Here is a 230,686-nt window from a genome sequence, read left to right as displayed (position 1 = left end):
GGAAAACCTGATTTCCCAAAATGAAGACCTTATGGCGCGCTTGAAAGTATCTCTGCGTCGTCTTTCGATTTTAGAACTGGAAAATCAAAAACTTTCTGACGAGACTAATAAAGCCCGTCTTTCGCAATCTTCTGTGACCGATCAAATTCTTATCTGGAAAGAAAAAGATGCGATCTGGAAACAAAAGGTGGATCAGTTAGAAAAAGAAAAAGAAATTCACGCTGAAAAGGCTCGCGTCTTAAACGAAAAAGTGAAGACGATGACCAGCGAACTGACTCGTCACGTGAAATACCATGAACGCATCAAGACCCAAGTAAAACCTTATATTTCTGAACTTAAAGAATACTCTCGCACCCAAGAACTTAAAGTTCAGCAACTTGAAAGCCAAACGGAAGCTCGCGAAGCTTTGTTGCGCGATTTACGCCATCAAATCATTGAAGTCTCTAAAAACTCTCGCTATCAAGTCGAAGCGTCAGAGAAAAAAGCTCAAGAGATGGTTCAATACTATGAATCACAGATCGAAACTTTAACGAAACAGCTGACCCAGCTTCAGACAGTTCAAGAAGATCTTGAGCTTAAATCTTTAAAGCTGCACACCGCTTTAGAGCGCCAAGACACTCTTGAAAACGAGATCGTCACTCTTCGCCGCAGCAAAGAGGACTTGAAAGCTCGCTTAGAAAAAGATCTCGCCAAGCAATCTGATCGCATGGGTGAATTGACCCGCCAAAACCAGAAATTGGGCGTGGAACATGCAGATCTACAAGTTCGCGTGGTGGAAGACCAAGAACGCATTCAAAAACTAGAGCGCGACAACTTCCAGCTGCAAGAACAGTTGGAAAGTTTGCGCTATATGTGGTCGGCCAAAAATGAAGAGCACGAAAAACTAAAAGTCGCCGCAGCAGCGCTGGAGCGACTTAACTTAGAATTGAGCCAAAAGCTTAATGAATTGCGTAAAGCGTAGCTACGGCAGCTGCGCGACTCGCACCTGCTGGCCTTAAAAAGACTGCAAAGCGTTTTCGATACTGTCGTGCAGCTCCAAATGTCCACATTCTGAAAATTGGAAAAGGCGCTGAAAGTCCGGGCTTAAACCTGAGATTTTCACGGCCATTTTTTTATTTCCGTGAAGATCATTCAACACACCAAAGAAGTTTTGAATTCCTGACGATCCCACGAAGTTCAAATTTTTAAGACAAAAAACCACTTTTTTGTCAGAAAACTTTTGCAAACAAGCTTTCTTGAAAGACTGTGTTTTTTCAATTTCAATACGACCGCTCAATGAAACAACTGCAATGTCGCCGTCGAGCACGAGTTTAATATTCATGAAGACCCTCATTTAGATAATCTATGCGTTAAACTCTTCGGAGAGCTTTTATGACCCTTCGAGTCCAAAAAGAGGCTAGGAAACACTTCTCCCGATTCTGCCTCGACAAACGACCTGAGCCTTCTTACAATATTTTTCGTGCATCACGGATTGATCATCTTGTATTCATTTATAGCCGCCTTCCTGGGCTTTTCTTCTGCTTTCGCGGCAGAGCCCACCGCGCGTATTCATGGAATCTTGATCAACGCCGACAGCATGTATCGCGATAACGAACGTCAGACAGCCGAACTTGAAGGCAACGTCCAGATCGTTTTCCAGGGGCAGCATATTCGCGCTGATCGTGCCCAAGTTTCTTTACGCTCTCGCCAAGTACAACTTTATGGAAACGTCGAAATCATGGATGCCAAAAACACCATCGTCGGCCGCCAAGTTCACTTGGACTATGACAACAACACGGGAATCATTTATGACGGCTACGTGCAATCCGGGTCCGTTCTTTTTGCGGGTTCCGTTTTACAAAAAACCGGTGATTCCGATTACGTGGTCACTTCGGCTGATTACACGACCTGCACCAACTGCCCCGCTACGTGGAGTTTTACGGGTTCTACCGTTCGCGCCGAACTTGGCGGGTATGCCTATATTAAAAATGCAATTTTGCGTTTAGGTAATGTGCCGGTCTTTTGGTTCCCCTACTTAGTGGTGCCTTTAAAAAGTGATCGTCAATCAGGGGTTTTAACTCCGATCTTTGAGGTTTCTGATGCGAGCGGTTTTTCTATCGGGATTCCGTACTTCTGGGCGATCTCTGAAAGCAGCGATGCGACCATTGAATTAAAAGAATATCAAAAGCGGGGTCTTAAAGGGCTTCTTGAATATCGCTACGTTCTGACGGAGTCCTCTTATGGAACATTGAACGCAGCCTCTTTGAAAGACAAAGCGATTTCATCAGATTCCCGATTTAATAAATACCGCACGACTCAAGAAAAAAACACCTCGCTAGATCGTTGGTTTTTAAAATACGAACACTATCAAGAAATGCCAGATGGCGGCGTTCATCGCGCCCAAGTGAATCTTGCTAGCGATTTACAATACCCCAAAGATTTTCCGCTAGAGACCTTAAACCATGGTGACTCGGCGATGGAAAATCGTGTCTCTTACACAAAAAACACCGAAACCCAGCATTACTCCGTGGATTCGTCTTATTACGTAAACTTACTCCATGCCGATCCTTTGGCTTACAATGACGATGCCGTTCACCGCCTGCCAGAACTGCGTTTTTCTCAAGCACAAAAAAGTTTTCGTGATACGAATTTCGTCTATGCTTTAGATGTCGATTTAGTGAACTTTGCCCGTGCCGGAAATGCCTATGATGATATGACGGCGCTAAACCAAAATGGCACGAACTATAAATTTCCGACGAACTCTTGCGCGGCCCCGCTGTGGGAGGACACTCCGGGCTGTGTACGCCAGTATGATGGCAAATACGATCCGGACATCGATCAAATCCGCACCGGTCAGCGTTTAGATTTGCGACCTACTTTGGCCTATCCATTCCAACTTGGAAACACGGTCGACTTTGTCCCTAAACTTGCTTACCGAGAAACTCACTATAGCTTCAACATTCCTGATCAACCCTACTTAGCACGGCGCTATCTGCGTACCGAACTCACGGCGCGTTCTAAAATCAGTCGTGTCTTTGGCGATGCCTTAAGCTCAAAGGCCACACGCTATAAGCATGAAATCATCCCCGAAATTACTTACACGCGCCTTCCTTGGTTGTCTCAAGATCAACATCCATTTTTCGGAACAGGCGACATGGCTAATGCGCCCTTTTCTTCGCGCGACAATGTCTCTGATTTAGATATTGCCAGTGATTATGGCCTGCAATTTGACTATACCGATCGCGTTTATGATCGCAATCTTGTGACTTTTGCAGTGACAAACAAACTGACTGAAAAACGCTGGGTGATGGATCGTCCCGAATATCGTCAAATCGGTTATTTAAAGTTAGCACAAAGCTATAACGAGGGCGGGGCTACCGGTGCCGGCGCTTCGCAACAGTGGTCGGACTTAACAGCGATTTTGGATGTGCGCTTAGACTATTTTCAAACTTACACGATCGCGAACTACTACCCTTACCAAAATGTGACCAACACCTCATCCCGTGCGCGTGTTTTAAATGACAAAGGTCAATTCTTAGAAGGACAGCTGTCATTACAATACCCTATCACTCCCGGCCAAGAAGTCGACGTCAGCAAACGGCAAGAAGACTACACCTTCTCTGCCGGATTTATTTCTAGGTATTTAAATGCCATGGGTAAAATCACTTATGATGCAAATCCTAAGGATGCCAGCACGAATGAATACCAAGTCAAGTCTTGGGCAGCGATCTTACAGTTAAAACCCCCCGGAGATTGTTGGATCATCAATCTTGCGACGGACAAGGTCACTGGCGGTGATACACGCTATTTCGTTTCATTTGATTTCAACTTCGACGGATCGCCGAAGCCACCACTTCCATCCAGCACCCTGGATTTATATGGATTTTAGAGCCGCGTTCGGCCACGGCCGAACCGTCGCTCCGGCTTACCGTCGCCGACTCAAAACTCGTAAACCGTGCTAGTCATTTGCAGGCCCTCTACTTGGCCTTTTTTAGAAAACTGCGGCATTACAGAATAAGCAGGCACCGGCTCAGGATTTTTGTTGGCTTGGTAAACTCCGTAACCAATTCCGGCATATAAACCTAGCGAAGCCCCTTTAGCGACGTTATTCCAAGAATCCCCAGGCTTATCACTGAAAGCCATACTCACCATTCCGGCCGCCGCTCCACCTAAGGTTCCCCAAGCACAAGTTTTAAGAAAGGATTTTAAATCCGCGGCCGAACACACGGAAGTTTGCACCAAAAGAACAAGAGTGATGACGAGGATTTTCATCTTTTAAGTGTCGCTTATAGGGCCTCCCCTTCGTCAACCACTCACGTTCTCAATGATGGTCACTCCGCCTTCTTTCGTGACGAAGGCCCAGTGAACTTCGACCAAACTTTCTAGTTTTTCAGCTAAAAACAGCAGGGCCCGCATCAGTCTCTTTTTTTGTCGCAAGGTGATTCGATGAGCCTGAAAGTCTTCGATGTTCGCGGTTTTAACTTCCACCATAAGCACATGATTTTCAGGTGTTCTAAAAAGCAGATCGACTTCTGCAAAAGGGGTCTTCATTCGTTGCGCTAAAAGCGCATAACCTTGTTTTTGATAAAATTCGATGACGTATTTTTCTGATTGTAGCCCCCGATCGTGAGCCCAATACGTCGAATTAGATGTTAAGGAAGGCGAGGTGTTCTTTGACCCCGGCAAAACTGCGTCGGTGGTGCAAGCACGGCCCGTGAAGGACGATACGTTCTTTGTGAATGGGCGTGGAGTAACCTTTGTGTTCTTCAAAACCATACTTTGGATACTTCGCGCCGAGTTCTTTCATCAATCGATCACGGGTGACTTTAGCGACAATAGAGGCCGCCGAAATTGGCGCTACTCGCAAGTCCCCTTTGATCACTGTCGTTTGCTCATAACCTTTAAGATTCGGAATTTTTTTATTTCCGTCGACAACGACATGTCCTGATTTCACTTTCAATTGCTCGACCGCGCGTTTCATCGCTAACAACGAAGCATTCAGGATATTGATCTCATCAATCTCCTCAACCGTTGCACTTCCGATACCAACAATGTGCTCTGCTAAAATCAAGGACGCGAGTTCTTCACGACGAATTTCGGATATCAACTTTGAATCCGTAAAGTGTTCAATGCCGACTTCGGATTTTAAAATCACGGCCGCGGCGTAAACGGGCCCCGCCAAGCAACCTCGCCCCACTTCATCCACGCCAATAACGGGAAATGGAGAAAATTCTCTCCAAGCCACATCGGGTAAATCCAGAACTAGTTTTTTCTTAGTCACTTTTTTCTTCGCCATAATTTCAACAAAACCCTAACCTCGGAACCGAACACGGTCAAAGATCAAACCACAGCGTCGAAGCCAAAACACAAAAAGGCCCTGATGGCCCAAAAAAAAGACCTAATACTTTCGCATTAGGTCTTTGGTGGTTTTCGAATTTTAAACTCTTATTAAAGAGCGATCGACTACTCGGCTTTAGATGAAGTCACAAGCTCAGATTCGATTTTCGCTGCTTTACCTTCAAGAGCACGAAGGTAGTAAAGTTTTGAACGACGTACTTTACCGATGTTTACTAGTTCCACTTTATCCAAAGCGGGAGACGCAAACGGGAAAGTTCTTTCAACGCCCACACCCGCAGAGATTTTGCGAACTGTGAAAGTTTTTTGAGCGCCAGATCCTTGGATCTTAGTTACGATACCTTTGTAAAGCTGAACGCGTTCTTTTTCGCCTTCTTTAACTTTAACGAATACGTTTACTGTATCACCAGAGCTGAATGCTTGGATATTTTTGTTAGCAGCTTTAACGCTGACACGACGAACGATGTTAGTTTCTTTAGTAGCTGTTTTAGCTGTAGTTTTAGCCATTGCACAATCCTTCTGGCAGTCAAAATTAAAAAAGAGAAATAAGGGTCTACCATGGACCCATAACGCGGTCAAGACAGATACTTACTGCCGATCTTACAGAAAGATGGCGGTAATCTTGCGGCGGAGCACCCCGGATACTCTCCAAAACCCCACTACAAGAGCCTATCAGCTCCTTTGTCATACCGAATCCAGTACCAAATAACATAAAAACGGGCTTCTTTTCCACATGCATTTCGTGACGCAACTCGCTAAATTGGTACTTTCTTTTCGCCCATTCGACCCGAGCCGTGGTCGCAATGGTGATTCCGTCGGGCTGGTTCCAATCCGCCATCGCCGCCTCCACGCTAGAAGCAGTTCTGACCGATCCTAAAGCCGTTTTCCGCATGGGATTGAACTTCGAGCCCTGTCCCACTCTCCAATGATCAAGCACGCGTTCCACGAACATCAACTGCTCTTGCATGGGATGAATGATGTAATATTTTTCCACTCCATAAACCTGACAAGCCCTAGCGATGTCGTGAATATCGAAATTCGTGATATTCGTCGATACGGTTTTTTGCATGCGATCGCGCACGGGATAATGAACAAGTCCCACCGCCATGCGGGGAACGTAAACATGTTCAGACATTGAAATCTTCCTCGGTGATATCGTCTAAGCCCAACACCTTTCGATCGGCCACGGATAGATTTTTAAAAAAATCCTGCAAATCTTTAAGCGGGTCTGACTTCTTTTTCTTTTTTAAATTTCTGACGACTTCACGCTCTTGATCTAAATAATTTGTGAATAAATCGGGGCGTTTTTTTAAAGTCACAAGAGCCGCCACTTTCTTTTTCCATTCCGCAATCAGCTTGTGATTTCCGCTTAACAAAACTTCCGGCACATCTTGATCCAGATACTGACGAGGTCTGGTGAAGTGCGGCTCTTCTAATAATCCATCTGCAAAGCTGTCTTTATTTGCCGAATCCTGATGTCCTAAAACCCCCGGGATGAATCGCGCCAAAGCATCAATAACAACCAAGGCTCCCAACTCTCCGCCACTAAGGACATAGTCCCCGATCGAGATCTCTTCATCGACATAAGAGTTAATCACGCGCTGATCAATGCCTCCGTAACGGCCGCAGATCAGAATCAGATGTTTTTCATTTGCTAAGGTTCGGGCTTTATTATCCGTGAGGGTTTCTCCTTGCGGAGAAAGATAAATGATCTTTGAAGTATTATGTTTCAATCCAGAAAGAGTCTTTTCTAAAGTCTCTGGCAACATGATCATACCGTCACCGCCGCCGAAAGGTCGGTCATCGACGGTGCGATGTTTGTCGTTCGCCTGCGTGCGCGGAGTGTGCGCTTTGACCGTCAGCAGATTTCCTTTCAGAGCTTGACCTAAAACGCCGTGAGAAACGGCGCCCTCGATCATCTCTGGGAAAAGTGTGACGACATCAACCTTCAACATTAAGCGTTCTCTAGATCGAACAATCCTTCAGGCAAATCCATCACCACCGCTTGGTGTTTGAAATCGATTTTCTTGATGAATGCGTCTACGAATGGCACTTCAACTTTTTTGCTGCCATCATCAACAACCAAAAGATCTTGAACACCATTCGAAGAAAATCCAACGATTTCCCCCAGGACAGTTTGTTCCGGATCTTTAAGTTTGAAGTTTTTGATCTCAGAAAGATAGATAGTCTCACCTGGTTTTGAAACTAAAAGCTCTTCATCAACAAAGAACTCTAAGTGTTCAACACCTTCAGCCGCCGTGCGATCAGAAACTTCTGCCGCTTTAACAATGATGCCTTTTTTAAAAGGCTTTGTGCGCTCAACTGTGAAAGTTTTAATTTCGTCAGAGTCTTTGGCCTTTAAACCGAAAGTCTTCATGCGCTTGGCCCAAGTGATATCACCCGAGAAAACTAAAACATAAAGATCCCCTTTAAGACCGTGAGCTTCGCGAACTTTTCCAACTAACTTCATATATGTCCTTTTTAGAGCCGCTTTCGAGCCGCGTTCGGCTTTGGCCGAACCGTAGCTCCGGCTTACCGGCGGACAGTCTCATTTTTGCTGCGCCTAATCAAGACCCCGTGAAGAGAATATAAAAAACCCAAAAAAAAAGGATTGTCTTAACGACAACCCTTTTTGAATTCACTTTAATCTTTAAGTATTACTCAACGATATCTAAGTGGTAGCGCTTGTTCAGCTTCGTGCCAGCCGCGCGGATAATCGTGCGCATTGCTGCTGCCGTCTTACCCTGCTTACCAATCACTTTACCAAGGTCTTCTTTATCAACCTTCAAAGCTAAAAGCGTGGTTTGCTGACCAGGGATTTCATCTACTTCTACGTTGTCTGGCTTATCTACTAGAGACTTAGCCATAAACTCAACGAGGTCTTTCAAGCTATCCATTATTACCCCCAATTATGGAATACCCGAAATTCTATCAAATTTCGGATGAATTCCAACACTAATTACTTAGCTTGAGCCAATTTAATAACGTGTTTTACACGCTCAGAAGGTTGTGCACCTTTTTTGATCCAAGCATCAACTTTAGCAAGATCCAACTCAACTTTTTTATCGTTACCTTTTGGAGAAGGAATGTAAGTTCCAAGAACTTCAAGGAATTTACCAGTAACGTAACGACGAGAATCCGCAACTGTAACGCGGTATTTAGGACTGTGCTTAGCACCCATACGAGCCAAACGAATAACAACTGCCATTTTTATAAACCTCTTGTTTTAAACAGTAAGACCAAGTGTGTACTGTGATAAGTATTAAATATCAAGCGCTAAAATGGGAACTTCATTCCGCCTCGACCCATTCCCATCTTCATCATTCCGCTCATCATCTTCTTAGCGTCCTCAAATTGCTTAATAAGCTTGTTTACGTCTTGCACCTGAGTCCCACTGCCATTGGCGATGCGGGTGCGGCGCGAAGCGTTAAGAACCTTATGATTATGACGTTCTTCAAAGGTCATGGAACGAATGATGGCTTCAATTTTTTTAATTTCATTGTCGGGTGGAGTCATATTCTTAAGCTGCTTACTTAAATCCCCCATGCCCGGTAAAAATTTCAAGATGGTTTCAAAACCACCCATTTTTTTAAGCTGTTGAATCTGAGTTAAAAAGTCTTCCAAGGTGAACTCATTTTTCATCATCTTTTTGGCCGACGCCATGGCCGACTTTTCATCGATGACTTCTTGAGCTTTTTCCACCAGCGACAACACATCGCCCATTCCCAAGATACGCCCTGCCAGACGATCGGGATGGAACACCTCTAAGGCCGCAACTTTTTCGCCGACCCCAAGGAACTTAATGGGGATGCCGGTGACTTCTCTGATAGATAAGGCCGCACCACCGCGCGCATCCCCGTCTACTTTAGTTAGAACTAAGCCGGTTAACTGCAAACGCTGATGGAAGCCTTCAGCCACGTTCACGGACTGCTGACCTAGCATCGCATCGGCCACTAAAAGAATTTCTTGGGGTGTCCAGATTTCACGAAGACGTCCCAACTCTCCCATCAACTGATCATCGATTTGCAGGCGACCTGCAGTGTCCACGATCACGACTTCTACCAAGTTGTCCTTGGCCCATTGTTTGGCTTTTTCTAAGATCTCTTCAGGCTTCATTCCCGCTTGGGTCGGGAAGGTCGGAATATTGTTCTGGCGACCCAAAGTTTGCAACTGATCCACGGCCGCCGGACGATAAATGTCGGCAGGAATCAAGCCTGGTTTTTTTCCCAACTTTTGGCGAATGTATAAAGCCAGTTTTGCGGAAGAGGTCGTCTTCCCTGCCCCTTGCAAGCCCACCATGAAAATCACACTGGGGTTTTCACGGACATTAATATCCACAGCTCCGCCGCCAAGGACGTTCACCAGTTCATCATGCACGATTTTAACGAACATTTGGCCCGGATTCACGTTAGCCAAAACTTCCGCCCCTAAGGCTTTGGCTTTGACCTTATCCACGAAAGATTTCACGACTTTGAAGTTCACGTCGGCCTCTAAAAGACTTAAACGGATCTCTTTGATCACTTCTTCGATATTGGATTCGGTGATCTTGCTTTGACCACGGACTTTTTTAAGGCTGGCCGTGATTTTATCAGACAGGTTTTCGAACATGAGAATCTCCATCGGGCATCAAGTCGGGCAAAGGGACTGTTTAGCACGAAAGAGTGGCTTTTGTATAATTGTTAGGCGCAGCGCATCATGAGATACAAAATGCGTCCTTTTAGGTATGAGAAAGGCCTTTAAGGGGCACTTCGATGAAAAATTTCGTAATTATCTCATTAGTTCTGGCTTTTGGCTTAATCGCAAATGCGCAGCTGCGCACGGATTCTGCGTCGGTTGCGGCCGGTCTTCGCGACGCGCGTAAAGACATGGAGGCACGCACAGAGCGCACTATCCTAGAAAAGTTAGAAGAATCTCGACTGCGTGATGAGCGCAATCGTCGCGAACGTTTTGAGTCATTAAATTTTAGCGTTGTTAATGACGGCAACTCGGCTTCAAACACTTCGTACTAACCGGGGCCTAAAACAAATAAAAAAGGACTGCTTGGTGCAGTCCTTTTTTTTTGCTCTTTGTTTTAAAAAATTAAAACTTAGGCATTTTCACAGAGTCACTCGAACGCTCATAAGTCGGCTTCGCGTTAAAGAACTCACTGTTTCGGCGAGCGATGCGATAGCCCACATAAGACTTGTGCTTAGCCGGAACATCTAACACCACCGTCATCTTAGGTTGATTTAAAACCGCAACCGTTGAACTGATCTTTTTCCATGAAGAAAAACCGCAAGTTCCACTCCAGCCGTATTCACAAGTATTCACGTTGTATTCGATTTCAAATTGCGCGTTAGGATCATTTTTGATTTCGTTGAAATACTTAGGATCTAGTTCGACCGTAAAGGTCGCTTTACCACCAATCAACTCATAACGGTCGCTAAGAATCACGTTCCCCGGTAAATCACGCAATTCACGACTGTCTGCTTGCAGATTCAAATTTAAAACACGCGTGGCGCCCACCGTGCCCACCTCTTGTTTTACGATTTGATAACGGTTGTATCCATTCACGTCTAGCGAAGCGCGCATATCATTATCGACGGCGATAGACAGTTGGTCACGCTCCCAAGGTAAAAGCTTTGCATCCAAGACATTGACGCGCAACTCGACCGGAATGCTTTGCACGATTTGGCGAGTTTCTACGGTTCTATTTTTCGGTGTGCGCTTTTCCACGCGTTGAGAAATAACTTTCGTGCAGGGGCTTTTTATCATTGTACAGGCTTCTTTTTTATAGCCCAGCTTGTTCACGTTCTCTAATTGATAGTTGTCCGTCACCATTGTTGCCACGTTTTTACGGATCACGCCCGCTTGCGCTGCGCGATTTATTTCGGCTTCAAACTCGGTCCAACTGCGGGGCTTCGTGCGGAAATAACCTTTTTCTACCAAGGCTTTTGAAGACACTTCACCAATACCTTCAATAGCTTTAGCTAAGGCATCGGCTTTTTTCTCTTTCGTCGTTGCGCTAAAGTAAGCTTGCCACAAAGCGCTGTCGCCCGTAGCCGGAGGACAGTTTACGCGAGAACACATGCCGGGAACTTCAACGTCTCTTTCTTCCCAGGTGCTGGTGTAATCGGTGACGACTTGTTTCCACACCATTTCTTGGGAAATCTGTCCTTTAAAGGCTTGAGCTTCAGACTCCCTAGTCACGTCCATGGCAAACTTCGCCGGATGCCACAAAAGTTCATAAGATTGAGCGGGTTGGCGCTCTCCCGGTTTTAGATAATGAACGTCACCTTGCGGTGGTGGTGTTGAGGGTTGAACATTTGAATGTGTGCAACCTAAAACGGCAAGGCTCACGAATAGGCCTGAAACAAGTACCTTCACAAAAATCCTCCATGTGTTTTGTTCGGATACTGAAATCTTAGCCGGAAAATTCGTAAACTGTTACAGGTTTTTCCGAACAAGACGGATGTCTCAGAGACAAAAAGGCCCCGCTTTATCGTGCTCTTCTGAACACGGCAAAACTTACCGGGACCTGAAAGCGCAAGCCTGATCTACCAACGCTGGAAAGATCCTTTTTTCAAACTGATGTGAGCAAGGACGTAAAAAAAGATAAAGCCGATAAGGGATATAATCCCGGCCGTCCAGACGTTCACGTCGCTGACCCCCAGGATCCCAAAGCGCAGGCCGTTAATCAGATACAATAACGGATTTACTTTTGAAACCGACTGCCAAAAGGGATGCAAGTGTTCAATGGAAAGAAACACCCCGCCCAAATACGTTAACGGTAGTAAAATAAAGGCCGAAAATGCCGAAAGCTGATCAAAGGTCGTTGCCCAGAACGCAACACTGATACCAATCATTCCAAACGTCAGTCCCGCCACTAGCAAGAAAAACAACGTCGTTAAGGGATGGGCGATGCCTAAAAGATGGCCATCTTGATAGTACATGAATAACGAGCCTACGATATATGTGATCACGGCCACTAAAGATCCGCGGACCACCGACCCCAGACTCATGGCCCAGATGATTTCTCTGTCGGTCACCGGAGCCACGCGCAAATCCTCTAAGTCGCCAGAAAATTTTGACGAGACAATCGAAGAAGACGAATTTTGAAATGAGTTATTAATCAAACTCATCATCATAAGACCCGGAATCAAGAATGACAAATAGCTCACCCCTTGGTGTTGCGCCATTTGTCCGCCCAAAGACACGCCAAAGATTAAAAGATATAAGAAGCTTGAAACAAAGGGCGTGATGATCGTTTGCACCAACACTTTGCAAAAGCGCGCAATCTCTCTTTGAAAGATGGTTAAAAATCCAGTCATAGGACACTTCCTTGAGTTTCGGCTTTTTTGCTGACTAGTTTTAAGAAGGCGGCTTCCAGATCGCCTTCTTCAATTTGCACGTCGCGAATCAATGTGGTTGGTATCTTGGTTTCCGCAATCAATTCACCCAAAGGTTTATTTTGCGGAATCACGAAGACGTAATCGTTCCCCACATTTTCAATTAATAATGGCGAATGAATCCCAATAGGTTTCGTTAGATTAATACGCACTTTTTTGTGCGTGTATTGATTGACGATTTCGCGGGTATTCCCCACGGTCACCACCGAGCCTAAGTTGATAATCCCCACGCGATCACACAACTGCTCCGCTTCTTCCAAATAATGCGTGGTCAGCAAAACCGAAACGCCGTCATTGCGAAGTTCTTGAACGAACTTCCACAGATCTTCACGCAAGCGAATATCCACACCGGCCGTGGGCTCATCCAAAAGCAAAAGCTTTGGATTATGGACCAAGGCTTTAGCGATCATCAAACGACGCTTCATCCCGCCGGAAAGCTGTTTGACCTTCTTTTTGCGGTGATCATAAAGCGCTAGTTTTTCCAGTAAGAAATGGATGCGCTCGGTATTCTTGCGAAGTCCGTAATAGCCAGAATGAAAATTTAAAATTTCTTCCACATCAAAAAAACCGGACGTTATGACTTCTTGATGAACCACACCAATTTGGCGTTTGGTGAACATCGGGTCTTTAGAGACCTCGACACCAAAAACTTTAACGGATCCTGAGGTCGGCTTTTCTAAGGTCGTGATCGAAGAAATAATCGTGGTTTTACCGGCGCCGTTGGGACCTAGTAATCCAAAAATTTCTCCAGGCTTTACGTCAAAGCTCACACCTTTTACCGCCTCCACCGAAGCGCCTTGATAGCGCTTGCGGAGGTCGGATATTTCTAAGGGCATATTCATAACTATCTCGCTCTGCTGATGCTAGTGTGAAACTCAACGGTTGGATTTTCGCGTTTCAACCAGTTTAAATCCCACTCTTGATTGACCAAAACCACCGGATTATCTTGAAGATCGCGGAACATATTCGCGCCCCCTTTAAGTTCGGTCACCGCTTTGCCATCTTCGGTTCTTGGCCAACGAGCCACTCCGAAAGGAAGGCGATTTAATTTTACTTCTAAATTGTACTCATCCTGCAAACGGTGCAAAAGAACTTCGAATTGAAGTTCACCGACCGCCCCAATGATGGGATCTTGCATCCCAACCAGCGGATCAATAAATAGCTGGATCGCCCCTTCTTCGGACAAGTGCTTTAACGCCTCTTGCATTTTTTGGCGCTTTAAAGCATCACGCACCGAAAGGCGACCAAAAAGTTCTGGGGCAAATTTTGGAATGTCTTCAAATTGCACATTGCCAGAAACATACACACAATCACCGATCGCAAAGTTTCCGGTATCCCCGACCCCCACGATATCACCCGCGTAGGCTTCATCCACGGTTTCCTTATCGGCCGCGACGAATTGACTTGAATAAGAAAGGCGTAATTCTTTTGAGTGACGGGAATGTTTTACCTTCATGCCGCGTTCAAACTTACCAGAACAAATACGCAAAAAAGCAATACGGTCACGATGGCGTTTGTCCATATTGGCTTGAATCTTAAATACAAACCCGGTGAAGTTTTGATCTAATGGATCAATCTCGTTGCCCGTTTTGGTGGGACGAGGTTGCGGACCGGGCGCGTATTTCGTGAAAAACTGCAGGAACGTATCCACGCCGAAGTTCTGTTTGGCAGACCCGAAAGTCACCGGCGAAATCGTGCCGTTTAAAAACTCATTCACATCAAATGGCGGCAAAGCACCTTCGATCAAATCAAGTTCTTCTAAAACTTGGTCGGCGGATTCTTTATCTAGGTAATCGTAAAGAATCGCGTCGTCTTTGCCTTTTTCAAAAGGAATGACTTTGTAATCTTCGACCTCTTCGCGGCGCTGATCATAGATCCAGATTTCTTTGGTCAAACGATTGTAAATCCCGCGAAAGCGTTGCCCGATACCCAGCGGCCACGTCACCGGATAGCATTGCATGTTCAAGGTTTTTTCGACCTCATCAATCAATGTCAGAGGATCTTTACCTTCACGGTCTAATTTATTTACAAACGTAAAGATCGGGATGTTGCGCATGCGACAAACTTCGTAAAGTTTCTTAGTACGTTCCTCGACGCCTTTGGCAACGTCGATCAACATGCACGCTGATTCCACGGCCATCAAAACGCGGTAAGTATCTTCCGAGAAATCTTTATGGCCGGGCGTATCCAGTAAGTTTACGCGCAAACCATCAAAATCAAAAGTCATCACCGATGACGTGATCGAGATCCCTTTCTGTCTTTCAAGCTCCATCCAATCCGAAGTGACGGCTTTCGTCCCTTGTTTCCCTTTAACCTCACCCGTTTCATGGATGACGCCACCATGATAAAGAAGTTTTTCTGTCAGCGTGGTTTTACCGGCATCGGGATGCGAGATAATGGCGAAAGTACGACGGCGCTGGATTTCTTTTTGAACTTGCGGAGTAGAGAGCATGTGGATCCTTGCTAAAAGCTCTTTTTTACTCGGAAAAGAGCACATTAACAACCCTGCGCCATGCTGAATTGCTGCACCTAGCCAGGAACATTCCGAAAGACATCTAAATACTGATTTTAAAGTGATCCAGAAGGGATTTCTTTGGTGACCGTCTGGCTGTCCTTCGTCTAATTTTGATAGATGAAGAATTTCTTCTTACATACACTCATCTCACTATTGTTCTTTTCAAATCTCGCAATTGCGACGCCCGCACCACAGCCAGGGGAATTAATGGGCGGGATTGAATACAGCTTCCTCACTTCGCCCAATCAGGGCTCTAGCGATCCGAAATACTCTGATGCTTTACGTATTGGTCTATTCAGTGATCGAGGCCTTCCATTTGGAATGTCTTTTGATTTCGGGTTTTTAAATAAAGAAAAACAGCGATACACGCGGTTTGGAGTATTTAATTTTGGCAAGCAGCCAACGATTTCGGTCGAATCACCTTTAGGTTTTTATTATCGCGCCGAGCTTCTCAGTTTTAACTGGAAAGAGGGCGGATCTTTTCATTACTCGCCGGGTTTAGAGCTTGGAGTAACATTTCCTCTTTCGGCGCAATATGGAATAGGGTTGTTTTCAAAGTTGACCCTTGAACCTAGAACAAATGGAGACAATAACCCTTGGGGTCAAGAAGATGGTCCGAAGGGAATTTTCTGGCTGGGAATTAACTTGCTTCAAATGAATCACTATAGAGCGACCGCTTCTCCCGAATAAAACATAGTTTTCCAAATGAAAATGAAGTGAATTGAGAACGCCCCTTTCTTGACCTTTACTCCTTGAACAAGCTAGTTGGCTTTTAAACAAGGAGTTCAAACAATGAAGAAAATGATTTTTGCAGCCGCACTTTTGGCTGCAGGTTTTGCTCAAGCTTCCGCAAAAGAACTGACAGTTTATTCGGTTTATGAAGCCGAAAGATTAGCACCCATTTTTAAACCATTCACGGATCGCACGGGTATCACGGTGAATGTAGTCGTGGGGAAAAGTGATGAGCTGATTGAAAAACTTCGCGTTGAAGGTGCAAGCACTCCGGCGGATCTTTACCTAGATAAAGACATTGTTTATCTTGGCAAAGCTCAAGAACTAGATCTTTTCCAAGCGTTTTCTTCAAAAACAATTGAATCAAAAATCCCCGCGCATTTGATTGATGCCAACAAAAACTGGCTTTTGATTTTTTATCGCGCGCGTATCATGGTTTATAACTCTAATAAAGTTTCTGCTTCAGAACTTTCCACTTACGAAGATCTTGGATCTGACAAATGGAAAGGCCGCCTTTGCGTTCGTACTTCAGCCAATAGCTATAACGAAGCTTTGGGTGCCTATTTTGTCAAACACTTGGGAGCAGAGAAAACTTTGAACCTTTTTGCTTCATGGGTGAAAAACCTAAGCGTCGATCCAATCAAAGGTGATACGGATGTGATTAAAGCCGTGGCGGCAGGAACTTGCGATGTGGGTATTGCGAATTCTTACTACCTGGCTCCCCTGGTTAAAGCAGATGCTCAATACCCAGTAAAACCATTCTTCCCGAACCAAAACGGTATCGGCACGCATGTGAATGGTGTTGGTATTGGTTTGACAAAACATACGGCTAAAACAGCTGAAGCGACTTTGTTACTTGAATACCTTACTTCTAAAGAAGTCCAAACGGTTGTGGCTGCTGGCTTTAGCCAATACCCTTCAAATCCAGAAGCTTCTTTAAGCGATATCTTGGTTGAGTTCGGTTCTTTCAAACAAGATTCTACGAATTTGGGCCTGATTGCGCCTCACGTTCCAAAAGCTAAAGCCCTTATGGGACAAGCTGGATACAAATAGTCCGCTTTTTTACCACCCTGGGGTTGTATTTATTGGCAACCTCGGGGTTTTTCTATTCTGCCTCTTGCGTCTTTTTCTTAAAAGTCATATATCCAGTCCTACATAACTTTAACTCCCCTAGGTTTGGAGCCTTGGAAGGATCATTGAGGTGTCTATGACTGCGCCAGCGACCAACACGTCGACTTATTTCGTTACTACTTTCTATAAATTCTTAGTTCTTAATGATGTTCCTGCGGTTCAAAAAGATCTTCAAGCCAAGGCCGATGAGCTCAACGTCAAAGGCCTAATTATCTTAGGCACGGAAGGTTTTAACTCCACCATTGCCGCTCCTTCTGAAGAATCTTTTGCCGCCTGGAAACAATTTATTCGTGACTACTTTAAACTTCCGGAGTTGTTCTTTAAAGATTCGGTTTCACCCAAAGCGCCGTTTCGCCGTTTTAAAGTGAAAATCCGTGAAGAGATCGTGACCACCGGAATTCCTGAAATCATGCCGCCGGAAGGGAAAAATCACCACTTAACTCCTGAAGAGTGGAACCGCGTGATGAAAGAAGAAGATGATTTTGTCATGATCGACACACGCAATTGGTATGAATATAAAATCGGAACCTTTAAGGGTGCATTAAATCCGAACATTGAAAAGTTCACTGATTTCCCGCAATACATTGAAAGCCAAGGCATCGCTAAAGACAAAAAGATGTTGATCTTTTGCACGGGCGGAATTCGCTGTGAAAAAGGGATCTTGGAATTACAAAAACAAGGTTACGACAATGTCTTTCAACTTGATGGTGGAATTATCAATTACATGAAGGAATTCCCTAACGATCAGTTCGAGGGCGAATGCTTCGTGTTCGACCACCGCGTGGCTTTAGATCAAAACCTACAGCCTTCAACGAAGTACGGTCTTTGTCCCCACTGCGGCCAACCTTCTGAAATCAAAATCACATGCAAACGCTGTGACTCTGAAGAATTGATCTGTGAAGAGTGCTCGCACTTAGAATTTAAAAAAGACACGTGTTCAAAAAACTGCGCCCACCAGTACAAACTAAATCCTGGCAAAAAAGGCGCAAAACAAATTGTGCCATTTGAAGTAGAAAAAATGGTAGCGACCGGCGAAGAAGAAATCCCGACCATCCGAGTCTCTAAAACAAAAGTCGTGACTATCGACAACAAAGGCAACTCGGTCACCGTGACGGTCGATCGCAAGTAAGCCTTATCCACTCCGGCGCTGCCGGAGTAATCCCCACTCCCGCGTTGCGGGAGTAATGCTTCCCCTCCCATGTATCTCGCTCAGGCAGCGGGTTTCCCACCGCTGCTGCAACACGCCTCTAGTTATTGCTCTAAAAAAATAATTTTGTATTCAGACAAAAAGGTGCTTAAATTTCGCCATAAGAGTTTTTTAAAACTCTTTAACAATGAATGGGTTTTTAAAACCCTCCACCTAGTGGAAAGAAAGGCGGCCCCTATATCATGACTAAAAATACCTATACTGTTCCAAAGGGACACTATGGCGAGATCACCGGACCCATCGTATTGATCGGTTTCGGCTCTATCGGAAAAGGCACTTTGCCACTTTTAGAGCGCCATTTTAAGTTTGATAAAAACCGTCTGGTAGTTATCGACCCTAGCGAAAAAGATCGCGAGCTTTTGGATCAACGAGGTATCCGCTTAATCAAACAAGCGTTAACTCATGATAATTACGAGGCTGTCTTAAAACCCCTTCTGCGCGACGGAAAAGGGGGCACCGGGTTCTGCGTGAACTTGTCTGTAGACGTGTCCTCCCTGGACGTGATGACTTTGTGCCGCTCTTTGGATGCGCACTATATCGATACGGTCGTCGAACCTTGGGCGGGGTTTTACTTTGATACCAAGATGTCTAATGATGCGCGCACCAACTATGCCTTGCGTGAAACTCTTTTAGAAGAAAAACGCAACAGCCCCGGCGGCATCACGGCGGTCAGTTGCTGTGGCGCAAACCCTGGCATGGTGTCTTGGTTTGTAAAACAAGCACTTTTAAACCTGGCAAAAGATTTAGCGATCCCTCACGAGACTCCGAAGACTCGTGAAGAATGGGGCCGCCTTATGCAAAAAGTGGGTGTTAAAGGCATCCACATTGCTGAACGCGATACCCAGCGCTCTAAACACGCCAAACCTGCCAATAACTTTGTGAACACTTGGTCCGTGGAAGGCTTTATCAGTGAAGGCATGCAGCCCGCTGAACTTGGTTGGGGTACTCATGAAAAATGGATGCCTGAAACGGGCCGTCGCCATGAAGCTGGATGCCAAGCGGCTATTTACCTGCAACAACCCGGTGCTAACACCAAAGTTCGCTCTTGGTGTCCAACCCCAGGGGCACAGTACGGGCGCTTAGTGACACACAACGAGTCGATTTCGATTGCTGACTACTTCACCGTAGGCACTGGAAACAACGTTGAATATCGTCCGACGTGCCATTACGCGTACCACCCGTGCAACGATGCCGTTTTGTCATTAGAGGAAATGTTTGGTCGCGCCGGAGAGCGCCAACCTGAACATCACATTTTAGATGAAAACGAAGTCATCGACGGGATTGATGAGCTGGGAGTGCTTTTATACGGTCACGGTAAAAACGCTTACTGGTATGGATCGCAATTAAGCATTGAAGAAACGCGCGCGATTGCCCCGTATCAGAATGCCACGGGCTTACAAGTAAGCTCGGCGGTGATTGCAGGAATGGCTTGGGCTTTGGAAAATCCAAAGGCTGGCATTGTTGAAGCCGACGAGATGGATTTTGCCGCCTGCTTAAAATGGCAGACCCCGTATTTAGGACCAGTAAAAGGTTACTACACGGATTGGACGCCGCTGGAAGGTCGCCCGGGATTATTCCCCGAGGACATCGATAAGAGCGATCCTTGGCAGTTTAGAAATATATTAGTTCGTTAACCCCCAAGCCCTCTTGAATAAGAGGGCTTTTTTTTGTATCTTTTACCTCTATTACACAGCGTGATAATTTACAAAGCGGGCATTTTCAAAAAAGTCGTGGCCAGACGACCAAAGTAGGACTAGTTTTTTCTTTGCCAATTTAAAACGGAGGATTTTATGAAACTATTGATTTCTTTAGCAGCCCTACTTGCTTCTTCATCAGCTTTTGCTTTCACAACGGGAAGCTACACTTGCGGTCGCACGACTTACACCATCGGTCGCTCTGCAGACGCTTTACCTTTGGTGACTATTGAAGGCTTTAACAACACGACTTACAAAGGTATCGGCAATATTGCTGAATCTAAAAATGCTCAAGGCCAAACAGTTGAACGCGTAAGCTACAGCCTAGGTTCTGCAACCATGCAAATCCTTTTCATCGACGGTGTTGCTCACTGCACTCACTAGTTTTTGAATGAAGAGATAAAACAAAAAAAGGCGGTCATTCTGATCGCCTTTTTTATTTTAAGAAGTGATTTTAAGATATCTAGTAAAGCTCTTCTTTGATTTTTTTAATCACCGACGGAATCTGGCGCGTCGAAGCCGGAGCGATGAAAATCGTATCATCGCCAGCGATAGTTCCCAAAGTTCCCAAATGCTCCCGCATCGAATCAATATGACGAGCCACCAAACTTGCTGATCCAGGCGACGTGTGGAGAACGATCATGCTGTCATTGGCTTGAATATCTAAAAGCAAATGTCCTAGGGAATGACTGACCGGTGCGGGCAATGTCGACGCCCGCCCCGAAAGAGTATAAACCGTTTCGCCGTCGGAATTTAAAGTCTTCATGGCTCCGATACGGCGAAGGTCTCTTGAAATCGTACTTTGCGTCACGTGAAACTTTTTTTGTCTTAAAGCTTTGCACAGCTCGTCTTGCGTGCTGGCCGTGCCCTCACGCAAGAGTTGCTGCAAAACCTCTAAACGTGCTTGCGAATCATTTTTTAGTTCAATTTTCGTATCCATTGGCTTACGTCCTTCAAAGGATTATTTAAAACCAAACTTGTCCCCAACTCGGGTTCTGTCAGAAGCACACTCGCCTTGTGCGCATTAATCACGCGCACTTCTTGAATGCCCTCTTTAAGCCCATGCATCATGGTCATCACTTTCGTGTACATGCCCCCGGAAATAGTGCCGTCATCAATCATTGCTTGAATCAGGCTGGGCGTTGCATGGCGCACCAAGTTTCGGCTCCCATCCAATATTCCATCCTGATCAGTAAGGAAAATCAACATTTCTGCTTCTAAAGCCACCGCAATTTTTACCGCCGCCCAATCCGCATTGATATTGTATCGCTTTCCCGTCGCATCAAAACCAATCGGCGCAATCACCGGTACGGCTTCAGCTTCTCCCATCACGTATTCGATGGCAGAAATATTGACCACGTCGATAGTTCCCACCTGCATCAGTTCTTCACTGGCTTGGGAGCAATACAAAATGCGATGATTCGCGCCCGAAAGATTTTGCGCCGAGATGCCATTTGCTTTAAGTGCATCCACGATTTTCGTGTTCACTTGAATAGCCAATACATCTTCAATCACCGTCATCATTTCCGGTGTGGTTTGTCTTTGACCGTTGATAAACTTCCAAGAAATTCCCTGTAACGTCAGTTCATTGTTGATCGCCGGTCCACCACCGTGAACAACTGCCACTTCAAAACCTTGCATTTGATAACCGTGAACCAAGGCGGAAAGCTGATTTAAAGTTTCTGCGTGGCTCAATGAAGAGCCACCCAGTTTAATAACAATTCTTTTTTTCATCACGAATACTCCGTATTAATATCGACGTATTTGCGAGACAGATCGCATCCCCAGGCCGTCGCAGCAAAGGGTCCCGATTTTAAATCCACTTCTACTTTCACTTGAGCTTGCTTCAGAAGGACTTTCACCTCTTCTTTCACAAACTTCACGGGTTGACCGTTTTCAAATAGTAACACACCTTGCAAGTGCAGAGTCATTTTATCTAGCTGCGCCCCAGGAATGCCCTCAGCTCCAAGACGAGCGAGTATACGCCCCCAGTTCGGATCCTCACCGTGCACGGCCGTCTTAATTAACGGCGACAAAGTGATTCCCCGAGCCGCTTTTCTGACCAACGCGAGATTGTCGGATCCCTTGATCTCGACCTCAATCAATTTGGTGGCACCTTCCCCGTCCGCCGCGATGGATTTGGCTAGGAAAATTCCTATGTCTGTGACAATCGCTTCAAACTTTTTAACGTCCTCATCGGTTTTAAGAGCCACCCCTGAAGCGCCGTTGGCCATTAAGAAGCAACAGTCATTCGTGGATGAATCCCCATCAACGCTGATCATGTTGAAACTTTGGTCGGCGACCTTCTTGATCAAGTCTTTCGCATGATCTTTTTCTAACTTCACATCCGTTAAAATATATCCCAGCATGGTGGCCATGTTCGGATGAATCATGCCAGAGCCTTTGCTGATCCCGGTGATGCGCACAGGTCCGCCCGACAACTCCACCACGGTCGTTACCGACTTAGGCACAAGGTCTGTCGTTAGGATTGCGGTTGCAAAACTTTCGGCCGTATCATTTGCTCGCGCCACCAGTTCAGGCATGCTTGGCAAAATCTTTTCCGTATCCAACTGCACGCCGATAACACCCGTACTTGCCACCAAGACTTGATTGACATCACAGCCCAAGGCTTTCGCCGCCGCTGAAACCATCATCAAGTTTTTTTCAACCCCTTCATCCCCCGTCGCCGCATTAGCTTGCCCCGAGTTCGTTAGGATCGCGCGAATATTATCCGCGGGTAAAAGTTTTTGCGTGTAGCGCACAGGAGCGGCTTTACATTCATTCAATGTAAAGACACCTGCCGCTACGGCCGGCGTTTCCGAAATAAGCAAACCAATGTCAGGGCGATATCTACGAACTCCGCAGTTTACGCCGCTTGCTAAAAATCCTTTAGGTAAAGGTGTGCGATGTACTCCAGGTCCAGGTGTCATGTGAGTGCCTCCAACTGTGTTAAGCCTGTGGAAACAGGGAAATCAAAAATACGGTTTAAGTTCTCTACGGCTTGGCTCGCCGCCCCTTTAAGCAAGTTATCAATGCAAGAGAAAACATAAAGTCTGCCTCCTTCTAGTTCATAACTGATATGGGTTTCCCCCGTCCCTACCACCTTTTTTAAAGACAATAGATTCGGATTTTTTGTTACAGTTCCATGACGAACCAAAGCGTATCCGTGGTAACTTTCCGCAAATGCGCTTTCTACTTTATCTAAACTTACGCCCGCTTTTACTTTTGCATACACGCCCGCAATAATTCCGCGACGAGTTGGCAAAAGAGACGTTGTTAAATGAAGGTCGACTTTTTTTCCCGTCAACATTTCAAGCGCCTCAACAATTTCTGGATAGTGCTGATGTTTACCCACTTTGTAAGGCAGACATTCGCCATCCACTTCGGTGAAAAGCATATTTTCCGATGCTTTTTTCCCGGCGCCTGATGTTCCCGACTTTGCATCAACCACCACAGAGCTTTCTTCGATCAAGCCGGCTTTTAACAAGGGCGCTAAGGCCATTGTTATCGCCGTCGCATAACATCCTGGGTTGGCCACAAGCTTGGTTTTTCCTGCCGGGCCCGCCCATGGACTTAAGCCGTACTCTGCCGTGGCTAATAAGTCTTTGTTGTCGTGTTCAAAGCCATACCATTTCTTGTAGTCATTGTTTTTCAAACGGAATGCTCCGCTGAGGTCGATGACTTTCTTACCTGCGGCTATAATCTTTGGTGCGAGACTCAAAGAAGTTTCCGCAGGGGTTGCTAAGAACACCACGTCTGTCAGATTTTTTAGTATTTCAGAATCTGGCAGGCATTGAACCGAGTTCGCTTTTTCAATAAGAGAAGCAGAACCAAAAAATGATCCGAGCTCAAAGTCGGAGGTAGCAAAACAGTGCGTAAGACGCACATTCGGATGTTGCAGCAGCAGTCTAGCTGTTTCTATGCCGGAGTAGCCGCGAGCACCAACGACGGAGCAAGTTATTTTTTTCATCGGTTCAAAGCACCTCACTAGGAAAAGAGTTACCGTTAAGTCAGACGCAGAAATCTTTTTTTGCGTCGCATTTATACGCTCCCATGCTTATGCATATTTATGCGTATATGCGCATATTCATGCATAATGAGCTATATGTCAATGTTTAATTGCTTATTACGGTAATTATATGCATAAATAGTCGTCAACAGCTTTTTAAGAAAGGAATGAAATCCTGACATGAAATTTAAATTCCCGGTTGTTATTATCGATGAAGACTTTAGATCAGAAAACGCCAGCGGCTCTGGAATTAGAGCTCTAGCGGCGGCGATCGAATCTGAAGGCATGGAAGTTTTAGGTGTCACCAGCTATGGCGACCTGACGGCTTTCGCGCAACAACAAAGTAGAGCTTCTGCTTTTCTTTTATCTATTGATGATGAGGAATTTGGTGGAGGATCTCAAAATGAAATTGCTGAAGCCCTCAAAGGCGTTCGCGCGTTTATTGAGGAAATCCGCTTTAAAAATGCGGAGATTCCTATTTATCTGTATGGCGAAACACGCACCTCTCGTCACATCCCGAACGACATCTTGCGTGAACTGCATGGGTTTATTCATATGCATGAAGATACGCCAGAGTTTGTGGCAAAACACATTATCCGCGAAGCTAAGTCCTATCTAGACTCGATTGCTCCTCCGTTTTTCAGAGCTTTGCTTAACTACGCCCAAAATGGATCTTACTCTTGGCACTGTCCAGGGCATTCTGGCGGCGTGGCTTTCTTAAAGTCGCCTGTGGGTCAAATGTTTCATCAGTTCTTTGGGGAAAACATGTTGCGCGCCGACGTCTGTAACGCCGTGGATGAGTTGGGGCAGTTACTGGACCACACGGGCCCCGTGGCTGCTTCAGAAAGAAATGCCGCGCGCATTTTTAACGCGGATCACTTATTCTTTGTGACCAATGGAACTTCCACGTCTAATAAGATTGTTTGGCATTCCACTGTGGGCCCGGATGATATCGTGGTTGTGGACCGTAACTGTCATAAGTCGAACTTGCATGCGATCATGATGACAGGCGCAATCCCGGTGTTTCTAACACCGACCCGCAATCATTACGGCATTATTGGTCCGATCCCGAAACAAGAATTTTCGATGGAAAGCATTCAACGAAAAATTGATGCCAACCCCTTTATTAAGGATAAAACCAAAAAACCGAGAATCTTGACCATCACCCAAAGTACATACGACGGTGTGGTTTATAACGTTGAAACGATCAAAGAAATGCTCGACGGCAAGATCCACACCCTTCACTTTGATGAAGCGTGGCTTCCGCATGCGGCTTTTCATGATTTTTATAAAGACATGCACGCCATCGGCAAGGACCGCCCGCGCGCCAAAGACTCTATCATCTTTTCAACACAGTCTACACACAAGCTACTAGCAGGTCTTTCGCAAGCTTCACAAATTTTGGTAAGCGAGTCGGAAAATAAAAAACTCAATCATCATATTTTTAATGAAGCCTACTTGATGCACACCTCAACAAGTCCGCAGTATTCCATTATTGCGTCTTGTGATGTGGCGGCTTCGATGATGGAAGCGCCGGGGGGAACAGCTTTGGTGGAAGAAAGTATTGCCGAAGCCATGGATTTCCGTCGCGCGATGAAAAAAGTCGACGACGAATGGGGCACGGATTGGTGGTTTAAAGTCTGGGGTCCAGAAGACATCACCGAAGAAGGTGTGGGTTCGCGAGAAAACTGGGTCTTAAAACCCGAGGACAAATGGCACGGCTTTGGAAACTTAGCTGAAGGCTTTAACATGCTTGATCCCATCAAAGCGACCATCATCACGCCGGGACTGGATGTGGATGGCGACTTTGCTGATCAAGGGATTCCGGCCGCGATGGTAACGAAATACCTAGCTGAACACGGGGTCATTGTTGAAAAGTGCGGTCTTTATTCATTTTTCATTATGTTTACCATCGGCATTACCAAAGGCCGCTGGAACACGTTGCTGACGGCTTTGCAGCAATTTAAAGATGACTATGATAAAAACCAACCGCTGTGGAAGATCTTGCCGCAGTTTGTGGCAGCTCACCCCCGCTATGAGCGCATGGGCTTAAGGGATCTTTGCCAACAAATTCACGAAGCCTATAAGTTTAAAAATGTCGCGCGCATGACGACGGAAATGTATTTATCCGAAATGCAGCCGGCCATGAAACCTTCAGACGCTTTTGCAAAAATGGCGCATGAAGAAATCGAGCGCATTGAAATCGACGACTTGGAAAATCGCGTGACGGCCGTGTTGTTGACTCCCTACCCTCCGGGAATTCCTTTATTGATCCCTGGGGAAAGATTTAACAAAACGGTGGTGGATTATTTAAAATTCGCGCGCGAGTTTAATCTGAAATTCCCAGGCTTTGAAACCGACGTCCACGGACTGGTGGCAGAGCGTGATGAGAACGGAAAGAAACGTTACTTTGTCGATTGTATTAAGAACTAAAACAAAAAGGGGCTTCTTAGCGAGGCCCCTTTATTATATGATTACTTTTGCTCGCGGTCTTTCATCGCTTTTTTAAGGTCTTCAGCAAAGATCTGTGCGATCCACGCATCATTCACACCCAACTGAGTATTTGAAACGGTTAAGTCCACCTTAGAGCGGTACTTGGGATCAAAACCCACCTCTGCAGGCTTGATTCCATTTTGCTCTAAGAAGTTTTGCATTTCTTTAGCACCTTCTTCGACATTAAAATCACTTTGCGTGTTTAAGTTTTTTTGCAAGTCTTCACAGAACGTCATCACTTGGGGAGAATTGGCGAGCTCTGGCTTTAAGGCCACAGCTTTCATCACGTGATACAAGTTATAGCTTTGCTGCAAGGTTGTGTTTAGCTCTGCCAGATGAGTTTTCAAATAACTGCCAGCGCGGTAAATTTCATAATAGAACTCGGCCTTTTTTAGGACGCCCGGGTCTTGTGCTTCGTCGGCTTTTAGAATCATATCCATCAATCCGTTCATGCCGGGGGCTCTGAAAATCATGCGCATCGCAGGCGCCGCGGCTTCTGATAGAGGATCTTTGTTTTCTTCGGCCAGTGTGCTAAAGAAATATCTTGCCGAAGCGTTTTTAGGATCTTTTAAAAAACCACTTTCACTTGCTTTTCCCATCGTGCGGCAGGCATCAGCCAAGGGCTTTCGCTCATCCATGAAGTCTTCTTGAATCACTTTGAGGGATTGCTGTCTGAGGACTTCATCTTTATTGAGCTTTGACTGATCTGCTGATTTTTCTGGCAAACCCTCAGCGTCGCTGGTTTGCGACGAAGTTTCGGCTTCGGGTTGAGGCGAGCTTTCGGAGTGCGGACGTTCTTTTAATGCGGGAGGAGTGAGCGACTGTTTAATTTCAAAAGCAGAAGGCAATTTCGAAAGTCCCCAGATCAAAAGCCCCGCCAAAACCAACACAATGACTGCGACGCTGATTCCTAGGATTTTTGCGATATTCTTCCAGTTCATCGGGACACCTTCTTGGGAGTGAGCTTTAACATGATACAGGTCGTTAAAGACTAGTTTTGGAAATGAGGTATTGACCTCATAGCGCAATATCACTATATCTATGTCTCTTGCAACTTTTGTCGCGGGGTGGAGCAGTCTGGTAGCTCGTCGGGCTCATAACCCGAAGGCCGTAGGTTCAAATCCTGCCCCCGCAACCATTTAAAGGCTCGAAGGTAAACCTTCGGGCCTTTTCCATTTTTAGTTGCTGAAGTATTTTTTAATGGCTTCGCCATTTAAGTGACAGTGACCACCTGACCAGCTTTCAAACTTCACGTCCGATTTTTGTTCCCGGATCTTTTTTGCAAATAAATTTCCGCCGTATTGAAAAGTTCGATCCTGTTGGTTGGTCGCAATAAAAAGTGATGAGACATTCTGACGGATCGGGGTCAACAGGGTGAATGGAGAAATCACCTCATGCCAGGTCGCGGAATCCGGAACAAAAGGTTGGGCAATCTGGGCGATGGCCTTCAAAGTTCTTAAATCCGCGCCGTGTTTTTTTACGTAATCTAAAAGCTCATTGTCCGAGGCCCACGGAGAAAGATCCACGATAGCCGGACACGCCAACAAGGCCCGTTGAAAAGTTCCTGCGGGTAAGTTCCCAATCACTTGGGCGCCGTTAAATCCACCCATCGATAACCCCATCAACCAGCGCTTTTGGGCCGCCCGACCCAAGACCAACTTTTCCATCTGCGGGATGATCGTATTTCCAAAGATTTCCACGAGCCCACTTTGCGCGGAAGAATTTTCGGGAACCAAAAGCCAGTAAGGACCGAAACTGATATTTACTACGACAGGCGCCCCAGCCGCGTCTTGCCCCCACGACTTATTCAAACTCTGGCTGATTTGAGTCCACTCGTGCTCGTCTCCTCCGCCCCCATGCAGATAGTAAAGCACCGCGGAGGTCGGCGTCCGATTGTAGGTTGTGTAGCAGTATTTATAGGAAATCGGGCTGGTGATTTCCCCGCAAGTTTCGACAGGGGCACCCGCCCAAGATTTAAAACTTAAAAATACCATGGATAGAAATAACAACGTTATTTTCATGATAACTCCTTAGCTTTCGTCCCAGAAACCTTAACAGCTCTGGAAAAGACTGCAAAAGAAAACACCTTTCTGCGCGACGCCAAAGAGGCCCTAACGATTAAAGTGTTCCGTGAATCCATTGGGGGTATAGATCCTCTAAATACAGAGAATCGACGACTTTGTTTTCCGTCATACTCAATTCAAAAAGCGGCAAAGCAACCTTCCATCTTTTTGCCGAAGCAGTATAATAATCAGACTTTGTCGGGTGATAGGGACAAACGGCATTTAAGATCTTCGGGGAATTTTCCATTTTAGACACAGCGTAAATAATCCGCACCAAATCCTCGCGATGGATAAGATTTATTAAGGACTTTCCCGCCACCGGCTTTTGACTTTGCGCCAGGCTTTTAACAGGATGCCTGTCTTCTCCGATAAGGCCACCGGCGCGAATCACTGAAATATAATCTTTAAATCTTTTAAGCAGTCGATCTTCCACTTCTACAAGCCAGCGTGCGGATGCCGTTTGAGGCTGAACAGAGGTATCTTCGTTAACGACGCCGTCACAGCCACCATAGACGGAAATAGAACTGACAAATAAAATTCTGCGTGCGGCGTGATCAGGGATTTTATTAACAAAATCTGCGGGCGAAAGATTCACTAAAGGCGGAGTATTTAAAAAAAGAACATCACATTCGGTATTGGGAAAGCGGTCACTTTCCCATTTGAAATCTTTCGTGGTGGTGCCCCACGAAGAAATATTTTGTTGGGCAAGATAAGAAGCCAGAGAACTTCCTAACCAGCCCAAACCGATAATGCCCCAAGAATTTTCTGCGGTTTTTACACCATTATTCATTCTTTAACTGTCCGGGCTTAATTCGATAAAGAACATGGCGTTTTAATCTGTGCCCATCTTCTACTTTAGGATGGTCGAAATCATCTTGAGGATTATAGGTCATGCCGATTTTTTCCATAACTCTGCGAGAATTCAAATTTCCGACCGCCGTCATTGCAATAACCTCGGGCACCTTTAAAACCTCAAACGCATACTTAATTACTGCCTTAGCCCCTTCCGGCGCATAACCTTGACCCCAGAATCTTTTATGAAGTCGCCACCCGACCTCCACACAAGGACTAAAATGTGTTTCCTGCGTAAAGTAAGATAAACCGACAAAGCCAATAAAATCGCCCGTGCTTTTAAGTTCACAGGCCATAAAACTGTACCCGTCTTTATTATGATTGGTATTCATACGATCAATAAGACTTTGAGTTTCTTGTCGCGAAAGTGTTGCCGGAAAATGCTCCATCACTTCAGGATCAGCACAAAGGGCGGCAAAGGAATCTAAGTCTTCGGGCTTCCATCTTCTAATGATCAATCTTTCGGTTTCCAATCTGACCATCATCTAAAGACCTGCAAACAGATCTACAGAGTTTCCATCGGGATCAAGGACGACGGCGTACCTTTGCCCCCAGAAAGCATCCCACGGCTCTTTTTCGAACTTAAATCCGGCGCTGACTACTTTTTTAAAGCATTCATCCACGGCTTTAGCAGAGTCGCACTTAAAGGCCATATTAATAGAATTGATTTCGGGCTTTTTCCAATGAGGTTTTATCGATTTAATCAACTCTTCATCATCCAGCATCACACGCAGCCCCGTGGTGCTGACCGCCTCAACATGTTTAGCGTCTTTTTCACAATGCTCAAACTCTAATCCTAATAAAGAATAAAAACGGATGGATTCGGGAATATTTTTTGAAACAATACCCAGAGCATCTAATTGCATAATATCTCCTGAAAAACTACTCAGTGCGCGTCAGTTCGCGCGCGGCATTTCTAGTATTAGCACTCGCAATCTGTTCCATCAATCTGCTTTCAAGCACAATCCAGACTGCATCCAACTGACGCAGCCAGTGTTCCTTGCGACGAGCATCCCCCGATGCCGCTTCGGCGTACTCAATAGCTTTAAAAAGCGATTCTCGATCACTAAAACTTTCATACTGCAAGTTGTGCGCGCGTTGACGAAGTTGCGAGTTTAACGGATTTGCGTCTGCCTTATTCGGCATCCACGCCAGACGGTAAAGTTCGTCGGCGAAATACAAGAGGTCCTTCTCTGAAATTTTGGACATAAAAATCCCTTTATAAAGCTTCTTGCTTTACTAAAAATAGTCCTATAAATGTGTTAATTTCACCCACTGCTTGGGTTCATCGACTTACATATTATTTACATATTCATATGCAGCGAGCAAGGAGATTTTTTAAAAGATTTTTAAGCCGCGGATTTCGCTTGTTCGTCGGAGTGATGAACCGTCTGTCCTGCTATAGATCCTGCTTTTCTACCCTCCACGATGGTCTTTAAGTTAACAACCATCTGTTGAAGCGTCAGGGCTTGCGCTGACATTTCTTCCGCGGAAGCTGCGATTTCCTCCGCCGAGGCTGCATTTTGCTGAGTTGAGGCATCTAAGGTTTGCATCGCCTTACTAATTTGCGAAATACCGGTGGCTTGTTCTTCACTAGCCAGAGCAATTTCCTCATTGATCGTGGCTGATTTTTCAATCGACAGCACAAGGTCAGAAAGCGATTGCGCCATTTGCGACGCCAGCTCGCTGCCTACTTTTGTTTTGTCCGTACTTTCTACGATGAGTTGGGAAATGTCCTTGGCTGCCGTCGCGCTTTTCTGCGCCAACGTTCTCACGGCATCCGCGACCACAGCAAATCCCTTTCCGTGTTCTCCGGCCCGGGCAGCTTCCACTGCTGCATTTAAGGCTAGCAAGTTGATTTGAAATGAAATATCGTCAATCACACCGATAATGTCTTCGACTTTTTTGGAACTCTCACTGATTTCCGTCATGGAGCCGATCAGCTTTTTCATACCCTCATTGCCAGCGGCGGCGTTACCCGCACCCGCTTTTGCAAGCTGGGCGGCATTACGCGCATTCTTCGCATTATTATTTACCACACTTGATAACTCTTCCACCGCCGCGACAGTTTCTTCTAATGAACTTGCCGATTCAGTCGTACCTGAAGAGACCTGCTGGCTTGCGGATGAGAGCTCTTCGCTGGCCGCGGCAGTTTGCGCAGCTGCGGTGGTCAACTCGCCCGCCACATGACCTAAAGCTCGAGAAAGATTTCTTGCGATCAATAGCCCCAGCCCCACACTGAGAAAGACCGACAAACCCATCCCTCCCATCATAACTTTTGAGAGTTCCGAATAAAGATCTTCACCTTCTTGGTTCGTGCGCGCCGCCAGCTCGACGTTAAAATCTAAAATCTCTGAAAGCAGATCATCCACAATCTGAAAACTTTCAGTCGCCTCATTATTTACGATTTTGCTGGCTTCGTCGATTTTGCCATCTTTAAAAAACGCAATCGCGGCCATGGCATCGTGTTCGTATTTTGGCCAAGACTGATCAAACTTATTTAAGAGCTCGATTTCTTTTTGAGTAAGAAAGGTTTTACGGTATTTGTCTAAAAGCTCCTTCATCCGTTTTTCGTATTTTGTGATTCCCTCTAAAACAGGGGGCACTTCTTCAGGCCGAGAACTTAGGAGGTCATACAGAGCTCGGTTGTGATAAATAGCCGCCATATTGGCATTCCCGATATCTGCGACCGGAATCAGGTTGTTATCATTGAGATTTCGCATGGAAGAGTTTAACTTTTTGCCGGCATACAGGCCAATTCCACCCATAGCCACCACGAAAACAGAAATAACTAGAAATCCTAAGATTAATTTTTTTGAAAGACTTAAACTTGAAAACATAGATTCGGACCCTCTCACTTTGCCAGGTTATATTTCGGCAAGGTGATGAGTTTCTTGAAATATAAAACACTAAAAATCGATTCCATCCAACTCTTCAAGAAATCTTGAGTCCCTAACCCTCAAGTAATTCATGTAGTTTCCATCGAAAAACATGACAGGCAGGGCCTATAGAGACCTTAAAACCGCGACCGGGCCTCCGGCGAACATTTTATCTAGCTTGTTTGTCTCACGATCATAAGAGGTCTTAGTTAAAATGTTTTCCCACTTCCGGGGCGCATGTGCCGGCAAAGTGAACTTTGTGTCTGCAAAGAAATCGACATCCAGACGGACCGCCTCTTCAGAATGATCTACGCGAGTAAGAAATCTTGGCAGCACGACCCAAAACCATTGATCCTTATAGCGGCGCAAATAAGAAACAAACTGTTGCTGGTACTTCCCCCGCACGGGAACTGGAATATACTCCCCGTGCAAAAACACGTTGGCAAAGCGATTCCGCATTTGCAGCAATCGCCACGTCATTAATAACTTAATCTCTCCCGAACGCCAGTCTTTCGTCACTCGAATTAAAAGCCTTGATGGAGAGCGCTTGAATTCTTTTTGAATTCTTTCTAGCGCTTCTTTTCTTACATCATAATCCACCGGACGGCGATTGTCGGGATCCACAAGGCTTAAATCCCACATCTCGCAGCCTTGATAGAAATCAGCAACTCCCAAGGACGTTGTTTTAAGAACCAAAAATCCTAAAGAATTAAATGCCCCATAAAAAGAAATCACCGACGCAAACTTTTTCATTTTTTTGAAAAGCTCTCGTTGCTCTAAAGAGTTCGGGGTCAGGATCTGCTCTATGAAATTCTTAACTCGATTTTCATAAGCGGTATTTACTTCCAACCAACTGGTTTCAAGCTTGGCTTCCCGAGAAGCTTTAATAGCATAGGCCTGAATGCGCTTCACATAGTCTTTGGTGATTTTACCGTCCATCGGCCACGCACCCAAGACCGTTTCCGCGATAAAATAAATACTTCTTCTTTCCAGGCCTTTGCTTAAAGACTTGTCAGCCACGATTTCTTCATACAGATGTGCCCACTGTTCTGAAAGCTCAGAAAGCACATGCACCCGGGATAAGACATCTTCGCTGCGTTTTGTATCATGCGTGGAAGAAGTGTTCATGCTCAAGGGAAACTGCCGGTGTTTGAGGCGCTGAAAGGAATTGTATTCCGTCACCGCGTCCCCCAACCAGTCCGGCTCCCCGCCGACGCCGTTCAGTGATAAAAGCGGGCAATAACGATAAAGGGCCGTATCCTCTAAACCTTTCGCCATCACGGGACCTGACAACTGCTCCCAACGTTTAATAGCCAAGAACAATCCCTCAGGCCAGTCCCCTTTTTTTTCTAAAACTTGCCGAAACCATTTAAAAGCGTGACGATCGCCCGTGTGTTTTCCTTCAGCCTCGGCGATGGCTTCGGTGAGCCAGTGATATTGCAAAGGCTCTTTTTTCTGAGCGTAAGTTCGATACACCCTTAAAGCCGCGGTCACCTCGCTAATTACTTGCGACAGATGACGGTCTGTAAAGCGTTTTTTCAAAAGCCTTGGAACTTGTTCATAAAACAAAGCGGTGATGAATTTAAGCTCTGAAGAAAAATGTGATTGCAGCACCTGTCTTTTGCTATCGTACACACAGTCATGAAATCGGTGCCAACGATCTTCGATATTTTTTAAATAATGAGAGTCCAAATAAAGTAAACCCGGCACATAGACAAAAAGTCTTGCCGCCACATTTGAAAACTCATATCCGGTGGAACCTAGAACAGACCAGTAATGGGGCAGACTTTCTTTTTCGCCCAAGATTTTTTCCACCCAAATATGGGGGGTTTTTCGATGCAGCCGTGACAGATACTGTCGAGGAAAGGTCAATCCGTCAACGTGATCAATGCGCAGACCTTGAATCTCGGGGTGTTTATTCATCAGCTCAAAGGTCTTTTTATGAAACCACGAAAAAACCTTCGGGTCCTCCATCCGAATTCCAATCAGGTCATTGATATCAAAAAAACGGCGATAGTTGATTTTACGGCTCCCCTGACGCCAGTCCTCTAAGCAGTAATATTGCGATTCAAGAATCTGTTTTAAGACCTTCGCTGAAGGCCGCTTGGCATCTAAAATATTTTGAGCCGCTTTATTTAAGGGATATAGCGATTCATAGACCATGAGCTGCCATTCTTGCCCTTGCTTGATCACTTTGATATCCCCGTCATTAAGGACTTCCAAACGCGACTTGCCTAAGACCGGTAAAATAATCGGATCTTTTTGTGGGTCTGTGGTCTTAAGATCAAAGGTGTTCCAGTACTTTGAGGCTTTGCCATTTTTAAGAACGTCATACCAGTACGGATTTTTTAAATTGCAGGCCAAGTGATTGGGAACAATATCTAAAATGAGGCCTTCTAAGTCAGAACTTCGCACCTCTTTAATAAGTTTAATGAACTCCGCCTCGCCGCCTCGTTCAAGACTTATTTTTTCTGGATCCGTGCCATCATAGCCATGATTACTGCCGGGCATGGATTCCATAATGGGTGACAGATATAAATGGGAAACGCCTAATCTTGCCAAATACGCAACAACATCCTTCGCATCCTGAAAACGAAAGTCTTTATGCAGTTGTAAACGGTAGCTAGTGCGAAAGGTGTTGAGTGGTTGTTTTTTCATGAATATGTACCTTTAAACGTCGTCCAATACTTTCACAGAGTGCATTTAATTCGGCGGTTTTTTCTATCGGCCAAGAAAGTTTTTTGGTCCAAGCAAAAAACCAATTTTGCACGAGACCTGTTTCCATCCCGAAAGGAAATTCTTCATTAAGTTCTAATAGAGCTAAAATGCTTTGAAGAACAGAAAGGCTGGGATTTGCGTTGAATTCTTTAGTTAATTGTAAAACACGCTTTTCTAAATCTAAGGCCAGCGTGTCCCAATCGATTTTCGAATGCCACATTTCTGCTTCCTGCAACCAGTGACGGATCTTTGCGATATCCAACCGATCCGACGTCAGCTCTTGGCGTAAATTGCGATTTTCAATAAATTCGGCCACATTCAATAAAACGCGGGGCAAGTCCATATGAGCGTTAGCAAGATAGCGCATTAACGGGAATTGTTGCTCGTAGAGTCGATCTAAACTTTCCTCGGTCTCGGCAAGGGCTTGCTCTTTGATATTATCAACAACCCAAAGTCTTTCATCTTTAACAAGGTCTGCAAGTGAATAGATGTTTTCGGGAAAGAGGCGATCAATCACGCGAACGGTGCCGTAAAAGTCCCCGCGCTCAAAAGATTCACGCACTTCATTCACTAAACTGAAATAATCATCGGCATTTTCAAATCTTTTGACTCCCACACTGATATTGTGGTCCCCCAGATGAAGCGCGGCAAAGACCACCTGCTGGCGTTCTAAAGTAGATCTTAGACGAATGCGCGCATGCCCGCAGACCAAGTGGGTTTTCCCTGATTTCCAAGACTTAAAGTCAATCAAAGTTATTTTACTATTATAGATTTCATTGGCCGTAGCGAATTTCTTAAATAACGAAGCCACGGCAAAATGCACGCCGATCTTAAAGAAATCGACTTGGGATTTTTCCGCGAACCTTTCAAAAACCTCTTTGCCGTTTTTAAAAGATTCAATATTGGATTCACCCTGCTCAATGATCTTTAAAAATTCTTCTTTTAAATTTAAGTGAAAGACAGATTCACAGAGCTCAATAGCCCTAAACGCATATTGCAGATTCTGAACAGTTTCAATCCCCGAAATATCATCGAAAAACCAGGCGCAGCTGGTATAACTAAAGAGCAAATACTTCTGTCCTTCAAGGGCTTTAAGAATTTTTGTGATCTCATCATCCGCAAAACGATGTTCCGGAAACCATTGACCCAAGAATGCTTCCACATTTCCAAGGCCGTTATTTAAGATAATATCAATATAGTCATTGCGAATAGCCCAAGGATCCACCTTGCGGTCGTGCATGAATTTTTCATAAGAAGCTAGGGTGTGATCTCTTAAAAAATCAAAGCCCTGACGCAAAGGTGTGCGCCACTCTTGATTCCATGCCGGATGAGCCCCGGTCGCACAACCGCAATCGCGGTACCAGCGCTGCACCCCATGTTCACAACTCCAAGAAGACGATTCAAAGATTTGCGCTTCGTCCTGAGGAGGATGCAGTTCCAGATACTCGCCGTAATTAGTGATACGCGCATGATGTCCCTGCTGTAAATACCAAAGGGCATAAGATAAGGCCATATCGCCGTGACGGTGATGATGACCATAGGTTTCCCCATCCGTCGCGATATGCAAAAGCTGAGACTCTTCGCGGTGGTGATCAAAGCCTTGAAGCAAACGATGTGCAAAGGTTTCACCATTATGTAACAGACCTTCAAAAGCCACGGCCTTAGAGATCGGCCCCTTGTAAAAAAAGGCGGCGATACTCCGCCCTGACGGCAAGCGAACTAAGTATGGTTTTAACGGATCCACCTGCTCGCCGGTGACATCTTTCCAGGCTTCATTTGTATGAAGGGATCTTATCGCACGGGCTTGCCTTGGGGCCAAGATCACGTATTTCAGACCGTGATCAGCCATAATCTCTAATGATTCAATATCGACGGCCGTTTCAGGCAACCACAAAGATTCAGCAGTACGCTTAAATCTTTTTTCAAAATCCTTTAATCCCCAGATGATTTGGGTTTCTTTATCCCGGCGATTTGCTAAAGGCATAATTAAATGGTTATACCCTTGCGCAATGGCCGATCCATGACCGTTAAAGTTTTTAAGGCTTAAACGATCGCCTTCTAAAATTTTCTGATAGGTATCGGGATCTTTTTCTTCAAGCCATGATAGTAATGTCGGACCAAAGTTAAAACTGGTGGTCGCATAGTTGTTGGTAATATCGATGACGTGTCCTTCAGCATTTAAAATGCGTGAAAAGCCATTAGGTCGATAACATTCGTTATTAATACGCTCGTTCCAATCGTGAAAGGGATAAGCAGATTCTTGCAGTTCAATGTCCCCTAACCATGGGTTTTCCCGCGGAGGTTGATAAAAATGCAAGTGCAAGCAAAGATATTTATTCATAAGACACCTCCGCCGTATACGGAGATTGAAGCGATATGGAAAGCTTAAACTGATTTTTAAGCTGAGCCTGTAAAACTGAATTCACGATCTTCACTTCTAAATCCGGATGATTCCAAACTTTCCGGCGACGCAACTCCTTAGATGTATTAATTAAGGACTTATAGAGCGCGGTGAATTTTTTCCCTCTTTCCGAATTTAATTCAGACCACTGCGGCTTAGATTTATTAAAGGTTTCTTCAGCACCGGGATCTGGAATCTCCCCTTTCCAAGTGAAGGCAGCAAACTCTTTTTTTCTGCCTTCGCGCACGGCGGTCCGTAATTCTTTATCAGTATGATCCACAAAATAGGCAAAGGGATTTGACTCTCCAATTTCTTCCCCCATAAAGATTAAGGGCATCCCACCAGATAGAAGATTTAAGGCCGCGGCCGCTTTTAGCTTTTCTTCATCCACGAGTGACCCCAATCTTTCCCCGCGAGCGCGGTTGCCTATTTGGTCATGATTCTGTGCGCAGACTACCAAGCGATGGCGATCTTTTAAGCTGTAAGGCCTTCCATGGCGGCGTTTTCTAAAATCCGAATACTGCCCACGAAAATAAGTGCCATGCTTAAACACGTCTAAAATCTTTTCTTCGCCCACGTAGTCTGAATAATAACCTTCGTTTTCTTTGGTTAAGTTAGAATGAATGCAATGATGAAGATCATCGGCCCACTGAGCATCAAATCCTAAACCACCCTCACGGGTGGATTGCAGAACTCGCGGGTCATTGCCATCACTTTCGGCAATCATCCAAACATGGCGATCTAATTTTTCTGCCAAGTCATGAGCTAGATCAGTGGCTTCGGCTAAAAAAGGTCTGGCGGACGTATCTAAGATCGCGTGGATCGCATCTAAACGAAGCCCATCGAAATGATATTCTTCAATCCATTGGCGAACATTCTGTAAAAAATAATGGCGAACTTCATCGCTGTGTTCGCCATCGAAATTTAAAGCTTCGCCCCACGGGGTTTTGTATTTATCTTGAAAGTAGGGCCCCCACTTCGGCAGATAATTTCCCTCAGGCCCCATGTGGTTATAAACGACATCTAAAATAACGGCGATGCCGTGTTTGTGACATTCATTCACTAAGCTTTTTAATTCTTCTGGTGCGTTTTTTTGCCCGTAAGAGTTTTGTGGCGCAAAAGGACTCACCCCATCATAGCCCCAGTTTCGTTTGCCCGGAAATTGAGAAACCGGCATGATCTCTATCGCGGTAATCCCCAGATCTTTTAATCGCGCCAAGTGATTTTTGACGGCCAAAAAAGTTCCTTCAGCAGTAAAAGTTCCCACATGCAGCTCATAGATAACAAGTTCCTCTAAAGGAACCCCTTTCCAACTCTGATCACTCCAGGAAAACGGCTCGTCCACCACTTGGGAGGGACCATGCACCCCTTCGGGCTGAAAACGCGATGCGGGGTCCGGCAGTTCCTCTTTTCCGTTCAGACGAAATTTGTACAACTGCCCCGCTTTAATTCCTGGGATACGGGCAGAAAAATATCCTTTTTCTTCCGGGCTTAATAAATGAGCTTCGGGCAAAAGAACTTCCACTTTTTCTGCTTGCGGGGCCCAAACCCGAAACTCGACATTATTGCCGCTGACATGGGCGCCGATGCGCTTAGTGTCCATCAGACTTCTCCCATTTTAAATATACAGCTCCCAGCGGGGGCAGTGTTACACACAAACTTTGAGGTCTGCCATGACCGGAGATGTCTTCTGAAGAAAGATCCGGCGAGTTCTGCACCCCACTGCCTCCATAACTTGAAGAATCCGTATTTAAGATTTCTCGCCACTTTCCTTTTTGCGGCACACCCAAGCGATAACAATGTCTTGGGATCGGAGTCATATTAAAGGCACAAAGAATTATGTTACCGTCCTTATCATAACGGAAGAAACTATAAACACTGTTGTGACTGTCCGAGGCATCAAGCCATTCAAATCCGGCGGGTTCGAAATCCATCACGTGCAGGGCGGATTCGGTTTTATAAATATGATTTAAGTCGCGCACCAGATCCTGAATTTGTTTGTGCCCGGGATTTTGCAAAAGATGCCAGTCTAAGCTGCTTTCATGATTCCATTCCGATTTTTGCGCGAACTCACACCCCATAAATAACAACTTCTTTCCGGGCATGGCATACATATAAGCATACAGCGTGCGCAAATTAGCGAGCTTCTGCCATTCATCGCCGCTCATTTTGTTATAAACGGAACCTTTACCGTAAACGACCTCATCATGAGAAATCGACATCACGAAATTTTCTTGAAAGGCATACATCATACGAAAGCTTAATTGATTTTGGTGATATCCGCGGTGGATCGGATCTTTACTGAAATATTCTAAGGTGTCATGCATCCACCCCATGTCCCACTTCATGCCAAATCCCAAACCTCCAATATAGGTGGGGGCTGAAACTCGGGGCCAAGCGGTAGATTCTTCGGCAATCGTATGAACATCGGGAAAATGTTCATACACGGCGCGATTAAGATCTTTTAAAAACTCAATGGCTTCTAAGTTTTCTCTGCCGCCATAGCGATTTGGAATCCATTCCCCCGATTTTCGTGAATAATCCAGGTACAGCATCGAAGCCACCGCATCCACGCGCAGTCCATCAATGTGGTATTTGTCTAACCAAAAAAGCGCACTGGAGATTAAAAAGCTGCGCACCTCATGACGGCCATAATTAAAAATCAAACTGTTCCAGTCCGGATGATAACCAAGCTTAGGATCTTCATGCTCAAAAAGAGCCGTCCCATCAAAATTGGAAAGCGAAAACAGATCGCTGGGAAAATGCGATGGCACCCAGTCTAAAATGACACCAATGCGGTGTCGATGAAGTTCATCCACCAAAAACATAAAATCTTGAGGAGTCCCGTACCGACTGGTCGGTGCAAAATAGCCCGTCGTCTGATATCCCCAAGAACCATAAAACGGATGCTCCATCACCGGCATCATTTCGACATGGGTGAATTGCATTTCTTGCATGTACTTAGGTAATTCCGCAGCCAATTCGCGATAAGTGAGCGAGCGCCCCCCGGCTTCTAAATTTCTTTTCCAAGAGCCTAAATGAATTTCATAAATCGACATGGCCTGATCGGCTTTTTGCACGCGCCCCCGATTTTTCATCCATTCGCCATCTTGCCAATCATATTGAAGTGAACAAATGCGACTGGCCGTGCGTGGCGGCTCTTCGGTATAAAAAGCATACGGGTCGGCTTTTTCTAGTGTTTGACCTTGCGCCGTCGTGACAATGAATTTGTACTGCTGACCTATTTTAGCATCACGAACAAAACCCGACCAAACGCCGGAGTTATCTAAAACATGTAAAGGATGTTGAGAATGACTCCAGCCATTGAAATCCCCAGCCACCGCCACTTTTTGGGCCGAGGGCGCCCATACAGAAAACCACACACCTTCTTTGGCTGAAGGATGCGCCCCCATCTGCATATAAGAGCGGTGGTGAGATCCTTCGTTAAATAGATATAAGTCTTCCGATTTCAAAATCGTCTGCATGAGTTCTCCGAGTATTTCTGAGTTCTTTTAAGCGCTTAATAAAATCTGTAAAATCTGGATTGGACGTCCACTGTTCTTGGCTGTATTTCAGTTTTCTTTGCCAGTTTGGAAATGACGAGCGCCCCGGGATATTTTGTGGTCGATCTTCAAGCCACAAATCTTCAATATTGATCAATAAAATTTCAGCCGGACTTTCAGCCATCTTGGTCATCATCTTAGGAAATAAATCGGCGTTGGATTTTTCAAAAAAATCTCGACGCCAAGCCGAGGTGTTTTCTTTTTTGACAAAGCCAGCAAAAGGAAGCATGTCATGCGTGCTAAAGGCCGCCAGGTTTTTAGGTGGAATTTTTTTAATGCTTTCGGTGGGATTTTTTCCTCCCTCAAAGACCATCAGCCACATACCAGAGATCTCATACTTTAAAAGATATTCTTGGACCATGTCTGGCACTGTCCCCAGATTTTCACCGACGGCGAGCACGTTGTTTTTATAGGCTTCAATTGCCACAATCGCAAAAAGCTCATCCCCGTTATATCTTAAATAGGCGCCACAATCGGCAGAAGAATTAGCGGGAATAACATAAAGACGATGCAGGGCCATCACATGATCTAAGCGCAACACACAAGATTTTTTCATATGATGGCGAAGAGTTTGAATAAAGTATTCGTAATGCAGTTCGCGCAAATGGATCGGGTCTAGCGGATTAAATCCCCAGTTTTGTCCGCCTGTAAACATGATATCTGGCGGAGCCCCCACACTCATCGATTTTAAGAAGTAATCACTAAAATAGGCACAATCAAAACTTTCAGGATGAACACCGACGGGATAATCAAGATAAAGATGTTTTCCGACGAGCGCCATTTGACGTTCCATGTGATATTGCACATAAAGATGATACTGTGTTTCTGTTTCTCGACCTTGAGACCGAAACTGCGCGTACTCTTTCACCAATGGTTTTTCTTTTAAAAAAAGAAGGTAGTCCTCCGGCAAGGTGTTCTTAAAAAACTCTTCTGCCAATTGGGAAAGAACGTTTTTCTTTAACCTAAAGACGGATTCGTAATCCACCCAGGCCGTCGCATTTAAGATTTGAATCTTATTTTGAAGTTCAAGATCTTTAAATCCTTCTGGAAGCAAATCAGGAATATAAAGATAGATTTCATTCCAAAATAATTTCGAACAGGGCGAGTAAGGACTGATATCTTTGTGCGGGCCTTCGTAAAAATTCGCTAAAAGCGGCAAGGTCCCAATAAAATCCACCCCCCAAGACTGGGCTTTCACTTGAAGATCATTAAGATCTCTCAAATCTCCGAGCCCCCAGCTTTTAGAGCTGTGCATGGCATATAACGGAGCAAATAAGCCCTGCAGCTTATCGGGGACCATTTTGCGCTTTTTGGGAGGAACCAAAAGGAGACACTTAACTTCACTAGCGCCTATCTGAAAAAACATTTGATGATAACCGACATCAAGATTTTCTTTTATGGAAAACTGCCAACGTTGATACGGCCCTTGAGTGGTTTTATATATCCTTTGGCTTTTTTCAAAAATGGGGGAAACCCGATGACTTTCCCCGTTTTCTTTTTTTAAGGTCACCTGCACCAACCGGACGTCGGTGTTTTCAGGCAAATAAACGGTAGAGCGCACCTGATCCTTATGCACGAGGAGGACTGGACTGATCAGACGAAATATTTTTCGCTCGCGGCGCTCTTCGATAATTTTTAAGGGGTCGGCATGTTCGATCTTTTTTTGGTTCAAGTGACAAACCACGGCCTTTAAAGTCGGCAAAGGAACTTTTATGAGCTTTTTATTCGCATCGATAAAATCAGTCTGCACCCCGCTCATGCGGGCCGCTTTTCGCCACAAATTAGCGTTTTTCACTTCCGTCCCCGTCTTCTAAAATCTCTAAAACTCCGGTTAAAGGAATATTCACCCAATCGGGGCGATTTTGGATTTCGTAGCCCACTTCATACAGGGCTTTTTCTAATAAGAACATTTTAAGCAGACTTTCAATCTGCCGATCTTCTTTTGGCAAAAGTTCACTGCCCGCCATTTTGTTTAAGTAAGATTTTAGGAATTCGACACTCATCCACGTGGTCCAAGTATGTAAGTGATCCATCAGCGAAGCCCGGTCTTGTTCTTTGATCACATACTTGCGATTTGAAAACTCGGCGACGTAGGCAAAAGATCTGATCATACCGGCCACATCTTTTAGCGGACTGCGCTTTAATTTTCTTTCCCCAAATCCGCGTGCGGGCTCTCCTTCAAAGTCGATAATCAAGAAATCTTCGCCCGTATAAAGGACCTGCCCGAGGTGGTAGTCCCCATGGATACGCGTACGCAATCCACTTAAAGGTACATGCTTCATATAAGCAAAACGATCATAGATAAGATTTTGCGCGGCCAATACTTTTTTAGCGAGCTCTAAGGTCTGACCCTCAAGTTGAGGTAGCGCATTTTCTAAAAGGTTTAAAACTTTGTCGGTCAAGTTTCTAAAACTTTGGAATACGGATCTTTGGTGGAAAGGTGTAAAAGGCTCCGGAATAAAGACCGGATCACGATCATCAGAACCCAGTGCGAGATGCATGTCGGCCGTTCTTTCGCCTAAAAGTTTAGCCAGCATCAAGGAATAACCAGCCACTTCTTGATAACCAACCGAAGGATTCATTTCGGGCAGCAATTCCACTTTCAAGCGCGGCTTCAACGAAGACTTTTCCAACATTGATTCAGTGATTAACCTTTCGCCTAATTGCTCCACTCGATTTACGATGAGGTTCCAGCCATCAATTTCATGTTTGACAACTTTTTGCACCACCGCTAACGAAGAAGCTTGGGTGCCGTGCAAATAAGAAAGATTGCCTAAATATTTCGAAGTGCTTTTAAAGTTCTTTTCACCTAAGTATCGGCCCAGTTCGACCTCTGGATTTTCACCTTCTTCGATGCGACGGTAGAACTTCATATAGTACTTATCACCAAATAAGACGGATGAATTGCTTTGATCAAAACCTTTAAACTGCGGCTCTGGAATTTCCTGATCGTCCTCCATATCATAAAATTCAGAGATGATCTTACCAAAAGATCCCGCGATATTTTGTTTGGTTAGCATGGCTTTTAAAAGGCTTTTACAGAAGTCTGCATCCATCAGGGCATCATAAACCACTCCATCATGGCCATTTGAGGTTTCCCCGATAACGACTTGGGGTTTTTCATCGCGCATTTTTTTAGCGCGCGCTCCTTTTGCATGGCCCAGCCCCAAAAGATAACTTTCTGCAAGACCTTCAGAAAAATGAACTCTGACAATAGCAAGACGTGCGGGTCCGACCTCGTCAGGCATAGGGATTGGGAAGCTTTCAACAAGTTCAATCGTACTGATACGTCGGTTTTTTCCGCTGTACCAACGACTGCGCATTAGATAGTGTTTAATTGATTTCGAAAGCGGCGCCCAGACTTTACGATCTCGCAAGGTCTGCAAAGGATCTTCGTCAAAGATTATAGGAGTTTCTTTAGTGCTCCATCCTGCTTTTTCAGCGGCTTCTTGTTGCGAAACTTGCAGCCAATAAAAGGAATAAGGGGCCAGGGTTAAAACATAGGCCCCCTCCCCGATCTTTGGAAATTCTGTTTGTCCAAAAATTTCCGTGGGCGTTGCGCCTTTAAATTCTGACAGGTTTAATTCCACAAACTGCGCATTGCGAGAAAGATTAACCACACACACAATGCCCTCGCCCTCAAGTTTCCGAACGTAAGACAAAACTTTGGGATTTGAATTGTTGATAAAATTAATTTTGCCTCGACTGAGCACGGGGTTCGAAGTTCGCAGGGCAATTAATTTCGTCATCCACCATAAGAGGGACGTCGGGTTGGCCCTTAGGTTTTCAACGTTAATGGATTCCGCATGGTATTCGGGAGTCGAAATCACGGGCAAATAAAGACGTTGCGGATTGGTTTTAGAAAAACCGGCGTTACGATCCAGATTCCACTGAAATGGTGTTCTTACTCCATCTCGATCCCCTAGATAAATATTATCTCCCATCCCGATCTCATCGCCATAATAAATAATGGGCGATCCGGGCAGTGAAAAAAGAAGACTGTTTAAGAGCTCTATCTGCCGGCGATCATTGCCCGCGAGCGGGGCCAAACGTCGACGTACACCTAAATTGATGCGCGCGCGAGGATCACTGGCATAGACCTTGTACATATAGTCACGCTCTTCATCCGTGACCATTTCTAAAGTCAATTCATCGTGATTCCTTAAGAAAGTCGCCCACTGGCAATTTTCTGGAATTTCCGGCGTTTGTTTTAAAATATCGATAATGGAGTAACGATCTTCCATTTTTAACGCCATAAAAAGACGCGGCATCAACGGGAAGTGAAAGTTCATATGACATTCATCGCCGTTGCCAAAATAATTAACCGCATCTTCGGGCCACTGATTGGCTTCAGCTAAAAGCATGGTGCCGGGATATTTCGAATCGATATAGGCTCTGAGTTTTTTTAAGAAGTCATGGGTTTCTGGCAAATTTTCACAGCTCGTCCCTTCGCGCTCAAAAAGGTAAGGCACGGCATCTAGGCGCATGCCGTCCACACCCATCTCCATCCAGAAATCAAAAGCTTGAAACACCGCTTTTTGCACTTCGGGGTTGTCAAAATTAAGATCTGGCTGGTGGGAATAAAAACGATGCCAGTAATAACTTTTGGCGACTGGATCCCAGGCCCAGTTCGAAGTTTCAAAGTCTTTGAAAATAATCCGCACGCCTTTATATTTTTTCGGATCATCACTCCACACGTAAAAGTTGCGCCAATAAGAATCTGGCGGCGCACGGCGAGATTTTTGAAACCATTCATGCTGATCAGAGGTGTGATTGATGACAAGTTCTGTGATCACGCGCATATTGCGGCGATGGGCTTGATGTAAGAACTCTTTAAAATCTTCTAAGTTTCCGTAGGCGGGATTCACTTTTGTATAATCGGCAATATCATAACCATCATCCTTTAACGGCGATGGATAAAAAGGCAAAAGCCAGATAGCGGTCACCCCTAAATTGGCCAGATAGTCCAACTTCTGGATTAAGCCTTGAAAATCCCCGATTCCATCATCGTTAGAATCAAAAAAGGCCCGAACGTGGAGCTGATAAATAATCGCGTCCTTATACCAAAGAGGGTTTTGTTCGTTCACTTGTCGCGTGATCATGCATTTGCTCCTGAAGCCACCAATTTATTTTTATGAGTTTTAAGTTTAAAAATGTGTGCAGGCTGATTGGGTCTTAATTCGACAAAATTACGCCATCCCCGCCAGGTGTAAAACACACCTGTCAGCAGATCTTCCATTTCATAATTTTCCGATTCCGCGATCTTCCAATCAATAAGCGGAAGCTCGACCAATCCCGATTGGGAACGTCGGGAGTCCAAATTCACAACCACCACGATTTTCTCATCCCCATGAGTTTTAGAATAAGCAATGATGCTTTCATTATCTACGGGATGAAAACGGAAGGTGCGATTTTGCTGCAGGGACGGATGATTTTCTCGGATCTGATTGATTTGTCTGATAAAGGGCGCCAGCGACCTTGGATCATCCAAGTTCCAGTTTTTCACTTCATATTTTTCGGAATGCAGATATTCTTCGCTGCCCTTTTCTTTAGGTTGATAAGACATCAACTCAAAGGCCGGACCGTAAATGCCATAATTGCTCATCAGAGTGGCCGCCAAGATGAGACGCTGCTTATAAACACCCGGATTATCTTCCTGTAAATGCTCGTGCAAAATATCCGGCGTGTTGGGCCAGAAATTCGCACCGAAATAATCTTTGAGCTCGGTTTGGGTAAGCTCGGTCATATATTGAGTGAGCTCCCATTTCACATTTCTCCAGGTGAAGTAAGTGTATGACTGGCTAAAGCCCGCCTTGGCAAGGTAAGCCATCATCTTAGGACGCGTGAAAGCTTCCGCTAAAAAAATCACTTCGGGATTTTTTAAGCGAACCTCTCGAATCAACCATTCCCAAAAATGGAAAGGCTTTGTGTGCGGATTATCCACCCTAAATACGCGGACCCCCTGATTTACCCAATAAGTCACCACACTTAAAAGTTCTTGCCACAGGGATTTCCACTCTTTGCATTCAAAATCAAAGGGGTAAATATCTTGGTATTTTTTAGGAGGATTTTCGGCATACTGAATCGTGCCATCCGGGCGATGTTTGAACCATTCTGGATGCGCTTTGACGTAAGGGTGATCAGGTGCACACTGAAAAGCGATGTCCATCGCAATTTCCATTTTTAGGGAACGTGCTTTCTCAATAAGGCCTTTGAAATCTTTTAAGGTTCCAAGAGCTGGGAGAATGTCTTTATGTCCGCCTTCTTTCGCACCAATCGCCCAAGGACTTCCCACGTCACCCGCTTCAGCCTTGGTACTGTTGTTTTTTCCTTTGCGAAACTCACGACCGACCGGATGGATCGGGGGAAAGTAAACAACATTAAATCCCATATCTTTAATATAGTTCAACCGATCTTGAGCCATCTTAAAGGTGCCATGAGGAATGTCTTTACTGACTGTTGAGCGCGGAAAGAATTCATACCAACTGCTATAGCGAGCCAAAAGGGGTTCTACTTGAATTGGCAGTTCATGGTCGTACCACACCGGATTTTCAAAGAATTCATTCATCGCCGCTTCAAGAACAGGACTGCTAAAGAAATTCAAAATTGTTTTTGGTGTCTGCGACTTTTCCGAACTCCACGTGCCTATCGTTCTCAGTGCTTCTCCTAAAATGTCTTTATGCTTGCCTTGAGGCGTATGGCGCCAGGTGTGCTTTATAATGGATTCACCGATTTGCAAATCAACCTTGATATCTTGTTGGGCATTGATGCGCTTTTTCAAATCTGTGGTCCAGGTCGTAAAGGAATCTTTGGCCGCTTCAATTTTACAAAGGTAACGGCCTAGCTTTTTGGGTTTAAATGAAGCTTCCCATTCATCATTGCCTTTGGAAACTAAATCGACCTTGGTGTAATTCTTTTCAGTTTCGTGTCGATACCACAATCGACCTTTGGGCAAGTCATGACCATGCACCAGCAAATGCGCGGTGATTTTTATTTCTTCGTCGATGTATCTTTTGATAGCGAATTTACCTGAATCTATCTCTGGCAAAACGCGATCTATCACGACGATGGATGGAGGATTTTCTGATTCATTAAAGAGCTTGTCTATCTGCATGGTACACCTACACGGCTCGAAAAAAGAGAAGAAGACGTAAGCAGCCTAATTCATGTTTACTAGAATAGAGAAAAACAATACGTCGATATTGTTAAGTCTCAAGGCTTGATGGTTTTCATTGCTTTGATAGGCTTCATTTTCAAAGATGCAACTACCTCAATAATGTACATTGATTGCGAGGAGGTAATTCTATGTCACGCGAGTGCTGGCGCGGCTCCCCCAACCCCCTAGGAGCTACGGTTAATAAAGATGGTGTTAATTTTGCGCTTTATTCAGAAAATGCCGAAAAAGTTTTCTTATGTCTTTACGATGACCAAGATCAAGAAACGGATCGCATCGAGCTTAAAGAACAAACCTACAAAGTCTGGCACGGCTTCATCCCGGGCATAAAACCAGGACAAGCTTACGGGTACCGCGTCGAGGGTCCTTTTGATCCAGAAAAGGGACATTACTTTAACTCTCATAAACTTCTGCTGGATCCTTACGCTAAAGCTCTTTCTAAAGAAATCCAGTGGGACAATTCTTTGTTTCATTATAACTTCGGTGGGGACGATGCTCATCGCAGTTTTAATGAACAAGACAGCGGCAAGAGTGCGGCAAAATCCTTAGTTATCGACGATAGCTTTAATTGGAGCTCTGATCGTCACCCGCAAGTTCCTTGGAACAAAACCATTATTTATGAGACCCACGTCAAAGGCGTGTCGCAGCTGCGAAAAGACATTCCTGAGAATTTGCGCGGGACTTATGCAGGACTTGCTCATCCGAATATGATTGAGCATTTTAAAACCTTGGGTGTTACCACGATTGAACTTTTACCCGTGCATCAGTTTATTGAAGACCAAACCTTGCAAGAAAAGTCTTTATCAAACTATTGGGGATATAATACAATTTCCTATTTCTCCCCGGCTTTAAAATATTCATCAACTCAAAATCCGGGCGACCAAGTACAAGAATTTAAAGCCATGGTAAAGACCCTGCACGCCGCAGGTTTAGAAGTTATTCTAGACGTCGTGTACAATCACACGGCGGAAGGAAATCATTTAGGACCCATGCTAAGCTTTAAAGGGATTGATAATGCCGCTTACTATCGCTTAAACCCCGAATCCCCAGAACATTACATGGACTATACAGGGTGCGGGAACACCTTGAACGTGCAAAATCCCCACGTCTTAAGACTGATCACGGACAGTCTGCGCTATTGGGTGACGGAAATGCATGTCGATGGATTCCGTTTTGATTTGGCTTCTGCTTTAGCGCGCGAAATGTTTGACGTAAATCAATTGCATTCGTTTTTTGCCATCCTTCAGCAAGACCCCGTTTTATCCCAAGTCAAACTGATCGCCGAGCCCTGGGATCTTGGCGAAGGTGGATATCAAGTCGGCAATTTCCCGGATTATTGGTCAGAATGGAATGATAAGTATCGCGACACCGTGCGCGGATTTTGGAAAGGCGAAGAAGGTCGTCTGGCAGATCTAGGATATCGTTTGATGGGCTCAAGCGATCTTTATGAATCCTCAGGCCGGGGGCCGTGCGCAAGTATAAACTTTATCACCGCTCACGATGGTTTTACGTTGCATGATTTGGTCAGCTATGATCACAAGCACAATGAGGCCAACAACGAGGACAACCGCGACGGCAATGACAATAATCACAGCGCCAATTGGGGTCATGAAGGCGAAACTCAAAATACAGATATCAATAACTTGCGTACAAGAATTAAGAAAAATCTTTTAGCCACTTTATTTTTATCTCAAGGGGTTCCGATGTTGACGGCCGGAGATGAACTGGGTCGCACTCAAAAAGGAAATAACAATGCCTATTGCCAGGATAACGAACTCAGCTGGATACATTGGGACGCTGCCGATCCTGATCTTTTGAACTTTACCCGAAACTTGATTGCCGTTCGTAACGAACACCCCGCATTTCATCGCCGTCATTATTTCGAAGGTGAGAGTCTTCGTCCGGGAGGAAAAAAAGACGTCTTTTGGTTTTTACCCAATGGCGATGAGATGACAGAAGAACAATGGACCCAAAACTATGCCAAATGCTTAGCGCTTTCTATAAGTGGCACTAACATCCAGGAATTTGATGAAAAAGGTCAACTGGTGAAAGACAAAGACTTTATTTGGCTCTTAAATGGCAGCGATCACAACATTCCATTTTCATTTCCGAAGTCTCTTCAAAGTGCACAATGGAAATTGATTATTGATACTAATCAAAAAAACTCGTTTCCACTAAAAGAAATGGATTTAAGAAACCCACTCAACCTGACTCCGCACAGTTTAATGCTCATTCAGAAAACAAACTAAACGGTGTCTGGTTAAAAGTTTTCTTTTAGCAAAAAGCGCAATGAAAAATTGCGCTTCGAAGCAATCTGCAATTATCTATCTTCTGGCTCGAAGTGTATTGTAGGAGATTATATGCTGACACACTCTAAAAGAATTTTTGTAAGTAACCGACTTCCATTCACTGCCAATACAAAAACCCAAACCCTCACTCGAGGTTCGGGGGGACTTGTTTCGGCGTTATTGGGAGTGAACTTAGAGGAGTCTTTTTACTGGATGGGTTTTGAAACCGATTCCGCGTCAGCCCGCCTGCTGGCAGAAAAAAGTCATGAGATTCAAAAAAACTTGATCTGTCACCCCGTTCTTCTTTCTAAAGAAATTTATGACACTTATTATGACGGAATCTCAAATGACTTGTTGTGGCCCTTATTCCACTATGAAACTCAATTAGCGGTATTCAATCGCGAAAACTGGGACGTGTATCGTCAAGCCAATGCCGTGATGGCCGAAGAGATTTTAAAAGTGGCCAATGAAGGTGACACCGTGTGGATTCACGACTTTCACTTTTTACTCTTGCCTAAAATGTTGAAAGAAAAAAATCCGCATATCAAAATCGGCTTTTTTTTGCACATTCCTTTTCCCGCAGCTGAAATATTCCGTCAGCTGCCGGTGCGAGAGGAAATCTTGCGCAGTCTGACGGCTTGTGACCTGGTCGGTTTTCACGAGCATTCCTACTTACGTCATTTTATTAGCTGCATGAAGGCTTTCTTAGGTGTGGATTCGACGCTGTTTAAAGCTGAAGTCGGCAATCACACTTTAAACTTAGGTGTGTACCCCATTAGCATTGACACCGAAGAATTTAAGCGCAAAGCAGAGTCGCCTAAAGTCGAAAAGCTGTCTCAATCTTATCGCACGCAAGGGACAGGTCAATTTAAGCTTTTAGGCATTGATCGTTTAGATTACACCAAGGGTTTAGAGTTAAAGTTAAAGGGCTTTCAAAAAGCCTTACGCATGTATCCCGAGCTGGTGGGAAAAGTCAGCCTTTTGCAGGTGGCGGTTCCGACAAGACTTAAAGTTCCACTTTATGGCGAGATCAAAAAAAACCTGGATCAGCTCGTGGGCGCAATCAACGGTGAATTTGGGACCCCTGATTATGTTCCGGTTCAATACATTTTTAAATCAATCTCTGAAGAAACTCTTTTAGCTCTATATCGTCGGGCCGATGCCACCTTGGTTACAAGTAAGCGGGATGGTATGAATTTGGTCGCTATGGAGTATGTGATTGCCCAAGACATTCAAACACCCGGAGTTCTTATTTTAAGTGAGTTCACCGGAGCGGCCTCTCTCTTGCCGGATGCTTTGATCATAAATCCTTGGGATGCGGAAATGGTGGCAAAATCCATTCATCGTTCGTTTACTATGCCCTTAGAAGAAAAAAGACAGCGCATGCACAATTTACAACAGACTTTGATGCGCTATTCGGCATCAGCATGGGCGGAAGGCTTTCTCGCCGATCTTGAACAACACGACGCCATGATTAAAAAAGACTGCCAAACTCTTCCGGCGTCTCCAGATCACTGGCCGTCGCAGATGCAAATTCATTTGCGATCTAATAAGGTCCGTTTGATTTTAGATTATGATGGAACATTAACCCCACTCAAACCGAAACCGGAGCTCGCGGTCCTAGATCCCGCCGTGCGGGAAGTAATTGCCAAATTAAATGATGATATCGAAGTCTTTATCGTCAGCGGTCGTCCTCGCAGCTTCTTAGAGGAACAATTTGGCAATATGCCCGTGAATTTAGTGGCGGAACATGGTGCCTTCTACAAACTTGCCGGACAGAAATGGCAAAGCCGTATTAATTCCGACATTCGCTCTTGGTATAATGACGTCAGCAGCGCGATGGAGTCCTACAGTGTGAAGGTCCCTTTTTCTTTTGTGGAAAAAAAGGAAGCTTCGATTGTTTGGCATTACCGACAATCCCCGCCGGAATTTGCGGATTATATGGCAAAAAAATTAGATGACGAACTCAACACCTGTTTGGGTAACCAGCCCGTCTCTATTATGATGGGTTCTAAAATCGTCGAAGCCAAGGCCAACGAATGTAATAAGGGCAGCTTCTTGCGCTGGCTGATGCAGTCCTCATTTCGGGACACCGCTTATTATATCTGCGTGGGGGATGATCGCACCGACGAAGACATGTTTAAGGTTTTAGAAAATAAGGGTGTCGGTATTAAGGTTGGTATGTCAGCGACATCAGCGTCTTATAGAATTTCCTCACAAAGCGAAGTCCTTTCTTTGCTGACGTCGATGAACACATTTATTCGTAACCAGTACGGTTTTTTGAGGAGCGCCAATGCTTGAACAAATTCCCCAAGATCTATTAGGTGAAGTCCAACAGGCCACTTCCTTAGGATGGCTTTTGATGCTGGCGATGGCGGCCGTCGGAACGATCGTTATCAAAGCCGCATTAAAATTTGTTAGCCTTCGTTTAGAAAAAATCCGATTACATTTTAAGGGTATTGCGGATGACATTATTATTGAGGTCCTAAACCACACCAAGTCCTGGGCCATCTTTATGTGGATCATGCACGGCATAGTTCAGAGTACCGAAGCCGCGTCCCCGGCAAAGCGGGGGGTCTTTATTGCTTTTGTGGTTTTGTCAGCCCTGCAAGTCGTGGTTTGGGGTTTAAGAGCCATCTCCGTATGGAAAGAAGGTTATCTAAAAATCCGCGTGGGCAAAGATCGCAGTGCTGCTTCGGCCATTGGACTTATGAGCACGGGTATCCAAGCCGTTTTTATCGCTGCCGTGATCTTGATGTGTTTAAGTAACTTAGGAGTGGATATCGCCGCCCTGATTGCGGGCTTAGGCATCGGTGGTATCGCGGTGGCTTTGGCCGCGCAAAATATTTTAGGGGATCTTTTCGGCTCGCTTTCAATTGTTTTAGATAAGCCTTTTGTGGTTGGAGATTTTATTGTTGTCGGAAACGACATGGGAACAGTTGAAAACATTGGCGTCAAGACCACTCGTTTGCGCAGTCTTTCGGGTGAAGAATTGATCTTTGCTAATAAAGACCTTTTAGAAAGTCGCGTGAAAAACTTTAAGCGCATGTATGAACGTCGTGCCGTTTTAAATTTTGATATCAGTTATTTTACGCCGGTGGAAAAACTGCAACAAATCCCCACTTGGATTGAAGGATTCGTCAAGGAACAAGATCTTTTACGCTTTGAGCGCTGCCATCTTTCCACTTTCACCGACAGCTCTTTAAAATACGAACTCGTCTATTGGGTGACCGATCCTGATCAAGGAAAATATATGGATCGTCAGCAAGCCCTGATTTATAAAATCTTAGGTCGCTTTGAAGAAGAAGGCATTTCATTTGCCCTGGGCAGCCGCTCGCTGATTATTCAATCTGAAGAATTAGAAGACGCTCCCCGCCCCTTGGTCGTCAGCAACCAGCACGGCCAAGACGTGGCCCATTAGCTAAACGCGGCCTATCTATTGGCCGCTTTAGTGGGTTTAGACATACTTCCATGCATACGTGTGACGGCAGAGTAAGATAAAAATCTTGCCGTGAATGATTGAAGCTTATTCATCATCGAGCCCGCCACACATATATCATCCCCCCTCATCAGCGCGGCAAAGCCTTGCTCGGCCACGCGAGCGGGATGGTCTTTTTTGGATTTGCCGACGATGGTGTCCTCCATGCAAGCTCTTCTAAAAAATCCCGTTTCCGTGGGACCGGGCAAAAGGGCGGTGATCGTCACACCCTTATCTTGAACTTCGTATCTTAAGGCTTCGGCGAAAGATAAAATAAAGGACTTTGTCCCCGCGTAAACAGACTCATAGGGTCCCGGCATCAAGGCCGCGACGGACGAGGTGAATAAAATCTTTCCGCTTTTTTGCGCTAACATATCATTGAGCACAAGCTTCGTTAGATGGATAGTGGAAATCACATTCAGTTTTACCATGTCGATTTCACGGTGCAGTTCCGTTTTCGAAAAGCTCGCGCCACCTACACCGACACCTGCATTGATTGCGATGGCATCAATGGGCCTGTTTAACGCTTTAATACGACTGTACAGGAGTTCAACGCCTTCGCTGTCGCGAAGATCCATTTCCAATACATGGACCTGCGTCCCGAATTCACGGAACTCTAATTCGGCGTTATAGATCCCTGGGCTTTCAGAAGTGATAAAAATATCATACCCGTTTTGGGCGAATTGTTTAGCGAGCTCATACCCTATGCCGCTTGATGCGCCAGTGATCACTGCAAGTTTTTTTGCCATTTTTTGATGCCCCTTATTTTAACAAAGCCTCTTACAACAAATTTACGCTAAGTCTATTTTCTGCCAAGCTTAAGATGGTCTTTTGTTAGAAAGACATGAAAGAGAGGTCTTATGAATTTACTTTTGCGAGGCGCTTGGGCCAGCGTCATGGCCACAAGTTCGATGACCATGGCCATGTTTAAAATGCATCAAGGTCTAGATTCCGAAGAACAGTCCCCCCTGCCTCCAGCCCTTTTAACGGATGATATCCAAAGAAAAATCGGTCTTGCTCCCAATGCCGCAGCAGAAATTAAAGAAGAGCTGACGATGTTTTCTCACTATGGCTATGGCGCTTTAGGCGGGATGACCTACAGCGCCCTCACCCAAAAGAGTGAAATGCATCCTTTGCTTAAAGGATCTTTGTTTGGATTAGGAGTTTGGGGAGTGAGTTATTTTGGCCTTATTCCCGGATTGAATCTTAATCCTTCGGGAACGAAGATGACTCCGTCAAGAAACGCCATGATGCTTCTTGCACATCTCGCTTGGGGTGCAAGCTTAGGATTTGCCGAAAATGAACTCAAAAAACGCGGGAAAACTTTGCTTGACGGAAAATCCAATCCGCACAAGCTGCAATAAAAATCAAAACACTTACTTCAAAACACTTACTTAAGGAGACTTTATGAAAAAATATTTAGTTCTGCTCGCTTTTGTTTATGCTGCTTCAGCGATCGCCGCGGACACTGGACACGGCAGCAACAACCAAGCGGGGCATAGCAACGATGGCGGAAAAAAAGATGCGACGATGGAAACAAAATCCACCGCCGATCATTCCGGCCAAAAAATGGGATCTAGTGAAGGCAATGACGGCAAAAAGAAAAGTTCTAAACAGGGACCGCGTTCCATGCAAAACACAATCCCAGGAACTAACACCACGCCTCCACCACATAACTAATAAGTGAGGATTTATACTTACAAAATGCAAATATACAGCAGAAAATAAATTGATCCCCGTGGAGTTTCGCCTAAAATATTTCATAGATGAAATTTTAGAAATCTATTGGCCCAGGCCTTGATTCCACGGGTTGTCCTCTTTTATTCTTACTTAAGTTTTGAATTTTAAAGAGGAGACAATCACCATGATGCAAGAACTTAATTTAAATTGTTTTGCGAATCCTAAAGTTCTCGTCGTTGACGATTGCCTGGATTCAGTGCGACTTATTTCGACTGTTTTTAATCACTATCATTGCGATGCGGATATTGCTTTTGATGGAAAAGATGCGCTGACCTTGATGCGCACCAGAAAATACGATCTGATCGTTTTAGATTGGAATATGCCAAACTTGGGGGGCTATGACACTCTGTCAGCAATGGAAGACATGTGGAGTTCAGAACCTCGTCCTAAGCGCATGCCGGTGCTTATTTATACTTCGGCGAACTATTCGGATCTGATCGTGCCCGAGTTAAAACATTTTAAATATGTCGGCTTTATCGACAAATCAAAGTCACTGGCGACAAAAATTAAAACTGTTGGGCAAACGCTGAGCTTAATTTAGAAAATGAAACCCAACGACAAACCAACCAAGGTGAAATCAAAAACGGCCTTGCTGATTATTGATATGCTCAACACCTTGGACTTTCCCGAAGGGCCGATGCTGGCTAAGCAGGCCCTGCCCGTGGCAAAAAATATTTTAAAACTAAAAAAGAAGATGGCAAAAAGGGGTGCCGCGGTCGTCTATGTGAACGATAACTTTGGCAATTGGAAATCCAGCTGGGAAGAAGTTTATAAAACCTGTGCGGCTCCAAAAAGCCGAGGCCGAGAGATCGCAAAAATTCTGCATCCCGACCCTGAAGACTACTTCATCTTAAAACCGCGCCACTCCGCTTTTTATTCAACGAATTTAGAAGTATTTCTGAAAGACCTGGGAATTGAGAATTTAATCCTTACCGGCGTGGCGGGCAATATTTGCATCCTTTTTACCGTGCATGATGCTCATATGCGCGATTTTAAAATCACCGTACCAAGGGACTGCATCGCCTCAAACACCAAGACACTGAACGATCAGGCCTTGGGTTTGATGAAAAATGAATTAAAAGTACAGACACCCATATCCGCCAGTATCAGTCTGTAACAGCAACCCAGCTGCCGATGAAGCACTAAGTTGCCGTTGTAGCTAAGCTTCGGCAAAATTACTTCCGGGAAGCTTTTTTGCGGCCGGTCTTTTTCTTTGAAGCCTTTTTCTTGGTGGTGGCCTTTTTTCCCGTTTTCTTTTTTGGCACTTTCTTCCCCTTCGCGCGGGCCTCAGAAAGTCCTATGGCGATAGCCTGCTTACGACTTTTCACCGTACCGCCTTTACCGCCGGGGCCACTTTTAAGCTTTCCCTTTTTCTTACGGCGCATTGCCGACTCAACGTCTTTACCTGCTGATTTAGAATACTTTCTTGCCATGATCTATCCCTCCGTCATGCTGTGAGGCGCATCCACGTCTTTGGACTGTGAAGAGCCTTTTTGTCTAAGATATATTGAAAAGACCACTAAAAGTGCGACTGAAACGAATTCACTTTGCCAGTTCTGCATGGTTTGAAACCAAAATTTGCTTGAGGCAAAGAACTCTAAAAATTCTAAAGGGGCTTCATTGTAAAAAGATCTCTCCAAGTTTTCATTTTTCCAGCCACCATAACCTTGTAAAAACCAAGAAATAAAAAATAAAACCAATAATGTGATGGATAAAGAGTAACTGTATAGAAACTTCCACACCCCGCCCGCTTTTAAAGGCCAGGGATGGCCTTCACGGGCTAAGAGAGCTTTCTTCTGAGCTTCTTCGAGCTCTTCAATTTGGCTTTCATAAGGATCCTGTTTTTCTTCCGGTAGTTTATTAGATTCAGAGGAGCCGCGCTGATACAAAAAGGCCGTAAGTATCACATAGAGACCCATCTGAAAGAATTCACTTTCCCAGTTCTCAAAAGTCGCCTCGATAAAATGCCCACTGCTTAAGTATTCAGACATTGTCACCGGAGGCCGCCCATGGCGTTCTAAGTCTTCATTGAAATCCACTCGCCCAATAAAGAACTGAGAAAGAATAAACACCAAAAATAAAGAAAACATCACGATTGAAAGACCATTGTTTTTAAAAATCTTTTTTAGCTTCGTCATGCTCTCTCCTACAAAAAAATCCTGCTAGTGCATTTTAATAACGACCTTGCGGTATTCCTCTTTGTTGTCATTAAAGTTTTTATAAGCATCTGGCCCTTGGCTGATATCGATGCGGTGACTGATAATTTCAGAGGGATCGATTTTTCCTTCAAGGATCAGATCTAATAAAGGCTTCATATATTTTTGCGTGTGGGTTTGTCCCATACCGAATTTTAAACCTTTACCAAAGGCCGCACCAAATGGGACTTTATCTAAAAGCCCACCATAAACCCCAGGAATGGAGACTGTTCCGGCCTTACGGCAAGCTTGCATGCATTGGCGAAGAACATCGGGACGATCCGTCGCTAGCGACAACGCCATTTTTGCTCGGTCCATCATCGCCGTCACCGTCTGTCCGTGAGCTTCCAATCCCACGGCATCAATACATGAATCCGGGCCCACACCACCAGTCAGATATTTTATTTCGTCTAAAATGCCATCCCCGGTTTTATCAAAGTTGATGACTTCCGCCCCGGCCTCGGCGGCTAATTGCAGACGACTTTCATAGTGATCAATGGCGATCACTCGCTCGGCCCCCATTAAGAAAGCACTGCGAATAGCCATTTGACCGACGGGACCCGCGCCCCAGATGGCCACGGTGTCGCCTTCTTTAATATTGGCATTTTCAGCAGCCATCCAACCGGTAGGAAAGATGTCACTTAAAAATAAAACCTTTTCGTCATCAATCCCTTTGGGAACAACAATTGAATTTGTTTCGGCGTAAGGGACGCGCAAGTATTCGGCTTGTCCCCCGGCGTAGCCACCGTAAATATGGGAATAACCAAAAAGGCCCGCCCCGCTAGATCCATAAAGCATTTCCGCGATATGCGCGTTGGGATTAGAGTTATCACAGACCGAATACTCTTCATGTTCGCAGTGCCAACATTTGCCGCAACCAATATCAAATGCCACCACGATTTTGTCGCCGACTTTAAGATTTTTCACGGCAGATCCTACTTCGACAATTTCTCCCATGTTTTCATGGCCCAAGATGTCGCCCTTTTTCATAGTTGGAATCACGCCATTATAAAGATGCAAATCCGAGCCGCAGATGGCGGCCGTGGTGATTTTGATAATCACATCTTCAGGTCTTAGAATTTTTGGATCACGGACATTTTTAACGGCAACGCTTTGTTTGCCTTCCCAGGTAAGTGCTCTCATAAATAATCCTTCCTTAGTGCTTTGTTTCTTCTAAATCTTCTTCACGACCACTGGGCTGACCTTCGGTGGTCGGCACACTGCCCGTTTCACAAAATGCTTTTAGACGTTGCAGGTTTTTCTTTGACGTGACTTCCGCATCTTTACCGAAAATTTTTTCAAACTTCCCGGCAATTTCTCCTAACATATTTTCATAGGCGACCATCAGACGCACAATCGTGCCACGATCTGCAGGTGCGGGGAGCAATTCGATCGCGATGGTATAATCAAATCCCGCCTTATCTTCCGCTTTCCAGACTAGGCTGTTGTTGCTTTGATCAAACTGAACATTCATCGGAACAGAAAAAGAATCGTGAGATGAAAATCCCTCCGACGGAATGCCTTGAAAATACCACTGTGCCTTCCCCTCTCCGGCGGTTTCCACTTTTTTTAAGCTTTCAAAAAATTGCGGGAAGTTTTCGACATTCCGTAAAAGGTCAAAAACCTCAGACACTGTTTTTTTGTAGATGGTGGCACTAAGAGGCCTGCGACCCGAGCCCTCTTCTGGAAAATATTTCGCCGCTAAGGCGCTGCTTTGATTTTTTAGGTTTTCATTTTTTGAGTGAGAAATTCGTGTGGTTTCCATGCTCATCCTTTCCATAGTGAGAAGCAATCTTCTTCACCATGGAGGGATTTCAAACCGAAGCCAAGACTTCAAGAAAAACTTTGCAGAAAACCAATGATCATTAAATCAATTTGGATTTTTTTAAAACACGCCAGCCTGCCGCTCTCTTGATGAGAGACATACTTTCTGGCAATTTTTATTTTAGTTCCAGATGATAGGACTTTTTTGAAGTTCCTTAATTGATTTGGTGACGACCGCCTTTTTCCATTTTTCAGCGGACTCTTTTTCAGCCACATCCATCTGGTAAGCAACAAACAGTTCTTGAACCTTATCCTCGGGTACATCAAAAACCTTACAGAACTTAATCAAAAAATGAATAGGTGGTTTCATCACTCCGCGCTCTATATTTGAAATCGCTTGGGTTGAAATTCCCATTTGATCGGCCATTTCACTCTGTCTCCAAGCTTTAGCCTGTCGACACTCTTTGATGAATTGCACTAGTTGCATAGAAACCTCTTTCCTAAACAGTGTTAATTTTATTTCGAACCACATATTTACTCTCTAATCTTCCACCATTGAATGTTTATTGAGTATTGTTACCGGTATATAATTGAATCCATTATTTTAAGGTTTATTTTACGCATCCTCATAACAAGAAACTTTGTTGACTTGAAGTGGACGCGGGATAAATTGTCTGCAGACACTATGAGCATGACACTTTATTATCACTATAAAAACAAACCCTACAAATTTCTCGGCATCGCCAAACACAGTGAGACGCTTGAAGATCTCGTGGTCTATGAAACGCGTTATCCAAACGAGCTGGCGACGCTGTGGGTTCGTCCTCGGGAAATCTTTGAAAGTGAGATTGAGTTTGAAGGCAAAATGACGCCTCGATTTAGAAAAGCGCGGATCCAGATCACTCCGACTTCCTTTATCGACACCCAAGCAAAAGAAACCATCGCAAAACTTTGCCGCAAAATTTTCGGTGATTTCGATCCTGTCCGATTTGACGAAAAAATGAAAAGCGCCAAAGCCGAACTCTTGGTCGCTACAGTCGACGGAAAGCTTGCTGGCTTTAAGCTGGGATATGAACTCAGTGGGGAGATCTTTTATAGCTGGCTTGGTGGCGTTTTGCCCGAATATCGCGGGGTCGGAATTGCCAGTGAGCTGATCAAAACTCAACACCAATGGTGCCTTAAGCAAGGATATCAAATCCTGCAGACCAAGACCCAAAATCACTTCCGGGAGATGTTCATTTTGAACTTAAAACATGGTTTTGAGGTGATAGGGACGGAAAACTCCTCGACTAAAGGCCTTAAAATCATTCTGCAGAAGAGACTTTCGTAAATAACAATAATCTTTGACAAAAATGGCTCTGGAGCCGATAAACGGCGCATCATGAAATTTGAAAAATTCCACCTTTCTGAAGACCTTTTACGCAACCTTGAAGGCCTTGGCTTCTTCCGTACCACCGACATCCAATACAAAGCCATCCCCTCGATCTTAAAAGGCGAAGACGTTTTAGCCATCGCCCAAACGGGCACGGGAAAAACCGCGGCCTTCGCGATTCCGATTGTGAATAACATCCACAGCAATAAAGCGAGCAAAAGAGTTTTAGGCATCAAGTGCTTAGTCATGGTCCCCACGCGTGAGCTGGCCCAACAAATCGGCGACGTTTTTAATTCTTTAGCCAAACACACCAAGGTGAAAGCCTTTGCTCTTTTTGGGGGCGTGGAACAAGATCGCCAAATCACCAAACTTCAAGATGGCATCGATATTTTAATCACCACCCCAGGGCGGATGTTTGATTTGATCAGCCAAGGGTTCATTCACCTAAGATCCGTAGAGACCTTGGTTTTAGATGAAGCCGATCATATGTTGGATCTTGGTTTTATCGAAGATATTGAGTCCATCAAAAGAAAACTGCCCCATCACCATCAAACTTTGTTTTTTTCGGCCACGATCAATGCAGAAATCAAGAAGCTTGCCTATTCGCAAGTTCGCAGCAATGCCATTCGCATCCAGATTTCCCCCGAAGATCCGGTTTCAAAAAACGTATCGCACTTTACCATGTCGATGGAAATGGATGACAAACGTTTCTTCTTAGTCGAATACCTAAAACAAAATCCCGAGGGAAAGTTTATCATCTTTGTGCGCACCCGTGTTCGCGCCGAACGCGTGGCTAAAGTATTAGAGCGTTCTGAAATCGCCAGCATGACTTTGCACGGAGAAAAAGATCAAACAGATCGTGATGAGGTCATGAAGGCCTTCCGTGCCGGAAAATGCCAGATCCTCATCGCAACGGACGTGAGCGCTCGTGGTATTGACGTGCCCAATGTGACCCACGTGATTAATTACGATCTTCCAGAAAAACCAGAAAACTATGTTCACCGCATCGGTCGTACCGGTCGTGGTTTTAACAAAGGTATCGCGGTTTCTTTCTGCGCACCTGAAGAAAAAGAATTACTTAAAGACATCGAAGAACTTTTAGGTAAAAAAATCGAAGTGCTTAAAGTCAGCACTGTTGATTACAAAGCCATCACGGCAGAGCCTCCTAAAGAGATGAGCTTTGCCGAAATGATCGAGTTTGAAGAAAACTTGATTGCTCAAGCTAAACGCAAAAAGAAGAAAAAATAGATCTAATTTTTCGCCTGTAAAATAATATTCTTTCCGTTTCGGCGCACCAAGAGCTTATTAAAATCTAATGCGCTGATACGGTTTGGGATATTAACGGCGTCTTCCATGGTTTGAATCGGGCGACCGTCAATACTTAACAAAGTATCGCCGGACTTTATCCCCGCTCTGGAATAAATCGTTTTTGGATAAACTTCCGCCACGCGGTATTCATAAAATTGCGGATTGTCCTTGCGCGGAACTAGAGAAACACGCACATCAGTGCCGAGACCCGCCGGCGGGGGTGTTGGCATCTTAGCGTTATTAAATCGGCCCGATGAAGAGTCTTTGGAAGTTTCAATCGCCTTACCATCACGATACGTCGTCGTTACACACCCTGAAAGAATCATTATTGCTGTTAATAACAAAAGACGTCTTGTCATAGGTAAATTACATGCTAAAAAATCCGACCTTGCAAGTTTTCTGCATATTGTTAATGGCGAAAATCATTAGATTTGATTAGAGCTTCGTGATTTCAAAGATATCTAGGCCGTTTTCTTGGCGCATCCATGAAAACCCGAGCTTTAAAAGAACTTTCTTGGAGGCCTCATTGAGCGGATCCGTCGTCGCGGTGAGTTTTGAAAATCCTAGAGCATGAAAAGCATAATCCACTAGCAAGCGACTTCCTTCGGTGGTGTAACCCTTGCCCCAATGTCGACGCACAATCATAAATCCTAACTCGGGAGTTTCGGTTTTTGTTTTTAACAACATAAACCAACCAACAAAGTCAGCATCGTCTTTAAGCTCTAAGGCCCAAACACCCAACGGCGCCCGCTCCGTTTCTTTTTCAATCAAAGACTGTAAGCGAGAGGCGGTTTGTTCTGCTGATAAAGCCACCCTTAAGGAGGTGAACTTCATGACTTCCGCGTCTGATTCAAGTTCGCGTAAGTTTTCAAAATCATGGGCCGTAAAACGGCGTAAACGCAGGCGAGCCGATTCCATCGATAAAGCATATCTAAAAAGATTATTTAAGAGAATCCAAAACTCGCGCGGCCGGAATAAAATGTTTTTCGTGTGGCAAAAGCCCCCCAAGTTCTTCATCGAAATGGGGTAAAAAAAGAGAATACACGTCCACGGATTCGTCTTGCTGATGAAACAAGTTTTTAACTCCGTCAATGTCTTGCAAGACCACGTCGGTTTCTTCAATTTTTATTTCTTTAAACTGCCCCACAAAAATGCCTCCGCAAACCTCATTCTATCAATGCTTAAAAAAAAAAAAACCCGCCTCTTCCAAGGCGGGTTGAAACACATACAGAAATATTTTTATTTAACTAACGATAGTAAACGCGAAATGTCGCTTCACAACCACGATCCACCCACACGCTTTGGCGATCAAAGCCATAGGTCTGGCCTCTTACACACGCGGCCCGTGAATGCTGGCGCTCTACCTCGACAGACCCGATGAAGCCCGCACGAACTCCACAGCGGTTAAAGCCATAGTTTTGGCTGCCACAACGAATTAAGTCAGCATAAGGCGGACGAGGACCGGGGCCAGGTCCTGGGGGATAACCGGGGCCGGGCCCAGGACGACCTTCGCTGCGAATCGTAACGACGAACTCGGCACGACAGCCACTTTGAACCCAAATATAATCACGATCATATCCCCAAGTATTTCCGGGGTTGCAAGCCGCACTTGAAAGTTGGCGAGAAACGCGTGCATTTAAAATATACCCACCCACGCCACAAGATGCGGGGCGACGATCATTGCTTTCACAACGAATCACGCGAGTTTCTTCGCGATCTCCGGGCCAGGGTCTGCCGGGACCGGGACCACCTGGTCGACCAGGGCCGGGTCGCCAATCTTGAGCGAAAGCTCCGAGTGACAACATCATTGTAGCGGCCATTAAAATTAATGATTTCATTTTTCCCCCGATGGTTTTGTTCATGTTCATGATCGACTCAAGGATCACTGAAGCACCAAAGCAACGGGCGTACCAATTTTACGAATTTCTTCCATATTTTAAATAATCACAATATTTCGCAATCTTGCGCGATCTCGTTAAAGTATTTTTTAATACTTAAAGTAGTGACAAAACGATCCTGCCTCAAGCAATATGACCCCATGTTGCGCCCAGGACGCTTTCGTCATCGTCTTTTAGAGACCTCATTTTTAAAACAACACGCCTCTGAAATTCATCATGCGCTTCATCCTTTTTTAGCGATGTGGAAACAACGGGAGCTTAAAGATTTCGAAATAGCGTCTGTGTATATTCTGATTTTCTCCTTCTTTCGCAGGCCCGCTGATTTTTTAGGCGGACCGCATAGTGATTTTAAATTTGATCCCCAAGAACAAGGAATCCGCGGTCGCAAGGTTATTGAAATTTTGCGCGCACACTTACCGCCGCACTTGAACGATCGAAAAGTCCTCAACCGCTTAGACACCGAAAACTATTTCGTCGAAGAGTTTTGCTCCTTAAGCTGGCGCTCCATCCCCCTTTCTGTCCCACGCTCTTTACGCGCGTGGGAACGTGGACTTTATCCACTGGAACTTCTGACCTCTGTTCCAACTCCCGAACACGTCTTAGAAATGCAGTGCCAAGGTCAACGCTGTGTCAGTATGCTGACCGAACTTGAGGAAATTGAAAATTTCGTTGAAGAAGGTCGCGATGTTTTAGGCTTTATCGTGCATGATCTTATTCACGCCGATCACTTTTTTGCCGACCCTGCGCGCGCCCAAGCCCAGGTTCTTTTCTGCCAAAAACTGCGTCACGTCTACACCCTGCCGCAAATTCAGAATCTGCTTCACACAGACCCCGTTTTTCGCTCTGAATTTTATTATATAATGTCGGATATGAACTCCGTTCCATTGCACCTTTTAAAGACCTTAAAAGCGATTATTTTGGGACACTTTAAGCGCCATCGTGAGGCCGACTTCAAGGCCCCCCTGGGCGCGGTGGAGGAACGGGAATTCTTAGATTTATTTCAAGTTTCCTTGAAGCCCTGGGCTTTAGATAAAGCTTCCTGGGAGGCGGCTTTGCGTTTAAACACCCCTTCGTCTAGGCTTCCGGAAGACGCCCTGCTACTTGATGTTGCTCTGAATAAGTTTCCATGACGAATGCGGACTCTTCTGCTAAGATGACAGTATGAGTTTGAAACGTGAATGCCATCCCCAAGATACATCTTCCTGCGCAAATTGCGAATCTCGCGAGGACAGTCTTTTATGCTCAACGCCGGAAGTTTTAGGGCTGGTAGAAAAAGCCCGCACCGTGTGCCGCTTTAAAGCGGGTCAGATGATCTTTTATGCTGGTAACGACCCCCTAGGCCTTTTCACGATTCAGTCAGGACTTGTAAAGCTGGAGGTCACCTCACCCAATGGGGCCGCTCACACTCTTCGGATGGTGGGGCCTGGCGGAGTATTAGGTTATCGTTCTTTATTTGCCAACGAGCCTTATCACGCGACAGCTGTTGCGGTGAAAGATTGTGAGCTTTGTTTTATCTCAAAAACAGATATTCTAGAAATCTTTAGATCTCATCCCGACCTCACGATGAAACTTTTAAACCACTTATCTAAAGACCTGCGCCAAGCGGAAGAAAAGTGGATGGATCAAATGGATAAAGGGGCTTCTGAGCGTATCGCCGAAGCTGTTTTATTTTTAAACGAACACTTCCATCAACAAAACTGGACACGTCGAGAAATCGCGCAATGGGCGGGAACCACACCGGAAACCGTTATTCGTACCTTGGCTCAATTTGAAAAAGAAGGTCTGATTGACCAGACAGATGGAAGAAACATTCGTATCATTCAAAAAGATCGTTTACGAGACAGAGCAAGCTAAAGTGCAACCCCTCCACCGGCTAGGTGGATTTCTTCATCCCCCCTCCTAGACATGATCACGATCATGTCACGAAACAAGTCACATCGACATAATCATATCCAAGGAAGTGATTATGTCCTCAACCCAAACACTACAGCTCTGCTTACACTGCGGCACCCCTTCAAGTGGCGAATACTGCTGCAATGCTTGTAAGATTCTAGCGGCCGACTGGGGCCCGGTGCCTGTTTTAGGAAAGGATCAAAATCCTTACGCGTATTTAGATCAACCCGAATTTCGTGATCTTTATCAGCACTCTAAAAACTCATCGGAAGAATGCTACGTGATTTTTGCGGAAGGCCTGCACTGCACTTCTTGCGTGCATCTCTTAGAAAAACTTCCAAGCTATATGCCCGAGGTGCAATCCGCTCGCGTGAATTTTTCTCAGAGCAGTGTGGTCGTACATTTAAAACCCGGAGCATCGCTAGCTCAAGTGGCGCATGTCGTGGAAGAACTGGGTTACCGGCCGTCATTTGTTTCACCCCAAGAAGATATCAGCGGTAAATTTCAAAGTGAAAATCGCACTATCATCAAACGCATTGCCGTGGCGGGTTTTTGCGCCGGAAACACCATGCTTTTTGTGATCCCGGTGTACGCTGGCCTCACAGGAACTTGGGCGCATATTTTTAATTTTTTAAGCTTTTTATTGTTCTTACCCATTTTATTTTACAGCGCCGTTCCTTTTTACAAAGGCGCTTGGACTGCGATTAAATACCAAACAGTGAATGTGGATTTACCCATCACTTTGGCAATGCTTTCCGGTTTTACTTTATCAACTTTCAATTTACTGCACGGTGAAGGTCATATTTATTATGATAGCACGGCCAGCTTTATGTTTTTTATTCTGTCGGCAAGATTTCTGCTTAAACGTGTTCAACAGAATTATCTGGCACCCTTAAAAATTCGTTCATTTTTTAAAGATCAAAAGTTCCTAAAAAAGAACCTTTCTGCCTGGGAAGCCGTGCCCGCCAACTCATTACACCAAGACGACATACTTAAAATCACTCGCGGCCAAACGATTCCCGCTGAAGCAGAACTTTTAAGCAGCTTTGCTAATGTGGATATGTCCCTTTTCAACGGCGAATCACTGCCTCGCACATTCTCTCATGGCATGAAGCTTTTTGCCGGCACTCAAGTCCTTGATCGCGATATTGAAGTAAAACTCTTAGGGACTTTTTCCGAAAGTCGTCTAGGAAAACTTTTAAAAGAGCTTGATGAAGGGGCTTTAGTAAAAAGTCCTTTTATCGCGCTCACCGATCGTTTAGCCCAGCAGCTTATTATGGTGGTCTTTACGCTCGCCATCGGGTTTTTCATTTTTTATGCCTTTATTGATATGCAAGAGGCTTTCAACCGCTCGTTAGCTTTAGTGGTTTTAGCCTGCCCGTGCGCGCTGGCCTTTGGCTCACCTTTAACTTACGGCTTAGCTCTTAAGAAGGCACAAAAAAAAGGGATTCTGCTTAAAGACGCTAGTTCCCTAGAAAAAATCCTGCAACTTAAGCACGTCTTTTTTGATAAAACCGGAACTTTAACGGAAGGTCAGCTCAAACTTGCTTATTCAGAGCCTGCCGTCATCCCCGCGGATTTGCAAAAAATCATTCTTAGCCTAGAGGCCCCATCGTATCACCCGGTGGCTTTTGCGATTCGTAGCGCCTGGAATCATCCGCAAGATCTTTACCCCATTGTGGCTGAAGAGATCTTAGGTCGCGGAGTGCGTGGAACCTGGCTAGGATCTTTTTACGAAATCCGTCACCTTTCAGACACCGTTCATGAATCTGAACTGGCTATTGAAGTGATTAAAGATGGCCTAAGTCAATGTCGTCTTTATTTTTCAGATGCTCTTCGTCCCGAAGCTCAAAAGCTCATTGAGACCTTACAACACAAAGATATTCAGTGCCACCTTTTATCTGGCGACAAAAAATCCCGCGTATTTGACGTTAGCGAAAAATGCGGCATCCCTGCCGATCAAGTTTCCGCAGAACTTTTTCCAGAAGATAAAAAAGACTATGTCGAAAAATTTAAAAATACTTGCATGATCGGTGATGGTGCCAATGACAGCCTCAGCTTGAAAGCAGCGGATGTCGGCATTGCGGTGAAAGGCAGCGTGGATTTAAGCCTGCACAGCGCGGATATCTATTTTACCCGCGGAGGACTGACTCCGTTTTTAGATCTCTTAAAACTTTCAAAACAAACGCAAAATGTTTTGATTCGCAACTTAAGCATTTCATTAATTTACAATCTGGTTGGTGGAGTTTTGGCTTTGATGGGATTTATCAATCCCATGATGGCCGCGATCTTAATGCCGATCAGCTCTGCACTTATTATTTTGTCATCACTCTGGGGGTTTCGATGAATATCATGACCCTGATGATTCCGATGGCATTGCTCTTAGGTGTGGGTTTTGTGGTCGCCTTTTTTTGGGCGACCTCTCAAGGACAGTTTGATGACCTTGAAACCCCCGCCCACCGAATTTTGAAAGATGATAACGAAAGGAAACACTTGTGAAAAATCCATCCGGATCTTTGATTGAAAACATTTTTTATGACGACGATATAGTTAAGAAATTCGTCCTGGCGACCATGATTTGGGCCGGGGCCGCGTTTCTTTTTGGTTTGATTGCCGCAATTCAGCTGGCCTTCTGGCCGATGAATTTAAACTTGGAATGGGTGACCTTTGGTCGTTTGCGTCCCCTGCACACCAATGCCGCCATCTTTGCGTTTGCGGGCAACGCGATCTTTGCCGGGATTTATCATTCTTCGCAAAGACTTTTAAAAACGCGCATGTTTTCAGACACCTTATCCCGCATTCACTTCTGGGGTTGGCAACTTATCATCGTGGCCGCCGCCATCACTTTACCACTTGGTTATACTCAATCCAAAGAATACGCGGAACTTGAATGGCCGATTGATATCGCAATCACTTTGATTTGGGTGGTGTTCGCGGTGAATTTCTTTATGACGATCCGCAACCGCCGTGAAAAACATCTTTACGTGGCCTTGTGGTTTTATATCGCCACCATCATCACGGTCGCCGTTTTACATATCGTAAACTCCATTGAGATTCCGGTGTCCTTCTTACAATCTTATCCGGTTTATGCTGGCATCCAAGACGCCATGGTCCAATGGTGGTACGGACATAATGCCGTCGCATTTTTCTTAACCACCCCGTTTTTGGGTTTGATGTACTACTATGTACCCAAAGCAGCCAACCGCCCGGTTTACTCTTACCGTCTTTCGATTATTCACTTTTGGGCTTTGGTGTTTATTTATATCTGGGCCGGGCCCCATCATTTACTTTACACGTCTTTGCCGGACTGGGCGCAAACTTTAGGGATGATTTTTTCTTTGATGTTGTGGGCGCCATCTTGGGGTGGGATGATCAATGGTCTTTTAACTTTAAAAGGTTCTTGGCACTTATTACGTACCGAACCGTTGATTAAGTTTTTCGTCGCCGCCCTCACTTTTTACGGCATGGCGACGTTCGAAGGTCCCCTTCTTTCGATCAAATCTGTGTCAGCCCTAGGTCACTACACCGATTGGATTGTAGGTCACGTTCATTCGGGTGCTTTAGGTTGGAATGGATTTTTAACTTTCGGGATGATTTACTTCTTAGTTCCTCGTCTGTGGAATACAACTTTATATTCTAAAAAACTTTTAGAGAACCATTTCTGGATCGGTTTAACGGGGATTTTATTTTATTACATCTCGATGGTCGTGGCAGGTATCACTCAAGGGATGATGTGGAGAGCGATTGATAAAGACGGAAACCTAGTTTATCCGGACTTTATTGAAACTGTCGTTCGCATCGTGCCGTTATACTGGGTGCGTGCTTTAGGTGGATTGCTCTTTATCATCGGTTTCTTGTTAATGTGTTACAACATTTACATGACCATCCGCTTAGCGCCAAAAGCGGTTCCCGAAAAATCTGTCAACGTGTCTCGCACGGGTTACGACGAACAAAATGCGGGCTCTCATCGTAAACTTGAAGGCATGGGCTTTGTATTTAGCGTCCTTGCTTTCTTAGCGATCTTGGTGGGCTCGGTGATTGAAATTTATCCGACTCTGTCTATGCATAAATATGTCAATCCAAACCAAATCACTGACCCTTACACCCCCTTAGAGCTTGCGGGCCGGGATGTCTATTTAAAAGAAGGCTGCTATGTCTGTCACTCACAACAAATCCGCCCGATCGTCTCTGAAGTATTACGTTACGGAAAAGCGTCCACCATCGAAGAGTCGATGTATGACCGTCCTTTCCAATGGGGATCAAAACGCACCGGACCTGATTTAGCTCGCGTCGGCAAAAAATATCCGAACTTATGGCATCTGAATCACATGATAGATCCCCGTTCGGTCACACCAAAAAGCATTATGCCAAACTATCCGTGGCTCTTAGAAAAAAATACGGATTTTATCGTGCTTCGTAAAAAATTATCGGTGATGAAATACTTGGGCGTTCCCTATGACGATGAAGTCGTGGCCAACGCCGATATTCACGCCCAAAAACAAGCTCAAGAAATTGCCGCCGATTTAGAAGCCAATGGTGCCGCTAAGGGCTTAGCAAAAAAAGAAATCGTAGCACTGATCGCTTACCTTCAAGCCTTGGGTCAGAAAGGGAAACAATAATGAAACAAGAAGCTTTAAAATATTTTACGGACACTTATCTGACTGCCATAGGGCTAGTGATATTCTTTGGTTTTTTTGTAGGTGTATGTTTGTGGGTGTACCGCAAACACAGCGCTGGGCATTATGCCCGCATGACACATTTACCTTTAAGTGAAGGAGAATAATCATGTCGGACGATCAAAAATACCACGTTTATGATGATATCGTTGAACACGACAATCCACTGCCGACCTGGTGGCTGTGGACTTTCTTTTTAACCATTATCTTTTCGTTCATTTATTTCATTCATTATTCTTTAGGAACGGATTCGCCGACCTTAAATGATGAACTAAAAATCGCGATGGCAGAGCTAGAAAAATCAAAATCAGCTGCCGTCGCGAGCGCCCCGATGGAAACAGAAGATTCCTTAAAAGAAATCTTTGATAAGCCCGAGATGCTTACCGTCGGTGCGGCACAATTTTCGGCAAAGTGTGCCGCTTGTCATGGCGCGGAGATGCAAGGGCTTATTGGGCCTGATTTGACCGACAAGTTTTGGATTCACGGAAAAGGCACGCGCTTAGATCTTTTAAAAGTGATCCGGGAAGGTGTTCCTGAAAAAGGAATGCCACCTTGGGGACCCGTCATGAAACGCGATGAAATTTACGCCGTGGCTTCGTTTATTTTATCAAAAAAAGGCAGTCACCCTGCCGGCAGCAAAGGCCCTCAAGGAGACGCTGTCGAAGATTATAAGTAGGTATTTATGAATTTAGACCCCGGAAAACTTACCAGTGTCGACGCCAACGGAGACCGGATCAACTTGATTCCCGCCGAGGTGCGCGGATTTTTCCGTAAGCATAGGACGTGGACTCAAATAGTTCTTTTGGTGATTTTTTTAGGTTTACCTTGGACTAAGATCGGCGGACATCAAACTCTTTTACTGGATATCCCAGAAAGGGAGTTTTATGTTTTCGGTGTTGTTTTCCGGGCCCATGATGTGCCGTTGTTATTTTTTATCTTGGCGGCTTTAACCTTAGGGCTGGCGTTTGTGACGTCGGTCTGGGGCCGTGTGTGGTGCGGCTGGGCCTGTCCACAGACTGTTTTCATTGACGGTGTTTTTCGTCGTATAGAAAAGTGGACCGAAGGCAGCTATATCGATCGTCGCCGCCTCCAGGCGGCCCCATTAAATGCCGAAAAGTTTCGAAAGAGTGGCTTAAAATGGTTTTTGTTTTTTGCCGTCTCTTCGGCCATCGCGCACAGCTTTTTAGCTTACTTCGTGGGGGCCCAAGACCTCCTTGGGATGATGCAAGGTTCGCCTCAAGAAAATAGAACTTACTTTTTGCTAGCAAGTTTTTTCACCGCTTTGATACTTTTTGATTTTGGTTGGTTTCGCGAGCAGTTCTGCGTGATCATGTGCCCTTACGGGCGGATTCAGTCCGTGCTTTTAGATTCAAAATCCTTGGCCGTGGTTTATGATGTCAACCGCGGGGAGCCCCGCAAAGGTCTTAATAAAGATCCTCAAAGCAAAGTTGGTGACTGCGTTTCTTGCAATCGCTGCGTGCAGGTCTGCCCAACGGGAATTGATATTCGCAATGGCTTACAAATGGAATGTATTGCCTGTACCGCCTGCATTGATGCTTGTGATGAAATCATGACCAAGGTGAAAAAACCTAAGGGCCTTATTCGCTATGATACTTTAGATGGCAGCAAGTTATCCCTCAAAAAGCCGCGTTCGATTATTTACATGACTGGCATTGCGATTTTAATCGGTGGCCTAGCCTGGGCCGTGGCTTCTCGAGAGCCGGCGCATATCGCGATTTTGCGCGGCCTAGGGGTGCCCTATTCTTACGTCAAAGGCGTTCAGAATGAAGATTTGATTTTAAATCAGTTCCGTTTGCATATCCAAAACCAGGGTGAACACCGAGCTCGCTATGAACTGGCTTTAGTTAAGTCTGTAGATCATCCCGATTTACAAATGCAAGTGGCTGAAAACCCATTGACGCTGGCACCTAAAGAGTTCCGCGAATGGTTCTTCTTTTTCCGCGTGCCCCCAGAGTACTTTAAAAATTCATCGAAAATTTCTGTAAAAATAGAAGTGCGTGATTTGGAATCGGACTTTAAAACTTCACGTGATGTGATTTTGATTGGACCGCAGCTATGATGACAAGCTCCCTGGTTCTTGCGCTCAGCATTGTGTCGACCAGCTTCTTAGGAAGCTGGCATTGTGCTGCGATGTGTGGACCGGTGGCAAGTTTGATGGCGCAAAGAAAGTCCTTAGTCAGTTATCACTTAGGTCGTCTGGTTTCTTACGCCACTTTGGGTGGTGTTGCGGGAAGCTTAGGGCAAGTTTTTTTAAATTCCCATGTGGTGACTTTACGCTGGATTTCAGCAAGCTTTCTTGCCCTATTTCTATTTTATTTAGCTATGTCTATGCTCTTTCCAAAACGTTTTAAAAGTCCCGGTCAATGGAGTTACCTAAAAAATTTAATCCAACGTTTTCATTCCGCGAAGTTTTTCCGTTCTCGTAATTCGGGCTGGGTGTTTGGTCTCTTAACGGCCCTGCTTCCTTGCGGGTGGCTTTACACTTACGTTCTTGCCGCGATGGCTAGCGGAAGTATTTGGAGTGGCGTTTTAGTCATGACTCTTTTTTGGCTGGGTGGATTGCCTGTTTTATACTCAGCCCCCCAATTGATCAAAAGCTTGATCGCGGGCACACCCGCACGCAATCAAAAAATTGCAGGTTTTGTGCTGATTTTTTCAAGCTTCTATTCGCTGTGTGTGTTTATGTTTGCCCATCACTAGGGCAAAAGAAGAGTTTCGGCACTCGCTATAGAGAGAACCATAAGGCAAAGAGCGCAAATAAAAACGATTCGTAACGACATAACTTGCCTTTATACTGCAGAAAATCTGCCTTTTTACATACCAAGAGCACGCGTTGTAAAAGCTCCATCACTGTCAAAAATTAAGACGCTTCAGGACGCGCAAAAAGGACTAGAAAGCCTCTAGCAGTCGTGGTTAAGATAGGCCCATGTCACGCTTCATACTCGTTTTGGCACTTTCGGCACTGGGATTTTCCTTTCCTTCATTCGCGGCCCGCACCGCTATTCGCGTGGGCGCCTATCAATTTCCTCCTTACTTTGACGCCGGAAGCAACAAAACACACGGCCTGACCGTCGAAACTGTGAATATTTTAAACTCTATTCAACGAGACTATAATTTCGAAATTCAGCGCCTACCAGCCAGTCAACGCTATGCCCACTTTGGCAAACGCATTGATATGTTTCTTTTTGAGGACCCGGCTTGGGAATGGTCTAAAAGCACTTACGAGTTTTTGCCTTTAGATGTTGAAGACGGAGAAGTTTATATTACCAAGGCGGGCTCCTCCGCGCCAAAAAATTTTGAAGAACTTAAGGCCATGAAAATTGCCATCGTTAAGGGATTTCATTATGGCTTTGCGGGGCTGGATGCCGATGAAAGAACATTAAAGCGCAATTTCCGAGTAGAAATGGCTGATGACTCCGACGGGGCTATTCATTTGGTTTTAACTGGCGTGGCAGATGTCACGGTACTGGCAAAATCTTATATTTATGAATATCTGCGACAGCATACGGAAAATCGCGACAAATTTACGATCTCAAATAATTATGACTCTACTTACAAGCTGGGGGTTGTTTTTAATCCCACCGGTCGCATCCGCCGGGAAAAATTAGAGCCCTTGCTTTCAAAGCTTAAAAAAGACGAGCGCTTTATTAAGCTTGTCGATGACCGGTTCACGATGCCCGCCCCGCCTAAAACTGGGAAATAGTATTAGAATTTCTTTGGTTGCTCATAAAAATTTCTGAATTTCCTTTATGCGTTCTATTTGTTAATCTGCCTTCATGAGTCCTTTTGCTCTTCTTTTTCTTTCTAGTGCCTTGATCACCACCCCGTAGGGGTCACATCTGTATTTGGTCTTAGCTTTAAGACCTCAAAACTCACGCATTTTTTACTGAACAACTTTCGAAGCCTTTCGCTTCAACAATTTATTTTTTTGGAGATTTTATGTCATCCCCTATCGATCATCGCCAATTGGCTGATGAAATGGAGATCTATTTTTTAAACGAATCCGTCGGCGCCGGTTTACCCAACTGGCTTCCCCATGGCGTGGCCATCCGTGACTCCTTAGAAGCCTTTGTAAAAGACCTTGAATTTAAGGGCGGCTATCAGCGAGTCATCAGTCCCCACTTAGCCAAAGCCGATCTTTATCAAGCCTCAGGACACTTACGTGCTTTTAAAGAGGACATGTATCCACCTATACAATGGCCTGAAGATCAGTCGCAGTATTATCTTAAACCCATGAACTGTCCGCATCACCATATGGCCTTTGCCGCGTTACCACGAAGCTATCGAGATCTGCCATTGCGCCTGGCGGAATACGGGCAAGTGTATCGCTTCGAAAGAAGCGGTTCCTTAAAGGGCTTAAGTCGCGTGCGAGGACTCTGTCAGAACGACGGACATATTTACATGCCACGTTCAAAATCCTTAGACGAAGTCATCTCCGTCTTGGAGCTGCACGAACGATGCTACCGCGCTTTAGGGCTTAAGGGGTATCGTTATCGACTTTCAAAACATGATCCCCATCAAATGCAGAAATTTGACGGCGAAGTTTCATTGTGGCAAGAAAGCGAAAAGATCTTAAAAGAAGCCTTAGATAAATTAAACTTAGAATACTTCGAGGCCGAAGGCGAAGCGGCTTTTTACGGACCTAAGATCGATGTGCAGATGAAAATGAATTCTGGAATTGAAGAGTCCATTGCGAGTGTGCAGTTAGACTTTAATTCTGGCAAAAAATTTAATTTGCAGTTTATCAATCAAGACGGAAAATCAGAACACCCTTGGATTGTGCACCGGGCCCCGTTAGGCAGTCATGAACGCTTTGTCGCCTTGCTTTTAGAGTTCTATCAAGGCCGATTGCCGGGATGGCTGGCGCCGATTCAAGTGCATCTTATCCCGGTGCGCGAAGAGCATATCGAAAATGCCCGGCAATTGGCTCAAGAATTAAGAATGCAAGGTGTTCGAGCTCAGGTCGAGATGAGCCAAGGCAGTGTTTCTAAAAAACTGCTCTTCTCCCATCGCCTTCGTCCATTTTCTTATCTCGTCATCGGTGATAAAGAAATCAAAGAAGGAGTTTACAACTTACAGAGGTCCAATATGTCGGAGCTGATGGGCTTACAAGAAATGATTTTCCGACTTAAAGAACTTTTAAAACAACCTTAAAAAATCAAGCATGCGCCGTGGAGTTTAACTCCATGGCGATGACTTCTTCTAAAGATTGATGATGGAATTTTAAATTGCGTCGCCCTAAACAGATCTCAAGCTCGGGATTGATTTCTTTTTTTAAGCCTCCGCGATCTAAATTGAGATGACCATAGCGTTTTTCTAATTCTGCAAATGGCACATCACAGACGATTTCAATATGTTCAAAACCTTCTTCACTGGCTTTTCCGGCCTTCGGAGCCGGAAGCTCAACCACATCAACAACCCCGCTAAAAAACACAATAGGTTCGTTTAATTTATAGGTGGCAATCGGACGTCCATTGACATCATTTTCAATCAGCAGGCGTCCAAACTTGGCAAATTCATCCTTTAATAATTCGTAACGATCCAAAGACGGCACACGATAGCAAAGATGATCAATTTTCCAATGGCTAGGAATTTCAATTTTATGCGCGGCCATGTCTTCAAACAGGCGGCCTAAAAAGTCATGAGCTTGAGCTTGAAATTCTTGGAATTGCATAGCGCATGTATAATACCAAATCCCAGGGAATGTCTATGCCTTTCAGCGACCCTCACGTTAAGATGTCCCATATCACTTTTTATGGGAGATCTTATGAAGTTCCTGGTTCAATCGCTTGCTTTCTTAACACTTTTATTTTCGTTTAATGCCGGGGCCGTGAAGGGCTACGTTAAAGGAAAATATGATGTCGATCCCGCTCACACGCGTATTTCTTTTGTCATTCCTCACTTTGTGGTTTCAGAAGTCGAAGGACGTTTTAACGAAGTTAAAGGCGAATTTAATTTAGCCGAACCTTTTGCGGCCTCTAGTTTTTCGGCGACCATCCCCGTTTCTTCTATCGATACAGGGGTTAAACAACGTGATGACCATTTAAAATCAAAAGATTTTTTTGAAGCCGCAAAATATCCTTCGATGAAACTTGTCAGTAAATCGATTACGGGCACGGATGATTCTTTTAAAGTGGTTGCGACCTTGACCATCAAGGACGTCACTAAAGACGTGACCTTCGAGGGTAAATGCACGGGCTTTGTCGTAGATACCTGGGGAAAACAAAGAGCTGCGTTCCAAATGACCGGCACCATCAACCGCAAAGATTTTAATATTAATTATAACGACAAAGTCGCTTTAGGCCCGGCGGTGGGCGATGAAGTTAAAATTCGCATCTGGACAGAAGGGATTGCGGTCACCCCACCCGCTAAAGGAAAATAGTTATGGGAAAATTACGTCGTAAAATTTTAGGCGCTGCAGGCCTTATCACCGCTGGATATTTTGCCTGGGGATTTATCAAGCGGCGTTTGCGGCACTTTAGCTATCAGAACAAGGTCGTCTTAATCACCGGAGGATCAAGAGGCCTCGGCTTGGTCTTAGCTCGAGAACTTGCTTCGCGCGGAGCTCATTTAGTTTTATTAGCTCGCGACAAAGAAGAGCTGCAAAAAGCGCAAAATCAAATTCAAGAGCTTTACCCAGAATGTGAAGTTTTGATGGTCCCTTGCGATCTGACGCAAAAATATCAAATCCTCTGGGCAATTAAGCAAGTCTTCATCCACTTTGGCAGCTTAGATATGATTATCAATAATGCAGGTATTATTTCTGTCATGCCCTATGAAAATGCCAGCGAAGATGATTTTAAAGATGCCATGGACACACACTTCTGGGGACCTTTCCATTTAATTGAAGCCGCCCTTCCTCATTTCAAAGCCCATCGCGGCGGGAGGATTGTGAATATCGGCTCTATCGGAGGAAAAGTTTCTGTGCCCCACCTAGCACCTTACTGTGCCAGCAAATTTGCACTCACCGGATATTCAGATTCTTTAAGAGCCGAGCTGATGAAAGATAACATCTATGTCACCTCCGTATCACCAGGACTTATGCGCACTGGCTCGATCGGCCATGCCCAAATAAAAGGACAAGAAACTTTAGAGTATTCTTGGTTTGCTTTAGCGTCCTCCTTGCCCCTATTAAGTGTATCGGCCGAAAAAGCGGCCAAAGCCATTTGCGATGCTGCCGAAGTCGGCCAAGCAGAGCTCATCATTTCTTTACCTGCCAAGCTGGCCGTGAAGCTTCGCGCCCTGATGCCCGAACTCACCTCGGATGCCGTAAATCTTGCCAACGCGATTTTACCCTCGCCCGCTCGCCGAGACTTGCATCAAGAAGCAAAACTGGGAATGGAAATAGACTCTCCCGTGGTGCCAAGTATAGCGACTTTAAAAGCAGAAAAAGCAGCCCAGAAAAACAATGAGGGTAGAATTTAGTCATAACTCACCGCATTTCTGAGGATGTTTAGAATTAACATTGAGAAATGCGGTCGTTTTTGCTAGCTAGTGGCTCCAGCCGGAGACCACAAAATGAAATTTAAATTAAGCCTTTTGTTCGTGTTGCTTTCTTCAACATTGTCCTTTGCTCAAGACAACCCAAGTTCGGATCTGCATAAGAACGACTTTAAATGGTTTCAGTTCAATATCATGCAAAGTATCGACAATAAAATTCCTTTCCAAAACCAAGACGATACTTACTTGGAAATGGAATTCGGAGGCCGTTCAGGGATCTTTGATCTTTACGGCTATCTAGATGTTTTTGATATCTTTGACAGCCCCGACAGCGATCGCCACGGCAAAGATAATTTTTTCTTTAAATTTGCTCCGCGCGTTTCAATCAACGCGATGTTGGGGCACGAAAAATACCAAGGTTTTGTTTCTGAAGTTTACATCTCAGGTTTGATGAACGTCGGTGATCAATCTTTGTTTGAACAATACATCGGTCTTGGTTCTGACATCCAAGTTCCGTGGCTGGGCCGCGTGGGTGCAAATTTGATGGCTCGCTATGTTCGTGAAAATTACACCAATCCAAACGAAAAACGTTGGGATGGATACATCATTTCAACAAACTGGTTTAGACCTTTTTGGGAAATCGGCGGCAATCTGACTTATCAAGGTTATTTAGATTATAAATTTGGTGCGACACAAATTTCTGATTCGACGAACTACTCTGAAGATTCTTTAGAATGGTTCAACGGTCTTTACTGGCACACTCAACGCTATGCTTTGGGTTACGGCTTAAAGTACTATAAAGACATGGCGCTGTTAAAAGACGGCGGCATTGCCGGAGAGACCACAGGATTTGGTCATTACCTTTCTGTGACGTATAAGTTTTAAGAGGCGACTCCCGATAATTACCAAAAGCACGTCCTGTAAAAAGCCGGCATCCCCGGCTTTTTGCTTTCTTTTTTCGAAAACTCGATTTTTTAAGGTTTTTTCTGAGGATTTTGACCGAAGCAAGATATTTACAAAGAATCGCAAAGGCGTTTATAAGGCCCTAGTGAACCTATAAAGTTGCATTTGAGATCCATCACGAAGAGCGCAAAAACATTTATTATCGAGGACTTTAAGAACAAGAAGATCATGGCAAGAACAAAGTTGTTAAATTTATAACTCCATGTTTCTTGGGCGGCTCGGGCAAAAGACTTCAGCGAAAAAATAAATTTATAAAAAGAGCGCTCGGCAAGACATGCTGCCACCGCCGGGGATGACGGCAAAATCGAGCTGCTTTAAACGCCTCCGCATCTCGTGCGAGTAATCCGTGCTTACTTCTAGACGTTTGATTTCATGAAGCAAAAGTTCTCGTTGCTCGTAAGGAATTTGCTCATTAAGCAAAATCTCTTGCACTTTTTTTTGCAACCATGGGCTGGTCGCTAAAAGATCTAAAACCTCCACGATCTCTTTAACGCTCTTTGATTTTTCTGACGGAGCGGCAACGACCATTAATAATGGATGCGGCTTACGGATCAATAACTTTGCCGGCAAGAGACGCTTATATACATCCCACGAAAGCCCTGTTTCGGTCACATAGATGTAATAGCGGTTCACAAGTTCTTGCGCGGTGAATTTTCCTTTGGTTGTTTCTGTCACGGTAAATGCGGTTTCTTTAGGTAAGGTCTTTAAGTAAGCAATACGCGCTTCCATCAGCTCGGCCATTAAAATAAAATCATAGATATCCCGTTGCGATCGCACGGCGCGGTTTTCTAAAGGACGATCACTATCGGGTCGAATCATTAACACACTTTTTAGTCCCAAGGCTTGATAGTGCCAAGCTTCGGGGCCGGAATACATCGGATTTGTGGTTTCATAAAATACATGGCGGACAAGGTCGTAAGCCATTTCCGCGATCGTCATTTGCGTGGGATGCTTTCGGGGTTTCGAAAATAAATTGGCTAATGTCATTTTTTCTTCTTGGGGCTTTGTTAATGCCTTAGCCGCAAGATCACTTAAAGCGCGGCGCTGCTCTTCACCGAGCTGGGCTAAATGAGGCGCGTTTAAACTGTTGGTATCGCGAAAAATGCCGTTAGCCAGTTCCGGGCGATTGGCATAATCAATTATAAATTTTAAAAACTCTAGCGCATTGCCATCAAAACTTTTCATCGCGCCAAAATTAAAATGTCCCGCGCGCCGTTCGGGATCAGGACTTAGCCCGGCAAGCTTGGCACTTCCCCAAATCAGCTTCTGTAAAACAGGGGCCATCGCACGCACTTCGGCCACGGTTGATGGTTTTGTGGTGACTTCCACGACATTCGGGTCCCAACTTATTTGAAACCAAAAACCATTTTCCAATTGGAAGCGGCTTTCTTGTCCAAACTTTCCTTCCACGCGCGTTTCTTGACATTGTGGGGGTGGGCAGATTTCTTGAATGGCTTTCACCATGCGATCGGCCATGGCTTCTTCATGACCCTTCAGGCCACTGCCTAAGACCACCGGAACTGAAAAATCCACGAATTCAAACTCCCCACCAATTTGCATTTGGGCCTGAGCCCAAGCGCCCGACGCAATTACGACGACAGCCGTTAAAAAGCTGATCAGTAGCGGGAGTTTAAATGGATATGAACCGCGATTTTTCTTCACCCACAGCTAATAGGCAAAGGAGATACCAGTCTCAATTTGAGACAGACGTCTGATCAATGGTGATCACTTGATGATTTTCAATTTCGACAGGGATCAGTTGAATCTGTTGGCAGTTAGAAAAACACAGCAGCATAAAACCTGAGAGCGACAGGAGTGTGATGAAATGAGTATAGTATTTACGTATTGCTCTAAATTTCATTCTTCCATTTTGCCAAAGGAATAGGCAGACAAAAAGAAGACGTCTCACACTGACTTAGAAAACGCATTACTTTTTTGAAAATTTAAAATATCGTAAAACTCTTAAGCAAACTCTTTTAGCTTACCAAAGCGAATCCTGCGGTTTTTCTCCTCTTAAAACAGCTTCGATATTAGCAAGGGCCCGAAAACCCATCGCATCGCGGGTTTCCCGCGTGGCACTTCCCATATGCGGAGTTAAAAACACATTATGAAATTTCAAAAGATCTTGGTTGTAGTTAGGTTCATCCTGAAAAACATCTAAACCCGCCGCAAAAAGACGGCCTGATTCTAAAGCGCGAATCAGGGCGGACTCGTCCACCAAGCCTCCACGCGCGGCATTCACAAAAACCGCGTCTTGAGGTAAAAGTCCAAAGGTCTCATCGTTCATAATGTTCTTAGTTTCATCGGTCACCGGCGCGTTCAAAGAAAGAATCTCGCACAGGGGAAGCATTTCCTTAAAATCTGAAAAATACACCGCACCCTTTTCTAATTCGGGACTGAGTCTTGTGCGATTGGTGTAAAGAATCTTCATCCCAAAACCCCGGGCCCTGTCAGCAAGGGCCTGACCAATGCGCCCCATACCTAAAATCCCCAAAGTCTTGCCGCTCACCTTAAGTCCCAGCATTTCACTTTGTGAATAACTTTTCCCCCAGCCTTCTTGCATGATCTCGAGATATTCTCGGCCCCGACGACAGGCATTCATGAGTAACATCATGGCAAGATCGGCCGTGCAGTCCGTCAGGACATCGGGAGTATTTGTCACTTCAATCCCCTTCGCTTTTGCGGCTTGGATATCAATGTGGTCAAATCCCACACTGGAAGTCGCAATGATTTTTACGGATTTTGGCAGTTTTGAAATAATCTCGGCGCTTATTCTCTTTTGGTGAGAGACCAAGATCGCGTCTGGATCGTATTGAAGGGCATAAGCTAAAATCTCTTCGGCCTTCACGGCTTTTTCAGCGGCTGTCGTGATAAAAAGCCCTTGAGCTTTCTTAATAACATTCGGTGGAGCGGGATAGCTGATAAATAACTTTTGCATAAGGCAGATGATGCGGTCCAGCAATGGCTTTGTCAACCCTGCCAGATGATGCATATGGCAGGGAAATCTGGTACTTTCACAAGCTATGACAAATGCACCTACCACTCGAAAAGCCCCCTATTCTGCCGTAAAACCCGATGTCCAACTTGCAAAGCAAGAAGAAGGCATTCTTGATTTCTGGGATCAGCAGAACATTTTCGCGCAAACTTTGGATTCATCAAAACCGACTTACAGTTTTTATGATGGTCCTCCGTTTGCAACCGGTCTTCCGCATTATGGTCACTTGCTTGCCGGAGTTTTAAAAGACGTGGTCCCTCGCTATTGGACGATGAAGGGCTACCGCGTGCCTCGCCGTTTTGGTTGGGACTGTCACGGTTTGCCGGTGGAGTATGAAATCAATAAAACCCATAAAATTGAAAGTCGTAAAGACGTTTTCAAAATGGGTGTGGCGGAATACAACTCGGCTTGCCGTGGAATCGTAAAACGCTATTCTGAAGACTGGAAAAAAACCGTGCGCCGTGTGGGCCGTTGGGTTGATATGGAAAATCCCTACTTCACGATGGACACCGAGTTCATGCAAAGTGTGTGGTGGGTGTTCCAGCAGCTTTTCCAAAAAGGTTTGATCTATGAAGGTTACAAAGTCGTTCCTTACTCTGTAGGAATCTCAACCTCGCTTTCAAATTTTGAAGCCAATTCAAATTACAAAATGGTTCAAGATCCGGCCTTGACCGTGATGTTCCCGCTTATCAATCAAGCCAACACTTTCGTGATGGCTTGGACGACAACTCCTTGGACCTTGCCTTCCAACCTCGCTTTGGCTGTGGGTAAAGACATCGACTATGTGAAAGTGAAAGAACATTCGTCAGAGAAGAACTTTATCGTGGCGCAAGCCTTGATGGCTTCGGTGTGGAAAGATCCCGCCAAAGAAGTTGAAGTTTTACAAATGATGAAAGGTCAGGATCTTTTAAATCTGACTTATGAACCTTTATTCCCTTACTTTGCCGATCGCGCGGATCAAGGGGCGTTCCGTATTATCTTAGCTGATCACGTGACTACAGACAGTGGTACAGGGATCGTGCATATGGCGCCCGCCTTCGGTGAGGAAGATTACTTGGCTTGTTCTAAGTATCACATCCCTTTGGTGAATCCGGTGGATGATGACGGCATGTTCACTGCCGAAGTTCCTGATTACAAAGGCCGCCGAGTTAAAGATGCCGATAAGGACATTATCGCCGATCTTAAGAAAAAAGGTCGCGTGTTCAAACAAGACACCATCCAACATAGCTATCCGTTCTGTTATCGTTCAGATACACCACTCATTTACCGTGCGGTTTCAAGCTGGTTTGTGTCGGTTGAAAAAATCAAAGAACAACTGATCGCCGCTAATAAAACGACGACCTGGGTTCCAGATCACTTGCGTGACGGACGCTTTGGGAACTGGTTAGAAAATGCTCGTGATTGGGCTATTTCGCGCAATCGTTTCTGGGGAACCCCCTTGCCATTGTGGAGAAACGCTGAAGGCGAAGTGATCTGCATTGGTTCAAAAGAGGAGCTAGAAAAACTTTCGGGCAAAAAAGTCGATGATTTGCATATCGAGTTTGTCGATAAAATCACCATTCCTTCCCCTACTGGCAAATCAGATTTGAAGCGCATCGAAGGCGTTTTGGATTGTTGGTTTGAATCAGGCTCTATGCCTTACGCGCAATGGGGCTATCCGAAAACCAATGTCGAAGAATTTAAAAAAGCCTTCCCGGCTGATTTTATTGCCGAAGGTTTAGATCAAACGCGGGGTTGGTTCTACACCCTGATGGTGATCGGCACGGCTTTGTTCGGTAAAGCGCCGTTTAAAAATGTGGTCGTCAACGGTCTGGTTTTAGCTGAAGACGGTCGCAAGATGTCGAAGTCTTTAAAAAACTATCCAGATCCGATGGAAGTTTTAAATCAGCATGGTGCGGACGCATTACGCCTGTACTTGATTGATTCGCCCGTCGTGAAAGCACAAGAGCTCAAATTCTCGGAAAAAGGCGTTTACGATGTCGTTCGTAAAATCTTACTTCGTTGGTGGAATTCGTATTCGTTCTTTGCCAACTATGCCAACATCGATGGCTTTGTTCCAAAAGGCGATGCTAAGAACTCGCCGAACATCTTAGATCAATGGGTGCTTTCGCGTTTGAATGGTTTGATCGCCAATACGCAAAAAGAGATGGACGCGTATCGCCTGTATAACGTTGTGCCTCACCTTTTACAGTTCATCGAAGACTTAACCAACACCTACATCCGCTTTAACCGCAGTCATTTCTGGCAAGACGGAATGCCCGAAGAAAAGCGTTTGGCTTACGAAACTTTGCATGAAGTTCTAGTGACGTTATCAAAACTTATGGCGCCGTTTGCGCCGTTTATGGCCGAAGTCACTTATAAAAATTTAGCGCAAGTATTGCCTAATAAAAAAGAGTCTGTGCACTTAGAAAGCTTCCCGGAAGCCGATCTTAAGATGTTGCGTCCAGAACTTGAAGAAGCCGTGCAAGCGATGGATGTGCTAGTCCAGCTAGGGCGTATGCACCGTGAAAAAATCGCGGTGAAAGCGAAAATCCCATTACGTGAAATCAAAATCATTCACCGTAATGCGAAAGTTTTAGAAACTTTGAAAAAGTTTGAGCCGTACTTTGTCGACGAACTGAACTTCCAAAAAGTTATTTATGACAATAACGAAGATCATTACGTGCAAGTGTCTGCTAAGGCCAACTTCCCGGTTCTTGGTAAACGCCTGGGACCTAAGATGAAAACCGTGGGTGCTGGGATTCAAAAACTAGATCTTGCGAGCATCCTGAAACTTGAATCAGGGGCGGCAGTTACTGTCGACGGCGAAGAGATCACTTTGTCTGACGTTGAAATCCGTCGTGCACCAAAAGGTGACAACAAAAACCTCGCGGTTCACCAAGTGGTATCCATTGAAGTGGATCCAACTGTGACTCCAGAGCAAGAACAAGAGGGTTTAGCTCGCGAAATCATGCGTAAGATCCAAGTGGCGCGTAAAACGGCGGACTTCCAAATGGATGATAAGATCCGTTTAGAAATCGCCTGTGATGGTGCTTTGCTTGCCGCCTTGAATGCGCACAAAAACATGCTGGTGACTGAAACCCTTACGGCCGATCTTCACATCTTGCCTTTGACCGGGGCTCCGAAAGGTCATCATGTGGACGAGGGTGATATCGACGGCGAAGCGATCAAAATCGGCGTCACCGCCCTGCCAAGAGCTTAGATATGACACCCTCGGGGAGTTTTGAATTTGAAGCTATCGGACATGTGAAAACCATGTTCAAAGATAAATTCGGGATTCCCCGTCAGCCAGGACTTGTCGCAAATGCCAAGGGTGTTATTAAACTTAAAAACACTCCGGATCTTAAAACCGCGTTGCGCACTTTAGACCAATTCAGTCACTTGTGGATTGTTTTTGTTTTTCACGAACACGGTGGCAAGAATTGGAAGCCCAGCATTCGACCGCCAAGACTTGGGGGCAACGTCAAAGTCGGGGTCCTGGCTTCACGCTCCCCGCACCGTCCCAATCCTATTGGTATTTCAGCAGTGAGCATTGAAAAAATCGATCTTGAAGCCGCGGGGGGACCAGAGATCACGGTTGGTGGTGTGGACCTTTTAGATGGCACGCCGGTTTTAGATATCAAACCTTACATCCCTTATGCAGATTCCATTCCCGATGCCAATCCTGGCTGGGCCGCGGCTCCGATCACCAAGACACCGGTGCACTTTGAAGATGAAGCCCTTGTTGATTTACAGCTAAAAGATGCAGATGGAATGCAAAATTTAAAAGAAATCATCATCGAAGTTTTAGAATTAGATCCTCGCCCCGCTTTTCAAAAAAGAAAAAATCCCCCGTCAGATCCCGCCACGTGGAAGACCCGTTATGGTTTTGCCGTTTTAGATTACGACGTGAAATACGAAATCCGCGAAGACGGTTTTTGGGTTTTGCAGATTATAGATCTTTAATACTCTGTCATTTGACTGGCAATTCCCCCATGAAGATTCTTTTAAAACGTGATTTAATACGTAAAATTCACGATATGTGGAGGTTTTAATGAAGTACGATTTTATTGACAAAACTGAGCCCACAAAATGTGTTGGATATTCTATCCACATCAAAATGCCGGAAGAGCGCGAGAAGATTTTTGCCCTTTGGGAAAGGTTCAATCAAAACAAAGACAAGATCGAAAACTCTTTAGGTACCAGTTATGGCATCTCCGAGTTTAACGGCGAAGATGTTAAATACAGCGCCATGATGGAGGTGAGTGACTTCGGAGAAAAACCGGAAGACATGACCACGATGGTCCTCACTCCCAGATCCTACGCCCAATTTGTTCACGATGGCACCGTTCAAGAAATCGGCAGCACTTGCAATCTGATTTTTGATGAAGTCCCCAAGGCGGGGCTAAAACCCGGAGGACCTTTGATTGAAGTTTATTCTAAGAACTTTAAAGGCCTCGGACGTGAGGAAGTTCCGATTTTATTAACCCTTTCGAACGAAAATAAACCCGCCGCCTCGGACTCTTTGAAACACAACTGAGAAAAGGCCTTGAGAGTGTGAAAACTCTTCCTGATAACAGCGAGAAACACCGCTTTCTGCAAATAGGACCTGGCACTTTTTAGGCGGAAAAGTTATCTTGCCGCAGATAACTTTTCCGCGGAGGAATTTGTGCGCTTTTTAGCCCTTTTACTTTCTTTGTCTTTAACGTCTCCAGCTTTTGCGATGGAAGGTGATTTGACCCTTCCGGATGGAGCTTTCTTCGGCGCTCTTTACAATCGTTTGATCTGTGATTCTTTTGATGAGGTCGGCGTGAACACGCCTTCGGCTTTAAAGACGCACGATGTGCAAATCGAAAAACTTTTAGCGGACCGTATGTTAATCCAATTCTTAGTCGCGGCAAACTTTAAACAAGACGATTCTACTTGCCGTTATTCGATGGTTTTAACTCGGGCTCGCAACAATGCTTTAGTGAAAACAGACTCTAAGGCTTTTGCAATTGACGGAACTTCAGACTGCATCCAAGGCAAAGAAGAACTTGATAAGCTTTTTTCAGGACGCTTGCCTTACACGTACACGAAAAATCCGATCCGCTTTATTTCCTTAAAAATCACGACCCCGACAGCCTCTGAAGTCTGCGGCGAGGGTGCGGATCACTTTCGCGTGGTCTTTGAACGGGTTCGCAACAATACTCCGACCCAACCCCAATAACCTTAGTTTCCTCTAAAAGCCCCTTAAAAAAGGGGCTTTTCTCATTTAGCTTACGTCTTGCTGTCGACTGCTTTTCACAAGGGGTCCTCACTGGGTAACCCCTTTGATATTCCTTGGATTTTTCGCTAGTAATCTCTTCACAGATTTAGTGATTTCCCTCTGGATCTTTGCACCTTTTTAACGCGCGTGATAACAAAAGCCAGTGAATAACAGACTCTTTAAACTCTTTTATAAAACACATATTTACGTCGGCATTTTCGTATCCCTGCACTTGCTTGTTTTAACACTCACGGGATCCATTTTACTTTTCAAGGACGAGATCGAGGGACATGAATCCCATGAAGAACATATCGCGGCGGGGGCCCTCCCCCAGATCGATACTTTTTTTCAAAACATGTTGCAGAAATACCCAAACGAGCGTCCTTTAGCCCTTTCCATTGAAGAGGCCGACCACGACATCGCTCAGCTTCGTTTAGGAAAAGACAACTCGAAAATGTTCCGCGGTTCCCGCCGAGTTTACTTTGATACGAAAACAGGCCTTGAAGTCGAAGCTCCAAAAAAGACCGGCTCCTTTATGGAAGCCGTTTTAATTTTACATCGTGAGTTCTTTTTAGGTTCTAACGGCAAGATCTATGTGGGACTGATCGGTCTGCTTTACGCCTTCACGTTGATTTCTGGTTTTTTCATTTACGGTAACTTTTCTAAAAAAACAAAATTCGGTGAAATCCGTCAGCAATCCGCGCGTACTTTTTCAGGAGATTTGCATCGCTTCCTGGGCATGACAGTTTTTGCGTGGGGTTTATTAATTGCCATCACAGGTTTATTCTTAGGCTTAAGTTCAACACTGATTAAAGTTTATCAATTTAGCGAACTAAAGAAACTGACGGCTCAATATCCCACCGCTCCGAGCGGTCCGCGCGCTTCGCTAGACAAGGTTTTAGAATCCGCCCAAAAAGCATTGCCGGAATCAAGCTTTGATTATCTTGCTTTTGCTGACACTCAATTTTCGCCTCCGGGTCATCACTTGGTGTTAATGCATGGAAACACGGCTTTCACCGAACGTCTGGTGGAAGTCGTGGTGATTGATGCCGTGACGGGCGAATTGACCGAAGTGCGTGCCCTGCCCTGGTACTTGAAATTCACGATGCTGTCAGAGCCTTTGCATTTCGGGAACTATGGCGGTTTGTTTCTGAAGCTCGTGTGGTTAACACTCTCTTTGATTTCTTTGGCGTTGCCTATTTTAGGAATTTACATTTGGTGGGATCGTCGCCGTAAGTCTAAAAAAGCCGCGGCCTCTGAAAAGAAAGCAAATATTTTACTTTGGACTTCGGGTCTTTTCCAAAGAGCTTATCTAGTCCCCACCACATTGATGGTGATTTCGGCTTTGGCCATTGTGGGAAGCTTCGTTACTCACGGTGCGATGAATCCTGTTTTTGTGAGCGGTCTTTTGGTTCCGGTTTATTTTTCAGTCCGAGTCTTGTGGACTTGGATAAGAGGTCCACGCAAATGAAGACCTTACGGGCCATAGGACATCTTAATACCGCCACCTTTAGCGCTTTGCAGATGATGCTGTTTACGTTGATTCCGTTTATTTCTGAAAAGACGCAATTAAGCATGACCTCGATTGTCGCAAGTTTCAGCGTCGGTTCTTTCTTGTTTTTATGGTCTAGCCCCTTTTGGTCTTCGCGCAGTGATTCGTGGGGACGCATGAAGGTTCTTTGCCTAGGCATGGCGGGATTGACCGTATCCACCGCACTTCTAGTTTTGCTGTTAATGGTCCCTGAACTTTCAGACCAAAGCTCTTTGATTCTGTGGGCCAGCCGCATTCTTTACGGCCTGACGGCTGCGGGCATCGTCCCAGTTGCGCAAGCTTTGCAGATTGATTTAAACCCAAAAAAATCCCCGATGAAGGCGATGCTTTCAAATTCTATGAGCTTAAACATCGGACGCGCTTTAGGCCCGCTGTACCTGCTCATCGGTGGGGGGCAGAATATGCTGCCCGTTTTGCAAGGCGCGGTTGTTTGGTCGATGGTTTTATTCTTAGCCAATGTCACTTTGATCGGAAAAAGCCTTCAGCAAACGCAAAAAGCCGAAACTGTTTCCTTAGCGTCGTGGTTTGGAACTTTCAGTAAAATGCGCGCGGTTTTTTCTTTGGCGTTGTTATTTACAATCTTTATCGGAATTTTAAATTTCTCTTTAGCCGCGATCTTAAAGAAAAGCTTTGCACTTACAGGTGCGGATTCAAGTGTTCTCATGGCGCAGGTTTTATTAGTCAGCGCGATCCTTGCCGTCTTAACTCAAGGCTTGGGTAAAGTCTTTTTTAAGAATCCTTGGCAAGGTTCATTTATTTTAGGCTCTTTGGGACTTTTAGGTGGATCCCTGTTGTTAGGAGAAATGAGTTCCCAGGGCGAACTTTGGGGCGCGATTGCGATGCTGTCGCTAGGCATTGCTTTAATTCCCCCCAGCTATCTGTCACTCATGGCCTCGGGTCACAAAGACACGAACCTGGGCCGCCGCACCGGTTTGGTGGGAGCCGCGAACACCTTAGGCTATTCATTGGGTGGAGCTTTCGCGGCGATAACTTTTCAGATCAATCGCTTTGAGGTAGAGCATCTGCTAGTGGCTTTTGTGGTCGTGATTGGGTTTAATATTGCAATTCTGTACCGCGGTCGTGGAGATCAAAACGAGGTTCTTTATGCACAAGTTTAAAGAACTCTCCCTCATGCATTCAATCTCTTGTTTCTTTAATGCTTTATTCAGAGAATTCCATGCCTATGAAATTATAAATACGGCATCTTTGATCCCCGCAAGCCAAGATAGTATTTCGGTGAAAGTTTCTGAAAAGAACACACTCCTGATTCCTTTAAAAAAGAAATCTTCGTTAGGGCGCCACCAGTATCTAGATCAGTTTTATATTTTGCGCGAGGGACAGCTCACCTCATTGGGTTTTATGGATGCTGTCGACCTCATTGTGGGCTTTCTTTCAGAAGTTTGGCGTGAAGACCCTAGCAAAAAAGAAATTTTCCTGCGCCGAGTGCAAAACAGCCTGCACAATATGGAACTGGCTTTAGAGGCTCGAGCCGCCGACATGGCTAAGCTTTACGAGGAGCCCACAAACTTCAAGGCGGCAGAACAAGGCTTGATGATTGGTCATAACTTTCACCCGTATCCCAAAATGCGTGAAGGCTTTGATGATGCCGAATATGCGATTTATTCCCCCGAAATGGGCGGCAAATTCGCCCTGCACTGGTTCTTTGTGAAACCTGAAGTTTTGCACAATCAAACCGCGGCGCAGTTTAAAACCAAGGATTGGACTTCGAAACTTTATGTTACAGAAAAGGCGGAGATCTCTGTGCCCGAAGGCTATCTCCCCTTCCCCGTTCATCCTTGGCAGAAAAATCATCTTTTAAAAAACAAAACAATAAAGCAGTACGTGCTAGATAAAAAGATCATCGACGCTGGTGGCACATCTTTGATGTGGTATCCCACCTCAAGCTTGCGTTCCATCTATGCCCCGCACAGCCCTTATATGTTGAAGTTTTCTTTAACTTTAAAACTGACAAACTCGATCCGCCATTTGACGGATGTGGAAGTCGTGCGCGGCTTGCAAGTGTATGATGTTTTTGCCACAGCCAAGGCAGACGAGTTTAAAAATCGTTATCCTGATTTCCACGTGATCTTTGAACCGGCCTTTGCCGCGATCAAAGATGAAAATGGCAAAAGTATTGCCGAGTCTATCGTTGTTTGTCGCGAAAACCCATTTCAAGATAAAGAAGCTTCTGGTGAAAACATCGTGCTTTCCACTTTGGCTCAAGACAATCCCTTGGGGGGCGAGACTTTAATCTTCAAGCACATCTTGGCAAAATCTCAAGCCACCGGTCAAAGCATCCACGATGTCAGCCGTGAATGGTTTAAGAAATACCTGACAATTGCCATCAAGCCCTTTATCACCGCGCAAAGTGAATACGGTATTTTATTGGGCGCGCATCAACAGAATATGGTCCTTACAATAAAAGACCACATGCCCATGAAAGCTTATTTCCGCGATTGCCAGGGCACGGGTTACAGCGAGCACGGCTTTGAACTATACCGTCACGAAGTCGCAAGCTTGGTCAAAGAAAATGGCAACATCCTAGATGAAAAAGGAAACATTCTTTTTGGATATTATCTTTTAGTAAATTCAACCTTTAATGTGATCAGTGCAATCGCTCATGACAATGGCGTCACCGAAGAAGTTTTGGTGGATGATTTACGAGCTTTCTTAAAGGCATTACTAGTCCCGGGTTTACCGGACGCCAGTTTTTTAAACTATTGTTTAGCGCGCCCTGAAATTTACCAAAAAGGAAACTTCAACTGCAGCTTGCAAAATTTAAATGAAAACACCGCCGCCAACCCTTTGGCGATTTACAATTTAATTAAAAATCCGCTTTATATTCCTTCAGAACAAGGAAAATCGTTATGAGTACTACCTTTCTTTTTTCAACTTATGCTTGCTCCACTCAAGAAGCTTTGACCGTGCAAATTGCGGGTCATAGCGGGCAAGTGCGTTCCCCGAAAGAGGCTCTCCTTTTTGACACCTTCACGGAGGCCGATAAGCTTTTTGTAAACATCCAGGCTGATGCTTGCGACGTGATGACCTTAGCGGTCTTGGAAGCTTTGTTTGTGCAAAATTCCTCCCTCCAAAGTCTGTGGCTCAATAAAGTGCCGGCGGGATTTTCACGGCTTTTAGGCAAATCGGGAACTCCCTTAGAAGTGACTCGCCAAGAGTTCTTCCAATTGCGCCCGCTTTGGGTGCATAACGGAAAAGAAAACATCACACCCGAAACTTGGACCCTTACTAAAGAAGTTTCTCACCCCGTGCGTCCTCGCGTAAAACCGGGTCAGATCCTTTACCAAAGAAGTTTAACTCATTTGGGTAAAACTCTGCGTTTAAGAGTTGCGGACATCGAAAAAGATTTGGATATCTTCCATGACTGGCACAATCAACCCCGCGTTTTTGATTTTTGGGAATTGAATAAACCCAAAGAAGAACTGCGTGAATATCTAAAAAAGGGCTTAGAAGATCCCCATCAATTCCCGGTGATCGTGGAATTTGATGAAACGTCGGTCGGTTATTTTGAAATGTATTGGACCAAGGAAGATCGCTTAGGTCCTTATTATGATTCTGAAGCCTTCGACCGTGGTTTGCATTTCCTCATCGGCAATGAAAAGTTCTTAGGCTTTGCCAACACGGACGCGATTTTAAAGTCGGTCACTCATTATTTGTTTTTAGAAGAACCGCGCACGCGCAAAATCATGGCCGAGCCCCGTTCGGATAACGCCAAAGTTCTTCGTTATGTGGAGACCTTCACGGCTTGGAAAAAATTAAAAGAATTTGATTTCCCTCACAAACGCGCCGCCTTATTGGAATGCCGTCGTGAAGCTTTCTTTGGTGGCAATTTTCTATGAGCTTCCGCGCTGATTGGCAAAAACTGAATATCGAAATGATCGCAAAAAGCCTGCAAGAGCTTAGCTATGAGCAAGTGCTGGTCGCGCGTCGTTTATCGGGTTCAGCAGACCAGTTAGCACCTTATGAGCTTTCATTAGCTAGTGGTGTTTCATATCAGTTTCAGGCTTGGACCGGGATTTGGACGGATTTAAAAGTTCAAATTTCAAGCATTCGCCGTAATGGCGAAGTACCCACCAGTGCCGGACAGTTTTTTATCGATATCCAAAAAGAAACCGGGATGGATGATATTATCCTGGCTAACTTTTTAGAAGAAATGCACAACACTCTTTATGCCGATCAAGCGGTCCTAGAGAGATCTTTAACAGTCACCGCTGAAGAAATGACCGCATGGCCCGGTGAAAAGATCCAGAGTGTATTAAAAGGCCATCCCAAGTTATTATTAAACAAAGGTCGCATCGGTTGGAGTGCCGCCGATCAAGATCTTTATGGCCCGGAAAAAGAAAATCCCGTGCAGTTTTTGTGGCTCGCGGCCCACAAGTCATTATGTCTTTCAGGAATCGCGGCAGATTTAAGCTTTGATGATATTTTGCGCGAAAGCTTTAGTGACCAAGTCTTTAAAGAATTTAAAGCCGAAACGGCTCGACGTGAACTTTATGATCAAGATTACTTCTTTATCCCAGTTCATCCTTGGCAATGGCAAAGATATTTAAAAATTCAGTTTGCGGCAGATTTAGCTTCAGGAAAGTTGCATTTTCTTGGCGCTTACGGCGATCTTTATTTACCGCAGATTTCTTTACGTACTTTTTCAAACATCGCACGTCCTGAAAAAATGGATATCAAGCTGCCTTTGACCATTCTAAACACTTCGGCCATTCGTGGGATTCCAGGTAAATACATGGCTCAAGGCCCTTCCCTCTCGGCCGATTTAACCCGGCTGTGCCGTCAAGATGCGGATTTAGCGAGCACCGAAGTTTTAGAAGAAAAAGCCGGAGTTTCCGTCAAACACCATCTTTATTCCCAGGTTGCGGGTGCTCCTTATCGTTATCAGGAGCTTTTAGGGGTTTTATGGCGCCAAAGTTCGGCTTCAAAGCTCCACCCCGGGGAATTAGCGATCATTGCCGGCAGCCTTTTTCACCGCGATGCCCAAGGAAACTCCCTGATCGGCGCTTACATCCGTCAGTCGGGATTAAGCCAAAAAGAATGGTTGCGAGCCTATTTCAGAAATGTCGTCCTTCCCCTTTATCATTTACAAGCTCAATACGGCCTGGGACTCGTGGCTCATGGACAGAATGTCGTCATTCGATTAAAAGGTTTGGTGCCTACGGGCTTGTTACTTAAAGACTTCCAAGGTGATTTACGAATGACGACCACTTCCACTGCGCTTTCTCATGATCTGACTCGCTTGCCGGCGAACTATTTGATCCATGATTTAGTGACGGGTCACTTTGTGACGGTTTTGCGCTTTATCTCTGAAACCTTAAAAGAGTGTGACGGACTTTCGGAAGAGGTATTTTACGCGATCTTGGGAACAGAGTTAAAAAATTATCTAGAGGAGCATCCTCACGTGGCAAAGCTTCCTCATTTCAATGATATCAATATTCTTGCTCCGGAACTTTTGCGCGTCTTAGTTAATAAAGTTCGTTTCAAGATTGGCTATGCCGACTCTGCTGAAAGACCTGTTCCTATGTTAGGTGAAAATCTTAAGAATCCGATTTATTATAGCCTGAACCATTCGGGGGTGATTTTATGAACAATCACTACAACCTGATTGGTATCGGCATTGGTTTATTTAATCTGAGCTTGGCGGCTTTATTAGATAAAACCCCGGGGGTTCGCAGTCTTTTCTTTGATCGCAAGCATCGCTTTGATTGGCATTCTGAAATCAGCTTTGCGGATTCGGAAATGCAGACTTCATTTTTAAAAGACTTGGTGACACCGGTGGATCCGACCAATCCTTACAGCTTTATGAACTATCTGGTTCAAAAAGGTCTTTTTTATTCTTTCATCAACACCAATCGCAAATCCATCTCACGCCGTGAATTTGAAATGTACTGTCAATGGGTCAGCGAAAACTTGCAAGACCAATTAAAGTTCAGCTGCGACATTCAGTCGGTGGATTACGACGGCAAGCATTTCATTTTGCAAGTCAACGGCGAAACCTACACGGCAGATAATATCTGTATTGGAACTGGCATTGTGCCACACATTCCTCTTTTTGCCGAAAAAGTGGAAGGTCCGGAAGTATTTCATGCGAAATCGAGCTATCTAAAAATTTTAGATGCCACCAACAAAGACATCGTTGTTGTCGGTGGTGGCCAAACAGGTTTAGAGATCTTCCGCAATTGCTTGCAAGGCAAATGGGGTCCGCCAAAGAGTTTAAAACTTATTTCTAGCCGTGCGAATTTAGAGCCGCTAGACAACTCCCCTTTTGTGAACGAATACTTTGCCCCTTCTTACGTCGAAGAATTCTTGGGCTTAGATCAAAGCATGAAAGATCCTATCGTTAAGTACCAAAAACTTGCCAGCGATGGAAACACGCCTGAGTATTTGGACCTGTTATACCGCGATCTTTATCAGTTAAAGCACGTGTATGGCGATAAACGTGAAATCCAAGTTCTTCCATTCCGACGTGTCGTGGATATCAATGCGGCCGAGGGCCGTTATGATCTTCGCATCCGCAATGGCTTTACGCATAAAACCGAAATCGCTCAAGCTGACACCGTTATCTTGAGCACGGGGTTCCGTGTAAATATCCCCGCTTTGATTGAGCCTTTGCGTCCGCAGATCGATTTTGATTCTGAAGGTCGCTTTAAATTAAGTAAAAACTTTGATGTCGCGTGGTCGGGATCAGAAAAAAATAAAATCTATGCCTTGAACTTCAGCCGTCATGGCCATGGAATTTCTGAACCACAAACAAGCTTAATGGCTTGGCGTTCAGCGACCATCATTAACGATCTGACTAAAAAGCAGATCTTCCCTATCAAAAACGTTGTTAGCAACTTTGTGACCTATACATAATGGAAAAACCAATGAAAGTATTATTAGCTTCGATCCTGTTCCTTGTTCAAACTCAAGCCTTTGCCCAAGAATCCAAAATGGAGACGATCCAAGTTCAAGGGAATAAAGAAAATAAAACTTACGCGGAAAGCACTGAAAGTATCGCCATTGTTCCCAGCAAAGAACTTGATGCCCCCAATCAACCCACCTCCATTCATGCTCTCAATGCCATTCCCAATGTCGTCACCCCCAAAAATGACAACTCATTTTCTATTCGCGGAATTAACAACACCGGCGTCACCGGTTTTCAAAAAGACAACTTAGCTAGCATTATCGTGGATGATGTCTTTCAAACAGATTTGGCTGTTGATGCCGGAAGTTTTGACCTTTGGGATATCCATCAAGCCGAAGTTTATCGAGGGCCCCAGTCCACCTCTCAAGGTGTCAACTCCCTGGCCGGCAGCATTCTTCTTTACCACAACAAAGCCAATGAACAGACCGAAGGAGCCGCTAAGATTGGTTATGGCAGTTACAATAAATTCGAATTAGGCGCAGTCACCAATAACACTTGGTTTGATGGGGTCCTTTTAAGTCGTATTTCTTATAACCAAGAAAAAGATGATGGTTTCATCAAAAATATCGCCACTGACAATCCGAACTGGGGCCGTTCCAGCAAAGAACAAGTGGGGTTGGACCTAGTTTATAAAATCAACGATGCGGACTTTGTTCGTTTAAATACGAAACTGATGCAAAAAAAATCCGGTGGCGAATCTTACGTTCAAAGTGCTAATCCCTTTGATTATGAAGTCAACCAAGATATTGACTCTGAAACTGTCGGCAAAAACATTCAAACCAGCCTTCGTTATTTCAAAAAAATCAACGACAACTGGAGTAATGAAATTATCGCCGCTTACTCGAACTCCACTCGTGATGCCACGGCCGATGCCGATTATTCCGCGAACCTCAACTATGGGGCGCGCAAAGAGGACAATCACGATCGCTACTATAGCGTCGAAAATCTTTTAAAATACCAAGATGATAAAGTTAAGAACGTTTTGGGCTTCCATGCTCATGACTATTACTTGTATGACAATGCGGACTTTAATGTGCCTTATCCGATTTCCGCTAATAATTACGTGCCGATCGCCATCGGCCAGACAACGGATAAATACCGCACGGTTTTTGCCGTGTTTGATTCTTATTTAGTCAAATTCGCGGAAAATCAGTCGATCAATTTAGGCCTTCGTTATGAATATACGAAAAACAAATATGGCGCGAGCACGCGTGGCGCTCGTACTCAGAGCTATGGTCCTGCTATTGATGCCCTGATCGACAGTCGCTTAGCGCCGATGATCAGCTCTTATGATGATACGAACTCCAATTCGATTCTTTTGCCAAAAGTGGCTTACATTTATGAATTCAATTCACAAGCCTGGGGTGTTAGCTATGCCGAGGGTTATCGTACCGGTGGCATCAGTATCAACCGCGCGCGGGCGACCACCAATTCCTATGATCCGGAAAAAACACAAAACTATGAATTGTCTTACAAACTACAACAAGATGGCTTTACATTCAGTTCAAATGCCTTTTTCACAAAATGGTTAGACCAACAAGTCCAGGTGAAACTGACCAATGGAATGTATGACACACAAGTAGCGAATGCGGCGTCTTCAACTCTTTACGGAGCAGAAGCTGAAGGTCACTGGAAACCAGCCGCCAAGCATGATCTGGGTTTAGGGGCCGGTTACGTGCAAACTCGTTTTGATGATTTCAGCATCCTAACGACAAACTATACAGGCAACGAATTCCCCTATGCTCCTAATTGGACGGGTCGTCTTTCTTATAACTACGCCTTTAACGACAACTGGAATGCGACAAGCTTGCTTCGCTATTTAAGCAAGTCTTATTCGGACGCTGAAAATACCGTGAAGTCTCCGGAACAGTTTTACTTAGATTTAAGTGCGCAATACATTTTGGCGTCCTTAAGCCTGACCACGGACTTTTATGTGCAAAACGTCTTGGACACGCAATATGTACTTTACGACCACTCAACGACTTTGGGTGGACAAACCGTGGACGTGAATCAAGTGAACTCTCCAAGAGAGTTCGGCTTACGTGTCAGTTATTTCTGGTAGTGGTTATTTCCAGGCCGATGGAACGCGAATGTGGCGAGGCTTCGTTCGCGGGAAAAGTTGCGAAGAGCGCGCGTAATCGCGCCATCTAGCGGCCTTTGGCGGAACGACGATAGCTTGAAAGTAATCGCTGTCGTCGTTTAAAATTTTTCGAGCCACTTGGGTTAATTCAATTTTTTCTTTTGAATCTAGCGTGCTTTTAATCTCGCCCAGATGATTAAAGATCGTCTTTAAAACAACCCCCACAAAGACAATCATAAAGGCCACGGCTGAAGCCTTCATCACTAATGGCAAACCCGATTTTGCTTCTTTTTGAGCAAAGTGCATGACGAATACCAAACCGGCGGTCACCACGCTGGCTTTCGAAAAACCTTCAGCGGCCGCCATCAAAAGGTTCACGGCCCGCGAATAACGTGATCGCAATGCAAACAGCACAAATGAAATAATCGCGACGGTCGGAATGATCATGCTTGTTTTCATGATGTCTTTCTTTTTCTATCCATGAATTGTTCGGCGAGAAGTTCTTTAGAAATCACAGAGATAACTTCAATCGCCAAAGAGTCATCATAGGCGGCTTGAAAACGAGCGTTGTCATCAAACGCCGGGGCAAAAAGTTCCTTTTCCCAAGGAAGGGACACGTACACGCAAGAATCTTTAAATGTCACCGTGAATGGAAATTGAGAAAGACGAGAGTCAAGATTCACCAATTGATCCAGCATAAACGGAGTTAACACCTCGCGCGCCAAATCATGATCCCGCGTTTGCACTTGGAAAATATTGTCAAAAGCTTCATGATTCATAGAAAGATTGCTTTGAGCCCCGCGACGCAAGATCACTGTCCCGGTGAAAGACCGCGGAAAATCCATCGCGATAAAAAAACCAGAAAATGTCGGGCGATGATGACGTTTAGTCATTGAAAGTCGCCCGATTCTTTGCGTGACCTCTAGGATATTTCCCATATCCACTTTGACCGCTGCCATTAAACACATTCCGACCGGCCCTGAGATACAGCCTTTTTCGTGGATAAAATCGACGTTGTGATTAAAAAGACCACTCTCACGGATTTCACGTCTGACCTTGGGTGCGCGCAATGTGTAGCGCCAAGCTCGATCATGAATCCATACAAGCTCATTTAAAGCTTCTTGGTGAACCTTTGCCAGGGACACCCGGTATTTTTCATTTTTAAAGCTGTGACTGGTGGCCAGCCAATAAAGACCGGCAGCGGCCGCGGGAATAAGTAGAACCTTCGGCGCACGCCCCCACAGACAGGCCGTCGCAATAACAATCACCACCATACATAAAAGGCGAAATGTTTGTTTGCCCGCGCTTAAACGAATCGCCATTCCAGCTTCATAAAAAAACTGCAACGACGCTTCATAAAAATCTGCAAAATCGCGATGATCCTTCAACAATACTCTCCGAAATTGAACCGCTTGAGTCCTGTTCTGTATTTCGGAAATTACCGCAAGTTTCTTAAGGAATTTTAGGCACCAGGACCTCGACTTTAGATGGACTCACCCCCCATGATCGGCAAAACAATTCCCGATATGAAACTGGAATCTGCTTCCGAGGCGAGAAACACATAGGCCGGCGCCATTTCTTCGGGCTGACCTGGACGTTCCATCGGTGTTTTCTTTCCAAAGTTGCGGATTTTTTCCATACTCGCCCCGGCATCTGCCGGATTGAGCGGGGTCCATACCGGGCCCGGAGCCACGGCATTCACGCGAATGCCCTTAGGAGCTAACATCTTTGCCAATGATTTGGTAAAAGTGTTAATCGCTCCTTTGGTTGAAGAGTAATCCAAAAGTTGATCTGGAGCGCGCGTGGATGTTTCGGAACTTGTCGCGATAATGGCGGATCCTGGTTTCATGTAAGGAACAGCGGCTTTGGCCAAATGAAAATAAGCATAAACATTGGTTTTAAAGGTGCGATCAAATTCTTTCGTGGTGATTTCTGAAATATCATCTTTGCGCATTTGATGAGCGGCGTTGCTTACGAGGATATCAATTTTTCCCAGCTTTTTTACCGTCTCTTTCACCGCTTTTTGGCAGAATTTTTCATTCGTCAAATCACCCTCTAACAAAATACATTTCTGTCCCAAGGCCTCAATTTCAGATTTTATTTTTTGCGCATCTTTTTTTTCGACTGGCAAATAGGTGATTGCGACATCGGCCCCTTCACGGGCGTACAGATAGGCGACCGCTCGACCAATACCCGAATCCCCGCCCGTGATCAGCGCGCATTTGTTTTCTAACTTGTTTGCGGCGCGATATTGCGGAGCCTTGTAACGAGGCTTTTCTTTCATCTGGGCTTCTAAGCCCGGAGCTTTCAATTTTTGGCGTGGAAAGGGTGGTTTTGGCTCCTGCTGAACGTTCTGTTTTTGCATATAATGCCTCCTGGTGGCTTTAAAATCAGACCTGCCTATTATGCGGTCAAATTTCGTTTCGCGCCCAGTTACAGAATGCTTATCTGCTGATAGTCATAAGCGGCGTGCCTCGCTCCGAAAGATTGATTTCTGGGCAAAACAGAATATTCTCTCAGCCATGAAAATGACGAAATACGTTCTAGCTCTTATTTGTGCCTTCCAATTAAGCTGTTCTTCCCTGGGCGGAGGTGTGAGCGAGTCTGACATTAATGCCGAAGCCGCGAAAGCTTATGCCGAAATTAAAGCAAAATCCAAAATGTCGAACAATGCGGAATGGAACGCGATGGTTCAGCGAGTGGCGCAAAGAATCGCGCAGTCCTCGGGTGAAAATTTTCAATGGGAAGTGGTTTTAATTGATAGTCCTGAAGTGAATGCTTGGTGTATGCCGGGCGGAAAGATGGCAGTGTACACGGGCATCATGCCCGTCCTTAAAACGGAAGGGGCCTTGGCTGCGGTGATGGGCCATGAGGTGGCGCATGCAACACTTCGTCACGGTATGGCCGGATATGCGCGGGCCAAACAATCTAATTACGCCGGGCTTGCTATCGGTATTGCGACCATCGTGGGCGGTCAGGTTCTGTGTAAAACAGAACAATGTCGTCAGCTCAGCCAATTGGGTGGCGTGGCCGCGGGGTTCGCTTTGACATTCTTAGACCGGAAATTTTCTCGCGGAGATGAAACTTCCGCGGACAAAGAAGGTCAGATGTTAATGGCACGTGCAGGTTATGATCCGGCCGAGTCCTTAAAGCTGTGGCAGCGTATGAATGCCGCGCAAAAAGGGGCGGCCCCTCCGGAGTTCATGTCCACGCATCCTTCGGATCAAACTCGCCAAGGAAATTTAAGTTCATGGTTGCCCCAAGCTGAACAAGCTTACGCGCAAGCTCCGCAAAAATATGGTATCGGCGCTCCGATAAAATAGTGATTTTAAAATGAATTTTTTTGTCTCCTTCATTTTTGTATTCGCAACCTCTCTGCTAGGAAATCTTTCCCAGGCAGAGGTTTTGCCCGGTCCGGCTTTAATGACCATCACCACAGATTTTTTCAAACCCGGCCAAAGATGGCATTGGAAATACTATCAAGATGGCTCATTGTATTCGACTGAGCGGTATACGGTTTTAAGCGCCTTGCAAGATAAAGTCGTGTTAGAGATGTCGACGAAGCTTGCCGGCGAAAGTGATTTTAAAGTTCACCACCGCTTAGAAGTAAATCCACAAAAATGTCTCAATGCTTATAAAAATCCGGCCCTCCACAAGCCATACTCTTTTGAACTTTATTACTGGCGTGATGGAAAATGGGAATTGGTGGAGGGTTTAACTTCGCCAATTCCTTTTGAAGAAAAATTCAACTGCAATCCCCATCGGGTGAAAAGTGCTTATAAAAATACTTTCTTTCAAAACATGGACACGGACTTAGGCTTGCAAGAGATTTTTCAGCAGCGCAAAGGCCGTTTGGATATGAGCAGCTGGTATTTCAATCTGCCCGACTATCCTGGGATCTTGGCTTACAAGCGCATGTCGCGTCCGGATGAGCGCGTGCAGTATCACATTCGTTTTTCAATTTCAGAATAGGAAGTCCTTCTATGGCATTTCGTTGGCTAGGAAAATCTGAAGATGGGGCCACCGTCACCCTTCACCGTTTAGAAGGTTGCCCAGTGCAAACTCCCTTTTACGCCACCCCTTCTTGGCTTGAACTGAATGCCGATATCGTGCGCACAGGCGTGGTGCTAGATACTGAAACCACGGGACTTAATCACGTTGAAGACGCCATTATTGAAATCGGTCTCCGACAGTTTTTATTCAATCGCCAAACTGGCGAAATCTTAGCTTTAAGCAAAGCTTACAGTTCATTTCAAGATCCCGGGCGCCCCATTCCAGCTGAAATCACCGAGCTCACGGGCATTACAGATGACATGGTCGCAGGTAAAAATATCGAATGGCCGGTCGTAGATGCGCTTTTAGAAGAAGCCAGTATTATCATCGCCCACAATGCCCGCTTTGATCGTCCCTTTATTGATAAAAAATCTGCGGTTTCCAGAGAGAAAATCTGGGGATGTTCAATCAAACAAATCGACTGGCGTGCGCAAGGTTTTACCAGCTCCAAGTTAGAGCTTTTAAATGTCTATCACGGTTTTTTTACAGATTCTCACCGTGCGATCAACGATGTGGACGCGCTTCTTTATCTTTTAAGTCTGCCTCAAGCAGACGACGATAAAAGTTATCTGCATGAACTTTTAAATAATGCCAAGAAAAGCCAAACCCACGTGATTGCGACCTCCGCCCCTTTTGAAACTAAAGACCAATTAAAGGGCCGGGGTTACAGCTGGGATAACACTAATAAGTTTTGGAACAAGGTGATCAACAAAGAAACCTTGCAAGACGAAATCAAATGGCTGGAAGAAACTGTTTATTTTGGTGCCTTCCGTGGGCTGACGCGTGAAATCGCTTTGTCGGACAATTTTAAATCTTAAGGCTTGAGATTCACCACCGATGCGGTTCCGCCTTGCGTCACCCGTTGATCCTGGCAGGAGAGCGAACCTTAGCGAGCACTATTTTCGCTGAAATATTGCTTTTAGCATGAGCCCCGGGCACAACGGTTTTATGCAAACCACATACAGGGACATCCTTCTGCAAATATATCAAGATCGAAGCGTTGCCAATCCAAGCTATTCGATGCGCTCATTTGCCCGCGATTTGGGTGTGCCATCTTCCACCCTTTCTGAAGTCCTGAGCAGAAAAAAAGGAATCTCTCCTCGAAGAGCTCTTCAATTTGCTAAACTTCTGCGGCTTCCGGAATGGCAATCACAGCTCTTCTGCGACCTCGTTACACAAGATCATGCCAAGAGCCCTGCAGATCGGCGAGCAGCTAAAATACGTATAAGCGAGCGAAAACAAGAAAACTCCCTTCGCCTGATTAATCATACCGCGATGCGGGCTTTGACTTCTTGGGTAGATCTCGCCATTCTTGAACTGACTTATCTTCCCGAATTTAAGCCCGCAGCATCCTGGATTTCCAAAAAAATTGACGCGTCAGAAACCAGCGTTACCGATTCCATATCAAGGCTTAAAACTGCAGGCCTGCTTACTTGCGACGAATCCACCAATAAATGGATCGACGCATCTCCCCTTTTCAGCACGACTGACGGAATACCGAGCGAAGCTATAAGAAAATTTCATCGAAGCGTTCTAAACCTGGCCATTAAAAAATTGGATACCGCCGACATCGAAAAAAGAACGGTCAAGACGGCGGTTATATCTTTATCCAAGGACCGCGTACCTAGAGCTAAAAAGATTTTAGATGAAGCCATCGCCAAAATTGTCTCGCTGGCAGACGAGAGTCATCAAACTCGTGAAGACGTCATGTGCTTTAGCGCCCAGTTATTTTCCGTTATAAATCCAAAGGGGGAATTGTGAAATCGGTTTTATTTTTCTTAATAGCGATTACAACTTCGTTTGCTTTTGCGAATGCCAAAGTTGTCGGTAACGGCGGACAAGGTGTGGCTTGCTCCGATTCGACTGGAAATCTTTTTTCGGTGAACTCACTCGACCTTTACGAAGCCTCTATAATTCATGGCCTAACCCCAGCCACCTACGAAGGCCTGTCTTATTCAGAAATATTAAACCTTCTCGGTCAGCGCGTTGCCGAAACTCAAAGTATCTCGGCAACATTCGTGCAAGACGACTTAAAAAAAATACGGGAGAAAATGCAGTTTCTGCCATCAGGCGTACATTTAAAACCAATTGAAGATTCCGGAGATATTCCTATCATTACAGAAAACTGTGAAATAATACAACTGGCCAATTATCTTGAGGACGGGACCCTGCTCGTAGATGGAGATTACTGGCAAAAGATGGATGTTCGAAATAGAGCAGCGCTGACTCTTCATGAATATATTTACAAAATTATGCGCTATTGGAGCGAAAAAGACTCTTTTTACACTCGAAAAGTTGTGGCCTATTTACTTTCAACCGAAGAACTAGTTCCAATTAAACAGGGCCTCGATGCAAAAAGATATTTTTACTGCAAAGACACTGAAAGCCGAAAATATGAATTCTATATTACCCCCAGCTCAATCGACACAGATTCTTTAGCCACTTTTCAATTTTATGCATTCGATGGAAAGCTCAGGTTTTCTCGCATGTCGATAACTACGAACTTACGTTTTTCCGAATTCATCCACCCCGCCACCTCATCCAGCCGTGCAGGCCAAGATTACGGTGTCGTTCAATCTAAAATCTCCGAAGGTCGTACTCTTTGGTGGCGATACCAGACCGGCGATTTTACCGGCAACACCTACGTAAAATTATTCTTCGCGGTCACCAAGGACGAGCCCCCTACCGACACCGATTTTACTGAAATTACATGTGGTCAATTACACTAATTTAAAACAACAGCTAAGGAGAAATTTATGAAAATCGCGTTACTAGCCATAACATTTTTATTCACGAACGCCGCAGCAGCTGCCGAGTTCTGTCAACAGATTCCGGATGGAATTTCATACGATCAAATTTCAAATAATTTCGATGGCTCTGTGTACTTCAAAACGCCGAAAGTATTCGTCAGCGGCACTTATCTTCCCCTTCGTTATTCTAATGGCTTCTGTACCCTAGTTAACAAAAAATTCGTTTCAGCAAAGTTAACTCGTTCATCAAAGGATTTGTACAGCGTAGAGTTGGACAACCAGGGTAACTTGGTAGATATTTACAAGGACGCGAATTATATTGAATGGCTCATTTGTAAATAAAAAAGAACATTCTGATCTAAAAGCGCATAGAAGAAATTTTAGAAATAACTTTTGAGATTTCTTCTTCGAGCGCACAGATCTTTAAAAAGTCTGTTTTATAAAGCAGCTCATAAGGATTTTTAACGCCCGCTAAGCGCAAATGAAAGTCCGTGGTTTGATAGCGAAACCTTTCACTTAAATTAAAGACCACTTTTGAAAGGGCTCTAAGCGTTTTTATCTGTGTATCTGATAAGTTTTCTAAAGAAAGCATCTTAAAGATCTGATTAAAGTCTTTATCTTCGATTTTTTCCCGCAGAAAATTCGAATGCAGATAAGAAAGCACCATAAAAGGAACAAGAACCTTTTCACCAAATTCCGTCAAAGCTTTCAAAAGATGATGGCGATGGTCAAATTCACAGACATAAGAATTCAACTCAAAGAAAATCCGGTGAGCCGCATCCCCCGCATCAATCACGGCTAGCAACTCCATAGTATTCGCAAAAGATTCTTCAAGCAGCATCCACACCACTTGCACCGAAACATCTTCAGACCTGTGAGCTGGCTTTAAGGAACGAAACACAGCATGCGAGCCTTCATGAAAGACAAAGTTTCTTTTTAAATTTCCATCCACATCATCCCAGGAAATCAGCTCCTGCTGTGCGGATGTGAGACTTTCAAATGGAACGACGTTATTGGCGTAAGGCAACGTCTTGCTTTCTAAAATACGATCCAACTGCAACAGTGGGAAGGCATCATAAGCCTCGTCCCGGCTATCACTAAATTTATACCCCGCCGCTAAAGCCATCGTGCGTACGCCGCGAAACACCCGATTGTGAGCCACCAAATACCCATCCCCAAAGCTGCCAAACAGCCCTTGAGATTGATGTTGCTGGTGTAATTCTAAAAGGCGGCTTATTTTCATAAGAAGTCGTTTAGTTCTTCCGACCAAAGATCCACTGGAGCAATGGAACGGAAAATCTTTCCTTCAAGCTCTTTAACCGGTTTTAAGTTTTTAGAGCCTCCTGGAGTGTGCAAGACCTGGCCTTCTATGGTTAAAACGAATTCTCCCGGAACGGCAGGCACTGTCACAATTTTTTTATAAGGATATTTCTGCTTAGTCTTGGTGAAACTGGATTCTCCCTGAGACTTCAAAGTTTCATAGTCTAAAGGCATACGGTATAAATATCCGTCTTGGCCGACTACATAGGGTGTTTTTGATTGCACTAACTTCGTTGAAGAAACATAAATGAATCCTACCGGATTCATATTTCTTATCTCCGTGCTCGCATAAGCGCCGGATGTGTTGGCCTTACATATCAACTTGCGATTGGTTAAAACACAAGAATACGCATCACCATAAAACATATCGATGATCTTGTCTGCTCCCACATCAAGTTTTCCTTCGCGAAGATCTTGCGCCAAGACACCTAACGTGTCTGACCATTGACCGGCAAAAAAAGATTTTACGGTTTTATTTTGCTGATCAATAAATGCGTGCGTGTCGTTCATTTTCACTAAAACCGCATCCCCTTGGGAAGAGTTCACCGTCACTTTATTATTATCCAAGATATAAATTGCACTGCTTTTTTCTTGTAAAATAAGCCTCCCGCGGATGTCGATCGGATATTTATTAAACCGGCCCCATAACTCGGCAATTCCCATAAAACGTGTCGACGCCTTCAATGCTGGACTGATGTTGGGGTGAAGGCTCAAGCGAAGGTAATATTCAGTTTCGACCGCGTAAGATCCTTTATCTCCATATCTTTCATCACAGCCTTTCAGTCCCCGAAAAATACCTCGAAGACAGGTCGCATGGCCGTAGCCTTCGACGTGACGAGCTTCGTGAAGAAAAACACTTGCCATATCAAAAGCGTCCAGCTCGGAAGATTTCCGACAAACGTATACGGTGGGATTGGGCGGAGATACGTAACCTGCAACATATCCTCCATTTACATCTTGGCGACACTCACCCTCATATTCTCCTACGAACTGAATTGTTTTCGCTCGGCTTAGGAAAAAGCGAGTTGGACTGGGACCAATGATATTTTGATCAATCGATCTCTTCAGAGAGGGTAATGGGTCAAACTTGGACATGAAGGCAATTCCACCAAGCGCAGGTCCCACAGCAGATTCACGAGAGCAGTCTGAAACTCCTCTTTGGGTAGTGATTTCATCGCTAGACTGCAAGGTAAGAAATTTCATGATCGCCGCCACTTCTCCATCGGTAGCGCACGATGGCATTTTTTCTTCCGCTTTGACCATTGAGGCGAAAAGCAACACAAAAACCATAAAAGTTGATTTACTTGTCGGAGACATCATAGACCTTCCACTTCTTCTTGGATTGAAGCTGACAACAAACGATGAAGACGACCTGGACTGCCTTCAGAAATTCCCTGAAAAGAAATTTGCGCAAAAAATCGAAGTTGGGGGTCCTGGAGTTTCTGACTGACTTCACTTATGGCACGCCCTGCTTGCGCGTGATTTCCAGCTAAGATATCTAAATACTCTAGACTTGCTAAACGCAAAGCACGATCCACAGGAACACTGTGTTCAGAAACCGGTTCTACAAACGGGGATTGCGCTATAAGCTTCATCGCCGAGATAGCTTCAGGACCTGCGAGCTTTAAAAGATAAATAACACTTCTTTTATCTGCGAAACTTGTTGCTGGGTCGATAGCCGAAATCGCAAGTTCGTTCCAATCTTTGGAACTCATTTTTTGCAACTTCATCTTAAGCTTTAATTCTTCAGAATCGCCGGGGACGTGTTTTGAATACTGGCTGGCGGAAAGATCTTTCACGATGGAAGATAACGATTTTGCGTCTTCAACAAAATCTTTCTTATTCTCAGTGGTTTTTCTTGGCGTGGCTGCAACGACCACCTCCGTTTTGGAGACACCGCGTTTAATATTCAACTCTACGATGTCACTAGAGGTCGTGGTTTTATGCTTAAAGAACAGAAAAAAAGCAGCGGCGACCGCGATACCTATGGCTCCTATTTTCTTTACCATCTCAAACCTCTGAGTGTTGAAAACTTAGACAACGGCCCTAAAAAGACCCTCAAAAATCACACAGCCGATATCAGACCGAAGCTGGACTTCGACCGCAAACCTAGATGCAAACTCCAAGCCCATTTACTTAGTCCCAAAAACCAAAAACTTCCTGTATTCCAACACGCCAGGAACCACGTATTTGAGGACCTGATAAAATAATCTGGTGGACGAACTTGACGGGATTCTTATCGTGCTCATGTTTGTTACAATAACCCCTCGCTTCGAGGGAGAATTGAGGTTCCCATGTCATTTGCTTCTGGTTTTGTCCCCGTGATTCCTCTTAAGAATTCTGTTCTGTTTCCTGATATCAGCATGCCATTGCGCGTAGGTCGTGAGCGCAGCATTTCTGCTTTGCAAAAAGCTTTAAGAGACAATCAGTGGGTCGTCTTATTAACACAAAAAAATGCCACCATCCCTGTCGACAAAATTGAAGACCTCTATTCTGTCGGCACGCTAGCTAAAATCGAATCATTCCGTATGGATGAAGACGGAAGTTACAGCATTTTCGTGAAAGCTCACCAGCGCGTGCGCGTCGTACAAAGTCGCAACAGCGAAGGTTTTTATGAAGTGCAAAGCGAGGCCTTGGAAGATCGTGGCGCGATAGATAAACGCACCGAAGAAGCTTTGTTTTCGAGCTTACAAACTTTAAGCGATGAGCTGCTGGACCTTTTGCCGGGCAACGCAAAAACGGTCAAAGAAATGGTGCACGAAATCGAAAGCCTTAACACGCTGACAAATATGTGCGCGGCTTACGCCGATATTCCGATCGAAGAAAAACAAGAGATTTTAGAAGTCACCGGGCTTAAAGATCGCACTTTAAAATTATTAGATCGTTTGCAAGCATTGAAAGAACGCCTGAAAATTCAACGCGGTATCCGCGATAAGCTCAACGAAAACTTTCAGACTTCACAAAAAGAGGCCATCCTTCGTGAACAAATGAAGGTCATCCGCAACGAATTAGGCGAAGGTGAAAACGGCGATCTTTTTGAAAAATTTCGCAAGCGCATTGCCGAAGCTGGAATGCCACCTGAAACTTTAGAGTTGGCGCAGAACCAATTGAAAAGATTGGAAACAATCAATTCAGGTTCACCGGAATACCAAATGATTCGCACGCATTTAGAATTGATGCTGGACTTGCCATGGAGTAAGTCATCACCGCAAAAAGAAATCGATTTAACCGAGGCCGAAAAGATTTTAAACGAAGATCATTTTGGTTTAGAAAAAATCAAAACTCGCATCTTGCAACATTTGGCCGTGATGAAGTTGCGTCAAAAACATCAGGGCTCTATTTTGCTTTTCGTGGGACCTCCCGGCGTGGGTAAAACCTCTTTAGGAAAAAGTATCGCGCGTGCTTTGGGTAAAAAATATGTGCGCGCAAGCCTAGGGGGCTCAAGAGATGATGCGGAAATTCGCGGGCATCGACGCACTTATATTGGCGCTCTGCCAGGTCGTATTATTTCTGGAATTAAAAAGGCTGGTGAAAATGATCCCGTCTTTATTCTGGATGAGATCGACAAACTTTCGCGCGGATTTAGTGGTGACCCCGCCGCGGCAATGCTTGAGGTCCTAGACCCCGAGCAAAACAATACTTTCCAAGATCATTACCTGGACACTCCTTTTGATCTTTCTAAAGTGTTCTTTATCGCGACCGCCAACTCACTAGATGGAATCCCGGGACCTTTGTTGGACCGTATGGAAGTGGTTGAGCTCACCGGTTACACCTTGGAAGAGAAAAAACAGATCGCGCAAAAATACTTGTGGCCAAAACAATTGGCCGATCATGGAATTGGCGAAGGATCTTTGATTATCACCGACGAGGCGATGAGCAAACTTTTAACTCATTACACACGCGAGGCCGGTGTACGGGATTTGCAACGGAAAATTGCCGCCATCTGTAAGTTTGTAAGTTTAAAATTCGTGCAGACGCACGGCCAAACCACGACGGTGGACGTGAAAGACTTAGAAGAGATCTTTGGTTCTGAAAGATTTTCTTCAGACATGATCGAAAGTCTTTTGCCGCCAGGAGTGGTGACGGGACTTGCTTGGACACCCGTGGGTGGAGATATTTTATTTGTAGAATCGGCACAGATGCCCGGCAATGGTCAATTACTGATCACCGGTCAATTGGGTGAAGTGATGCAAGAGTCGGCAAAAATTGCTTTAAGTCTTTTAAAGTCTCGCTTGCCGCTGATGGATCCGCTTTTAGATTTTACTAAAAAAGACATCCATGTGCATGTGCCCGCGGGTGCTATTCCCAAAGATGGTCCGTCAGCGGGTGTGACCATGTTGACTTCGATGGCTTCATTGCTAACCAAACGAGCGGTGGATCCAAAACTTGCGATGACCGGTGAAATATCCTTACGTGGAAGTGTTCTTCCGGTGGGTGGTATTAAAGAAAAAGTCATCGCGGCTCATCGAGCGGGAGTTCGTGAGGTGATCATGTGTACGAAAAACAAAAAGGATTTAAGAGAAATTCCTGAAGAGATTAAAAAAGACATTCGCTTTCATTTTGTCGATGAAGTGAATGAAGTTTTAAAAATCGCCTTGGGAGTGAATCTGCCTCACTGGGATGCGCGAGTGACTAACAAGGAAGAAGGAACCCCCTTCTTCCCTGCCGGGTAATTAGCCCCAAAGAAGTCCTGCCACGTAAACGGTTGCCCCGGCGATGAAAATCGTCAGGGGTAAACCTATCTTTAGAAAGTCCACGAAACGATAATTTCCGGGACCTAAAACCAAAAGATTTCCGTGATGACCAATGGGAGTTAAGAAGGAAGCCACCGCCCCCACGGTTACACAAACCACCATGGCTGTCGGTGACATATGCATATCTTTAGCAAAGGCCACCGCGATCGGCGCAATCAAAACCGTGGTCGCCGCATCCGAAAGAATTTGGGTCAACAAAGCGGCCGCTGAAAAGAAGCACAATAAAATAGCCCAAGGTGGCCAGTGATGAATCACGCCTGCTAAATTTTCAGCAAATAATTTTGCCAAACCCGTTTTTTCCATGGCGAGACCCAAGGGAATAACTCCAGCAATCATCACAAATATTTTTACTTCTATAGATTCGTAAGCCCGCGGCAGTGAGACACATTTTGTCGCCACCATCACGAAGGCCCCCAAAAGAAACGAAATGTGCGGGGCTAACACTTCCGTGGCGGCCAGCACCACCGAAGTCAGCATGATCGCTGACGCCAATTTAGCCTTAAAACGTTTTTTCGGGCGTAAATTCATGGGGAATAGCAATAAGAAGTGGCTGTCGGCATTGATCGTATCAAAGGTTTCTTCATCCCCCCAAAGAATGACCATGTCGCCTTCTTTAAGTCTTACTTGAGAAAGCTCATGATAAATCCATCCTTCTTTTCGCCAGATCCCGACAACTAAAACCCCCAAACTGTGAAGAAAATCAATCTCCCCCACCGTTTTACCTATAAGTCCGGACTGCGGGGCGACCAAGCCTTGCACGATCAAAGGCTCTTTCACATCCCGCGGTTTGCCATCAACAGGTTTATTTTTTTCTAACTGCTCTCCGTATTTTTTGACCGAGCGCAGAGCTAAACCCATCCTTTCATCCAGCGATAAAAGCTCATCAGGCGTGGTCTTCACTAAAAGCAAATCATTATGCTGCAAGACTAAATCCGCCTGTAAGATGGAAAGGCGCTGATTATAGCGTTTCATCCCGACGATTTCAAAACGCTTGGCAGTTTCCTTTTTAAACTCTTCTAAAGAAACACCGATCCATCGGGATTCTTCTGGAACTAAAAGCTCGGTGAAGATTTCATTGATACGAAATCTTTCATCCGCTTTATCTCGACCCGAAGTTTTAGGCAAAACCCAAAGGGTTAAGAGAATTAAAACAAAACCACCTAACACCAAGACGGCCCCGAGGGGGGTGACGGAAAAGAGCCTTAACGCGGGCTCGCCGGCTCGTTTAAGAATACCATTCGCTAAAAGAAATGCCGGCGCGCCGATCAGAGTCAACGTCGTCCCCAGGGAGGCCGCGGTGGCCATCGGAATTAAGAGACGTGACGAAGGAATTTCATTTTCCCGTGAAATACGCATCGCAATGGGTAGCATCATCGCCGTCACCATCAAATGATGGGTAAAAGCGGAAAGACCCGCGACAGTGGTCATTATCACTAAATTCGCGGTCAGCTGATTTTTCCCGGAAAACTTGGCCACGGCATTTCCGATGGTATCCGTGACGCCGGTAGCGGCAAGTCCGGCAGACAGAACAAATACGGCACAAACGATCAACGCCGGTTCACTGGCAAAACCTGAAAAAGCTTCCTTGGCATCAAGAACACCCGTGATAGCCAAGGAAAGAATGATCAGCATCGCCGTCATATCCACCGAGAGCTTTTCGCTGATGAAAAAATAAAGGGCGGCTACGAGGATAATGAGAAAGTAAATTTGATGTAAATCCATCGTCTATTTAGTCAAATCAACTAATAAAAGTGCCGTGGTTGCACGACCCATCTCTTCAAAGATGCCGGTTTTTCCTTTAGTGGGAGCGGCCCCCGTGGCTTCTGCTGAAGATTTAACTTTATAGTCTTTGGTTTTAAGAATTTCACTGAACTTAGAAGGACGTTCCGCCATGTTGTGAGTTTGTACGGAAGAAATTTTCAAATCATCTTGAAGATATTTTTTAATTTCCGCAGCTCTGGCTTCGGCTAAGTCGACTTGTTTTTTAGAGGCTTTTTCCTCTTTTTCCGGATACTCACGATCCCCCCAAGCTAAAACTTGAACGGCTTTGACTTTGTCTGAAGTTCGCAAATCGGTGAAAAAGGCTTTGATTTCATTTTTTTCTTCTTCGCTTAAGGCTTTCACGCCGGGATCAAAAAAGATCGGAGCCGACTGTTCCGCCCCCACCATTTTTGCGGTCGCGGTTTCTACGTCTTGAGCGTGCGACGTCAGCACACCGTAAAATGCCAGGCTCATCATTAAGCGAATAATTGAAGTCATCGTTCCTCCTTCGACGAGGGCACCAAAGCGCCCCATTTATCATCATCGAAGAAAGAGGTATGCAAGGCCAGAGCCAATGCCTAAAAACAATAAACCGCGTTTTTAGGCAAGCTTTGAGTCATAACTCCCCACACTTAAGAGTTATGACTCAGCTCCGCAGGAGAATTTGCCGCAACCCCACCCTCAATTTCCTGAAGCTTGCGATAAAGGGTCTTGCGGTCGATACCCAAGGCTTTTGCCGTCAGCTCTTTGGCGCGGTTATTTCGCTCATAAACGAACTGGACGTATTTCTTTTCCACTTCGCTTAAAGGCTTAATGTCGTCACCAAAACGGAAGATGAAGGCATTTTTAGCATCTTCATCATGGCTCCACTGCTGAGTGACGGACTCTTCAAATAAAGTAAACGCGGTCACATCAATCTCGGGTCCCGTGGCCAACACCACCGCTCGCTCAATCGCATTTTCCAATTCACGCACATTTCCGCGCCATGGATGAGTCAGCAAAAATTCCTTAGCTGATTTTTTAAATCCAGTCAGGTTCGTTCCATTCAGCGTATTGAATTTTCTTAGGAAGTGCTCCGCCAGGGGAATGATATCTTCCCGTCGCTCACGCAAAGGCGGAATGCGAATAGGAATGACATTCAGACGGAAGAACAAGTCTTCACGGAAGCGTTTTTCTTGCACCTCATGGCGCAAATCTTTATGTGTCGCGGCGATCACCCGCACATCTACGGAGCGTGATTGATTTTCACCCACACGCTTGATTTCTTTTTCTTGAAGCACACGTAAGAGCTTTGCTTGCAGGGTTAAATTCAAATCCCCGATTTCATCTAAAAACAAAGTCCCACCATCGGCTTCTTCAAAAAGACCGACTTTTTTATCCACAGCCCCCGTGAACGAACCCTTCGCATGACCAAAAAGTTCAGACTCTAAAAGATTTTCAGGAATGGCTGAACAGTTGATCGCGACAAAGGGTTTTTTACTACGCGGACTCCAATTATGAATCGCTTTAGCAAAAACTTCTTTCCCCGTTCCGCTTTCCCCGGTGATCGAAACCGTCGACGCACTTTTCGAAACGCGTTTTGCTAAATCCATGATGCGCAAAAGACTTTCGGATTTACCGATAATACCTTCCGGATGTTGCCCTTTAGAAATATCGATGGTCTCTCGCAAAGTGCGATTTTCATTGCTCAGATGATTGTATTTAAAGGCCCGTTGCGCAGAAATTAATAACTGCGGGAAATGAAGAGGCTTCACCACGAAATCATAGGCCCCGGCTTCGATAGCTTGAACAGCCGTTTCGACGTCGTTAGAAACGGTGATCAAAATGATCGGTGTATTCATGCCTTCAGCACGCAGCTGGCGAATGAAATCGACCCCCGACATCAGCGGCAAATTCAAATCCGTGATGATCGCATCTGGTGCCAGCTTCCCTGAGGTCACTTGTTTTAGGGCCTCCAAAGGATCTGTCGAATGAGTGATCTGAATGTCTTTTTGTCTAAAATAGGCCGTGGCCAACTCGGCCAAGTCGATATCGTCTTCAATCAATAGTATTTGTTTTTGAGTGTGTTTATCCATGTCCCCACATTCACCCCAGGGGGCAGATGTCCGCAACAAAAATGTGGAGTTTTGCCACATTGAAATGTTTCTGGCACATCAAATCAATTTTATCCGCAAACTAGACCTTGGCGTTTCGGTATCAAGCTTGCTAGGTTTAGATTCAGGATTATTTTGCCCCGCAGGACGCGAGGCTCTTATGGAGATATTATGTTTCAATCGCACCCTTTGATTTACACCCTCTTAATGGCCGCGGCGCTCATGATGAACGCGTGTGCGCATCGCAGTACTCACGGGCACACCGAAGTGACCCCCATTGCCGTGACAAGTCCGACACCAACCACCACCACGCATTACACCGTCTTGGAATTTCAAGTGGGTAAAACGCATCTTTCAACTCATGAACAAGAAAAAATCAAAACCCTGACCCGCGTGGCGGAACAAAGCGGCCAAGCGGTGAGCGAAGTGCGAATTTTGGCATGGGCGGACGACAGCGAAGTGCAAGAACCAAAACTTGCGGACCAAAGGGCGACCCAAGTTCGTTCCTTGATCAAAGCGGACCTTAAATCAAGTGCCCCTGTTTCCGTCTATAACATGAGTCAAGATCCGCAGAAATTCACAGAACTGATTCGCGAAGAAGATCCTAAACGTAAGATCACTTTTAAAAACACCGAACCCGTATCCTTCGGCAAGGGGCCTAAGTCTTCCTTAGCGGGAAACAAATCCTCTAAAGCCATAGTTATGATTCGCTATGAATAAAGGAGGTTGCATATGATCATCTCGATTCTTTTAGGCTTGCTTGTCGGCGCGACAGCAAAACTATTTATGCCGGGCCGAGACCCTGGCGGCTGGATTATCACCTGCCTTTTGGGAATCGCAGGTGCCGCCGTCGCTCACTATATTGGCACCACAGCCGGCTATTACCGCGAATATGAACCCGCGGGCTTTATCTCTTCGGTAGCGGGTTCCTTATTAATTTTGTTTTGTTATCGTATTTTGATCGGCCGCACCACCGAAACTCGCTAATTAGCTGATTGTTTTAAGCAGACGCTGCACTTCTTGTTCTAACTTCTCACTGATTTGTTGCGCCTGCAAAACATCTCCTTGGGCCGCCGCGACTTCAAGATTTTTCCCGAACTCGGTTAACTGCGCAAAACCAAAAGTCGAAGCATTTCCCTTAATCTGATGGCCCACTTTTTTTACCAAATCCCAATCTGGTTGGCTTAAAAGCGAACTTCTAATCTGGGCAAGCTCGGTCGTTCGGCGCTGCAAATATTTAACTTGGGATTCTAGTGGAACGGCCATTCCGGACGACATATCAACCTCGATGATTTAAATAGAAATAAACTTCCTGAACCAAAAGCTCACCAGAAACGGGCTTTGTGATCTGCCCATTACAGCCCGCATCTAAGCAGCTTTCAATTTCTTCGGTCAACGCATGAGCCGTCAAGGCAATCACAGGCTTAGTAAAGCCGCGACGGCGAATTTCACGCGTGGCCTGTTTGCCATCTTTTTTGGGAATTTGAATATCCATTAAAACCAAATCCGGATCCCAAGCAAAGGTTTCCGCCACCCCTTTTTCACCGTCTTCGGCCACACGCACTTCAGCACCCGCATTGTTTAAGAAGTGCTGAAAGATTTCTTGATTATCTTCAGAGTCTTCCACCAACAAGATGCGTACACCCTTTAAAAGATGATGCAGATCCAAACTTTGCCAATCAATAGGGCGCAGACTGCTTTCTTCAAAGGCATGGGCCACCTTGGCCGCGTTCACATCCTGCCGAGGAAGAGGCAAGGATGTTGAGGCCTGCTTAAATGGAATGCGCAGACTGAACGTTGACCCCTTGCCGACGGAAGATTCTAGTAAGTAAAGATCCCCACCTAAAAGCTCGGCCAAACGCTTAGAAAGAGCTAAACCCAACCCCGTACCGCCGTACTTGCGCGTTGTGGATACATCACCCTGAGAAAAGGCTTTAAACAGATTTTGCCTGTGTCTTTCACTAATACCAATTCCGCTGTCCTGAATTTGGAATTCGATCACTTCGTGACCGTGTTCGTCCAAACTCGTTTTGTACAGCAACTTGACGCCACCTTTTTCAGTGAACTTCACGGCATTACCGACGACGTTCACCAAAATCTGTTTTAGGCGGATGTCATCGGTAATAATATAATTAGGAACATTGCTAAGTTTAGCGACGTTAAATTGAATTTTACGATCCGTCGCACGCACTTCCATGATCGATTTAATTTCTTGCACCAGATTTTCTAAATTCACCTGGGCCATTTCAAAGTGCAGCTTTCCGGCTTCGACTTTTGAAATATCTAAAATATCATCAATCAACCGCGCCAGCTCTTTACCATTGCGTTTAACACTTTTTACGATCTGCTGTTTTTCTTGTTTTTCTAAATCATCTTCAGCCAGAATCTCCGAATACCCGACAATCACGCCCAACGGAGTGCGAATTTCGTGACTCATATTAGCTAAAAACGAGCTCTTCATGACGTTGGCATCTTCGGCACGGCGAAGTAAAATCGCCTTATCGTAAGACATCGCAAACTGCCCAATCATACTGACCAGCGCATATTCCATAATGGTACCCGCCACCAGATTCTGCGTGCCTTTCATCAGAATTAATACGGATGTGCTTTTGCCCGATTCGTGCATAACTGAACGACCGACATAATACGGAGCGCTCTCTAAGATGCGACGAACTTCGGGAGAGAACCATGAAAAAAGCTTCGGCAGACCTTCGGCTTTAGAACGAGTGTCAAAAACCTTCTCTGCCAAGAACTGATCAAACTCCCAAGGAAGATCCAAGGTGTCCGGAAATACGGAAAGCTCTCCTTCGAAACGCTTTTCGTAAGGACCGCGATCTTCCCGCACGTAAACGACGCAATCGCTGACCTCAAAAACTTCATGCAAGTGAGCGCGGAATTTTTCAAAAAGAGGTTGGGCATCAATGGCGGAAGAAAGATCCGCAATCACCGCATTCAAACGTCGAATTAAAAGAATTTCGTCTGATTTATTTTTTGAAATCTGCGCTAAAGAATCCTTATGCTTTTCGCTGAATTTTAAAAACTGTTGTGTTGACCATAAAGCCAAAAAAATCACCGACAACATCACCAGAGTCACAAAGGCAAATAAGATCGGGATATAGCGTTCATACCAGTTAAAGAAATGAGGTAATGGCACAAAAGTAATTCGCCAGGTTTTATCAAAAACTGGAACCTCTTGGACCATCTTCACTTCACCGGGGGTCATCGCACCTTGGACCTCCCCCGAAAAGCGTTCATACAAAGGAACATAACGGTCGAGCCGGCGATCAAAGGCCTCTAAACGGTAATTGACTTTTTCGTTATAAAACTGGGGTACTCCCAAAGTCCCATTAAAAAACTTAGTTATGTTAACAATAGAGTAGGAAAATCCCAGCAAGCTTTCACGCGGATCTTTTGCATCCGGGTTGTCCTTAAGAACCGGTAAATAAACTAACAAACCTATTTGCGGGGTGACCTCCGTCGTATCCTGCACCAACGTGATCGGATCGGTCATTGACGGCCGCCCGGTTTTTAAGGCTTTATCCATCGCTTCGCGACGAATGGGCTCGGAATACATGTCATAGCCCAGGGCTTTTTTATTTCTCCAATCTTCCGGTTGTATCAGACTGATTGATGTATAAAGAGCCTGATCCCCTTGCGGCCAATAGTTAAAATCCGGATACCCATAGCTGCGCATGCGCTTTTCAAACACCGGGATGGAGGCGCGATCCATTTTTTCCGTGAAGGCAATTCCCTGCAGTCCCGGAAAACGACGGAACAGTTCTGAAGATTCGATATAGCGTTGAAACTGCTTAGGGGTCGGCATGCCGCCGGTTTGAATAAAGGCACGCGCATCACTTAAAGACTGACTGTAACCTTCGAATTCTCGCTCAATACGGGCCATGACTTTGCCCGATTCTGCCGCTAAACGTGCTTTCCATTCCTTTTCAAGATGCACCTTCACCGTCCACCAACTGGTAAGACTGATAGCAATGATAATCAGCAGGATGATAAAAACATTCCACTCGTGTGAGAGAACAAAGAATTGACGTAAGCGTTGAAGACGTGGATAGCGGAGTTTCGGCATCTATCTTCTTTTAGACCATTTTTTTCCTCAAAACAACGGCTGGTCAAAATGGCATTTTGTCCTCAAAATTGAGGTTTTTTTCCTCGCAGCTTAACGTAAACGTTCTCATCTCAAATATATTAAGTCCTCAGCAAGGAATGTCGGTTGCAATAAGCTTAAATCGTGATTGAACTTCCTTGCGCTTCTAAGGTCGTCAAAGATTTTATTTTCGTCATCTTGTGCGAAATGACAGAGGACCTCTAGAAGAAGTCAGGCGTCAGGGCCATCCCCCTCTTAATTTCCCTTCCCCTGGTCGGGAGCTCGCAAGGCTCCCGACTCTCCCCTCTCTTCTCTTTGTTTTGAACTGACAGTGTTAATAGAACTTCGACAGGTGTTTAAGTATTTATCATGGGTCCTTTTTTAATTCGATCTGAAGTGGCTTCGGTCTTGCTTTAGGGAGAGTCACACACAAATCTGGGAGGGCTGTCATGAAGACACAAATTTTTCTTACTGGTATTTCTATTATTCCAAAACATCTAAAAAAGGACCCGCACTTTCAATGTCATCTTATTGAAAACCCCTATGACTTGCGCCACTCTTTGGGAGCGACCGAGGGAGAAAAAATCATCGTCGCCTATTTGCCCTTCTTAGAAATCCGCCATTTTGATATCTACGCTTACTTGCAAAAAAATTATGCCAATGTGAAAACCTTTTTTGTCGTCGACGAACTCTCTTCGAACATGAAAACCAAACTTAAAAGCTTTCAAGACTTCATCGTCTTATGGAAAACCGAAGAACTGCACTTAGCTCGAGATATCAAATCCTATTTAAGCGGCAAAAAATTGGAGCTGCGACAGGACAAACGCAATCGCCATTTACAAGGAGCCTTGGTCACGCCGTCGATGTTACCAATGGGATCTGAAAATAAAAATTTTCAGCCGATCTTAGGGGGTAAATTTGACAATATTTCTCTCAATGGATCATGTTTAAAAATTCGGGCTCCTTTTTACACCAAGAAAGATTTTGTGAATTTAAGTTATCAAAACAAAGAAGGCGAATACGTCAATGTCGAGGCTCAAGTGCGTTGGACAAAATGGAACGAAAAAGACCAGAGCCAAGAGCTAGGAGTTCAGTTTCTTACACAAAGCTAACTGACGCTATGCTTTGATAATCCCTGATTGCCTCCCCCCTAAAACTGTGCGTTCATTAGGGGGTGGAGGCATTTATGTCTAAAAAATCTTGGTCTCAAACTTTAGCTTTAATGATCACTTTTGTTTCAACTTTTATTTTGTCTTTGACCGCCGAAGCCCGCATGGTTCGCGTGAGCGGAAGCGGCGCTGGCAGTTCTTACTGCAATGCAAACTCCGGATCGTATTGTATTGACAGCGTCAAACGTCGCGCCGAACAGGATGCTGGCTATGCTGCAGAACGCAGCTGCGAATTCACTTACCGTGGGCGTGCTTTAAGATACACCACTTCCTACTCCACGTCCTGCAATCCCAGCTATCTGCCTCCACGCCATGACGGAACTTGGGTGCGTTGCAACTCTAACTCTTCGATGCAGTGTGAAGTTCAATAACTATGATTGATATCTTAAAAAACAAAGAAACCTTAGCCCGCTGGGTGTTCTTTGCCGTTCTTTTTTTTGGATTTATTTTTATCAATTTGCCGTTTTTAATGCCTCTGGCCCTGGCGGGTATTTTTGCCGCCGGTCTTCAAGAGACCATTACTAAACTCAGTCGTCGTACAGGCTGGCGTCGCCGCTGGTGGATTTTAATCTCTCTTTTTGCGGGCATCCTGGTTTTCATCATTCCTTTATCGCTTGCGGTTTATCGCGCTGGCGCCTGGGTCATGAAGCCGGAAAATCTGGAAGGCCAGCGCGTGGTGCAACAGCTGCACACCGCTAAAGATTTTTTCGTCAATGGCCTAGCCAAGATTTCTGAATGGACCGGCACAGATGTGGCCACCCCAGCACGCGACGCCATGGAAAGCATTCTTCATCGCAGCGGGGAAATGATTTTAGCTTACTCCACCACTTTTGCCGGCCAATTGCCGGCGATTATTGTCGCCCTTTTAGTTTTTCTTTTAGGTGTGGCGGTGATGCTTTTTAATGACAAATTGATCCATGACTTTGTTGTTGATTACAGTGTCTTTGATCGTGATCTGACTGAAAAAATGATCGACGTTTTAAAAAAAGGCTGTTCAATCACCTTGTTTTCAACATTCGTGATTGGATTAATCCAAGCTTCCGTCATCGGCATCGGAAGTTTAGTCTTCGGTGAAGGTGATTTCTGGTTGGTGGTGACGGTCACTTTCTTTGTCTCCTTCATCCCCGTGATCGGCGCCGCCCCCGTGGGCTTTTTCTTAGCTTTGTTGGCGTTCTTAGGAGAGCGCGTGGGTCCGGGTATCGGCTTAGCTTTGATCGCCATCTTTGCCGGAACTATAGACAACATCTTAAAACCGTTTCTAGTCAGCGGTGACTTAGATATTCACCCGTTAGTGGGCTTTACGTCAGTCGTGGGAGCCATCGTCATGTTCGGATTGCCAGGCTTACTCATAGGCCCCGTTATCATGAATATCTTCGTAGGCATCTCGCCGTTGTTACTAAAAAACCGAAAAACGCTGATAGAAGAACCAACGACCCCATCAAACTAAAAAACCTCTCTAGGAAGTGGAAATCTTTTAACAGTGGCTTGCGCTAAACGCCTACGGCAGGCGCCTTTGCCGGCGCCACGATGGCGCGAACCCGCGGCCCGCCGCGGGCGGCAACCGAGCCCGGAAGGCGTGCGCCAGAGAAGGCGTTTAGCGCAAGCCACGACTCAAAGATTTCCGCGCGTTAGCACTCGGTAGGCTTTTTGGGGTGGGCTTTGTGATGGGTCTTTTGGGAGCCGCGATTGCGGCGTTTGTTTTTTGGGACCAGGTCCTCTTTCGCGTCTTTGCAGAGAGGTGGTCAGATCTTACCGAGTACTAGCGAAGAAACTTGTTGTCTCTTCTTGAATCCCAACTTATCCCCCTAGACCTATAAGCACAAAACGATAATTTTTAGATTTAGTATAAGTTTTTCTTATACTAACCTGCGGCAAAATACCGCCCCCACTCTAGAATCATGAAAATACCTCTCGCTGTGCCCTTATTTCGAAAAGAGATTGTTGGGATTGTCTTCAGACCAGTCCTTTAGATTGCCATCCTGACATTTTTCCTTTAGAACTCAGCAAAACTTTTGCTAATGCATCGCTTCGTAGACGTGGGGCTTTGTGTGAAAAAAATTTAGAGGAGATCCCATGGCACTCTTACTGGTAAGTTTATGTTTGGCCGCCGTTATTACACTCTATTTTAGAAACAATCCCCTAGGCCACTCACGCAAGTTCATGATCCGCCGCTTTGTGAACTGGTTCCCACTGGGAATGACTTACGCCTTTCTTTACATGGCTCGTTACAACCTCAACGTTTCTAAAAATGCCATGGGCGACATGATGACCAAAGAACAGTTTGGATTGATCTTCGCTGCCGGCACAATCACTTACGGTTTTTCTTTTCTTTTAAATGGTCCTATCGTCGATAAAATCGGCGGTAAAAAAGGAATCATCATCGCGGCTTTAGGTTCCGCTTTAATGAATCTTCTGATGGGTGGCGTGACTTATTTATATCTTATGGGCCGCCTTAAAACGAACATGGTTTTGGCGTTCTCTGTTCTGTTTGCGCTGAACATGTTTTTCCAAAGTTATGGCGCCGTTTCTATTATCAAAGTAAAAGCTTATTGGTTCCACGTGCGTGAGCGCGGTGTTTTCGGAGCTATCTTTGGAACTTTGATTTCCTTCGGGGTTTACTTTGCCTTTGACTGGGGGCAAGCCATTGTCAACGCCTCGCAATTACACATCGAAGGCGAAAAAACGGCGTTCCAAAGATTCATTCAACATATCTTTGCTATTGATACCGGAACCACCAATGCAACGTGGTTGGTATTTACCATCCCGGCCTTTTTGCTTCTAGTGTGGGCATTGATCGACTTCATCCTTCTTAAAGACTCTCCTAAAGAAGCCAATTTTGATGACTTCGATACGGCTGACGCCTCTTCGGCTCCGGGAGAAAACGATGACAATCTCAAAATTTCTATCGGATTCATGCTTAAAAAAATCTTCACCAATCCGGTGATGATCACAATCGCCTTGGTGGATTTCACTTCGGGCGTTTTGCGTAACGGTATCATGCAATGGTACCTGGTCTATGCTAAAGAGACTGAACAAACCAATCCGGCTTTCTTTGAAGGATCCAAGTTCTTTATTAACAACTGGGGGCTTTTACTTTGTATGACCGGTATCTTCGGGGGATTTGCCGCGGGCATCATCTCGGACCGCCTTTTCAATTCTCGCCGTGGCCCTCCGGCGGCGATCAATAATGCCATGATGATCGTGCTATTGATCATCATGACATTCTCGCTTTTCCGCCATCCCACGGTATTTGGTCTTTCCGCGATTTTAATTACTTTGGCCGTGATCGGCGTTCACTCATTGATGTCGGGAACCGCCGCGGCGGATTTTGGTGGTAAAAAAATGACGGCCACCGCTTCCGGAATCGTTGATGGTTGCGTTTACTTAGGATCCGGTATCCAGTCTTTGGCCATTGGTTACTTAAGCCACCGCGATTGGACTTACTGGCCATTATTCCTTCTGCCATTTGCATTCATGGGATTATGGCTTTCGATCCGCATGTGGAGCGAGCTTCCAGCGGCCACTAAAAAGTACATCTTAGAGGTGGAAAAAGCGGAAATCAAAAAACAAGAACGCGAAGGTACGACGGGCGATCCGGCTCAAGCTTAAGGGCCCGCCTCGCACAAAGTACGTTTTCTTAAAGGTCTGCCATAAAGCAGACCTTTTTTATTTGTAAAATGGCACAGCGTTGTTCCCGCTCTTTCAAAGTCTCCGCCGCCAGAGGAAAATGTCGCTTAGGAGCATTTGAAACGGGAGGCTTTTATGAAAGTAATCTGGGCCATTGACGCATTTGAAGATTTAAAAGAGCTCAACCAAAAAATGGCGGACTACCTAACCCACCTGCACAAGGTTGAAGGCGCCACCATAGAACCGCTTTATTTGCTGCGAGAAAACGAAATCATCCTTCCAACCTATGAAGCGCCCGCCTGGGTCACAGACCACTCTAAAACGGCAGAGACGCTGTTTAAAGAAGTCCTCTCCGATTACGACTTAGACTTCCTTTCCACCCCTAAGGTCATCCCGCACGCCGCACAGTCGCACGCGGGTGCAGCAGAAGTTTTATCCCATTATGCCTTACAAAGTGGTGCCGATCTTATCGTGGTCGGCAGCCATGGACGCCAAGGATTTCAAAGATTCCTTTTGGGCAGTTTTGCGGAAAGCCTTTTATTGCAATCCGAGGTTCCGGTGTGTGTGATGGGGGCGCATGCGACAAAAACGCGTTCTACAAAATGCATCCTCTTCCCGACCGAATTTGGTGAGCACTCGCGTGAAAACTTCCGTCACGTTTTAGACTTAGCTAAAAAGCTCAAATCCGAAATCGTTTTATTGCACGCCATCGCTCGCCCGATTGAAAGTCTTTTTGATTTGGAAACTCGCCCGCGTGTTTATAACTATGAAGGCCGTATGTTAAGTCTGGATCAAATTATCGAAGAGCAAATCGAATCCCAATCACGCCGCGCCCAACAATGGGTGGATGGAGCTTCGCGTATGGGGGTCATGGTGACCCACGTGATTGATAGCTCTTTTAAACCGGTGGATGAGCTTGTCTTAGACGCGGCCCAAGCCCATGACTGTGATTTGATTATGATGGAAGCCCAAAGCGGCCCCATGAGTGCCGCCTTGTTAGGAAGTTATACTCGAAATGTCGTGCGCAAAGCCGAGTGTCCTGTTTACGTTTTGCCTCGACACTTTTATGATCATCCACGTCCCAGATTGGATGTGGACGCATCACGATCATCCCCGAACTTGTGACGGACGCATCGAGGCCGGTAGTTTTTTATAGATGTTATTTAGATGCGTTTTCAAAGTGGCCTTCGAAATAAAAAGTTTTTCGGCAATGGTGGCGTTGGTCATTCCCTGCATCACCATTTGCATGATCCGCAGTTCACTTTTTGTAAGGCCACGCTCTTTGAAGAAGGCTTCTTGTTTTTTGAATTTATCTTGATCTTCATCCAAGGGATAAAGCAGTGTTGTGATCTGCTCACCGTCGTTTACGATCAACGCGTCTACTCGATGACCATCGACCTCAGTTCCTTTAAAGAGCTTCATGCCCTCCGAAACGGCGGCACACTCTTCGACTTGTTTATAGATTTGCATGCAGGTTTTACTACACACAGTTCCCACCATTGAGCCGCATGTTCTAATACAGTTGGTATTTTGAAAAATCACCTTTTTATCAAGACTCTTGATACAAAGCCCCAGTTTTGAACCCAGGCTCATAAATTGTTTAGCTTCTTCTTCGACAGTCATGGTCCGTCCTCCTACACCCCCAGTTTGGTGGAGATGCGAATTTCTGTCGATGACGGCCATCATGTCTAGGTCGATTTAGGGAGAATATGGGGCCTGCCCAGAATGTGAGTGATGACAAGAAAACGAGCTATGCGCTGAGCGTCATACGGCTCCAAAAAACCCAGACACCTGACATAAAATATATAATTTACTATTTAAAAAGAGGGACGACCCGCAAAGAATCATCAACGAATATTCGCGAATGGGAACCCAATCTTGTGAATAAATGGCCTTATTATGGCAATATCACGCTTTTAAACATTGCATTTGCGTAATAAAAGAACTGATTCTTGATTGCAAAGATGAAATCTTTAACATATATTCGATTTGTTAAATCAAATAAGCGTAAGATTCTTATTTTGAGTTAAGTTTCTGTCAAAGAGTACCCCCTGGAAGGACTTCGGTATCGTAATATGCTACTTGGGGGCTCAGTATTGAATATTAACCCTTAAAGACCGAATATGAATACGAGCAAAGTTTCAAGCTCTCAAAGGAGGAGAAACATGGGTGCAGCAACAGTTACACACACGAATCCAGAAAAGCGATATATGCTTAAAATCCCCGTTCAAAAACGTTCCAAAGAAACGGTGGCAAGCATTGTCGAGTCTTGTGCACGCCTTTTAGTTCAGGAGCCTTATCATGCGATCACCACGGATAAGATCGCAGAAATGGCTGGAGTGAGCATTGGCTCCCTTTATCAATTCTTTGCCAACAAAGAGGCGATTGTAGCGGCCGTGATCGATGATCTTCTTCAAAAAGATCTGGCCTACATCGAAGAAAATTTGGCGAAATTGCAGGCGACGGACCTTGATTCCAAAGTTCACGCTTTTATCGATATTGGGTTCACACGTTTTCACGACAACCGCCCGCTCAGAGCGGCCCTTCAAGGCGTACAAGGAATGCTGGATTACTGGGACACAAGACGCGTCTTCTTCGAACACTACCAAAAAGCGGTCTTGGCACACATGCCGCCGGTTCCAGGTCGTGATCGCGAGATGATGGCTTTATTTATCGTCAGTTCCTTCAATAATATTCTTCAACTAGCTCTACTGGGGCCACAATCTCAAGAGCGTGAAGATGCGATCAAAAAAGAAGTTTTTCTTTTAATTCGTCGTTATCTGAATCCGTAAAAAGAACTTGCGTCTTCAAACCCTCCCCGTATCCTATTGCAGGACCTGGGAGGGTTTTTGTTTTTTGAAAGACTTAAGAAAGCCTTGAAGTGGATTTTCATTTCCTGCGCGGTCGGTGCTTTGACCGGCACGGCATCTGCGTTCTTTCTGCTTTCTTTAGAATTTATCACGGACACGCGCTTAAATCACCCTTGGCTTTTATACCTTTTGCCGGTCGCCGGTCTTATCATCGTCTTTTTCTATTCACGCTTTGGTGAAAAAGTAGAAGCCGGAAATAATCTGATCTTAGAGCAAATCCACGATCCCAAAGAAAAAATTCCGTTGCGTATGTGGCCGCTTATCTGGGGCGGAACCCTTTTGACCCATCTTTGCGGGGGCTCTGCCGGACGTGAGGGCACGGCCGTGCAAATGGGTGGCGCCATTGCCGATCAATTCACGGCCGTTTGCAAACTGACCACCACCGAACGAAAACTGCTTTTAATGACCGGCATTGCCGGCGGTTTTGCTTCCGTGTTCGGAACACCTTGGGCCGCCGCCATTTTTGGTATCGAAGTTTTGGCGCTAGGCCGCATTCAATATCGCGGGTTGGGCCCGTGCTTGATGAGTGCTTTTACCGCGCATTTCGTTTGTCTTTTGTGGGGCGCTCGTCATACTCCGTACCAAAATCTGGTCGGCCTGATTCCGGATTTTGGTTTTTCAGCTTTAGCTTTTTCCGCTGCGGTGGGAGTTTTATTTGGTCTTTGTGCTTTTATTTTTTCCTGGTCTCATCACCGACTGAGCGCGCTTCTTAAAAAGAAAATTCCATCCATTTCATTACGCGTGGTTGCGGGCGGATTGTTTATTATCACCCTCAGCTTGATTCTAAATACCCACCGTTATTTGGGATTGGGAATTCCTCCCTTGATTGAAAGCTTTCAGTCCCCGTCACCAAGTTATGATTTCGCTCTTAAGATTCTCTTTACTGTCATCACCTTGGCATCGGGCTTTAAGGGTGGTGAAGTCACTCCTTTATTTTTTATCGGGGCCACCTTAGGCAGTGCGCTGTCGTTAATACTGCCCTTGCCGACAGGATTTTTAGCCGCCTTGGGTTTTGTGGCCGTCTTCGCGGGAGCTGCAAATACTCCGCTTGCATGCATCTTAATGGCTATGGAGCTTTTTGGTGCCGATATAGGCCTTTATGCGGCGTTAGCAATCGTGGTCAGCTATCTTTGTTCTGGAAATCGTGGAATTTATCATTCACAAAAATTGGAAGTGGGGAAATATGCTTAAACAAATCAGAACACCTTTTACGGATTTGATGAAAATTGACTATCCCATCATCGCCGCCCCTATGTTTTTAGTTAGCAATACAGAAATCGTCACCCAAAGCAGCGAAGCTGGGGGTATCGGCACCTTTCCGGCTTTAAACTATCGCCCGATTGAAAAATACGATGAAGCTTTAAAAGCCATGCGTGCAAAAACGAAAAAACCTATCGGCGTAAATATCATCGTGAACAAATCAAACACTCGTCAGAATGATGATTTAAAGTATGCTTTAGATAATGGCGTAGATCTTTTTATCACATCCTTAGGAAGCCCCAAAAAAGTGATCGAAGAAGCGCATAAAAATGGGGCCAAAGTTTTTTGTGACGTGACGAATTTAGAACATGCTTTGAAAGTGGAAGACCTGGGGGCCGATGGCGTTATCGCCGTGGGCGCAGGAGCCGGTGGACATGCCGGCCCCATTTCTCCTTTTGTTTTGATTCCATGGCTTAAGACGCGCCTGCAAGTTCCGATCATCGCGGCCGGTGGTATTTCGCATGGCTCGATGATCACCGCGGCGTTAGCTTTGGGGGCTTCCGGGGTGAGCGTGGGAACCCGGTTCATCGCAAGTAAAGAAGCAGATATCGACGCGGCTTACAAAAAAGCGATTGTGGATTCAACACCGGAAGATATCGTTATGACCACACGAGTTTCTGGGACCCCCGCTGCCGTCATCAACACACCTTACGTGCAAAAACTAGGAACAGACTTACCTTGGGCGATGAAAGTTCTTAAAGATAATAAAATGACCAAAAAGTACATGGTGCCATTGATTCACTATTTGGGAATGCGCTCGTTAGAAGAAGCGGCGACGAAACCCTCTTGGAAGACGGTTTGGACCGCGGGACAATCCGTGGGCATGATTGATGATATCTTAAGTGTCAAAGAGATCTATGCAAAGTTAGTAAATGAGTACGAAGAAAGCCTTCGTTCACTGGATAAAACCAAGGCTTAAGCTTTTACAGAACGATTACGAACGGAAAGCGTCAGCTCATAAGTCATGATTTTTTCCGTCTCAGAAACCGAAGGCACGACCGCATAGCCGGTGAATTTTCTTTCGATGCGATTCGGGTTTGCCTTAGATTGCTCAATCAGCTCTTTAACCCCGGCAATTTCATCACAGATAAAGTGAACATGCCCATCCCCGCGCTTTAAATAATCCGCTTTATAATCTTTAAACACGAAATCGATTTTTTGCTTACTTTCAGAGATCGCCACCACCGCGGCCGCCGCAATTGAAAGCTCCGCCCCAATTCCTAAAGCACCGAAGTACATCGAGTTTAGATGATTTTTGGTGCGATAGTTTAAGGGGATTTTTAAAACCATGCGCTTATCAGAGAGCTCCACCACACGGGGGCTGACAAACAACACCAATGGAATTTTAAGAAGACCATAAAGATGAACAAAGGCTGTGATTTTTAAATTTTTAAAGTTCATATTCTTATTATGACGCTTTTACGGTGGTTCGCAAGTCTTTCGATTGACCGCTTTAAATCAAGCCTTTAGCTTAAAGAAGATGGATCCAAAGCCGCTTGAAGAAAAACTCAGCTTTATGCAACGTTGGACCCCGAAGGCGCTTCGGGAGGCGAAAACGATTTTCCGCGAACAAGGTCTTCGCGGGGTCATCCGACGCTATGGCTGGAAGTTTTTTGCGATCTTTTTTATTTACTATCTTGTTCGCGATGTCACTTTATACATCTTATTGCCGTGGTACTTGGCGACCAAAATTCTTTAAAGTTTTTCTTTAAAGATCTATCCCCAAAAAGAAGCTGCTACACAAAAATGCGAAAACGAAAATGGCCATGATCGCCAAACGATAATCTTTTTGCTTAATAAATAAAATCGCCGTCAACAAGACCCGAACGACCGGCAAAGTGACCAAAATCACTAAGCCCATCATGGTCGTTAAAAGGGCACGATCCTGCATGATCACGGCCCACTGCAAAGTATCGGTGAACGTCGTGGGGTTGTACTCTTTTAAATTGCCCGAAATGTCATTGCCGTTGATCCACATCCACACCCAACCAATGAATAACAACGCACCCGCAATTAAAACACCCAGGCGCAATAACTGACTGACAATCAGCTCTAAGCGATGCATCTCGGTGACAGAAGAACTCGTTTTAGGGGTCTCCACCACACTCATGACAGACCTTTCCACACCATTTGCACCGAAACGACGATTAAAACCACCACGAAAATCTGGCGAATGCGTTGAGCGGGCATTTTTACCATGGCTTTGGCGCCTAAGAATGAACCTATGATAATTCCTACGGATACAGGCGCTGCGATCTCGGGCAAAATATCGCCACGCAAAAGATACGCCCCCGCACTGGCCGAAGCCGTCACGCCGATCATAAAGTTTGAAGTCGCTGAAGACACCTTGATCGGCAGCTTCATTGCTCCATCCATGGCTAAGACTTTAAAGATACCGCTGCCAATGCCAAGAAGGGCGGAAAGAATTCCGGCCCCAAACATGGCAAACAATCCCAATGGCACTTGCTGAACTTTATAAAACACGGTTTTATTTTCGCCCTCGGGATAACTGCCATCCAACCTTAAAGCATCCGCCCACGGATGGTTTTGTACCGACAATTGACCTTCCCGCTTTCTTAACATCATGACTGCCGAGAAAAATAAGAAGACGCCGAAAAGTAAAAACAAATATTTAGCTTGAATATATGTGGCTAAGAAAAATCCCACCATCGCACCCGTGACGGTGCCGATTTCCAAAAACACAGCTAAGCGTAAATTAGTTAAAGAGTCTTTTAAGTAACTAGCCGCGGCCCCCGACGACGTTGCGACAATCGAAATCAAACTTGCGGCGATCGCATAGCGAATATTGACCTGATAAAATAAAGTCAGAACCGGCACGATGATAATTCCTCCCCCCAACCCCAGAAGGGCCCCTAAAAAGCCCGCCCCGATGGCCGTTAACAGAAGAAGAATTTCTAACATGCTCTTATCCTTTACTTCGTTTCAACAGCAGGAGTGGGAGTTGTTGTGGGAACTTCAATACTTTGAGCTTTCGCCGGGCAATCATACAGGCGTGTGTAGCGAGCCCCGAAGAAAGTTCCGCGTTTTGTTAGGTCCCATGGAGGATAAGGAAGGTAAATGGCTTCCGCACACTGTCCCGGCTGAACAACAGCCCATTGGCGTTCTTCAGAAATCGACGTGAAAATTTCTCCCGTTTTTTCCTCACGAATAGCAACAGCAAAAGTAAAGACTTTTGAAGTGACACTATCAGCTCGGGCCATCAATGCGACCGGAACTTCAACTTTCTCAACACTAATCACTTCGCCCACCACGGTTTTCGAAAAAATCACGCTGTAGTTTGCGAGGACCACCCACGTCAATGCGACAAGGATAATGAGAATGAAAACGAATTTTGTAAATTTCCAAATTGTTACCATATTTATGAATTATCGGTTAGTTTAAGAGGCGTCAACAAAAAGGACCTCTGCCGTGTTCTCTAGACAAGAAAAAATACTTCTCGCCCTTCTTGCATCGATCCAATTCAGCTCTATTGTCGACTTCATGATTATGATGCCGCTCGGCCCACAATTGATGCGAAACTTTTCAATCAACCCGCATCAATTCGGACTCCTCGTGTCATCCTACACCTTTTGCGCGGGCATCACGGGTTTTCTTGCCGCCTTCTTCATGGACAAATTAGATCGCAAGCAGGCCCTTCTTACCTTCTTCATCGGTTTTTCGGTGGGAACGGTCGCTTGCGGCTTGGCTCCTTCTTATGAAACTTTATTACTAGCGCGCGGCCTGACCGGCGTCTTTGGCGGCGTGCTGGGCTCTTTGGTTCTTTCTATTGTCAGTGATTCTATCAGCTATGAACGGCGTGGCAGTGCCATGGGCGTCATCATGACTTCGTTTTCGATGGCTTCGGTCTTGGGCGTTCCTTTTAGTTTGTTTTTAGCCAATATATTTTCTTGGCATGCGCCGTTTTTGTTTTTGGGCGGAACCTCGCTGTTTCTTTGCGTGCTTGTGGGGTGGAAAGTCCCCGCCATGCGCAGTCACTTGATCGAAAAACGTCCTAAAGAGTCCCCGATACGCGTGCTTACGCGCGTATTAAAAAATCAGAATCAACGGCGCGCTTTATTGTTCATGTCGTCTGTGATGTTTGGACACTTTGCGATCATTCCTTTTCTTTCGCCTTCTTTGGTCTCAAATGCCGGCATGTCCGAAGCGCAATTGCCGTTGATGTATATGGCGGGCGGGGTTTGCACATTCTTTACTTCACCTCTGATGGGTCGCTTTGCCGATCGCTTTGGTAAGCACACGGTATTTTTGTGGTGCGCGCTTTTAACGATCATTCCGTATTACGTGATCACCCATTTGAACGCCACGCCTTTATGGGGCATTTTACTCATCTGTGCCTTTTTCTTCGTAACTTCGGGGGGACGCATGGTCCCAGCCACAGCGTTGGTTTCAGGCACCGCTTTACCGCAAACGCGTGGCAGCTTTATGTCGATTGTTTCAAGTGCGCAACAGCTGTCTTCGGCGCTATCAAGTTACATTGCGGGTTGGATTGTGACCAGTGATTCAACGGGTCGCATGCTGAATTATCCGATCGTGGGTTATGTGGCGATTGCGTTTACGTTTGTGGCTATCTTTTTATCGCGGCGGATTTTGGCGATTGAAGGCCAAGATACTCCGAATAAAACGGAAGTGGCCGCTTTAGAGCACTGAACTGCGGCAGGCTTTTTTCTCTTGTCCGTTAGTTTTCCTATAAAAACCAGGCTTTGCCTGTTTTTTATTCAAAGATCTTTTCGCGAATGCTCCAAAAATATTTTTGTTTTCGTGCCACGACAAAAAGCGGACTGCGGAATTTTTCTTTTTGCTTTAAAGCGTCGTCGACATCTTTGATAAAGATCTTTTTTTCGGGGCGCTTATTGTGCATGCGAATAAAGTTAAAATAAAATCGGTGGGCGTCTTCAGAAGAATTTAAATAGAAATATTCCGCTAAAAACTTTGCATCCACGTCGTAATAGCGCACCTCCAACCGCTCGTTGCCTTTTTTGTCCTGACTTTTTTGATAAACGACCGAATCAACCCTTAAGACATGGGCATCTTTTAAAGACATCGCTTCTTTAAGTTTTTTATCGGTGTCCACCAGGATGTGCGCGCATTTTGAACAGGACCTGGCGGCAATATCATTTTCTTCACCGCACTGATCGCACAGTTTAAATCTGAATCGAAAGCCGCAAGGTTCTATTTCATGCGTGATCGGATCCTCAAAAGCACCTCGGCATTTGCGGCCAAAGTGCTCCATAATCTCTCCTTCTTGATCTACTAAACCCCAAAAATCATTAACAACCCCACATTCAGGACAGGGGATTTGCACGCGCACAGATTCTTTGCTGGGTTTATCGTCTTCAATTTCGGGACTGTAAAGATCGTGATCTTGGCCGGTGTAATCCAGGATAAGGCAATCTTCTTTACCGGGACTTAATCGCAATCCGCGGCCGATGATTTGTTGATACAGACTGACCGACTCTGTCGGTCTTAAGATCGCAATCACATCCACGTGAGGCGCATCAAATCCGGTCGTGAGGACGGACACGTTGACCAGGAACTTCAACTCTCGCGCCTTAAAGGCGGCAATGACCTCTTCGCGTTCATCACTTTCTGTATCTCCCACCACAAGGGCCGACACATACGGCGGCAGGCTTTGCATGATTTCAATGGCGTGATTCACAGAGCTGGTAAAGATCATCACCCCCTGGCGATCCTTAGACATGTCGATGATGTTTTTAATAATCAACGGCGTGATGCGCATTTGGTCTTTTAAAATGGCTTCGATCTGCGTGGTTACAAAGCTTGTTCCGTTCAGTTTTAGACTTGAGAAATCATAACACGCGACCGGCGAATCGATTTTAATCGGCCGGGTCAAATAACCATTTTTAATCATGTAACTGATGGTCAGATCGTAAATGCATTTTTTAAAAAAGCGATCTTCCGTCGTACTTTGAGTTTTCGTGTGTACATTGTAGTTATAAATCCAGCCCAAGCCCAAACGGTACGGAGTCGCCGTAAGCCCTAAGACACAGATCTCTGGATTGTTGGCTTGAAGTTTATTGAGGACTTGAAAGTACTGCGTTTCCCCGGTGATGGAAACCCGATGACATTCATCAATCACGACAAGCGAAAAATCTTTGAAGAAGTCATCGTCGGCTCGCGCGATAGATTGAATGCTGCCAAAGATGACTTTCTGGTGAGATTCTTTTCTTTGCAACCCGGCAGAGAAAATTCCGGCTTCTAAGCCGAAGCTTTGATATTTTTGATGGTTTTGTTCCACCAGCTCTCGCACGTGGGCCAGCACCAGCACACGGCCTCTTGCTAGTCTTGCCAGTTCTGCAATGACCAAGCTTTTACCCGCTCCGGTGGGCAATACAATCACCGCCGGAGATTTTTCTTTCCGGAAATGTTTCAACGTCGCTTGGACGGCTTCTTGTTGATAGGGCCTTAGCGTGTACACAAGTCTTATGTAACATTCTTAAACGTGAATTTCACGAACTTGCACCGACCCTTTGAGTCAGAGTTTTCAGCGGATTTTTATAATTTCGATACTCTTTAAGAAGGAGTCCGATTGTTTTTGTGCCGATTGTGCTCGGCACACAAGAGCTGCAGATTTTCTAATTTATTTTCGCCGCCCTTCGACCAGGGGTGAATATGATCTACTTGCACAAAATTTCGCCCGCCACATTTTCGGCCGGTCTGAGGATCTTGGTAACTGCAAACGCCCCCATCGCGCAACCAAACCGCGTGACGTAATGTTGAGGGAATATTTCTTTTTGAGAGTAAGTGCCCCTCTGGAGCTTTTAAGCGCAATGCCGGCGACGAGCTTTTGTGCTTTTTTTCAACTTTCTTCAAAGCTTGGTTCACCAGATACTCCATCAGGGCAAGATAGGTCATATCAGGAATACGATGGGAAAAAATCTGGCGAAGTTTATCCATTTTTTCTTTTAGATCATCCGGAATCATTAAGCGCATTTCAATAATTTCAGGGGTCACCATGCGGATTTTTTCGGGTCGAATGACATTTTCTGGTTTTAAATTGATGAGATGTTTTTCAACGTCCCGGGCGGATTTGTTTTCGATGGCGTTGATCATTTCAACCCGCTGTTTGTAACTAACACTCCCGCCATTTTTTCGTTCAGATTTAATGAAATTTTGCACTTGAGAGGCCGTTGATAAATTAATACTTCCTTCTTCGATCTTCTCAGCTACATCTGGCACAGACTCAATTAATCGCATTGCCTGAATTCTTCTATAAGCAGCACCATGTCCGTAACCAAGTTCTTTGACGACGTAATCATAAAGACTCGGAAATCCAATTTCTAAATAGAGTCGCCGATTTTGTATTTCCAAAAGATGCCAAAGTAGTTCGACTTGGACCTTTCGCTCCTGGCTTGCTATCGCTTTAGTCTTGTCAAGTAACTCGGTATTGCTCAATTTATGAAGCATTAGATTCATCCTTTTTTATTCTTAAAGTGAATCTACAAATCACTAACCAATCTCAATCCATGGAAGGGGCTAGCCGAGCGCCTACCTCTTCCGAATCTCGGACGTCCCGGAAAGACTCTCTAGGCTCCTGAGAAACGTAAACGGGTCATCCCCCCAAAAAACAAATTCTGTAGATTTCTTTGTAGAAGTGATAACGCGCTGGTGCTACCTACGTGGGTAGCACCAGCGCGTTATTTTTCCCATATTGGAATGCACATGACAGAGTTCGTTGGGAAGACTCTATTGAAGGCAGAGCAAACCACTGCCAGTTTATAGGAACGGCAAAACCGGAGTGCGGAGAGTGACATTAATCGTCCCCACCCTATAAAAAGGTTCCATATCGGACTTATTGGGCGTTTTAGCCCTAGTTCACCCTCAATTCAGACGGCCTATCACTTGCTTAGTAAGTCCGGGTACGAATAAGGAGCATGTTATGAACGTTTCTCGATTTATCAAAGCTTCGGCGATGGTTTGTTTATCTTTAAGTCTGACCGCCATGACGATGTCTGGATGTACGGACAAAAATAACGAAAGCTTTTCGGGAGACATTAACACTGACGGCAGCGATCCCCTTTTTCAAACCAAAAGCATCGGCACTTTCGATCTTGGTAATACCAAAAAAGTTGTTCTTACTTTCGATGATGGCCCGTCCCCAGAAGCCACGCCCGTTCTTTTAGATATCTTGCGCATTTACAATATCAAGGCCACGTTCTTTGTCTTAGCCCAAAATGCTAAAAAATATCCTGAAATTATGAAGCGCATGAAAGACGAAGGCCACACCATCGGCAATCACTCCTACTCTCACGCAAACTTAGGTTCACATCTGTATGAGCAATATAACGACATGCTTTTAAAAGAGGTGGTCGAGTCTGATAAGGTGATCCGCAAATATATGTCGCCGGCCTTGCCCCGATATTTCCGTGCTCCGTATGGCGCTTGGAATTCCACCCACGCGGCCAAGCTGAATGCGATTGCTTCGGTTCGTGATTATATTGGTCCGGTTTATTGGAGTATCGGCGGCGCGCTGGTTCCAAACGTCATCGCGAACTATAAAACGGGTGCCGTGACAGGAGTTCGTCCTAAGACCGCGGCAGAGATCACACAAGCCGCCGACTGGGATTGCTGGTCTTCAAGCAAAAAATTTGGCTATTCAGCAGTGCCCGTGGATGTGTGCTTAGCAGGGTACTTAAAAGAAACTCGCCGCAAAGGTGGCGGTGTGGTGTTGATGCATGATTTGACTTTGAATACGGTCGATATGGTTTCACAGTTTATTCCGGCACTTTTGCAAGAGGGATATTCATTTGTGAACTTAAATGACCTTCGTATTCTAGAGCAATACCAATAAAAACTCTGCGATACGCCTTCAAATTTTTTCTACTCCCATCCAAAATCTATGCGGGCGCGTCGCACCCATACCTCAAGACTTGCATTAACCGCGAATCTTCTGACGCAAAGATTTTGTCTCTGAGCGCAGTTTTTTTGTTTCTACGCGTTTGCGCTGCGAACTCTTTGTGGGTTTGGTGGCGACTCGTTTTTTAGGAACATGCAAAGCGCGCTGCAAAGTTTCTTGCAGGCGACGAATGCACTCCGAGCGATTTTGATCTTGATCACGATGCACATCACTGCGAATAAGTAAGTCACCGTCTTTGGTGAGTTTTCCTTGAAGTTTCATGCGCAAGCGCGCCTTCTGATCTTCGTTAAACACTTGCGAGCTTTCCAAATTCCAACGCAAGATCGCAGCCGAATTCGTCTTGTTGACGTTCTGCCCGCCAGGCCCCCCGGATCTGGCGTATGAAAAATCCATTTCATGAAACGGAATCTGAATGATCACAGCTTTAAATTCTCCGAAAAATCCGCTCGATCCGATTTAATACTGACATCATTTAAAAAAATCTCATAGGTGATGGGAGACACCCCGGCCACCATCGCACTGACGCCACAATATTTAGTCATCGACAAAACCACGGCCTTGATGGCTTGATCGGCTTTAATGTCAGGTCCCACAATTTTGAATTTCAACTTCACTTCTTTAAACACGGAAGGATACCCGTCCGTCGTTTCTGTTTCTGCCGAGATGTCACAAGAAACAAGGTTCACTCTCATTTTTTGCAAAATGGAAGCGACGTCCATGCCGGAGCAGGCACAAATACTAGCCAAAAGAACTTCTTTCGGGCTAGGTCCGGCATCTTGTCCCCCGGACTCTTTTTTAGTGTCCATCTGGAACTCGTGACCGCGGATCTGGGCCTTAAATCCCAACCCACCTTGCCACTTTGTATCACACTGCATTTGCCCCATTTCTAGGCCTCCTGGTTCGTTTTTCCAAGCTACCCTTGATAACGCCTAAAGTAAAGGCCCCGCAAAAAAGTGATTTATTTGCGTTTTCAAAGACTTAGGAGCTAAAATAAGGTGTTTTAGACCTTTCATTTTTTTTGCAAAGGTTGTTCTGCCCCGAAGTGGACGGCAAGGTTCTAAGAAAATAAAAACTTGTCCGAAGCCACTTCATTAAAGTTCCAGAAGGAGTCTGGAACATTGGAGACCGAATGTTAGAAGTTAATTTGATTACGATTATCATCACAGCCCTCATCGCGCTTGCGGCCGGTGCATTTGGTGGACTTGCTTTGCACAAAGTAATGCGCGCTCGCACGATTCGTCATGCTCGCGAAGAAGCCGATGAAGTTTTAGATGAAGCCAAAGAAGCCGTTGAACTGCGCGCGCTTGAAGAACAAGAGCGCATTCAAGAAATCGAAATGGAGCTGTGGACGAAAGTAGAACCTGAGATGTTAAAAGTCGAAGGTCGCATCGAGGATCTGCAAGAAGTTGCGGCCGAGAAAAAGTCAAAGGCCGATTCCATTGCCCATGAAGAAAAAAAGAAACTGCAAGAGCGTGAAGCCGACGTAAAAAAACAAGAACAAGCTTTAAAAACTCAAGAAGCTTCTTTGACTCGTATCAAAGAGGCACAGAAATCTTTAAACCAAGACTTGGTGCAAAGGTTGACGACGAAGCTAAACACCTCGGCCGAAGAATTTAAAACTCAGTTGAAAAATCAGATGGAAGAGGACTCTAAAAAACGCGCTGCGCGCTTTATTCAAGAATCCGAAGAAGACGTCAAAGAGCACGCCGAAACGCGGGCGAAAAAAATCTTAAGCCTGGTGATTGATCGTTTTGCTAGACCTTACTGCGCTGAGCGCGGGATTGGGGCGGTGAATTTTCCCGACAATCACGTCCGAAAACTTTTCTGTGATCCTGCTGGCAATAATATCAAAGCCGTTCAAGACTCTTGCGGTTGTGATATCATCGTTGAAGACGGCATGGACATGGTGGGAGTTGCCGGATTTGACCCTGTTCGCCGGGAACTGACTCGTCGAACTTTAGAGCGCATCTTTAAAGAAAAGAAAAACATCAATCCTGATTTCATCAGAAAGATCGCCGAAAATCAGAAAAAAGAACTTTTCAAAAACATCAAACACGATGGCGATGCTTTAGCGAAAGAATTAAAATTGGAAGGACTCAACGCCGAAGTTCGCCAGATGATGGGATCTTTGCGCTATCGTTACTCATTCACTCAAAACCAATACTTCCACTGTGGCGAAGTCGGCTGGCTTGCCGGCCTTATGGCGGCTGAAATTGGTGTCGACATTAAAAAAGCCCGCCGCGTGGGAATGCTTCACGATATCGGTAAATCCATGGACCACTCTATTGAAGGGGGCCATGCAGTGATCGGGGCGGACTTTATCGCCGCTCGCGGCGAAGCTGCGGACGTTGTTCATGCCGTTAAAGCCCATCACTTTGATGAGCAGCCCAGCAGTGATCATGCTTTCTTAGTGATTGCCGCAGATGCAGTTTCGGGGGCTCGCCCGGGGGCACGTCGTTCGACAATTGAATCTTACAATCAGAAGGTGTCGGAGCTGCAAGATATCGCTCGCAGCTTCCCAGGAGTGACAGATTGCTTTGTCTTGAGTGGGGGCCGTGAATGTCGAGTCATGGTGAATGGCAGAAAAGTGAATGACGAACAATCACTGGAATTGTCGAAAAAAATAGCGGCCCGCGTCGAGGAAGAGTGTAATTATCCGGGACAAATTAAGGTGGTCGTAGTTCGCGAAACTATTGTAACTGAACAAACCCGCAAGGAACTTGCCTAATGGTGGGTTACGGGCCTGTCATTTTACAGACCTTTTATTAAAAACGGATCATATTAAGTGTTTTAGAGGAAACTCAGATCTACATAAGTTTCAATAAGGGAGTGGTTTTAAAGGAAACGGAGACCCCCATGGTTATTGAAACCTCTTCTGCATTAGAAAAACAACAACATCAACCGCGAGTGCTTGTCATTGACGACAGTTTAGATTCGGTAAAACTGATGTCCCACATTTTGGATCACTATAAATGTGACGTCACAATGGCCTTTGACGGTCAAGACGCGATCCCCTTGTTGATCAACCGACAATTTGATTTAGTGATTTTAGACTGGCAGATGCCACAAATGGGTGGACGAGAAACATTGTTGTTAATGGATCGTCTTATGCATGAAAGCAAAACCCATAAAAACAAGCGACCTATTCCGGTAGTGATATATACTGGTCACAGCGAAGAAGAGCTGGAGTTGCCGCTTGTGCGCCACTTTAGCTACATGGGTTTCATCAACAAACGCCAGGCATTTAGTTCCATGCTTCGTTCTTTTAATTTTATTTTGCGTGCGATCTAGCACTGTCTTGCGCGCGCCGAAAAGGGTCCCGCCTCCGCTGAAAGCTTCGGCGCGGCGGGGCCCTTAGTCCTTTCGACATCGGCCACGCCGATGTCTCAAAGAATAAGTAATAAAACGAAGGCCGTCAGATAAACCTCTGGCCCGTCTTTCCAAGCGAAGCTTGAAAAGAAAGCACTAACTAATGCGCACGTTTTTTATTATAAGGACTCGCACACTCACCACGATTCTGACAACGAATCATGTCTTTGCGGTACTGCTTTAGCTCTGACAAAGAGTAATTCAACTCCACATCAAAACCCACCGCTTCAGATCCTTTTTGCGCGATCGAAAAGAATTCCGTGATGTTTTGGAATTGGTTTTGCTCATAGTACTGACCCGTTGAAGTCGAACGGAATTGCAAAACTTTGTTCGAATGAACATTGCTAACAAAGCGCGCGCGCTGTTCGCGAGCTTTTTTCAAGCCTCCACGAACGTCTTTCCAACACTTTACTTCAGCCACTTTGTAGACTTTGTTCATGTTAGTATCAAAGATGATGATATCAAGCTCACCGATCGTGCGCTCCTCATCAGCATAAGCGATCCCGACTTCCACCTTATATTGGGGACCTGGGTAAGCACGCTGCATATCTAGTCGTGCCACTTCCTCACAGATAGATCCCGCGTCATTATAATCGCGTGGGATTTTTTTAAGTTCAGCAAAGTCCTCATTCCAGCCAGAAAAAGCCGAAAGAGATACAAATAAAGCGGATAACAATACAAAAAACTTCATGGACCCTCCGTCATGAATTTTGGGAAGATCCTTTTCTCCGACGGCTTGGGTCCATGGCAAGAACTTTGGCCACAAACTAATGACGCATGGCGAATTTGCTTAGAGTGCTCCGTTTTGATAGATTGAGCGCCTATGGACCCTGACCCTCTACCGAGATTGACCCAGGCTTCCTACGGGAGGCTTTCGTGACTGAATTATTAGTCGTTCTTATCTGTTTGTTCATTAATATGCTGCTTTCAGGCTCTGAAATGGCCTTTGTGACCGTCAGTAAGACTCAGTTAAAGCGCCTCGCCCCCAAGCAAAGATCCGCACGCCTGTTGATGCAGCTTAAAAGCAATCCCGAGCGCACTCTTTCGGTGATTCAGATTGGTATCACCTTGGTGGGCGCGATTGCGGCCGCGGTCGGTGGTGCCGGCGCGGAAGAGGCTTTCGGACCTTATTTGATCCGTAACTTTGGGCTTTCTGAAGCCACCGCGGAAGGTGTGGCCATCGCGATGGTGGTCTTGCCGATTTCTTATTTAAACGTCGTGGTGGGAGAACTGGTCCCTAAAACCATCGCCCTTCGAAATCCATTGACCGTAGCACTGGTCGCCGCTCAAGGACTTTATATTGCGGAAAAGATCTTATCGCCTGCAGTCACGGTCTTAGAAAAGTCGACAAACATCCTGGTAAAGCTTTTAAGTTTTGGTTCAATCAAAGATGCGACTGCTCATGGGAATGACATTGCCATTGATGACTTGCCTCACCAAACCAAGCAGTACGTGGTGAACCTTGTCAGCGCGGATAAAAAAGTCGCCCGCGACATCATGATCCCGTGGGAAGAAGCTATCTTTATTCGTAAAGGCGACACCGCTGATGATGTCGAAACCATCATCACCAATTCTCGCCACACACGCCTGCCCGTTTTAGATGAAAACGACGTGGTCGGCATGATCAACACCAAAGAGTTCTTAGCGGCCCGCCGGTATGGAGCCACTGAGTGGGAGTCTTTAGTTCGACCCATTTTAAAATTTAAATCTTTTGAACCGGTCTTTAAGATTTTATTAAAGATGCAAGAACAAAAGTCCCATATCGCGGTTATTTATGATCGTTTGAATTATGTGGGATTGTGTTCGATGGAAGATATCTTTGAAGAAATCATCGGCGATATTTTCGATGAAGACGATGATGGATTGATTAAAAAGATCTTGGCGGCCAAGGGACGTCGGCGACCTTAAATAAAAAGGAGCACCCAGGCTCTTTTTTTTATCATCCCCAGAAAAAACTCTAAACACCAGAGCCCTAAAATTGGCACTTCTTGTAATCTGTCTCATTTCGAGACGCTGAACATGAACCACGACTACCGGGGGCCCCTTTTACTGGCACAGCCCATGCTACTGAAGCTGTATGGTCAGAAACATATTGGCATTCTTATTTTGCATTCTTTTTAGCTTCGCCTCACTTGCAGAGAAGAATTTCTATGAAACTTTGGGCGTAGAAAAAACGGCCACCCAAGAAGAAATCAAAAAAGCTTGGAAGGCTTTGGTGCGCCAGTATCACCCCGATCGTTATATGAGTGACCCCGCGGCGGCCAAAGAGGCTTCCGCCAAGTTAGCCGTGATCAATGCCGCGGAAAGCATTATTGGCGACGCGAAGTTGCGCGCTTATTATAATTATTTTTCTTACGAGGGAAGTCAGCATGCCCGCTGGTCTTCGCTTTCTGGAAATTCGGATGTGGTTTCACTTGAAAAACGCTTTGGCCCCGTTGAAAAATTAAAAACTCAATCGGCGCCCAAGATGCAACCATCGCCTTCGGCAAAGCCAAAAGCTAGCCCTCCCCCCAGCGCAAGCCCCTCTCCGCGGAAAGAGGCACCTCCGCAAAAACCTGATCCTGCGCAAGACGCGATCTTTGTGGCCCTGAAAGACCGAAATATTTCCGATGAACAATGGAAAAAAGTCTATCAAAAGTACATCACCGAAATGCCGATGGAAAAAGACTATGAGCGGCAGATGATTTTAGTCGAGTTGTTTTCTCAAGAGACGGTCGATTGGAAGTACGAAGCTTTGGGTCGCGCGATCATCTTAAAGCTGGACACCTCTGAAAAGCCTTTGCAAATCGCCTTAAAGAACTTTTTAAACATGCAGCATCCACAGCTTTTAAAAATGGGCGTCGTTTTGCTTCACTATGCCCTGGCTAAAGATCGCACTCTGGATCTTTTTCAACTCACTCGCGCTGATGCCGAAGCACAATTAATAGCCAAACTTAAAACGCCGTATCCGCATGTCAACGAGCGCGCGGAAGCGGCCGTAAAAAAATTGAAGCTTAAAGTCACAACCGGCCCAAGTGCTTCATTCTGGATTGGTCAGTTAGAAAACCATGACATTAATATCCGCAAGGAAGCCCTGACGACTTTAAAAGACTTTAACGACTTTAGCGACCATGAACTTAAAGAAATTTCTTATCAGCTTTTAAAGCGAAACGCGCAGAATGTTCAATACGAATTCACCGAATACTGGATGCGAAACCTTATGCATCTGGGGCATGAAATGAGCGACTTGCTAACAATTTTAGACAAAGTGAAAGATCTTTCACCCATTGCTGAGGAACTGACAGAATTCCGCAGAACATCCACCATTCCCGACCACAAGGGCCGTGCTAAAGTCTTAGAACAGCGAGCGCTGAATCCCATTAATAAATGCAGCAAGGTGTTTGCAGAATAAAAAAAGGGAGCCGAGCTGGCTCCCTTTTCTATTTTCTACTTACCGCCAACCCGGACCCAAGGCCTTTTTCAGCGGCCGACTAGCGGATGACCTTGTTGGCGTGATACTGCTCTTCCGAGAAATCATCTACCAAGATCGCATCATATCTGATGCCGTCGGCTTCTTGCAGAAGCTTGTGTTCATCAGCGCTGATAACGTTTTTATTTTTAGCTTCATCGTAAAGCATGTTCGTTTTTTTCTTAGGCAAGATGCCATCGCGAACCGCTTTGCGGATTTTCTTTTCCGCCGCATCAGCTTTTAAGCTGACTTGGAAGGCATTTTCCAAACGACCCATTTGGTGATTTGGATTTTTATCCAAATAAATACCATCTGTCAGACGATCACGGATGCCGCCTTCTTTCATCATTGCATCAGCAATCGCATGAGACCAACCGTCCGAAGCTTGAGAGCCCACGGAATTGATTCTTGACCAAGCGCCGATCCAACCTTTAAAGAACCAACGGATTCCAGGGATTTTCAAGTTGTCGAAAATGCCATCAAAACCTTTTTGGATTTCAGCCATATTATTTTTTAAAGAGTAATGAACAAACGGAAGATCTTCTTCACGACGACCTTCAGCTTCAAAACGACGAAGAACCGCTGTCGCCATGTACATATTCGCTAGAATATCGGCATAACGACCTGTCAGTTTTTGTTTTGCTTTCAATGTCCCACCAAGAACACCCATCGCCACGTCAGACAACAATGCGAAGGTCGCCGAAGTCCAAGAAAGACGACGGAAGTACACTTTCATTTGTGGATGACAGTCTGGGGTCGCCGCTAAGTAACCGCGAGAAAGCGATAAAAGGATCGCGCGGCAGGTATTGCGCACGATGTGACCAATGTGACCACTGAAAGCCGCATCAAAAGCTTTCAAATCATTGGCTTCGTATGCTTTGACTTCCGCATACGCAAACGGATGCGCACGCAAAGCCCCTTGACCAAAGATGATCAAAGTTCTTGTCATAATGTTCGCACCTTCAACCGTGATACCAATCGGAGTCGCGATATAAATTTCAGAAATAAGATTGCGAGGTCCCATAGAGATACCCGCACCACCCATGATATCCATCGCGTCGTTAATACCTTTACGACCCATTTCAGTCGCATAGTATTTTTGCATCGCCGTGATAACACCGGGCTTGATACCTTTATCTAAAGCTCCTAAGCAATATCTTCTCATCGCTTCAAGGGTGTAAGTTGAAGCACCAATGCGTGCCAAAGGCTCTTCGATACCCTCGAACTTACCAATAGACATACCGAACTGACGGCGAACCACCGCATGAGCTGAACAAATACGAGTTAAAAGTTTTGCGCCACCCGTTGCTTGAGCCGGCAAAGAAATACCACGACCTGCCGCCAAACATTCCATCAACATACCCCAACCACGACCCGCGCCAGCAACACCGCCCACGATCGCATCTTCGGCATTCACGATCACATCGTGACCTTGAGTGGGACAGTTATAAAAAGGTGTATTTAAAGGATCATGACGACGACCAATCACCACACCCGGAAGGTTTGATGGGATCAAGGCGCACGTGATCCCCAGATCCTCACCTTTACCCAGTAAGTTTTCCGGGTCGCGCAAACGGAACGCCAAACCAATCACCGAAGAAATCGCCGCCAGGGTGATCCAACGTTTGTTCCAGTTGAGTTTGATTTGCAACTTCCCATCAGCCCCTTTGAAAAGAACACCGTGAGAAGTGATGGAGCCTGCATCAGAACCCGCTGTAGGCTCGGTCAAACCAAAACAAGGAATCTCTTGGCCCAGCGCTAAACGAGGCAACCAATGATTTTTTTGTGCGTCGGTTCCGTAGTGAGCAAGTAATTCTGCCGGCCCCAGTGAGTTTGGAACCATGACTTGAATCGCAACCGCTAAAGAGCGAGACGAGATTTTCATGATCACTTCAGAATGGCACAGAGCAGAGAATCCCAGACCGCCGTACTCTTTAGGTACGATCATGCCTAAGAATTTTTCTTTCTTAATGTAGTCCCAGATCTCTTGAGGAATTTCGCGTTTTTTATAGATCTCCCAGTGGTCAATCATCGCGCAAAGATTATTAACCGGACCGTCCATGAAGGCTTTTTCTTCAGCGGTTAAATCTGGATAAGCTTCTTTCATCAAGTTGCCAAAGTTGGGCTTACCAGAGAAAAGATCTTTTTCCACCCACACCACACCCGCATCGAGAGCGGCTTTTTCAGTGTCCGAAATTTTTGGAAGGAATTCGAATTTTTTAAAAATTGCAAATACGCCCGACGTGAAAACGGCGGCACGAATCGGCGGGATATTAAAGATCACGGCTAAAACAGCAAATACGATCCCCAACCACAGGGGCGCTCCGAATCCAAAAAGGATGACCGCCAAAGCAATGGTCCATACAATCAGCGGGCTGCTGAAGAATCCTACAAAGAGCAGAAGCGCGATAGAGCCAAGAACCCAGGCCCACGTGCAGCACTCTAGAAAATACCCATGATATGCGTTGATAAAATCCACGTTGTTACTCCTTCATATTTTTAGACACATTAATTAGAGCGTGTAATGAAGGCTTGTGCAAGGGCTTCAGGCCCTCATTCCCGGTTAGATTCAAAAAGTGAGTGAAACGCGAGTGTAAATCAGGCTTTTGGCATATTCCCGAGGGAGTGTCCGGCCATCGAAATATGAGGTAAAACGCCTAAAACCTCATTTTTGTCTGTTTACTCCACGAAGCAGTTGATAATAACCCAAGGCTGTAGACAAAAGAGTCTGTTCATTATTTTCGAGCAAAAAAAAAGCCCTCCGAAGAGGGCTTCACTTGAAACTTCAATCTCTCATCGAGATTTGTAGTTTAATATCCGAGGCCAAAGCCCTAGAAAATTTAACTAGTGAGTTTCGCCAGCTGGAGCTGCTGGAGTTTCAGCAGGAGCTGCTTCAGTTGGAGCTACAGTGCCTTCAGCAGGAGCCGCTTCAGTTGGAGCTACAGTTTCAGTAGTTGTTGTAGTTTCAGTTGTAGTTTCAGGTTGATTTTTAGAGCAAGTGAAACCAGTTGTGAAAGAAAGTGCTAGCAAAGCTGCTACTACGATCGCTTTCATGTTGTTGTCCCTTCGTTATTTTTGCAAACCGCGCGAGGTCCTCATTGACCCCGATTCAGTCCGCATTTTTGTTTTAAAACTCGACTAAGGACCAAATTACAAAAAGCTCAGGCTGTTAGCAAACGAATTTTAAAAAATTATTTCTGACAAATCGAGCACCAGAAGGTGTTTCGACCGCCAAGGACTTGGGATTTAATCTTCGCAGAACAAGCGACACACTTGTCTCCCGCTCTGTCATAGACTTTGAAGGTATTCTGAAAGTATCCACTCTCGCCACTTGCTTGGGCAAAATCACTGATGGACGAACCACCTTTTTCAATCGAAAGAGTTAAAATTTTTTTAATCTCTAACACCAGCAGATCGGCTTTTTCACGTGTGAGCTTTTTTGCAACAGTCGTTGGCCGAATGCCCGCCGCATAAAGGGCTTCACTCGCATAAATGTTCCCCACCCCCACTACGATCTTCTGATCCATGATAGCTACTTTCAAAGAAACTTGCTTATTTCTTAAGCGATTCCACAGTTCAGCGCCTGTGAACTCCTCACTTAAAGGCTCCGGTCCTAAATCTTTAAACTTGGCGTGCGTGGACGGCTCTTTGGTGAAATCAAAAACGCCGAAGCGACGAGGGTCTCGGTAAGCTAAACGCAAACCACCTGAGAAATGAAGATAGATATGATCATGATCTCTTTCCTCCCCTTTTGGCGCGACACGCCATGTGCCGGTCATGCCGAGGTGAGATATCATGGCACCTTGCGGCGTCCAGAGAAGCAAGTACTTCGCCCGTCTTTCCACCGAAAGCAGTTTTTCACCTTCCAGTTTTTTAAGTGCGCGTGCTGGCATAGGCTCGCGCAAATCTTTGCGCGTGAGCTCAACTTTTTCTAACGTGGGTTGATGTTTTAGAATTTCCTGAAGGCCGTTTTTAACGACCTCCACCTCGGGAAGCTCTGGCATTTGCTTCTAGCTCCTTGTCTCGATGGCATTTTTTTCTGCTCAAGATCATTATACCAGAAAAATCTTAAAGGCCACGCCAATCCTTACGAAGCAAAACCAATTATTCCTTCAATCTATCGGCCGGATGATTGACACCGTCAGAGACTGGCACTTCACCCAGTTCAAAAGGATTCAGGCCTTCAAGACAGGCGATGTTAAAGCGAATTTGATCCGGGTTGGTGCGACTTATATTGTGAGTGTGAATCCCACATATGGAACAAAAAAAGTGTTTTGCTGTACGGGTGTTAAACTCGTAAACGCTGAGCCTCTCGTCCCCACTGAGCAACCGAAAACCTTTTTGAGGTGTCGCCGCCACGATGGTACCTCGACGACGACAAAATGAACAGTTGCAGCGTTTCGGATCCACAAGCCCTTGAGGCAAGTCGACCTCAAACTTGATGGCTTTACAATGACAACTTCCGGGATGGGTCTTTTCTAACTTCATGCCTTCAATGTAAAAACAAAATTACGCTAAGGCCAAGTCGAAAATCTCCGCCCTCGGAGGATATCAGTTGATTATCAATAGCGACATGAACTCGGGTGCGTTTGTCTAGAAAAAAAAATTGAGACATTCATTTGGGGGCATGCAGCTTTGAGATTTCTGAACGCAAGATCACAAAACAATACATTAATTAATTTGGCCTTAAGTTCATTTTTTTCGAGACCGATAGGCCGGGCATCAATTTCTTGGGGATCGTTTATGAGTGCATTACCAAAGACAACGCCCGTTGCCGAACACGCATCGTCAGTCAACTCTCACGTGATTCAACTTTCGAAACTTTCTTTCGTCCAAGGCATCAAGCCCTTGGTATTTGATTGGGCGACCATCGGTTGCGCGATGCTTGTGGCAAACCAATTTTCATCGCTGTGGACCTATATTATCGCCGCAATCGTCATCGCCTCAAGACAGCACGCTTTATTAGTGTTGTCCCATGAAGGAGCGCATTTTCGCCTCGCAAAAAGTCATGCACTCAATAATTTCATTTCTGACACCTTTGCCGCGTTCCCCATCTTCTTTTGTACAACCACTTATCGCGCCCATCATTTAAAACATCACCGTTACTTAAATACGATGCAAGATCCCGATTGGGCCCGAAAAGCCTCATTGCCCGAATGGACCTTCCCGCAAACACGCATGCAACTTTGGAAAACCATGTTTAAGATTTTGATCACTGGCTGGTTCAAAATGATCCTGCTCTTTGCCTCGTTGTCCGGTGTTTTCTCTAAAAACACTTACACTTCCAAGTCGGCCCTCCTGTTGCTGGGAAAGAAAATTCTTTTTTACAGCACCGTAGCGGTCGTGACTTATAGCTTGCACCTTGGTTATGAGCTTTTCGTGTACTGGATTGTACCGTACCTAGTTGTGATGCCGGTGATCGAACGTATTCGAAGTATCTCCGAACACTTTGCCTTGTCTTATAAAGATGACTTTAATCAAACCCGCGATATCTTATGTTCGCCACTGGAAGCTTTCTTATTTGGCCCCCACCACATTCGTTATCACCTCAGTCACCACCTGTATCCTTCAGTCCCTCAATACAATCTACCTAAGCTGCATCATGAGCTTTTACAAACACCGGAATTTGCGGCCTCAGCCCATCAAAACGATGCTTACTTTTTTTTCGGAGAAAAAACCTTGTTAGAAGACCTTACAAAAAAAAGCGGGAGTCATCATGAGTGATAATAAAGCGAGCGATGTCCAGTTTTATGTTATTCAAAACGGATCTTACATCTCTAAAGAGGCACGCGAACTGCGCGCCAAGATCTATGATATTTGGAACCCGCTGTGGACCGATATTTATAAAGAACACGGAAGCTCAACTTTACCAAGCCTTGCCGGCTTTCGAAGTTTTGAAGTTCTTCACTGTATCACCGTAGACGGAGAAGTCGCAGGGTTTTCAGCCCACCGCTTTATGGATTTTCGCGACGCTCTAAGCAAGCATCTCGAATACCTACAGATCGTGGGCGAAGAAAATCTATACAAGCTGCACGAGATGGGCATTCAAAAAATCATGACTTTCGAAGCTTTGATGATCCCACCGACTCAACGTAAATCCATCAGCCCCATACCAATCAGTAAGCTGCTTTTTTATCTAGCCAATCGCAGTTTTTCGTTAAGTCCGGCGGACGGCATGGTGGGGGCAGCCCGCGTGGAAGTTAAAGTGCCACTTTTATCTCAGGCCCTGGGTTACGACTTGCTAGAATCAGCACGAGTCATGCGCGGCATTCCTTGTGATGTCGTCGTACAAAGAAATCGCGAGGTCTTCCATCCTCAGGAAAAAGCATGGCATCTATCCCAAGAACTTTGGGAAAAACGAGTGCTCTTCCGCAGTGAAGACCCATTTACGGTCGCAAGAACCGAGCAAACAAAAAAGGCCGCTTAGTTTTTTATTTTTAACAAAAGGGAGAATCCTATGAATGTTTCTGAAAAATACCACTCAATCATCAATGATCTGGCTGCCGTACAAAAGTATCCTTGGCATGATCGAGATTTTTATGCCGCATGGTTGGCCCAAACCTATTACTACTCATCCATGAGCTGTAATGTTTTGTTAATGGGCGCGGCAAAGTGTGGCCCTAAGCAAGCACCGATGCAAAGACGCCTTTCAAAACACTCTACCGAAGAAAGAGGTCATGAAATTCTAGCACTTCGCGACCTGACGGATATGGGCTTTAAACCAGAACAAATTGGCGAATTCCCGGTGACCACCGCGCTGTACGCCGTTCAACTTTACAAACTGCAAAACGTGTCGGTCGAACCTTTAATGGGTTGGATTTTACCTTTAGAAGGTATTGCGGTGGAGTTCGGTAAAGCTATTCGTGAACAAGTGGCGAAAGCCAACTACCCGACTCGCTTTTTGGATATTCATGTCGATGAAGACCCAGATCACGTTGAAAGTGCATTTAAGACGGCAGAGACTTTGGATCCAGATAAATTGGCAGACACTATGAAAAATATGGAAATGACCCGAGATTTTTATTTAGGCATTTTAGATGACTGTCAGAAGTATGCTCAAAGAAAAAAATCAAATCCGACAGCCAAAGCTTCTTAAAGTAAAGTTAATGCCGGAGCCTTATTCCGGGCTTCGTATTCATGAAGCATACGCTCTTCTTCGAGGGGCGTATGTCTATTTAATAATTCCGCAGATTCGCGCACGATAAATCCACATCTTTCACCTGTCACGCGATCAAAAAGCGGCGCAATACATTTAAGCGCATATAAAGCTTCATAACGAAATACCGATGAAGCCTCGAGAGTCCTATGAGGTGGCTGATGAAACACATGCGTCGTTTTAGCATCTGAACCTAGAACCTCGGCAACGCAGTTAAGAAGATACTTCGTATCTTCTTCATCACGTTTCCACAACACATCCCATGGCAAAGCATAAATATGTTCTAGCGTGTAACTACAAACTTCAAAAAATTTTAGATTGGAAAAACGATGAACATTGTCTTTAGAGTAAACTTGAACCACGTCATCATCGGTCAACTTATCAAAGAAGTCTGACGGAGGACGAAGCCCCAAACAATTCATAGATTTCCACACCACCGAAGAAGAGCTGCGCAAATCTTGTTTTTCACGAACGATGCTAGAAAAAATCTCGCAGTTCAATTCAATTTTTTGAACCGCTTTGAATTGTTCTTCAAAGGACAAATTACGAAAAATCAACATACGTGGATCGTAGGTCGGCGTGATATTGATTCCAATTTCTGCGCCAAAAAGAGAGATCTGGATGGCCCGGCCTAAAAAACGCTCTGCCAAAGAATCGGTGGTCTCTGTCATCATGCCTGATTTTTCCAATGGGTTGGTGATCATTTTGATTTCACTTTCGCCTGAAACTCTGCACGCAAGCTGGCTTCAGTTCTTTCCAAAGAACTTTTGACGATCAACTCAAAAAGTTCTTCTTGAGAGACAGAATACAGACGACATAATGTCACAATCGCCACAATGGGTGGTGCGGAAATTCCGCGCTCCCAGTTAGAAATAAACTGAGAGGTCCCATATCCAAGCTCTTTTGCGACTTGGCTTTGAGTCAATCCAGAGGCGATGCGCTTATCATATAAAAACGTTCCGAGTGTATGATTCATAACCCCACAATCAACCATGGCCACTTTAAAATCAAGTACTGTTTAGGATCTTGTTTTAATAACTCGGTTGTCAGAAGTATAGACAATGTCGTCCCCACTTTTGAGACCGCAAATCAGAATAAATTCATGTTTAATTGGGAGAAGCGCTTACGGGTGGCGCTTTTTCAGTTCAATCGAAAGTTCGTTAAGACCTTCCATCACATTTTTAAGCTCATCGGATTTACGCAAGTGACGGGTTTGACCATATTGGCCCTGTTTTAACGATTCAATCATACGCAAGATAGGCACTGTCGGCCCGTAAATACGGTACGTCATTAAGGTCAAAATAATAAATGAAACGCCCAAGATGATGGCGGTCATGACAACAATCACAATACGCATCCAAAAAAGAGAATCCAAAAAACTCATGCTTCCCGGATCAGTACCGCTGATTTCAAAACCGCTGGTGATCAGATAATCAATGAAATAAAGGTAACTAATAAAGGTCAAACTTAGAATCAACTGCCCCAAACCCGCGGCTAAAAAGAAAATCTTGAACTGAGCACCGGGCCGCACAAAAAGGGATTTAAGATTTCGACCATCAGGTTTGTTTTTTTCCATTTATTGCTCTCCAACAGGAAATGTTATTTCAGCAACGGGTGATAACATTAGGCAACCTGAAAGTGAGTTCCATTCGTCCTTACGCTTCGCTGCATCATTCATTTTTGCTGTATTTTTCCGAGGACTTCCACCGATGCTAGCGTTCCTTGTTCGGGGTGGAGGATACTTACTTTGTTCATAAAAAAGGAGGTCCTCAGTGAGCAAGCCATCTTTGAAGGAAAAAAAATCTAAGAATATATCATCAAGAAACTCAGCAAAAAGCGATCCCTTCGATAAGAAGAAAATTCCCAGCGTAAAACGAACTTCAGAGGGAACTATCGAAGATTCTCCCGAAGAAGCCGCCCCTTAAAAAGGCATTTCGCGTCGCAATGATTATCAAAAGATTCTTATGGATTTTTCCAAAAGGTGCGTGTTTATTAGGAACACGAAATTATTTCACTTAGGAAAAAGACGCAATGGACTCAAAGAATCAGCTTGGTAACTTTTTAAAAGAAAAACGTTCCGCAGCCGGCCTATCTCAAGCCGACGTCGCAAAGAAGTTGGGATATTCAACATCTCAATTCATCTCTAACTGGGAACGCGGCCTATCAACTCCCCCGGTTTCCGTATTAAAAATTCTGGCAGACATGTACGAAATCAATCCTGACAGTATGCTGAAGGCGGTTCTTGATTCGACCATTGCTCGCGTAACAATTAACTTGAAGCGCAAGTTTTACGGAAAAAAAGTCGTTTAGTTTGCAGATCCTGCAAACCTGAGCAAGGATAGGGGATGTCACAACAGCCAGTTAAACAAGAAAATGGTTTTTTAAACCTGATCTTTAACATCCTCCTACCCGTTCTTATTTTAAACAAAGTCAGCAAATTTATCGGCCCGTTTCCGGCCCTGCTTTTAGCCCTCGCTTTTCCCTTGGGCTATGGCGCCTATGACCTTATTCAAAGAAGAAAAGTAAACGCGTTTTCTGTCTTAGGACTATTAAACGTTCTTTTTACTGGGGGCTTAGCTTTAATGGGGCTGAATGGCTTTTGGTTCGCGGTCAAAGAAGCGGCCTTTCCCTGCCTTGTCGGACTTTTCGTGTTGGGTTCGGCCTTCACCAAAAGACCCTTTATCGAAACCTTGTTTTTAAATCCGGCGCTTATGAAAGTGGATTTATTAGAAGAGCGTTTGAAAGAAAAAGACAAGAAGGCCGAGTTCCACGCACACATGAAAAAAGCCACGCTGCTGCTTTCAATGTCCTTTGCATTCAGTGCCGTCTTAAATTTCGTCTTGGCCAAAAGAATTTTCATCAACATCGATCCGGCCCTGACACCTGAAGCACAGTCGATCATCTTAAATGAGCAAATCGCGCAAATGACCACATGGTCCATGGCCGTCATCATGGTTCCATCCATCATCTTCTTAATTGCAATATTCCTGTACCTACTCAAAGGAATAAAAAACTACGCCGGCCTGTCCACCGAAGAACTCCTAAAAGAATCCTAAAAAAAAACGAGCTTTCCCAAAGGAAGCAAGCAATCAGCGAAGCCTCCCAAAGGGAGGCCTGCGAAAAAGTAAAATCCAAAACCAAGGAGCCTTCTAAAGCGCCAAATGCAAGGCGCAACGACGAAGGCGTGCTATCAGCACGTCGAGGAGGAAGCAACGCAGTCAGTTGGCGTTTTAGAAGACTCCGCTTAAAAGTCTCCGCCGTCGTCGCCCATAAATGGCGGTGGAGGCGGCGGCGGGAAATCGCTTTCCCCTTGGAAACCTGTATCTCCGCCAAATGGTGGAGGAGGTGGTGGTGGCGGTGGGATGTCACCCATATAATCATCGTTCAAAGTAGGCGCTGGCAAATAGCCACCATCTTGAAAATCATCAAAACTTGGTGGTGGTGGGAAGTTGGAAGGCGAACCGCCTCCCCCGCCTCCGCCAAAAGAGCCGCCTCCAGAAGAACCGCTCGAACTTGGCATATTCTTGCCGTATCTTGGCGTCGCCCCAAAGGAAGCGCGTTTGCGATAATCGTAACGAGGGCGTTCTTGATCTAAACCCAACTCTTGCAGTTCGGTTGGAAGCCCCAATGCTTGGCGATCAAAAGATTTTTTCTTTTTGCGATTTTGTGCATACAAATCTTTTTCTTTTTCATAGGCAATAGCGGCCTTCCTCTTTTGCGCAGCGTCTTCTTGCGCCTCAGGGCCGTCGTCATCCATGACTCTTTGCTTAGATACTTTTTTGTGATCTTCAAGGGCACGCTGTTTTTTATTTTCCCACTGCTCTTCTTCCTCGAGAAAAGCTCTTTCCCCCTGCTCGCGCGCTTTATCGTACTGAGTGTTTTCTTTTTGATGCTTAGCAAAACCAGAGAGACGGTCTACTTCGGAATCCTGAGCGGTGGCATTTAAGCCCCAAAAGCTTAGCAAAAAGGCCATCAGAATAAGAGGGAGCGAGAAACGCGGATTCATTCTGAAACCAGCTTAGCAAGAGTCAGAGTTTTTTTTGAGCAAACAAAAAAAGATCCTCGACCTTTGTCCATTCCTTGAATAACTTCATTCCCAGTTCGTTTTCATTAGGTACTGCCTGATGATGCGCGAAGGATTAAAGAACGATCGGAGAATCTTGATGGAAGCCTGGCAAACAATCGGAATATTCGCAGCAGAGACTTTTCTTATTCTGTTTGCGATCATCACGGTTATCATCGTCATCGCGATAGCGGCAAGCCGTGCCAGCGGATCAAAAAATCAAATCGAAGTCGAACTTATCCATAAGAAATACAAGAACTTCCGCAATCTTCTTAAATCTCAAACTTTGACCAAGAACGAGAAAAAGAATTTAAAAAAATCCCTCAAAGAAGAGCAAAAAAAGCAAGACAAACACTCAAGTTCAGAGGAACGCAAAATCTACCTGATCGACTTTGAAGGAGATGTGAAAGCCAGTGCGGTGGCTGATTTACGTGAGGAAATCACCGCGGTTTTAACCGTAGCGACGCCCCAAGACGAAGTTGTCGTGCGCATCGAAAGCCCGGGTGGCATGGTGCATGGTTACGGTTTAGCGGCTTCTCAGCTGTTACGCGTGCGCGAAAAGCAGATTCCTCTGACTGTTTGCGTCGACAAAGTGGCGGCCAGCGGTGGTTACCTTATGTCCTGTACGGCTAATAAAATTCTTTCCGCTCCTTTTGCCATCGTGGGATCTATCGGCGTTGTCGCGCAAGTCCCCAACTTCCACCGTGTTTTAAAAAAGCATGACGTGGAATACAAAGAGTACACCGCGGGGGAATACAAACGCACCGTGAGTGTTTTAGGTGAAATCACTCCGAAGGGTGAGGAAAAATTCAAAGAGCAGCTTGAGGACACCCACGTTTTATTTAAATCTTTCGTGCAAAAATACCGTCCGCATATGAATTTAGCGGAAGTCGCCACCGGCGAATATTGGTACGGCGAACAAGCCATTACCAAAGGTTTGGTGGATGAAATTCGCACCAGTGATGAGTACTTAATGGCACTTTCGGAAAAGCACCAAATTATTAAGATCAAGCACAAGCACCATGAAAGTTTGAGTGACAAGCTGACCGGTGTTTTAGGAAAAGCTTTGAAAAAAGGCTCTATTTCCGCCCTGGAAGAACTTGAATCACGTCGGTTTATCTAACAAGTAAGGAAGCTTATGCAAAGTCCTGTTCTTGAGGTGAAGAATTTAGAAACTACGTTTATGACGAACGCCGGTCCGGTGCGTGCAGTGAACAATGTTTCTTATGATATAGCCCGCGGCCAAACCATGGGTATTGTTGGTGAGTCTGGCTGCGGAAAATCGGTGACGTCTTATTCACTGATGCGCTTGATTGAAAAACCAGGTCGCATCACTGCCGGTGAAGTTCTTTTAAATGGTCGCAATATCTTGGCGATGTCCGAAGACCAAATGCAGGATGTTCGTGGCGGCGAAATGGCGATGATCTTTCAAGAACCGATGACGGCCTTAAATCCGGTTTTGACTATTGGCCGCCAAATGGATGAACAGATTATGCGACATAAAAAATGCTCGCAAAAAGAATCTAAAGAACGCGCCATTGAAATGCTAAGCCTGGTGGGGATTCCTTCCCCGGAAGAACGCTACTTAAATTACCCGCATCAACTTTCGGGCGGGATGAGACAGCGGGCGATGATCGCGATGGCCCTTTCGTGTGATCCGACTTTCTTGATTGCCGATGAGCCGACAACGGCTTTGGACGTGACGATCCAAGCACAAATCTTAGAGCTGATCCAAAACTTGCAAGAAAAGTTCAATATGACAGTTCAATTCATCACGCATGACTTGGGTGTTATTTCTGAAATCTCCGACAAAGTCTTAGTGATGTACGGGGGCCAGATGTGTGAGAAGGCTCCGACACAAGAGCTTTTCTTAAACCCCGCTCACCCCTACACCGCGGCCTTGATTGCTTCTCGTCCTAAATTTGGGGAGCGCGTGAAAAGACTCAACACCATTGAAGGCAGTGTGCCGGCTCCCTTTGAACTTCCGAAAGGATGTCCCTTTGTGAATCGCTGTCCTCGTTCGGTTTCGGAGTGTGCAACACTCAAACCCCCGATGCGTCGATTAAGTACTAACGCCGACCACCAGGTCGCCTGCTTCAACCCGCTAATATAAGGACTCTAAGATATGAACGAAATCATTTTAGAAGCCAAAAATATTAAAAAGCACTTCCCGATCCGCAAAGGTCTTCTGATGCGTGAAGTGGGCAGCGTGAAAGCCGTGGATGATGTTTCTTTGACCGTGCGCAAGGGTGAAACTTTAGGCCTGGTGGGAGAATCAGGTTGTGGCAAGTCAACTTTAGGTCGCACACTGATTCGTCTTTACGAACCCACCGGTGGCGAAATTACTTTTGATGGCCAAGATTTCTTAAATATGAAATCGGGCGATCTTCGTAAAAAACGCAAAAACATGCAGATGATCTTTCAAGATCCGTATGCCTCTTTAGATCCGCGCATGACTGTCGGGCAAATCATCCGTCAACCGATGGACATTCATAATTCAGGAACTTCAGAAGAACGCAATGCGCGCGTCTTAGAACTTATTGAGCTCGTGGGGTTACGTAAAGCCCATGTGAATCGTTATCCGCATGAATTTTCTGGCGGCCAACGTCAACGCATCAGTATCGCCCGCGCCATTGCTTTAAATCCGGAATTAATTATTTGTGATGAGCCCGTCAGTGCCTTGGACGTTTCCATCCAGGCGCAGATCTTAAATCTTTTAAAAGATCTGCAAACCAAACTGGGCTTAACTTATATTTTTATTTCTCATGATCTTTCCGTGATCGAGCACACCTGCGATCGCATTGCGGTGATGTACCTAGGTAAGATCGTTGAAAATGCGACTCGCGATGAGTTGTTTAAAAATCCTCAGCACCCGTACACGCAAGCCCTGATCCGCGCGATTCCGCGGGTGGGCCAAGGCAAGAAAAAGATCAAACGTTCTTTGGGCGGCGAGGTGCCAAGTCCGATCAATCCTCCGTCGGGTTGCTCGTTCCATCCACGCTGTGCTTATAAGATGGATGTGTGTGCCACGAAAACTCCGGTCTTAGAAAATACCGGTGGTGGACATCTAAAAGCGTGTTGGCTTGAAAAAGCCCCGGCTGTAGTTGAATAGTTTTTTGGTTTTTTAGTTTATTATTTTAACTTTTTACTTTTAGAAGGAGTCCTCAATGATGAAAAAAATGGCAACCGGACTTGCTCTTGGTTTAGCGATGAGTTTCGCGACACCAGGGATGGCCGCTCCGACCAATGCAGAACTTAAAATCGGTATTTCTCAGGAATTCGAAACTTTGAATCCTTTGATCATGTCCATGTCCGCTTCGGTTTATATGTACCGCATGGTGGGACGCTCGCTGGTGGTTTTGACTCCTGAAGGAAAGTGGGTCACGCAATTGGCTAAAGAAATTCCTTCCTTAGATAAAGGCACGGCTAAAATCATCGAAGCCGGCGGCAAAAAGAAAGTTCAAGCCAACTGGGAAATCATTGAAGCCGCAAAATGGGGCGACGGCAAACCCGTTATCTGCCAAGACTTTATCACGGCTCATAAAATCGCCACCAGTGCTAACGTTTCTGTGGGTGAAAAAGAAAATTGGACTCAAGTTGAGAAAATCGACATTGATCCAAAAAATCCTAAGAAATGCACTTTTACTTACGACAAAGCAAAATGGGATTTCTATCAACTAGCACAGTTCTTCCCCGTGCCCACTCACCTCGAACTTCCTGTCTTTGAAAAATACGGGAAGCAAAAAGAAGGTTACGATAAGAACTCTACTTACGTGCGCAACCCTACCAACCCAGGCCTTTACAACGGTCCTTACGTAATCACTGACGTCAAATTGGGATCTCACGTGGCGTTTGCTCCCAATCCCCAGTTTTACGGGAAGCAACCGAACATCAAAAAAGTGGTCGTAAAGTTGATTCCTAACACGGGAACGATGGAAGCAAACTTACGTTCAGGCACCATCGATATGATTTCGACATTGGGAATGGATTTTGACCAAGCTTTGGCTTTTGATAAAAAAGTAAAAGCAGAAAAGCTTCCTTACGTCGTTCACTTCGTGCCTTCAGTGACTTACGAACACATTGATTTGAAGTTGGATAATCCCATTTTAGCGGACGTGAAAGTTCGTAAAGCTCTTTTGACTTCGATCAACCGCGAAGACTTAGTGAAAGCTCTTTTTGAAAACAAACAAGAAGTTGCGATTCACAATGTTTCCCCGAAAGACCCTTGGTTCACGACCGACCCTAAATTCATCACGAAATATCCTTATTCTAAACGCAACGCCGGAAAACTTTTAGATGAAGCGGGTTGGAAAATGGGTGCTGACGGCATCCGTGTTAAAGACGGCAAACGCTTGTCTTTGAACTTCCAAACAACAGCCGGAAACAAAACGCGTGAGCTGGTGCAAGTTTATTTGCAAAACCAGTGGAAACAATCTGGTATCGAAGTTCTAGTAAAGAACGAACCCGCACGCGTGTTCTTTGGTGACACCATGACCAAACGCAAGTTTGAAGGTTTGGCGTTATTCGCTTGGGTTTCTTCCCCAGAAAACAGCCCGCGTTCAACTGTGGGATCTAAATCTATTCCGACCAAAGACAACGGTTGGTCAGGACAAAACTTCCACGGTTGGAAAAACCCGGAAGTGGACAAAAACCTGGATGCTTTGGATGTTGAGTTCAACGCGAAAAAACGTGAAGAGATCGTGCACAACATCCTAAAACTGTACACCGACGAAGTTCCGGTATTGCCCTTGTTCTATCGTTCGGACATCTCGGTTTCACCTGCTAATTTGAAAAACTATAAAATGGCCGGTCACCAGTTTTATGAAACAAACAATATCGAAGACTGGAATTTAAACTAGTTAAAATCTAGGGCCGTTCAAAACGGCCCAGATGCAAGGCGGAGGATCTCGACTGCCACGGAGCCGTACTTAAAGTACGGCGAAGAGCAAGGCGAGACCGCACAACGCAGTCAGATGGGCCGTTTTCAACGGCCCCAAACGGAGGTCCTAGTGGGAACATTTATTACTCGTCGTATCTTGCAGACTTTGGCAGTCATTGTGGTGCTGTCCTATGTTTGCTTTTATTTGATGAGCCTTATGCCCGGTGATCCCGTGGACATGATGGTGGCCTCCAACCCAAAAATGACAACCGAAGACGTGGCTCGTTTAAAAACTTTGTATGGATTAGATCAACCTATCTATAAACGTTATGCTTCATGGATGGGTTCGATTCTAACCGGTGATCTTGGTTACAGTCGTACTTACCGTGTTCCGGTGGAAGAACTTATGGGGCCTCGCCTTTGGAATACCGCTATACTTTCTTTTGCCTCTTTAGCGGTGTCATTGATGATCGCCATTCCCTTGGGCGTATTTTCGGCCTTACGCCCCGGTAGCAAACTTGATTACTTTATGAATCTGTTTTCTTTTGCCGGGATTTCGATTCCTTCGTTTTGGCTGGCGATCGTTTTGATTATTATTTTCGCCGTGAAGTTTCCGATTCTGCCAGCTGGCGGCACGCAAACCATTGGCGCCGACAGTGGCGGCTTATGGGCGGATATCATGGATCGATCTGTTTATTTAATTTTACCGGTGGCAAGTTTAGCCATTCAACAGATCGGTCGTTTTTCGCGCTTCACTCGTTCGGCGATGCTGGAAGCCATGAGAAATGACTTTATCCGCACCGCCCGCGCCAAAGGTCTTTCCCGTCGTCAGGTCGTCTGGCAGCACGGATTTAGAAATGCGCTGATTCCTTTGATTACAATTTTGGCTTTAAGTTTCTCTGGCTTGTTTTCAGGAGCCATTTTAACGGAAACCGTCTTTGCGTACCAAGGTGTCGGCAAACTGGTTTATGATTCTATTATCGGAAATGACTATAACGTTGCGATGATTTCGTTCGTGATTTCGGTCAGCATGGTCTTGCTGATGAACTTGGTTGCGGATATCTGCTATGGATTTGCAGATCCTCGTATCTCTTATCAATAGGACTGGCGGATGACTACACAAGATATGACGATGGACAGTTTTGAAGCAGAAAATGAAAAGGCCGTAGCCAATCGCGCGGAGATCGAAAAACCACAGCCGATGTGGAAGATGGTTTTAAAACAATTTATGGAACACAAGCTGGCCGTCGCCGGTGCGGTCGTCATCATCTTGTTTTTATTGATCTCTATTTTTGCTAACCAAATCGAAGCGATTTCAGGTATTGATCCAGACGCGCAAAATGTGGCCCATCGTTATCTGCCACCGTTTACCACGGCCGAATCAGGTCAGGACGTACGCGAAACGTCGATTGAACAATTTATTAATTTACACCCAGAGGCGGCGGACAAAATTCAAAAAGCTTTGGTGGAAAAAGGTGTCGTGCAAGTCGCCGAAGCCGATGCGATTTACGAATTAGCACCAATGGCTCCGAAAGAGGCCATTGAAAAGCTAAAATCTCTCGACATCCCCGAAACTGCGCCCTTGATTAAATCATTTAATGATTTTTCGACTCTGCACATCTTTGGCACCGACGAATTGGGCCGGGACGTGTTTATTCGTCTGGTTTATGGCACACGTGTTTCAATGGGTGTTGGTATTTTAGCCGCCCTGGCTTCGGCCTTGATCGGTCTTTTGATCGGAAGTTTGGCGGGATATTACGGCGGTATTATCGATACCATCTTAATGCGTGTGACCGATGCATTGTTATCTTTACCCACAATTCCGGTCTTGATCGTGATGGCCGCTATTGATTTCACTAAGATCCCCATTTTGAGTTGGGTCGTCAGCACACAAAATGAAAGTATCTTTAAGATGGTTATCATCTTATGTATTTTCTCGTGGATGACGGTGGCACGGCTGATCAGAGGAAGTATTTTGTCGATTCGTGAGCGCGAATTTGTTTTAGCCGCAAAAACTTTAGGTGCCAAAGACAGCACCATCATCATTCGTCATATGTTCCCGAATGTCGTAGCCCCCATGCTTGTGTCCGTGACCTTAGGGGTGGGCGAATCCATTCTGTTTGAAGCCGCTTTATCATTCTTAGGATTAGGTATCATGCCTCCGACACCCAGCTGGGGTAATATGCTTAACAACGCCCAAGAGCTTATTTACCAAGCTCCTTTCTTAGCGATCTTACCCGGGGTCTTGATCCTTATGACCACGATCAGCTTTAACTTCGTGGGTGATGGGTTGCAAGACGCCATTGATCCTAAAGCCATCCGTCGCTAATATATTCTCACTTCATGGAGCCATTTTTTTGCTCCATGAAGTCATTCTCCGTCTGACTTTACATCTTAATTAGCTAAGCAAAATAATGTTAAGCTGTTAAAAAACGTTGACCGTTTTTTTGAGCTCACGCCTTTCTTCCACCAAATTTCGTCTTAAAACATTACAGATTTAGAGCCTGCCTTTAATAACTTAAACCCCCGGCCGATAAACATTTTATAATGTAGGCGTTGTCAGGTTTTGCAAAACGGAATTTTACGGAGCGTTATTTTGAGGGCGTGATGACACGATTAATATCGAGATTATTCACAATACTTTTTTTAATTTGGGGCGCAACACCTGCGGCATTGGCGGTGGTCGCGGCGACGTCGACCTCATTAACATATCAAGGACGTATTGTTAAGACTGACGGCACACCTTTGCAATATGCAAACGTCAGCTTCCTTTTTCAAATCAAAGATCCATCGGGCGCTTGCGTGATTTATCAAGAGCACGTCACCGGGATCAACATGTCCGGATCCAATGGCGTTTTTGATGTGCCCATTGGAATGGGAACCATCTCTTGGCCCGCGGGCCCCGCGACCGTTATCGACGTATTTAATAATTCCAGCGCTGCTGCTTGCGGCGTGTGTTCCGGATATACCTGCACCGCAGGCTCTAGCACCTATACACCTCTCGCATCAGATGGTCGGGTTTTATCGGTGAGCTTTCATGATGGTCAAGGTTGGAAAGCCATCACGCCCGACACGGCTATTCGCGCGGTGCCGTTAGCCGGTTATGCACGTTCCGCACAAAAGCTGGGCCCCTATGCGGCGAGTGATTTTCTTATTAAGTCAGATATCAATAACTCCGGAGCGGGATCGGTGTCTTGTAATGGCGGTCAATTTTTAACTTGGGATGCAAGTACTCTTAAATTCGGATGTGCTTCTGTTTCTGCCGGTGCTGGCGGAACAGTCACGACGGTCTCAGTGGGATCTCCTCTTGCGGTGACGAATGCCAGCACCACTCCACATATCACGATCCCTGCGGCCAGCAGTTCCCAAAATGGATATTTGACTTCCACCGACTGGGCGACCTTTAACGGAAAACTCAGTGCCAGTGACTTGGCTTCACAAAATGCGGCAGGCTTTACCGGCGCACTCAGTGGCGACGTCAGCGGAAATCAAAGCTCCACCTCCGTCGATAAAATTAAGGGTGTCGCGATTTCTGCCACCGCCCCTAGCACCAACCAAGTTTTGCAATATAACGGCAGCAGCTGGGCGCCCAGTCCGTTGCGACTTCCGGCAGCCGCTCCTTCAGTTTCGGGGCAAGCTTTAGTGGCCGACACGACGGGCGTTTTGTCGTGGCAAAGCTTAAACAGTGGGACGGTGACAGCAGTAAATGCGACGTCTCCGTTGAGTTCCTCTGGTGGTGCGACCCCGACGCTCTCCCTTGCCGGGCTGAGCTCGCTAGGATCCGCCCATCAGATTTTAGGAATGAACAACGCAGCGAATGGTTATGAATATAAATCTTTAAGTGGCACTTCAAATCAGATCTCGGTCAGTCATGGTGCAAACTCGATCACCTTAAGTACACCGCAAAATATTCACAATGCGGCCTCCCCCACTTTTGCCGGACTGACGCTGTCGGGAATGTCATCGGGCGGTTTTGTTAAAAACTCAGGCGGCGGTGTGCTTTCGGGAGGTCATAGCGTCGCCCTTAGCAGCGATGTGAGTGGCAGTTTACCCTTAGCCAATGGCGGTACGGGGGCGACAAGCTTTTCGGGTTCAAGTGTTATCGCCTCAAATTCAGGAGGAACTGCTTTAACCACTGTTGCCGGAACGGTGAACGGATCGGTTTTGCAACACACGCCTACGGGTCCCGCATTCAGCACGGCCAGCTTTCCTAGTACGACATCGATCCATCAGATTTTATATTCTTCTGCCAACAATGTGGTGGGCGGACTGGCGACAGCAAACGACAGCGTTCTTTTAACAAACTCTTCGGGCGCGCCCAGTTTTCTTGCTAAATCCAGCGATCATTTTTCTCAGTATGCACTTCTTGCCGGACGAGGTGCGGGACAAACTTTGTATGGAGGAACCACTAGCGGTGCGGACCTCACCTTGCATGCGTCAAGTGACGCCACCAAAGGAGATATTTTATTAAATCCTTCCGGCGGCAGAGTGGGAGTTCGTCACACGAATCCCACCGCTCCCTTGACGGTAGGTGGTGATATTCACACTCACTCCGGAAAATTTGCGGGCTATATGAATAATGCCGGGGGCAATGCCTTTGAGGCCGCCTCCATAGAGCCGTATGCAGACAGCTTGACTTCAGGCACCGAATCCTCGGGCTTGCGATTTTGGACCCGCGTGAGTGGAGCGGTGAACAATGTGATGGATTTAGGAAGTCGTATTTATGCATGGACGACGGTCGAACAATTTTCGGGGTACACCGTTCACAATCATGCCAGCAATAACGCCAACGGACATCAAATGGAATTTTATAAATCCCGTGGGACGCACACCGCACGCCAGCCGGTGGTTGCCAATGACAATTACTTTGCCATTGTGGGGTCCACTTATCACAGCGGCAACGCTTGGGGCTCACCTTCCATTTTACTTGCCGGAGTTGCCACCGAAAATCACACCGCCACTGGGGCAGGTTCGGCCTTTGTGTTTCAGACCACAGCCAATGGCACCACCACCCGCGCCAATCGTTTGATCATCCAACACAATGGCTATGTGGGTATCGGCACTAATGGACCCAGTTATCCTTTGCACGTGGTGGGTGATACTTACACGAGTGGCTATTACCGATCCCCCAATGGCGCCATTCAAACGTCGGATGAAAGATTTAAACGCAATATCGCCACCATAAATAATCCTTTAGAGAAACTTTTAGAAATTCGGGGGGTGACCTATGATTGGCGTGCGCAAGAATTTCCAGACAAGAAATTTAACGAACGACATCAGTTAGGCGTGATCGCGCAAGAAGTTGAAAAACAATTTCCCGAAGCCGTGATCACCGATAACGAAGGATATAAATCCGTTCAATACACGGCCTTGGTGGCTCCGTTGATTGAGGCGATAAAAACGCTTTATCAGAAGCTCAACATCATGGATCAAGATAAAGCCAGCAAGGCCGAGCTTGAAGCCGCCAATAAAGAGATTTTAAGGCTTCAACAAGAAAACACCGAGCTTAAAATGCGCATGGAGAAAGTTGAAAAAGCGCTGCTTTCGGGGCACGGGTAAAAGAGCCGCTCTTGGGCGCTCCCCTGAAAAAAGGTAAAGAAGCCTTTCTATTAGGCATTTTAGGCACAATCCATCCTTATTTCCGACGGTCCTGCACTTGCTTAGAAGCCCTGGCAAGTGAGGATCTTTATGAAAAAAATGGCGTTGGCTTTAGGCCTTTCGGTGGCGTTTTCGTCTTTAAATGCATTGGCTATTTATAAGGGGAACCCGGTTCTTAAAAACGATCTGATTGAACGAGCGACGTTTCAATTGGTCCTTACTGACGCCCAGATACCAACTTTGAAACTGCCATCTTGTACGGCCACACTTATTAGTCCGACCGTTTTATTGACGGCGGGTCACTGCTTCGGTCATAAAAAAAACATCACCTATAAGATCGCTTACACCAACGCAAAAGGCATGAAGGTGCAGGTTCCCGTCGTTAAAGTGGTCATCCATGAAGGCTTCAGTGAACATACCGTGGAGGGCTTTGGCGAGCTTGTTCAAAATGATATAGCGCTGGTTAAAATTGCCAATCCCGTGACGGGCGCTATCCCCGCGCAATTACCTTCAAAAAACTGGCGTCCCCAAAAAAATCAAGAAGTGTTGGTTGCCGGTTATGGTGTTAACGGTCATCAAATGACGGCCGAAGAGATCAAAGAGTCCCCGGAAGGAAAAGCCTTGATTGAAAAATCAAAGGCCCATCCACCAAAGACGGAAGCTGAAATGTTGGACTTTGTCGCCGCTTTGATGAGCTTAACTGAAGCCAAACCCTTACTGTGGACCAAATCAAAAGCCAGCGTTGTTGAAAGAACTTCTTGGGCTTTACCTATGATGCTTTTATCTAAAGGGGACTCGGTGTGTTCGGGAGATTCTGGCGGCCCTTCTTACATTCGTTCAAGTTCTAGTGGTCTGATCGTGGTGGGCGTGCACTCCACAACCACTAATGGCGACTGCGTCGACACTCGCCCGAACTGGTGGTCTTCGTCCCAAGCTAAAGGTTATGACACTTTAGTTCCGCTTTACCTTGACTGGATCCGCACCAACATCGCGGCACTTTCGCGATAAAACCGTCAATTGTCGGTACAGGTCTGTAAAATAGAAAGGGTGAGCGATCTCAAAGCGAACTCTTTCCCCGCTCCGCGCGGCACGGATCTTGGAATGCTGAACAGGCGTAATGGGGTGTTTATGAAAACCGTGTTTTCTTTTTTCGCGACAGTTCTTTTTTCGGCTAACGCATTTTCACAAAATGCTTCTTCAGAAATCATGTGCCGAGGTCAGGCCAAAGAAATCGCGATGCAGACCTACTCGACATGCATCACCCAAGCTCGCGCCACCCAAGTTGATGAAGTTCGCAAAGCTTATCAAAAAGAATTGGCCGACCTAAAAACGAAATATGACCAAGAGTTAAAGCGCATCGGCGGCGGTTCTGCTGCCAACAAGAAATCAGCTAAAAATGCCGCACCCGTTCAAGCCAGTAAGCCCATGAAAGCAGCAAAACCCGTGAAAGGTATCGCCAAAGAATTACCTTCAAAAACTGCGGAATCCTCTGAAACCATGCCGGTACAGACGGTCTCAGCAGGGACTAAGGTCGTTGCCGCCGCCCCTGAATCAGCTTTAAATATGGCTGATCCGGTCGAGACTGAGGCAGCCCAAGCTGAACAGATCGAAATTATCGATATGACAGGCGAATAGGCCGGCTTCCGCGTTGATTTTCACCCCGGACCGGTCTAAAACAGGTACACTGTTTATACACGGAGGAACCCCATGGGTGAGTTTAGCATTACGCATTTACTTCTTTTAGCTATCATCGCATTGATCTTTTTTGGCCCGAGCCGTCTTCCACAATTGGGACAAGGACTGGGTAAAGCCATCCGTGGTTTCAAACAAGGTTTAACGGAAATCGACGTGGACGCTAAAGACATCCACGACAATCACGACCAAGTCAGCCACAAACAAAATGCGCAAAACCAAGCGCAAAAACAAAGCGAAAAACAAAACTCTTAGTTTGTTTTGGCGGAAAGCGGGCCTTCATACAAAGTATCGCTGATGATACTGATAGCGCCCGCTTTAAGAAATGCTTCCGCCTTAGTGGCGTCATTCACTGTCCATAAAGCCACCGGGATTCCCCGCTTTTTCCAAGCCCGCAGATCCTCTTCGGTCACATAGTTATAATCTAAATGAAGTGCATTGGTATTGATGTAAGGGGCCAGCCACATATGGCGCAGGTAAAATCGATTTCCCTCGGCAATTTCTTTGGTTGCCAGTAACGCACGCGGGACCTCCGGCAAAAGATGACTTAAACGCCAAATCGCAATCGGATTAAAACTAGAAAACAAAATCCGCCGTTGGCTTTGCGTTTTTTTAACGACTTCACTCACCGCTTTTTCTAGGCTGCCATCAAAGATCGACCCCGTTTTGAGTTCGATATTTATAAACTGCGGTGACTCTAGATCTGTCAACACCGACTCCAAAGTCGGCGCTTGCACCAGGTTTAACATTTCATCCGCGCTTAAATCTAAAACGAGCTTTTCAGAGTTTCCGATACGCTTTAAATCAGAATCATGAAACACGACAGGCACGCCGCCTTTAGAAAGACGCACATCCAGTTCAATCATTTTTAAACCCCGCTTTTGCGCGGCTTGAAAAGAGGCCCGCGTATTTTCACGCGCGCCTTCTTTCCAATAACCCCGATGCCCTTGGTACAAAGGCGGAGTTAAAGAATTTTCCGGCCAGCTTTGCGCCTTCCAAGTGTGATGATGAATCACTAAAGCCGAAAGCACCAGCACTGCCACTAAACCAAAAGTCATCATGATTATTTCCTCATTGGATTCGGTGAAGAAGACTCTTCACTGAAGAGCGGATTTTCCCGCGTTCCGGAAATTTGCCACTTTTTACTGTCTTTACCTTCACGGTTTAAAACATGTCCATGCAGTTCACCAGAAGTATTCCAGCCACCTTCGGTGGTGAGTTTTCCGCTTTTGCCGACTTGAGCTTGGAATTTTCGCCATGTCATATTTTGCGATGATTTCACGCGGAACTCACCATCGAGCGTGTTTAGTTTTAAACCACTGCTTTCCCACCACTCTGGGAATGTGACCGTTCTTAATACCGCTCCGGCCGGAGACGTCGGGGCCACATCCAGCGAACTCATTTGCGTGCGCAAAATCATTTCTTGATCTTTCCAATCAAAGTGCGCCTTGGTTTTTCCAAACGACACACCTTCGACATTCATCGAATCAATGCGCACCAGACCTTTAAGGAAGCTCAACTGACCGTCCTTCAGACGTAAATCACTTTCCACCGTCATATTGCCAATGGAACCCCCATTGGTCATAAGCTTTTGCACGGCAGGATCAAAGGACATCTCGTCCACATCCGCTTTAACTTGCACATCTTTAAAATCGCGATCGGCCTTCATCTGCACATCGCCGATAAACATTCCGGCTCGGGGTTCTAAACGACGAACATCAAAGCTCCAGGTGTCATTTTTAAGTGCGATGTCGCCAACCATGGAGTCAATGATTTGCACTTCACGCTGGCCTTTATTTGAAAAGACGAACTCAAGTCCTGTATGTTGACCGGTCATTTTCATATTTTTATCTGAAATGATTTCCGCCCGCCCCGTGAACTGTCCAAGGGAACCAAGAACATTCGTTTTTTTAGGACGGTTTAAAAGAGTCAGCAGCTTTTCGATATCTAGTTTATCGATATTCACCACGATCGGAGCATAAGCCAAAGGATCTAGAGTTTGCACTTGGATTTTATCCACATACATTTCGCCCAAATCGCCTTCTAAGCGCAGGTCACGAATTTCCATCGGCGAAGATCTTATTTTATCCACCGCCGACACCGAACGCGCTTTGGTTGAAATCCACACTTGGCGGCCGTTGAGTTCGGAAGAAACTAGATCATATTTCTGGGCTATTTGCAGAATTTGGCTTAAGGGAATGTGTTTTAGGTCGGTTTCAATCGCGAGCAGATTTTCATCCATAGTGTAATTGGCAATCACACTGTAGTGACCTTCGCGCCAGTTTCCGAAGACGTGTGTTTGCACGGATTTTTCGGGAGATTCTTTGTATTGGACATACAGATTGGCGTGCGAAAGATAGTCTCCCACCGCTTCGTCTTTAAGCAGATGAGTTTTCGCTTTCAACTCTATCACCCGAGGGTTGTAGCTTTTCACCTGGACCGCGAAATTTAAAAGTTCAGGTTTATAAAGCGGAAATTGATTCGCACTGATTTTTAATTTCTGCACAAAGATGCTACGAACATCGTTTTGATATTTCTGAGAATCTTCCGGAGGACTTAAAGAAACCAAGGGAGCGGCTTTTTTAGGTTCCGCCGCCGCTGCGGCATTAGGTGCTTGGTTATCTTCACAGTTTTTTACATTTTGGCGCAAGTTCAGGTTTACAATGTTGGCTTGAATATCCCGAATGGCGCCCTGACCACGAAGCAAAGAAACCAGGGACACCGGTAAGCGCAATTCATCAATTTCCAAAAGCGGAGCTCCCCAACAGGCTTGTTCGGATTCCATGCGGATCTTAGAAATGATCACGGCCATTTGCGGCAAGATGCCGTCGCTGAGACTAAAATAAGCAGAATCAAAATGCACGCGCACGTCTTTGTGAATGTGGCTCGCCGCTTTTTCAATTTGTGCCGACACGCGGGCGGGCGACAAAATGGACTTCACCGTATAGCCCATTAAAAAAGCCACGATCACACCGATCATCACGACGGTCATTCCAGGTTGTTCAGCAATTAAATGGCGATCAGAAACAGATACGTATTTGCGCTTGTCCATGTCTTATTCTCAAGCGACAGACATGGACAGACAAGATCTTTAACGGATTATTTATAATCGAAAGCCAAGATTTCGAATTCTTTGTCACCTTTGGGACTTTGAACAGTGACAGTGTCCCCGACTTTTTTACCGATAAGCGCACGCGCCGTTGGAGACAAAACTGAGATCAATCCACTTTTAACGTCAGACTCATCCACACCCACGATTTGGTAGCTGAACTCTTCTTCCGTTTCCGTATCGACAATCTTTACACTTGCACCGAACACCACGCGATCCGATTTGATCTGAGCTGTATCGATAACTTCCGCTCCGGCAAGCTTGCCCTGAATTTCAGCAATACGGCCTTCAATCATACCCTGACGCTCTTTGGCAGCTTCGTATTCCGCGTTCTCAGAGATATCACCTTGGGCGCGAGCTTCTTCGATAGCGCGAATAACGGAGGGACGCTCCTCTAAAAGAAGCTTTTTAAGCTCGGCTTCCAGCATTGCTTTACCGCGAATGGTCATTGGAAGTTTATCTGCAGATGTAGTAGCCATTTCTTCTCCTAGTTCAGAGGGTCATCTGTTGTACCGGATTCCGCCTGAATATTCAATGCGTTGTGACGCACCGACCAAAGGACGGCCCGGCATATCCTTTTAGGGGGCATCGCATTACAATAAAATCATGGGCGCTAAGAAGAAGAACGAAATTATTTGCCGCTGCAATGAAGTCAGCCGAGACACAATCGAGAAAGCCATTCTTAATGGCGCCCGCACGCTCAATGAGATTTTTGATACCACCACGGCCGGTGTCGGCCCCTGTGGGGGATCTTGCCGGCGTAAACTGGCACCCTTATTACAGACCTATTTAGATACCGGTCAATTTCCAGAAAAGATTGTCGAAGACACGACGGGGAAATACCCCAAAGACTCACGCGGTCCGATTAAGCCGACTTCCGACCCAAGCGATAATCAATAATTTTTTGAACTTCGGGACGACACGTACCACAGGCTGTACTTGCCGAAGTTTGACGAGTCACCACTTCGGGCGTATGCGCACCAGCGATGACGGCTTGATCAATAGTGTGGGTAGAAATATTTCGGCAATGACAAACTTCATCCTCCCCGTAAGGAAAAACCCATTCGCCACGCAAACGCAAAATCATCTCCTTTAAAAGAAGACTTGAATGATCCTCTGCTTGCGGCAAAGGCCACTTTGCAATGTCGGGACCAAATGCTTTTCGCATTTTTTGCATCATATCCATAAACTCAGCGCATCCTAAAATTGAAACATTTTTGATGGGACCAGGACGAGAGGGTTCTTCGCCCTCACATTCGACTTCGATAAAATCCCGCCCGTCTAACTCGACCCTGATCTTCATATTAGCTCTTAATTGTAGTCCTAAGTGGGCGTTCCTGAAAGACCAGTTTGTGCTATGATACAATCCTGCCTAGGTCTTGTCCTGCTTTGAAACTCTTGAGACAATAGAGTCTATGGACGCAAATAAACTTAAAGTCGAACTCATCCCTATTTTTGAAGACAACTATGTCTTCGTCCTTGTGGATCCCGAGTCCCGCGAGGCCCTGGTCGTCGATCCGGGCGAAAGCTCGGCGACCAAAACTTATTTGCATGAAAATGATCTTAAATTGAAAGGCATTCTTTTAACTCATCATCACAATGACCATATCGGGGGCGCCCAAAATCTTAAAAACGATTTCCGTGCTCCCGTATGGGCACCTTTAAAAAATAAATCGCAAATTCCTTTTGCCGATACTTACGTGCAAGATGGCGATGTCTTAGAATTTGATGACGTGCGCTTTGAAGTCATGGCACTTCCCGGTCACACCCTTGGCCACGTGGCTTTTTTTAATCCTTTAAAGCGTTGGATATTTAGCGGCGATGTTTTATTCGGCCTAGGTTGCGGACGCCTTTTTGAGGGAACGCCAGAACAGGGTTATGAAAGCTTACAAAAACTAAAAACCTTGCCCGCTCAAACCCTGGTTTATTGCGCGCACGAATACACTGAAACCAATCTGCAGTTCTGTAAAATGCTTTCAATGTTTGATGATTCTCCCATCATGGGTGGCGATGAAGATTTAGAGCTTTATGAAAATGAGCTGACCAGCAAGCGCGAATTAAATATCCCGAGCGTGCCGTTAAAGCTATTTATTGAACTTAAAGTAAATCCATTTTTATTGGCTAAAAATGCGCAGCAGTTTGCTTACTTGCGGGACTTAAGAAATCGCAATTAGGCGACCGCAGGTCGCCTAATTTTAAGATCGCGCCCAATCCTTTGAGGCCACGAACTGCCGGCGGTATTTAAAGATTTTTGCGACATCGCCTTTCACAAAAGAGCCGCCAAATAAGCGCCCGACAATTCCTAAAGGCAATCGATAGCGCACGCGATCGACCATCAAGGTGCCTCCGCAAAAGGGACGGAATTCATGGGTGTGATGCCAAAGACTGTAGGGACCTTTAAGCTGGTTATCAACAAAGCGATGCGGGGGTTGCCATTCATCGATTTCCGTTTTCCATTTTAAAGGAATGCCGTGGACCTTGAGATCGTAATCAATCAAGGTCCCTTGCCGAATACGATCCGTCGACATGCCACGGATTTTAAAATTCAAAGTCGGCGGCGTGATTTCTTCTAAGTTGTGCGCGTCTTGGAAAAAGGTAAAAACTTTTTCCGGAGGAAGCGGAATAAATTGTTCGGAATAAAAAATCTCTTCACCGTCTTTTAAAGGGGCGCAAAGATCATTTAAAGCCTCTTCGATATTTGAGAACTGGAATTGATAACCTAACTCTTGCGCACGTTCAGCGCTGCCCCGAAGAGAGGCCAGGATAAAGCTCGACATTTCTCCAAACACGGTTTTTAACGCGATAAGGGGAACGCTCGGCCCCATGGATTTTCCTAAAGACGCTGCGAGACACTTTGAAAAATCGCGATTGGTGACGGGGTTGGGTGAACATCCATTCACCGGTCCTTGCATCGCGGGATTTTCAAGCGCGTGAACAAAAAGGCCCGCGATGTCGTTGATATGAATCCAACTCATCCACTGCTGCCCGTCACCTAAAGGTCCCCCAATGCCGGCTTTAAACGGCACTAGCATTTGTTCTAAAGCACCACCTTGATGGGATAAAACCACGGACGTGCGAATCATCACCGTGCGACCGTGGGCTTTCGCCGCCTCCGCCTCCCATTCCACACAGACCTTTGCTAAAAAATCGGAGCCGGGCGCGTGATCTTCTTTCACGATCTCGTCTTTGCAGTCGCCATAAAAACCAATAGCCGATCCCGAAACAAAAACCTTTAAAGAGCTGGGCAGGCTGGATACCAGGTTTCGGGTGGCGATCACGCGCGATGAGTAAATGCGTTCCTTTTTTTCGTCTGTCCAGCGCTCTCCAAAAACAGATTCGCCCATAAGGTTGATGACACCCTCAATTTCCGCAAGCTTTTCATCATGAAGCGCGCCTTTATTTAAGTCCCCGGGGATGATTTGGCAGGGAAAGGGCAGATTTTCTTGCGCCTTTTTGCCGTCGCGACTGACAACAAAAATCTCATGGCCGTGTTCGGCTAATTTTTTTCCAATTTCTTTGCCAATAAGTCCGGTGGCTCCGGTCATAAGAACTTTCATGATGATCTACTTTCTTTTTATTATTTCTTTAAAGCCTTGTGATAAGCAGCCAAACATCGTCCTCGAGACTCTTGAGGGTCGATCATGGCTTCAGGATAATCTTCGCTTTCAAATTCGGGAACCCATTTTTTGATGTATTTCTGCTCAGAATCAAATTTCTTAGCCTGGGTTTCAGGATTAAAAATGCGGAAGTACGGAGCCGCATCACAGCCCGATCCCGCCGCCCATTGCCAGTTGCCGTTATTTGCGGCCAAATCATAATCCAAAAGCTTTTTGGCAAAGTAACGCTCCCCTTCATACCAATAGATCAGCAAGTTTTTGCATAAGTAACTAGCAACCACCATCCGCACGCGGTTGTGCATAAAGCCTGTCGCATTAAGCTCACGCATCCCGGCATCCACCAAGGGAACACCGGTTCTGCCTTCGCTCCATTTTTTAAAATCAGATTTTGAATTGCGCCAAGCAATCTTGTCGTATTCGGGACGAAAGCTTGCTTTTTCCACATGCGGAAAGTGCCATAAGATCTGCATAAAGAAATCGCGCCAAATCAATTCACTCAGCCACACGGCCGAGTGCTTCTGACCTAAGCGCGCCAAAGCCCGGACACTGACCGTCCCGAAACGCAAATGCATCCCGATACGGGTCGTGCCGTTTGAAATCGCGGGGTAATCCCGATTTTGGGCGTAGTTTTCTAAAGTCTTTGTTGAGATTTTAGATGAAGGCAATTCAATGTCGGTTTTTTCAAACCCCAGCTCTTGGAGCGTCGGAGCTTTTTCCGCCTGAACCTTCAAGAAAGACTTAAAGTATTTTTTGGTGGGATAAGATTTCAGGTAAAAGGCATTGAGCGTTTTTAAAACCTTATTTTTATACGGAGTGTAGACGGTATAAGGCTTGCCGGCCTCCGTGAGAATCTCTTCTTTTTCAAACAGACATTGGTCTTTAAAGCTTTTAAATTCAACACCCTGTTTTTGGGCCCAAGCTTCGACCATGGCGTCGCGTTTACGGGCGTAAGGTTCATAGTCATTGTTGGTGTAAATGGCTTCAATTTCGAACTGCTTAGCAAGCTTATGAAAAACCTCGAGGGGCTTGCCATGGCGAATGATAAGATCACTGTCCTTTTCTTGGAGCTCGCTTTTCAGATCTATCACCGTTTGATAAATAAAGCTGACGCGGGCATCCTTAGAGTCTTCAAGTTTTTCTAAGATTTCAGAGTCAAAAATAAAGAGCGGTAAGACCTGCGGATGATTTTTGAGCGCGTGATAAAGACCCGCGTTGTCATCCAAACGTAAATCACGGCGCAACCAAAACAATACTACTTTTGCCATAATAAAGATTTAACATTCCATTTTAATAGGGTACATTGGCTTGCACATGGACGAAAAAAAGTCTGCCAAAAAACAATTAGATCGAATCAAATCATCGATGTTTTCGCGAAGTCTTTCTTTGGCCAAACTCACCGTTCAGGCGGGTGCTTCCATCGCCTCTCATGGTGTCAGTAACGTCTTAAAAAATAAAGAAGCAAAAGAAGAAAGTTGGCGCAAGCTTTTGCAAAACCAAGCTTCCGCGATCAGTTCCGAATTGGGCGAACTGAAAGGCAGCCTGATGAAGGCCGGCCAAATGCTTTCCATGTATGGCGAGCACTTTCTGCCACCAGAAGCCAACCAGCTTTTAAAATCTTTGCAGTCGGACTCGATCCCCTTAACGTGGGAGGCCATTGAGCCGACTTTAAAAAAACAGCTCACGCCTGAAAAGTTGGCTTTATTAGAAATTGAAAAAGAAGCCTTAGCGTCGGCTTCCATGGGACAAGTTCACCGGGCGCGCGTTAAGGCCACCGGCGAAAGCATTGTTTTAAAAATTCAATATCCCAATGTCGACCGCGCGATTGAAAGTGATCTTAAGGCCATTAAAACCCTCCTCAACACTTTAAAACTGTTGCCTAAAGATTTTGATATCGATCCTTTGTTTAAAGAAGTTCGCGAGATGCTGGAGCAAGAAACCGATTATGAGATCGAAGCCAAGTTGACCGAAGACTATTACGCCCGCCTGCAAGGTGATAAGCGCTTTGTGGTTCCGCGGGTGATTCGTGAATTTTCTGGACCTAAAATTTTAGCCACCACTTTTGAACGCGGCATCCGCGCGGATGATCCCCTCATTCAAAGCTTACCGCAAGAGCGTCGCAACAAATTGGCACTGAACTTTTTAGATCTTTATTTTAAAGAAATCTTTGAATGGGGCGTGGTCCAAACCGATCCTCACAACGGGAACTATCGCATTCGCATTGATCCTCAAGGACATGATCAGTTGGTGCTATTAGATTTCGGCGCGACCCGAGCGTATAAAGATGATTTTTTAGTTCCCTATCGCCGCATGATCAAAGGCGCTTTATTTAATGACCGCGAGGCTTTTTTAAAGGAAGCCACTCACCTGGGCTTTGTGGAAGAAGGCGATGCCCCGGAACTTGTGGAAATTTTTGAGCAGTTCTGTAAAGAGATGGTTGAGCCCTTTATTGCGAGTGACGACCCTCGCAATGCTTCCGGCCTTATCGCCGCCGATGGCACTTATGATTGGAAAAATACGGACTTACCGCAACGTATTTCAAAAAAGGTCATCCAGATTTTGCGCAATCATGCCTGGCGCACTCCACCTGAAGAAATTGTGTTTTTAGATCGCAAAATCGGGGGCGTGTTTATTTTCCTTTCGGTTTTGCGCGCCAAGATCCGGGGACGCGACATCTTACTTAAATATATTGAAAAGTTTGTGAAATAAAAAAAAACCTCAGAGTTTTGCACCACCGAGGTTTTTTAATCTTAAAGATGTCGTTGAAGCTTATCTCGCGATAGCGACCGTCGATCCCAGAACGTTCAAATCTTGTTTTACGATTTTACCTTCGTCATTAAAGAAGCTTGCCACGGGAAGCGAGTTGATATCGCTGACACGGGTTTTAAGTTTTCCATCGACGTAGAGTTCAATTTCGCCCATTTCAGTTTGAGTTAAAACCACTTTCTGTAAAAGCGTTTTTTCATCGTTAAAGATTTGGATCGTGGATTGTTTACGGTCGGTGCCATTTAAGAACTCATGTTTCACCACGTAAGTCTTATCTTGGTCTTTGAACTGGTAATCCCCGGCGGACACTTTGCCTTCCCAGAAATCGATGGTGTTGAAAAGAACCATATCAATCAATAAAGTCACCGCAAAGACGATCCCCGTAAGGATGTAAAGCACGATACGGATGATGATATTCTTAGAGTTCACCCAACGCGCGTATTCACGAGTGAGTTTAAATCCTCCCGAAGCACACCCCGTGCTGAGGGCCATCATTGAACACGCCGCTAAAGACGCCACATAAAATAATTTATTGGACCAGAACTTCGCCATAGAATTTCTCCTTTGCCCTTTATTTTTGAAAACAAATATTCTTCTGGCAACGGATTTGGCCCGGACTCGTTGTTTTCTGGCCGTGACGTTTTAGGTGATTTCAAGCAATTTTTTAATGATCAGTTCTTTGGTCACCGGTTTTGACAAATATCCATCAAAACCAGCGGCATACACCTTATCGACTTCCGAACTCATCGCATGTGCCGTCAGCGCAATGACCACACCGGCAAATCCCGCCTCGCGAAGCTTGGCCAAAGTTTGATACCCATCCAGAAGCGGCATTTGAATGTCCATAAGAACAACTTTGAAAGGACCCTTGACAGCTTTTTCGATGGCCTCAAACCCATTCGCCGCAAAATCAAGATGAGCTTTTTCATTTTGCAAAAGCACCCTCATCAACTCCCGATTGTCTTCGGAATCATCCACCACCAAAATACGAAGGCCCTCAAGACGAGATCTTGAAGCATTCACCGCGGCCTCGGACACGGAAGTGTCTTGAGTCATCTGATGGACGGATGAGTTCACATTTTCGACCGCATCAACTCTGAAAGTGGCGCGAAAAACAGAACCCGCTCCCTCGACACTGGATTTGAGGCTGTAATCTCCTCCCAACAACTGACAAAGCTGGCGGTTTAAAAAAAGCCCCAACCCTGTGCCGCCAAAGCGACGTGCCGTTGATATTTCCGCTTGTTGAAATGCCTGAAATAAAGATTTGCTTTGTTCGGGCGTGATGCCCGTGCCGGTGTCTTGGATATCAACGATAAGCAAAGGCTCGGCATATCGAATGGTCAAACGCACAAAACCTTGAGAGGTAAACTTGATGGCGTTCCCAATCGCATTTAAAAGAACCTGACGAATGCGTGTGGGATCACTTTTCACGTACTCCGGGAAGGGATTGGCCACTACAATCGAAAACTCCAGACCTTTGCGCGTGGCTTGTGGTAAAAAAGTATTTTCAATATCCGAAAAAAGTTCTTTCAAGGAAAATTCAACGGCCTCCACCGCGATCTTTCCGGCTTCCACTTTAGCCAGATCTAAAATATCGTCCACCAGCTTCAACACCTGCTGGGTGTTGCGATAAATCACTTTGGAATACTCGCGCATTTCTTCAAGGCTGATGTCGTCTTGTTGGCAAACTTCAGCAAAACCCATGATAGATCCCAATGGGGTTCGGATTTCGTGACTCATATTTGCTAAAAACGCGCTTTTAGCGGCATTGGCAATATCCGCGCGCGCCTTTAATACTTCCAGTTCGACGACCTGACGCTTGAGCTGATTTTTTTGCTGCGCAATTTCGACAAATTGTGACACCTTCGTGCGAACCACCGCAGGAATCAGCGGTTTAAAAAGTAAATCCACCGCACCGGTCTGATAACCCTCGAAAATAAATCCAATATCGGGTTGGTGTGCGGTCACAAACACGATCGGCAGTCCCTTGTATCGATCCACACTGCGAATGATTTTTGCAAGCTCAAAACCATTTGTCCCCGGCATCTGCACGTCCAACAATAACAGGCCGAAATCATGACGAGAAATAAGTTCTAAAGCATCATTGGCATTGGTCGCGGAATAAATCGTGATCCCGTCAGCGGCAATCAAATTTGAAAGCGCATTGATGTTTTCCGGAATATCATCGACCAAAAGAATATTCACCTGTTCCATCATTCAACCTCAAACTGAAAGGTGTTCAGCCGTCGCGAAATGTCTTCTAAAGTTCCCACAAAATCAGGTCGAAAAAGCTCTAAGGCCGCTAGAGGCATCATTGAAGATTCCGCTTCATGGGGATCTTGCACCATCGTCATTCCTCCCGCCTTTTGAATGCTCCGCAATCCGGAAGCTCCATCCGCATTCGCGCCCGTCAGCAAGACACCGACACACCTTTCTCCCAAAGAACGCGCCGCGGATTCAAACAGAACATCCAAGGAGGGGCGACAATAATGCAAAGGCTCGTCCTGTGCCAAAGAAAAGCTGGAATCCCTTTCAATAGACAAATGATATCCAGACGGGGCTAAGTAAATATGACGAGCTTCAATAAACTCCTTATCCCCGGCTTCCATGATAGAATAGTTCTTCGGAATTTTAAACACCAACGAGGGATTCACCGCAAAGCTTTCGGGAAGATGCTGAACGACAATAATGGGCGCAAAAAAATTCACTGAGAGAGAGCTCAGAATTTTCTGAATCGCGGCGATCCCCCCGGCCGAGGCCCCCAGTAAAAGGACTTTGAATTTTGCAGTGGGGTGATCCATGACGCAAACTCCTTAAAGTCCGTTATTTTTTGAAACGCTCATTGAACGAAAAGATATTGCTTCCCTCATGCACCGAGGAAAACGAGTTCGCTTTGGGCGAAAATCTTAACGTTTCTTTCGGGCCGATCGCTAAAAACCCTTTGTGAGCCAGCGACTGACAAAAAAGCTCCAAAGCCCGGTTCTGCAACTCACGAGAAAAATAAATAAAAACATTTCGGCATAGAATAAGTTGGCATTCCACAAAGGCCGAGTCCGTGGCTAAATTATGCTCTGAAAAAACCACGTTTTCTAAAAGATCTCGGTTGAAACGGACCAAACCATAATCGGCGGAATAATAATCCGAAGGAGCCTTAGAGCCTCCCGCCATTGAATAGTTTTTGTTAAAGAGCGGGATACAGCTGGCCTCGTAAATCCCCTCTTTGGCGGTTTTTAAAACGTTTTGATTGATGTCCGTGGCATAGATGGTCGTGCGCTTCAAAAGATTTTCTTCTTGCAACAGGATCGCGAGACTTAAAACCTCTTCCCCCGTACTGCACCCCGCACTCCAAATCACAATGTGCGGATATGTTTTAAGAATGGGAATGACCGTTTCGCGCAAGGTTTTAAAAAAATGAGGATCCCGAAAAAACTCGGTGGTGTTGATGGTCAATTGACTTAAGATGCTGCGAAACTCTTCGGGCTTTCCCAGAACGTCCTTTAAAAGGTCCAACAATGAGGTGGAGCCTTTTTTTCCGAGAATGTAGGCCAAACGTCGATCCAAAGACGCTTCGGCGTATTGGCGAAAATCATAGCCATACTTGATCAAAATTCCTTCAAAGAAAAGATGTCTTTCGACGGGATCAATAGGGATCAATCAAAAAGTCCTTTCGGCGCCAACCACACCTTCAAGATCGTGGAAAGATTATCTAAATTGATCGGCTTCGGCAGATAGTCATTAGCCCCCGCCTCGATGCATTTTTCATGATCTTCTTTCATCGCCTTCGCGGTCACCGCAATGATCGGAATCTTATTAATCCGCGGCAGAGGATTTTTACGGATCTGGCGCATCGCTTCGAAGCCATCCATTTTAGGCATCATGATATCCATCAGCACGACATCGATATGGGGCTTTTTATCCAAGACACTTAAAGCTTCGACGCCATCTCGGGCGATTTCAACTTTCAGCCCTTTTGACTCAAGGGCACTGGTCAAAGCAAAAATATTACGAATATCATCATCCGCAATTAAAACAGTTTTCCCTTCAAAGGCTTTCTCTTGAGAACGCAGCTGAGTTAAAAGTTCGCGCGTGGCCGCCGGCAACAAAGACTCCACCCGATGCAAGAACAAGCTGACTTCATCCAGCAATCTTTCCGGCGAACGCACTCCCTTGATGATAATACTTTCAGAGAACTTACGAAGATAAGATTCTTCCTGGGAAGTCAGATCTTTACCGGTGTAGATCACAATCGGAGGCAAAGAAATCTCAAGTTTAGAAAGAGCTTCCAAAAGATCAAACCCCGAAAGATCCGGCAGTACCAAATCCAGGATGATACAATCAAAAACAGATTGTTGAATGAGGTCCACGGCTTCTTTGCCTGTTTTTGCGGGAACAACTTCAATGTCATCCGCGGAAATCAATTCGGACACCGCCAAGCTTTGCGTCTTATCGTCTTCGATCAAAAGAACTTTTCGCACCCGCGAAGAGATTAAACTTTCAATGCGTTCGATGGCCGAGCGGACTTTATCAATAGTCACCGGTTTTGTCAGATAACCCAAAGCCCCCATGCGCAACGCATTTTGCTGATACTCTAGACCCGAGATCATATGGACCGGGATGTGCCGCAGATGAGGCATTTGCTTGATCATCTCTAAAATACCCAATCCACTGATTCCCGGCAGTTTGATATCCAAAAGAATCGCGGACGGAACATGGATTTTTAGAATGGCCAGAGCGACCTCTCCATCGGCGGCTTGAATCGGCTTAAAGCCATAAGACTTAATGGCTTCCACCACCGAGGTGCGGAAAGCATCATCATCTTCCACAACCAGAATAGTTTTTTCATCGCCCACATCTTTGATCGCCTCTTGGGCTTGTTTTTTTATCAATGTGGCATTCTCGTCCTTTTTGGCGATGTCTGGCTCTGGCATTTGTCGCGGCTTCACGGCGCGATCTGGGACCATTAAGGGAGCGGGACCATCGCCTTGAGAGGACGGTAAAATGATCGGAATGTGAATCGAGAAAGAACTTCCTTTTTGGTGCTGGCTGGTCAATTTGATGGAACCTCCCAACAACGTAGCAAGCTCCCTAGAGATTGTGAGGCCTAAGCCCGTTCCCCCATATTGACGGCTTACAGAGCTATCGGCTTGTTCGAAAGCCTCAAAGATCAATTGTTGTTTTTCCGCCGGGATACCAATACCGGTATCGACAACAAAGATATCGACACCTTGTCCCCGGTCCACAGAAACCGCGCGAAGCGTGATGGAGCCTTCATGGGTGAATTTAAGAGCATTGGAAAGGAAATTTCGTAAAATCTGCTCAAGCCTTTGACGATCGGTGTGCAGATTGAGATTTCTATCGGCACTTGAAACATCGATGACCAAGTCCAGGTTTTTCGCCTTGGTCTGAGGCTCAAACATTAACTTCATGGAATCAAGCATTTCTCCTAAAAGGAAATCCTCGGCCTTCAAGCTTAATTTTCGAGCCTCGATTTTTGATAAATCTAAGATATCGTTAATCAGCATTAATAAATCATTGCCGGCATTATTAATGGACTGGGCAAATTGTTTTTGCTGATCGTTGAGGTTTTTTTCTTTGTTTTCCACCAACAACGTCGACAAAATCAAAAGCCCATTCAGCGGCGTGCGCAGCTCATGTGACATTTTCGCCAAAAATTCGGATTTATATTGAGTGGATCTTTCCAAATCCTGAGCGCGCAATTCTAATTGGGACTGAGTGCTTTCTAGTTCTTTATTCTTGATATTTAAAGCCTGTTGCTGACTTTCCAAAGCGCGTGCTTGCTGCTCCAACTCTTCATTGGACGCCCGCAACTCTTCTTGTTGGGCTTGGAGCTCGGCGGATTGCTGTTGCGTCTTATCAAGCAAGGCTTCCAGCTGTTTTTTGGAAAGAGCCGAGCTCATACCGACCCCCATGGTCTCGGTCAAAGACTGAACTGTTTCAATTTGTTCTGCGGTAAAAAACTCTTTCACCGCCATCTCGACAATACCCATTTTCTTTTCTTGAAATGAAAACGGCACAAGAACCAAAGCTTTCGGCGGCATCTCTCCAAGCCCTGAAGAAATCTTCCAGTAATTGGCAGGAACATCACTTAATTGGGTCAAATGAGATTTTTCTAGCGCCGAACCCAATAGACCTTTATGACGATCCCATTTTTGCGACTCTGTGTTGCTCGCTCCATGACTGGCGACCTCTGCAAGCTGCGCCCCTTCGATCACGTAGACCTTGCCGGCCACGATACCAAAAAAGCGTTCTAGCTCCTTAAGAATGGCTTCACCCGCCGTTTCCGGCGAGTGATCTTCCGCCACGGCTTGGGCCATAGAAGACAAAATAGATTTGCGATGATTTTCGATCTCTTTCTTTTCAGCCTCTTTCGTGGCTCGCAACATATTTGTCGATATTTGAAAGAAGGCCGCCGCTAAAACCGTCGCCAGAAAAATATTGGAGGCATACAGTGTCCAATAAAAATATTGTTTTTGATTGGCAGCGGCATCCATGCGTTGATCCAGCAAGACTTGCTCTTTATCGATCATCTCGTTGACCTGCCGGCGAATGACATCCATCACGCCTTGGGTTTCACTCAAAGCCAAATTCAATGCGGCTCCGTCGCCCAACGACCGGAGTTTTTTAAGGACCTCTAGTTTTTCAAAATAGCGTTTAAAACTTTGTTCCACCGAGCGCGCGGCATCTTGTTGAGAGGGGTTGTCTTTAGAAAGATCAATGACTCGGTCAATATGATAAAGGGCCTGACTTGTGCCCTGTTCATAAAGCGCGATATGATTTTGATTTTTTGTTAAAAGAAACCCACGAATTCCCGTTTGGGCGTCCTTGCAAGAGGAGATCGCCAACTCCAACTCGTTTTGTACTTTGACAGTGTGGCTGACCCAATTTTGCTGTTCTTCGACGGCTTGAAAACTGGATCGTAGAAACCACACCTTGATGGCCAATAAACTTAGAACTAAACCCAAGGCGATGAGCGGTTTGTACTGCTTTTTGATTTCCATGATCCTGAACCCCATACAGAGATAAGACGCAAAACTTGTGTTTCGCGAATAAATCAGGATTAAACCATATTGATGACAAAGTGAAAGTTAAAAAAGACCCCTGCAGAACAAATCTTGTATCGTTACAATATCTTAAAGAATGATTAGGAAGAGTGCTCGGGATCTATGCATTCCATTCCCAAAAGCTCCGTTTCAATTGTCGCTTCGATAATGCCTAAGCTTGAAACCTTCTTTTTTATGTCCGCTTTCACCTGCAAAACATCCTCAAAAGAACTTTCCGCGGCCAGCACCACATGAGCGGTGAAGATATGACTTTGTCCATCTAGCGACCACAAGTGACTGTGATGGATGGCTTTGACCCCGGGGATTTTTTTTATCAACTCCTCCACATCGGCCACGCTGGCATTGGCGGGTGTCGCCATTAAAAACACATCCACCGCTTCACGAAGATTGCGAAAGACATTGTACATAATCCACAAAGCCAAAGCGATCGCCATACCTGCATCTAATTGTGGCAGATCAAAGAATTTCATCACGATGGCCCCCACAAAAACCATGGCCCAGCCCAGAACATCTTCGATCATATGCCACATCAGCATTTTCTCATTCAGGCTTTCACCTTTGGACACGCGATAAGCGGCGTACCCGTTCACCGTAAGACCTAAAACGGCTAACGCGATCATCCCATCGGCATGAGGTTGTTGCGGATTTATTAAGCGAGGCACGGCTTCAATCAGAATCATGATAGATCCGACAATTAAAATGCCCCCGGTGATAACCGCTCCTAAAGTTGAAAAGCGGCGATAGCCATAGGAAAAATGATGGTCGCTTTTTTTATGCGAAAACTTCTCTAAACCAATAGCTAAAAGCATAGCTACTGCGTCACCGAAATCATGAAGGGCATCACTTAAGATCGCCACCGAGTTCGTTAAAATTCCACCCACCAGTTCGATAATTGAAAACGACAAATTCAGCGCAAAGGCCCACGTCATATTCCCTAGAGCCGCACCATGAGAATGGTGATGATGGTGGTGATGTTTTCCGTCGGCGTGAGAATGATGATGGTGGGCGTGTTTGTCTGACATGCCTGTTATTTAACCGCGGGTTGACCGCATTTTCAAGGCGTGATACCCAAATATTCCTATGACCAAGCCTCAATACAAGAAACTTGCATTTAGCCTTCTCGTTTACACGATTTTAGTGATCCTTTGGGGGGCTTGGGTGCGTATTTCCCATTCGGGCGATGGTTGTGGCGACACCTGGCCGCTTTGTCACGGCCAATTGATTCCCGAAGCACAGCGCGGAAAAACCTGGGTGGAATACGGTCATCGCCTGATGTCGGGAATTTATGGCTTTGTCGTGATTTATTTTTGGTGGGCGGCGCGAAAGATTTATCCCCAAGGACATTTTGCACGCAAGATGGCTTTAGCCACTTTATTCTTTATGATCTCGGAAGCCTTGCTCGGCGCAAAACTTGTTTTGTTTGGCCTCGTGACAGACAACGACACTCCTTACCGTGCTTTCATCATGGCTTTACATCAGCTCAACTCTTTTATGCTGACGGGAGTTGTCGCTCTGGCCATGGCGTCCGCTTTAGCCGACACCGCCCTTCCTAAGCCCACACCCGCTGATAAAAAATACCGATGGCTCCCCTGGATTATCGTGGCCCTAGGAGTGACCGGAGCTTGGGCTTCACTCTCCAATCAACTCTTTCCCACGGCAGATTGGCTCTCCGCCTTGGCCGATGATTTTTCTAGTGACTCTCATTATCTTGTTCGCCTACGAGTGGCGCATCCGATATTGGCGATCACCTTCGGTGGCGGACTTGCCTTATTTTTCTGGCTTAAAGCGCAGACTTCAGAATCCATTTTGATTGAGCGGCGCTCTTATCAGATGAGCTTATGCCTGATCACGGGTCTTATTTTTGGCGTCCTGACTTTGCTTTTGCACGCCCCGGTGTGGATGAAAATTGCGCACTTGGCTTTGGCCCACACCATTTGGGTGGTGCTTTTACAATGGGTGTACTTTGTGCGCACTCACGAAGTGCGTTTAGAAAAACTAGCGACTTAGGTCGTCAGTTCATTTGATTCCATCAAACGATGTAGGAAGCGGATTTTTTCATTCAAATCATCGTATTCCAAAACCATTTGCTGCAAATCATAGTCTCGCACCAAATAAGACGCAAAACTGCCGACGATCTCTTCGGGCAAGTTGAGGTGGCGCATAAACATATCCCGCTGACTAGGATCGTGAATGTGGGTGTACACCCAACGCGATAAGATTTTATAAAGCGATGTTAACTCCAACTCGGCCGAATGATCCAAAACGGTTTTTTCCGGCAAGATCTGACCTTCACAAACAATATAGGGAGTTCCGCTTTCTAAAACCTTCCCTAAGCGCACCTTGCCTTGGCCTTGCAAGAAGACCAGCAAAGTTCCGTTCAGCCTTTCTTCGATGATTTGCACGGTTCCATAACCTGCGATTTCGCGCACAAACGGCACGTGCTCTCCGGGTTTTACGGATGTCACTTTCCCGGGATCTTCGATGTACCCTAATGCCACTGGAATATTTTTGGCCGCGGCCTCTTTGATCATAGCTAAATAACGCGGCTCAAATATGTTGAGGGGCTTCGTCGTTCTAGGAAATAATGTGACGTTCACCAGTGGAAAAAGAAAAACTTCCATACTAAGATTATAAAGACAGCCTAGGAAAAACGCCATGGGAAATACGAACAGCCAGACAGATTTAAAAAACAGAAGAATCATCTTTTTTGATGGAGTCTGTCACTTGTGCAATTCTTTCGTCGATACCGTCGTGAGCTTAGACAAATCTCACGTTTTTCAGTTCGCCCCCTTTCAAGGTGAAACCGCCAAAGCTCTTTTAAACGACCAGGATCGAAACAGTCTAGAAACAGTGATCTACTTTGAGGCAGGAATCCCCTATCGCAAATCTTCGGCAGTTATAAAGATCCTCACGAAACTAGGTGGCCCTTACAAATTATTAAATCTCGGATGGATCATTCCGCGATTTCTTCGCGATGCGATGTACGGATTTGTCGCTAAAAACCGCTACGCGTGGTTTGGCAAAGAAGAAACATGTCGCATTCCGACCCCCGAAGAACGCTCTTATCTTCTCCCTTAGTTTTCCACTTGGATTTTTGCCACAAAGGGACGATCGGCCTCGGAAAGTTCTTCCCGCGGAATCTCTGAAGGCAAAAGCCATTTTGCCGCATCGTGCTCGACCAACTGGAGCTCTCCGTGAAGGCTCTCCGCCCAGTACACACGCAACCGAATGACCTTAGTAGGGTATGAGTGCTCGATTTCACCAATAAAAGCGCCGACGCGAATATTGAGCCCCAGCTCCTCTTCAATCTCTCGAATCAAAGCTTGCTCAGGCGACTCTCCACGCTCGACTTTTCCACCGGGAAACTCCCAATGTCCGGCCCCGCTTTGACCCGGCCCTCGACGGACGATCAAAACACGTTTTTCTGGATCAGCAAAACGGCGAATCACGGCGGCAACTACAAGTACAGACATAGACCTTAGTATATAGCCGTCTTTTGTCTTTTTGAAAGAGTTGTTTTACTCTTGTTACAGATGTTCTCTTATCAACGAACCCTTTCTCACTACAGTCGCGCGAATGTCGCGATCTGGCTTTCCATGGCTTTTCAAGCCGGCGCTATTAACACCGGTGGTTTTTTGTCGTGTCATCGCTTTGTTTCTCACGTCACTGGCTTTGGAACCTTGATTGGGGCGGAAGCCGCCTCGGGCAAATGGATTCATTCCTTGGGAATGCTGCTCGTCCCTGGATTTTTCATCGGCGGTTCCATGATGTCTGCTTATCTGGTGGATCGACGTATTCAAACCAATCGCAAACCTTTGTACCCCACCGTGATGTTTTTAATTTTCTTACTCACTTCGTCGGTGGCCCTAGCCGGTGGCTTGGGGTTTTTCGGAGATTTTGGGGCCGATATCGTTCACAAAGATTACATTTTACTGGCCGCCTTGTGTTTGGCATGTGGCTTACAAAATGGCACGGTCACTTCGGCGTTCGGTGCGATCATACGCACCACTCACTTAACCGGTATTACGACGGACTTAGGCATCGGCTTGGTACGAATCTTAACTCATTCTCACAAAATTCAGCCGCGGATTAACGAAAAGCGGGCGAACTGGATGCGTGCCGGTCTGATCGCTTCTTTTATTCTAGGCTCCTTCGTATCTGCGCAAGTTTACATGATATTTGAATATTGGGGCTTTCTCATTCCCTCTTTAATTGCTACAATTCTATTCTTTTGGAGTCTCATCCACTTTGATGAGAAATTGGACACCACAGAATGATAGACACGCATAATTCCTATTTTATCTTACTTGTCAGCGGAGTCGCCCTTTTCCTTTACGGGATGAACATCGCGTCCTCCTCTTTAGAAAAATTGATGGCCGGAAAGATCACAAATCTTTTAAACCGTCTTTCGCAAAGTAAGTTCTTAGCCATCTTAACCGGGGTGATCTTAACAACCCTGATGCAAAGCTCAGGCGCGGTCACTTCGATGCTTGTCGGCCTGGGCTCCGCGAAGGTTATCAATCTTCGCCAGGTCATGGGCGTTATTATCGGCACCGCGATTGGAACAACACTCACGGTTCAATTGATTTCGTTAGACTTGGGCTCTTTTGCGCTTCCCGTTTTTGCGATCGCTTTTGCTTTTTATTTCAAAGCCAAGAAAACTGTTTTTAAAAATCTGTCTTTGGTTTTCATGGGCTTTGGTTTGCTGTTTTTAGGCTTAAACTTGATCACAACGTCAGCGCATCACTTTGCTGAAAATCCGATGCTGACGGACTTATTCCAAAGTGTTCGTGACAATCCGGGATATTCATTGATGATTTCCATGGTCTTCTGCGCGCTGGTACAGTCCAGCGCCGTGACCATCGGTCTGGCAATGAGTTTAGCAGCCGTCAAAGCCATCACGTTTTACGACGCCATGCTTTGGGTGTATGGCGCAAATATCGGCACGACTTCGGTGGCTTTGATTGCCGCTGCGGGCGGAAATTATATCGGCCGCCAAGTGGCTTGGGCGCATTTCTTTTATAAAACCATCAGCGTGGTGATCTTTTACCCCTTCACGCAAGTGTTTATTGATTTTCTGATGACCTTTGATACGACGATGTCGCGTTCTATCGCCAATGCGCATTTGATATTTAATGTGCTTTCAGCGGTGATCTTTTTCCCGTTCATCAATAAAGGGGCCGAGCTGATTGAGAAGATGTTCCCGAAAGCGGCGTCGGAGGAATTTGGTACCGAATTTGTGAATCGCAATAACTATGAAAGCTCGGCCTTGGCCATTTCCTATGCCAATCGCGAAATCCAAAGAACTTCAGACATCGTTTTAGGAATGATTAAAGATTCGATTCGTTTATTTGAGTCTAATGACCCCAAAGACTTTGACTCCATCAAGGATCGCGACAACAAGGTCGATTTCTTGTATCGCGAAACCAAGATGTTCCTTTTAGATCACGCTAATAAATCAACGACCGTGGTTCATCAAAACATCATGAACATGATCATGTTCTTAAGTGACCTTGAACGTGCGGCGGATGCGATTGATATCAACATCCTGGCGTTAGCCATTAAGAAAAATGCGTTAAAGCTTGAATTTTCAGATCAAGGTTGGGCGGAAATTCGCCAAATGCACGAGCAAGTCGTCAAAGTGGCTTCCATGGCCATCAACGCGCAACAAAACCCCGATCTTTGCGAAGACGCGATTCAGTTAAAACGCGAGCTTGCTAAGACCGAGATCGGCTTACGGGAAAATCACATCAGTCGTTTAAATCGCGGCATTAATGTCTCGATCAATACGAGCTCCATTCACTTGGATCTACTCAGTGAGTATCGTCGTATTGCCAGCCTTCTTTGCAACCACGCTTACAGTCAGAGGTCCAACAAATGATGCAAACAATCACCCCTATCAGTCTTTTGGTTCTTTCGAATATTTTTATGACTTTTGCGTGGTACGGCCACTTAAAGTCCTTTAAAGAGTCCGCTTTGTGGGTCGCCATCATGGTCAGCTGGGGGATCGCTTTTTTTGAATATGTGCTGCAAGTCCCGGCCAACCGCATGGGTTATCAACACTTCACCTTGCCGCAATTAAAGATCATCCAAGAGGTGATCACGATGGTGGTCTTTGCCGGGTTCTCAGTTCTCTATATGAAACAGTCTTTAAAGCTAGACTTCCTGTGGGCGGGTTTATGCCTAGTGGGGGCTGTTTACTTTATTTTCCGCGGAAACTAAGAATTCCCTACTTTCTGCCTCATTCTAAGATATAATTAAGGTATATGAAGTTCATATACGTTCTAGAAGATGACGAACGTTCCCAGAAAGATCTATTAGATACCATTAAACTGATAGATCCAAAGCTTCATATTCGCTTTTTTCCGACCCTTGCTTTATTCCATCAGTTTTTAAAGGCCGTTATGAAAGACGGTCCCTTAGCCCTAGCTACGCACGGGGAAAAACATCCTTCGGACACTTCCGATGAAGAATTGGCTCCGTCTGAAAATCATGAGCTGCGCTTGATGATCGCAAAATACGAAATCTTCGGCAAAAGGCATATGAATCTCATTGGTCGCGCCCATCAGTTTTTACGCCGCCGCAAAGTACGCTCCCCAGAAGGAGCTTTGATCCTGACAGCCTTTGACAGCCCCGATTTCGATATTAAATTGGCGGAAGATCGGATTATTAACAATGTGATCTTTAAGCCGTTTGATAAGCTGATTTTAAAGCAGCACATCGAATATGCCCTCACCGGGCATCATCCCGTGAAGTCTGACACCGTCGCGACTATTCAGCTGAATTCCACCTTAGAGATGCTCAAGGAAGTGTCGATCAATTCCTTATCCGAGGTTGGTTTTACCACAATTAACAATCACGAAATCAAACTGGGCGCTTTCACCAAGTACTATTCTGAAGCCTTTAAAACCGATGATAAGCGCAGCGTGTACGCTTATTGCGATTCCTCCAAAGAGATCGGCGAAAATGAATTTCTGTGCCATTTTCTTTTTTTCGGCATCGACAATAAACAGATCGCCCAGATCCGTCGCCATGTCTTACAGAAAAAAAGCCATCAGAACACGGACCTAAAACAGCTTTCCGATAAACCCTTAAGCATTTTGATTTTAGATGAAGACGTCCAGCTGAGTCTTGATCTTAAAAACTTTTTAAGCGAAAAAATGAAGTCCGTGCATGTTTTTGTCTATAACCACTATGGACAATTTCTTTCAGACCTTGCCGATAAAGACACCGTCAATCGCCAAGAATTGCCCCCCGAATTTGATATCGTCATTGGCAATCACGATCTTTTTTACGTAGAAAAAGAAAAGCGATGGGAACAGATTTTACAGTACATGAAAGACCGCAAAAAAAAGCATGGTGCCTCGGGGGAGGCTTTGCCCGTGCTTTACATGGTTTCAAAACATAAAATCTTACCTGACGAGGTCCGCAACCTATCTAAATGGGTTAAGGAGCTGATCTTCACTCCTTTAGATCGCAGTTATTTATTAAAAAAACTTTTAAGCAGCGAAAAACGCTTTGCCAACAAAGAGACAACCTCCTTAGCCTCGATTCAAGAAATCATTCCGGTGAAGGTCGCAAACCCCGTCGAGATCACGGAGATCTCGGAAGCGGGCTTGGTTCTGAAGTACTATCGCGCTATGAGCATAGGGGCCTTTCGGGAGTTTATCTTATGGCGTCCTCAAGAATTGGATCTTCCGGAAATCATCGGCACCGTGAATTTCACGGAAAAAGACAAAGGCGGAGGGGATTACTTTCATAACCACTTCGTCTTTTTTGGCATGAAGGATTACTTCTTAAAACACATTCGACTGTGGCTTCGCGACGCTTATATTAAAACCAAAGAAAAAGAATAGACTCTTAGCCTCTCCTTAACGATCAGCGTTAGACGTTGGCAGCCATGCCAAGGGTATTTGCCCGATCTGCCAACATTTAGTTTGAATCTTGCCAACATTCTTTTTACCGTTGGCCTATGCGAACAAATCTAAGCGTCACCCAATTCACCGACTATCGCAGTTTTTTACTGGCTCATGCTCAGGACATGAAAACTTCGCGCAGGAATTGGTCTTACGGATCTTGGGCGCAATCGTTAGGGTTAAAGGCCACTTCTTCCATTACAAAAATCATCAATGGTGAACGAGAGCCCGGCCCGCAAATCACCGAACAATTGATTAGCTATTTTAAGTTCAACCATAAGCAGGCGCAGTACTTTCGTGATTTAGTAAAACTGCACAAAATCAAACACGATCCCCGTCTGTCGGTTTTGTTGATGGAAAAAATGGGCAAAGAACATCCCGACGCTCAAGTGCGCATCATGGATGACAAAAGCTTTTCAGTGATCTCCAATTGGTATTACCTGGCTTTGCGCGAATTCTGCCGCATGCATGGCTTTAAAGAAGATCCGGAATGGATTGCAGATAATTTTTTATTCAAAGTCACCCCTCGGGATGTTTCTAACGCCATCAAGGTGATGTTGGAGTTGGAGTTATTAAAACGCAACTCCAAAGGATATCTGCAACTGGCCGAAGGCCGCTTAGATACCACGAACGATGTCACCAGTGAAGCCATCAAACGCTATCACGAGCAGATGCTTGAAAACGCCAAACAGGCTTTACGCAAAGTCTCGGTTCAAGAGCGAGAGATCTCGGCCATTTCACTGGTAATGAGTTCTGCCAATATGGAAGCCGCTAAAGAGCTCATTCGCGATTTTAAAATAAAATTTGAAAAATTAATGGAAGAGGACACGGGAGACCAGGTTGTTCAGCTTCAGATCCAGCTATTCCCTCTGACAAACAAAATACAAAGGAGTGTAAAATGAAGTTTTTAGTTATTCTATCTTTATTGGTAGGATCGCTAGCCGCCCAAGCCTCAAGGATTGAGGACGGTGGTAGCGTTGGCAATGGCGGAGACCCGATTGCTTTGGAATTCTTAAGACATGCTAATAGTATTTTAGACGAAGTCTCCGAAGACTTTGAAACCTATCCTGAGCTTCAGGGTAAAGACCTGAGATCTATCTTAAAAACCATCAAAGTCGCGGTGACCAACGAGGTTCTGATTGTTGAAGCCCATGGTCGCCAACAAGAATCGACGATGATCAATTATCCCGCTAAAAATATGGTGGTCATCAATCGCTTTGCTTGGTGGGGAATCGCGACGCGCGAATATAAGATGATGCTGATATTTCATGAAATCCTAGGACTTGCGGGTCTTGAAAAAACCATGGAATATCCGATCTCTCAAAGATATCGCACGCCGCCGGAAACTCCTAACAACCAAGTGCACATGACAAGCTCCCCGCTTCCAATCATCCCATCAAAAGCGGTTAGTTGTTACAGCCAGAAAATCACTTCGCCCAACGAAACGCCAACGCAAGATGTTGAATCAGACTATTTCCGAATCCCTACCATTGCATTTTCTCGCAAAGACTCTTCTAAAGATTTAGTCATTTCTACGATCCGGATCACTTGGATGTTGAGAAATTCAGACGGAACACCGGGCCCCATCGGAAAATGCATCATCGCGGGAGATCAGCTGCGTGCTCTTAGTAATGAATGGTGGATTCGTGGCACTGAAGCCCTAGTCCCTCGCAACCTTAGTGGAAGACCTAGCTCATTTCAAACAAACTGCGCCGCCTATTGCGGAGGCCTTCAATTGGATCACTCTAACTTCACCACCACGGCTGATGTCGATGTTTTTGGCCTAGAGCGAGATAAAGATGGTGAAGAAACACCGGTTAAAATGAACACGTCTATTGTTCTGCAAGCCTTTTAAATTGTGCTTTTATGCTGCACCTCTGCTACCTACGTAGGTAGCACTGGTGCATCATTTTCTTCATATCTTCTTCCGCTTTAATAAGAGCGAATTACTGACCACCGAAACCGAGCTTGCCGCCATGGCAGCGCCCGCGATCATCGGGTTTAATAATCCCAAGGCCGCTAGCGGAATTCCCAAGACATTATAAATAAACGCAAAGAACAAATTCTGACGGATCTTTTTTAAAGTCATCCCCGATAAATCCAAAGCTTGGACGACGGATCCCAGATCACTTTTCATCAAGGTGATGTCAGCGGCTTCAATGGCGACATCCGTGCCCGAGGCCATGGAAAAACTGATATCGGCCATGGCTAACGCCGGGGCATCATTAATTCCGTCACCCACCATCGCCACGATTTTCTTTTTTCGTTTCATCGCGACCACGATATTGGCTTTATCCGCAGGCTTGACGCCATATTTGTATTCCTGAATTCCCACTTGGCGGGAAATTTCTTTCGCTGTGCCTTCGTTATCCCCGGTGACCATAATCACTTGAATACCTTTGGCTGCTAGCGCCGCGACGGCGGCCCTGGAGCTTTCGCGCACCTGATCGGCCACCCCGATAAAACCGGCGATTTTTCCCGAGATTGAAACCACCATCACGGTTTGACCTTTGGCTTGATAAGTTTTTACTAAAACACTTTGCTCGTCCGAAAGATCAAACCACGCTGGCTGCCCGACTTTCACATCCACTCCCGCAACCACGCCTTCAATGCCCGATCCCGAGATGGCTTTGAATTTTTCAACGTTCACCAAAGCCAAACGCTTGGCCTTGGCTTCCTCGACAATCGCATGAGCCAAGGGATGAGAAGACCCTTGCTCTAAACTGGCCGATGAAATCAAAATCTTTTCTTTACTAAAGCCTTCAAAAGGAACGACCTCTTGCACCTTGGGTTTACCCTCCGTGATCGTGCCCGTTTTATCTAAGATCAGCACGTTCATCTTTTCCGCCAACTCAAGTGCTTTGGCATCACGGAACAGGATCCCTGCTTGCGCCGCCTTCCCAATCCCCACCACCACGGCGGTCGGAGTGGCCAGACCCAAAGCACAGGGACATGCGATCACCAGAACAGAGACAGCTGAAATCAAAGCCGTCGTCCAATCCCCGGTCCAAAAATATGTCGCAATCAACGTGACAAAAGCAATCCCCACCACCACCGGAACAAAAATGCTAGAGATCTTGTCGGCGAGTCTTTGGATCGGCGCTTTGGATCCCTGGGCCGTCGTCACTATTTTAATGATTTGCGCTAATTGAGTTTTAGCACCCACACCTGTCACTTTGATTTTTAAAGTCCCTTCGTGGTTCATCGTCGCCGCAAAAACCGCATCACCCGGTTTTTTTGCAACCGGAATGCTTTCTCCAGTGAGCATGGATTCATCGACACTGGATTGCCCGTCAACCACGTCCCCATCAATGGGCAAAGCTTCACCATTTTTTACGCGAACAATATCGCCGGGCTTAAGATCTTTGACATCGACTTCGACAAACTCACCGTTTCTTTCGGCAAATGCTTTTTTGGGCTGCAAACGCAAAAGTCCTTCGACGGCTTCCGAAGTTTTACCCTTAGCACGGCTTTCCATCAGCTTGCCTAACAGGATCAAAGTGATCACCATGGTGCTCGCTTCAAAGTAAACATGATGTTGATGCATTTGCGTCGCGGTGATCACCGCACTTAACATATAAGCCATCGTCGTGCCAAGCGCGACTAAGACATCCATGTTCGCCGTTTTAGAGCGAAGGGCAAAATAAGCGCCCTTATAAAAACGAGCGCCGATCCAAAATTGCACCGGCGTTGCTAAGGCCCATTGGATATTCCGAGGAATCAAGCCATGCCCCTCACCCGCAAACATAGAGATCATTTCCGCTAAAAACGGCAAAGTCAGAACCACGGCTGCGATAAAATGGAATAAGTCTTTTTTATATTCGGCGTGAGCCGCCGCTTCGGCTTTATGAACGTCTTCTTCAGAGTCTAATTGAAAGGCCTGATAACCCACGTTTTGTACAGCCAGAATCAAATCTTTCACCGGCATATCCGGCGGGAAATGCACGATGGCTTTTTCGGTCGCAAAATTAACCGAGGCCTTCACGTTTGGCATCGCATTGAGGGTCTTTTCAATCTTTGCGGCACAGTTGACACAAGTCATACCTATAAGCTGCAGTTCCGTGTCTTTTTGAGTCTGTTTTTCAAATGATTCCATAAAACCTCTTCCACTCTCTATTAGGAGCCAGGTGGAGCATTTATAACAGAATATTTTTTTATTTTTTTGTCACAAAACCTAAGCCTTCCTCCTAGATTGTAAGAAAGGAGCCTTCTGTCATGAAACTATTCAGCCTTGCTTGCTTTTTGATCCTAAATACGGCCACTTTCGCCTGGGCCCACGGCGAAGACAAACCCGGTCCTCACGGAGGACACGTTCAGATGCCCGGTGGGTTTCATACCGAATTGATGTTGGATGAAAAGCAAGACGCGCATATTTTTTTACTGGATATGGAATTTAAAAATCCGACGGTGAAAGATTCTAAAATAGAGATGAAGGCCGTCGCCGGTAAAAAAGAGGTGCCATTTACTTGTTCGGTGATGGGTGGAAATCACTTTCACTGCGTGGCTAGCCAAAAATATTCAAAGAAAGCGGAACTTCGTATTAAAGCCACGCGCGAAAATGCGGTTGGCAACGAAGTGACCTACAAACTTCCCCTTAAAGAATTTAAAGAAAATAAAGACGCCCACAGTGGGCATTAAAAAAGGGGCATGCCCCCTTACTATTACCCACATCTTTTATTCGATGTGGGTTTTTTGTACTTCGCAGAGAGGAGACACTGCGTTGAAAAGTTGTGCCTAATTTACTAACTGAAGCCTTCCTCCACCTAACTTTTTCTTATTAAATCTTTCAGCTAAACTTCCAATAATATCGGACCACTGGCCATCTGGGAAAACATGGGACAAAAGACTTCTTGCCAACTCCAGCTCGGCAAATTGTTGTTCTGAAAGTGTCACTTCTAAACGCACAGACTGATCTTTTTGAGGCGTAAGCTTTGTAAAGCTTTGAGCTGGGATATCAAACTCTGCAGCCAAGGTTTTTAAAGTCTCAAAGCCGTTCTTATTTTCGATCTTTTCTAAGATGCGGGTTGCCTGATATGCACTGACGACCACACCTTTTTGCGAAGCTTCTGTAAGGCATTTTTGCACTTGAGTGAGTTGAGATAAATTTAAAGTCCCTGCTTCAATTTTTTCCGCCACCTCGGGGACTTGGTTTAACAGCCTTGCTGACTGCAAACGTCTGTAAGCAGCCCCATCCGAAAATCCTAAGCCTTTGGTTAAATAAGAATACATCCCATCATAACCCATATCTAAATGCAGCTTGCGTGTTTCGATTTCGTTGATGTGAAGTAAAACCAAGTGTGTGATTTTTCTTTCCGTGCGAACAAGCTTTTCGATTCTTTGGATTAACTCTTGGTTAGAATAAAATTTTAAAGACATGACCACTCCCTTGAATTTGGGAAGTTATATCACGGCTTTTTAGCTCTCAGATTTGGCTCTTTTCTGTTTTTTTAAAGTCTTTACGAAAGGCTTTAAGAGGGGATCTGTAAACGTATAAAACTCTTTGAGCTTAGCGAAAATCGAAGACACGAGGGCGGGTTGGGAAGAATTATTTAGTCATCGTAAAGCCTCGGTGGGCACTTAGAAAAACACCCGCAAGAGATTTTTTTAAAATGTTTTGTTTCCGTGATTCTGTCAAAGAGGTTTTTTTAGATGTCTTTTTTTAAAACTTAAAAAATAAAATCCTCAATGCAGTGTCTCCTCCCGGCGAGGGGAAAAAAACCACCTCAAATTAAAGATGTGGGTAAACAGTCAGCCCTAAGCCCTTTTTTTTCGCGTTTTGCGCGCTACACTTAAGTCAAACGCACTTTGCATATTCATCCAAATTTCAGGCGTTGTTCCTAAGGCATCAGCAAGGTCTAAAGCGGTGTCGGCCGTAATACCACGTTTGCCCTTGATAATTTCGTTTAACTTAGCTTTTGTCCAACCCACGTCATCCGCAAACTGCGCTTGCGTCAATTCTTGTGGAATCAGAAATTCTTCTAATAATACTTTCCCCGGATGAAACGGATTCTTAAATTCCAAAGATTTTTTCATAATTACCACATTATCGTAATTCGATAATTTCGAAAAGGGTTAAATTAACAAATACGACAGCCCATCTGGCAATCTACAGACCTACTTAAAAATGAATTTATTCCGATTTGACGTCGCAGCAAAAGACGCCCGGAACTTTTTAGTAATAATAATCGGACCATGAACTAAGGCACCGGCCGCACTTTTTGGGTGGCCGCCATGATCGAAAGATATTCGGCCTTAAACAGCTTCATGATGTCTTCAGCCGCGATCTCGGGCTTAACACCGATATCTTCAAGGCTTAAGGTTTTAACGGGTGTTCCTTTGTTGGTCACATTCATCGCGAAATGCACCATCGTCGACACCGGAGATTTCGTCGCAATACTAATAGAAAGCTTGCGATCCGAATAGTAAATGTCATCGCCATCACGAACAAGGCCGGGTTCACCCAAAGCCCGCAACGCTTGCGGATTTAAGTAATCACGACAGATCGAAGCAAAAAGTCTTTGCAAAGCCACACCTGAAAACAAATCGCGATCAAACACTTCAATAATGAAATGAAGCATATCATCACCCGCGATCACGGCCTGAGCCAAAAGATCTTCACCGTCCACCATATGATCAAAAGAAATATTGCAAGGCCCGCGAAACGCCACAACGGAAGGACCTAAAAGTCCATGATCAAGATAGGCAAATAAAGAACGCAATTGCGTTCCGTCATAGGTCATCTTTTTTTCGATAAACTGGCTGAGCATTTAGGCTTCCTTAAACAGATGTTTTACATCCACATTGGCAGAGGCAAAAGCACGCTTGGCGCGCTGACAAGATTCACACTCCCCACACCATTTGTCTCCGGTGAAGTAACAAGGCCAGCTCATCTCCCAAGGGATTTTAAGGCCTTGTCCTAAACGAACCATGTCGGGCTTTTTCATGTGGATGGTGTAACAACCCACGGTCACATGATTGCTGGTGGAATAATGCAAACTTTGCGTCGCCTTATCCATGAACTCTTTGGTGTTATCCGGAAAAGTCACGGCTTCTTCGGCGTTAAATCCCGGAATCACCGAAGTGGCATTCAGGCTTTCCGCAAAAGCGGCAGCGATATTTAAAAAGATGCCGTTACGATTCGGCACCCACACGGATTTTTTGGTGTCTTGGGATTTTTCTAAATTATCAATCTCAACGTCTTTACCGGTCGGAACCTTTTCTGATTCAACGATCAAAGACGAACGATTAAAATCTTTAAACCATGGCAGATCGATCACTTTGTGAGGCACGTTTAAGTGCTTAGCGATCTTTGCCGAACATTCGATTTCTTTCACGGCGGCTCTTTGTCCGTAATTAAACGTCAAAGCTAAAACCACTTCATGGCGATGCTTGATGGCTTCATAAATATTCACCGTGGAATCAAGCCCGGCGGATAAAAGAACAACGACTTTTTTAGAGCGCGAACTCATGGAGCCGCCTTTAAATCACGAATAAGGATTTGAATGGTTTTCTGTCCGGCAAAATAATTCCACTGCAATTCACCCAAAATATCATAAAAACCCGGGATGTCTTGCAAGGTGGCTGCTTGACGAGGAGTCGGTGTAAAGAGCAATGCTTCTGTGCCCCCCTGCCCATCGCCATCGGCAATTTTTAAACGCAAGTGGCCGCCTTTTAATTCTCGTTTTGAAAGAACTTGGACCCGGGAAAAATGAATCAGCGGAATATTAAAACCCACGCCGAAAGGACCGACAAAGTCATACCACTTCATAAGTCCAGAGCTGACTTCGGCCAGTTTCGCCTCAACATCATAGAAGATTTCTAAAGGTTTGGGCTTTTCACGCAAATCCGAAAAATGCTGAGAAAGCTGCGTAATAAACTGTGGCACCCGCGTTTCAGCAATTTCAAAACCCGCTGCCGCCGAATGTCCCCCGAAACGACTTAAAATGTCTTGGGATCCCGACATCGCCGTCACCAAACACGCTTCTTGTCCTTGCGGTAAACGCGCACTGCCCACAATCATGCCGTCATCGCCGACGGAACCCACAAAGGCCGGCTTATTGAACACTTGGGTGAGCTTTGTCGCAATCAAGCCCACGACCCCGCGATGGAAATTTTTAGAAGCCACGAAAACAAAGTCTTTATGAGGCCACTCTTTAAGTAATTCTTGAGCTTCCACTTCCGCATCGTTTTGCAATTGCACGCGGGTGGAGTTGTTCTTCATCACCTGACGAACCATATCGCGAGCTTGGGATTGATCTTCAAGTAAGAAAATATCCACCGGCAAAATGCCGGATTCCATGCGCGAAAGAGCGTTTAATTTTGGCGCAAAACGAATCGCCACATCTTGACTGGTTAAGGGGCGATCCACCAAATCCAACTCTTCAAGTAAAGCTCGAAGTCCGGCACGCTTGGTGTCAGCCAGCCTTAATAATCCGTGCTTAACTAAGACACGATTGTCGTCCACCAAGGGCACCATATCAGTCAAAGTACCGATGGTGAAATAATCTAAAACTTCTTTTAAATCCCAATTATTTTTAGGCAGTTGTGGGTGGTCTTGAAAGTAACGTTTTAAACCACGAAGAAGATAGAAGGCCACACCTGCGCCACAGAGGTATCCCAAATCCGAAAGGCAATCCCCTTGATTGGGGTTCACGACAACATAAGCGTCCGGAATAGAATCCGCCGGCAAATGGTGATCCGTTAAGATGACATCAATGCCTAATTCCTTAGCTCTTGAAACGGCCGCATGGGCGGTGATCCCGACATCGACCGTGATAATAACCGTCACCCCTTGACGATGAAGTTCTTCCACCGCGGCCACGTGAAAACCGTAACCTTCGGACAAGCGTTTGGGTTGGTAATGCTGAACGCGAGGGAATCCCAAAGCAAGCATCCCCGTCTTCAAAAGAGCTAGACCTGATGTTCCGTCTAAATCGAAGTCGGCATAGATGCAGATTTTTTCGTTATTCAAATACGCCTGACCCAGGCGCTCAAGAGCTTGAGACATCCCCTTCATCAAAAGAGGATCTTTCAAGTCCGCGAGCTTGGGGAAGAGAAGTTTTTCTACATTCCCCGAGTCTTCAAACCCCCGGGCCGCAAGAATCTTTCCGATCAGAGAGGGCCACCCTCCTCCCACTTGAGAAGGAGCCTGGACTTCTCCGGCTGATTCGCGCGACTTCCATAAAGGGTTCATTTTAATCCTTAAGCTCTAGCTGCTTTAGTCGCAGACTTTCTCATGGCACCCAATTTTTCCATCGCCATAACCAGCGGAGCGGCTACGTAAATAGAAGAATAAGTACCGAAGAACACACCCACGCTGATCGCAAAGGCGATGTCTTCAACTGTGCCATCAGCAAAGATGTACAAGCAGATTGCAGAAACGAATGTGGAACCTGAAGTGATCAAAGTACGAATCAACATCTCATTGATAGATCTGTTAATGATAAACTTTGACCCTTTGTCGGTTGAATGGCCTTCAACCTCACGGATACGGTCAAATACGACGATGGTGTCATTTAAAGAGAAACCAATCAACGTCATGATCGCAGCCAAGATGGCCACATTCACTTCTTTACCCACCAAGTTGAAAACGGCCAATGTGATAACCGCATCATGGAATAAGCAAAGAACCGCGCCCGGCGCATATTTATAGTCAAAGCGCAAAGCAACGTAGATCAAGATCACTAGCAAGCAGTAAAATACCGCTAGTAAACCGTTACGTTTTAGTTCCGCCCCCACTTGAGGTCCGACGGTGTCAACACGGCGGATGTCCGGATTGCTCGCCGCAAAAGTTTTCGTGATAGATTCACGAATGACAGTTAAGTCTTTATTTAGGATTTCATTGGTTTCTTTATCCGTGGCACCTTCACGACCTTGGAAACGAATGATGTATTCATTTCCCTCACCGAAAGATTGCACGCCAACATCTCCAAGATTTAAAGAAGTCACCGTGTCACGAACCTGTTCAATCGTCACACCCTGATCAAACTTCACCTGAATCTCGGTACCACCTTTAAAGTCGATACCATAATTCAAACCCGCGACTGCAAGGTAAATCAAAGAAGCCACTGTCAAAATTAAAGAGATTCCGCCGAAAAGCCACGCTTTACCTACGAAATCAAAACGTCCATATGAGTTTTCGTTAAATACGCTCATTTACATCACCAACTATACAGCAATTTTTTTAAAGTTAAATTTGTAGACCATGTTATCCACGATAACTTTGGACACAAACACGTTCGCAAACAACGATGTGATGATACCGATTAACAATGTAACGGCGAAACCACGCACCGGGCCTGTACCGAAGTACAATAAAACCACGGCGGTAGCGGCTGTCGTTGCATTGGCGTCGATGATCGCCGACATCGCACGGCTGTATCCTTCTTTGATCGCCACTTGGATGCCATGGCCCATACGAATTTCGTCACGAATACGTTCATTAATAAGAACGTTCGCATCGACCGCAAAACCAATTGTCAAAGCGATACCCGCAATACCTGGCAATGTCAGTGTGAAACCCATTGAAGTCATCAAAGCAAAAAGTGACAAAATGTTCACCGCTAGTGAAAGAGAAGCCACCGCACCCATGGTCTTATAATAGACAAGCATGAAAAGAACGATCAAAGCCGCCCCGGCATAAGCCCCCATCATCGCTTTATGTAAAGCATCTGCTCCCAATGTAGGACCTACACGACGCTCTTCAAGCTGCTCTAAAGACGCTGGCAAGGCCCCCGCACGAAGAGATGTTGAAATCATCTTTGCTTCATCCATGCTCTTATTACGATCACCGGTAGAACCCAAAGTGATCACCGCACTGCCACCCGCAATACGATCACGGATGCTGGGTGCTGATTTGACGATTTTATCCAAAACGATCGCCATTTGCTTACCCACGTTGTTACCTGTTAGGTCGGCAAACTTCGCTGCGCCAGCGGCGTTGAAGTTCAGTGACACTTGAGGGGCGCCGTATTGGTCATACCCAACAAAGGCGTCATCCAAAGAGCCCCCACCAAGATCCGTGTCTGTTCTAAGTAAATGAGGAATGGCCCCCGCATCGATAGTCGTTACGTTGCCCGCTTTTTCAAAGTACACAGCGGTTTTTTCAGGGATTTTGCCTTTAAGATCTTCGTTGATCTTCGCGACGTACTCCGAATACTTCATTGACTGCAAATTATAGTTCCCGGCTTTTTCAGCTTCGTTGACTAGATTTTGTAAAGTCGCTTGCTGCATGCTAGTATCCACGATCATGAAATCCAATTTAGCCGTGGTATTGATCAACTGTTTTGCTTTTTCAGCATCGGCCATACCCGGTAATTGAACTAGGATGCGGTTTGCACCTTGTTGAGAAATCGAAGGCTCTGCCACCCCGAATTCATCGATACGATTACGGATGGTTTCGATGGCTTGTTGAATAACGCGATTTTTATAGTCATTCAAATACGCATCAAAGTAGCGAGCCAAAATAGTTGTGTCGGTTGAGCTTACAACCTGCAACTGCGTCGGATGTTTATCGGCGATGAATTTTTCAACAGCCGCCTTATCAGAGGCTTGAGCTACCACGAAAGTGATTTCGCCGGCTTCTGGTTTTTCAGATTTGATGTCAGCCACTTTGACGTTTTCTTTCGGCATTTCAACTTTTAAAGCCGCAATCAAGCGGTTGGTGCTTTCACGAACAACGCCGTCTACGTCAACACCCATTACAAGGTGCAAACCACCTTGAATGTCCAAGCCATAGTTGAGCTTTTGCTTGCTTGGCCACCATGAGTTTTCACCAAAGCTTACTACATTCGGCACCACCCAAACAAGTGCCGCCGCGATTCCTAAAGCCGCGAGAATCGATCTCCAACGAAGTCCGTCCATTATTTCTTTTCCTCTTGTGTTGCTGCTTTCTGAGATGTTGCAATCTGACTGCGAAGCATTTTCACGCGCACGCCGTCAGCAATTTCCAAAGTCACGAATTGGTCCGTGATACCTTCAATGCGGCCTAAAATGCCCGATGAAGTCACCACCTCGTCCCCACGTTTCACTTCCGTCAAAAATTTCTGATGATCTTTTTGGCGTTTGGATTGGGGGCGAATAATAAGGAAGTAAAAAATAACAAAGATAAAGATAAACGGCACAAACATTTCGAAGGCCGAGGGCTGAGAGCCAGTCGCGGTTTGCGCGTGAGCTGTAGATACAAGAAGTCCGTTAAACATGAGTCCTCCAATTTGAACGATGACATAAAAATTCATCATTATTATTAGGAAGAATCAATATTTAAGTCGAGTTGCCATTTTTAAGAGCAGCCCTGGCGCGATGCGCCGGGGATCACTTCAGAGCGCTGCACAGCTGCATTTGCGACCCACCCCATCAGGACTTAATAAGGAAACTTCGCTCCTTTGCACCATACTTGATATTTAGCCTCTTGAAGTACGCTTTGCACCGGCGCCAGTAAACTGAGCCAGAAGGGTTGAGCGTTTGCTTCGCCTGTCTGAACCCAAACCGGAACGGTCTCCGGAGTGCCGTAATTATTTTGCACCAGATCTTTCATCACCGGCAGATCTGCGGGCGTAATGGGTTTTCCCCAAGTAAAGCCGCAAGCCCGTTCCCAGGTCACACCTATATCTGCGGAATTTTCAAATCGTGGCAAAGAAAAGAAATGCCTAAAGTTCCACTGCTCTTCAAGCTGGTAATACCAAACATCGTTGCCGGCATAAACCGCCTTTACGGTTGAGGCTAATTCCGTCCCCGACATAAATTTATAGTAAGCACCGACCGGTAGATTATCAAAGCGATCCGAAAATGCCGCCGAGTTTAGCAGTCGCACCAGGGATGAAGACCATGTTCCCCGTGCGGCTCGGAATATAGCTTCGTGGATCACTAGAGCTGCTTGATTGTCGTTATCTAATTTTTCCCACAGCTCGGCATTAACAACGTAAAAAGGATCTTCGGGCACGACCTTCGCATTTTGAATGGCGATTTGTTCTTTATGGCAGCCCGCCGGTAAAAAAGGTTCTAAAGAATCTTCCACATCGCGAAGGGCAATACCGCTGATGAACTTTGCTTCCTTAAAAAAAGTATTTGCGTTGTAATCCACGGTCGATGCGCGAACCGGATCAAGTCTTTTAAGACGTGCGATAGCGATTTGAATTTTCTGCTTTACGGTCAACTCCGAGCTTCCCAAGGATAACTTAAATCCACGGAGCTTATCGGCCTCATAGATATCTAAAAGCAGGACCGTGTTTAGAGCAGGACACACCACCACGTCACCACCGTTTCCCACGGTGCCACCGCCGCCCCCCGGATCAGGTGCCGCATTCCCAGACAAAGCCCCAAGGACCAAAATGACTAGAAGCAGTGCTTTCATCTTCCTCCCGAAGCATTCCCAAATGATCGGAGCAAACCTATTGCGTTCGGGTCTTTATTGTCAACGCATGGGAACGCCCGTTGTGACACCACGTGTTCTCCACGCACAACGTTGCGGTGAACACTATGTGACTCCCCCTCTTGAGCTGAGAGCCTCCGGTTCCATATCATTTCTTCCAGGTGAGCAATTATATCGAACTTTTAAAAAATGAATATCAAGCCAGAAAATCGCAGAATAAGGCTTATTCTGAAAGGGCCTTTGCTCGCCAACTGGGACTTTCGGCAAGCTTTTTAAAAATGCTTTTCCAAGGCCAGCGCCATCTTAGCAAAATCCGGGCGGCTTCTGTGCTTAAACGTCTTCCGTGGGATGAAGAGCGTAAGAATCAATTTCTATCTTCCGTTTACGAACTGACATCGCAAACACAGAAACGTCCCCGCGGAAAAGCGATCCTGAATATGGAAAAGTGGTCCGAGCTCCCCTGGTATTATTTCGCGATAGTTGAGGCTTTTAAACTTCACGGGGGAAATAGAGCCCCACGCGAAGTGCAAAACAGTTTAGAAATTTCGGATCAAGATTTTCACACGGCTCTTGAGCAGCTGACCTTGTTAGGCCTTTTAAAGGCTCATGACCGCGGCTCCTATACGCCGGCAAAAAATTACGAAGTCGATCCCGCGCTGGGGCCCGCCTTAGAATCGTACCATCAACAATTGTTAGATCGTGCGAATAAAGCCCTTCAAACCACCCCCGCTTATTCCCGGGATTTTCGTGGCGTGACCCTGGCTTTTAATAAATCAAGGACGGTCGAAGCCAAGGCCTTTATCAAAAGATTTCATGAGGCCTTTGAAGATCACTTTCGCAGCGACGAGGCGGACGCCGTTTACCAACTGTCGACGTCTTTTTTTAGAATGGATAAAAAATAAAACTCAGAAGTCCTTTTTGTTCAGCTTAAAAAAACTTGTATGGAGCTGATAGATCGCATCCGCCTCTTTAGCGGAAAATCTTCGTTCAAACTCGCTGACACATTTATCTAAGAATTTTTTTGCCTCGCCTATGCGAGACTTTTCAATGGCTAACGTCAAGCCCCGGAAGTCTCGATTTTCAAATGTTTGAGCCTCGAGGGATTTGATGGCCAAAGTGAGCATTTGGCGATGATACCCACGAATGGCTTCAGAAGGCATCGAGGGCACCTCATAGGCCCCCAAATGACTAAAGAAACGTCCTTCTTTTACCACAAGCATATTTTTTTCAACTAGCAGCTTGAGGGTATTTTTAGTTTTTAACGGAGAGATCCCGATCACGGCTGAGATTTCTTGGCTCGTCACGCCTTGCTTGATCTTGACCAATTCCACGATCACAAAACAGCACCACTCCGACAAAGCAGAGATGTCGTCTTTTTTTAGAATCGCTTTGCCTTCTTTTTTTTTGGAAGCCGAGGCCACCGTGCGATAAAAGACCCTTAAAAATTCCTGCTGTTCGTTTTGTGAAATCTTAAGTTTTTTGGCCACCAATTTGGCCCGCGCTTCACTTAAGTGTTTTTTTTCTTGGAAAAGAGCTTTTAAGAAACTGGCCGACACCCCCAGATCCCGGGCAAAAGCGCGTTCTGAATAGGCGCGGTTTTGACGCTTGCGAGATCCGTATTCAAATTTCAGGATGTCGATATATGAAATCATGACTCTCGTTTGCTAAAGGCTGGGCGCCGTTTCTTTAGGAGCTTTGCCCTTCATCTTGGACTGTATCCACTCTAAAACATCTTTTCTATCAATCCGAGCAATATAAAATGCCGTGGGAGCTTCCCTCATCGCATCTTCAGCCGTGCCCGCCATAATACTTGAGACACCGACAACAGGCCCTGATTCGAAATTTTTTGCTGATTTATCTAATAGAAAAGCTCCCCCACCAGAATCTTTTTTGCAAGGACCTGCGGGTGCTTCGGTGATGGCGTCCTGGGGAGCGACCAAAACTTTATGAGACTTTACTGATGCCCGATTATAAAGTGCCCCCTTCATGGCTCCGGCAGAAAAGTCATCGCCACGTCGAGTGCAGCCCGCACCAAGAACCGCAAAACCAATCACGTCCGAAGGCATTTGATCCAAAAGATCAGGCCCCGGCAGCACGGCGGTTTCAACGGGGAGTTTTTGTTTAAGAAAAACAAGCCCCACATCGCTGACGGTGGGAGCGTCAGCGGCGACGTCCGCACTTTTCTGAGGATTCTTAAGCGCGATTTTCCAAGAAGGATGAACTTCGGTGCGGTCAATTTCTACGATGAAAGTTCGCTTGATATTTTTCTCATCCGGGCCATCGAAACTGTTAATAAGGATTTCACGGCCTTTGTGAAGAAGGGGGCCGAGCTCTCGGGATTCCTTATAGCTATAAACGCAGTGACCGGCCGTCAGAATTATGTGCGGCGCAATCATGGTCCCCGAGCAATCCCCTAAAAACACACCCGATTTAGCTCGGACCTGAGATCCACCGATCATCGCCGGATTTCTGACGGAAGAGCTTGTACAGCCAGAAATCAAAAGTCCTAAAATCGCTGCCATTACTTTTTTAGACATATAAGTTCCTCTTTCTAAAGAGTAACAAGTCGACAACAACCGTCAAGGCGGAATCGTGATATTCACGCCAAGAATAACTACTTGGTCGCTTCTTTAGAGCCCTTTGGCACTGAAGTTAGTATACCAGGAAGGACGAAGATTGCTAAAATCCTGGTGATCGTTAATCACCCGTTCCAGAATTTTCAGCATACTGGGCATTTCATCGGGACAAACTTGCCCCGTCCAAACTACCGAAGAAAAAACCGACATTGCCAAATAAAGAGAGTATAGAGACCAGAATTCATCGTTCGGTTCAGTTCCGCCAAAATAGCCGTGAATTTGACCCACAGAAAACGGCACACTCACCTCAGAACTGAATTGACCGACTTTGAGAAACTCATGAATCGGATCGCCCCAATCAAAGCGCCCAAAATCTATAATACCAGAAAGATCTTTACCATCAACAATCATATTTCTAATATGAAAATCATCATGCTGAAAGCGATTCGGCCGATCTTTCATAAGCGACATGTGATCTTCGATAAATCGCTCAATGACTCTGTCATGACTTACTCTAACATCTTGTTCCCAGTACTTTTTTATATATCGCTGATGCTTAGCGGATTTTCTCACGTCCCAAGCAGTTACCTTCAGTGGAGCCTCGCAACTGTTCACCTTGAAAAGTTCAACGCCCGCCTGAAATCCCAGATCGTATTGTTCACGATGGCTTAAGTACAGAACTGCCTTTTCCGCATCAGTTCCTTCCACATAACTTAGCACCATATAAGCCACTTGCCCGCTTTCATCCATCCCCAACTCAATGGGAGCTGAACACTTCACTTTGCGCGAAACCATCATTTTCAGGGCTTCAAACTCTTCAGATTTTCTAGGCAACTCCTCGGGCTTAAATGTCCGAAGCAATAATTTCTGATCGCCGATGCCGACAAGATATTTTTTATCCGAGGAGTAACCCTCAAGTATGGGTGTGACCCGCGAAAAGCCATTCACGGATTTAATTTTGTTTAAGAGAGAGGAAATATCCATCGTTCTTTCGCATCAACGAGTTCATTCCCCTGGATAAGCAACACCAATCGTGTCTCCGTCGCTAAGCCAGGATAGTAATCTTCAAATACATTTTTAGGATTATTCTTGGTATTTCATAGAATCCTCCGAACTCTAGGCATATCCAGTTCAAAGCCTGATGTCCAGTCTGATAAGATTCGCCTTACATTTCGGCGCCGGATCGCAGCTGTTCCGCGGCCTTATTAATCCACTGCAAATGTTGACCCACTGATTCCGCGTTCGCGGTGCTCCAGTCACAGTTTCCCCAAGAATGAATTCCGATGATAACCAATCGATCTCGCGAATTCGTGTAAAGGGGCCCCCCGGAATCGCCGGGACATCCGTAAGCTTTTCCATTTTCTTTTAATTGGATAGACGCTCCCGATTTATAGGAGGTCACGGTGGCGGCTCCAAACCGGAGAGTTCCAGCGTCTGATTTTTTATTTTTATCTTTGCTAGAAAAGGTGGTGCCATATCCAGCAATGACCACTTTCTGTTCACTGTATCGCACTTCCCTTGCAGGAAGGGAGGCTGGCCTGAACACAGCCGGAAATTTATCACCAAGATGAATAAGCGCAATATCATGGGTGGCTGATTTGCCGGCCATTCCCATCAATATTTTGTTAATTGAAAACTTGGGATGAGATCGATAGGCCTGGCCTAACTTGATGACTGATGTTCCTTTGTAACTTCCTTGAATCATAAATAAGCTCTCACCCACCACGCAGTGGGCGGCGGTGATAACTAAGTCTGCAGCTATCAGAGTTCCAGAGCAAATTCCTCCGGAAGAAGTTTGAATTAACACGGTTGAACTTGAGACGACGTCATTGGCGCTTGCAGGCTCTGCTCCGCGAACTACGGAACTTGACTGAAACTGAAAATTTTCAAACACGCCCGGATCTTGATAATCGGCATGGGCCGTGGTCGCGAGTGAAAATATCAAATTCACAAAGATTAAAAACATAGAGGTCTTCATGGGTACTCCCGGCTTTACTTTGGTTCAACATACGAAATACTATCAACTTCGATTTCTTCGGTGGTTGGACCATACAAAGAGGCATAACTGTCACTTTCTAAAAAATCATTGCAAGACTTAGTGCCTTTTACTTTCATGCGAAGAATGCGTCTGACTTGCAGGTCAAAAGCGTAGGTGTGTAAATAGTTTCCCCCACGCATATTTGAAAATCCACCTAGGAAAATCCGATAATCGGCCTCTTCGCCCGTGGCGGTGCACACTCCATTTTTAAACGACCCGTAATCCCACGTCGCTTCAATCTCCATCCGGCTTAACAGCACGACCTGCAGATCAAGTTCCGATTCTGGAATTATCAACGACCCTTCGCGATTGCGACCATCAATGGTATCGTCATTGATTTTTTTCAATAACTTACTTAAGTCTGATTGCGGATTTTTTACATCCGTTAAGAACTTTTTTATCACGGCTTTCTTCATGCGCTCCATATTCGGAAGAAGCATTAATGTCGGGGCGACCTTTTTACTGAAAACCGTCGAAATTTGATAACTGCGGTCATCAATCCCCGCAATACCAAGATGCTCATGGACCAGCAGACTGTACGCCGAGGGTGATCCTTCCGCCAACGAGGCACAAATAGCACTATCCAAAACAATAAGCTTGTAAGCGGGATAGTTGATGGCGTTCACGGGCTGCCCGCGCAGCTCAAGCTGCCCCCCTTGACGGTACTCAACACTTACTAGGCTTTTTTCAAAATTTTCGCGATGTCTTGAGTTAGCAAATGGAATTAAATACAGATTAGAACGGATGAACTTTACAGCGGTTGCAATTCCCTGGGCGCAAATATTTCCGCCGCCGCCAGAACCTGGACCCATCAGCGCATCAAGATTGAAGGTACTGGTTCGCACATTATCGTCAAACTGAATACGCCGTGAGTCCAAAAGAACGGGTAAATTCTTTAGCTCCATAGGCAGATCAGATTTAGTATATTTTGGATTCAGGTCGAAGACTTTTGATGTCTCATTTTGAGGCACCATTTTCGTCCCCTGTCCAGCAGTTGCTACCACTCCAAAATTTGTCACCACAATGAGGACCAAGAAGTTTTTAACGGTTCTGATAAACATGGCGATTCTCCTAGACACTTTCACTTCAAGATTTGAGCCGATGGCCATCACTGGCTGCAATTAACTCCTCGAAGGACCACATCGGCTTTTCCATAGGCTCTGGTCCTAAAAATACTTTTTAAGTTCTCAGTTTTTATAGAATCAATGACGCACTTTTCACATGGATATGATTTGCACTCTGCATAGCCGTCAGCGATAGCCTTGCCTGTACAAAGGTATTTCACGATCTCATTCATATCAGAAGGGTCGCCCGCCAAACTACATTCTTGAGTTTTCGAAAACTTTAATCCAGATACTAACGCCGGATAGGGACCTATCTGCTGGTGAGCTAATCCCTCATTATCATATGGATTCGGAAGATCTACGATCTGCGCGTGAGCATTAAGGGATAAAAAAATTCCTACGATAGTGAGCAGCAAGTTTTTATGGAATGATTGTTTCATAAAAGATCCTTCGTCCTTTAGGGAACATAGCGAACTTCAGTACAGATAAAACTGTCTTGGATTTTAGTTTCGTTTTCCAACTCCAACTCCAAAGCAATGCTAGTGGTGATCACTGTGGTGTATTCATCTTCAACGACTCGCGAAATTAATTTTTCTTCTGAAAGTGCGGTCGCTAACGCCTTGTATTCAATTCCTTTTACCCAGGCGCCAAAAACATCGGAAGCCGTGTCGCCATAGGACCCAGGTCCAGCGAAAAGCTGCAGTCGAATAGTATCACTTGCGTTGCTGCAGGTGCGATATTGCCTAGCACTCTCGGCAAAGGCGTTAAAGCAGAAAGACAAAGCAGCAAAAAAACAGATCAGTTTCATAAAAACTCCGAGGTTTATTGTTTCAATCTGGAACCCGAAAACACTTTTAACGCGTAGCCGCATATTAATCCATTTATATGATATTAAATTGTTAATACTTTCTTTATAATTTAGTAACAATGGCTAATATTTTTGAATTCCAGGATTATAAGGTCTATTTAAAAAAACTCGTAAAAGAGTCTAAATCTCGCGGATTTAGCACTCGCCTTGCGGAAGCCGCCGGCTGCCAGATCTCATATCTCTCAATCACCTTAAGCGGGAAGCCTCACCTGCTTCCCGAACACGTCTATGGCATTTCAGAACTGCTAGGCTTGCAGGATGAAGAGCGCGAGTACTTTTTGATGCTGCTTGATTATCAGCGAGCCAACACCCCCGCCTATCGAAACTTCGTCCTTAAGAAAATTCAGCAAAAGCAAGAGGCATGGAAGGATCTTAAAAACCGTGTGCAAGGAAAGGCTCTCGCCAATACCGAGCCCGATCCTCACCTTCAACATTATTACTCAAATTATCTTTATGCCGCTCTTCATATCGCCGTCAGCATTCCCAAACTTCAAACCTTGAGCGAATTAAGTAAGTACTTTGGTTTTCCCGAAAAGCTATTGCAGACCTATCTTCAACAACTTGCGCAGATGGGTTTAGTAGAAAATATTAAAAATAAATGGATATGGAAAAGTGGTGACCTTCATCTGCCGAAAGAATCTCCGTGGATGCAGCCCCATCACAACAACTGGCGCTTGCAGGCTCTTGCTGAGCTTCCCTTACGACGTCCTGAATCTCTGCATTATTCGGTTATTCAGTCATTAAGCCGGGAAGACCTCGAACGACTTCGCTTTCAGGTTGTTCGCTGGATTCAAGATTTCAAAACCATTTCAGGGCCGTCAAAACCAGAAGAACTGGTTTGTTTTAACCTCGATTTTTTTACTCTTTCAAAAACCGGAGATCAATAAAAGTCCCTCCGGCTTCATATCGCGAGAACAAGGGGCCGTTCTGCCAGCTAGTTGCGCGAAGCCTTAAAGTCGATAGCACATCCCCCGACGGAACGCTTTCCATCGATCTCAAAAGAAGCTGAAGCCGTCTTCGGAAGTACAAGAGATAAACCCCATATGTTGGACATCGGAGCCATATGGATTGGGCAAATCTTGCATAGAACCGATATCGGTATTACCGCCGTTTTCATCGAATATTCGAATTGGCGTCCCTTGCAAGAATAGCGAATTGAGCTAAGGCCATATGCTTTTTTATGGCGCCTTTACCACCGCATCGGTTCTGCGGCGCAAAAAAAAACCACGTCTAGAGATCATACTAGTAACCATCCATTTTTTGACATTGAAGCCCCCGCGGCTAGGATTAAGATCTAGGAGGATTTATGTCATTAAAAACTGTTTCGGTGTTTCTATCTTTATTTGTAGTGATCTCAGCGCAAGCCGGTGAATATGGGTACATTCAGCAGGGGAAAAAAGTCACGACACACAAAGATGGTGTTGCCGTTGAAGGTGCGACGAAGCCTGAAGATCGTCAACCCAGCTCTGTTCAAAAAGGTTATCCTTCGGACATTCTTTATTACCAAACGGATGGCTCGGTAACTTGTTATTTTATGAAAGACGGCGGACCTTTCTGCGTAAAGAAATAGTCTCACTCTAAAAATAAAAAAAGCGACCCGATCAGGTCGCTTTTTTTTGCCTCTGACTTTAATACTCAAGTACTAACGCAAGTCTTCGCAGCTGATGTTTTTACCAAACGGCAGACTTACAATGCTATAAGAAATCGGCTTGCGGTTTTGATCTAGCAAAATCTCCATGAATGAACCCACAGGGAAAGGCAAAAGACCTTGTCCGGCAGAGATTCTTGCAACCGCCCCTTTAGCGCGATCTTCCGGAACAACTTGATTCATTGTTTCATCGCCACTGACGACGCGAACTTTAGATTCGCCGTTCAAACTGACATAAAGCATGTAAGCCGGAAGATCTTTTTCCTCAAAAACACCCGCATCAAGGTCTTTTTGATTCAATTTCTTGATCTCAGCTTTATTCGTCACAACTTTAACGATTTCTAGCGTGCAGATTTTGTTTCCATCTAGACCGCGATAAAGACCTTCTTGAGGTAAAGGCGCGGCAAAGGTCGATGCGTGAGCCAGTAACAAACTAACAATTACCAATGCTTTCATAAAATCTCCTTATTAAGATTTTTCTTTTTTCGCAAAACGAGCCAGACAGAAGTTTTTGTATTCTTCCCAACGGCCTTCCGCGATCGCGGCGCGGGCTTTTTCCATCACCTTCATGTAAAAGTGAATATTGTGGATCGTGTTCAAGCGCGATCCCAGGATTTCACCACTTAAAAATAAATGCCGAAGATAAGCTTTTGAATAATTGCGGCAGGTATAGCAATCACACTCTGGATCCAGTGCTGAAGGATCTTCTTTGTATTCAGCGCGCTTAATGCTGACCTTGCCATTCCAAGTGTAAATGGTTCCGTTGCGCGCCACACGGGTTGGCATCACGCAGTCAAACATATCAATACCAGAATCAATCGCGATAATTAAATCTGTCGGTGTGCCCACGCCCATAAGATATCTCGGTTTATTCGCTGGCATTTTAGGGGCCACATGCGGCAGCAATTCATGCATCAAGTGAATCGGCTCACCGACACTGAATCCACCTAAAGCATAACCAGGCAAATCCACCGAACAAATTTGCTCCATGCTTTTAAGGCGGTGATTAAGACTTAAACCACCCTGCACGATTCCAAACAGCAAACTTTCTTTACGAGTCATGGCATCGCGTGAACGCAGCAACCAGCGATAAGTCAATGCCATGGATTTTTCAATCTGATCATCCGTCGCCGGGTATTGCAAACACTCATCAAAAGCCATGATGATGTCCGAGCCTAAATCCATTTGGATTTCCATACTCTTTTCAGGCGAAATAAAGTGTTTTGCGCCATCAAGGTGCGAACGGAACTCGACACCCTCTTCCGACATATTTCTTAATTGAGATAACGAGAAAACTTGGAAACCGCCCGAGTCAGTTAATATCGGCCCGTCCCAGTTCATAAATTTATGCAAGCCACCCATTTTCGCGATGGTTTTTTCACCCGGGCGCAAATGCAAGTGATAGGTGTTTCCTAAAACCACTTGCGTGCCACACTCTTTAAGTTCTTCCGGAGTCATAGCCTTGACCGTGGCTTTCGTACCGACGGCCATAAACACCGGGGTTTGCACCGGGCCGTGGGCCGTCATCAGTGTCGCACGACGAGCATTGCCTGCGGTTGCGTGGACTTTAAATTCGCCAAGGGCCATTGAGGGATTGTGTTTTACCGCGTCCAACAAGTGAGATCTCCATATGAAAAGAGCCGGAACTTTCGCTCAATCGCCCACTGATAGCAAGCTTTGACTGTGCCTAAAGAAGAAAATCCAGACACCAAAGCCAATAGGGTCGATTGGGGCTGATGGAAGTTCGTTAAAAGGCGGTCCACCACACGAAATTCATAGCCAGGCTGGATTAAAATCTTAGTGAACCCTTGAAAACCGGTTTCGGCGGACCCCTGCAAAACTCCCTGCCCGGCACTTTCCAACGACCGAGTGGTTGTGGTGCCTAAGGACCACACCTTATGCCCGGCTTTGCGGGCCGCCAGGATCGCCTGCCACGCGGAAGCTGAAATTTCCACGTATTCTTCGTGCATATCGTGTTGATCTAAATCTTCAGCCGTGACCGGCAAGAAAGTTCCTAAACCCACATGCAAGGTCACCTCTAAGATCTGCACACCTTTCGATTTAAGGCTTTGCATATCCTGATCCGTAAAGTGAAGACTGGCGGTGGGAGCGGCAAAACTGCCCGGCTTTTGAGCCCAAGCGGTTTGGTACCAAGACTCATCGGCATCCACGGTGTGACGCTGATCACGAGCTTTCTGAATGTAAGGAGGGAGTGGCAACTCGGCGACTTGTTGAAAGTACTCCTCGCCGACCTCTTGGCTCAGACGTACTTTTTGCGGGCGGCCTTTTTCGATCAAGGTCATTTGCACGCCTTGGGGCAAATTTAAAACGGCACCGATTTTTAATTTTTTCGAGGGAAATAGAACTTCCCAATCTGTGGCATTGATGTGTTTTAAAAATAAGATCTCTAAATCATCCGCAAACACGCGGCGTTTTAAAACCCGGGTGTTATTAACTACGAGCACATCGCCCGCGGGGATTTTTTGCAATAGATCTTGAAAGCTGATTTCTGCAGGCGTGCCATCTTTTTCAACCCACATCACACGCGACGGACGTTGAGGCTCCGTGGCAATCAATTCTTCAGGATAGGCGAAATCCAGATCGGTTATTTTCATAGGACGCCTTCATAACATAGATGCACAGCCCCGCACAGTTTTTTGTGGCTAAACTCACCATGAAATAGTCATACTCACTCATGGCCTTAGGTTCGTTATTACTTCTTTTATCCGCGTTTTTACATGCCAGCTGGAATGCCTTGGCAAAATCTGCCCGCGATAAAGAAAGTTACCTGTTTATCACCATGTTTTTCAGTGGTTTTTTAAGCCTGGCTTCGGTTTTAGTGGTTTTTCCTCCAGAACCCTTTTCCCACCCCGAAGTTTTTTGGTTTGCCGTGGCTTCGGGTGTCTTTGAGGGATTGTATTTATTTTCGCTCGCTAAAACTTTAAAGAGCTCTTCCCTGGGGGTTTCTTACGCCATCATGCGCGGGGGCGCGATGGTGGTGGTGTGGCTGATCTCGCTCAGTTTTTTAGGCGAGGTTGCGACCGTGGGAGAAATTTCCGGTGCTGCTTTAGTCCTTTTAGGCATTGTCGCGATGAATGCCGAAGCCTTCTTGCGAGTGATTAAAAAATCCTCGGTGACGGTCCACCCTTCACAGCTTTTAAGTGTTTGGCCTTTTTTAAGTGCGGTTTTTATCGCCGGTTATCATGTGTGCTATCACCAAGCTTTGGATCATGGCGCAGAGCCTCGGTCACTTTTTACTCTTTCTGTTTTTGTCTCGTTGCCTTTGGTTTTCTGGGGCGTGGCGACCCCACGTATTCAGAATACGCTGGCGACTTTGAAAAATGAAACCTCGTCGGTGCTGGCGACTTCCGTCATCTCGACATTGTCGTTTGTGATTTTTCTTTATGGGCTTAAGGCCTCAGCCCCGGGTTTCGCGATTTCGTTGCGCAATTCTTCGATCTTTTTTGCCTTGGTGTTTTCCTTCTTTTTAAAAGAAAACTTGAGCCGTGCCCAGATCATGGGTGCGACAGTGATCGCTTCCGGAGCAATCCTGCTGAGCATTTCCTAGTTACCTTAAATACTATCGTTGGCAAGTTTTTACCAATACGATACGACTAAAGACTTTTTGATATAGACTTGATCAGTGATGCTTGTTGAGAAAAATGTTCGATTCTTATTTTAATGCTGTCTTTGAGAGTGGCCATAAAGTTTGACTCCTCACTATTAAGATCAGAAATCACTATGTCATCGACATTCTTTAAAATTGCCGAACAGAGTTTTTTTAATTGGGTTGTGATCAACGCCGGCGGAAGATTCATTTCTTGAGCCATCTCAGCTAATTGGAAAGCACCAACGTCCCCTAAGTTAAATGCATCGCCAACTTTGAAGGCCATCTCTTGGTTAAAATCTGCATACATTGTCACGCTTACGAGATCATATGCCGGTGCAATTTCATATCCTTTTTGAGTTACAAAATAAGAAATATTTTTGCCGTGATTATCGACATTCCCGATAATTAGGTTAAACAATATCCATCGTAACAGTTGCAGTTGAGCTTTTGCGGGTACGCGGCATGACTGATTAAATTTGGATAAATTCTCTACATTGATAGGACTTAGGTAAGAATCTTTGTGCGGACCGACCGGAATCATCCGTTGGTATTTAAAACTTGGGGAAACATTTAAAGCCTGACATCCATCAATGACATGCATGCGCGCCACATGTTCATCAGATTTCCACCGACGGTCAAATCGTTCTACTTGAAGAACACGTTCGCCAAAATTAACAATTTCAACCTCGGCCACTGGCAACCCCACTGCTTTAGCAAGCTTCATGCAGAAGAATTCATTAAGCACAAGATTTTGACCCTTTTTACTGAACTTTAAAATATGCGTGGAGGCAAGCTTGCCTTCACCGAAACCGTATTCTCCTTGTTTAATGGTAATTCCAAGTTTTTCTTGAACTCCCGCCAAAGACAATCTGGGTTTACCATCCCACATCGCTATCGGTTTATTTGCTCGATTTAACACTCTTTCGGTGAGTTCTTCTTTTGAAATAGCTCGGAAGGACGTCGGGGGTGCGCTGTCCCCTGCAGTAAATGAAAATGCCCCCGTCGTGTCCTGACCCATTGCTTGAAGCAGACCAAAAATATTTGATTTTGAGATACGAAGCAGCTCTGCAAACTTTGTTAATCCATCCTCTTCCGGGAGAAGATTTTCTAAAAATTTTTTTATATTTTCTGCTGGAAATTCTGCAAATAACGGCAAATGTGGTGATAATGCAAATCCCTCTTTTAACCATGACGGGAGATAAAAAAGTTGGAATTTTTCAGAGACTAAATCAAAAGAGAGTTCCCCGACCTCTTTGCCTTCGTAAATAATACCTAAATGTGGCGGGATTCCGGATTTTGTATTTACCATGGCTTAACCACTATCTTAATTCCCAAACCGTTTAATACTTTAAATAGACTATCCACATTCACGCCAGCTTTCGCCGTTTCGATTTTTGAAAGGGTTTCGACGGAAACGCCGCACAGCTTAGCCGCATCATCGATTCGAATTCCCTCCTGGGTGCGCCTTGCTCTTACAAATTGGGCAATATCATTGGGGTTGTCTATATCTCGTTTTACCGGGGTGCTTATGGGCTTAATTGAGGCGGACATAGGGATCTCCATGTTTCTATTATTATAGAAATAATATCCCTTTCCTCGGGATTTTTCTATATATTTCTATTTTTATAGAAACTTAGTCTTAAAAACAAACATAAAGACCTTATATTTCTATTTTTATGGAAATATAAGCTACTCTCGTGGAATAAATGTGCCCCTCCAACGGACCATAAAAAAAGACCTTCCTCTGAAAGAGGAAGGTCTTAATCTCGAAATCCGTATCTCAGTTATTCCTGATTAAGAAGTTTTACTTATTCTTCTTGGGAGGAATCTTCGGAATTTCGGGAGTTTTGCGCGAAGTCGGATTCTCTATCTCGTGATTGGGATCGCGAGACACTGGATCCTTCTTGATTTCGCGCTGATTTTGAAACGGTTTCGGATCGGCTGGAAATTCCGGCTGATCCTTCAAAGGCTTGGGATCGACCGGAATTTCCGGCTTGTCCCGCTTCGGATCTAGAGTCATTGAACGGCCCTTCTGACGAACCATAACGTTTTGGTTCATTCGTTGTTACATCCTCAGCCATTCTTGAATCTCGGCTTAGATCAAAGTCATCAGGGACTCTATCGCCACCTTCATTCCAAGAAGCATGCAAGCTCTCGGCGGAATCCATTCCCTCTTCCGGTGCCTCAAAAGACCGGCTGTGAACGTTTCCAGAGCTTGTTTGGTTAATAGATGCAGAAAGCGATGAAGGATCAACATTGGATCCTAAATCAGCGGGGCCTGCACTAGATGCCGATGATGATCTGAAACTTGCCGGACCGGCCGCCGTACCACAACGATCAATACATTCATCAATTTTTTGATCGACCACATCGCTGGTCAGTCCGTATCGTTTCTGTACTAAGCTTGAAATAGCCCGTACATCACCATGAGTTTTTTCTAATTCGGCAGCATTGAGCTTATTCCAAGTTTTTTGGATCTCGCCTTTAACGTCATTCCATTGATTTTCTGGAATATTCGAATGCATTAACATAACTGCCTCCTTTACAATCAAGTCACACGCCTTTTAAGAAAGCATATTCCAGGCCAGTCTCAACTGAAAAGAAAAGCCTTTTGAACAAAAAAAATGGCGTAGGACAAAGAAATTTGCCCCACGCCCATGTCATAAGTCTACACCGGCAAAGCCAAATTTATTCGCGAATGACCATCACGATTGATTTTGATGCTTTTGAAGGAACTTTGACTGCGGTGTCGGTCGTCGGAATACCCGCCGTTTCTAAAGATTTTTTGATTCGTGCATCCGAGGTGCTGAAAAGTTCTTTCAAAGCCCCTGGACGCTCGGCCATGCTGTGTGTATCCACATCGATTCCTTCAGAAACTGTTTTGGCGTAATCTGAAATCGCTTTGTTACGTTTTTTGACGAGGTCAATTTCAGCTTTTGAAAGTTTTTTGGTATTGGTTGATGGGTATTCTGAATCCCCCCACGTAATAACCTTAATTTCTTTGATGTCACCTTGCGCTTTAGCTTGGTTGATCATACGGCGCAGATCTTCTTTAGCTGCACTTGTTAAAGTCGCAGACCCTTTATTGAAAGAAAACTCCGTCACGTAAGAAGCTTCTTGTTCTACGGCGACTTGCTTTGATTCAATACTGGTCGTATTGGCTGCTTCTTTTTTTGCTGAATGCGAGCACCCAACAATAAGTGCGGCAACGGCTAGACTGCTGATTCCCAAAAGTTTTTTCATACATACTCCTTCTATGGTTGTTTTGGATTTTCTTTAGATTTTTTTTCGATGGGGGCTTTGGTCTTCATATGGAATTGATCGTCCAATCCGGGCTGAAGACCTTCGCCAAAACCGTGACTAAATGCTTTTCCTAAGACTTCGCCTAAATTCCAGTTAAACTGATCCGCTTCATACGAAAAATTAAACTTGGTTGCGACGGACTTATCGCGGGGACTTTTTAAGATGAAGTTACTAAATGCGGTGGCGACTTCAAGGCTCCAATGCTTAATACCTTTAAAGTCCCCCTCATCCCCCATCATCTCTACATCTTTAACAAACGGTTTTACATACCCGTACAGATTTCCGTTTTCGCCTTTAATTTCGGCGTAAACATCCCCCTGTCCCTTCTTAAAGGTCAAAGGCACACGACGCTGCAAAAATGGATTTAACGAAATAAGGTCCAGCCCTTTCATTTCTAATGAGAATAAATATTCTGCAGGTGCCTGTTTTTGATCAACTTCCCCGACGATAACGGCCGTGGCCGAATCTTGTAAAACCGCGCGTAAGTTTATAAACGAGTTCGGTTCCCTTTCGGTCGCCGTCACATTAGAAACTCGACCGTCGATGTTGGTTAAGCGCAAGCGCAGCTCTTCCGGGATACCGTTGACATCTTCAATAGTGGCCTTAGAGTTTCTTAAATCAATGCGAGAGATACGCAATGGAAAGACTTTATTTCCCAATTCTTGAGCATCTTTCTTAGAAGCCGCACTTTGGTCTTTAATAGCTTGTAAAAAGGCCTGGGTGCCTTTGAATTCAACACCTTGACCAAAGATATCGGTTCTTAGATGGCCGCGAAAGAGGTCTCGCCAAGATACCGAGATATCGACGTACTCGATTTTCAAAAAATCTTGGTCCACTTTTTTTAGACGCCCCTCCACACCTTCTAAGCGATATGCGCCACGCAAAATGCTTAAGTCCACGTCGGCCACGTGAAACGAATACACTTGAGAAAAGTTTGCTAAAAAATCATTGAGTTGTTTTTTAATAATTTCTGGAAGGGCGACTCGCAAGGCAATCAATAAAACGACAATGATACCCAAACTGATGCGAAACTTTTTTGACTTGAAAACTTTTGATTTCATCCGGACCTCTAAAAAGCTCCCGAGCTCAAGGCCCGGGAGCGGTACTACAAAAAATTAAGGATGATAGTTGCGGTGAGAAGCGTCTTTATAAAGTTTTTGACTTACTTCGCTTGTGCTAGAAATATCGCGGGCGCCCGAGGCTTCAAGGATATCTTCGGCTTTATCTTTCCAATCCCCGTCATCAACGTGAACTGAAAGTAAAATACCGCCGTCTTGAACGAATTTTTCATAACGTTTAGCTTCATATTCCGGAATCCCGATACCACCTAAAGCACCAGCCACACCGCCAACGGCACCCCCAACGCCGACACCGGCCAAGGCCGCCATGATGGGCCCCGCCGCCACCAAAGGTCCCAAAGCCGGAATGGTCGCGATCGCGCCAATACCTACAAGCCAACCTAAAGTTCCGCCGACCAACGCACCAGCTCCACCGCCTAATGCCGCACCTTCAGGAGCTTTCGTTCCCTTTTCGTGAGCAAAAGTCATGGTGTCGCCTTTTTCCGCCATTAAGACCGAAACGTCTTCAGGACGAAATCCTTCCGCTCGAAGAGTGGACACACAGTTTTCAAGACTTGTTCTGTTATCAAAAATACCAAAAATCACTTTTCTTCCTTGTTTCATAAGAACCTCCTAGTAATTAGTTGAAACTTCTGTTTGGTTCACGACACTTTTTGTGCCTGATGATTTTTTCGCGATTTCCTCAACCCGGGATTGCTCTTGATTGGTAGCCACGGCTCCTTTTAAAGTCACAAGTCCGTTTTTAGAAATAATGGTAATGTTTTTTGCACGCATAGAAAGATTTTGATCCGCCACGATTTGCTCACGAATACTCCGTGTTAATTCGGTGTCCCGTGCATTACGCCCTTGGTCTTCGGCGGTCTTAGCAAAACCCACAGATGAAAGAGTCAGAGAGAAAATAATAATCAACCTTTTGATCATGGTAACGCCTCCTTATGTCGTAAATTAAAATAAAGGAGTCTTACACTTTTCTAAACGTAAAAAAGCGGAGGTTGTTTTCTAGCAAGACGATACTCCCGTGAGCGGTGCGTTTAATTTCAAGTGAGCAATAAAACTAATCATCAGATCGTGAACTTTCATACATTGATGTAAGGAATTGTATTATTGGCAGTAACGACAGTCTTTCTTTTATCTTTTAGTTTTTGGGTCGAAAATATTGTTCGCATGAGTGAACTATCCTTAAAGGAGGACTTTATGAGAAATCAAAGATTCGACCGAGAAAGACAAAACAGAAATAACCAAAACCAAAATCGCAACAACCAAGATCGGGACTATGGTTATAGCGAACGCAATGCTGGCGGACGTGGTGACTGGTATGACCGAGACCCAATGGACGATCGCTCTGGTTACCGGAACGAAACCGATGAGGAAAATTATTCTTCCCGCCGTGATTCGTCAGATATCCGAGGTTATAACGATCATTATCGTTACGATCAAAACTATCACAACTACTATGGTTCGACGAACTACAACCCAGATCGGGAACGCACGACGCCTTCGTCTTACGATTCAGACCGTTACAGCCGGGGCCAAGGTGCTTACGGCACGACAAGTTCAGGCCAAGCAAGCTGGGATACCGGCATGCATCCCCAACAACGTCGATCTCGCCAAGATTATGGACGTCAGGAATCAACTCGCAATGAAAGAACGTCCCAAGGAACATCTTATGGTGCGACCCAAGGATCATGGTCTCCGTCTGAAGAAACAGAAAAAGACAACAGCTATTACGGACGTGGTCCAAAAAACTTTAAACGTTCTGATGAACGCATCCGCGAAGAAGTTTGCGAAATGTTAACTCGCCACTCCGGAATCGATGCCGATGAAATTGATGTTGAAGTTAAAGACGGAGAAGTCACATTGACCGGAAGCGTCTCAGAACGTCGCATGAAACATCTTGCCGAGGATTGTGCGGAACAATGTTTTGGCGTCAAAGACGTGACTAACAACATCCGCGTAAAACGTTCGATGGATTCTGAAGTTTCTGATCGGGGTGATTTTGGGAGCGGCAATCGTGATCGATCTGTAAACACCAGCTCTACGAAAAAATCGTCAAGCTCGGGTTCAACACCGGGCCATTAATCTCTTAGCGGCTCCTTCGGGGGCCGCCTTAATTTTAACGCCAAGGAGGAATCAATGGCACAATCATTAAAAGGACGAAAAGTCGCAATTCTCGCTACCGACGGATTTGAAGAATCCGAATTATTTGACCCCAAAAAAGCTCTGGATGAAGCCGGTGCGCAAACGACTGTGGTTTCGCTTAAAAAAGGCGAAATCAAAGCATGGAAAGATAAAAATTGGGGAAAATCTATTGCCGTCGATCTTTCCTTAGACGAAGCCGACGCCGAAGATTTTGACGCTCTTTTACTACCGGGAGGCGTGATGAATCCCGACAAACTTCGCAACGATGAAAAAGCGGTGGCGTTCGCGCAAAGCTTTGTGGATGATGAAAAACCCATCGCCGCTATTTGCCACGGACCACAGCTCCTTATCGAGACCGGAATTTTATCGGGTCGCCGTGTGACCTCGTTCCCGTCCGTTAAAACCGACATCATCAACGCCGGCGGAGACTGGCATGATGCCGAAGTCATAACCGATAATGGCCTGGTTACAAGTCGTAAACCTGATGACATTCCAGCATTTAATAAAAAAATGATTGAAGAGTTCGCCGAAGGACGCCACACCGGCAGATCGGCAGATCAATCTAGCCACGCTTCGCAACACTAGGAGGACTTTGTATGTTCCATCTTCAGCAAAATACACGCTCTTACTGGCAAGAAATCGAGCCCCCCGTCACTTTACCGTTAAGTGCGGACCGGCACACCGATGTGTGTGTTGTCGGTGGTGGGATTGCCGGATCATTAAGTGCCTATATCTTGCTGAAGCATGGACATCAAGTCGTCATGATCGATAAAGAACCTTTTGGAGAAAACGAAACCGCACATACGAGCGCACATCTTTCTAACGTTTTGGACGAGGGTATTGACGAACTTATCAAACTTTTTGGCGTCGAGGGCGCAAAGAAAGCTGTGCAAAGCCATGCGGATGCGATTTCGTTGATTGAAAAGATCATCGAAGAAGAAGGCATCGATTGTGATTTTCGTAGAATCAAAGGTTATCTTTTTGAAAAACAAGAATCCCAAAAAACCTTAAACAAAGAATGGGCCGCCTCGCAAAAAATAGGTTTCGAGGGCATTCGCTTTTTGCACCGCAATCCTCTTTTTTCAGATTTAGGGCCCGCGATTGAATATCCCAACCAAGCACGCATCCATGCCCTTAAATTCTTACGCGGCTTATGGACAGCGATCGAACGCATGGGCGGAGAGATTTACACCCTCACTAAAGCCGTGGGTATTGGAGGCGGCGATAAACCGTTTATCAAAACCGCGCAGGGTTTTTTTGTCTATGCTAAAAACATCATCGTGGCGACTCATATCCCGATCCACGATCGATTTGTTTTTCCCACTAAAGATGCCGCCTATCGCAGCTATGTCATAGGCTTTGAAGTGCAAGCCGGAAGCTTTCCTGATTACTTGATGTGGGACACGCAAGATCCGTATCACTACGTCCGACTCATCCCCGGAACCTCGGAAGACAAAGACACGGTCTTAGTCGGTGGACAAGATCGCCGTGTGGGACAAGATAATAATCCGGAACAACGATTTTCCGATTTAGAAATCTGGGCGCGACATGCCCTTGATATGACAGTCCCGGTCTCAATGAAGTGGTCAGGCCAAATCATTGAACCCGTAGATGGACTTGCTTATATAGGGCGGAGCCCCGGGCAAGAACATATTTATATGTGCACCGGTGATTCCGGGCACGGGCTGACTCATGCGGCCATTGCCGCCATGATCTTTCGTGACCTTATCGATGGCGCTCCGAATGAATGGGAAGAACTTTATTCTCCGGTTCGTTTAAAAGCGCGGGGTGCTCGTGACCTTATTAGCGAAACCGCGAACACCTTTGTACAATATCTGGATTGGTTTTATCTGGAAGATGAAATTGCCAAAGACTCGCTTTTACCTGGCGAAGGAACATTGACCCGCCACAAAGGATCTCCGGTTGCTTTGTACTGCGATCAGAACAATAAAATTCACGCCATGAGTGCGGTGTGTCCTCACTTGGGTGGCGTTGTGCACTGGAACCAAGCCGAAAAAACGTGGGACTGCCCTTGTCACGGATCACGATTCGCTGCCACCGGCGAAGTTCTCAATGGCCCCGCCATTGAAGATTTACGCCCGACAGAAGTGACGTCTTCCGATGAAATTCAAGCCTTAAATGACTCTGAAAAACCTAAGGAGGTTTTATGAAAACATCGTTAGTGATCTGTCTGACTTTATTAGGAGCTTTAAACTTAAGCCACGCTCAAAGCGGCGGAGCCGGTGGCTCAAGTGCGGGTGGAAATATCGGCACTGGCGCTGCGGGCGGCAGCATTGGGACCGCACCAAGTTCCACGGGTACAACGGCAATGCCATCAACAACATTGCCTTCAAGTTCATCCGGATTGGGAACTCAACAAGGACCTACCAACTCCCCTTCGACTTCGCCGACTTCACCCTTGCTGCAAGGACAAAATGAGATTGAACGCCAACAGAACTCCATTCGCGACAATCAAGAGCAATACCGTCGTGATTTACAATTACGCCAGCAACAATTACAAACTCAGCCGCAACAGCAGCAGCAAAGTCCGACTCTTTCTCGTTAAATGTTCAAAATGGGCCCTTCCGGGCCCTTTTTTTAAGATTTTAATAGGCGATTCTGGGTTTTTTAGGTAGAAGTGGGCCCTTCTAAACACCAGGAGATATTTATGACACTTAAAGTTTTATTGGCTTCAATCGCTCTTTCTTTTAGCTCCCTTGCAATGGCAGCACAAATCACGAAAACACCTATCCACGGTGTGGCTTTGTCTTACAACCAAGAAACAGCTAAAGTTTACGCCACTGGCACTTTAACTTCAGGAGTCATTCAAACTAATAGCCTTTACACTGTCAGCGTGAACCAAAACCTTACAGGTAAATTCGAAGTGGACGAAAAAGGTCTTGTACGCCTAGCTCTTCAAAACTCAGGCGCCTTCTTGGTGGGCCAAGCTAACAAAGACAACAGCGTTGTTTTAGATGTTTCATTCCAAGCTTATCAAGTTTCTGAACGTTACGATGCTATCGAAAAATCTTTCGGCCAAGTGGACGTTGATTACATCACTTTGGATATCAAACTTTAGTTTTTGATTTAAAAATTAAACGTTCAAAAAAGAGAAGCCTTATAAGCTTCTCTTTTTTTATTCCAAAAGCTCACTCTGGTCTAAAAACGTATTGATCATGCCCGCAGTAAACTGAGGCATACCGCTTTCACCATGGGCCATAACCAATTCACCTAGGAAATCGCCATGACCTCCCGGGATGACCAACAGACGAGATCCCTTGACAGACTTGGTAAGATCCACAAGATGCTCTATTTTTGAAACATCGCGATCGCCACTGACAAACAAGGTTGGCGCTTTAATTGACCTCATGGACTTATCCGGAATATCCTTAAATCCCCGAATGCGCGCTAAATCCTTATCATGCATGATTTTGAGTTTGGCGGGATCTGGATTTATTTTTAAGAATGCCTCCTTTAACGGCTGCGGCATCTGTGAAAAATCGGTCTTATTCAAATATTCAAAAAATCCATCTTGCGGCGACATCATCGGCAGAGGTTTCAAAAACCACCGGTCCGGGACGATCACTGCTGCGGCCATGCCCCTGTTCATCCAGGGCAATCACTTTGCGTTGGGCACTAAAAAAAGGCAGCACTTTGCTGTAAGTGACGTCGATGCTCGATCCTCCGCCATGTAAAAGTACCAGGGGTGTCCCCGGCTTATCGCCATGAATTTCGTAATACATCTTGATGCCATTCACATCCGCATGACCACCTTGAACTTTTGGTGTGGAAACCGTTTTCTTTACTGGCGTTGAACATCCCACTAAAGAAGTTAAAAAGACTATCGAAGCCCCAACAAGATATTTCATGACATGCTCCTTGAAGATCCTAACGTTAACTTGATTTCTTTTTCGAGGCTAACTTTTAATCACTTGCTGCCTGACAATGCCCATGCTGAGATAGGTGCATGGAAGAAAACATTCAAGCTCTTGATGAACTGAATCGCCGTAATTTAGAAATGCTTTTTAGTATATCGCCATGGACGATTGTGGGCGGATTGATTTTCGGGATCTTAGGCGTTTGGATATTTCGCAAAGCCCGCAAAGAAGGAAATATTAAACTGATGTGGGTGGGTGTGGCCATGATGGCCTATCAGCTTTTCACCATGGATCCAATTGCTATTTGGGCTATTGGAATTTCCCTTTCCGCTTTAGCTTATCGTTGGAAGTAAAAGGTCAAAAAAATGGGGGCCTTATCGGCCCCCCAGCCAAAGAGGGGAACCACCAAACCCTCTTAAGACTGCAAAAAATTAAATTTTAATATCTTCGTTTGGAACTGCTTTGTTCCTTCGCTTCTACCGGTATGGGTCTTTGCGCGATTGTCATCCATAGCGCAGAGACCACAACCCCTGAGTAGAAGAGGCAGAACATCACAACATCATTTAAATCAGTCATGTTCTTCTCCTTTATTCGGCCCTCCCTGGCCTAAGAAATCAGAAAGTGCCATCCTAGCGTCCCCTGTTTTCCTTGTAAGAGCGTCCATGCTCTTATTGATATGACGATCACCCCTATGGTGGGGGTTAAAAGATTTTTGCTATTTTTTACGGCAATTCCTGATTATTTTTTTGCGAGGCGTCCAGGTCAACGCGAAGGCCATCCTATTGACTCTGACGGGCCTTTATAAGAAAGTCTTAGTTCCCTCTATCAAAAGTTCTTATAGGTGCGCGCGGATGGTGGAATTGGTAGACACGTACGTTTGAGGGGCGTATGCGCAAGCGTGAGGGTTCAAGTCCCTCTCCGCGCACCAATGCCCAAGCTAACTCGAACCACGAGGTTCGAGCGCCATTTCGAAATCATCTTTTATTTCAGTTTAAAACTGATCTCACACTGAAGTTGAATTGCGCTATCCGAAAATGATCCACTATCGGGATGATCTTCAGTCAATGGAATATAACGACTATAGGTCGCAGGCCCAAGAGCAGAGCGGTAAACCAGAGTGTCACGGCTTTTAGTGACGAGCTCGAAATACGTCTCATCAACAGAAATAATTGTACTATCGACGCTTGCTCCCAACGTGACTGACGGCTTCGTTCCAAGCAGCGCCTTTAAGATTTCGATGTCGCTCTTTTTGGCCTCCTGAGCTGATATAGCCGCACGATAGTCTTGTTCTAGGAATATCGACCCACCAACGTCTTTAGGATGATCTGGATCAGGTTTAAAGGAAACATTTTTTCCCTCAGCGAAGACGCTGCTTCGAATTGATCCTACAATCTCAAGTTTTTTGCTGGACCATGAAGAGCTCACAAATTCAACCGAACTACGAATTTTTCCATTCGCACTTTTACAAGTGGCCTTAATTTTATCTAAGCGCTGGCCCAACCAACGAGTGGAATTTAAGATTTTTTGGCCTTGGCTTTTTTCCGCCTGTATTTTTGCTTTCGCTGGCCCCTTAAAAGTCACTTTTTGATCTGAAATATTTTGCTTCGCATTTAACAACCAGTCCTTTGCTTTTGAAAGTCCGGTGTAGTTAACAGTTTTTGCGTAACAGGCGTAATCCTCATTCTCAACCGCAATCGCTGCGTGGCCCGTAACTCCGATTTGAGACCACTGTCCGTTCTCGTTTACAAAAAGGGGGCCGCCCGAATCACCTGGGCAAGCTCCTTGACCTTTTTTCGAAATCACTTCGATAAATGTTTTGTGCGTTGATAATTTGGCTTCGATGTCCAAAGTTTTAAGTGTCCCGAAAACTTTTTCACCGACGGGATATTGGGGATTTTGCTGACCATATCCTAAAATCGTGCCCTTAAAACTTTGTTTGTTGAAATCCAAATTTAACCGAGTCGGAATCTTTTTCGCCGGCGCGGGTGACGCTAGCAGAATAAGGGCCAAGTCGAAGTGACCTGTTTTATCATAGTCCTCTTCGCAATTAGCGAAATCACATTTTTGTATGAATTGCTGATTTCGGTCATCAATGCTTTGATAGGCCGGGTGTATCAAGATCTTAGCGATCTCTGCTCGCGCCGATTCCTGAGAGTTGGCGTCGGAATCAAATGCGACATCCATTTCGTCGCTAAGATTTTTTCCTTCCATTGTGTCCACGCAGTGGGCTGCTGTGAGGATGATGCTATCTGAAATAAGTGTCCCAGTACAAATGGGAATCATACGCCCCTCGTTCTTAAGGCGAAGGGCGACGGTCGAAGCGGCTAAAATATCATCATCGGCCACACTCTGGCCACCCGCAATGCCAAATTTATCGGCAGTTTCAAGGTCGCCCCTCTCGGCCGAGCGCTCTGAGCACGCTTGTAACAGAAAAGAAGCAGTCACTAGCACGGTCGCAAACATAAACTTCATTTGGAACTCCTCAGGGTCATTTCTTGATCGAGCCCAAAGGTGCACAACGCGTACCTAACGCCGTAAAATATACGGCGTGCAGAAGGTGGTTCACTGTTTAAAATGTGTTCTTGGTGACGTTTAAGGCACGTAATAGATGCGGCAGACGCCATTACCACCGTTGGATCGGGTGGTGATGAAGTCTCCGGAGCCTCCGGATCCACCACCATAAACTCCACCAGCTCCACCAAGACCATTGCCGGCGCCGCCGCCGCCACCACCGCCGCCAGATCCCGCCGTTGTCCATTCAGCGCCAGTACCCCCGGCACCACCAGGAAGATCTTCGTCACCCCGAGCACCTGCACTGCCACCGGAACCCGCACCCGCCGCGCCACCCAGACCACCACGAGTGGCTCCACCGGCACCTCCGTTAGCTCCTGCGCCATTGGGACCACCAGCCCCGCCGCCGCCACCGCCGGAGTCATCGGCTGTACCACCAGTACCACCGTTGTACTTCACTGTTCCCACGCTATTAGATGCAAGGCCACCAGCACCACCCGTATTACTGGTAGGCGACGTTCCGCCCGCAGCAGAAATAGAAGCGGCACTTAGAGACGTTCCGTTAAACCAGGAATGGGCGGTTCCTGTCGCTGTCACAGTTCCATTGGCCAAGCCGATTTGATAGGTGATATTAGCTCCCGCAGTTAACGAAAGATTTGTGATTTTAGAGTATGCTCCACCACCACCACCGCCGCCGCCTTTGGTTCCATTTTGCGCATATCCGCGTCCACCGGCACCAATACATTCGATGGTATTGTTCGCACTATTCCAATCCGCCGGCACCGTCCAACTTGTTCCCGAGGTCAGCAGAATTTCTTGAGGAAGTGCGACGACCGTTCCTACAACAGTATCTAAGACAGTATTGCTGTTTGAAGTATTTTTAACCGTGATTGTCGCTGTGTGGGTGGCTGTTCCTGAAACTCGAAACTCTAACGTCGCACCGTTCGTCACAGCGGTTAACGTCGCCGGCGATCCAGGAGTAAAGGCCGTCCACGAACCGCCACTTAAACGATATTCAATGGTCGGAGTTCCCGTTCCGTACACTGCTGAAATTTCAAGATTGATGCTTGGATAAACGCCGGTAATTGTTTGCACAGAAGAAGCGGTGTTAAAATTCGCCCAGTCGATCGCATCTGGAATAAAGTCAGGCTCCGTCGGAGCTGGTTGATACCACACACGACAAATACCTTGAGCTCCGGCTCCGCCAGGAGAGCCTGATTGCATACCCTCTTCACCGCCGCCGCCGCCACCAGCGCCGTAAAGACCCGCCGCACCGCCCGGCTTA

Annotated in this window: 224 protein-coding genes, 2 tRNA genes and 1 pseudogene (1 of these 227 cut by a window edge); 107 read left to right on the top strand and 120 right to left on the bottom strand. The window is 45.5% G+C overall.

Going from position 1 to position 230,686, the window contains the following annotated elements; translation table 11 throughout:
- Positions 1-961, top strand: the 3' portion of a protein-coding gene (locus AZI86_RS13525) for a hypothetical protein (RefSeq protein WP_061835729.1). It extends 152 nt beyond the left edge of the window; the window shows 961 of its 1,113 coding nt (coding positions 153-1,113); its start codon lies beyond the left edge, outside the window; its stop codon occupies positions 959-961.
- 33 nt (positions 962-994) lie between these two features.
- Here AZI86_RS13525 and AZI86_RS13520 read toward each other — a convergent pair whose 3' ends face one another.
- Entirely contained in the window at positions 995-1,321 is a 327-nt protein-coding gene (locus AZI86_RS13520) for an STAS domain-containing protein (RefSeq protein ID WP_061835728.1), read from the bottom strand.
- Positions 1,322-1,459: 138 nt separating this feature from the next.
- Here AZI86_RS13520 and AZI86_RS13515 point away from each other — a divergent pair, with 138 nt between their 5' ends.
- The gene (locus AZI86_RS13515; protein ID WP_061835727.1) at positions 1,460-3,868 is read left to right on the top strand and encodes an LPS-assembly protein LptD; all 2,409 of its coding nucleotides are present in this window, start codon (positions 1,460-1,462) and stop codon (positions 3,866-3,868) included.
- Between the two features lie 50 nt (positions 3,869-3,918).
- On the opposite strand, the gene AZI86_RS13510 is transcribed toward AZI86_RS13515, so the two are convergent.
- From AZI86_RS13510 to ffh, 10 genes are all read right to left on the bottom strand, one after another.
- Complete coding sequence (locus tag AZI86_RS13510) at positions 3,919-4,251, bottom strand: hypothetical protein (protein ID WP_061835726.1); 333 nt, start codon at positions 4,249-4,251, stop codon at positions 3,919-3,921.
- 33 nt (positions 4,252-4,284) lie between these two features.
- Positions 4,285-4,575 (bottom strand): YraN family protein, encoded by a 291-nt coding sequence (locus AZI86_RS19330; RefSeq protein ID WP_301335749.1) that lies wholly within the window; start codon positions 4,573-4,575, stop codon positions 4,285-4,287.
- 49 nt (positions 4,576-4,624) lie between these two features.
- A complete protein-coding gene (locus AZI86_RS13500; protein WP_081111934.1) occupies positions 4,625-5,275 on the bottom strand; it encodes a ribonuclease HII in 651 nt (216 codons plus the stop codon).
- Between the two features lie 167 nt (positions 5,276-5,442).
- Entirely contained in the window at positions 5,443-5,841 is a 399-nt protein-coding gene (rplS, locus tag AZI86_RS13495; protein ID WP_253715946.1) for a 50S ribosomal protein L19, read from the bottom strand.
- A 46-nt stretch (positions 5,842-5,887) separates the two neighbouring features.
- Positions 5,888-6,469: an RNA methyltransferase gene (locus tag AZI86_RS13490; protein WP_061835724.1), complete on the bottom strand. Its 582-nt coding sequence runs from the start codon at positions 6,467-6,469 to the stop codon at positions 5,888-5,890.
- Positions 6,462-7,289: a tRNA (guanosine(37)-N1)-methyltransferase TrmD gene (gene trmD, locus AZI86_RS13485; RefSeq protein WP_061835723.1), complete on the bottom strand. Its 828-nt coding sequence runs from the start codon at positions 7,287-7,289 to the stop codon at positions 6,462-6,464. Before trmD ends, AZI86_RS13490 begins: the two co-directional genes overlap by 8 nt.
- Positions 7,289-7,804, bottom strand: coding sequence for a ribosome maturation factor RimM (gene rimM, locus AZI86_RS13480; RefSeq protein ID WP_061835722.1), 516 nt, complete (start codon positions 7,802-7,804; stop codon positions 7,289-7,291). Before rimM ends, trmD begins: the two co-directional genes overlap by 1 nt.
- Before the next feature lie 187 nt (positions 7,805-7,991).
- Positions 7,992-8,231 carry a KH domain-containing protein gene (locus tag AZI86_RS13475; RefSeq protein ID WP_061835721.1) on the bottom strand — a complete coding sequence of 80 codons (240 nt, stop codon included), beginning with the start codon at positions 8,229-8,231 and terminating at the stop codon, positions 7,992-7,994.
- A 62-nt stretch (positions 8,232-8,293) separates the two neighbouring features.
- Positions 8,294-8,542, bottom strand: coding sequence for a 30S ribosomal protein S16 (gene rpsP / locus AZI86_RS13470; RefSeq protein WP_061835720.1), 249 nt, complete (start codon positions 8,540-8,542; stop codon positions 8,294-8,296).
- A gap of 68 nt (positions 8,543-8,610) precedes the next feature.
- On the bottom strand, positions 8,611-9,942 hold the full coding sequence (gene ffh, locus AZI86_RS13465) for a signal recognition particle protein (RefSeq protein WP_061835719.1): 1,332 nt from the start codon (positions 9,940-9,942) through the stop codon (positions 8,611-8,613).
- A gap of 143 nt (positions 9,943-10,085) precedes the next feature.
- Between ffh and AZI86_RS13460 the strand changes: the two genes are divergently transcribed.
- Positions 10,086-10,343 (top strand): hypothetical protein, encoded by a 258-nt coding sequence (locus AZI86_RS13460; protein WP_061835718.1) that lies wholly within the window; start codon positions 10,086-10,088, stop codon positions 10,341-10,343.
- Positions 10,344-10,413: 70 nt separating this feature from the next.
- Here AZI86_RS13460 and AZI86_RS13455 read toward each other — a convergent pair whose 3' ends face one another.
- From AZI86_RS13455 to AZI86_RS13440, 4 genes are all read right to left on the bottom strand, one after another.
- Positions 10,414-11,700: a hypothetical protein gene (locus AZI86_RS13455; protein WP_061835717.1), complete on the bottom strand. Its 1,287-nt coding sequence runs from the start codon at positions 11,698-11,700 to the stop codon at positions 10,414-10,416.
- A gap of 170 nt (positions 11,701-11,870) precedes the next feature.
- Positions 11,871-12,644, bottom strand: coding sequence for an ABC transporter permease (locus AZI86_RS13450; RefSeq protein WP_061835716.1), 774 nt, complete (start codon positions 12,642-12,644; stop codon positions 11,871-11,873).
- On the bottom strand, positions 12,641-13,564 hold the full coding sequence (locus tag AZI86_RS13445; RefSeq protein WP_061835715.1) for an ABC transporter ATP-binding protein: 924 nt from the start codon (positions 13,562-13,564) through the stop codon (positions 12,641-12,643). Before AZI86_RS13445 ends, AZI86_RS13450 begins: the two co-directional genes overlap by 4 nt.
- 2 nt (positions 13,565-13,566) lie before the next feature.
- A complete protein-coding gene (locus tag AZI86_RS13440; protein WP_061836105.1) occupies positions 13,567-15,174 on the bottom strand; it encodes a peptide chain release factor 3 in 1,608 nt (535 codons plus the stop codon).
- Positions 15,175-15,354: 180 nt separating this feature from the next.
- Between AZI86_RS13440 and AZI86_RS13435 the strand changes: the two genes are divergently transcribed.
- From AZI86_RS13435 to AZI86_RS13410, 5 genes are all read left to right on the top strand, one after another.
- Positions 15,355-15,927, top strand: a complete 573-nt coding sequence (locus AZI86_RS13435) for a hypothetical protein (protein WP_157684712.1) — start codon at positions 15,355-15,357, stop codon at positions 15,925-15,927.
- Between the two features lie 102 nt (positions 15,928-16,029).
- Positions 16,030-17,022, top strand: a complete 993-nt coding sequence (locus AZI86_RS13430; RefSeq protein ID WP_061835713.1) for an extracellular solute-binding protein — start codon at positions 16,030-16,032, stop codon at positions 17,020-17,022.
- Between the two features lie 154 nt (positions 17,023-17,176).
- Positions 17,177-18,229: an oxygen-dependent tRNA uridine(34) hydroxylase TrhO gene (trhO, locus tag AZI86_RS13425; RefSeq protein ID WP_061835712.1), complete on the top strand. Its 1,053-nt coding sequence runs from the start codon at positions 17,177-17,179 to the stop codon at positions 18,227-18,229.
- Positions 18,230-18,489: 260 nt separating this feature from the next.
- Positions 18,490-19,941 carry a homospermidine synthase gene (locus AZI86_RS13415; protein WP_061835710.1) on the top strand — a complete coding sequence of 484 codons (1,452 nt, stop codon included), beginning with the start codon at positions 18,490-18,492 and terminating at the stop codon, positions 19,939-19,941.
- A gap of 156 nt (positions 19,942-20,097) precedes the next feature.
- Entirely contained in the window at positions 20,098-20,385 is a 288-nt protein-coding gene (locus tag AZI86_RS13410; RefSeq protein ID WP_061835709.1) for a hypothetical protein, read from the top strand.
- 79 nt (positions 20,386-20,464) lie between these two features.
- On the opposite strand, the gene argR is transcribed toward AZI86_RS13410, so the two are convergent.
- The 4 genes from argR to argC are packed head-to-tail and all read right to left on the bottom strand — an operon-like array spanning position 20,465 to position 23,971.
- Entirely contained in the window at positions 20,465-20,941 is a 477-nt protein-coding gene (gene argR, locus AZI86_RS13405; RefSeq protein WP_061835708.1) for an arginine repressor, read from the bottom strand.
- A complete protein-coding gene (gene argB, locus AZI86_RS13400) occupies positions 20,920-21,735 on the bottom strand; it encodes an acetylglutamate kinase (RefSeq protein ID WP_061835707.1) in 816 nt (271 codons plus the stop codon). The genes argR and argB overlap by 22 nt, the downstream gene beginning before the upstream one ends.
- Entirely contained in the window at positions 21,735-22,931 is a 1,197-nt protein-coding gene (gene argJ / locus AZI86_RS13395) for a bifunctional glutamate N-acetyltransferase/amino-acid acetyltransferase ArgJ (RefSeq protein ID WP_061835706.1), read from the bottom strand. Before argJ ends, argB begins: the two co-directional genes overlap by 1 nt.
- Entirely contained in the window at positions 22,928-23,971 is a 1,044-nt protein-coding gene (gene argC / locus AZI86_RS13390) for an N-acetyl-gamma-glutamyl-phosphate reductase (protein ID WP_061835705.1), read from the bottom strand. Before argC ends, argJ begins: the two co-directional genes overlap by 4 nt.
- A 219-nt stretch (positions 23,972-24,190) precedes the next feature.
- On the opposite strand from argC, the gene AZI86_RS13385 reads away from it, so the two are divergent.
- Positions 24,191-26,443 carry an arginine/lysine/ornithine decarboxylase gene (locus AZI86_RS13385; protein WP_061835704.1) on the top strand — a complete coding sequence of 751 codons (2,253 nt, stop codon included), beginning with the start codon at positions 24,191-24,193 and terminating at the stop codon, positions 26,441-26,443.
- A 41-nt stretch (positions 26,444-26,484) separates the two neighbouring features.
- Here the strand turns inward: AZI86_RS13385 and AZI86_RS13380 are convergent, their stop codons facing one another.
- Positions 26,485-27,444 carry a hypothetical protein gene (locus AZI86_RS13380; RefSeq protein ID WP_061835703.1) on the bottom strand — a complete coding sequence of 320 codons (960 nt, stop codon included), beginning with the start codon at positions 27,442-27,444 and terminating at the stop codon, positions 26,485-26,487.
- Positions 27,445-27,564: 120 nt separating this feature from the next.
- On the opposite strand from AZI86_RS13380, the gene AZI86_RS13375 reads away from it, so the two are divergent.
- Positions 27,565-27,641 (top strand) — tRNA-Met (locus AZI86_RS13375).
- Positions 27,642-27,681: 40 nt separating this feature from the next.
- On the opposite strand, the gene AZI86_RS13370 is transcribed toward AZI86_RS13375, so the two are convergent.
- The 13 genes from AZI86_RS13370 to AZI86_RS13310 all read right to left on the bottom strand — a co-directional run bounded on the left by AZI86_RS13370 (position 27,682) and on the right by AZI86_RS13310 (position 48,093).
- On the bottom strand, positions 27,682-28,524 hold the full coding sequence (locus tag AZI86_RS13370; RefSeq protein ID WP_157684711.1) for a hypothetical protein: 843 nt from the start codon (positions 28,522-28,524) through the stop codon (positions 27,682-27,684).
- Positions 28,525-28,621: 97 nt separating this feature from the next.
- Positions 28,622-29,356, bottom strand: coding sequence for a hypothetical protein (locus AZI86_RS13365; RefSeq protein ID WP_061835701.1), 735 nt, complete (start codon positions 29,354-29,356; stop codon positions 28,622-28,624).
- Positions 29,349-29,903, bottom strand: coding sequence for a GNAT family N-acetyltransferase (locus AZI86_RS13360; RefSeq protein WP_216635917.1), 555 nt, complete (start codon positions 29,901-29,903; stop codon positions 29,349-29,351). Before AZI86_RS13360 ends, AZI86_RS13365 begins: the two co-directional genes overlap by 8 nt.
- Positions 29,904-30,284 (bottom strand): VOC family protein, encoded by a 381-nt coding sequence (locus AZI86_RS13355; RefSeq protein WP_061835700.1) that lies wholly within the window; start codon positions 30,282-30,284, stop codon positions 29,904-29,906. It abuts the gene before it with no gap.
- Between the two features lie 16 nt (positions 30,285-30,300).
- A complete protein-coding gene (locus tag AZI86_RS13350) occupies positions 30,301-30,627 on the bottom strand; it encodes a hypothetical protein (protein WP_061835699.1) in 327 nt (108 codons plus the stop codon).
- A gap of 140 nt (positions 30,628-30,767) precedes the next feature.
- Positions 30,768-32,258 carry a HAMP domain-containing methyl-accepting chemotaxis protein gene (locus AZI86_RS13345; protein WP_061835698.1) on the bottom strand — a complete coding sequence of 497 codons (1,491 nt, stop codon included), beginning with the start codon at positions 32,256-32,258 and terminating at the stop codon, positions 30,768-30,770.
- 165 nt (positions 32,259-32,423) lie between these two features.
- Complete coding sequence (gene treY, locus AZI86_RS13340) at positions 32,424-34,955, bottom strand: malto-oligosyltrehalose synthase (protein ID WP_061835697.1); 2,532 nt, start codon at positions 34,953-34,955, stop codon at positions 32,424-32,426.
- The gene (locus AZI86_RS13335) at positions 34,921-37,356 is read right to left on the bottom strand and encodes a DUF3536 domain-containing protein (RefSeq protein WP_061835696.1); all 2,436 of its coding nucleotides are present in this window, start codon (positions 37,354-37,356) and stop codon (positions 34,921-34,923) included. Before AZI86_RS13335 ends, treY begins: the two co-directional genes overlap by 35 nt.
- Entirely contained in the window at positions 37,349-39,019 is a 1,671-nt protein-coding gene (treZ, locus tag AZI86_RS13330; protein WP_061835695.1) for a malto-oligosyltrehalose trehalohydrolase, read from the bottom strand. The genes AZI86_RS13335 and treZ overlap by 8 nt, the downstream gene beginning before the upstream one ends.
- A complete protein-coding gene (gene glgB / locus AZI86_RS13325) occupies positions 39,009-40,901 on the bottom strand; it encodes a 1,4-alpha-glucan branching protein GlgB (protein ID WP_061835694.1) in 1,893 nt (630 codons plus the stop codon). Before glgB ends, treZ begins: the two co-directional genes overlap by 11 nt.
- Positions 40,861-42,774 carry a 4-alpha-glucanotransferase gene (locus AZI86_RS13320; RefSeq protein ID WP_061835693.1) on the bottom strand — a complete coding sequence of 638 codons (1,914 nt, stop codon included), beginning with the start codon at positions 42,772-42,774 and terminating at the stop codon, positions 40,861-40,863. Before AZI86_RS13320 ends, glgB begins: the two co-directional genes overlap by 41 nt.
- Positions 42,761-46,081, bottom strand: coding sequence for a maltose alpha-D-glucosyltransferase (gene treS / locus AZI86_RS13315; RefSeq protein ID WP_061835692.1), 3,321 nt, complete (start codon positions 46,079-46,081; stop codon positions 42,761-42,763). Before treS ends, AZI86_RS13320 begins: the two co-directional genes overlap by 14 nt.
- The gene (locus tag AZI86_RS13310; RefSeq protein ID WP_061835691.1) at positions 46,078-48,093 is read right to left on the bottom strand and encodes a maltotransferase domain-containing protein; all 2,016 of its coding nucleotides are present in this window, start codon (positions 48,091-48,093) and stop codon (positions 46,078-46,080) included. The genes treS and AZI86_RS13310 overlap by 4 nt, the downstream gene beginning before the upstream one ends.
- A 191-nt stretch (positions 48,094-48,284) precedes the next feature.
- Between AZI86_RS13310 and glgX the strand changes: the two genes are divergently transcribed.
- The 3 genes from glgX to AZI86_RS13295 all read left to right on the top strand — a co-directional run bounded on the left by glgX (position 48,285) and on the right by AZI86_RS13295 (position 53,862).
- The gene (gene glgX / locus AZI86_RS13305) at positions 48,285-50,402 is read left to right on the top strand and encodes a glycogen debranching protein GlgX (RefSeq protein ID WP_061835690.1); all 2,118 of its coding nucleotides are present in this window, start codon (positions 48,285-48,287) and stop codon (positions 50,400-50,402) included.
- 111 nt (positions 50,403-50,513) lie between these two features.
- Entirely contained in the window at positions 50,514-52,742 is a 2,229-nt protein-coding gene (locus AZI86_RS13300) for a bifunctional alpha,alpha-trehalose-phosphate synthase (UDP-forming)/trehalose-phosphatase (RefSeq protein WP_061835689.1), read from the top strand.
- Complete coding sequence (locus tag AZI86_RS13295; RefSeq protein WP_061835688.1) at positions 52,735-53,862, top strand: mechanosensitive ion channel family protein; 1,128 nt, start codon at positions 52,735-52,737, stop codon at positions 53,860-53,862. Before AZI86_RS13300 ends, AZI86_RS13295 begins: the two co-directional genes overlap by 8 nt.
- Before the next feature lie 11 nt (positions 53,863-53,873).
- Here the strand turns inward: AZI86_RS13295 and AZI86_RS13290 are convergent, their stop codons facing one another.
- Complete coding sequence (locus AZI86_RS13290) at positions 53,874-54,668, bottom strand: SDR family NAD(P)-dependent oxidoreductase (RefSeq protein ID WP_061835687.1); 795 nt, start codon at positions 54,666-54,668, stop codon at positions 53,874-53,876.
- Between the two features lie 111 nt (positions 54,669-54,779).
- Between AZI86_RS13290 and AZI86_RS13285 the strand changes: the two genes are divergently transcribed.
- From AZI86_RS13285 to AZI86_RS13270, 4 genes are all read left to right on the top strand, one after another.
- Positions 54,780-55,283: a hypothetical protein gene (locus tag AZI86_RS13285; protein ID WP_061835686.1), complete on the top strand. Its 504-nt coding sequence runs from the start codon at positions 54,780-54,782 to the stop codon at positions 55,281-55,283.
- A gap of 43 nt (positions 55,284-55,326) precedes the next feature.
- Positions 55,327-55,599 (top strand): hypothetical protein, encoded by a 273-nt coding sequence (locus AZI86_RS13280; protein WP_061835685.1) that lies wholly within the window; start codon positions 55,327-55,329, stop codon positions 55,597-55,599.
- A gap of 184 nt (positions 55,600-55,783) precedes the next feature.
- Positions 55,784-56,200 carry a response regulator gene (locus AZI86_RS13275; protein ID WP_061835684.1) on the top strand — a complete coding sequence of 139 codons (417 nt, stop codon included), beginning with the start codon at positions 55,784-55,786 and terminating at the stop codon, positions 56,198-56,200.
- Positions 56,201-56,230: 30 nt separating this feature from the next.
- Positions 56,231-56,776, top strand: coding sequence for a cysteine hydrolase family protein (locus AZI86_RS13270; RefSeq protein ID WP_216635916.1), 546 nt, complete (start codon positions 56,231-56,233; stop codon positions 56,774-56,776).
- Between the two features lie 58 nt (positions 56,777-56,834).
- On the opposite strand, the gene AZI86_RS13265 is transcribed toward AZI86_RS13270, so the two are convergent.
- From AZI86_RS13265 to AZI86_RS13245, 5 genes are all read right to left on the bottom strand, one after another.
- Positions 56,835-57,092, bottom strand: a complete 258-nt coding sequence (locus AZI86_RS13265; protein ID WP_061835682.1) for a DUF6496 domain-containing protein — start codon at positions 57,090-57,092, stop codon at positions 56,835-56,837.
- Positions 57,093-57,095: 3 nt separating this feature from the next.
- On the bottom strand, positions 57,096-57,797 hold the full coding sequence (locus AZI86_RS13260) for a DUF6766 family protein (protein WP_061835681.1): 702 nt from the start codon (positions 57,795-57,797) through the stop codon (positions 57,096-57,098).
- 24 nt (positions 57,798-57,821) lie between these two features.
- Positions 57,822-58,997, bottom strand: coding sequence for a zinc-dependent alcohol dehydrogenase (locus AZI86_RS13255; RefSeq protein WP_061835680.1), 1,176 nt, complete (start codon positions 58,995-58,997; stop codon positions 57,822-57,824).
- Positions 58,998-59,010: 13 nt separating this feature from the next.
- Complete coding sequence (locus AZI86_RS13250) at positions 59,011-59,619, bottom strand: SRPBCC family protein (RefSeq protein WP_061835679.1); 609 nt, start codon at positions 59,617-59,619, stop codon at positions 59,011-59,013.
- 180 nt (positions 59,620-59,799) lie between these two features.
- Entirely contained in the window at positions 59,800-60,105 is a 306-nt protein-coding gene (locus AZI86_RS13245) for a helix-turn-helix domain-containing protein (RefSeq protein ID WP_157684710.1), read from the bottom strand.
- Positions 60,106-60,303: 198 nt separating this feature from the next.
- On the opposite strand from AZI86_RS13245, the gene AZI86_RS13240 reads away from it, so the two are divergent.
- Positions 60,304-60,948 (top strand): GNAT family N-acetyltransferase, encoded by a 645-nt coding sequence (locus AZI86_RS13240; protein ID WP_061835677.1) that lies wholly within the window; start codon positions 60,304-60,306, stop codon positions 60,946-60,948.
- A gap of 51 nt (positions 60,949-60,999) precedes the next feature.
- Positions 61,000-62,238, top strand: a complete 1,239-nt coding sequence (locus AZI86_RS13235) for a DEAD/DEAH box helicase (protein ID WP_061835676.1) — start codon at positions 61,000-61,002, stop codon at positions 62,236-62,238.
- Between the two features lie 2 nt (positions 62,239-62,240).
- On the opposite strand, the gene AZI86_RS13230 is transcribed toward AZI86_RS13235, so the two are convergent.
- The 4 genes from AZI86_RS13230 to AZI86_RS13215 form a co-directional block, all read right to left on the bottom strand.
- Positions 62,241-62,657: a PDZ domain-containing protein gene (locus AZI86_RS13230; protein ID WP_157684709.1), complete on the bottom strand. Its 417-nt coding sequence runs from the start codon at positions 62,655-62,657 to the stop codon at positions 62,241-62,243.
- Between the two features lie 76 nt (positions 62,658-62,733).
- Entirely contained in the window at positions 62,734-63,216 is a 483-nt protein-coding gene (locus AZI86_RS13225) for a GNAT family N-acetyltransferase (protein ID WP_061835674.1), read from the bottom strand.
- Between the two features lie 22 nt (positions 63,217-63,238).
- Positions 63,239-63,445, bottom strand: coding sequence for a hypothetical protein (locus AZI86_RS19250; protein WP_061835673.1), 207 nt, complete (start codon positions 63,443-63,445; stop codon positions 63,239-63,241).
- A gap of 100 nt (positions 63,446-63,545) precedes the next feature.
- A complete protein-coding gene (locus tag AZI86_RS13215) occupies positions 63,546-64,136 on the bottom strand; it encodes a DUF3011 domain-containing protein (RefSeq protein WP_157684708.1) in 591 nt (196 codons plus the stop codon).
- 200 nt (positions 64,137-64,336) lie between these two features.
- Here AZI86_RS13215 and AZI86_RS13210 point away from each other — a divergent pair, with 200 nt between their 5' ends.
- The 11 genes from AZI86_RS13210 to thrS all read left to right on the top strand — a co-directional run bounded on the left by AZI86_RS13210 (position 64,337) and on the right by thrS (position 75,940).
- The gene (locus AZI86_RS13210) at positions 64,337-65,326 is read left to right on the top strand and encodes a hypothetical protein (RefSeq protein WP_061835671.1); all 990 of its coding nucleotides are present in this window, start codon (positions 64,337-64,339) and stop codon (positions 65,324-65,326) included.
- Between the two features lie 31 nt (positions 65,327-65,357).
- Positions 65,358-66,050 (top strand): Crp/Fnr family transcriptional regulator, encoded by a 693-nt coding sequence (locus tag AZI86_RS13205; protein ID WP_061835670.1) that lies wholly within the window; start codon positions 65,358-65,360, stop codon positions 66,048-66,050.
- 112 nt (positions 66,051-66,162) lie between these two features.
- A complete protein-coding gene (locus AZI86_RS13200) occupies positions 66,163-68,436 on the top strand; it encodes a heavy metal translocating P-type ATPase (RefSeq protein ID WP_081111931.1) in 2,274 nt (757 codons plus the stop codon).
- On the top strand, positions 68,433-68,588 hold the full coding sequence (ccoS, locus tag AZI86_RS13195) for a cbb3-type cytochrome oxidase assembly protein CcoS (protein WP_061835669.1): 156 nt from the start codon (positions 68,433-68,435) through the stop codon (positions 68,586-68,588). The genes AZI86_RS13200 and ccoS overlap by 4 nt, the downstream gene beginning before the upstream one ends.
- Positions 68,589-68,662: 74 nt before the next feature.
- Positions 68,663-70,708, top strand: coding sequence for a cytochrome-c oxidase, cbb3-type subunit I (ccoN, locus tag AZI86_RS13190; RefSeq protein WP_437340137.1), 2,046 nt, complete (start codon positions 68,663-68,665; stop codon positions 70,706-70,708).
- Positions 70,708-70,872 (top strand): cbb3-type cytochrome oxidase subunit 3, encoded by a 165-nt coding sequence (locus AZI86_RS19040; protein ID WP_081111930.1) that lies wholly within the window; start codon positions 70,708-70,710, stop codon positions 70,870-70,872. Before ccoN ends, AZI86_RS19040 begins: the two co-directional genes overlap by 1 nt.
- Before the next feature lie 2 nt (positions 70,873-70,874).
- Positions 70,875-71,441 (top strand): cbb3-type cytochrome c oxidase N-terminal domain-containing protein, encoded by a 567-nt coding sequence (locus AZI86_RS13185; protein WP_061835667.1) that lies wholly within the window; start codon positions 70,875-70,877, stop codon positions 71,439-71,441.
- A 6-nt stretch (positions 71,442-71,447) separates the two neighbouring features.
- Complete coding sequence (gene ccoG / locus AZI86_RS13180) at positions 71,448-72,845, top strand: cytochrome c oxidase accessory protein CcoG (protein WP_061835666.1); 1,398 nt, start codon at positions 71,448-71,450, stop codon at positions 72,843-72,845.
- The gene (locus tag AZI86_RS13175) at positions 72,842-73,486 is read left to right on the top strand and encodes a sulfite exporter TauE/SafE family protein (RefSeq protein WP_253715942.1); all 645 of its coding nucleotides are present in this window, start codon (positions 72,842-72,844) and stop codon (positions 73,484-73,486) included. Before ccoG ends, AZI86_RS13175 begins: the two co-directional genes overlap by 4 nt.
- Before the next feature lie 226 nt (positions 73,487-73,712).
- Positions 73,713-74,489, top strand: coding sequence for a substrate-binding periplasmic protein (locus AZI86_RS13170; protein ID WP_061835665.1), 777 nt, complete (start codon positions 73,713-73,715; stop codon positions 74,487-74,489).
- 236 nt (positions 74,490-74,725) lie between these two features.
- Positions 74,726-75,940 carry a threonine--tRNA ligase gene (gene thrS, locus AZI86_RS13165; protein ID WP_061835664.1) on the top strand — a complete coding sequence of 405 codons (1,215 nt, stop codon included), beginning with the start codon at positions 74,726-74,728 and terminating at the stop codon, positions 75,938-75,940.
- A 4-nt stretch (positions 75,941-75,944) separates the two neighbouring features.
- Here thrS and AZI86_RS13160 read toward each other — a convergent pair whose 3' ends face one another.
- Entirely contained in the window at positions 75,945-76,460 is a 516-nt protein-coding gene (locus AZI86_RS13160; protein WP_061835663.1) for a VOC family protein, read from the bottom strand.
- Between the two features lie 93 nt (positions 76,461-76,553).
- Between AZI86_RS13160 and AZI86_RS13155 the strand changes: the two genes are divergently transcribed.
- The 3 genes from AZI86_RS13155 to AZI86_RS13145 all read left to right on the top strand — a co-directional run bounded on the left by AZI86_RS13155 (position 76,554) and on the right by AZI86_RS13145 (position 79,111).
- Positions 76,554-77,168 (top strand): YceI family protein, encoded by a 615-nt coding sequence (locus tag AZI86_RS13155; RefSeq protein ID WP_061835662.1) that lies wholly within the window; start codon positions 76,554-76,556, stop codon positions 77,166-77,168.
- Positions 77,169-77,170: 2 nt separating this feature from the next.
- Positions 77,171-78,211: an SDR family NAD(P)-dependent oxidoreductase gene (locus tag AZI86_RS13150; protein ID WP_061835661.1), complete on the top strand. Its 1,041-nt coding sequence runs from the start codon at positions 77,171-77,173 to the stop codon at positions 78,209-78,211.
- Positions 78,212-78,304: 93 nt separating this feature from the next.
- Positions 78,305-79,111, top strand: coding sequence for an outer membrane protein OmpK (locus AZI86_RS13145; RefSeq protein ID WP_061835660.1), 807 nt, complete (start codon positions 78,305-78,307; stop codon positions 79,109-79,111).
- A 327-nt stretch (positions 79,112-79,438) separates the two neighbouring features.
- Here the strand turns inward: AZI86_RS13145 and AZI86_RS13140 are convergent, their stop codons facing one another.
- Together AZI86_RS13140 and AZI86_RS13135 are read right to left on the bottom strand one after the other, a co-directional pair.
- Positions 79,439-80,851 (bottom strand): hypothetical protein, encoded by a 1,413-nt coding sequence (locus tag AZI86_RS13140; RefSeq protein ID WP_061835659.1) that lies wholly within the window; start codon positions 80,849-80,851, stop codon positions 79,439-79,441.
- A gap of 319 nt (positions 80,852-81,170) precedes the next feature.
- Positions 81,171-82,127, bottom strand: coding sequence for a 2-hydroxyacid dehydrogenase (locus AZI86_RS13135; RefSeq protein ID WP_061835658.1), 957 nt, complete (start codon positions 82,125-82,127; stop codon positions 81,171-81,173).
- Between the two features lie 85 nt (positions 82,128-82,212).
- Between AZI86_RS13135 and ileS the strand changes: the two genes are divergently transcribed.
- From ileS to AZI86_RS13080, 11 genes are all read left to right on the top strand, one after another.
- Positions 82,213-85,386: an isoleucine--tRNA ligase gene (gene ileS / locus AZI86_RS13130; protein WP_061835657.1), complete on the top strand. Its 3,174-nt coding sequence runs from the start codon at positions 82,213-82,215 to the stop codon at positions 85,384-85,386.
- A 2-nt stretch (positions 85,387-85,388) separates the two neighbouring features.
- Complete coding sequence (gene tsaA, locus AZI86_RS13125; protein ID WP_061835656.1) at positions 85,389-86,129, top strand: tRNA (N6-threonylcarbamoyladenosine(37)-N6)-methyltransferase TrmO; 741 nt, start codon at positions 85,389-85,391, stop codon at positions 86,127-86,129.
- Between the two features lie 88 nt (positions 86,130-86,217).
- Complete coding sequence (locus AZI86_RS13120; RefSeq protein ID WP_061835655.1) at positions 86,218-86,703, top strand: GyrI-like domain-containing protein; 486 nt, start codon at positions 86,218-86,220, stop codon at positions 86,701-86,703.
- 129 nt (positions 86,704-86,832) lie between these two features.
- A complete protein-coding gene (locus tag AZI86_RS13115) occupies positions 86,833-87,372 on the top strand; it encodes a hypothetical protein (RefSeq protein ID WP_061835654.1) in 540 nt (179 codons plus the stop codon).
- Between the two features lie 202 nt (positions 87,373-87,574).
- Complete coding sequence (locus AZI86_RS13110) at positions 87,575-88,882, top strand: PepSY-associated TM helix domain-containing protein (RefSeq protein WP_061835653.1); 1,308 nt, start codon at positions 87,575-87,577, stop codon at positions 88,880-88,882.
- Positions 88,879-90,081 (top strand): MFS transporter, encoded by a 1,203-nt coding sequence (locus AZI86_RS13105; RefSeq protein ID WP_061835652.1) that lies wholly within the window; start codon positions 88,879-88,881, stop codon positions 90,079-90,081. The genes AZI86_RS13110 and AZI86_RS13105 overlap by 4 nt, the downstream gene beginning before the upstream one ends.
- On the top strand, positions 90,068-91,834 hold the full coding sequence (locus AZI86_RS13100) for an IucA/IucC family protein (RefSeq protein WP_061835651.1): 1,767 nt from the start codon (positions 90,068-90,070) through the stop codon (positions 91,832-91,834). Before AZI86_RS13105 ends, AZI86_RS13100 begins: the two co-directional genes overlap by 14 nt.
- Complete coding sequence (locus tag AZI86_RS13095) at positions 91,831-92,820, top strand: GNAT family N-acetyltransferase (protein WP_061835650.1); 990 nt, start codon at positions 91,831-91,833, stop codon at positions 92,818-92,820. The genes AZI86_RS13100 and AZI86_RS13095 overlap by 4 nt, the downstream gene beginning before the upstream one ends.
- The gene (locus AZI86_RS13090) at positions 92,817-94,571 is read left to right on the top strand and encodes an IucA/IucC family protein (protein WP_061835649.1); all 1,755 of its coding nucleotides are present in this window, start codon (positions 92,817-92,819) and stop codon (positions 94,569-94,571) included. The genes AZI86_RS13095 and AZI86_RS13090 overlap by 4 nt, the downstream gene beginning before the upstream one ends.
- Entirely contained in the window at positions 94,568-95,839 is a 1,272-nt protein-coding gene (locus AZI86_RS13085; RefSeq protein ID WP_061835648.1) for a lysine N(6)-hydroxylase/L-ornithine N(5)-oxygenase family protein, read from the top strand. Before AZI86_RS13090 ends, AZI86_RS13085 begins: the two co-directional genes overlap by 4 nt.
- Before the next feature lie 11 nt (positions 95,840-95,850).
- The gene (locus AZI86_RS13080; RefSeq protein ID WP_253715941.1) at positions 95,851-97,953 is read left to right on the top strand and encodes a TonB-dependent receptor; all 2,103 of its coding nucleotides are present in this window, start codon (positions 95,851-95,853) and stop codon (positions 97,951-97,953) included.
- A 3-nt stretch (positions 97,954-97,956) separates the two neighbouring features.
- On the opposite strand, the gene AZI86_RS13075 is transcribed toward AZI86_RS13080, so the two are convergent.
- The 3 genes from AZI86_RS13075 to AZI86_RS13065 all read right to left on the bottom strand — a co-directional run bounded on the left by AZI86_RS13075 (position 97,957) and on the right by AZI86_RS13065 (position 100,336).
- Positions 97,957-98,430, bottom strand: a complete 474-nt coding sequence (locus AZI86_RS13075) for a hypothetical protein (protein WP_061835646.1) — start codon at positions 98,428-98,430, stop codon at positions 97,957-97,959.
- Positions 98,427-99,359 (bottom strand): DUF3137 domain-containing protein, encoded by a 933-nt coding sequence (locus AZI86_RS13070; RefSeq protein WP_061835645.1) that lies wholly within the window; start codon positions 99,357-99,359, stop codon positions 98,427-98,429. Before AZI86_RS13070 ends, AZI86_RS13075 begins: the two co-directional genes overlap by 4 nt.
- A 95-nt stretch (positions 99,360-99,454) precedes the next feature.
- Positions 99,455-100,336 carry an SDR family oxidoreductase gene (locus tag AZI86_RS13065; protein ID WP_061835644.1) on the bottom strand — a complete coding sequence of 294 codons (882 nt, stop codon included), beginning with the start codon at positions 100,334-100,336 and terminating at the stop codon, positions 99,455-99,457.
- Positions 100,337-100,493: 157 nt separating this feature from the next.
- Between AZI86_RS13065 and AZI86_RS13060 the strand changes: the two genes are divergently transcribed.
- From AZI86_RS13060 to AZI86_RS13035, 6 genes are all read left to right on the top strand, one after another.
- On the top strand, positions 100,494-101,294 hold the full coding sequence (locus tag AZI86_RS13060; protein WP_061835643.1) for a M48 family metallopeptidase: 801 nt from the start codon (positions 100,494-100,496) through the stop codon (positions 101,292-101,294).
- A 10-nt stretch (positions 101,295-101,304) separates the two neighbouring features.
- Positions 101,305-101,943, top strand: coding sequence for a hypothetical protein (locus tag AZI86_RS13055; protein ID WP_061835642.1), 639 nt, complete (start codon positions 101,305-101,307; stop codon positions 101,941-101,943).
- Between the two features lie 11 nt (positions 101,944-101,954).
- Positions 101,955-102,842 (top strand): 3'-5' exonuclease, encoded by an 888-nt coding sequence (locus AZI86_RS13050; protein ID WP_061835641.1) that lies wholly within the window; start codon positions 101,955-101,957, stop codon positions 102,840-102,842.
- 130 nt (positions 102,843-102,972) lie between these two features.
- On the top strand, positions 102,973-103,785 hold the full coding sequence (locus AZI86_RS13045) for a TIGR02147 family protein (RefSeq protein WP_061835640.1): 813 nt from the start codon (positions 102,973-102,975) through the stop codon (positions 103,783-103,785).
- Positions 103,782-104,753 carry a hypothetical protein gene (locus tag AZI86_RS13040; protein ID WP_061835639.1) on the top strand — a complete coding sequence of 324 codons (972 nt, stop codon included), beginning with the start codon at positions 103,782-103,784 and terminating at the stop codon, positions 104,751-104,753. The genes AZI86_RS13045 and AZI86_RS13040 overlap by 4 nt, the downstream gene beginning before the upstream one ends.
- Before the next feature lie 27 nt (positions 104,754-104,780).
- Positions 104,781-105,116 carry a hypothetical protein gene (locus tag AZI86_RS13035; RefSeq protein ID WP_061835638.1) on the top strand — a complete coding sequence of 112 codons (336 nt, stop codon included), beginning with the start codon at positions 104,781-104,783 and terminating at the stop codon, positions 105,114-105,116.
- Positions 105,117-105,132: 16 nt separating this feature from the next.
- Here the strand turns inward: AZI86_RS13035 and AZI86_RS13030 are convergent, their stop codons facing one another.
- The 3 genes from AZI86_RS13030 to AZI86_RS13020 are packed head-to-tail and all read right to left on the bottom strand — an operon-like array spanning position 105,133 to position 108,103.
- On the bottom strand, positions 105,133-106,017 hold the full coding sequence (locus AZI86_RS13030; protein WP_061835637.1) for a hypothetical protein: 885 nt from the start codon (positions 106,015-106,017) through the stop codon (positions 105,133-105,135).
- The gene (locus AZI86_RS13025; RefSeq protein ID WP_061835636.1) at positions 106,014-107,414 is read right to left on the bottom strand and encodes a hypothetical protein; all 1,401 of its coding nucleotides are present in this window, start codon (positions 107,412-107,414) and stop codon (positions 106,014-106,016) included. The genes AZI86_RS13030 and AZI86_RS13025 overlap by 4 nt, the downstream gene beginning before the upstream one ends.
- Entirely contained in the window at positions 107,411-108,103 is a 693-nt protein-coding gene (locus AZI86_RS13020) for a hypothetical protein (protein WP_061835635.1), read from the bottom strand. The genes AZI86_RS13025 and AZI86_RS13020 overlap by 4 nt, the downstream gene beginning before the upstream one ends.
- Positions 108,104-108,388: 285 nt before the next feature.
- Here AZI86_RS13020 and lon point away from each other — a divergent pair, with 285 nt between their 5' ends.
- A complete protein-coding gene (gene lon, locus AZI86_RS13015) occupies positions 108,389-110,767 on the top strand; it encodes an endopeptidase La (protein ID WP_061835634.1) in 2,379 nt (792 codons plus the stop codon).
- Here the strand turns inward: lon and AZI86_RS13010 are convergent, their stop codons facing one another.
- The 3 genes from AZI86_RS13010 to AZI86_RS13000 form a co-directional block, all read right to left on the bottom strand.
- On the bottom strand, positions 110,768-112,570 hold the full coding sequence (locus AZI86_RS13010) for an SLC13 family permease (RefSeq protein ID WP_061835633.1): 1,803 nt from the start codon (positions 112,568-112,570) through the stop codon (positions 110,768-110,770).
- Positions 112,571-112,573: 3 nt separating this feature from the next.
- A complete protein-coding gene (locus AZI86_RS13005; RefSeq protein ID WP_061835632.1) occupies positions 112,574-113,107 on the bottom strand; it encodes an OmpA family protein in 534 nt (177 codons plus the stop codon).
- A 134-nt stretch (positions 113,108-113,241) separates the two neighbouring features.
- Positions 113,242-114,684: a sigma-54-dependent transcriptional regulator gene (locus AZI86_RS13000; RefSeq protein WP_061835631.1), complete on the bottom strand. Its 1,443-nt coding sequence runs from the start codon at positions 114,682-114,684 to the stop codon at positions 113,242-113,244.
- 189 nt (positions 114,685-114,873) lie between these two features.
- Here AZI86_RS13000 and AZI86_RS12995 point away from each other — a divergent pair, with 189 nt between their 5' ends.
- Both AZI86_RS12995 and AZI86_RS12990 read left to right on the top strand, forming a co-directional pair.
- Positions 114,874-115,422 carry a hypothetical protein gene (locus tag AZI86_RS12995; RefSeq protein WP_061835630.1) on the top strand — a complete coding sequence of 183 codons (549 nt, stop codon included), beginning with the start codon at positions 114,874-114,876 and terminating at the stop codon, positions 115,420-115,422.
- Positions 115,423-115,434: 12 nt separating this feature from the next.
- Entirely contained in the window at positions 115,435-115,689 is a 255-nt protein-coding gene (locus AZI86_RS12990) for a GlsB/YeaQ/YmgE family stress response membrane protein (RefSeq protein WP_081111926.1), read from the top strand.
- Here AZI86_RS12990 and AZI86_RS12985 read toward each other — a convergent pair whose 3' ends face one another.
- Positions 115,690-115,980: an Hpt domain-containing protein gene (locus AZI86_RS12985; RefSeq protein WP_061835628.1), complete on the bottom strand. Its 291-nt coding sequence runs from the start codon at positions 115,978-115,980 to the stop codon at positions 115,690-115,692.
- 1 nt (position 115,981) lies between these two features.
- Entirely contained in the window at positions 115,982-118,786 is a 2,805-nt protein-coding gene (locus tag AZI86_RS12980; protein WP_061835627.1) for a CHASE domain-containing protein, read from the bottom strand.
- Between the two features lie 467 nt (positions 118,787-119,253).
- On the opposite strand from AZI86_RS12980, the gene AZI86_RS12975 reads away from it, so the two are divergent.
- From AZI86_RS12975 to AZI86_RS12955, 5 genes are all read left to right on the top strand, one after another.
- Complete coding sequence (locus tag AZI86_RS12975; protein WP_061835626.1) at positions 119,254-119,916, top strand: PilZ domain-containing protein; 663 nt, start codon at positions 119,254-119,256, stop codon at positions 119,914-119,916.
- Positions 119,917-119,990: 74 nt separating this feature from the next.
- The gene (locus AZI86_RS12970) at positions 119,991-120,344 is read left to right on the top strand and encodes a hypothetical protein (protein ID WP_253715939.1); all 354 of its coding nucleotides are present in this window, start codon (positions 119,991-119,993) and stop codon (positions 120,342-120,344) included.
- A gap of 2 nt (positions 120,345-120,346) precedes the next feature.
- A complete protein-coding gene (locus AZI86_RS12965; RefSeq protein ID WP_061835625.1) occupies positions 120,347-121,420 on the top strand; it encodes an AI-2E family transporter in 1,074 nt (357 codons plus the stop codon).
- 626 nt (positions 121,421-122,046) lie between these two features.
- Positions 122,047-123,582 carry an MFS transporter gene (locus AZI86_RS12960; RefSeq protein ID WP_061835624.1) on the top strand — a complete coding sequence of 512 codons (1,536 nt, stop codon included), beginning with the start codon at positions 122,047-122,049 and terminating at the stop codon, positions 123,580-123,582.
- Between the two features lie 153 nt (positions 123,583-123,735).
- Positions 123,736-124,725: a universal stress protein gene (locus AZI86_RS12955; protein WP_061835623.1), complete on the top strand. Its 990-nt coding sequence runs from the start codon at positions 123,736-123,738 to the stop codon at positions 124,723-124,725.
- Here the strand turns inward: AZI86_RS12955 and AZI86_RS12950 are convergent.
- Complete coding sequence (locus tag AZI86_RS12950) at positions 124,708-125,223, bottom strand: helix-turn-helix domain-containing protein (RefSeq protein ID WP_061835622.1); 516 nt, start codon at positions 125,221-125,223, stop codon at positions 124,708-124,710. The genes AZI86_RS12955 and AZI86_RS12950 overlap by 18 nt on opposite strands.
- A 542-nt stretch (positions 125,224-125,765) precedes the next feature.
- Between AZI86_RS12950 and AZI86_RS12940 the strand changes: the two genes are divergently transcribed.
- Genes AZI86_RS12940 through AZI86_RS12930 form a run of 3 tightly spaced genes read left to right on the top strand, consistent with a single transcriptional unit; the run spans position 125,766 to position 128,649 of the window.
- A complete protein-coding gene (locus AZI86_RS12940) occupies positions 125,766-126,392 on the top strand; it encodes a TetR/AcrR family transcriptional regulator (RefSeq protein WP_061835620.1) in 627 nt (208 codons plus the stop codon).
- Between the two features lie 57 nt (positions 126,393-126,449).
- Positions 126,450-127,661 carry a voltage-gated chloride channel family protein gene (locus AZI86_RS12935; protein WP_216635915.1) on the top strand — a complete coding sequence of 404 codons (1,212 nt, stop codon included), beginning with the start codon at positions 126,450-126,452 and terminating at the stop codon, positions 127,659-127,661.
- Positions 127,654-128,649 (top strand): NAD(P)H-dependent flavin oxidoreductase, encoded by a 996-nt coding sequence (locus tag AZI86_RS12930; protein WP_061835618.1) that lies wholly within the window; start codon positions 127,654-127,656, stop codon positions 128,647-128,649. The genes AZI86_RS12935 and AZI86_RS12930 overlap by 8 nt, the downstream gene beginning before the upstream one ends.
- On the opposite strand, the gene AZI86_RS12925 is transcribed toward AZI86_RS12930, so the two are convergent.
- On the bottom strand, positions 128,646-129,131 hold the full coding sequence (locus AZI86_RS12925; protein ID WP_061835617.1) for a DUF4442 domain-containing protein: 486 nt from the start codon (positions 129,129-129,131) through the stop codon (positions 128,646-128,648). The two genes, AZI86_RS12930 and AZI86_RS12925, sit on opposite strands and share 4 nt — an antisense overlap.
- A 79-nt stretch (positions 129,132-129,210) precedes the next feature.
- On the opposite strand from AZI86_RS12925, the gene AZI86_RS12920 reads away from it, so the two are divergent.
- Positions 129,211-129,429 (top strand): hypothetical protein, encoded by a 219-nt coding sequence (locus AZI86_RS12920; protein WP_061835616.1) that lies wholly within the window; start codon positions 129,211-129,213, stop codon positions 129,427-129,429.
- A 9-nt stretch (positions 129,430-129,438) separates the two neighbouring features.
- Here AZI86_RS12920 and AZI86_RS12915 read toward each other — a convergent pair whose 3' ends face one another.
- The 3 genes from AZI86_RS12915 to AZI86_RS12905 are packed head-to-tail and all read right to left on the bottom strand — an operon-like array spanning position 129,439 to position 131,107.
- The gene (locus AZI86_RS12915) at positions 129,439-129,840 is read right to left on the bottom strand and encodes a DUF1634 domain-containing protein (RefSeq protein WP_061835615.1); all 402 of its coding nucleotides are present in this window, start codon (positions 129,838-129,840) and stop codon (positions 129,439-129,441) included.
- A complete protein-coding gene (locus AZI86_RS12910) occupies positions 129,837-130,652 on the bottom strand; it encodes a sulfite exporter TauE/SafE family protein (RefSeq protein WP_061835614.1) in 816 nt (271 codons plus the stop codon). Before AZI86_RS12910 ends, AZI86_RS12915 begins: the two co-directional genes overlap by 4 nt.
- A gap of 11 nt (positions 130,653-130,663) precedes the next feature.
- Complete coding sequence (locus AZI86_RS12905; RefSeq protein ID WP_253715937.1) at positions 130,664-131,107, bottom strand: hypothetical protein; 444 nt, start codon at positions 131,105-131,107, stop codon at positions 130,664-130,666.
- 52 nt (positions 131,108-131,159) lie between these two features.
- Here AZI86_RS12905 and AZI86_RS12900 point away from each other — a divergent pair, with 52 nt between their 5' ends.
- Complete coding sequence (locus tag AZI86_RS12900; protein ID WP_061835613.1) at positions 131,160-132,398, top strand: MFS transporter; 1,239 nt, start codon at positions 131,160-131,162, stop codon at positions 132,396-132,398.
- A 64-nt stretch (positions 132,399-132,462) separates the two neighbouring features.
- On the opposite strand, the gene AZI86_RS12895 is transcribed toward AZI86_RS12900, so the two are convergent.
- Both AZI86_RS12895 and AZI86_RS12890 read right to left on the bottom strand, forming a co-directional pair.
- Positions 132,463-134,187, bottom strand: a complete 1,725-nt coding sequence (locus tag AZI86_RS12895; protein WP_081111925.1) for a DEAD/DEAH box helicase — start codon at positions 134,185-134,187, stop codon at positions 132,463-132,465.
- Between the two features lie 95 nt (positions 134,188-134,282).
- Complete coding sequence (locus AZI86_RS12890; RefSeq protein WP_157684706.1) at positions 134,283-134,966, bottom strand: HNH endonuclease; 684 nt, start codon at positions 134,964-134,966, stop codon at positions 134,283-134,285.
- Between the two features lie 682 nt (positions 134,967-135,648).
- On the opposite strand from AZI86_RS12890, the gene AZI86_RS12885 reads away from it, so the two are divergent.
- A complete protein-coding gene (locus AZI86_RS12885) occupies positions 135,649-136,560 on the top strand; it encodes a polysaccharide deacetylase family protein (RefSeq protein ID WP_061835610.1) in 912 nt (303 codons plus the stop codon).
- 84 nt (positions 136,561-136,644) lie between these two features.
- Here AZI86_RS12885 and arfB read toward each other — a convergent pair whose 3' ends face one another.
- Both arfB and AZI86_RS12875 read right to left on the bottom strand, forming a co-directional pair.
- On the bottom strand, positions 136,645-137,046 hold the full coding sequence (gene arfB / locus AZI86_RS12880; protein WP_253715935.1) for an alternative ribosome rescue aminoacyl-tRNA hydrolase ArfB: 402 nt from the start codon (positions 137,044-137,046) through the stop codon (positions 136,645-136,647).
- Positions 137,043-137,510 carry an OsmC family protein gene (locus tag AZI86_RS12875; RefSeq protein WP_253715934.1) on the bottom strand — a complete coding sequence of 156 codons (468 nt, stop codon included), beginning with the start codon at positions 137,508-137,510 and terminating at the stop codon, positions 137,043-137,045. The genes arfB and AZI86_RS12875 overlap by 4 nt, the downstream gene beginning before the upstream one ends.
- A 245-nt stretch (positions 137,511-137,755) precedes the next feature.
- Here AZI86_RS12875 and AZI86_RS12870 point away from each other — a divergent pair, with 245 nt between their 5' ends.
- Together AZI86_RS12870 and AZI86_RS12865 are read left to right on the top strand one after the other, a co-directional pair.
- Positions 137,756-139,354, top strand: coding sequence for an Rnase Y domain-containing protein (locus tag AZI86_RS12870; protein ID WP_253715933.1), 1,599 nt, complete (start codon positions 137,756-137,758; stop codon positions 139,352-139,354).
- 128 nt (positions 139,355-139,482) lie between these two features.
- Positions 139,483-139,917, top strand: coding sequence for a response regulator (locus AZI86_RS12865; RefSeq protein ID WP_081111923.1), 435 nt, complete (start codon positions 139,483-139,485; stop codon positions 139,915-139,917).
- Positions 139,918-140,095: 178 nt separating this feature from the next.
- On the opposite strand, the gene AZI86_RS12860 is transcribed toward AZI86_RS12865, so the two are convergent.
- Positions 140,096-140,686: a hypothetical protein gene (locus AZI86_RS12860; RefSeq protein WP_061835609.1), complete on the bottom strand. Its 591-nt coding sequence runs from the start codon at positions 140,684-140,686 to the stop codon at positions 140,096-140,098.
- Between the two features lie 185 nt (positions 140,687-140,871).
- Between AZI86_RS12860 and AZI86_RS12855 the strand changes: the two genes are divergently transcribed.
- A complete protein-coding gene (locus AZI86_RS12855) occupies positions 140,872-141,903 on the top strand; it encodes a hemolysin family protein (protein ID WP_061835608.1) in 1,032 nt (343 codons plus the stop codon).
- Between the two features lie 169 nt (positions 141,904-142,072).
- Complete coding sequence (locus AZI86_RS12850) at positions 142,073-143,386, top strand: J domain-containing protein (RefSeq protein ID WP_061835607.1); 1,314 nt, start codon at positions 142,073-142,075, stop codon at positions 143,384-143,386.
- 79 nt (positions 143,387-143,465) lie between these two features.
- Here the strand turns inward: AZI86_RS12850 and AZI86_RS12845 are convergent, their stop codons facing one another.
- The 4 genes from AZI86_RS12845 to AZI86_RS19030 form a co-directional block, all read right to left on the bottom strand.
- Entirely contained in the window at positions 143,466-145,922 is a 2,457-nt protein-coding gene (locus AZI86_RS12845; RefSeq protein ID WP_061835606.1) for an acyl-CoA dehydrogenase, read from the bottom strand.
- 365 nt (positions 145,923-146,287) lie between these two features.
- Entirely contained in the window at positions 146,288-146,497 is a 210-nt protein-coding gene (locus AZI86_RS19035; protein WP_081111922.1) for an acylneuraminate cytidylyltransferase, read from the bottom strand.
- Between the two features lie 137 nt (positions 146,498-146,634).
- Positions 146,635-147,447 carry a bifunctional DNA-formamidopyrimidine glycosylase/DNA-(apurinic or apyrimidinic site) lyase gene (mutM, locus tag AZI86_RS12840; RefSeq protein ID WP_061835605.1) on the bottom strand — a complete coding sequence of 271 codons (813 nt, stop codon included), beginning with the start codon at positions 147,445-147,447 and terminating at the stop codon, positions 146,635-146,637.
- Positions 147,448-147,547: 100 nt separating this feature from the next.
- Positions 147,548-147,931, bottom strand: coding sequence for a GFA family protein (locus AZI86_RS19030; protein WP_081111921.1), 384 nt, complete (start codon positions 147,929-147,931; stop codon positions 147,548-147,550).
- 255 nt (positions 147,932-148,186) lie between these two features.
- Between AZI86_RS19030 and AZI86_RS12830 the strand changes: the two genes are divergently transcribed.
- From AZI86_RS12830 to AZI86_RS12820, 3 genes are read left to right on the top strand one after another with little or no spacing between them, the layout of a single operon-like run.
- A complete protein-coding gene (locus AZI86_RS12830; protein ID WP_061835603.1) occupies positions 148,187-149,167 on the top strand; it encodes a fatty acid desaturase family protein in 981 nt (326 codons plus the stop codon).
- A complete protein-coding gene (locus AZI86_RS12825; protein ID WP_061835602.1) occupies positions 149,160-149,870 on the top strand; it encodes a hypothetical protein in 711 nt (236 codons plus the stop codon). Before AZI86_RS12830 ends, AZI86_RS12825 begins: the two co-directional genes overlap by 8 nt.
- A gap of 30 nt (positions 149,871-149,900) precedes the next feature.
- A complete protein-coding gene (locus AZI86_RS12820; protein ID WP_061835601.1) occupies positions 149,901-150,539 on the top strand; it encodes an iron-containing redox enzyme family protein in 639 nt (212 codons plus the stop codon).
- Here AZI86_RS12820 and AZI86_RS12815 read toward each other — a convergent pair.
- The 3 genes from AZI86_RS12815 to AZI86_RS12805 all read right to left on the bottom strand — a co-directional run bounded on the left by AZI86_RS12815 (position 150,536) and on the right by AZI86_RS12805 (position 152,175).
- Entirely contained in the window at positions 150,536-151,303 is a 768-nt protein-coding gene (locus AZI86_RS12815; protein WP_061835600.1) for a hypothetical protein, read from the bottom strand. The genes AZI86_RS12820 and AZI86_RS12815 overlap by 4 nt on opposite strands.
- Positions 151,300-151,575: a helix-turn-helix transcriptional regulator gene (locus AZI86_RS12810; RefSeq protein WP_061835599.1), complete on the bottom strand. Its 276-nt coding sequence runs from the start codon at positions 151,573-151,575 to the stop codon at positions 151,300-151,302. The genes AZI86_RS12815 and AZI86_RS12810 overlap by 4 nt, the downstream gene beginning before the upstream one ends.
- A gap of 147 nt (positions 151,576-151,722) precedes the next feature.
- Positions 151,723-152,175 carry a hypothetical protein gene (locus tag AZI86_RS12805; RefSeq protein WP_061835598.1) on the bottom strand — a complete coding sequence of 151 codons (453 nt, stop codon included), beginning with the start codon at positions 152,173-152,175 and terminating at the stop codon, positions 151,723-151,725.
- A 196-nt stretch (positions 152,176-152,371) separates the two neighbouring features.
- On the opposite strand from AZI86_RS12805, the gene AZI86_RS19245 reads away from it, so the two are divergent.
- The 3 genes from AZI86_RS19245 (at position 152,372) to AZI86_RS12795 (ending at position 153,655) form a co-directional block, all read left to right on the top strand.
- A complete protein-coding gene (locus tag AZI86_RS19245; RefSeq protein WP_157684705.1) occupies positions 152,372-152,524 on the top strand; it encodes a hypothetical protein in 153 nt (50 codons plus the stop codon).
- A 106-nt stretch (positions 152,525-152,630) separates the two neighbouring features.
- A complete protein-coding gene (locus tag AZI86_RS12800; protein WP_061835597.1) occupies positions 152,631-152,909 on the top strand; it encodes a helix-turn-helix domain-containing protein in 279 nt (92 codons plus the stop codon).
- 35 nt (positions 152,910-152,944) lie between these two features.
- Positions 152,945-153,655: a VC0807 family protein gene (locus tag AZI86_RS12795; protein WP_061835596.1), complete on the top strand. Its 711-nt coding sequence runs from the start codon at positions 152,945-152,947 to the stop codon at positions 153,653-153,655.
- A gap of 188 nt (positions 153,656-153,843) precedes the next feature.
- Here the strand turns inward: AZI86_RS12795 and AZI86_RS12790 are convergent, their stop codons facing one another.
- Complete coding sequence (locus AZI86_RS12790) at positions 153,844-154,572, bottom strand: hypothetical protein (protein ID WP_096000907.1); 729 nt, start codon at positions 154,570-154,572, stop codon at positions 153,844-153,846.
- A 190-nt stretch (positions 154,573-154,762) separates the two neighbouring features.
- Here AZI86_RS12790 and sohB point away from each other — a divergent pair, with 190 nt between their 5' ends.
- The 10 genes from sohB (at position 154,763) to tatA (ending at position 167,086) form a co-directional block, all read left to right on the top strand.
- On the top strand, positions 154,763-155,785 hold the full coding sequence (gene sohB / locus AZI86_RS12785; RefSeq protein ID WP_061835594.1) for a protease SohB: 1,023 nt from the start codon (positions 154,763-154,765) through the stop codon (positions 155,783-155,785).
- Positions 155,786-155,800: 15 nt separating this feature from the next.
- Complete coding sequence (locus AZI86_RS12780; protein ID WP_061835593.1) at positions 155,801-156,775, top strand: ABC transporter ATP-binding protein; 975 nt, start codon at positions 155,801-155,803, stop codon at positions 156,773-156,775.
- Between the two features lie 12 nt (positions 156,776-156,787).
- Positions 156,788-157,774: an ABC transporter ATP-binding protein gene (locus AZI86_RS12775; protein ID WP_061835592.1), complete on the top strand. Its 987-nt coding sequence runs from the start codon at positions 156,788-156,790 to the stop codon at positions 157,772-157,774.
- Positions 157,775-157,829: 55 nt separating this feature from the next.
- On the top strand, positions 157,830-159,521 hold the full coding sequence (locus AZI86_RS12770) for a peptide ABC transporter substrate-binding protein (RefSeq protein WP_061835591.1): 1,692 nt from the start codon (positions 157,830-157,832) through the stop codon (positions 159,519-159,521).
- A gap of 150 nt (positions 159,522-159,671) precedes the next feature.
- Positions 159,672-160,643, top strand: coding sequence for an ABC transporter permease (locus AZI86_RS12765; RefSeq protein WP_061835590.1), 972 nt, complete (start codon positions 159,672-159,674; stop codon positions 160,641-160,643).
- Between the two features lie 9 nt (positions 160,644-160,652).
- Positions 160,653-161,870, top strand: coding sequence for an ABC transporter permease (locus AZI86_RS12760; RefSeq protein WP_061835589.1), 1,218 nt, complete (start codon positions 160,653-160,655; stop codon positions 161,868-161,870).
- Positions 161,871-162,148: 278 nt separating this feature from the next.
- A complete protein-coding gene (locus tag AZI86_RS12755) occupies positions 162,149-165,100 on the top strand; it encodes a tail fiber domain-containing protein (protein ID WP_081111918.1) in 2,952 nt (983 codons plus the stop codon).
- A 129-nt stretch (positions 165,101-165,229) separates the two neighbouring features.
- The gene (locus AZI86_RS12750; RefSeq protein WP_061835587.1) at positions 165,230-166,147 is read left to right on the top strand and encodes a trypsin-like serine protease; all 918 of its coding nucleotides are present in this window, start codon (positions 165,230-165,232) and stop codon (positions 166,145-166,147) included.
- Positions 166,148-166,186: 39 nt separating this feature from the next.
- Positions 166,187-166,774 (top strand): hypothetical protein, encoded by a 588-nt coding sequence (locus tag AZI86_RS12745; RefSeq protein WP_253715931.1) that lies wholly within the window; start codon positions 166,187-166,189, stop codon positions 166,772-166,774.
- A gap of 72 nt (positions 166,775-166,846) precedes the next feature.
- Positions 166,847-167,086 (top strand): twin-arginine translocase TatA/TatE family subunit, encoded by a 240-nt coding sequence (gene tatA / locus AZI86_RS12740; RefSeq protein WP_061835585.1) that lies wholly within the window; start codon positions 166,847-166,849, stop codon positions 167,084-167,086.
- Here tatA and AZI86_RS12735 read toward each other — a convergent pair.
- From AZI86_RS12735 to greA, 3 genes are read right to left on the bottom strand one after another with little or no spacing between them, the layout of a single operon-like run.
- Positions 167,083-167,892 (bottom strand): glycerophosphodiester phosphodiesterase, encoded by an 810-nt coding sequence (locus AZI86_RS12735; RefSeq protein ID WP_253715929.1) that lies wholly within the window; start codon positions 167,890-167,892, stop codon positions 167,083-167,085. The genes tatA and AZI86_RS12735 overlap by 4 nt on opposite strands.
- Positions 167,893-167,894: 2 nt before the next feature.
- Positions 167,895-169,883 (bottom strand): hypothetical protein, encoded by a 1,989-nt coding sequence (locus AZI86_RS12730; RefSeq protein WP_061835584.1) that lies wholly within the window; start codon positions 169,881-169,883, stop codon positions 167,895-167,897.
- A 47-nt stretch (positions 169,884-169,930) separates the two neighbouring features.
- Positions 169,931-170,419: a transcription elongation factor GreA gene (gene greA, locus AZI86_RS12725; RefSeq protein ID WP_061835583.1), complete on the bottom strand. Its 489-nt coding sequence runs from the start codon at positions 170,417-170,419 to the stop codon at positions 169,931-169,933.
- A gap of 127 nt (positions 170,420-170,546) precedes the next feature.
- Here greA and AZI86_RS12720 point away from each other — a divergent pair, with 127 nt between their 5' ends.
- Complete coding sequence (locus tag AZI86_RS12720; protein ID WP_061835582.1) at positions 170,547-170,840, top strand: (2Fe-2S)-binding protein; 294 nt, start codon at positions 170,547-170,549, stop codon at positions 170,838-170,840.
- Here AZI86_RS12720 and AZI86_RS12715 read toward each other — a convergent pair.
- A complete protein-coding gene (locus AZI86_RS12715; RefSeq protein WP_061835581.1) occupies positions 170,806-171,243 on the bottom strand; it encodes a (2Fe-2S)-binding protein in 438 nt (145 codons plus the stop codon). The genes AZI86_RS12720 and AZI86_RS12715 overlap by 35 nt on opposite strands.
- 112 nt (positions 171,244-171,355) lie before the next feature.
- On the opposite strand from AZI86_RS12715, the gene gloB reads away from it, so the two are divergent.
- The gene (gloB, locus tag AZI86_RS12710; RefSeq protein WP_061835580.1) at positions 171,356-172,114 is read left to right on the top strand and encodes a hydroxyacylglutathione hydrolase; all 759 of its coding nucleotides are present in this window, start codon (positions 171,356-171,358) and stop codon (positions 172,112-172,114) included.
- A 21-nt stretch (positions 172,115-172,135) separates the two neighbouring features.
- Here gloB and AZI86_RS12705 read toward each other — a convergent pair whose 3' ends face one another.
- On the bottom strand, positions 172,136-173,497 hold the full coding sequence (locus AZI86_RS12705; protein ID WP_061835579.1) for a TIGR01777 family oxidoreductase: 1,362 nt from the start codon (positions 173,495-173,497) through the stop codon (positions 172,136-172,138).
- A gap of 20 nt (positions 173,498-173,517) precedes the next feature.
- Positions 173,518-174,822 carry a cryptochrome/photolyase family protein gene (locus tag AZI86_RS12700; protein WP_061835578.1) on the bottom strand — a complete coding sequence of 435 codons (1,305 nt, stop codon included), beginning with the start codon at positions 174,820-174,822 and terminating at the stop codon, positions 173,518-173,520.
- 46 nt (positions 174,823-174,868) lie between these two features.
- Between AZI86_RS12700 and AZI86_RS12695 the strand changes: the two genes are divergently transcribed.
- Positions 174,869-176,263, top strand: coding sequence for an ABC1 kinase family protein (locus AZI86_RS12695; RefSeq protein ID WP_061835577.1), 1,395 nt, complete (start codon positions 174,869-174,871; stop codon positions 176,261-176,263).
- Positions 176,264-176,323: 60 nt separating this feature from the next.
- Here the strand turns inward: AZI86_RS12695 and AZI86_RS12690 are convergent, their stop codons facing one another.
- From AZI86_RS12690 to AZI86_RS12665, 6 genes are all read right to left on the bottom strand, one after another.
- Entirely contained in the window at positions 176,324-176,872 is a 549-nt protein-coding gene (locus AZI86_RS12690; RefSeq protein WP_061835576.1) for a DUF3332 family protein, read from the bottom strand.
- A gap of 90 nt (positions 176,873-176,962) precedes the next feature.
- Positions 176,963-178,537 (bottom strand): response regulator, encoded by a 1,575-nt coding sequence (locus tag AZI86_RS12685; protein WP_061835575.1) that lies wholly within the window; start codon positions 178,535-178,537, stop codon positions 176,963-176,965.
- The gene (locus AZI86_RS12680; RefSeq protein ID WP_061835574.1) at positions 178,534-179,121 is read right to left on the bottom strand and encodes a chemotaxis protein CheB; all 588 of its coding nucleotides are present in this window, start codon (positions 179,119-179,121) and stop codon (positions 178,534-178,536) included. Before AZI86_RS12680 ends, AZI86_RS12685 begins: the two co-directional genes overlap by 4 nt.
- Positions 179,122-179,143: 22 nt before the next feature.
- On the bottom strand, positions 179,144-179,974 hold the full coding sequence (locus AZI86_RS12675) for a CheR family methyltransferase (RefSeq protein WP_061835573.1): 831 nt from the start codon (positions 179,972-179,974) through the stop codon (positions 179,144-179,146).
- Positions 179,971-183,339 carry a response regulator gene (locus AZI86_RS12670; RefSeq protein ID WP_061835572.1) on the bottom strand — a complete coding sequence of 1,123 codons (3,369 nt, stop codon included), beginning with the start codon at positions 183,337-183,339 and terminating at the stop codon, positions 179,971-179,973. Before AZI86_RS12670 ends, AZI86_RS12675 begins: the two co-directional genes overlap by 4 nt.
- Positions 183,340-183,482: 143 nt before the next feature.
- Entirely contained in the window at positions 183,483-184,424 is a 942-nt protein-coding gene (locus tag AZI86_RS12665) for a cation diffusion facilitator family transporter (protein ID WP_061835571.1), read from the bottom strand.
- A gap of 58 nt (positions 184,425-184,482) precedes the next feature.
- Between AZI86_RS12665 and AZI86_RS12660 the strand changes: the two genes are divergently transcribed.
- Positions 184,483-185,409 carry a COX15/CtaA family protein gene (locus tag AZI86_RS12660; protein WP_061835570.1) on the top strand — a complete coding sequence of 309 codons (927 nt, stop codon included), beginning with the start codon at positions 184,483-184,485 and terminating at the stop codon, positions 185,407-185,409.
- Here AZI86_RS12660 and AZI86_RS12655 read toward each other — a convergent pair.
- On the bottom strand, positions 185,406-186,023 hold the full coding sequence (locus AZI86_RS12655) for an LON peptidase substrate-binding domain-containing protein (protein WP_061835569.1): 618 nt from the start codon (positions 186,021-186,023) through the stop codon (positions 185,406-185,408). The two genes, AZI86_RS12660 and AZI86_RS12655, sit on opposite strands and share 4 nt — an antisense overlap.
- Positions 186,024-186,057: 34 nt before the next feature.
- Between AZI86_RS12655 and AZI86_RS12650 the strand changes: the two genes are divergently transcribed.
- The gene (locus tag AZI86_RS12650) at positions 186,058-186,480 is read left to right on the top strand and encodes a thiol-disulfide oxidoreductase DCC family protein (protein ID WP_061835568.1); all 423 of its coding nucleotides are present in this window, start codon (positions 186,058-186,060) and stop codon (positions 186,478-186,480) included.
- On the opposite strand, the gene AZI86_RS12645 is transcribed toward AZI86_RS12650, so the two are convergent.
- The gene (locus AZI86_RS12645) at positions 186,477-186,875 is read right to left on the bottom strand and encodes a (deoxy)nucleoside triphosphate pyrophosphohydrolase (RefSeq protein ID WP_061835567.1); all 399 of its coding nucleotides are present in this window, start codon (positions 186,873-186,875) and stop codon (positions 186,477-186,479) included. The genes AZI86_RS12650 and AZI86_RS12645 overlap by 4 nt on opposite strands.
- A gap of 60 nt (positions 186,876-186,935) precedes the next feature.
- On the opposite strand from AZI86_RS12645, the gene AZI86_RS12640 reads away from it, so the two are divergent.
- From AZI86_RS12640 to AZI86_RS12615, 6 genes are all read left to right on the top strand, one after another.
- Positions 186,936-187,679 carry a YoaK family protein gene (locus tag AZI86_RS12640; protein WP_061835566.1) on the top strand — a complete coding sequence of 248 codons (744 nt, stop codon included), beginning with the start codon at positions 186,936-186,938 and terminating at the stop codon, positions 187,677-187,679.
- Positions 187,676-189,283, top strand: coding sequence for a Na/Pi cotransporter family protein (locus AZI86_RS12635; RefSeq protein WP_061835565.1), 1,608 nt, complete (start codon positions 187,676-187,678; stop codon positions 189,281-189,283). The genes AZI86_RS12640 and AZI86_RS12635 overlap by 4 nt, the downstream gene beginning before the upstream one ends.
- A complete protein-coding gene (locus AZI86_RS12630) occupies positions 189,280-189,624 on the top strand; it encodes a DMT family protein (protein WP_061835564.1) in 345 nt (114 codons plus the stop codon). The genes AZI86_RS12635 and AZI86_RS12630 overlap by 4 nt, the downstream gene beginning before the upstream one ends.
- 44 nt (positions 189,625-189,668) lie before the next feature.
- Complete coding sequence (locus tag AZI86_RS12625) at positions 189,669-191,258, top strand: hypothetical protein (protein ID WP_061835563.1); 1,590 nt, start codon at positions 189,669-189,671, stop codon at positions 191,256-191,258.
- A gap of 116 nt (positions 191,259-191,374) precedes the next feature.
- Positions 191,375-192,220, top strand: coding sequence for a TIGR02147 family protein (locus AZI86_RS12620; RefSeq protein WP_081111916.1), 846 nt, complete (start codon positions 191,375-191,377; stop codon positions 192,218-192,220).
- Positions 192,217-193,173, top strand: coding sequence for a hypothetical protein (locus AZI86_RS12615; RefSeq protein ID WP_061835561.1), 957 nt, complete (start codon positions 192,217-192,219; stop codon positions 193,171-193,173). Before AZI86_RS12620 ends, AZI86_RS12615 begins: the two co-directional genes overlap by 4 nt.
- Before the next feature lie 60 nt (positions 193,174-193,233).
- On the opposite strand, the gene AZI86_RS12610 is transcribed toward AZI86_RS12615, so the two are convergent.
- A complete protein-coding gene (locus AZI86_RS12610) occupies positions 193,234-195,414 on the bottom strand; it encodes a heavy metal translocating P-type ATPase (RefSeq protein WP_061835560.1) in 2,181 nt (726 codons plus the stop codon).
- Positions 195,415-195,533: 119 nt separating this feature from the next.
- Here AZI86_RS12610 and AZI86_RS12605 point away from each other — a divergent pair, with 119 nt between their 5' ends.
- A complete protein-coding gene (locus AZI86_RS12605; protein WP_061835559.1) occupies positions 195,534-195,956 on the top strand; it encodes a hypothetical protein in 423 nt (140 codons plus the stop codon).
- A 96-nt stretch (positions 195,957-196,052) separates the two neighbouring features.
- Here the strand turns inward: AZI86_RS12605 and AZI86_RS12600 are convergent, their stop codons facing one another.
- From AZI86_RS12600 to AZI86_RS12560, 9 genes are all read right to left on the bottom strand, one after another.
- On the bottom strand, positions 196,053-196,694 hold the full coding sequence (locus tag AZI86_RS12600) for a DUF222 domain-containing protein (protein ID WP_061835558.1): 642 nt from the start codon (positions 196,692-196,694) through the stop codon (positions 196,053-196,055).
- Positions 196,695-197,072: 378 nt separating this feature from the next.
- Positions 197,073-197,351 (bottom strand): HigA family addiction module antitoxin, encoded by a 279-nt coding sequence (locus AZI86_RS12595; RefSeq protein WP_061835557.1) that lies wholly within the window; start codon positions 197,349-197,351, stop codon positions 197,073-197,075.
- A gap of 164 nt (positions 197,352-197,515) precedes the next feature.
- On the bottom strand, positions 197,516-198,085 hold the full coding sequence (locus tag AZI86_RS12590) for a DUF366 family protein (protein ID WP_061835556.1): 570 nt from the start codon (positions 198,083-198,085) through the stop codon (positions 197,516-197,518).
- Positions 198,086-198,787 carry a 7-cyano-7-deazaguanine synthase QueC gene (gene queC, locus AZI86_RS12585; RefSeq protein ID WP_061835555.1) on the bottom strand — a complete coding sequence of 234 codons (702 nt, stop codon included), beginning with the start codon at positions 198,785-198,787 and terminating at the stop codon, positions 198,086-198,088.
- Positions 198,784-200,511, bottom strand: a complete 1,728-nt coding sequence (gene recJ / locus AZI86_RS12580; RefSeq protein WP_061835554.1) for a single-stranded-DNA-specific exonuclease RecJ — start codon at positions 200,509-200,511, stop codon at positions 198,784-198,786. Before recJ ends, queC begins: the two co-directional genes overlap by 4 nt.
- Before the next feature lie 8 nt (positions 200,512-200,519).
- Complete coding sequence (gene secF / locus AZI86_RS12575) at positions 200,520-201,473, bottom strand: protein translocase subunit SecF (protein WP_061835553.1); 954 nt, start codon at positions 201,471-201,473, stop codon at positions 200,520-200,522.
- 12 nt (positions 201,474-201,485) lie between these two features.
- Positions 201,486-203,180 carry a protein translocase subunit SecD gene (gene secD, locus AZI86_RS12570; RefSeq protein WP_061835552.1) on the bottom strand — a complete coding sequence of 565 codons (1,695 nt, stop codon included), beginning with the start codon at positions 203,178-203,180 and terminating at the stop codon, positions 201,486-201,488.
- Entirely contained in the window at positions 203,180-203,518 is a 339-nt protein-coding gene (yajC, locus tag AZI86_RS12565) for a preprotein translocase subunit YajC (RefSeq protein ID WP_253715928.1), read from the bottom strand. The genes secD and yajC overlap by 1 nt, the downstream gene beginning before the upstream one ends.
- Positions 203,519-203,679: 161 nt before the next feature.
- Positions 203,680-204,669, bottom strand: coding sequence for a hypothetical protein (locus AZI86_RS12560; RefSeq protein ID WP_061835551.1), 990 nt, complete (start codon positions 204,667-204,669; stop codon positions 203,680-203,682).
- 179 nt (positions 204,670-204,848) lie between these two features.
- Between AZI86_RS12560 and AZI86_RS12555 the strand changes: the two genes are divergently transcribed.
- Complete coding sequence (locus tag AZI86_RS12555) at positions 204,849-205,589, top strand: TIGR02147 family protein (protein ID WP_061835550.1); 741 nt, start codon at positions 204,849-204,851, stop codon at positions 205,587-205,589.
- Positions 205,590-205,592: 3 nt separating this feature from the next.
- Here the strand turns inward: AZI86_RS12555 and AZI86_RS12550 are convergent, their stop codons facing one another.
- The 7 genes from AZI86_RS12550 to AZI86_RS12520 all read right to left on the bottom strand — a co-directional run bounded on the left by AZI86_RS12550 (position 205,593) and on the right by AZI86_RS12520 (position 211,173).
- A complete protein-coding gene (locus tag AZI86_RS12550) occupies positions 205,593-206,339 on the bottom strand; it encodes a TIGR02147 family protein (protein WP_061835549.1) in 747 nt (248 codons plus the stop codon).
- A 12-nt stretch (positions 206,340-206,351) separates the two neighbouring features.
- On the bottom strand, positions 206,352-207,224 hold the full coding sequence (locus AZI86_RS12545; protein ID WP_061835548.1) for a trypsin-like serine protease: 873 nt from the start codon (positions 207,222-207,224) through the stop codon (positions 206,352-206,354).
- A 93-nt stretch (positions 207,225-207,317) separates the two neighbouring features.
- Positions 207,318-208,211, bottom strand: a complete 894-nt coding sequence (locus AZI86_RS12540) for an aminoglycoside phosphotransferase family protein (RefSeq protein WP_157684704.1) — start codon at positions 208,209-208,211, stop codon at positions 207,318-207,320.
- Positions 208,212-208,428: 217 nt separating this feature from the next.
- Positions 208,429-209,241, bottom strand: coding sequence for a S1 family peptidase (locus AZI86_RS12535; protein ID WP_081111915.1), 813 nt, complete (start codon positions 209,239-209,241; stop codon positions 208,429-208,431).
- Positions 209,242-209,255: 14 nt separating this feature from the next.
- The gene (locus tag AZI86_RS12530; protein WP_157684703.1) at positions 209,256-210,362 is read right to left on the bottom strand and encodes a hypothetical protein; all 1,107 of its coding nucleotides are present in this window, start codon (positions 210,360-210,362) and stop codon (positions 209,256-209,258) included.
- 47 nt (positions 210,363-210,409) lie between these two features.
- Positions 210,410-210,805: a hypothetical protein gene (locus tag AZI86_RS12525; RefSeq protein WP_061835544.1), complete on the bottom strand. Its 396-nt coding sequence runs from the start codon at positions 210,803-210,805 to the stop codon at positions 210,410-210,412.
- Positions 210,806-210,822: 17 nt separating this feature from the next.
- Positions 210,823-211,173, bottom strand: a complete 351-nt coding sequence (locus AZI86_RS12520) for a hypothetical protein (RefSeq protein ID WP_061835543.1) — start codon at positions 211,171-211,173, stop codon at positions 210,823-210,825.
- Positions 211,174-211,292: 119 nt separating this feature from the next.
- On the opposite strand from AZI86_RS12520, the gene AZI86_RS12515 reads away from it, so the two are divergent.
- Positions 211,293-212,120 (top strand): TIGR02147 family protein, encoded by an 828-nt coding sequence (locus AZI86_RS12515; protein WP_061835542.1) that lies wholly within the window; start codon positions 211,293-211,295, stop codon positions 212,118-212,120.
- A gap of 419 nt (positions 212,121-212,539) precedes the next feature.
- Positions 212,540-212,803: a hypothetical protein gene (locus AZI86_RS12505; RefSeq protein ID WP_061835540.1), complete on the top strand. Its 264-nt coding sequence runs from the start codon at positions 212,540-212,542 to the stop codon at positions 212,801-212,803.
- 72 nt (positions 212,804-212,875) lie between these two features.
- Here AZI86_RS12505 and AZI86_RS12500 read toward each other — a convergent pair whose 3' ends face one another.
- Genes AZI86_RS12500 through queA form a run of 3 tightly spaced genes read right to left on the bottom strand, consistent with a single transcriptional unit; the run spans position 212,876 to position 215,496 of the window.
- Positions 212,876-213,337, bottom strand: a complete 462-nt coding sequence (locus AZI86_RS12500) for a hypothetical protein (RefSeq protein ID WP_061835539.1) — start codon at positions 213,335-213,337, stop codon at positions 212,876-212,878.
- Positions 213,338-213,349: 12 nt separating this feature from the next.
- The gene (gene tgt / locus AZI86_RS12495) at positions 213,350-214,468 is read right to left on the bottom strand and encodes a tRNA guanosine(34) transglycosylase Tgt (RefSeq protein ID WP_061836094.1); all 1,119 of its coding nucleotides are present in this window, start codon (positions 214,466-214,468) and stop codon (positions 213,350-213,352) included.
- A 14-nt stretch (positions 214,469-214,482) separates the two neighbouring features.
- A complete protein-coding gene (gene queA / locus AZI86_RS12490; protein ID WP_061835538.1) occupies positions 214,483-215,496 on the bottom strand; it encodes a tRNA preQ1(34) S-adenosylmethionine ribosyltransferase-isomerase QueA in 1,014 nt (337 codons plus the stop codon).
- An 80-nt stretch (positions 215,497-215,576) separates the two neighbouring features.
- Here queA and AZI86_RS12485 point away from each other — a divergent pair, with 80 nt between their 5' ends.
- Positions 215,577-216,449, top strand: a complete 873-nt coding sequence (locus AZI86_RS12485; protein ID WP_061835537.1) for a DMT family transporter — start codon at positions 215,577-215,579, stop codon at positions 216,447-216,449.
- 46 nt (positions 216,450-216,495) lie between these two features.
- Here AZI86_RS12485 and AZI86_RS12480 read toward each other — a convergent pair whose 3' ends face one another.
- The 7 genes from AZI86_RS12480 to AZI86_RS12450 all read right to left on the bottom strand — a co-directional run bounded on the left by AZI86_RS12480 (position 216,496) and on the right by AZI86_RS12450 (position 221,794).
- On the bottom strand, positions 216,496-217,800 hold the full coding sequence (locus AZI86_RS12480) for a HipA domain-containing protein (RefSeq protein WP_061835536.1): 1,305 nt from the start codon (positions 217,798-217,800) through the stop codon (positions 216,496-216,498).
- On the bottom strand, positions 217,794-218,042 hold the full coding sequence (locus AZI86_RS12475) for a helix-turn-helix domain-containing protein (RefSeq protein ID WP_061835535.1): 249 nt from the start codon (positions 218,040-218,042) through the stop codon (positions 217,794-217,796). Before AZI86_RS12475 ends, AZI86_RS12480 begins: the two co-directional genes overlap by 7 nt.
- Positions 218,043-218,299: 257 nt before the next feature.
- Positions 218,300-219,022 carry a CsbD family protein gene (locus AZI86_RS12470; RefSeq protein ID WP_061835534.1) on the bottom strand — a complete coding sequence of 241 codons (723 nt, stop codon included), beginning with the start codon at positions 219,020-219,022 and terminating at the stop codon, positions 218,300-218,302.
- Between the two features lie 157 nt (positions 219,023-219,179).
- Positions 219,180-219,734 carry a hypothetical protein gene (locus AZI86_RS12465; RefSeq protein WP_061835533.1) on the bottom strand — a complete coding sequence of 185 codons (555 nt, stop codon included), beginning with the start codon at positions 219,732-219,734 and terminating at the stop codon, positions 219,180-219,182.
- 11 nt (positions 219,735-219,745) lie between these two features.
- Complete coding sequence (locus AZI86_RS12460) at positions 219,746-220,855, bottom strand: DUF748 domain-containing protein (RefSeq protein ID WP_061835532.1); 1,110 nt, start codon at positions 220,853-220,855, stop codon at positions 219,746-219,748.
- Positions 220,856-220,909: 54 nt separating this feature from the next.
- On the bottom strand, positions 220,910-221,476 hold the full coding sequence (locus AZI86_RS12455) for a hypothetical protein (RefSeq protein WP_061835531.1): 567 nt from the start codon (positions 221,474-221,476) through the stop codon (positions 220,910-220,912).
- Between the two features lie 9 nt (positions 221,477-221,485).
- Positions 221,486-221,794 carry a BON domain-containing protein gene (locus AZI86_RS12450; protein WP_061835530.1) on the bottom strand — a complete coding sequence of 103 codons (309 nt, stop codon included), beginning with the start codon at positions 221,792-221,794 and terminating at the stop codon, positions 221,486-221,488.
- Between the two features lie 273 nt (positions 221,795-222,067).
- Here AZI86_RS12450 and AZI86_RS12445 point away from each other — a divergent pair, with 273 nt between their 5' ends.
- The 5 genes from AZI86_RS12445 (at position 222,068) to AZI86_RS12425 (ending at position 226,091) form a co-directional block, all read left to right on the top strand.
- Positions 222,068-222,952: a BON domain-containing protein gene (locus AZI86_RS12445; RefSeq protein WP_061835529.1), complete on the top strand. Its 885-nt coding sequence runs from the start codon at positions 222,068-222,070 to the stop codon at positions 222,950-222,952.
- A gap of 54 nt (positions 222,953-223,006) precedes the next feature.
- Entirely contained in the window at positions 223,007-223,597 is a 591-nt protein-coding gene (locus tag AZI86_RS12440) for a type 1 glutamine amidotransferase domain-containing protein (RefSeq protein WP_061835528.1), read from the top strand.
- 11 nt (positions 223,598-223,608) lie between these two features.
- On the top strand, positions 223,609-225,183 hold the full coding sequence (locus AZI86_RS12435; protein ID WP_061835527.1) for an FAD-dependent oxidoreductase: 1,575 nt from the start codon (positions 223,609-223,611) through the stop codon (positions 225,181-225,183).
- The gene (locus AZI86_RS12430; RefSeq protein ID WP_061835526.1) at positions 225,180-225,578 is read left to right on the top strand and encodes a hypothetical protein; all 399 of its coding nucleotides are present in this window, start codon (positions 225,180-225,182) and stop codon (positions 225,576-225,578) included. Before AZI86_RS12435 ends, AZI86_RS12430 begins: the two co-directional genes overlap by 4 nt.
- A gap of 102 nt (positions 225,579-225,680) precedes the next feature.
- A complete protein-coding gene (locus AZI86_RS12425; protein ID WP_061835525.1) occupies positions 225,681-226,091 on the top strand; it encodes a hypothetical protein in 411 nt (136 codons plus the stop codon).
- A gap of 57 nt (positions 226,092-226,148) precedes the next feature.
- Here the strand turns inward: AZI86_RS12425 and AZI86_RS19395 are convergent, their stop codons facing one another.
- Positions 226,149-226,559, bottom strand: a complete 411-nt coding sequence (locus tag AZI86_RS19395) for an alpha/beta fold hydrolase (RefSeq protein WP_216635914.1) — start codon at positions 226,557-226,559, stop codon at positions 226,149-226,151.
- On the bottom strand, positions 226,531-226,881 hold the full coding sequence (locus tag AZI86_RS19390; RefSeq protein WP_061835523.1) for an alpha/beta fold hydrolase: 351 nt from the start codon (positions 226,879-226,881) through the stop codon (positions 226,531-226,533). Before AZI86_RS19390 ends, AZI86_RS19395 begins: the two co-directional genes overlap by 29 nt.
- 98 nt (positions 226,882-226,979) lie before the next feature.
- Between AZI86_RS19390 and AZI86_RS12410 the strand changes: the two genes are divergently transcribed.
- Positions 226,980-227,243, top strand: a complete 264-nt coding sequence (locus AZI86_RS12410; RefSeq protein WP_061835522.1) for a hypothetical protein — start codon at positions 226,980-226,982, stop codon at positions 227,241-227,243.
- A gap of 492 nt (positions 227,244-227,735) precedes the next feature.
- Positions 227,736-227,818: transfer RNA gene (locus AZI86_RS12405), tRNA-Leu, on the top strand.
- A gap of 53 nt (positions 227,819-227,871) precedes the next feature.
- Here AZI86_RS12405 and AZI86_RS12400 read toward each other — a convergent pair.
- Both AZI86_RS12400 and AZI86_RS12395 read right to left on the bottom strand, forming a co-directional pair.
- Positions 227,872-229,362, bottom strand: coding sequence for a S1 family peptidase (locus AZI86_RS12400; RefSeq protein ID WP_061835521.1), 1,491 nt, complete (start codon positions 229,360-229,362; stop codon positions 227,872-227,874).
- Between the two features lie 120 nt (positions 229,363-229,482).
- Positions 229,483-230,686: pseudogene (locus AZI86_RS12395) on the bottom strand (hypothetical protein); the annotation flags it as partial.

The organism is Bdellovibrio bacteriovorus (assembly GCF_001592735.1).
In the GTDB taxonomy this organism is placed as follows: Bacteria; Bdellovibrionota; Bdellovibrionia; order Bdellovibrionales; family Bdellovibrionaceae; genus Bdellovibrio; species Bdellovibrio bacteriovorus_D.
Note: the sequence above shows the minus strand (reverse complement) of the source record. Positions and strands in the feature narration are given on the sequence as shown.

Coding starts and splice junctions, on each gene's coding strand:
- AZI86_RS13520 (WP_061835728.1), bottom strand. CDS start 1,321: ATGAATATTAAACTCGTGCTCGACGGCGACATTGCAGTTGTTTCATTG.
- AZI86_RS13510 (WP_061835726.1), bottom strand. CDS start 4,251: ATGAAAATCCTCGTCATCACTCTTGTTCTTTTGGTGCAAACTTCCGTG.
- AZI86_RS13500 (WP_081111934.1), bottom strand. CDS start 5,275: ATGGCGAAGAAAAAAGTGACTAAGAAAAAACTAGTTCTGGATTTACCC.
- rplS (WP_253715946.1), bottom strand. CDS start 5,841: ATGGCTAAAACTACAGCTAAAACAGCTACTAAAGAAACTAACATCGTT.
- AZI86_RS13490 (WP_061835724.1), bottom strand. CDS start 6,469: ATGTCTGAACATGTTTACGTTCCCCGCATGGCGGTGGGACTTGTTCAT.
- trmD (WP_061835723.1), bottom strand. CDS start 7,289: ATGTTGAAGGTTGATGTCGTCACACTTTTCCCAGAGATGATCGAGGGC.
- rimM (WP_061835722.1), bottom strand. CDS start 7,804: ATGAAGTTAGTTGGAAAAGTTCGCGAAGCTCACGGTCTTAAAGGGGAT.
- AZI86_RS13475 (WP_061835721.1), bottom strand. CDS start 8,231: ATGGATAGCTTGAAAGACCTCGTTGAGTTTATGGCTAAGTCTCTAGTA.
- rpsP (WP_061835720.1), bottom strand. CDS start 8,542: ATGGCAGTTGTTATTCGTTTGGCTCGTATGGGTGCTAAGCACAGTCCT.
- ffh (WP_061835719.1), bottom strand. CDS start 9,942: ATGTTCGAAAACCTGTCTGATAAAATCACGGCCAGCCTTAAAAAAGTC.
- AZI86_RS13460 (WP_061835718.1), top strand. CDS start 10,086: ATGAAAAATTTCGTAATTATCTCATTAGTTCTGGCTTTTGGCTTAATC.
- AZI86_RS13450 (WP_061835716.1), bottom strand. CDS start 12,644: ATGACTGGATTTTTAACCATCTTTCAAAGAGAGATTGCGCGCTTTTGC.
- AZI86_RS13445 (WP_061835715.1), bottom strand. CDS start 13,564: ATGAATATGCCCTTAGAAATATCCGACCTCCGCAAGCGCTATCAAGGC.
- AZI86_RS13440 (WP_061836105.1), bottom strand. CDS start 15,174: ATGCTCTCTACTCCGCAAGTTCAAAAAGAAATCCAGCGCCGTCGTACT.
- AZI86_RS13435 (WP_157684712.1), top strand. CDS start 15,355: ATGAAGAATTTCTTCTTACATACACTCATCTCACTATTGTTCTTTTCA.
- AZI86_RS13430 (WP_061835713.1), top strand. CDS start 16,030: ATGAAGAAAATGATTTTTGCAGCCGCACTTTTGGCTGCAGGTTTTGCT.
- trhO (WP_061835712.1), top strand. CDS start 17,177: ATGACTGCGCCAGCGACCAACACGTCGACTTATTTCGTTACTACTTTC.
- AZI86_RS13415 (WP_061835710.1), top strand. CDS start 18,490: ATGACTAAAAATACCTATACTGTTCCAAAGGGACACTATGGCGAGATC.
- AZI86_RS13410 (WP_061835709.1), top strand. CDS start 20,098: ATGAAACTATTGATTTCTTTAGCAGCCCTACTTGCTTCTTCATCAGCT.
- argR (WP_061835708.1), bottom strand. CDS start 20,941: ATGGATACGAAAATTGAACTAAAAAATGATTCGCAAGCACGTTTAGAG.
- argB (WP_061835707.1), bottom strand. CDS start 21,735: ATGAAAAAAAGAATTGTTATTAAACTGGGTGGCTCTTCATTGAGCCAC.
- argJ (WP_061835706.1), bottom strand. CDS start 22,931: ATGACACCTGGACCTGGAGTACATCGCACACCTTTACCTAAAGGATTT.
- argC (WP_061835705.1), bottom strand. CDS start 23,971: ATGAAAAAAATAACTTGCTCCGTCGTTGGTGCTCGCGGCTACTCCGGC.
- AZI86_RS13385 (WP_061835704.1), top strand. CDS start 24,191: ATGAAATTTAAATTCCCGGTTGTTATTATCGATGAAGACTTTAGATCA.
- AZI86_RS13380 (WP_061835703.1), bottom strand. CDS start 27,444: ATGAACTGGAAGAATATCGCAAAAATCCTAGGAATCAGCGTCGCAGTC.
- AZI86_RS13370 (WP_157684711.1), bottom strand. CDS start 28,524: ATGAAAATAACGTTGTTATTTCTATCCATGGTATTTTTAAGTTTTAAA.
- AZI86_RS13365 (WP_061835701.1), bottom strand. CDS start 29,356: ATGAATAATGGTGTAAAAACCGCAGAAAATTCTTGGGGCATTATCGGT.
- AZI86_RS13360 (WP_216635917.1), bottom strand. CDS start 29,903: ATGATGGTCAGATTGGAAACCGAAAGATTGATCATTAGAAGATGGAAG.
- AZI86_RS13355 (WP_061835700.1), bottom strand. CDS start 30,284: ATGCAATTAGATGCTCTGGGTATTGTTTCAAAAAATATTCCCGAATCC.
- AZI86_RS13350 (WP_061835699.1), bottom strand. CDS start 30,627: ATGTCCAAAATTTCAGAGAAGGACCTCTTGTATTTCGCCGACGAACTT.
- AZI86_RS13345 (WP_061835698.1), bottom strand. CDS start 32,258: ATGTTTTCAAGTTTAAGTCTTTCAAAAAAATTAATCTTAGGATTTCTA.
- treY (WP_061835697.1), bottom strand. CDS start 34,955: ATGAAAAAACAACCACTCAACACCTTTCGCACTAGCTACCGTTTACAA.
- AZI86_RS13335 (WP_061835696.1), bottom strand. CDS start 37,356: ATGAATAAATATCTTTGCTTGCACTTGCATTTTTATCAACCTCCGCGG.
- treZ (WP_061835695.1), bottom strand. CDS start 39,019: ATGGACACTAAGCGCATCGGCGCCCATGTCAGCGGCAATAATGTCGAG.
- glgB (WP_061835694.1), bottom strand. CDS start 40,901: ATGCAGACGATTTTGAAATCGGAAGACTTATATCTATTTAACGAAGGA.
- treS (WP_061835692.1), bottom strand. CDS start 46,081: ATGATCACGCGACAAGTGAACGAACAAAACCCTCTTTGGTATAAGGAC.
- AZI86_RS13310 (WP_061835691.1), bottom strand. CDS start 48,093: ATGCAGATAGACAAGCTCTTTAATGAATCAGAAAATCCTCCATCCATC.
- glgX (WP_061835690.1), top strand. CDS start 48,285: ATGTCACGCGAGTGCTGGCGCGGCTCCCCCAACCCCCTAGGAGCTACG.
- AZI86_RS13300 (WP_061835689.1), top strand. CDS start 50,514: ATGCTGACACACTCTAAAAGAATTTTTGTAAGTAACCGACTTCCATTC.
- AZI86_RS13295 (WP_061835688.1), top strand. CDS start 52,735: ATGCTTGAACAAATTCCCCAAGATCTATTAGGTGAAGTCCAACAGGCC.
- AZI86_RS13290 (WP_061835687.1), bottom strand. CDS start 54,668: ATGGCAAAAAAACTTGCAGTGATCACTGGCGCATCAAGCGGCATAGGG.
- AZI86_RS13285 (WP_061835686.1), top strand. CDS start 54,780: ATGAATTTACTTTTGCGAGGCGCTTGGGCCAGCGTCATGGCCACAAGT.
- AZI86_RS13280 (WP_061835685.1), top strand. CDS start 55,327: ATGAAAAAATATTTAGTTCTGCTCGCTTTTGTTTATGCTGCTTCAGCG.
- AZI86_RS13275 (WP_061835684.1), top strand. CDS start 55,784: ATGATGCAAGAACTTAATTTAAATTGTTTTGCGAATCCTAAAGTTCTC.
- AZI86_RS13265 (WP_061835682.1), bottom strand. CDS start 57,092: ATGGCAAGAAAGTATTCTAAATCAGCAGGTAAAGACGTTGAGTCGGCA.
- AZI86_RS13260 (WP_061835681.1), bottom strand. CDS start 57,797: ATGACGAAGCTAAAAAAGATTTTTAAAAACAATGGTCTTTCAATCGTG.
- AZI86_RS13255 (WP_061835680.1), bottom strand. CDS start 58,997: ATGAGAGCACTTACCTGGGAAGGCAAACAAAGCGTTGCCGTTAAAAAT.
- AZI86_RS13250 (WP_061835679.1), bottom strand. CDS start 59,619: ATGGAAACCACACGAATTTCTCACTCAAAAAATGAAAACCTAAAAAAT.
- AZI86_RS13245 (WP_157684710.1), bottom strand. CDS start 60,105: ATGCAACTAGTGCAATTCATCAAAGAGTGTCGACAGGCTAAAGCTTGG.
- AZI86_RS13240 (WP_061835677.1), top strand. CDS start 60,304: ATGAGCATGACACTTTATTATCACTATAAAAACAAACCCTACAAATTT.
- AZI86_RS13235 (WP_061835676.1), top strand. CDS start 61,000: ATGAAATTTGAAAAATTCCACCTTTCTGAAGACCTTTTACGCAACCTT.
- AZI86_RS13230 (WP_157684709.1), bottom strand. CDS start 62,657: ATGACAAGACGTCTTTTGTTATTAACAGCAATAATGATTCTTTCAGGG.
- AZI86_RS13225 (WP_061835674.1), bottom strand. CDS start 63,216: ATGGAATCGGCTCGCCTGCGTTTACGCCGTTTTACGGCCCATGATTTT.
- AZI86_RS13215 (WP_157684708.1), bottom strand. CDS start 64,136: ATGAAATCATTAATTTTAATGGCCGCTACAATGATGTTGTCACTCGGA.
- AZI86_RS13210 (WP_061835671.1), top strand. CDS start 64,337: ATGTTGCGCCCAGGACGCTTTCGTCATCGTCTTTTAGAGACCTCATTT.
- AZI86_RS13205 (WP_061835670.1), top strand. CDS start 65,358: ATGAGTTTGAAACGTGAATGCCATCCCCAAGATACATCTTCCTGCGCA.
- AZI86_RS13200 (WP_081111931.1), top strand. CDS start 66,163: ATGTCCTCAACCCAAACACTACAGCTCTGCTTACACTGCGGCACCCCT.
- ccoS (WP_061835669.1), top strand. CDS start 68,433: ATGAATATCATGACCCTGATGATTCCGATGGCATTGCTCTTAGGTGTG.
- ccoN (WP_437340137.1), top strand. CDS start 68,663: ATGATTTGGGCCGGGGCCGCGTTTCTTTTTGGTTTGATTGCCGCAATT.
- AZI86_RS19040 (WP_081111930.1), top strand. CDS start 70,708: ATGAAACAAGAAGCTTTAAAATATTTTACGGACACTTATCTGACTGCC.
- AZI86_RS13185 (WP_061835667.1), top strand. CDS start 70,875: ATGTCGGACGATCAAAAATACCACGTTTATGATGATATCGTTGAACAC.
- ccoG (WP_061835666.1), top strand. CDS start 71,448: ATGAATTTAGACCCCGGAAAACTTACCAGTGTCGACGCCAACGGAGAC.
- AZI86_RS13175 (WP_253715942.1), top strand. CDS start 72,842: ATGATGACAAGCTCCCTGGTTCTTGCGCTCAGCATTGTGTCGACCAGC.
- AZI86_RS13170 (WP_061835665.1), top strand. CDS start 73,713: ATGTCACGCTTCATACTCGTTTTGGCACTTTCGGCACTGGGATTTTCC.
- thrS (WP_061835664.1), top strand. CDS start 74,726: ATGTCATCCCCTATCGATCATCGCCAATTGGCTGATGAAATGGAGATC.
- AZI86_RS13160 (WP_061835663.1), bottom strand. CDS start 76,460: ATGCAATTCCAAGAATTTCAAGCTCAAGCTCATGACTTTTTAGGCCGC.
- AZI86_RS13155 (WP_061835662.1), top strand. CDS start 76,554: ATGAAGTTCCTGGTTCAATCGCTTGCTTTCTTAACACTTTTATTTTCG.
- AZI86_RS13150 (WP_061835661.1), top strand. CDS start 77,171: ATGGGAAAATTACGTCGTAAAATTTTAGGCGCTGCAGGCCTTATCACC.
- AZI86_RS13145 (WP_061835660.1), top strand. CDS start 78,305: ATGAAATTTAAATTAAGCCTTTTGTTCGTGTTGCTTTCTTCAACATTG.
- AZI86_RS13135 (WP_061835658.1), bottom strand. CDS start 82,127: ATGCAAAAGTTATTTATCAGCTATCCCGCTCCACCGAATGTTATTAAG.
- ileS (WP_061835657.1), top strand. CDS start 82,213: ATGACAAATGCACCTACCACTCGAAAAGCCCCCTATTCTGCCGTAAAA.
- tsaA (WP_061835656.1), top strand. CDS start 85,389: ATGACACCCTCGGGGAGTTTTGAATTTGAAGCTATCGGACATGTGAAA.
- AZI86_RS13120 (WP_061835655.1), top strand. CDS start 86,218: ATGAAGTACGATTTTATTGACAAAACTGAGCCCACAAAATGTGTTGGA.
- AZI86_RS13105 (WP_061835652.1), top strand. CDS start 88,879: ATGAAGACCTTACGGGCCATAGGACATCTTAATACCGCCACCTTTAGC.
- AZI86_RS13100 (WP_061835651.1), top strand. CDS start 90,068: ATGCACAAGTTTAAAGAACTCTCCCTCATGCATTCAATCTCTTGTTTC.
- AZI86_RS13095 (WP_061835650.1), top strand. CDS start 91,831: ATGAGTACTACCTTTCTTTTTTCAACTTATGCTTGCTCCACTCAAGAA.
- AZI86_RS13090 (WP_061835649.1), top strand. CDS start 92,817: ATGAGCTTCCGCGCTGATTGGCAAAAACTGAATATCGAAATGATCGCA.
- AZI86_RS13085 (WP_061835648.1), top strand. CDS start 94,568: ATGAACAATCACTACAACCTGATTGGTATCGGCATTGGTTTATTTAAT.
- AZI86_RS13080 (WP_253715941.1), top strand. CDS start 95,851: ATGAAAGTATTATTAGCTTCGATCCTGTTCCTTGTTCAAACTCAAGCC.
- AZI86_RS13075 (WP_061835646.1), bottom strand. CDS start 98,430: ATGAAAACAAGCATGATCATTCCGACCGTCGCGATTATTTCATTTGTG.
- AZI86_RS13065 (WP_061835644.1), bottom strand. CDS start 100,336: ATGCAAAAACAGAACGTTCAGCAGGAGCCAAAACCACCCTTTCCACGC.
- AZI86_RS13060 (WP_061835643.1), top strand. CDS start 100,494: ATGAAAATGACGAAATACGTTCTAGCTCTTATTTGTGCCTTCCAATTA.
- AZI86_RS13055 (WP_061835642.1), top strand. CDS start 101,305: ATGAATTTTTTTGTCTCCTTCATTTTTGTATTCGCAACCTCTCTGCTA.
- AZI86_RS13050 (WP_061835641.1), top strand. CDS start 101,955: ATGGCATTTCGTTGGCTAGGAAAATCTGAAGATGGGGCCACCGTCACC.
- AZI86_RS13045 (WP_061835640.1), top strand. CDS start 102,973: ATGCAAACCACATACAGGGACATCCTTCTGCAAATATATCAAGATCGA.
- AZI86_RS13035 (WP_061835638.1), top strand. CDS start 104,781: ATGAAAATCGCGTTACTAGCCATAACATTTTTATTCACGAACGCCGCA.
- AZI86_RS13030 (WP_061835637.1), bottom strand. CDS start 106,017: ATGAAAATAAGCCGCCTTTTAGAATTACACCAGCAACATCAATCTCAA.
- AZI86_RS13025 (WP_061835636.1), bottom strand. CDS start 107,414: ATGATGTCTCCGACAAGTAAATCAACTTTTATGGTTTTTGTGTTGCTT.
- AZI86_RS13020 (WP_061835635.1), bottom strand. CDS start 108,103: ATGGTAAAGAAAATAGGAGCCATAGGTATCGCGGTCGCCGCTGCTTTT.
- lon (WP_061835634.1), top strand. CDS start 108,389: ATGTCATTTGCTTCTGGTTTTGTCCCCGTGATTCCTCTTAAGAATTCT.
- AZI86_RS13010 (WP_061835633.1), bottom strand. CDS start 112,570: ATGGATTTACATCAAATTTACTTTCTCATTATCCTCGTAGCCGCCCTT.
- AZI86_RS13005 (WP_061835632.1), bottom strand. CDS start 113,107: ATGACTTCAATTATTCGCTTAATGATGAGCCTGGCATTTTACGGTGTG.
- AZI86_RS13000 (WP_061835631.1), bottom strand. CDS start 114,684: ATGGATAAACACACTCAAAAACAAATACTATTGATTGAAGACGATATC.
- AZI86_RS12995 (WP_061835630.1), top strand. CDS start 114,874: ATGTTTCAATCGCACCCTTTGATTTACACCCTCTTAATGGCCGCGGCG.
- AZI86_RS12990 (WP_081111926.1), top strand. CDS start 115,435: ATGATCATCTCGATTCTTTTAGGCTTGCTTGTCGGCGCGACAGCAAAA.
- AZI86_RS12985 (WP_061835628.1), bottom strand. CDS start 115,980: ATGTCGTCCGGAATGGCCGTTCCACTAGAATCCCAAGTTAAATATTTG.
- AZI86_RS12980 (WP_061835627.1), bottom strand. CDS start 118,786: ATGCCGAAACTCCGCTATCCACGTCTTCAACGCTTACGTCAATTCTTT.
- AZI86_RS12975 (WP_061835626.1), top strand. CDS start 119,254: ATGAAGACACAAATTTTTCTTACTGGTATTTCTATTATTCCAAAACAT.
- AZI86_RS12970 (WP_253715939.1), top strand. CDS start 119,991: ATGTCTAAAAAATCTTGGTCTCAAACTTTAGCTTTAATGATCACTTTT.
- AZI86_RS12965 (WP_061835625.1), top strand. CDS start 120,347: ATGATTGATATCTTAAAAAACAAAGAAACCTTAGCCCGCTGGGTGTTC.
- AZI86_RS12960 (WP_061835624.1), top strand. CDS start 122,047: ATGGCACTCTTACTGGTAAGTTTATGTTTGGCCGCCGTTATTACACTC.
- AZI86_RS12955 (WP_061835623.1), top strand. CDS start 123,736: ATGAAAGTAATCTGGGCCATTGACGCATTTGAAGATTTAAAAGAGCTC.
- AZI86_RS12950 (WP_061835622.1), bottom strand. CDS start 125,223: ATGACTGTCGAAGAAGAAGCTAAACAATTTATGAGCCTGGGTTCAAAA.
- AZI86_RS12940 (WP_061835620.1), top strand. CDS start 125,766: ATGGGTGCAGCAACAGTTACACACACGAATCCAGAAAAGCGATATATG.
- AZI86_RS12930 (WP_061835618.1), top strand. CDS start 127,654: ATGCTTAAACAAATCAGAACACCTTTTACGGATTTGATGAAAATTGAC.
- AZI86_RS12925 (WP_061835617.1), bottom strand. CDS start 129,131: ATGAACTTTAAAAATTTAAAAATCACAGCCTTTGTTCATCTTTATGGT.
- AZI86_RS12920 (WP_061835616.1), top strand. CDS start 129,211: ATGGATCCAAAGCCGCTTGAAGAAAAACTCAGCTTTATGCAACGTTGG.
- AZI86_RS12915 (WP_061835615.1), bottom strand. CDS start 129,840: ATGAGTGTGGTGGAGACCCCTAAAACGAGTTCTTCTGTCACCGAGATG.
- AZI86_RS12910 (WP_061835614.1), bottom strand. CDS start 130,652: ATGTTAGAAATTCTTCTTCTGTTAACGGCCATCGGGGCGGGCTTTTTA.
- AZI86_RS12905 (WP_253715937.1), bottom strand. CDS start 131,107: ATGGTAACAATTTGGAAATTTACAAAATTCGTTTTCATTCTCATTATC.
- AZI86_RS12890 (WP_157684706.1), bottom strand. CDS start 134,966: ATGCGATTAATTGAGTCTGTGCCAGATGTAGCTGAGAAGATCGAAGAA.
- AZI86_RS12885 (WP_061835610.1), top strand. CDS start 135,649: ATGAACGTTTCTCGATTTATCAAAGCTTCGGCGATGGTTTGTTTATCT.
- AZI86_RS12875 (WP_253715934.1), bottom strand. CDS start 137,510: ATGGGGCAAATGCAGTGTGATACAAAGTGGCAAGGTGGGTTGGGATTT.
- AZI86_RS12870 (WP_253715933.1), top strand. CDS start 137,756: ATGTTAGAAGTTAATTTGATTACGATTATCATCACAGCCCTCATCGCG.
- AZI86_RS12865 (WP_081111923.1), top strand. CDS start 139,483: ATGGTTATTGAAACCTCTTCTGCATTAGAAAAACAACAACATCAACCG.
- AZI86_RS12860 (WP_061835609.1), bottom strand. CDS start 140,686: ATGAAGTTTTTTGTATTGTTATCCGCTTTATTTGTATCTCTTTCGGCT.
- AZI86_RS12850 (WP_061835607.1), top strand. CDS start 142,073: ATGGTCAGAAACATATTGGCATTCTTATTTTGCATTCTTTTTAGCTTC.
- AZI86_RS19035 (WP_081111922.1), bottom strand. CDS start 146,497: ATGAAAGCGATCGTAGTAGCAGCTTTGCTAGCACTTTCTTTCACAACT.
- mutM (WP_061835605.1), bottom strand. CDS start 147,447: ATGCCAGAGCTTCCCGAGGTGGAGGTCGTTAAAAACGGCCTTCAGGAA.
- AZI86_RS19030 (WP_081111921.1), bottom strand. CDS start 147,931: ATGAAGTTAGAAAAGACCCATCCCGGAAGTTGTCATTGTAAAGCCATC.
- AZI86_RS12830 (WP_061835603.1), top strand. CDS start 148,187: ATGAGTGCATTACCAAAGACAACGCCCGTTGCCGAACACGCATCGTCA.
- AZI86_RS12825 (WP_061835602.1), top strand. CDS start 149,160: ATGAGTGATAATAAAGCGAGCGATGTCCAGTTTTATGTTATTCAAAAC.
- AZI86_RS12820 (WP_061835601.1), top strand. CDS start 149,901: ATGAATGTTTCTGAAAAATACCACTCAATCATCAATGATCTGGCTGCC.
- AZI86_RS12815 (WP_061835600.1), bottom strand. CDS start 151,303: ATGATCACCAACCCATTGGAAAAATCAGGCATGATGACAGAGACCACC.
- AZI86_RS12810 (WP_061835599.1), bottom strand. CDS start 151,575: ATGAATCATACACTCGGAACGTTTTTATATGATAAGCGCATCGCCTCT.
- AZI86_RS12805 (WP_061835598.1), bottom strand. CDS start 152,175: ATGGAAAAAAACAAACCTGATGGTCGAAATCTTAAATCCCTTTTTGTG.
- AZI86_RS12800 (WP_061835597.1), top strand. CDS start 152,631: ATGGACTCAAAGAATCAGCTTGGTAACTTTTTAAAAGAAAAACGTTCC.
- AZI86_RS12795 (WP_061835596.1), top strand. CDS start 152,945: ATGTCACAACAGCCAGTTAAACAAGAAAATGGTTTTTTAAACCTGATC.
- AZI86_RS12790 (WP_096000907.1), bottom strand. CDS start 154,572: ATGGCCTTTTTGCTAAGCTTTTGGGGCTTAAATGCCACCGCTCAGGAT.
- sohB (WP_061835594.1), top strand. CDS start 154,763: ATGGAAGCCTGGCAAACAATCGGAATATTCGCAGCAGAGACTTTTCTT.
- AZI86_RS12780 (WP_061835593.1), top strand. CDS start 155,801: ATGCAAAGTCCTGTTCTTGAGGTGAAGAATTTAGAAACTACGTTTATG.
- AZI86_RS12775 (WP_061835592.1), top strand. CDS start 156,788: ATGAACGAAATCATTTTAGAAGCCAAAAATATTAAAAAGCACTTCCCG.
- AZI86_RS12770 (WP_061835591.1), top strand. CDS start 157,830: ATGATGAAAAAAATGGCAACCGGACTTGCTCTTGGTTTAGCGATGAGT.
- AZI86_RS12760 (WP_061835589.1), top strand. CDS start 160,653: ATGACTACACAAGATATGACGATGGACAGTTTTGAAGCAGAAAATGAA.
- AZI86_RS12755 (WP_081111918.1), top strand. CDS start 162,149: ATGACACGATTAATATCGAGATTATTCACAATACTTTTTTTAATTTGG.
- AZI86_RS12750 (WP_061835587.1), top strand. CDS start 165,230: ATGAAAAAAATGGCGTTGGCTTTAGGCCTTTCGGTGGCGTTTTCGTCT.
- tatA (WP_061835585.1), top strand. CDS start 166,847: ATGGGTGAGTTTAGCATTACGCATTTACTTCTTTTAGCTATCATCGCA.
- AZI86_RS12735 (WP_253715929.1), bottom strand. CDS start 167,892: ATGATGACTTTTGGTTTAGTGGCAGTGCTGGTGCTTTCGGCTTTAGTG.
- AZI86_RS12730 (WP_061835584.1), bottom strand. CDS start 169,883: ATGGACAAGCGCAAATACGTATCTGTTTCTGATCGCCATTTAATTGCT.
- greA (WP_061835583.1), bottom strand. CDS start 170,419: ATGGCTACTACATCTGCAGATAAACTTCCAATGACCATTCGCGGTAAA.
- AZI86_RS12720 (WP_061835582.1), top strand. CDS start 170,547: ATGGGCGCTAAGAAGAAGAACGAAATTATTTGCCGCTGCAATGAAGTC.
- AZI86_RS12715 (WP_061835581.1), bottom strand. CDS start 171,243: ATGAAGATCAGGGTCGAGTTAGACGGGCGGGATTTTATCGAAGTCGAA.
- gloB (WP_061835580.1), top strand. CDS start 171,356: ATGGACGCAAATAAACTTAAAGTCGAACTCATCCCTATTTTTGAAGAC.
- AZI86_RS12705 (WP_061835579.1), bottom strand. CDS start 173,497: ATGAAAGTTCTTATGACCGGAGCCACCGGACTTATTGGCAAAGAAATT.
- AZI86_RS12700 (WP_061835578.1), bottom strand. CDS start 174,822: ATGGCAAAAGTAGTATTGTTTTGGTTGCGCCGTGATTTACGTTTGGAT.
- AZI86_RS12695 (WP_061835577.1), top strand. CDS start 174,869: ATGGACGAAAAAAAGTCTGCCAAAAAACAATTAGATCGAATCAAATCA.
- AZI86_RS12690 (WP_061835576.1), bottom strand. CDS start 176,872: ATGGCGAAGTTCTGGTCCAATAAATTATTTTATGTGGCGTCTTTAGCG.
- AZI86_RS12685 (WP_061835575.1), bottom strand. CDS start 178,537: ATGATGGAACAGGTGAATATTCTTTTGGTCGATGATATTCCGGAAAAC.
- AZI86_RS12680 (WP_061835574.1), bottom strand. CDS start 179,121: ATGGATCACCCCACTGCAAAATTCAAAGTCCTTTTACTGGGGGCCTCG.
- AZI86_RS12670 (WP_061835572.1), bottom strand. CDS start 183,339: ATGGAAATCAAAAAGCAGTACAAACCGCTCATCGCCTTGGGTTTAGTT.
- AZI86_RS12665 (WP_061835571.1), bottom strand. CDS start 184,424: ATGTCAGACAAACACGCCCACCATCATCATTCTCACGCCGACGGAAAA.
- AZI86_RS12660 (WP_061835570.1), top strand. CDS start 184,483: ATGACCAAGCCTCAATACAAGAAACTTGCATTTAGCCTTCTCGTTTAC.
- AZI86_RS12655 (WP_061835569.1), bottom strand. CDS start 186,023: ATGGAAGTTTTTCTTTTTCCACTGGTGAACGTCACATTATTTCCTAGA.
- AZI86_RS12650 (WP_061835568.1), top strand. CDS start 186,058: ATGGGAAATACGAACAGCCAGACAGATTTAAAAAACAGAAGAATCATC.
- AZI86_RS12645 (WP_061835567.1), bottom strand. CDS start 186,875: ATGTCTGTACTTGTAGTTGCCGCCGTGATTCGCCGTTTTGCTGATCCA.
- AZI86_RS12640 (WP_061835566.1), top strand. CDS start 186,936: ATGTTCTCTTATCAACGAACCCTTTCTCACTACAGTCGCGCGAATGTC.
- AZI86_RS12635 (WP_061835565.1), top strand. CDS start 187,676: ATGATAGACACGCATAATTCCTATTTTATCTTACTTGTCAGCGGAGTC.
- AZI86_RS12630 (WP_061835564.1), top strand. CDS start 189,280: ATGATGCAAACAATCACCCCTATCAGTCTTTTGGTTCTTTCGAATATT.
- AZI86_RS12625 (WP_061835563.1), top strand. CDS start 189,669: ATGAAGTTCATATACGTTCTAGAAGATGACGAACGTTCCCAGAAAGAT.
- AZI86_RS12620 (WP_081111916.1), top strand. CDS start 191,375: ATGCGAACAAATCTAAGCGTCACCCAATTCACCGACTATCGCAGTTTT.
- AZI86_RS12615 (WP_061835561.1), top strand. CDS start 192,217: ATGAAGTTTTTAGTTATTCTATCTTTATTGGTAGGATCGCTAGCCGCC.
- AZI86_RS12610 (WP_061835560.1), bottom strand. CDS start 195,414: ATGGAATCATTTGAAAAACAGACTCAAAAAGACACGGAACTGCAGCTT.
- AZI86_RS12605 (WP_061835559.1), top strand. CDS start 195,534: ATGAAACTATTCAGCCTTGCTTGCTTTTTGATCCTAAATACGGCCACT.
- AZI86_RS12600 (WP_061835558.1), bottom strand. CDS start 196,694: ATGTCTTTAAAATTTTATTCTAACCAAGAGTTAATCCAAAGAATCGAA.
- AZI86_RS12595 (WP_061835557.1), bottom strand. CDS start 197,351: ATGAAAAAATCTTTGGAATTTAAGAATCCGTTTCATCCGGGGAAAGTA.
- AZI86_RS12590 (WP_061835556.1), bottom strand. CDS start 198,085: ATGCTCAGCCAGTTTATCGAAAAAAAGATGACCTATGACGGAACGCAA.
- queC (WP_061835555.1), bottom strand. CDS start 198,787: ATGAGTTCGCGCTCTAAAAAAGTCGTTGTTCTTTTATCCGCCGGGCTT.
- recJ (WP_061835554.1), bottom strand. CDS start 200,511: ATGAACCCTTTATGGAAGTCGCGCGAATCAGCCGGAGAAGTCCAGGCT.
- secF (WP_061835553.1), bottom strand. CDS start 201,473: ATGAGCGTATTTAACGAAAACTCATATGGACGTTTTGATTTCGTAGGT.
- secD (WP_061835552.1), bottom strand. CDS start 203,180: ATGGACGGACTTCGTTGGAGATCGATTCTCGCGGCTTTAGGAATCGCG.
- yajC (WP_253715928.1), bottom strand. CDS start 203,518: ATGTTTAACGGACTTCTTGTATCTACAGCTCACGCGCAAACCGCGACT.
- AZI86_RS12560 (WP_061835551.1), bottom strand. CDS start 204,669: ATGAAAGCACTGCTTCTAGTCATTTTGGTCCTTGGGGCTTTGTCTGGG.
- AZI86_RS12550 (WP_061835549.1), bottom strand. CDS start 206,339: ATGATTTCATATATCGACATCCTGAAATTTGAATACGGATCTCGCAAG.
- AZI86_RS12545 (WP_061835548.1), bottom strand. CDS start 207,224: ATGTCTAAAAAAGTAATGGCAGCGATTTTAGGACTTTTGATTTCTGGC.
- AZI86_RS12535 (WP_081111915.1), bottom strand. CDS start 209,241: ATGAAGACCTCTATGTTTTTAATCTTTGTGAATTTGATATTTTCACTC.
- AZI86_RS12530 (WP_157684703.1), bottom strand. CDS start 210,362: ATGTTTATCAGAACCGTTAAAAACTTCTTGGTCCTCATTGTGGTGACA.
- AZI86_RS12525 (WP_061835544.1), bottom strand. CDS start 210,805: ATGAAACAATCATTCCATAAAAACTTGCTGCTCACTATCGTAGGAATT.
- AZI86_RS12520 (WP_061835543.1), bottom strand. CDS start 211,173: ATGAAACTGATCTGTTTTTTTGCTGCTTTGTCTTTCTGCTTTAACGCC.
- AZI86_RS12515 (WP_061835542.1), top strand. CDS start 211,293: ATGGCTAATATTTTTGAATTCCAGGATTATAAGGTCTATTTAAAAAAA.
- AZI86_RS12505 (WP_061835540.1), top strand. CDS start 212,540: ATGTCATTAAAAACTGTTTCGGTGTTTCTATCTTTATTTGTAGTGATC.
- AZI86_RS12500 (WP_061835539.1), bottom strand. CDS start 213,337: ATGAAAGCATTGGTAATTGTTAGTTTGTTACTGGCTCACGCATCGACC.
- tgt (WP_061836094.1), bottom strand. CDS start 214,468: ATGGCCCTTGGCGAATTTAAAGTCCACGCAACCGCAGGCAATGCTCGT.
- queA (WP_061835538.1), bottom strand. CDS start 215,496: ATGAAAATAACCGATCTGGATTTCGCCTATCCTGAAGAATTGATTGCC.
- AZI86_RS12485 (WP_061835537.1), top strand. CDS start 215,577: ATGGCCTTAGGTTCGTTATTACTTCTTTTATCCGCGTTTTTACATGCC.
- AZI86_RS12480 (WP_061835536.1), bottom strand. CDS start 217,800: ATGGTAAATACAAAATCCGGAATCCCGCCACATTTAGGTATTATTTAC.
- AZI86_RS12475 (WP_061835535.1), bottom strand. CDS start 218,042: ATGTCCGCCTCAATTAAGCCCATAAGCACCCCGGTAAAACGAGATATA.
- AZI86_RS12470 (WP_061835534.1), bottom strand. CDS start 219,022: ATGTTAATGCATTCGAATATTCCAGAAAATCAATGGAATGACGTTAAA.
- AZI86_RS12465 (WP_061835533.1), bottom strand. CDS start 219,734: ATGAAAAAACTTTTGGGAATCAGCAGTCTAGCCGTTGCCGCACTTATT.
- AZI86_RS12460 (WP_061835532.1), bottom strand. CDS start 220,855: ATGAAATCAAAAGTTTTCAAGTCAAAAAAGTTTCGCATCAGTTTGGGT.
- AZI86_RS12455 (WP_061835531.1), bottom strand. CDS start 221,476: ATGAAACAAGGAAGAAAAGTGATTTTTGGTATTTTTGATAACAGAACA.
- AZI86_RS12450 (WP_061835530.1), bottom strand. CDS start 221,794: ATGATCAAAAGGTTGATTATTATTTTCTCTCTGACTCTTTCATCTGTG.
- AZI86_RS12445 (WP_061835529.1), top strand. CDS start 222,068: ATGAGAAATCAAAGATTCGACCGAGAAAGACAAAACAGAAATAACCAA.
- AZI86_RS12440 (WP_061835528.1), top strand. CDS start 223,007: ATGGCACAATCATTAAAAGGACGAAAAGTCGCAATTCTCGCTACCGAC.
- AZI86_RS12435 (WP_061835527.1), top strand. CDS start 223,609: ATGTTCCATCTTCAGCAAAATACACGCTCTTACTGGCAAGAAATCGAG.
- AZI86_RS12430 (WP_061835526.1), top strand. CDS start 225,180: ATGAAAACATCGTTAGTGATCTGTCTGACTTTATTAGGAGCTTTAAAC.
- AZI86_RS12425 (WP_061835525.1), top strand. CDS start 225,681: ATGACACTTAAAGTTTTATTGGCTTCAATCGCTCTTTCTTTTAGCTCC.
- AZI86_RS19395 (WP_216635914.1), bottom strand. CDS start 226,559: ATGATGTCGCCGCAAGATGGATTTTTTGAATATTTGAATAAGACCGAT.
- AZI86_RS19390 (WP_061835523.1), bottom strand. CDS start 226,881: ATGAAATATCTTGTTGGGGCTTCGATAGTCTTTTTAACTTCTTTAGTG.
- AZI86_RS12410 (WP_061835522.1), top strand. CDS start 226,980: ATGGAAGAAAACATTCAAGCTCTTGATGAACTGAATCGCCGTAATTTA.
- AZI86_RS12400 (WP_061835521.1), bottom strand. CDS start 229,362: ATGAAGTTTATGTTTGCGACCGTGCTAGTGACTGCTTCTTTTCTGTTA.